This is a genomic window from Pseudomonas sp. P1_C12 (genome assembly GCF_056406435.1).
The window spans coordinates 56,542-241,207 of sequence record NZ_JBFUAE010000009.1 but is presented as its reverse complement, the minus strand read 5'-3'; the positions used below and the strand labels follow the sequence as shown (position 1 = coordinate 241,207).

Annotated in this window: 165 protein-coding genes, 2 tRNA genes and 2 pseudogenes (1 of these 169 cut by a window edge); 96 read left to right on the top strand and 73 right to left on the bottom strand. The window is 59.6% G+C overall.

Annotated features, from left to right (window positions below; all coding sequences use genetic code 11):
• Positions 1 to 10: 10 nt before the first annotated feature.
• Together AC1D19_RS17860 and AC1D19_RS17855 are read right to left on the bottom strand one after the other, a co-directional pair.
• Positions 11 to 793, bottom strand: a complete 783-nt coding sequence (locus AC1D19_RS17860; RefSeq protein WP_477763955.1) for a siderophore-interacting protein — start codon at positions 791 to 793, stop codon at positions 11 to 13.
• Positions 790 to 1,362 (bottom strand): PadR family transcriptional regulator, encoded by a 573-nt coding sequence (locus tag AC1D19_RS17855; protein ID WP_477763954.1) that lies wholly within the window; start codon positions 1,360 to 1,362, stop codon positions 790 to 792. Before AC1D19_RS17855 ends, AC1D19_RS17860 begins: the two co-directional genes overlap by 4 nt.
• Positions 1,363 to 1,930: 568 nt before the next feature.
• On the opposite strand from AC1D19_RS17855, the gene AC1D19_RS17850 reads away from it, so the two are divergent.
• From AC1D19_RS17850 to AC1D19_RS17825, 6 genes are all read left to right on the top strand, one after another.
• Positions 1,931 to 2,431 carry a CS1 type fimbrial major subunit gene (locus AC1D19_RS17850; RefSeq protein WP_477763953.1) on the top strand — a complete coding sequence of 167 codons (501 nt, stop codon included), beginning with the start codon at positions 1,931 to 1,933 and terminating at the stop codon, positions 2,429 to 2,431.
• Positions 2,432 to 2,546: 115 nt separating this feature from the next.
• Positions 2,547 to 5,069, top strand: coding sequence for a CS1-pili formation C-terminal domain-containing protein (locus AC1D19_RS17845; RefSeq protein ID WP_477763952.1), 2,523 nt, complete (start codon positions 2,547 to 2,549; stop codon positions 5,067 to 5,069).
• A 37-nt stretch (positions 5,070 to 5,106) separates the two neighbouring features.
• Entirely contained in the window at positions 5,107 to 6,342 is a 1,236-nt protein-coding gene (locus AC1D19_RS17840; protein ID WP_477763951.1) for a hypothetical protein, read from the top strand.
• 60 nt (positions 6,343 to 6,402) lie between these two features.
• Positions 6,403 to 7,146, top strand: coding sequence for a molecular chaperone (locus tag AC1D19_RS17835; protein ID WP_477763950.1), 744 nt, complete (start codon positions 6,403 to 6,405; stop codon positions 7,144 to 7,146).
• A gap of 54 nt (positions 7,147 to 7,200) precedes the next feature.
• Positions 7,201 to 7,677 (top strand): CS1 type fimbrial major subunit, encoded by a 477-nt coding sequence (locus AC1D19_RS17830; RefSeq protein ID WP_477763949.1) that lies wholly within the window; start codon positions 7,201 to 7,203, stop codon positions 7,675 to 7,677.
• 103 nt (positions 7,678 to 7,780) lie between these two features.
• Positions 7,781 to 9,004: a hypothetical protein gene (locus AC1D19_RS17825; RefSeq protein ID WP_477763957.1), complete on the top strand. Its 1,224-nt coding sequence runs from the start codon at positions 7,781 to 7,783 to the stop codon at positions 9,002 to 9,004.
• Between the two features lie 112 nt (positions 9,005 to 9,116).
• Here AC1D19_RS17825 and AC1D19_RS17820 read toward each other — a convergent pair whose 3' ends face one another.
• Positions 9,117 to 14,153 (bottom strand): NEL-type E3 ubiquitin ligase domain-containing protein, encoded by a 5,037-nt coding sequence (locus AC1D19_RS17820; protein ID WP_477763948.1) that lies wholly within the window; start codon positions 14,151 to 14,153, stop codon positions 9,117 to 9,119.
• A gap of 165 nt (positions 14,154 to 14,318) precedes the next feature.
• Complete coding sequence (locus tag AC1D19_RS17815; RefSeq protein ID WP_477763947.1) at positions 14,319 to 17,429, bottom strand: transglycosylase domain-containing protein; 3,111 nt, start codon at positions 17,427 to 17,429, stop codon at positions 14,319 to 14,321.
• A 550-nt stretch (positions 17,430 to 17,979) separates the two neighbouring features.
• Here AC1D19_RS17815 and AC1D19_RS17810 point away from each other — a divergent pair.
• Complete coding sequence (locus AC1D19_RS17810; protein WP_477763946.1) at positions 17,980 to 19,401, top strand: amino acid permease; 1,422 nt, start codon at positions 17,980 to 17,982, stop codon at positions 19,399 to 19,401.
• An 89-nt stretch (positions 19,402 to 19,490) separates the two neighbouring features.
• Here AC1D19_RS17810 and AC1D19_RS17805 read toward each other — a convergent pair whose 3' ends face one another.
• Positions 19,491 to 20,651, bottom strand: coding sequence for an OpgC family protein (locus tag AC1D19_RS17805; RefSeq protein ID WP_477763945.1), 1,161 nt, complete (start codon positions 20,649 to 20,651; stop codon positions 19,491 to 19,493).
• Positions 20,652 to 20,895: 244 nt separating this feature from the next.
• Between AC1D19_RS17805 and AC1D19_RS17800 the strand changes: the two genes are divergently transcribed.
• The 7 genes from AC1D19_RS17800 to AC1D19_RS17770 all read left to right on the top strand — a co-directional run bounded on the left by AC1D19_RS17800 (position 20,896) and on the right by AC1D19_RS17770 (position 26,259).
• On the top strand, positions 20,896 to 21,270 hold the full coding sequence (locus tag AC1D19_RS17800) for a GtrA family protein (RefSeq protein WP_477763944.1): 375 nt from the start codon (positions 20,896 to 20,898) through the stop codon (positions 21,268 to 21,270).
• Positions 21,267 to 22,208, top strand: a complete 942-nt coding sequence (locus AC1D19_RS17795; protein WP_477763943.1) for a glycosyltransferase family 2 protein — start codon at positions 21,267 to 21,269, stop codon at positions 22,206 to 22,208. Before AC1D19_RS17800 ends, AC1D19_RS17795 begins: the two co-directional genes overlap by 4 nt.
• Before the next feature lies 1 nt (position 22,209).
• Complete coding sequence (locus tag AC1D19_RS17790; RefSeq protein ID WP_477763942.1) at positions 22,210 to 23,718, top strand: glucosyltransferase domain-containing protein; 1,509 nt, start codon at positions 22,210 to 22,212, stop codon at positions 23,716 to 23,718.
• A gap of 147 nt (positions 23,719 to 23,865) precedes the next feature.
• The gene (locus AC1D19_RS17785; protein WP_477763941.1) at positions 23,866 to 24,240 is read left to right on the top strand and encodes a GtrA family protein; all 375 of its coding nucleotides are present in this window, start codon (positions 23,866 to 23,868) and stop codon (positions 24,238 to 24,240) included.
• A complete protein-coding gene (locus AC1D19_RS17780; protein WP_477763940.1) occupies positions 24,237 to 25,202 on the top strand; it encodes a glycosyltransferase family 2 protein in 966 nt (321 codons plus the stop codon). Before AC1D19_RS17785 ends, AC1D19_RS17780 begins: the two co-directional genes overlap by 4 nt.
• The gene (locus AC1D19_RS17775) at positions 25,199 to 25,720 is read left to right on the top strand and encodes a hypothetical protein (protein ID WP_477763939.1); all 522 of its coding nucleotides are present in this window, start codon (positions 25,199 to 25,201) and stop codon (positions 25,718 to 25,720) included. The genes AC1D19_RS17780 and AC1D19_RS17775 overlap by 4 nt, the downstream gene beginning before the upstream one ends.
• On the top strand, positions 25,693 to 26,259 hold the full coding sequence (locus AC1D19_RS17770) for a hypothetical protein (RefSeq protein ID WP_477763938.1): 567 nt from the start codon (positions 25,693 to 25,695) through the stop codon (positions 26,257 to 26,259). The genes AC1D19_RS17775 and AC1D19_RS17770 overlap by 28 nt, the downstream gene beginning before the upstream one ends.
• Positions 26,260 to 26,292: 33 nt before the next feature.
• On the opposite strand, the gene AC1D19_RS17765 is transcribed toward AC1D19_RS17770, so the two are convergent.
• Positions 26,293 to 27,912: an FMN-binding glutamate synthase family protein gene (locus AC1D19_RS17765; RefSeq protein WP_477763937.1), complete on the bottom strand. Its 1,620-nt coding sequence runs from the start codon at positions 27,910 to 27,912 to the stop codon at positions 26,293 to 26,295.
• Positions 27,913 to 28,014: 102 nt separating this feature from the next.
• Positions 28,015 to 28,815 carry a helix-turn-helix transcriptional regulator gene (locus AC1D19_RS17760; protein ID WP_007985741.1) on the bottom strand — a complete coding sequence of 267 codons (801 nt, stop codon included), beginning with the start codon at positions 28,813 to 28,815 and terminating at the stop codon, positions 28,015 to 28,017.
• A 124-nt stretch (positions 28,816 to 28,939) separates the two neighbouring features.
• On the opposite strand from AC1D19_RS17760, the gene AC1D19_RS17755 reads away from it, so the two are divergent.
• From AC1D19_RS17755 to AC1D19_RS17735, 5 genes and pseudogenes are all read left to right on the top strand, one after another.
• Positions 28,940 to 29,761, top strand: coding sequence for a carbon-nitrogen hydrolase family protein (locus AC1D19_RS17755; RefSeq protein ID WP_477763936.1), 822 nt, complete (start codon positions 28,940 to 28,942; stop codon positions 29,759 to 29,761).
• A gap of 183 nt (positions 29,762 to 29,944) precedes the next feature.
• Positions 29,945 to 31,270, top strand: coding sequence for an APC family permease (locus AC1D19_RS17750; RefSeq protein ID WP_477763935.1), 1,326 nt, complete (start codon positions 29,945 to 29,947; stop codon positions 31,268 to 31,270).
• A gap of 153 nt (positions 31,271 to 31,423) precedes the next feature.
• Positions 31,424 to 31,858 carry an NUDIX hydrolase gene (locus AC1D19_RS17745; RefSeq protein WP_477763934.1) on the top strand — a complete coding sequence of 145 codons (435 nt, stop codon included), beginning with the start codon at positions 31,424 to 31,426 and terminating at the stop codon, positions 31,856 to 31,858.
• Between the two features lie 23 nt (positions 31,859 to 31,881).
• Positions 31,882 to 32,025, top strand: a pseudogene (locus tag AC1D19_RS17740) (LysE family translocator); the annotation flags it as partial.
• A 48-nt stretch (positions 32,026 to 32,073) separates the two neighbouring features.
• A complete protein-coding gene (locus AC1D19_RS17735; RefSeq protein WP_477763933.1) occupies positions 32,074 to 32,571 on the top strand; it encodes an N-acetyltransferase family protein in 498 nt (165 codons plus the stop codon).
• A 118-nt stretch (positions 32,572 to 32,689) separates the two neighbouring features.
• On the opposite strand, the gene metR is transcribed toward AC1D19_RS17735, so the two are convergent.
• Positions 32,690 to 33,607, bottom strand: a complete 918-nt coding sequence (gene metR, locus AC1D19_RS17730) for a transcriptional regulator MetR (protein ID WP_007985733.1) — start codon at positions 33,605 to 33,607, stop codon at positions 32,690 to 32,692.
• A 313-nt stretch (positions 33,608 to 33,920) separates the two neighbouring features.
• Between metR and AC1D19_RS17725 the strand changes: the two genes are divergently transcribed.
• Complete coding sequence (locus tag AC1D19_RS17725) at positions 33,921 to 34,955, top strand: alpha/beta fold hydrolase (protein WP_477763932.1); 1,035 nt, start codon at positions 33,921 to 33,923, stop codon at positions 34,953 to 34,955.
• Positions 34,956 to 35,085: 130 nt separating this feature from the next.
• Here the strand turns inward: AC1D19_RS17725 and aauR are convergent, their stop codons facing one another.
• From aauR to AC1D19_RS17690, 7 genes are all read right to left on the bottom strand, one after another.
• Positions 35,086 to 36,414 (bottom strand): two-component response regulator AauR, encoded by a 1,329-nt coding sequence (gene aauR / locus AC1D19_RS17720; RefSeq protein ID WP_477752331.1) that lies wholly within the window; start codon positions 36,412 to 36,414, stop codon positions 35,086 to 35,088.
• Positions 36,411 to 38,312, bottom strand: coding sequence for a two-component sensor histidine kinase AauS (aauS, locus tag AC1D19_RS17715; protein WP_477763931.1), 1,902 nt, complete (start codon positions 38,310 to 38,312; stop codon positions 36,411 to 36,413). The genes aauR and aauS overlap by 4 nt, the downstream gene beginning before the upstream one ends.
• Before the next feature lie 155 nt (positions 38,313 to 38,467).
• Positions 38,468 to 39,202 (bottom strand): amino acid ABC transporter ATP-binding protein, encoded by a 735-nt coding sequence (locus AC1D19_RS17710; protein WP_477759824.1) that lies wholly within the window; start codon positions 39,200 to 39,202, stop codon positions 38,468 to 38,470.
• A complete protein-coding gene (locus tag AC1D19_RS17705) occupies positions 39,199 to 39,870 on the bottom strand; it encodes an amino acid ABC transporter permease (protein ID WP_477763930.1) in 672 nt (223 codons plus the stop codon). Before AC1D19_RS17705 ends, AC1D19_RS17710 begins: the two co-directional genes overlap by 4 nt.
• The gene (locus tag AC1D19_RS17700; RefSeq protein ID WP_477763929.1) at positions 39,870 to 40,616 is read right to left on the bottom strand and encodes an amino acid ABC transporter permease; all 747 of its coding nucleotides are present in this window, start codon (positions 40,614 to 40,616) and stop codon (positions 39,870 to 39,872) included. Before AC1D19_RS17700 ends, AC1D19_RS17705 begins: the two co-directional genes overlap by 1 nt.
• Before the next feature lie 193 nt (positions 40,617 to 40,809).
• Entirely contained in the window at positions 40,810 to 41,724 is a 915-nt protein-coding gene (locus AC1D19_RS17695; RefSeq protein WP_477763928.1) for a glutamate/aspartate ABC transporter substrate-binding protein, read from the bottom strand.
• Between the two features lie 276 nt (positions 41,725 to 42,000).
• A complete protein-coding gene (locus AC1D19_RS17690) occupies positions 42,001 to 43,629 on the bottom strand; it encodes a glucan biosynthesis protein D (RefSeq protein WP_477763927.1) in 1,629 nt (542 codons plus the stop codon).
• Positions 43,630 to 44,047: 418 nt separating this feature from the next.
• On the opposite strand from AC1D19_RS17690, the gene AC1D19_RS17685 reads away from it, so the two are divergent.
• Positions 44,048 to 44,233: a hypothetical protein gene (locus tag AC1D19_RS17685; protein WP_223458275.1), complete on the top strand. Its 186-nt coding sequence runs from the start codon at positions 44,048 to 44,050 to the stop codon at positions 44,231 to 44,233.
• Positions 44,234 to 44,270: 37 nt separating this feature from the next.
• Here the strand turns inward: AC1D19_RS17685 and AC1D19_RS17680 are convergent, their stop codons facing one another.
• The 10 genes from AC1D19_RS17680 to AC1D19_RS17635 all read right to left on the bottom strand — a co-directional run bounded on the left by AC1D19_RS17680 (position 44,271) and on the right by AC1D19_RS17635 (position 55,069).
• Complete coding sequence (locus AC1D19_RS17680; RefSeq protein ID WP_082562882.1) at positions 44,271 to 44,561, bottom strand: type II toxin-antitoxin system RelE/ParE family toxin; 291 nt, start codon at positions 44,559 to 44,561, stop codon at positions 44,271 to 44,273.
• Complete coding sequence (locus AC1D19_RS17675; protein ID WP_477763926.1) at positions 44,539 to 44,787, bottom strand: CopG family ribbon-helix-helix protein; 249 nt, start codon at positions 44,785 to 44,787, stop codon at positions 44,539 to 44,541. Before AC1D19_RS17675 ends, AC1D19_RS17680 begins: the two co-directional genes overlap by 23 nt.
• Positions 44,788 to 45,050: 263 nt before the next feature.
• Complete coding sequence (locus tag AC1D19_RS17670) at positions 45,051 to 46,535, bottom strand: APC family permease (RefSeq protein ID WP_477763925.1); 1,485 nt, start codon at positions 46,533 to 46,535, stop codon at positions 45,051 to 45,053.
• A 228-nt stretch (positions 46,536 to 46,763) separates the two neighbouring features.
• A complete protein-coding gene (locus AC1D19_RS17665; RefSeq protein WP_477763924.1) occupies positions 46,764 to 48,188 on the bottom strand; it encodes a gamma-aminobutyraldehyde dehydrogenase in 1,425 nt (474 codons plus the stop codon).
• A gap of 169 nt (positions 48,189 to 48,357) precedes the next feature.
• The gene (locus AC1D19_RS17660; protein WP_477763923.1) at positions 48,358 to 49,167 is read right to left on the bottom strand and encodes an ABC transporter permease; all 810 of its coding nucleotides are present in this window, start codon (positions 49,165 to 49,167) and stop codon (positions 48,358 to 48,360) included.
• Positions 49,157 to 50,104, bottom strand: coding sequence for an ABC transporter permease (locus AC1D19_RS17655; RefSeq protein WP_477752342.1), 948 nt, complete (start codon positions 50,102 to 50,104; stop codon positions 49,157 to 49,159). Before AC1D19_RS17655 ends, AC1D19_RS17660 begins: the two co-directional genes overlap by 11 nt.
• Position 50,105: 1 nt before the next feature.
• Entirely contained in the window at positions 50,106 to 51,143 is a 1,038-nt protein-coding gene (locus AC1D19_RS17650; protein WP_477763922.1) for an ABC transporter ATP-binding protein, read from the bottom strand.
• A gap of 170 nt (positions 51,144 to 51,313) precedes the next feature.
• Positions 51,314 to 52,465: a putative ABC transporter substrate-binding protein YdcS gene (gene ydcS / locus AC1D19_RS17645; protein ID WP_477763921.1), complete on the bottom strand. Its 1,152-nt coding sequence runs from the start codon at positions 52,463 to 52,465 to the stop codon at positions 51,314 to 51,316.
• 84 nt (positions 52,466 to 52,549) lie between these two features.
• Positions 52,550 to 54,049 (bottom strand): gamma-aminobutyraldehyde dehydrogenase, encoded by a 1,500-nt coding sequence (locus tag AC1D19_RS17640; RefSeq protein WP_477763920.1) that lies wholly within the window; start codon positions 54,047 to 54,049, stop codon positions 52,550 to 52,552.
• A gap of 105 nt (positions 54,050 to 54,154) precedes the next feature.
• Entirely contained in the window at positions 54,155 to 55,069 is a 915-nt protein-coding gene (locus tag AC1D19_RS17635; RefSeq protein WP_007975056.1) for a LysR family transcriptional regulator, read from the bottom strand.
• 182 nt (positions 55,070 to 55,251) lie between these two features.
• Between AC1D19_RS17635 and AC1D19_RS17630 the strand changes: the two genes are divergently transcribed.
• The 15 genes from AC1D19_RS17630 (at position 55,252) to AC1D19_RS17560 (ending at position 71,719) form a co-directional block, all read left to right on the top strand.
• Positions 55,252 to 55,944, top strand: coding sequence for a tellurite resistance TerB family protein (locus AC1D19_RS17630; RefSeq protein ID WP_477763919.1), 693 nt, complete (start codon positions 55,252 to 55,254; stop codon positions 55,942 to 55,944).
• A gap of 302 nt (positions 55,945 to 56,246) precedes the next feature.
• On the top strand, positions 56,247 to 57,869 hold the full coding sequence (locus AC1D19_RS17625) for a methyl-accepting chemotaxis protein (RefSeq protein ID WP_477763918.1): 1,623 nt from the start codon (positions 56,247 to 56,249) through the stop codon (positions 57,867 to 57,869).
• Positions 57,869 to 58,405, top strand: coding sequence for a chemotaxis protein CheW (locus AC1D19_RS17620; protein ID WP_477763917.1), 537 nt, complete (start codon positions 57,869 to 57,871; stop codon positions 58,403 to 58,405). Before AC1D19_RS17625 ends, AC1D19_RS17620 begins: the two co-directional genes overlap by 1 nt.
• On the top strand, positions 58,402 to 59,673 hold the full coding sequence (locus AC1D19_RS17615) for a CheR family methyltransferase (RefSeq protein WP_477763916.1): 1,272 nt from the start codon (positions 58,402 to 58,404) through the stop codon (positions 59,671 to 59,673). The genes AC1D19_RS17620 and AC1D19_RS17615 overlap by 4 nt, the downstream gene beginning before the upstream one ends.
• Entirely contained in the window at positions 59,670 to 60,350 is a 681-nt protein-coding gene (locus AC1D19_RS17610) for a chemotaxis protein CheW (protein WP_477763915.1), read from the top strand. Before AC1D19_RS17615 ends, AC1D19_RS17610 begins: the two co-directional genes overlap by 4 nt.
• A complete protein-coding gene (locus AC1D19_RS17605) occupies positions 60,347 to 62,626 on the top strand; it encodes a response regulator (RefSeq protein ID WP_477763914.1) in 2,280 nt (759 codons plus the stop codon). The genes AC1D19_RS17610 and AC1D19_RS17605 overlap by 4 nt, the downstream gene beginning before the upstream one ends.
• The gene (gene cheB, locus AC1D19_RS17600) at positions 62,623 to 63,633 is read left to right on the top strand and encodes a chemotaxis-specific protein-glutamate methyltransferase CheB (RefSeq protein ID WP_477763913.1); all 1,011 of its coding nucleotides are present in this window, start codon (positions 62,623 to 62,625) and stop codon (positions 63,631 to 63,633) included. Before AC1D19_RS17605 ends, cheB begins: the two co-directional genes overlap by 4 nt.
• A 48-nt stretch (positions 63,634 to 63,681) precedes the next feature.
• Positions 63,682 to 64,683 carry a diguanylate cyclase domain-containing protein gene (locus AC1D19_RS17595; RefSeq protein ID WP_477763912.1) on the top strand — a complete coding sequence of 334 codons (1,002 nt, stop codon included), beginning with the start codon at positions 63,682 to 63,684 and terminating at the stop codon, positions 64,681 to 64,683.
• 207 nt (positions 64,684 to 64,890) lie between these two features.
• Positions 64,891 to 65,986 (top strand): peptide chain release factor 2 gene (gene prfB / locus AC1D19_RS17590; RefSeq protein ID WP_185754790.1). Its coding sequence is split into 2 segments (ribosomal slippage): positions 64,891 to 64,962 and positions 64,964 to 65,986, totalling 1,095 coding nucleotides; the frame shifts between segments, so codons are not numbered across the junction.
• Positions 65,987 to 66,096: 110 nt separating this feature from the next.
• Positions 66,097 to 67,599: a lysine--tRNA ligase gene (gene lysS / locus AC1D19_RS17585; RefSeq protein ID WP_477763911.1), complete on the top strand. Its 1,503-nt coding sequence runs from the start codon at positions 66,097 to 66,099 to the stop codon at positions 67,597 to 67,599.
• Positions 67,600 to 67,697: 98 nt separating this feature from the next.
• The gene (locus tag AC1D19_RS17580) at positions 67,698 to 68,414 is read left to right on the top strand and encodes a TetR/AcrR family transcriptional regulator (protein ID WP_046041074.1); all 717 of its coding nucleotides are present in this window, start codon (positions 67,698 to 67,700) and stop codon (positions 68,412 to 68,414) included.
• A gap of 113 nt (positions 68,415 to 68,527) precedes the next feature.
• Positions 68,528 to 69,082, top strand: coding sequence for a hypothetical protein (locus AC1D19_RS17575; RefSeq protein ID WP_477763910.1), 555 nt, complete (start codon positions 68,528 to 68,530; stop codon positions 69,080 to 69,082).
• Between the two features lie 32 nt (positions 69,083 to 69,114).
• The gene (locus AC1D19_RS17570; protein WP_477752357.1) at positions 69,115 to 70,392 is read left to right on the top strand and encodes a flavohemoglobin expression-modulating QEGLA motif protein; all 1,278 of its coding nucleotides are present in this window, start codon (positions 69,115 to 69,117) and stop codon (positions 70,390 to 70,392) included.
• 86 nt (positions 70,393 to 70,478) lie between these two features.
• The gene (locus AC1D19_RS17565) at positions 70,479 to 71,393 is read left to right on the top strand and encodes an alpha/beta hydrolase (RefSeq protein WP_477752358.1); all 915 of its coding nucleotides are present in this window, start codon (positions 70,479 to 70,481) and stop codon (positions 71,391 to 71,393) included.
• Positions 71,390 to 71,719: a hypothetical protein gene (locus AC1D19_RS17560; RefSeq protein WP_477752359.1), complete on the top strand. Its 330-nt coding sequence runs from the start codon at positions 71,390 to 71,392 to the stop codon at positions 71,717 to 71,719. The genes AC1D19_RS17565 and AC1D19_RS17560 overlap by 4 nt, the downstream gene beginning before the upstream one ends.
• 139 nt (positions 71,720 to 71,858) lie before the next feature.
• Here AC1D19_RS17560 and lptF read toward each other — a convergent pair whose 3' ends face one another.
• The 3 genes from lptF to AC1D19_RS17545 form a co-directional block, all read right to left on the bottom strand.
• Positions 71,859 to 72,656, bottom strand: a complete 798-nt coding sequence (lptF, locus tag AC1D19_RS17555) for a lipotoxin F family OmpA-related lipoprotein LptF (protein ID WP_477763909.1) — start codon at positions 72,654 to 72,656, stop codon at positions 71,859 to 71,861.
• Positions 72,657 to 72,701: 45 nt separating this feature from the next.
• Entirely contained in the window at positions 72,702 to 73,115 is a 414-nt protein-coding gene (locus AC1D19_RS17550; protein ID WP_223458323.1) for a DUF4398 domain-containing protein, read from the bottom strand.
• Positions 73,116 to 73,386: 271 nt separating this feature from the next.
• Positions 73,387 to 73,731 (bottom strand): pilin assembly protein, encoded by a 345-nt coding sequence (locus AC1D19_RS17545; RefSeq protein WP_414873990.1) that lies wholly within the window; start codon positions 73,729 to 73,731, stop codon positions 73,387 to 73,389.
• Positions 73,732 to 73,931: 200 nt separating this feature from the next.
• Here AC1D19_RS17545 and ppc point away from each other — a divergent pair, with 200 nt between their 5' ends.
• From ppc to AC1D19_RS17515, 6 genes are all read left to right on the top strand, one after another.
• A complete protein-coding gene (gene ppc / locus AC1D19_RS17540) occupies positions 73,932 to 76,562 on the top strand; it encodes a phosphoenolpyruvate carboxylase (protein WP_477763908.1) in 2,631 nt (876 codons plus the stop codon).
• Between the two features lie 288 nt (positions 76,563 to 76,850).
• A complete protein-coding gene (gene adk, locus AC1D19_RS17535) occupies positions 76,851 to 77,498 on the top strand; it encodes an adenylate kinase (protein WP_477752362.1) in 648 nt (215 codons plus the stop codon).
• Positions 77,499 to 77,592: 94 nt separating this feature from the next.
• Positions 77,593 to 78,267 carry a tRNA (adenosine(37)-N6)-threonylcarbamoyltransferase complex dimerization subunit type 1 TsaB gene (gene tsaB, locus AC1D19_RS17530; RefSeq protein ID WP_477752363.1) on the top strand — a complete coding sequence of 225 codons (675 nt, stop codon included), beginning with the start codon at positions 77,593 to 77,595 and terminating at the stop codon, positions 78,265 to 78,267.
• A gap of 217 nt (positions 78,268 to 78,484) precedes the next feature.
• Complete coding sequence (locus AC1D19_RS17525) at positions 78,485 to 78,790, top strand: hypothetical protein (RefSeq protein ID WP_057716196.1); 306 nt, start codon at positions 78,485 to 78,487, stop codon at positions 78,788 to 78,790.
• Entirely contained in the window at positions 78,790 to 79,650 is an 861-nt protein-coding gene (locus tag AC1D19_RS17520; protein ID WP_477763907.1) for a DUF72 domain-containing protein, read from the top strand. Before AC1D19_RS17525 ends, AC1D19_RS17520 begins: the two co-directional genes overlap by 1 nt.
• Positions 79,651 to 79,684: 34 nt before the next feature.
• The gene (locus AC1D19_RS17515) at positions 79,685 to 80,506 is read left to right on the top strand and encodes an isocitrate lyase/PEP mutase family protein (protein ID WP_477763906.1); all 822 of its coding nucleotides are present in this window, start codon (positions 79,685 to 79,687) and stop codon (positions 80,504 to 80,506) included.
• A 22-nt stretch (positions 80,507 to 80,528) separates the two neighbouring features.
• Here the strand turns inward: AC1D19_RS17515 and AC1D19_RS17510 are convergent, their stop codons facing one another.
• Positions 80,529 to 81,149: an energy transducer TonB gene (locus AC1D19_RS17510; protein ID WP_477763905.1), complete on the bottom strand. Its 621-nt coding sequence runs from the start codon at positions 81,147 to 81,149 to the stop codon at positions 80,529 to 80,531.
• A 93-nt stretch (positions 81,150 to 81,242) separates the two neighbouring features.
• On the opposite strand from AC1D19_RS17510, the gene AC1D19_RS17505 reads away from it, so the two are divergent.
• Positions 81,243 to 82,025, top strand: coding sequence for a class I SAM-dependent methyltransferase (locus AC1D19_RS17505; protein ID WP_477763904.1), 783 nt, complete (start codon positions 81,243 to 81,245; stop codon positions 82,023 to 82,025).
• 138 nt (positions 82,026 to 82,163) lie between these two features.
• On the opposite strand, the gene AC1D19_RS17500 is transcribed toward AC1D19_RS17505, so the two are convergent.
• Positions 82,164 to 82,802 (bottom strand): TetR/AcrR family transcriptional regulator, encoded by a 639-nt coding sequence (locus AC1D19_RS17500; protein ID WP_477763903.1) that lies wholly within the window; start codon positions 82,800 to 82,802, stop codon positions 82,164 to 82,166.
• A 93-nt stretch (positions 82,803 to 82,895) separates the two neighbouring features.
• Between AC1D19_RS17500 and AC1D19_RS17495 the strand changes: the two genes are divergently transcribed.
• The 4 genes from AC1D19_RS17495 to AC1D19_RS17480 all read left to right on the top strand — a co-directional run bounded on the left by AC1D19_RS17495 (position 82,896) and on the right by AC1D19_RS17480 (position 89,626).
• The gene (locus AC1D19_RS17495; RefSeq protein WP_477763902.1) at positions 82,896 to 83,996 is read left to right on the top strand and encodes an efflux RND transporter periplasmic adaptor subunit; all 1,101 of its coding nucleotides are present in this window, start codon (positions 82,896 to 82,898) and stop codon (positions 83,994 to 83,996) included.
• 6 nt (positions 83,997 to 84,002) lie between these two features.
• The gene (locus AC1D19_RS17490) at positions 84,003 to 87,068 is read left to right on the top strand and encodes an efflux RND transporter permease subunit (RefSeq protein ID WP_477763901.1); all 3,066 of its coding nucleotides are present in this window, start codon (positions 84,003 to 84,005) and stop codon (positions 87,066 to 87,068) included.
• Positions 87,069 to 87,854: 786 nt separating this feature from the next.
• The gene (locus tag AC1D19_RS17485; RefSeq protein WP_477763900.1) at positions 87,855 to 88,136 is read left to right on the top strand and encodes a DUF6124 family protein; all 282 of its coding nucleotides are present in this window, start codon (positions 87,855 to 87,857) and stop codon (positions 88,134 to 88,136) included.
• Positions 88,137 to 88,279: 143 nt separating this feature from the next.
• Positions 88,280 to 89,626, top strand: coding sequence for a Fic family protein (locus AC1D19_RS17480; protein WP_477763899.1), 1,347 nt, complete (start codon positions 88,280 to 88,282; stop codon positions 89,624 to 89,626).
• Between the two features lie 45 nt (positions 89,627 to 89,671).
• On the opposite strand, the gene AC1D19_RS17475 is transcribed toward AC1D19_RS17480, so the two are convergent.
• The 4 genes from AC1D19_RS17475 to plsB form a co-directional block, all read right to left on the bottom strand.
• Entirely contained in the window at positions 89,672 to 90,373 is a 702-nt protein-coding gene (locus AC1D19_RS17475; RefSeq protein WP_477763898.1) for a DUF4197 domain-containing protein, read from the bottom strand.
• Between the two features lie 27 nt (positions 90,374 to 90,400).
• Entirely contained in the window at positions 90,401 to 90,799 is a 399-nt protein-coding gene (locus AC1D19_RS17470) for a YbaY family lipoprotein (RefSeq protein ID WP_115947766.1), read from the bottom strand.
• A 98-nt stretch (positions 90,800 to 90,897) separates the two neighbouring features.
• On the bottom strand, positions 90,898 to 91,239 hold the full coding sequence (locus AC1D19_RS17465) for a YbaY family lipoprotein (protein WP_477763897.1): 342 nt from the start codon (positions 91,237 to 91,239) through the stop codon (positions 90,898 to 90,900).
• 168 nt (positions 91,240 to 91,407) lie between these two features.
• Positions 91,408 to 93,900 (bottom strand): glycerol-3-phosphate 1-O-acyltransferase PlsB, encoded by a 2,493-nt coding sequence (gene plsB, locus AC1D19_RS17460; protein WP_477763896.1) that lies wholly within the window; start codon positions 93,898 to 93,900, stop codon positions 91,408 to 91,410.
• Positions 93,901 to 94,400: 500 nt separating this feature from the next.
• On the opposite strand from plsB, the gene AC1D19_RS17455 reads away from it, so the two are divergent.
• Positions 94,401 to 94,610 (top strand): cold shock domain-containing protein, encoded by a 210-nt coding sequence (locus tag AC1D19_RS17455; protein ID WP_007954750.1) that lies wholly within the window; start codon positions 94,401 to 94,403, stop codon positions 94,608 to 94,610.
• A gap of 106 nt (positions 94,611 to 94,716) precedes the next feature.
• Here AC1D19_RS17455 and AC1D19_RS17450 read toward each other — a convergent pair whose 3' ends face one another.
• The 4 genes from AC1D19_RS17450 to AC1D19_RS17435 form a co-directional block, all read right to left on the bottom strand.
• The gene (locus tag AC1D19_RS17450; RefSeq protein ID WP_223442721.1) at positions 94,717 to 95,094 is read right to left on the bottom strand and encodes a hypothetical protein; all 378 of its coding nucleotides are present in this window, start codon (positions 95,092 to 95,094) and stop codon (positions 94,717 to 94,719) included.
• A gap of 81 nt (positions 95,095 to 95,175) precedes the next feature.
• Positions 95,176 to 95,985 carry a putative RNA methyltransferase gene (locus tag AC1D19_RS17445; protein WP_477763895.1) on the bottom strand — a complete coding sequence of 270 codons (810 nt, stop codon included), beginning with the start codon at positions 95,983 to 95,985 and terminating at the stop codon, positions 95,176 to 95,178.
• Entirely contained in the window at positions 95,985 to 97,136 is a 1,152-nt protein-coding gene (dapE, locus tag AC1D19_RS17440) for a succinyl-diaminopimelate desuccinylase (protein WP_477763894.1), read from the bottom strand. Before dapE ends, AC1D19_RS17445 begins: the two co-directional genes overlap by 1 nt.
• Before the next feature lie 195 nt (positions 97,137 to 97,331).
• Entirely contained in the window at positions 97,332 to 99,920 is a 2,589-nt protein-coding gene (locus AC1D19_RS17435) for a glycosyltransferase (RefSeq protein ID WP_477763893.1), read from the bottom strand.
• Between the two features lie 264 nt (positions 99,921 to 100,184).
• Here AC1D19_RS17435 and tcdA point away from each other — a divergent pair, with 264 nt between their 5' ends.
• A complete protein-coding gene (gene tcdA / locus AC1D19_RS17430) occupies positions 100,185 to 101,003 on the top strand; it encodes a tRNA cyclic N6-threonylcarbamoyladenosine(37) synthase TcdA (RefSeq protein WP_477763892.1) in 819 nt (272 codons plus the stop codon).
• 107 nt (positions 101,004 to 101,110) lie between these two features.
• Here tcdA and AC1D19_RS17425 read toward each other — a convergent pair whose 3' ends face one another.
• The 4 genes from AC1D19_RS17425 to AC1D19_RS17410 all read right to left on the bottom strand — a co-directional run bounded on the left by AC1D19_RS17425 (position 101,111) and on the right by AC1D19_RS17410 (position 104,315).
• Positions 101,111 to 101,518, bottom strand: a complete 408-nt coding sequence (locus AC1D19_RS17425; RefSeq protein WP_477763891.1) for a SufE family protein — start codon at positions 101,516 to 101,518, stop codon at positions 101,111 to 101,113.
• Positions 101,515 to 102,720: an aminotransferase class V-fold PLP-dependent enzyme gene (locus AC1D19_RS17420; protein WP_477763890.1), complete on the bottom strand. Its 1,206-nt coding sequence runs from the start codon at positions 102,718 to 102,720 to the stop codon at positions 101,515 to 101,517. Before AC1D19_RS17420 ends, AC1D19_RS17425 begins: the two co-directional genes overlap by 4 nt.
• A gap of 165 nt (positions 102,721 to 102,885) precedes the next feature.
• Complete coding sequence (gene dapD, locus AC1D19_RS17415; RefSeq protein WP_477763889.1) at positions 102,886 to 103,920, bottom strand: 2,3,4,5-tetrahydropyridine-2,6-dicarboxylate N-succinyltransferase; 1,035 nt, start codon at positions 103,918 to 103,920, stop codon at positions 102,886 to 102,888.
• A 32-nt stretch (positions 103,921 to 103,952) separates the two neighbouring features.
• On the bottom strand, positions 103,953 to 104,315 hold the full coding sequence (locus AC1D19_RS17410; RefSeq protein WP_477755105.1) for an ArsC family reductase: 363 nt from the start codon (positions 104,313 to 104,315) through the stop codon (positions 103,953 to 103,955).
• Positions 104,316 to 104,470: 155 nt separating this feature from the next.
• Between AC1D19_RS17410 and AC1D19_RS17405 the strand changes: the two genes are divergently transcribed.
• The gene (locus AC1D19_RS17405) at positions 104,471 to 104,602 is read left to right on the top strand and encodes a hypothetical protein (protein ID WP_477763888.1); all 132 of its coding nucleotides are present in this window, start codon (positions 104,471 to 104,473) and stop codon (positions 104,600 to 104,602) included.
• Positions 104,603 to 104,627: 25 nt separating this feature from the next.
• On the opposite strand, the gene dapC is transcribed toward AC1D19_RS17405, so the two are convergent.
• The 3 genes from dapC to map all read right to left on the bottom strand — a co-directional run bounded on the left by dapC (position 104,628) and on the right by map (position 109,520).
• A complete protein-coding gene (gene dapC, locus AC1D19_RS17400; RefSeq protein WP_477763887.1) occupies positions 104,628 to 105,827 on the bottom strand; it encodes a succinyldiaminopimelate transaminase in 1,200 nt (399 codons plus the stop codon).
• A gap of 166 nt (positions 105,828 to 105,993) precedes the next feature.
• Entirely contained in the window at positions 105,994 to 108,696 is a 2,703-nt protein-coding gene (locus tag AC1D19_RS17395) for a [protein-PII] uridylyltransferase (RefSeq protein ID WP_477763886.1), read from the bottom strand.
• A 41-nt stretch (positions 108,697 to 108,737) separates the two neighbouring features.
• Positions 108,738 to 109,520, bottom strand: coding sequence for a type I methionyl aminopeptidase (gene map, locus AC1D19_RS17390; RefSeq protein ID WP_477763885.1), 783 nt, complete (start codon positions 109,518 to 109,520; stop codon positions 108,738 to 108,740).
• Positions 109,521 to 109,891: 371 nt separating this feature from the next.
• Here map and rpsB point away from each other — a divergent pair, with 371 nt between their 5' ends.
• The 23 genes from rpsB to ispD all read left to right on the top strand — a co-directional run bounded on the left by rpsB (position 109,892) and on the right by ispD (position 136,043).
• The gene (gene rpsB / locus AC1D19_RS17385) at positions 109,892 to 110,629 is read left to right on the top strand and encodes a 30S ribosomal protein S2 (RefSeq protein WP_003222119.1); all 738 of its coding nucleotides are present in this window, start codon (positions 109,892 to 109,894) and stop codon (positions 110,627 to 110,629) included.
• Positions 110,630 to 110,818: 189 nt separating this feature from the next.
• Complete coding sequence (gene tsf / locus AC1D19_RS17380; RefSeq protein ID WP_477755108.1) at positions 110,819 to 111,682, top strand: translation elongation factor Ts; 864 nt, start codon at positions 110,819 to 110,821, stop codon at positions 111,680 to 111,682.
• A gap of 210 nt (positions 111,683 to 111,892) precedes the next feature.
• On the top strand, positions 111,893 to 112,636 hold the full coding sequence (gene pyrH / locus AC1D19_RS17375; protein WP_108216656.1) for a UMP kinase: 744 nt from the start codon (positions 111,893 to 111,895) through the stop codon (positions 112,634 to 112,636).
• Positions 112,633 to 113,190, top strand: coding sequence for a ribosome recycling factor (frr, locus tag AC1D19_RS17370; protein WP_477755109.1), 558 nt, complete (start codon positions 112,633 to 112,635; stop codon positions 113,188 to 113,190). Before pyrH ends, frr begins: the two co-directional genes overlap by 4 nt.
• 13 nt (positions 113,191 to 113,203) lie before the next feature.
• Positions 113,204 to 113,959, top strand: coding sequence for a polyprenyl diphosphate synthase (gene uppS, locus AC1D19_RS17365; protein WP_477755110.1), 756 nt, complete (start codon positions 113,204 to 113,206; stop codon positions 113,957 to 113,959).
• On the top strand, positions 113,959 to 114,765 hold the full coding sequence (locus AC1D19_RS17360; protein ID WP_477759819.1) for a phosphatidate cytidylyltransferase: 807 nt from the start codon (positions 113,959 to 113,961) through the stop codon (positions 114,763 to 114,765). Before uppS ends, AC1D19_RS17360 begins: the two co-directional genes overlap by 1 nt.
• Positions 114,762 to 115,952, top strand: coding sequence for a 1-deoxy-D-xylulose-5-phosphate reductoisomerase (gene ispC, locus AC1D19_RS17355; RefSeq protein ID WP_477756750.1), 1,191 nt, complete (start codon positions 114,762 to 114,764; stop codon positions 115,950 to 115,952). Before AC1D19_RS17360 ends, ispC begins: the two co-directional genes overlap by 4 nt.
• 53 nt (positions 115,953 to 116,005) lie before the next feature.
• Positions 116,006 to 117,358 carry a sigma E protease regulator RseP gene (gene rseP / locus AC1D19_RS17350; RefSeq protein ID WP_477763884.1) on the top strand — a complete coding sequence of 451 codons (1,353 nt, stop codon included), beginning with the start codon at positions 116,006 to 116,008 and terminating at the stop codon, positions 117,356 to 117,358.
• 74 nt (positions 117,359 to 117,432) lie between these two features.
• A complete protein-coding gene (bamA, locus tag AC1D19_RS17345) occupies positions 117,433 to 119,823 on the top strand; it encodes an outer membrane protein assembly factor BamA (RefSeq protein WP_477763883.1) in 2,391 nt (796 codons plus the stop codon).
• A 45-nt stretch (positions 119,824 to 119,868) separates the two neighbouring features.
• Positions 119,869 to 120,372 (top strand): OmpH/Skp family outer membrane protein, encoded by a 504-nt coding sequence (locus AC1D19_RS17340; RefSeq protein WP_046041136.1) that lies wholly within the window; start codon positions 119,869 to 119,871, stop codon positions 120,370 to 120,372.
• 3 nt (positions 120,373 to 120,375) lie between these two features.
• Positions 120,376 to 121,431 carry a UDP-3-O-(3-hydroxymyristoyl)glucosamine N-acyltransferase gene (lpxD, locus tag AC1D19_RS17335; protein WP_108216664.1) on the top strand — a complete coding sequence of 352 codons (1,056 nt, stop codon included), beginning with the start codon at positions 120,376 to 120,378 and terminating at the stop codon, positions 121,429 to 121,431.
• Positions 121,432 to 121,539: 108 nt separating this feature from the next.
• A complete protein-coding gene (gene fabZ / locus AC1D19_RS17330; protein WP_007978374.1) occupies positions 121,540 to 121,980 on the top strand; it encodes a 3-hydroxyacyl-ACP dehydratase FabZ in 441 nt (146 codons plus the stop codon).
• A complete protein-coding gene (lpxA, locus tag AC1D19_RS17325) occupies positions 121,977 to 122,753 on the top strand; it encodes an acyl-ACP--UDP-N-acetylglucosamine O-acyltransferase (RefSeq protein ID WP_046041139.1) in 777 nt (258 codons plus the stop codon). Before fabZ ends, lpxA begins: the two co-directional genes overlap by 4 nt.
• A 2-nt stretch (positions 122,754 to 122,755) precedes the next feature.
• A complete protein-coding gene (gene lpxB / locus AC1D19_RS17320) occupies positions 122,756 to 123,886 on the top strand; it encodes a lipid-A-disaccharide synthase (protein ID WP_477763882.1) in 1,131 nt (376 codons plus the stop codon).
• 11 nt (positions 123,887 to 123,897) lie between these two features.
• Positions 123,898 to 124,524, top strand: coding sequence for a ribonuclease HII (gene rnhB / locus AC1D19_RS17315; protein WP_477755709.1), 627 nt, complete (start codon positions 123,898 to 123,900; stop codon positions 124,522 to 124,524).
• 77 nt (positions 124,525 to 124,601) lie between these two features.
• A complete protein-coding gene (dnaE, locus tag AC1D19_RS17310) occupies positions 124,602 to 128,123 on the top strand; it encodes a DNA polymerase III subunit alpha (RefSeq protein WP_477763881.1) in 3,522 nt (1,173 codons plus the stop codon).
• Positions 128,124 to 128,262: 139 nt separating this feature from the next.
• Positions 128,263 to 129,210 carry an acetyl-CoA carboxylase carboxyltransferase subunit alpha gene (locus AC1D19_RS17305; RefSeq protein WP_477763880.1) on the top strand — a complete coding sequence of 316 codons (948 nt, stop codon included), beginning with the start codon at positions 128,263 to 128,265 and terminating at the stop codon, positions 129,208 to 129,210.
• A gap of 132 nt (positions 129,211 to 129,342) precedes the next feature.
• Positions 129,343 to 130,671: a tRNA lysidine(34) synthetase TilS gene (tilS, locus tag AC1D19_RS17300; protein WP_477763879.1), complete on the top strand. Its 1,329-nt coding sequence runs from the start codon at positions 129,343 to 129,345 to the stop codon at positions 130,669 to 130,671.
• A gap of 274 nt (positions 130,672 to 130,945) precedes the next feature.
• Positions 130,946 to 132,577 (top strand): CTP synthase, encoded by a 1,632-nt coding sequence (locus AC1D19_RS17295; protein WP_223458857.1) that lies wholly within the window; start codon positions 130,946 to 130,948, stop codon positions 132,575 to 132,577.
• Between the two features lie 5 nt (positions 132,578 to 132,582).
• Positions 132,583 to 133,428, top strand: a complete 846-nt coding sequence (kdsA, locus tag AC1D19_RS17290; RefSeq protein ID WP_015093773.1) for a 3-deoxy-8-phosphooctulonate synthase — start codon at positions 132,583 to 132,585, stop codon at positions 133,426 to 133,428.
• Positions 133,429 to 133,599: 171 nt separating this feature from the next.
• Positions 133,600 to 134,889 (top strand): phosphopyruvate hydratase, encoded by a 1,290-nt coding sequence (gene eno / locus AC1D19_RS17285; RefSeq protein ID WP_056720952.1) that lies wholly within the window; start codon positions 133,600 to 133,602, stop codon positions 134,887 to 134,889.
• Between the two features lie 171 nt (positions 134,890 to 135,060).
• Positions 135,061 to 135,339, top strand: coding sequence for a cell division protein FtsB (gene ftsB / locus AC1D19_RS17280; RefSeq protein WP_007996937.1), 279 nt, complete (start codon positions 135,061 to 135,063; stop codon positions 135,337 to 135,339).
• On the top strand, positions 135,336 to 136,043 hold the full coding sequence (gene ispD, locus AC1D19_RS17275) for a 2-C-methyl-D-erythritol 4-phosphate cytidylyltransferase (protein WP_477763878.1): 708 nt from the start codon (positions 135,336 to 135,338) through the stop codon (positions 136,041 to 136,043). Before ftsB ends, ispD begins: the two co-directional genes overlap by 4 nt.
• Positions 136,044 to 136,146: 103 nt before the next feature.
• Here ispD and AC1D19_RS17270 read toward each other — a convergent pair whose 3' ends face one another.
• Complete coding sequence (locus AC1D19_RS17270) at positions 136,147 to 137,043, bottom strand: LysR family transcriptional regulator (protein WP_477763877.1); 897 nt, start codon at positions 137,041 to 137,043, stop codon at positions 136,147 to 136,149.
• 107 nt (positions 137,044 to 137,150) lie between these two features.
• Here AC1D19_RS17270 and AC1D19_RS17265 point away from each other — a divergent pair, with 107 nt between their 5' ends.
• The 8 genes from AC1D19_RS17265 (at position 137,151) to rpoS (ending at position 144,286) form a co-directional block, all read left to right on the top strand.
• Positions 137,151 to 138,263 (top strand): S-(hydroxymethyl)glutathione dehydrogenase/class III alcohol dehydrogenase, encoded by a 1,113-nt coding sequence (locus AC1D19_RS17265; RefSeq protein WP_477754886.1) that lies wholly within the window; start codon positions 137,151 to 137,153, stop codon positions 138,261 to 138,263.
• 8 nt (positions 138,264 to 138,271) lie between these two features.
• Positions 138,272 to 139,117: an S-formylglutathione hydrolase gene (gene fghA / locus AC1D19_RS17260; RefSeq protein ID WP_477763876.1), complete on the top strand. Its 846-nt coding sequence runs from the start codon at positions 138,272 to 138,274 to the stop codon at positions 139,115 to 139,117.
• Between the two features lie 43 nt (positions 139,118 to 139,160).
• Positions 139,161 to 139,634, top strand: a complete 474-nt coding sequence (ispF, locus tag AC1D19_RS17255; protein WP_007970721.1) for a 2-C-methyl-D-erythritol 2,4-cyclodiphosphate synthase — start codon at positions 139,161 to 139,163, stop codon at positions 139,632 to 139,634.
• Positions 139,631 to 140,689, top strand: coding sequence for a tRNA pseudouridine(13) synthase TruD (gene truD, locus AC1D19_RS17250; protein WP_477763875.1), 1,059 nt, complete (start codon positions 139,631 to 139,633; stop codon positions 140,687 to 140,689). The genes ispF and truD overlap by 4 nt, the downstream gene beginning before the upstream one ends.
• On the top strand, positions 140,677 to 141,426 hold the full coding sequence (gene surE / locus AC1D19_RS17245; RefSeq protein ID WP_477763874.1) for a 5'/3'-nucleotidase SurE: 750 nt from the start codon (positions 140,677 to 140,679) through the stop codon (positions 141,424 to 141,426). Before truD ends, surE begins: the two co-directional genes overlap by 13 nt.
• 41 nt (positions 141,427 to 141,467) lie before the next feature.
• Entirely contained in the window at positions 141,468 to 142,103 is a 636-nt protein-coding gene (locus tag AC1D19_RS17240) for a protein-L-isoaspartate(D-aspartate) O-methyltransferase (protein WP_177323574.1), read from the top strand.
• A gap of 212 nt (positions 142,104 to 142,315) precedes the next feature.
• Positions 142,316 to 143,173, top strand: coding sequence for a peptidoglycan DD-metalloendopeptidase family protein (locus AC1D19_RS17235; protein ID WP_477753005.1), 858 nt, complete (start codon positions 142,316 to 142,318; stop codon positions 143,171 to 143,173).
• 105 nt (positions 143,174 to 143,278) lie between these two features.
• Entirely contained in the window at positions 143,279 to 144,286 is a 1,008-nt protein-coding gene (gene rpoS / locus AC1D19_RS17230) for an RNA polymerase sigma factor RpoS (protein WP_108216679.1), read from the top strand.
• Between the two features lie 471 nt (positions 144,287 to 144,757).
• Here rpoS and fdxA read toward each other — a convergent pair whose 3' ends face one another.
• Both fdxA and mutS read right to left on the bottom strand, forming a co-directional pair.
• The gene (gene fdxA / locus AC1D19_RS17225; protein ID WP_477763873.1) at positions 144,758 to 145,096 is read right to left on the bottom strand and encodes a ferredoxin FdxA; all 339 of its coding nucleotides are present in this window, start codon (positions 145,094 to 145,096) and stop codon (positions 144,758 to 144,760) included.
• Between the two features lie 142 nt (positions 145,097 to 145,238).
• Positions 145,239 to 147,818, bottom strand: coding sequence for a DNA mismatch repair protein MutS (mutS, locus tag AC1D19_RS17220; protein ID WP_477763872.1), 2,580 nt, complete (start codon positions 147,816 to 147,818; stop codon positions 145,239 to 145,241).
• Positions 147,819 to 148,026: 208 nt separating this feature from the next.
• Here mutS and AC1D19_RS17215 point away from each other — a divergent pair, with 208 nt between their 5' ends.
• The 5 genes from AC1D19_RS17215 (at position 148,027) to recX (ending at position 151,512) form a co-directional block, all read left to right on the top strand.
• Positions 148,027 to 148,761 carry a LexA family transcriptional regulator gene (locus tag AC1D19_RS17215; protein ID WP_477753009.1) on the top strand — a complete coding sequence of 245 codons (735 nt, stop codon included), beginning with the start codon at positions 148,027 to 148,029 and terminating at the stop codon, positions 148,759 to 148,761.
• A gap of 172 nt (positions 148,762 to 148,933) precedes the next feature.
• Positions 148,934 to 149,275: a phage holin family protein gene (locus AC1D19_RS17210; RefSeq protein ID WP_477753002.1), complete on the top strand. Its 342-nt coding sequence runs from the start codon at positions 148,934 to 148,936 to the stop codon at positions 149,273 to 149,275.
• A gap of 118 nt (positions 149,276 to 149,393) precedes the next feature.
• Positions 149,394 to 149,894 carry a CinA family protein gene (locus tag AC1D19_RS17205; protein WP_056722269.1) on the top strand — a complete coding sequence of 167 codons (501 nt, stop codon included), beginning with the start codon at positions 149,394 to 149,396 and terminating at the stop codon, positions 149,892 to 149,894.
• An 83-nt stretch (positions 149,895 to 149,977) separates the two neighbouring features.
• On the top strand, positions 149,978 to 151,036 hold the full coding sequence (gene recA / locus AC1D19_RS17200; protein WP_477753001.1) for a recombinase RecA: 1,059 nt from the start codon (positions 149,978 to 149,980) through the stop codon (positions 151,034 to 151,036).
• 8 nt (positions 151,037 to 151,044) lie between these two features.
• Positions 151,045 to 151,512 (top strand): recombination regulator RecX, encoded by a 468-nt coding sequence (gene recX / locus AC1D19_RS17195; protein ID WP_477753000.1) that lies wholly within the window; start codon positions 151,045 to 151,047, stop codon positions 151,510 to 151,512.
• A 45-nt stretch (positions 151,513 to 151,557) separates the two neighbouring features.
• Here recX and AC1D19_RS17190 read toward each other — a convergent pair whose 3' ends face one another.
• Complete coding sequence (locus tag AC1D19_RS17190) at positions 151,558 to 152,676, bottom strand: LOG family protein (RefSeq protein WP_477752999.1); 1,119 nt, start codon at positions 152,674 to 152,676, stop codon at positions 151,558 to 151,560.
• A gap of 481 nt (positions 152,677 to 153,157) precedes the next feature.
• On the opposite strand from AC1D19_RS17190, the gene AC1D19_RS17185 reads away from it, so the two are divergent.
• Positions 153,158 to 153,352 carry a hypothetical protein gene (locus tag AC1D19_RS17185; protein ID WP_218430242.1) on the top strand — a complete coding sequence of 65 codons (195 nt, stop codon included), beginning with the start codon at positions 153,158 to 153,160 and terminating at the stop codon, positions 153,350 to 153,352.
• Here the strand turns inward: AC1D19_RS17185 and AC1D19_RS17180 are convergent, their stop codons facing one another.
• Positions 153,353 to 153,775: a quorum-sensing-regulated virulence factor family protein gene (locus AC1D19_RS17180; protein ID WP_007990204.1), complete on the bottom strand. Its 423-nt coding sequence runs from the start codon at positions 153,773 to 153,775 to the stop codon at positions 153,353 to 153,355. It lies immediately after the preceding gene.
• A 188-nt stretch (positions 153,776 to 153,963) separates the two neighbouring features.
• On the opposite strand from AC1D19_RS17180, the gene AC1D19_RS17175 reads away from it, so the two are divergent.
• From AC1D19_RS17175 to AC1D19_RS17165, 3 genes are all read left to right on the top strand, one after another.
• Positions 153,964 to 154,722, top strand: coding sequence for a tRNA-uridine aminocarboxypropyltransferase (locus tag AC1D19_RS17175; RefSeq protein WP_477763871.1), 759 nt, complete (start codon positions 153,964 to 153,966; stop codon positions 154,720 to 154,722).
• A 218-nt stretch (positions 154,723 to 154,940) separates the two neighbouring features.
• Positions 154,941 to 155,591: a response regulator transcription factor ErdR gene (gene erdR, locus AC1D19_RS17170; RefSeq protein WP_477759812.1), complete on the top strand. Its 651-nt coding sequence runs from the start codon at positions 154,941 to 154,943 to the stop codon at positions 155,589 to 155,591.
• Between the two features lie 75 nt (positions 155,592 to 155,666).
• The gene (locus AC1D19_RS17165; RefSeq protein WP_477752996.1) at positions 155,667 to 156,029 is read left to right on the top strand and encodes a diacylglycerol kinase; all 363 of its coding nucleotides are present in this window, start codon (positions 155,667 to 155,669) and stop codon (positions 156,027 to 156,029) included.
• Here the strand turns inward: AC1D19_RS17165 and AC1D19_RS17160 are convergent.
• Complete coding sequence (locus AC1D19_RS17160) at positions 156,026 to 156,952, bottom strand: LysR family transcriptional regulator (RefSeq protein ID WP_477763870.1); 927 nt, start codon at positions 156,950 to 156,952, stop codon at positions 156,026 to 156,028. The genes AC1D19_RS17165 and AC1D19_RS17160 overlap by 4 nt on opposite strands.
• Before the next feature lie 146 nt (positions 156,953 to 157,098).
• Here AC1D19_RS17160 and fpr point away from each other — a divergent pair, with 146 nt between their 5' ends.
• Positions 157,099 to 157,878 (top strand): ferredoxin-NADP reductase, encoded by a 780-nt coding sequence (fpr, locus tag AC1D19_RS17155; protein ID WP_003443014.1) that lies wholly within the window; start codon positions 157,099 to 157,101, stop codon positions 157,876 to 157,878.
• A 168-nt stretch (positions 157,879 to 158,046) separates the two neighbouring features.
• Here the strand turns inward: fpr and tsaA are convergent, their stop codons facing one another.
• The 7 genes and pseudogenes from tsaA to rimO all read right to left on the bottom strand — a co-directional run bounded on the left by tsaA (position 158,047) and on the right by rimO (position 162,734).
• On the bottom strand, positions 158,047 to 158,748 hold the full coding sequence (gene tsaA / locus AC1D19_RS17150; protein WP_477763869.1) for a tRNA (N6-threonylcarbamoyladenosine(37)-N6)-methyltransferase TrmO: 702 nt from the start codon (positions 158,746 to 158,748) through the stop codon (positions 158,047 to 158,049).
• Positions 158,749 to 158,869: 121 nt separating this feature from the next.
• Positions 158,870 to 158,959 (bottom strand): annotated as a pseudogene (locus AC1D19_RS17145) (3-oxoacyl-ACP reductase); the annotation flags it as partial.
• A gap of 52 nt (positions 158,960 to 159,011) precedes the next feature.
• A complete protein-coding gene (locus AC1D19_RS17140; protein WP_477763868.1) occupies positions 159,012 to 159,149 on the bottom strand; it encodes a hypothetical protein in 138 nt (45 codons plus the stop codon).
• 204 nt (positions 159,150 to 159,353) lie between these two features.
• The gene (locus AC1D19_RS17135; RefSeq protein WP_477752994.1) at positions 159,354 to 159,821 is read right to left on the bottom strand and encodes a YehS family protein; all 468 of its coding nucleotides are present in this window, start codon (positions 159,819 to 159,821) and stop codon (positions 159,354 to 159,356) included.
• A gap of 75 nt (positions 159,822 to 159,896) precedes the next feature.
• Positions 159,897 to 160,607: an rRNA pseudouridine synthase gene (locus tag AC1D19_RS17130; RefSeq protein ID WP_007971163.1), complete on the bottom strand. Its 711-nt coding sequence runs from the start codon at positions 160,605 to 160,607 to the stop codon at positions 159,897 to 159,899.
• 204 nt (positions 160,608 to 160,811) lie between these two features.
• Positions 160,812 to 161,285 carry a GNAT family N-acetyltransferase gene (locus AC1D19_RS17125; RefSeq protein ID WP_477752992.1) on the bottom strand — a complete coding sequence of 158 codons (474 nt, stop codon included), beginning with the start codon at positions 161,283 to 161,285 and terminating at the stop codon, positions 160,812 to 160,814.
• 111 nt (positions 161,286 to 161,396) lie between these two features.
• The gene (rimO, locus tag AC1D19_RS17120; RefSeq protein ID WP_008052161.1) at positions 161,397 to 162,734 is read right to left on the bottom strand and encodes a 30S ribosomal protein S12 methylthiotransferase RimO; all 1,338 of its coding nucleotides are present in this window, start codon (positions 162,732 to 162,734) and stop codon (positions 161,397 to 161,399) included.
• 293 nt (positions 162,735 to 163,027) lie between these two features.
• Here rimO and AC1D19_RS17115 point away from each other — a divergent pair, with 293 nt between their 5' ends.
• Positions 163,028 to 164,929, top strand: a complete 1,902-nt coding sequence (locus AC1D19_RS17115; protein ID WP_477763867.1) for a potassium transporter Kup — start codon at positions 163,028 to 163,030, stop codon at positions 164,927 to 164,929.
• 251 nt (positions 164,930 to 165,180) lie between these two features.
• Here the strand turns inward: AC1D19_RS17115 and AC1D19_RS17110 are convergent, their stop codons facing one another.
• The 4 genes from AC1D19_RS17110 to AC1D19_RS17095 all read right to left on the bottom strand — a co-directional run bounded on the left by AC1D19_RS17110 (position 165,181) and on the right by AC1D19_RS17095 (position 169,789).
• Entirely contained in the window at positions 165,181 to 166,482 is a 1,302-nt protein-coding gene (locus AC1D19_RS17110) for a virulence factor family protein (protein ID WP_477763866.1), read from the bottom strand.
• Positions 166,482 to 169,124, bottom strand: a complete 2,643-nt coding sequence (gene mprF / locus AC1D19_RS17105) for a bifunctional lysylphosphatidylglycerol flippase/synthetase MprF (protein ID WP_477759810.1) — start codon at positions 169,122 to 169,124, stop codon at positions 166,482 to 166,484. Before mprF ends, AC1D19_RS17110 begins: the two co-directional genes overlap by 1 nt.
• Before the next feature lie 279 nt (positions 169,125 to 169,403).
• A tRNA-Met gene (locus AC1D19_RS17100) sits at positions 169,404 to 169,480 on the bottom strand.
• 232 nt (positions 169,481 to 169,712) lie between these two features.
• A tRNA-Met gene (locus tag AC1D19_RS17095) sits at positions 169,713 to 169,789 on the bottom strand.
• 300 nt (positions 169,790 to 170,089) lie between these two features.
• Here AC1D19_RS17095 and dinB point away from each other — a divergent pair.
• Positions 170,090 to 171,151 carry a DNA polymerase IV gene (dinB, locus tag AC1D19_RS17090; RefSeq protein ID WP_477763865.1) on the top strand — a complete coding sequence of 354 codons (1,062 nt, stop codon included), beginning with the start codon at positions 170,090 to 170,092 and terminating at the stop codon, positions 171,149 to 171,151.
• Between the two features lie 95 nt (positions 171,152 to 171,246).
• Here dinB and AC1D19_RS17085 read toward each other — a convergent pair whose 3' ends face one another.
• The 4 genes from AC1D19_RS17085 to AC1D19_RS17070 all read right to left on the bottom strand — a co-directional run bounded on the left by AC1D19_RS17085 (position 171,247) and on the right by AC1D19_RS17070 (position 176,036).
• A complete protein-coding gene (locus AC1D19_RS17085) occupies positions 171,247 to 172,200 on the bottom strand; it encodes a hypothetical protein (RefSeq protein WP_477763864.1) in 954 nt (317 codons plus the stop codon).
• Between the two features lie 19 nt (positions 172,201 to 172,219).
• On the bottom strand, positions 172,220 to 173,935 hold the full coding sequence (locus AC1D19_RS17080) for a proline--tRNA ligase (RefSeq protein WP_414873933.1): 1,716 nt from the start codon (positions 173,933 to 173,935) through the stop codon (positions 172,220 to 172,222).
• 143 nt (positions 173,936 to 174,078) lie between these two features.
• Entirely contained in the window at positions 174,079 to 175,638 is a 1,560-nt protein-coding gene (locus AC1D19_RS17075) for an AmpG family muropeptide MFS transporter (protein WP_477763863.1), read from the bottom strand.
• Between the two features lie 44 nt (positions 175,639 to 175,682).
• Positions 175,683 to 176,036: an MGMT family protein gene (locus AC1D19_RS17070; protein WP_477763862.1), complete on the bottom strand. Its 354-nt coding sequence runs from the start codon at positions 176,034 to 176,036 to the stop codon at positions 175,683 to 175,685.
• Positions 176,037 to 176,199: 163 nt separating this feature from the next.
• Here AC1D19_RS17070 and AC1D19_RS17065 point away from each other — a divergent pair, with 163 nt between their 5' ends.
• On the top strand, positions 176,200 to 177,207 hold the full coding sequence (locus AC1D19_RS17065) for a DUF481 domain-containing protein (protein WP_477763861.1): 1,008 nt from the start codon (positions 176,200 to 176,202) through the stop codon (positions 177,205 to 177,207).
• Between the two features lie 158 nt (positions 177,208 to 177,365).
• Here AC1D19_RS17065 and AC1D19_RS17060 read toward each other — a convergent pair whose 3' ends face one another.
• Complete coding sequence (locus AC1D19_RS17060) at positions 177,366 to 177,575, bottom strand: cold-shock protein (protein ID WP_002554837.1); 210 nt, start codon at positions 177,573 to 177,575, stop codon at positions 177,366 to 177,368.
• A 353-nt stretch (positions 177,576 to 177,928) separates the two neighbouring features.
• Between AC1D19_RS17060 and dcd the strand changes: the two genes are divergently transcribed.
• Both dcd and AC1D19_RS17050 read left to right on the top strand, forming a co-directional pair.
• Positions 177,929 to 178,495 carry a dCTP deaminase gene (gene dcd / locus AC1D19_RS17055; protein ID WP_007940589.1) on the top strand — a complete coding sequence of 189 codons (567 nt, stop codon included), beginning with the start codon at positions 177,929 to 177,931 and terminating at the stop codon, positions 178,493 to 178,495.
• Between the two features lie 107 nt (positions 178,496 to 178,602).
• Positions 178,603 to 178,812, top strand: a complete 210-nt coding sequence (locus AC1D19_RS17050) for a hypothetical protein (protein WP_033047523.1) — start codon at positions 178,603 to 178,605, stop codon at positions 178,810 to 178,812.
• A 67-nt stretch (positions 178,813 to 178,879) separates the two neighbouring features.
• Here the strand turns inward: AC1D19_RS17050 and AC1D19_RS17045 are convergent, their stop codons facing one another.
• From AC1D19_RS17045 to AC1D19_RS17020, 6 genes are all read right to left on the bottom strand, one after another.
• Positions 178,880 to 179,644, bottom strand: a complete 765-nt coding sequence (locus tag AC1D19_RS17045; RefSeq protein ID WP_477763860.1) for an ABC transporter ATP-binding protein — start codon at positions 179,642 to 179,644, stop codon at positions 178,880 to 178,882.
• A 13-nt stretch (positions 179,645 to 179,657) separates the two neighbouring features.
• Positions 179,658 to 180,776: a succinylglutamate desuccinylase/aspartoacylase family protein gene (locus AC1D19_RS17040; RefSeq protein ID WP_477763859.1), complete on the bottom strand. Its 1,119-nt coding sequence runs from the start codon at positions 180,774 to 180,776 to the stop codon at positions 179,658 to 179,660.
• Between the two features lie 27 nt (positions 180,777 to 180,803).
• Positions 180,804 to 181,514, bottom strand: coding sequence for an ABC transporter permease (locus AC1D19_RS17035; RefSeq protein WP_477752980.1), 711 nt, complete (start codon positions 181,512 to 181,514; stop codon positions 180,804 to 180,806).
• A complete protein-coding gene (locus tag AC1D19_RS17030) occupies positions 181,511 to 182,239 on the bottom strand; it encodes an ABC transporter permease (RefSeq protein ID WP_477759807.1) in 729 nt (242 codons plus the stop codon). Before AC1D19_RS17030 ends, AC1D19_RS17035 begins: the two co-directional genes overlap by 4 nt.
• Before the next feature lie 56 nt (positions 182,240 to 182,295).
• Positions 182,296 to 183,078, bottom strand: coding sequence for a transporter substrate-binding domain-containing protein (locus AC1D19_RS17025; protein ID WP_477752978.1), 783 nt, complete (start codon positions 183,076 to 183,078; stop codon positions 182,296 to 182,298).
• 370 nt (positions 183,079 to 183,448) lie between these two features.
• Positions 183,449 to 184,666, bottom strand: partial view of a penicillin acylase family protein gene (locus AC1D19_RS17020; RefSeq protein WP_477752977.1) — the 3' portion only. Its footprint extends 1,233 nt past the window's final position; 1,218 of the gene's 2,451 nt are visible here — the last part of the coding sequence; its start codon lies beyond the right edge, outside the window; its stop codon occupies positions 183,449 to 183,451.

The window sequence follows — 184,666 nt, the reverse complement described above, 5'->3', positions numbered from 1 at the left end:
CGCGAGCAGATCACTCCTCGTCGCTGTTCCCCAATTTCCAGTACCCAACCGCCTTGACGAACTGCTCGTCCAGCCCATGCTCATCGAGCAACACCCGACGAATCTGCCGCGACACTCTGCTCTCGGTCGCCACCCATGCGTACAGGCTGCCGGTTGGCACCTGGATCTGGCGCACGGTGGCCAGCAGATTGTCCTTGCCACCTTCACGCAGCACCCAGATCACATTGACTTCGGCCGCGCTGTGCAGCACTTGCTGCTCCTTGCCGTTTTCCACTTCCACGATCACCAACGCACGACGGTGGGCCGCCAGGCCTTCCAGGCGTCGAGCGATGGCGGGCAGGGCGGTTTCGTCGCCGATCAGCAGGTAACTGTCGAAGATGTCCGGCACGATCATCGAGCCCCGCGGCCCGCCGATGTGCAGGAATTGGCCGGGTTTGGCCTGTTCGGCCCAGGTCGAGGCCGGGCCGTCGCCGTGCAATACAAAATCGATGTCCAGCTCCAGGGCATCGAGGTCGTAGCGGCGCGGGGTGTAGTCGCGCATCTCAGGCAAGGGACCGTTGTCCTTGCCGGCGCCCAGTACCAGGGTTTCCAGGGCCGCAGCTTGCTCGGCATTCTGCGGGAACAACAGTTTGACGTGGTCGTCCGTGCCGAGGCTGACGAAGCCTGCCAATTCAGGGCCGCCCAAGGTAATCCGGCGCATGCGCGGGGTCAGGTCGACCACGCGCAACACTTCCAGGCGACGGCGTTTGATGTCGTGCATGACACGGGCAATGGTGGTGATCACTTCAGTCATTCGGCGTTCTCCTGAACGGGTTGAACGGCAGGGCCGTCGACGATGGCTTTGGCCGTGTTGTTGAGCAAGTCGCGTACACGCAGGATTTCTTCCGGGCTCCAGCGGCCATGGTGCATGTGCAAGGCATGGCGCAAGTTATGCACCGCTTCGTGAATTTCGACGGGGCGGTCGTGGCCGCGCAACGAACGCTTGCTGACGTCGATGCGCATGCGCACGCCGTCCAGGGCAATCGCCTGTTCACTTAAAGACAGACGTCCGGCGTCGGTCACGCTGTAACGTTTTTTTCCACCTTCGGCATCGCCCTGAATCATTTCGCTTTCTTCCAGAAAGGTCAGGGTCGGGTAAATCACGCCAGGGCTTGGGCTGTAGGCGCCGTCGAACATGCCTTCGATCTGGCGGATCAGGTCATAGCCGTGGCAGGGCTGCTCGGCAATCAGTGCCAGCAGCAGCAGTTTCAGGTCGCCAGGTGCGAAGACCCGCGGTCCACGGCTGCCACGTAAACGTCCCTGGCGATTTTCGAAGCCGTCGTGGCCGTCACCGTGCTCGCGATGGGGGTGATGCTCTCTCATATTCTCGTCCTCTCTTCGACTTTAGATATAACTTAAGATATATCTTGTGAAAAAGGCAAGGGGGGGCGGGACGAGAGCAACCCAGGACGTGAATCGAGCGAATGAATCGATTTTGGTCGGACCATGTAACACTTCTAAAATGAAACAACGGCGCGATTCAGTATCTGTCTTATTAGTCAGGGCTCGAATAGTCTGTTGTCGGCCTTTGTTTATTGGGTGTGTACTACTCGTCCTACAGAAGTTGAAGGGTGTCCAAGTGCTGTATGGGATTTTAAGTCAATCTGTTTGTAGGTGAGTACTTACATAAGATAGGTTAACTTGTTGGTTTTATTTGTTTTTTCTCGATATTTAGACTTCATTTTTCCTACGCTATCCGGTGAAAAATCCTACTTACTTTCATTGGGGGTTAGTCGAATATGCCCCGGCGTTGAAAGCCCAAACAAATAGCTATTTTGGCTCCAGCCAATAGTAATGGCTTGTCAGCGTCTATTCGTTAATAGAAAGGGAAGTCTCGGCTTTGTTCGAACTTTTAATTGTCCGGCCCATTTGAAATAACAGGTATCTACCCATGTTCAAAAAAATCGCAATCGCTACTCCTCTGGCCGTTCTGGCACTGAGTTCTTCCATGGCTTTTGCAGCAGGTGAAGCGCGTCATTCCATTAATCTGGTTGCATCGGTTCCAACCAAGGTCTTTCACGTACTGCCGGTGGATCCGGATCTGATCATCAAAGATCAAGTGTTGAGCTACAACCCGGTTTCCGGTGATCTGAGCACTTTGCGTGCGCAATTCGACACCAAAAACACCAATGGCTCGATTGCCGCCAGCCTTGAAAGCGAAGCGTTCCTGTCCAACGGTGTAGACACGGATAAGGTTCCCTTGACTGTGTCGTTCAATGGCAAAGCGCTGAACCATACGGCGCCAGTGGAAGTCGTCGGCGAAGTCGAGTCCACTCCGGGCAAGCGTGTCGATCTGGTCATTGCTCCCACCAAGCCAACCACTGGCGGCTACAAGCCAGGTGAGTACACCGGTGCGGTCACCATGATCTTTGATGCCGTGCCAACGCCTTGATGTCTTGAATGCTTGTGGGCGCAAAGCTCACAAGACATCAAAAACCGGTCGGCAGTCTCCCCTGTCGACCGGGTTTTCTACAGCGTTAACCGTTCATTCTCAGAGTATTCCGTTCATGTTCCCGATGACTCCCATCGCGGCCGCGCTCGCACTTTTTTTTTGCGCAAGTGCACTGGCCGCGCCAACTGACAATGGCACGACGCCTCGCAGTTTGCTCGCTCAGGCCAAAGGTTTGCCGTCCGAGTTCGAAGAACACTTCTTCGATGTGCCTTTGGCGGTTCGGGTGGAACTTGATCAACAATTTCTGGGTGAGGCAATGATCGTATTGTCCCGCGATGATCGCATCACCCTGCTTGAGTTTGCCGATGTCAGCGACAGCAACATTCCCGCCAGCGAGCGTGAAACCTGGGCCGCTTACCTGCAAAAAGGCGTGGCCCTTGGCGCCTGCGAAGGCAGTTGCCCGGCGCAGATGCTGGCCGTGCATTACAACCTTCAGAATTCATTGGTGTCGATTCTCACTGAAAATGCCGAGCGCGACACTGAAACCAAGCGTTATTACCAGCAGCCAGAAGGCGGCAGCACGGGGTTGATCCTGCGCAACCAGCTGAACCTCAACGGTGGCCAGGATCAGGATCTGGGCGGGCGATATGGGCTGGAGGCCAGCAGCAGCCTGGGCAGCTGGACCCAGAATCTGAATATGCAGCTAGCCCGTCTGGGCGGCCCGGATGACAAGCTCTATCACGCGATCTACGAGCTCTACAGCCAACGTGAGTTGGAGGGCAGTTTTGTGCGCCTGGGTTATTTCACCCCCAACTCCGAAGGCCTGAGCCGCCAGCCACGTTCGTTCGGTGCCAGCCCCGACACGGCCGTGGGCCTCATGTACGGCAGCTCCGACAGCCTGGCGATCAACAGCCCCAAGCCCAGCGTTTACCCGATCTATGTCACTGCCAACCGTCAGGCCTCGGTGGAGATTTTTCGCAATGGCTTGCTGATCAATACCCAACCGGTCGATGCCGGCTTGCAAACTCTGGATACCCGGCCCTTGCCCGGCGGGATCTACGAAGTGGAAGTGCGCTTGATCGAAGACGGTCAAATCACCTCCACCACCCAGGAGCTGGTGTACAAACCGAGCAACTGGCGCAACTACGATGAGCGCTGGCGCTACAACCTGTTCGCCGGGCAGGAAAGCAAGCTGTTGAGCAACTGGGATGAGCAGGCCTACGGCGACATGACCGCCGGCGCCGCCTTCAACTACCTGCTGCATCCACGGATCATTCTCGGAGTCTCGGGGCGCCAGGTTCGGGACACACTGCAATATGGCTCGTCGGTCGATTGGACCTTGGCTAACAACACTAGCCTCTTCGCCAACGTGTATCAGACCCAGGACCATGGCACCGGTCTTGATGTGCAAGCGATGTACAACTATGGCACCGGAAGCGTATTCGCCACCCATAACCGCAGTTGGCTGGACACCACCAAAATCTTCGAAACCCTGCCCGATGGCACTCGGGTGCGGCAGCGCAATGTGTTTGTCGGCCAGACCAGCACTTCGTCGTTGTCGGTGAATCATCGGGTCAGCAGCAGAAGCTCGCTCAACGGGCGGATCTCTCACACCGACGGTAACAGCGAAGGCGTAGGCCTGGATCTGGGCTGGACCCAGCGCACCCAGCTGTTCGGCAGCGATGCCAACTGGCGGTTCTCGGTGTTTGACCGGCCCGGCACCTTCAGCAGCGGAGACCAACGTAACCGTGGCTTCGACCTGACCGTCAGCCTCGCGCTGGGCGGGCCGGGCGAGCAATGGTCTGGCAGCATCGGTTCGCGCACTTCCCGTGATGGCGGCCGCGACAACAACGCTTCGCTCGGCTACCGAAAAGACCTGCAGGACCATGTGCTGCAAAGCGTGTCGGCCACCGCGATTACCGACACTTACGGCATCGGCCTTTCCAGTCAGGCGAACTTCCAGACCGAAGCCATCAACGGCGATGCCTTCGTCCAGCGTTCGTCGTTCAATGGCAATTACACCGGCGGGTTGAACCTGGACAGCACCGTTGCCATGGGCGGCCAGCACGTCGTCATGACCAGCCAGCATCAAGGCAGCGGTGCCGGGATGATCATCGACGTCGAGTCCGACCTCGATGAAATCGCCCTGCGCGCCGACGACTTGAGCGGCGGCAGCGCCAGCTTGCGACCGGGGCGCAACTTCATCCCGATCACCGCCTACAAGAGCAGTTCGGTGAGCTTCGACTTTGAAGGTAACCACCCGCCAGCGGCGAGTATCCAGCCGGCCCGCACGAGCTATCACCTGAACAAGGGGGGTGTGGACTACCGCAAAATCACCATCAGCAAAACCCTGACCGTGCTCGGCCGCCTGGTCGACCCCCAGGGCAAACCGCTCAAGGGCCACCACATCATCAACCACGCCAGCCGCGGGGTCAGTGAAGTGGACGGGTTCTTCTCCATGGAAATGAACGCCGGGTCGCCGACCCTGGAAGTGCGTTATGGCAATCAGTTGTTGTGCCAGTTCCGGCTAGACCCGAGCAGTGCGCGCAATGAGAACGATGTGTTGATGATCGGGGATTTGCGTTGTACGCCGGATACGTTGGCGGATGCAACTTATAAGGCTGAGGCGGCGGGTTGAGCCTTTATAAAATGGACAGGTACGGGATGTTCAAAAAATGCTGATCCGATTGACGCTACTGTGGTTGGGGTTGGGACTCTTTGTCGCCCCTGTTGGTGCTGAAGTTGTACGACTGAGTGCTGAGTTCAAACCGGACCCGTCGAAACCTAATAGTAATGAATTCAAGAATACGACACCGAATAGTGGGTTTTGCGAGAGGTATGAAGCCGCTTGCAAGGGATGGCAGATCTTCAGCATCGGTACCCAGATCGAACTGCAGGCTGATCGCGCGATTCCTGCCAGGCATGCCGATCCCCGTCAAGGCGCGATGTTTAATGTACCGGCAGGTTGGAAAGATGTTCCCATCTTTGACACACACGGTGCGGAGTCAGGCGTGGTGCAGGTACGAATCGCCGGCATCGGCGGGGAATACCGGCTGAGTGAGAGGGTTCAGCAGCTGATTGGTAGAGAATTCCCCAGTTTTATCGCTCACTCTGTGCTTTGGTGGGAAGGCGACTGGATGGCCGCCCCGAGACCCTGCGGCGACAGCCCAGTGGGCTGGGCTGATGACTGGAGTTTTAGATTCTTCTGGACCACTCCAGTTGAAGGCGTGTGCTCGAAGCAGGCGGTCTACGATATCCCGGAGTTTTCCTATAAGAGTTTCGACTTCGCGTACCAACTGCGGACCCCGAACCCGTTGAAAATGGCGCCGGGCGTCTATACGGCAACGACACTTTATACCGTTGGCCCGGGGGCGGACTTCGACATGGGGAATATCATGCAGCCCACGGACGGCGCTATTCAACTCGACTTCACCCTGACGGTCGACCACGTATTCAATATAGAAATTCCACCGGGCGGCAATAAAGTCGTCTTGGTGCCGCAGGGCGGTTGGCAAGCGTGGCTGAATCAAGGCCGAAGACCAACGCGGTTGTTTCGCGATCAAACCTTCAATATCTGGGCCTCTACACCGTTCAAGATGAGCATGGAGTGTGAGCATTATGCGGCCAACAGTACCTGCGCTTTACAGGACGATAAAAACAATCAAGTGCCGGTGGATGTATCGGTGAGTTTGCCCAGCGGTTTGAGCGACGCTGAACGGCAATCGGTAAGCCGCCGCCGATTACGGGTAGATGGTATGGGGACCGAAAGATTCGAGCCCGCTCTGTATGTCGATCGCAAACCCGGAACCTTGCACTTTGAAGTGGGCAAAAGTGCCGTGGAAGAGATGTTGCAGCGCGACAGTCTTGGCTATTCAGGCGATATCACGGTTATTTGGGATTCACAAATTTAATCGGCACTTGAGCCGCAGCGTCTCGTGCCCGCTGTCTTTTAATGAATGAGGTTAAGGAATATGAAACGCCTGTTGGCATTATTCGGTTTTTATCTGCTTTCTCAGGCGGCTCATGCCGGGCCGCAGATCAATGTCGGGGTGGTGTACGACTACCTCGATGGCGATAAAAGCACCTACCTGAAACGGGTCTTCAACGGTGGCGACAGCACCGCCTTCGTCAAGGTCAATATCCTCGAGATCGTCTATGACGCCGATGGGAAGGCACGGGAAATCCCGCTGACCTCTCAGGCCGACGCCAGCGCCCGTGATGGCTTGATGGCCAGTCCGGCCAGGTTGATCGTGCCCGCCAATGGCATGCAGGGTACGCGGTTGTTGTACATGGGCGAGCGCGATAAAGAGCGTTACTTCCGCGTGCGCTTTGTTCCGGTCGTACCGGAGAAAGAAGATGAGTTCGCGGTGTCCACCGAAGAACGCGAAGACTACAAAAAAGGCCTGTCGGCCGGCGTTAACGTACTGGCTGGCTACGGCACCGTGTTTTTCGTGCGACCCAAGGAGACACGCTTTGACAGCGTGATCGATAACGGCACGGCTAACTATCAGATCCGCAACAACGGCAACACGGTGGTGGTGATCGATGAGTTCAAGGACTGTTCAGTGAAAAGCGAGCAGGAGTGCCAACCCACTACCAAACATCACATTCTGGCCGGTCGGACTTTCCAGTTCGATAAACAGCCAGGCCGTGAGTACCGTTTCAATCTGGTTGAGGGCACACAGACCAAGAGCCTGCGCGTGGCAGGGAAATAACAGTGAAGGCGCTCTTGACCTCAACCCAATGGCCTGCAAGCAACGGTGAAGAAAATGCTTCGTAAATTAGTCATGACGACCGTGTTGGTGATGACATCGGCGTTGGGGCCTGTGGCATTGGCCGCACGCTTCGTCGAGCAGTTTGAAGTGTCGGTCACCATTCCGACGGCGACCTTTTATGTACTGCCTGTCGATCCGCAACTGCTTGAGCGCGAACAGCGCTTGAATTGGAACCCGGTCACTTCAACGCTCAGCCCGCTGCGCGCCAACTTTGATGTGAAGAATATCAATGGCGGGATATCGGCGCGCCTGAGTGAGCGTGCGTACTTGTCCAATGGCCAGGACGAGATCGACTTGAACGTAGCCTTCAACAAAGTCCCCCTGACGATGGACAGCCACCTGGTGGTGGACGACGCCCGGCCGGGCCGCCGGGTGATGCTGGAAATCGCTGCGCTGGAAGGCCCGGACGGCTTCAAGGCCGGCGACTACCACGGCACCGTGCATATGATTTTTGAGGCGATGAGTCCTTGAAAGGGCGTCACCGTATCTTCAGGGGATTTCAATGATGGTAATTATGAAGCGCTTTAGTGGCTGGGAAGGGCGAGTGCGATGGGGCGTTTGTGGGTTGTTGTGGGTGTTGTCCCTGCCGTTGTATGGGGCGTCGGTGGAGGTGACAGCGCGTTTTCGTCCTGATCCGGCCAACCCCATGGTTAACCAGTTTGAAAACACCACGCCGAACCGGGGCGTCTGTGCCGCAAACGCCTCGTATTGCAAGCAACATGGGCTGTCGAGCTTGAATGTGCCTTTGAGCTTCCGGACCGAAGTACCGATCCTGGCCCGGCACAGCGAGCGCGAAGGTCCGATGGTCAAGGTCCCGGCCAACTGGCGGGCGTTGAACGTGGTTCATGAGGCAACGGGTGAAACCCGACAATTGAAAGTACGCATGGCAGCGTTCGGCGCCTCCTACCGGACGCCCATCCCCATCGCCGACATTATTGGTGAGGGCGGCACCTGGCTGGACATCAATAAAAAGCTATGGGGAGGTCGCGTGGCACAGAATGCCAGGGCACCTTGCCTGTCGACAACGGTATATCACGCGACCTATGCCAATGGGGGGTACTTTTTCTGGCGCACGCCTGTCGGAGCCGAAGCTGCTTGTCCTTTGCAATCGGCTTTCGACATTCCGCCCGGTTTCCGATTTGCTGACGGCGGCCTAAACCAGGTGAACTTCGGGTATCAGATCGAAGCGCCCGACCCTCTATCAATGTCCTCGGGCATCTATACCGGCAAGATCGCCTATACGGTCGGACCGAATATGGACATCGACATGGGGGACGTATTACTACCCACCGATACGCTGTTCGAGATCAATTTCACCCTGACGGTCGAGCACACGCTCAAGGTCGAAATCCCGCCCGGCGGCAACCGTATCCAATTGGAGCCCCAGGGCGGCTGGCAAGCCTGGCTCAATCAGGGCCGCAAACCCGCGCGGTTGTTCCGCGACCAGACCTTCAACCTCTCGGCCAGTTCACGTTTCAAGATGCAGCTTGAGTGTGGCACGGGCCAGATTGGCGATACCTGCGTCATGAAAAACGCCGCCGGTGACCAAGTGCCGCTGGAGGTACTGGTGAGCTTGCCCAACGGCCTGACGAATATCGATGGCGGCGCGGTCAACCGCGTGCCGCTAAGGGTCAGCGGCGCGGGGACCGAGCTGTTTCAACCGTCCTTCTATGTCGACCGAAGGCCTGGCACCTTGCATTTCGAAGTGCAAAGGGAAGGTGTGGAAGAAATGCTCAAGCGCGAGGGCGATACCTGGTCGGGCACGGTGTCGGTGATCTGGGATTCGGAAGTGGGTTGAGAGCAGAGCCGATGCTCTGTCGGGTCGAATCACCGTGCCACACGCTTGATTGACATCAACCGGCAAGGCCCTGAAGGCGGATACCTTCAGGGCCGTTCGAACGGTTGATCCATTACTGCCCGGCTTTTTTCAGCGCTGCACGAGTCAGCCTCCGGCTCAGTTCCTGCTCGTCGTATCCGATGTCGCGGTATAACCTTGCATAGACCTCATCGGTCATTTCTGCATCGGTGAAGACCATGCTCTGCGGAACGGAGAGCTGGTTGGCGAGGTCCTTCAGCCGCTCCTTGAGCTGTTGTTTTTTCGTGTCAGGCAACCCTTCGGAATGTGCCCAGTCTTTTTGTGCTAACCGCAACTCATCGAGTCGTTCGGCCTTGCCTTCATATAACCGTGCATTTTCCTTGAATTCGTTTGGGTGAGCATTACGCAAGTATTCTTCCCAGAATGGCTGCTCAAGCATGGCATCGAGCAAGCCATTCCCTTCCTCCAGCGCCAGCACGGTGGTGTACGCCTGATCGATGGCCTTGTCGCTCACGGCGGCGATTTGCTGATAAAGCATGTCCTCCGATTGCCAGGGCAAGCCAAGGCGCGATGCCAGACGGGTCTGATACGCCAGGTAAATTTCCACTTCTTCGGCCCTGCTCGGGCGTGATAGTGCATCGGCCCGGGCAATGTCATTGACCCGTTGCAAGCGCGCGGCGCCCTTGCTCAATTTCACCAGCCGGGCTTCCAGTTCGGCGGCGTAGGTCGAATACGCATACGCCTGTGAGGCGAGCGCCTGCACGCCCATGTTGTTGAATACTTCAGAGCTGGCATCGGCACACGTGGTGGGTTGTTCGGCGGTCTGGAACAGTTTTTCTCGCAGTGGCGTATCCAGATCTGCCGCGTCGATCAGTTCCCAGACTCGACGGGACAAGGCATTGCGGGTAGCGCCTCCGGCTCTGAAATCGGCCGAATGGGTCAGGCTGTCGATGATTCTGAAGAAGCCTTCGCTGTTCGGCTCGTTCATCAGGTTGTCCCAGGCCTCCGCTCTGTAAGTCCCCAAGCCAGGCGAATTCGCCCCCCAAAGCGAGGAGTCATCATCGATCGGCCATTTGGCGCGCGCATTGGCGGCCAGAGGGGCGTAGGTGTTCTGGCGCAGCAAACCCACTGAATCGCGGTATTGGAACAGGATCTGACGCTGGACGTCTGTCAGCGTGTCGATGTCCAGTCGCGCGCGGGCCACCAGTAGTGCGTTCCTTGAACCCTTGATGACCTCGGGGACGGTGTTGATCGGGTTGTTGCGCAGGTCCAGCAAGAACCCCTTTGGACGCTGTTTGCTCAGCAACCCGTCTGGCCAGGCATCGATCCCGGTGTTTGAAAGGTTGAGCACTTTCAGGCGTGGCATGCGCTCGACATTGGGCGGCTGACGCACCGGATTGTTATCGAGCCGCAAGGTCTGCAGGCGTGTCAGATGCTTCAACCGCTCGACCGCCGCGTTGTCCAGCACAATATGGTTGCCGCTCAGACGCAAGGTTTCGAGCAGGTGCATGCTGGCTACGTTTTCCGGCAAACGGGCCAGGTCACAGCGACGTGCGCTGAAGTGGCGTAGCCGGGCAAAGTCTTTCAAAAGCCCCGTGGCGCCCGGTGATAACGCCACCCCATCCAGACTCAAAGTGCTGATCTGTTCGAGATACGGGCGAATGTCGGGCAATGTCTTCCACCAGGACTCCAGGTTGAAACTCAGAAACTCAGTGGACAAGTCCAGAGCGTAGCCCTTGTCGAAGTGCGTACTGCGTTCGCCAAACAAAAGGGGTTTGCGCTGGAAGCATTCCACCAGGCGATCAGCGATGAAAGTAATTTCTCTGGGCTGACGTAGCACAAATTCGGGTTCGAACGGCGTGTGCCTTGTCTTCCATGCGCCAAGAATGTTTTCCAGCTCTGTGATTCCTTGTTTCTCGTTTCTTATCACCTGAACAGGATCGGTGCCAGGGGGTATGGAACGGATAAAATTATAGACTTCGCGCTCACTCAGATGCGGATGCAGATTTCTTAACGCTTGCTCAGCGGTGACTGGCTCTCTGGAAAGTACGGGGCCGCGTAACAGCAGGCTCGTTTCCAGCTCCGCCACTGGACGGATGGAGGGCTCCAGCAAGAGCGTGCGGCGTTCGGCCGGTGCCATGGTCTTGGCCATTATCCATTGTTTGAACGCGTTTCCCTGGCCGAGCCCATAACCCAATGAGCGGCGAGCCCGCTCGGGCAAGGCGCGCAGGAGCGCTTCATGGAAGTCGACCGCGTCGGAAAGCTTGCGATGATGGCCGTCAACAACCTCATAACTGCCGTGCTCGTCACGTAACAGCATTCGCACGTTGGTGGCGTCATCGGGACCGACACTGCAACGCAAAGGACCTTCGGCGGTGCCGTCACGTACTTCCACGCGCAGATCGCGCAAGGCCTCGCTGTTGAATCGCAGCGCGTTGAGCGCCAGGCGCTCGGTGTCGGCGGTCAGTCGTTCGGCCTGGTAAAAGCCCTCGCTGGCGCGTGTCGAGCGGGTTTCAAAAGCACATTCGCGGACGCGGCTCTTGAGATCCAGTGGGAGGCGTTGCTGTGCCTCGACGATGCGCAGATCGTCTTGCCGGGCATTGGCGACAAGGCGTTCGGCGATGATCGTCGGCAGTTCAGGGTATTGCCGCTGCAAGACTTGAATGCGTCGATCGGTACTGCGTGCGTGAGAGCGATAGATGTAATCCGCGATGTCGGCCTTGCGCCCTTCGACCTGGTTGGCCAGGCGATCACGCAGGCGCTGCACCTTCGCCTGTCTGGAGAGTCCCGGTCCGACCAGCGCTTCGAGCTGTTGCTCATCGAGAAACCTGACGACCCGCTCCGGCAACCTGCCGGCCATCACGTCCGCCAGCCCGATCTCCAACGTCCGTTCCGGCCGGGCATTGGCGTTGCCGTAAAGGCGGGACGCGCCGAGCAGGTCGGATCGTTCATACACCCTCAAGGCATGGTCGAACGGCCAGCCCGGCAGTTCGGTGATCAGTTGCTCGAACCAGTGCGATGACGGGTCTATCGGGCTTCCCGAACGAATTTGCGTCGTCGTGGCAGCAACATCTTCCATCGCCCTGAAGCGGTTTACCGTGTCTTCCAGCAATAGCGGCGGCTCGGCGTTTTCAACATGCATGCGCCGCAGTGCGTCTTCTTCGGTGCCGCTGATCAAGCGGATGTTTTCCAGTTGCCTTGTGCTCAAGCCATCGGTCATGTGCCCCAGCCGTTGCATCAGCTTCGGGCCCTCCCAGGTCAACGGGTTTTCACCTTCATGGCGCCAGGCGCCACGACCGTTATGGGCCAGTTTCGGTGCATAGGCTTCGGGGCGGGTGGGGTGTTCAAGTCGATACTGCGCGGTTTGCGGATCCTTTCGAGTCACATAGTGGCGACCTTCCAACGGAAGAATGTCCCGGCCTTGATGGCGATGCAGGCCCAGTCGGTCGGGCCTGGAGTCTGTTGGCAGGGACAGGTCTGGATGGGCGTAGGGTTCGATGTCCGGGTTCCACAGGCGGGTTTCACCGGTGGGCAAACTGACCGGTTGCATGCCCTCGACCAACACGGAAATCTTGAGCCGGAACGCGTCGCCGATGAGCGCCCCGGCCTCAAACGCGGCCCATTGAAGCAAGTCCGTCACGACCCCCACAATGTGATCCGCTGCTTCTGACCATAGTCCCTCGGCCAGGTCCACAGCGCCTTCAATGACATCACTGGTCAGTTGATACGCTGTGTAGACCAGCATGAGTTCGCCCAGCCCGGGAACGAATGGCGTGGCGATCAACAGGGCAACATTGAAAATGTCGGAGACTATTTTTTTGAAATTGTCCCACCAGGCCCACCGGGCCTTGCGATCGGTGTCGGCGGTCGACACGACGATGTCCCGAGCGTCATTGAGAATCTTGTTCAGTTTGTTTTGATAAAGATGTACCCAGAGTTCGCCCGTGATCGGCGCAATGTCGACATTCAATCGCGGGTTATCGATCGGCACATCCCGCCAGCTTGGGCCCGGATCGAACGTTTCCTTTCGATGCCATTTGACCTCGAACAGACGTTGTTGCAGCCCGCCGAAGAAATGCCCGCGTTGCGAATGGTCGATGAACCGGCTGAAAAACTGGCGGTACGTCATCCCGGTGGAAGCGATAAGTGCGTCGTCGCGCAACTGCCGCGTCAGTTCATTCATGAACGCGACGGTCGATGGGTATTGCTTGAGTGGATGTTGTGGATCCTGCGGCACATAAGCGATCACTGGCATCACCTCGTGCGATTGCTCCAGATCCGCAGTGATCAGCACGATGCCGGTCAAGGGGTTGTCGAGAATGGACAGGTCGGCAAATTGCACCGGCTTGCCTTTCCAGGTGGTGTTGCGCTGGCCCTCCAGCATTTCAATGACCCTGTCGCGGGCATCGGCGTCGATATCGCCGGCCACCGTCGCCTGTTCCACGGCGGCTCTGAAAGCGGCTTTCTCGCTTTCAACGATACGGCTTTGGAGCAAATACTTTGCGACGCCATCACGGGGCAGTAACTGTTCTTCCAGGTGTCGGGTGTAGTGGGCGCCGATATCCAGTTCACGGCACAACGCCTGAAACCCTGCGATGGAGAGTTTGTGTTTGATGGGCAAGACATCGAACTGACCATGCTGATCGGGCTGACTGATGAAGTCCGAGTCCGGTTCGCAGGTTTCGCCAAGCGCGAAGTTGTGCAGTGCGGCATCGATCAGCGAAACGGTGCGGGTGACGACACCCCCGGACGTATCGATGACATACCAGGGGCGTTCTTTGGCCAGGTAAAGATGCAAATACGTTTTTTTAACGTCGACATCAATATCCAGTTTCTTCAGCGCATCGGTGAGTAGGGGCTCGGCAAATTCATAAACGTTTTGTAACTCGTCGAGAATACGATCCACCGTGTTGCGGGAAGACCAGAGTTCGAGGCTGGCTTTTTGTAAGCGGGATTGATCGAGTGCGGAGGCTGACTTGATCCAGGGCGCGGGCGCTTTTTCGGCGCGGCCCAGTTCCTGGACATTTCGCAATGAAGTGCTTTGAAAGACCGGATGAATCCGGCTCTTGATGAATTCGTAGTGCCGGCCTTTATGGTCGGTTGTCGACGTACTTCCTTGTAAGTCAGGCATGTTGTTAATAAACCTTGAGCGTTAATGTGAGTCACCAGCCTAACGCCCAGGGCCCAAAGTAAAAGCCGCAATTTCTGTTGCTTGATCAGCGCCTGCACCGCTAATGCATTGGAATTATCCATGCCGAAAATAATTAATTACCACCTGTGCAGCGTAATGGTTCTGTCAACGCCGCGCGACTTCAGTCGGCAAGCAACCTGTTTTGCTGCCGGGTTGCAGGTATGGCATGAGAATCGGTGCCATGCCTTTGAGTACCTGCACCGGCAACGCCGAGGTGAACTTGAAGGCTTCGGCCGTGCGCCCGGGCACGAATGCGGTCAAGGTACCGAAGTGTGAATCGCCAATGTAGAAGACAAACGTCGCCGTCCGGTTGATGGATTTGGAGCTCAGAATCCGCCCGCCTGAACCAATGGCTTCAATGCGGTTGTCCCCTGTGCCCGTTTTTCCACCCATGGCCAACGGTTTGCCATCCGGCGTTACAAAACTGCCGGACACCCGTTTCGCCGTACCGGCATCCACCACTTGCGACAAGGCTTCGCGCATGGCCGTGGCGACTTCGGACGGCATGACCCGTTTGCCGACGTTCGGGTCATTGATCAATTTGGTTTCATACGGTGTGTTGGCTGCGAAGTGCAAGCTGTCGATACGCAGGGTCGGCATGCGCACACCGTCGTTGAGGATGGTGCCGATCAGTTCCGCCAATGCTGCCGGACGGTCGCCGGAGCTGCCGATGGCGGTCGCCAGCGAGGGCACGAGGTGATCGAATGGGTAGCCGACTTTCTGCCAGCGCTGGTGAATGTCGAGGAATGCTTCGATCTCCAGCATGGTGCGGATGCGACTGTCGCGGGCACCCTTGTGCCGGCTTTTGAACAGCCAGCTGTAGACCTCCTGGCGCTCGAACTGGCTGGCTTTGACGATTTCACCCCACTTGGCGTCGGGGTGATTGAGCAGGTAGCCCATCAGCCACAGGTCCAGCGGGTGAACCTTGGCGATGAAGCCCTGGTCCGGCAAGTCGTAGGAGCCAGGGCCGTAGGCTTCGTAGAGCCGTACGAGACGTTCGTCAGTGAGTTTTTCCGTGAGCTTGGCGCCGGTGAGGTGCGAGCGCACGAAGGCGTTGAAGCTTGCCTGACTGGCCCGTGGCAGCAGGTAGCGGTGCACGGCGGCCATGCGGATCGGGGTCGGGCGCATGCTGTCGAGGAAGGTCTCGAGCCGGTCCTGGGTGTCCTTGTTCTTGTACTTCTTCCAGAACTTGAGCAGGAACGAAGTGCCCTCGCTGTCGGCGAATTCGGCCAGGTATTCCTGGCGCCGCGGGTCGCGGTCGTCCTTGAGCAGTTCGGCACTGCTGTTCGGGCCGGAGTAGGTGGTGTAGCGCACCAGGTCACGCATCAGGCGGATGAACGGCAGGTTGATCGACTCGCGCAGGGCGTCGCGCAGTGTCGGTATGCGGCCGTTGTCTTCCTTGCGGAAGTTGTGGAACACATGCAGGCCGCCCCCGGTGAAAAACGCCTCGCCGGGGCTGGCGGAGTATTTGCGGTCCAGGGCTGCGCCGAGCATTTTTTGCAGGTCGCGGTCCTTGTTTTCGATCAGGTAATCGACCGCCCAGCGGCTCAGGCGGTCCTGCTCCGGCACGTCGACTTTCTTCAGTTCCGGGACGGCCATGCCAGCGTATTTGTCGTGCAGCTCGGAGATGATTTGCAGGTAGGTGGTCAGCACGCGCATTTTCGCGGTGGAGCCCAGCTCCAGTTTGCTGCCTTCGTTGATGTCGAATGGCTGGTCGGTGCTGTCGGTCTGCACCCGTACCCGCGAGCCGTCCGGGGTCAGTTCGAACAAGGTGAAGCTGTAGCGCACCTGGGTGGTGCTGGTGGTGGTCAGAAGGCGTTCGCCGATCAGGCCGATTTGCGTGGCAAAAGTGGGGTCGGCGAGTTTTTTCAGGTACTCGGTGGCCTCGGTTTGCAACTCGCCTTGCAGGGTGCTGGTGGCGGACAGGTCGAGGCGGTCGAGGTCATACAGCGGGCGATTGAGCATGCCGGCCAGACGGCTGCGCGCGACACTGATGCCCTTGTTGGTTTCAATCGGCTGAATGGTCGGCTGGGTGGCCCAGTCGCGGTAGGTCAATTTGCTGGCCAGGGCGGCGGCGGCGAGCTGGGCGTTGATCACACTGTTTTGCGCCAGCAGGCGAATATGGCTGTCGGTGAGGTCGGCCAGTTCATCGTGACCCTTGGTCAGGTAATGCGACGGGCGGCGCTGGGCAATCATCAGCGACAGCATTTCACGCAGGGCCAGGCCTTTTTCCGCCATGGTTTTTGGATCGGTCGCAGTGCTGGTCAGGACTTCGTTGGCCTTGCTGAAGTCGGAGCCATACCACACGCGCAAGCCTTCAGCCATGCCATGCACTTCACCGTGGCCCGGTACGGCCGACAGCGGCACGCTGTTGAGGTAGTCGCGAACCACGTTCTGCCGGGCTTCGAGGGTTTGTGGCCCGGCCTGATAGGCGCGTACGGTGGCGGAAATCATCTGGCGAATTTTTTCCGCGCCATTGACCGTCAAGCCATCGGGGGAGTGCCGGTACTTTTCCAGTTGCGTGGCCAGGGTACTGCCACCAGCGGATTGACCGGGCACGTGCAATATCTTGGCCACCTGGGACCACGCCGCCATTCCGAACCGTGGCCAGTCCACCGCCGGGTTGGCCAGGGGTTGTTTGGGGTCCAGCAGGAAGCGGTTCTCGATGAACAACAGGCTGTTGACCACCACCGGCGGGATCGAGGCAAAGGTTGAATAAAGCTGCTGCGGGTAGTTGTACTGGTACAGCGGCGCAGCGCGGCAATCGGTGATCGACAGCCCGGCCTGGATTTTCTCGGCATAAGGCACGAACAGGCCTTTGTCGCTGTACTTCAACAGCGCCGGAGAAAAGCGGGTTTGCGCCTCAACGACGAAATCGCGCTTGATCAAGCGCGGCAGGAATTCATCCAGCGAGCTGTAGCCCAGGCGCCGATCGAACGGACCGTCGCCCGGATAGCGAATCGCATCGCTGGGGCCGGGTTTGAGCTCATAGTTCAGGGACGCGGCGTATTTGCTGACTTCCCGGGCCTGGAACTTCGATGTACGCATTTCCCTCGCAGCCGCCAGCCCCACGACAATCGCGATAATCAACAGCAATAGCCAGAACGCTCCCCATCCGTGTCTGGAACGACGGGGTTTTTCAGGTGGCGGCGCTTCATCCTCACGTTCAGTCGGAACCTCGGTTTTACTCGAATCGGTTTGCCACAAAGCGCCCATAGTCGACTGATCCATTCACGCAGATTGATCGGACTTCACTGAAGCTTAGACGGTGGTTGGCGAAGGTGAAAAAAATGTGAGGGGCAAAATGATGCACGGACTCACCACTAACTGGGCCGGATGGAGCCACTGTGGCGAGGGGGCAAGCCCCCTCGCCACAGTTGTGATAGCAACTGGAGACGGGTGGTGGTCTGTAATGGCTGGAGTAGAGCCTTTTCTAAGGTAAATACGGCTTTGGTAGGGGCATGGCGATGCACCATTGTTGTGCAATACTCCGCGCCATTTAAATGGCGGAAATTCCTACAAGATCCAGGTGAAGCCTCTCCAAAAGTCGCGTTATTGCCGGGGTTTATGGCTGAATTTAGTGGTTTATAGAGTGAATATCTCTGTTGTCAGCTTTTTATACTGCACGACCCGCTGATCTTGCAGGTTTTGTCCTACAGGACGGTTCTGCTTACAAAGCAGACCCGGTTACGCGAAGCAGCTGGCTTATCGGTCGGGGGCTTCAACGCTCAGCGGTCATATCCAACAACAAGATGAGGTACCCCTTATGCCCGTAGGCAATCACCAGCCCAACGGCGAGACCGCTCAGGGCGGTCCGCTTAAACGTGAACTCGGCGAGCGGCATATTCGCCTGATGGCACTCGGTGCCTGTATCGGCGTCGGTCTGTTCCTCGGTTCAGCCAAGGCCATCCAAATGGCCGGCCCCGCCATCATGCTGTCCTACATCATCGGCGGTCTGGCGATCCTGGTGATCATGCGTGCCCTCGGCGAGATGGCCGTGCACAATCCGGTCGCCGGCTCGTTCAGCCGTTACGCCCAAGACTACCTCGGCCCGCTGGCGGGCTTTCTGACCGGCTGGAACTACTGGTTCCTGTGGCTGGTGACCTGCGTCGCGGAAATCACTGCCGTGGCGGTGTACATGGGCATCTGGTTCCCCGATGTACCGCGCTGGATCTGGGCGCTCGCTGCGTTGATAAGCATGGGCTCGATCAATCTGATCGCGGTCAAGGCCTTCGGTGAATTCGAGTTCTGGTTTGCCCTGATCAAGATCGTCACCATCGTTGCGATGGTATTCGGCGGCATCGGCATCATCGCCTTCGGTTTCGGCAACGACGGCGTGGCCCTGGGGATTTCCAACCTGTGGACCCACGGCGGCTTCATGCCCAACGGCATAACTGGCGTGCTGATGTCGCTGCAAATGGTGATGTTCGCCTACCTGGGTGTGGAGATGATCGGCCTGACCGCCGGTGAAGCGAAGAACCCGCAAAAGACCATCCCCAATGCCATCGGCTCGGTGTTCTGGCGGATTCTGCTGTTCTATGTCGGCGCGTTGTTCGTGATCCTGTCGATCTACCCGTGGAACGAAATCGGTACCCAAGGCAGCCCGTTCGTGATGACCTTCGAGCGTCTGGGCATCAAGACCGCCGCCGGCATCATCAACTTCGTGGTGATCACCGCGGCACTGTCGTCCTGCAACGGCGGCATCTTCAGCACCGGGCGCATGCTCTACAGCCTGGCGCAGAACGGCCAGGCCCCGGCGGGGTTCGCCAAGACCTCGAGCAACGGCGTGCCGCGGCGTGCGCTGCTGCTGTCGATCTTCGCCTTGCTGTTGGGCGTGCTGCTGAACTACCTGGTACCGGAGAAGGTCTTTGTCTGGGTGACGTCCATCGCCACCTTCGGCGCGATCTGGACCTGGGTGATGATCCTGTTGGCCCAGCTCAAATTCCGCAAAGGCCTGAGCGCAAGCGAAGCGGCTGGCCTGAAATACCGTATGTGGCTGTACCCGGTCAGCTCTTATCTGGCGCTGGCGTTCCTGGTGCTGGTGGTCGGCCTGATGGCGTACTTCCCGGACACCCGCGTGGCGCTGTATGTGGGACCTGCGTTCCTGGTGCTGCTGACGGTGCTGTTCTACATGTTCAAGCTGCAACCGACGAATGTTTCGCAAGGTGCGGTGCGTTCGGTTTCGTAAGTTGTAATGCCTGAAAGACAAAAGCCCCGGTCGAAATGATCGGGGCTTTTTGGTTTTGAAGATCAACAGATCGCAGCCTGCGGCAGCTCCTACAGGGGAATGCGGTCTGATTTTGTAGGAGCTGCCGCAGGCTGCGATCTTTTGATTGTCTGGTTCAAACGCTTGTTGAACTCAAGCCAGGTCGCCAGCAGTGCCATCAACCCGGCACCCACCAGCGCCGTGAAAATCTGCATGGCAACAGCGTCGTCGGTCAGCGCGTTGACCATGTCCGCCAAAGGCGCCAGCAGCACGCCCAGACAGAAAATCTCCAGCGAGAAACGGCCCATTCGGCAACTTTGCTGCGCGAGCCAGTTTTGCGTCCATCCGCTGTCGGGAATCAGTTTCGCGGTGACGTAGGCCAGTGCGAGGAAATGCAGCAGGCGCACGGGGGACAGGTCGGTCTTGCTGATGGGGTACAGCAGGTTCTTCAGGCTCGCTGGCACCACGGCATCGTGTAGCTCTGGCCAACGCCACAGGACGGTCATCACGCCCGCGGTCACTACGTACAGCGCCGCACTGACAAACAACGGCTGGCGTAGCAGCGGGCGAGTGTCGGGCAGGCGCGGGCGCTGGCTGTGAATCGCAGCGGCACCGCCGAGTACGAACAGCAATTGCCAGGCAACCGGGTTGAAATACCACACGCCGTCCTTGATGGCGGCCAGGTTCCAGCCCGCCAGTGGCACCATCAGATACAGCGCCAATGACATCGCGACCACCACCCAGGCCTTGCGCACCAGTACGGGCAGTACCAGGGGCAAACCTGCCAATAGCACGATGTACAGCGGCAACGGGTCCATCAGGTTCGGCTTGAAGCGCAACAACAGTTCATCGATCAGGGCCTGCTGCGGGTTGCCGATGAAGTGATGCATGCCCATTTCCTCCACCAGGTCCCGTGTTTCCACATGGCTGTTGGCGAAAAACACAATGCCCATCAGCATCGCCAGCAGGAAAATATGCACCACGTAGAGCACCCATGCCCGGCGCAGGATTTTCACGCAGGCGATCAGAAAGCCTTCGCGCGCCAGGACTTTGCCGTACGCCAATACGGACGCGAAACCTGCCAGAAACACGAAAACCTCGGCCGCATCGCTGAAACCGAAGTTGCGCAGGGTGATTTGTCCCAAAGGGTTGTGAGGCACGTGATCCCAAAAGATGAAGATCAGTGCCAGACCACGAAAAAAGTCGATCCGGTGATCGCGTGCTAACGTCATGACAGCTGGCTCGTAACAGCGGGTGAAAATGGGATTGGCCGCGGGCGCAAAGGCCTCGCGCCCAAGCGGCGGCGCGCAGGGTGGACTGATTCGCGGGCAATTGCAAAACCGGGCTATTACCGAATGTCTCGGGCGTTGCCCCAAGGCTCAACCGCTGGTCAGAAAGGTCCAAAAACCTGCGATTTGTGACAGTAGACAGGCTCAAATACTAATGAGTGCAACGTTCTAAAAACGGGAGTCTCACATGAGACTGTTGTGGAAAGGGCTGTCCAGTTACACGGTGATCGGGGTCGCCAACACCCTGATTCACTGGCAGGTCTTTTTCCTGCTGAGCATGGCGGCCGGACTCAGTCAGGCGTTCAGCAACCTGGCAGCCTTCTGCGTGGCTGCGTCGTTTTCCTTCTACATGAACGCGCAATTTACCTTCGCCGCCAGTGCCTCGGTCGGCGGTTATCTGCTGTTTGTTTCGGGCATGGGGGCGTTGAGCCTGGGTGTCGGCCATCTGGGCGACGTCTGGCGATTGCACGGTTTGCTCACCGTGGCCCTGTTTTCGGCATTGAGCCTGGTGTTCGGCTTCCTGTATTCCAAATACGTGGTGTTTCGCGAGTGTGATCGATGAAAATCTCGCTCATTGTCCCGGTGTTCAACGAAGAACAGTCAATCAATCTGTTTTATCAGGCGGTGCGACGGGAGTTGAAGCTCAGCGGTGCCGAAGTCGAGATCGTGTTCATCAACGACGGCAGCTCCGACCGCACGGCCGAACAGGCTACGGCACTGGCCAAGGCGGATGATCAGGTCGTGCTGATCAATTTCTCGCGCAACTTCGGTAAGGAACCGGCACTGTTTGCCGGCCTGGAACACGCCAGCGGCGATGCCGTGATTCCCATGGATGTCGACCTGCAGGACCCGATCAGTGTCATCCCGTTATTGGTCGAGCAGTGGCAAAAGGGCGCCGATGTGGTACTCGCCAAGCGCCGCAATCGGGACGTCGACGGCTACCTCAGGCGTCACAGTGCGTCAATTTTCTACCACGTGCTCAATCGCATCGCCTACACGCGCATCGAGGAAAATGTCGGGGACTTCCGGCTGATGGATCGCAAGGTGGTCGACGTGATCCGTTCCCTGCCCGAGCATCAGTTGTTCATGAAAGGTGTATTGTCGTGGGCCGGGTTCAACACCGTAGTGGTGGAGTTCGAGCGAGCCGGGCGGGTGGCGGGGAGCAGCAAGTTCAATGGCTGGAAGCTATGGAACCTGGCCCTGGAAGGCGTGACCTCGTTCAGCACCGTGCCGCTGCGCTTGTGGACATACGTCGGTGGCGGCATTTCCATTTTCGCGGTGCTTTACGCGGTGTACATGGTGCTGGACAAGATTTTCTTCGGCAACAACGTTCCCGGTTATCCGTCGCTGATGACGGCGATACTGTTTCTCGGCGGCGTGCAACTGATCGGCATCGGCATCCTCGGCGAATACATCGGTCGTATCTATATCGAGGCCAAGCACCGGCCGCGCTACGTGATCAAGGATATCGTCGGTGGCAAAGACCGGGGCGCGCGCTAGCATGGGCCGGTTCAACGACTTCCTCGTTCGCGAGCTCAGCCGGCATCAGGTCTGGCGGTTTTTTCTGTTCGCGACCTTCTTGTATGTCCTGCCATTGATCCTCGCGGACTTCCCCTACATCGATGACAACTGGCGCTCGCTGGCGGCGGGCATGGCCTGGGCTGAACAGGGGCGACTGTTCGCTCAGCTGTTCTACAACGCCCTGACTTTCAGGCATGCCGCGCCGAACATCTTTCCCTTGCCCTTGTTGATCGCCACGCTGGCCATGGCGTCGGCGCTGACCAGCCTGACGTTCCATTACTTCCGCCAGCCCAGCGTCGCTTGCTGCCTGGTGCTGTTGCCGCTCTGGTACAACCCGTTCTTCCTGCAGAACCTGTCTTATCAATACGACGGTCCCGCGACGGCCCTGAGCCTGGTGGCGGTGATCTATGCGATCACCTTTCGTCACCCGTGGCGCAGCGTGCAGTGGCTGGTGCCGTCGTTCCTGATCGCACTGGCGCTGGGGTTGTATCAGATCAGCCTGAATGTGTTCCTGGGCCTGTGTTGCCTGGAGTTGCTCAGGGCCGCCAACGATAAAACCACCCCGGTGCCGTGGCGCGACCTGCTGGGCTGGAAAGCCGCCCAACTGATCCTCGGTGGGTTGATCTACAGCGTCAGTGCAGGTCCGTTCATGGACTCCAATCGCACATTGCTGCTCAATTGGTCGGCGCATCCTCTATTGCAGATCCAGATCAACATTGCCCGGGTCCTGGAAAAAGTCGTGCTGCTGTTCAGTGGTGGATGGCTCTGGGTATTCGGCGGGTTGCTGCTGTTGGCGATGGCCGGGGCGGTGCGGCTGGGACTGAACGTAGCGGCGCGTCAGGACGGTGGACCGAAGAAACTGTTGATCGGCCTGATGTGTTTGCTGACATTGCCGGTGGTGACGCTGCTGGTGTCCGGAGTCGCGTTGTTTTTCCGCGACTTCAACGAAGGCGCCCGCACCTTGATGGGCTTCGCCGTGCTGCTGGTGCTGCTGTGCTATTTGAGTCATCTGGCGCTGGCGTCGATCCATGAACGACTGCCACTGTTGTTGATCATTCCGCTGCTGGCGATGTTGTCGCTGTCGTTCGCCTATGGCCGGGTGCTGACCGTGCAGAAAACCTTTGCGTCCACGGCGCTGGCCAGCCTTGCGTACGACATCGCCAGCCATCAGTCGCTGCGCGAGGCCAGGCGGATCTACATCTCGGTGAGTTATTCCGACTACTGGTTAGTGGCGGCAGCTGGCTCATTCAAGCAGCTGCCGGTGCTGCACTACTTGCTCAATACCGACTATTACATGCTGGCCGAGAATCTGCCGAAAGCGGGGATCACCAACGTGGTGGCGGAGCGGGAGCGGCGCAACGCGACGCGGGTGGGTTATCAGGGCTATCCGCCGCTGGTGGACAGCCAGTACTACCGGATTTACCTGATCGGTGATTACGGTTTTATCGTGATGAAGGAGCCGACCCCGAGCAAAACGCTACGTTGGTGAATCTGAAGGGTCGTGAAAAGTGTCGACATCGTCAGCATTGCCGCTGGTCTGAAATCCTTGCCAACCTGTTATTTCTGTCAGTAGACCGCTGTTGAGGTATCACTTAGCTTGAGTCCACCTGAAACAGGGATATTGGCGGGAGCCGGCATGAAAGCTTTGTGGAAGGGATTTTCTACCTATGCGGTGATCGGGCTGGTCAATACGTTCATTCATTGGCAGGCTTTTTTTGTACTCGTCAATGCTGCCGAGTTGACCCAAGCCACCAGTAATTTTGCGGCGTTTTGTGCCGCTGCGTCATTCTCCTTCTATGCGAATGCCCTTTATACATTTGATGCAAAGGTATCGATATTGCGATACCTGCTGTTTGTTTGCGTCATGGGTGTATTGAGTTTCGGCGTCGGTTTTCTTGCTGATCAGTGGCGCATTCATGGACTGCTGACTGTCACCACGTTTTCGTTGTTGAGCCTGTTTTGCGGGTTCTTGTTTTCGAGCTTCGTAGGGTTTTGCGAGCGCAAGGCATGAAGGTTTCGCTGATTGTCCCTGTGTTCAATGAAGAGCAGGCTATCGGGGTGTTCTATCAGGCCGTGCGTCATGATCCGAGTTTGCGCGAACACCGCATTGAAATCGTGTTTATCAATGATGGCAGTACTGACGGAACATCCGATCTGGCCCATACGATTGCCTTGGTTGACACCGATGTGGTGGTGATCAGTTTCTCGCGCAACTTCGGCAAGGAACCTGCCTTGTTTGCCGGGTTGGAACATGCAACGGGCGATGCCCTAATTCCCATGGATGTGGATCTGCAGGACCCAATCTGTGTCATCTCGCGGCTCATCGAAGAGTGGATCAATGGGGCTGACGTGGTGCTGGCAAAACGACGAAACCGTTTGACCGACAGCTATTTCAAACGTCAATTCGCGAGCCTGTTCTATCGACTACTCAACCAGATTGCATCGACCCGCATCGAGGAAAATGTTGGCGACTTTCGCTTGATGGATAGAAAAGTCGTTGAGGTCATCAAGAGCCTTCCGGAACAGCAGTTATTCATGAAAGGTGTGCTGTCATGGGCAGGATTCAACACAAAAGTCATTGAGTACGATCGCGCTCCACGGGTGGCTGGAAAAAGTAAGTTCAATTTCTGGAAGCTATGGAATCTGGCACTTGAGGGCATCACTTCGTTCAGTACTGTACCGTTGCGCGTATGGTCCTACATCGGCGGTATCATCTCCCTGATAGCGCTTTTGTATGCGGCTTACATGGTTCTGGACAAGGTGCTGTTTGGCAATAACGTGCCGGGGTACCCGTCTCTGATGACCGCCATTTTGTTTTTGGGGGGCGTACAGCTGATTGGTATTGGCATTCTGGGTGAATACATCGGGCGTATTTACATGGAGTCCAAGCATCGGCCCCGGTACGTGATTAAGGAAATCACCAGAAGTATTAATGAACCGGTAGATCGATCTTCAATGGAGAGAATCCCATGAGCGAGATGGATCGCTTAGTCGATGTTCAGGTGAGACCGCAACACCTGGTTGCCTACAGTCCAGTCCTCATGTTGATCATGCTCGCTCTTATTGGCTGTATTGGTCAGGGGGGGAGTGGCGAATCGGTCTTGTTTCCGGTTCGAAAGTGGTTGTTGGTCAATGTCTCTATTGTTGTGCTGTATTTGCCCTGGCTTCCGAATTTCATTCGCCAAGCTTCAGGGATGAAAGGTCTCGAATGGATACCACCTACCACGTGGGATATGTTGCCTGGCCTCGTCTCGCAATACACGGTGATGATATCGGCGTCTGAGGGTGGTTTGTGGGCATCGCTGATCGTTTCGGCTTTGATGATCATCTGCTCTGTGTTGGCATTGGGTCTTTGGCGCGATGATCAACGGGTGATCTTACTGTTGATTGGTTACTTCTTTGTGCCGGTCATCACGCTGTTTTTTTGTCGTGGGGCGTCCCGTTTTTCTATCCCAGGTATTTGGTGTTTGCCGCAGTCAGTTTGCCCCTGATCGTCGCAATTGCTCTGGATCGTTTGGCTGAGCGCTCACTGGTTGTTGCGGTCGTTTGTTTGAGTGTTTTTGTTGCGGGTGAAGTACATGGATTGTTGAAGGTATATCTGCAGAAAAATGAAATGAGCGGAAGCTACACCCAAACATCGGCCAGGCTGGACATTGTGGTGAATGGACTCAAGCACTATGCCGTGAGCGGTGACGAGATTGTTGTGGACGGATTGTTCTGGTACTTGCCGTTTTGTTATTACAACACCACGGGAATTCGGCCGAGGCTATACATTTCCAGGTCATCAACAGGTGTGCCGGAAGGTCCTCGCGATTTTGGCGGCTGGCTTCTGATCCCTCCGCGTAAGGACTGGATTTTTTTTAATGATGTTTCAACGGTAAAGCTCAACTCTAAAAGAGTCTGGTGGGTGACTGCCGGTAAGCCAAAATCGGAAGCTGTCATGACATTTCCCTCAGGGTGGAAGCAAATGCTGACACTCAAGGGCGGGGACGCCGAGGCGCGCCTCTTTATTCTGAGTGGTGAGCGCTGAAGTCGTCCCAAGCCTTCAGCGCTGGAGCTAACGTCAGGCAGCGGCTATTTCATTAGGCTCAAAACTATCCGCCCGCGCCATCTGCCACATCCGCGAGTAAAACTCGCCATTCACCTCACCGGTCAGCAACTCCCCTGGTTTGAGGAACACGTGCAACTGCGAGAACAGCTTGATCTCGGTCGCCGACATGCGTCGCACCAGATGCTTGGCGGACAACTGCGACGGATGTTCGAGGCCGGCGGCGGCGAGCATTTCCGCCAGGGCCTTGAGGGTGTTGCGGTGGAAGTTGAACACGCGCTGGGCCTTGTCCGGCACCACCAGCGCGCGCTGGCGCAGGGTGTCCTGGGTGGCGACGCCGGTCGGGCATTTGTTGGTGTGGCAGCTCTGTGACTGGATGCAGCCGATGGCGAACATGAAGCCGCGCGCCGAGTTGGCCCAGTCGGCGCCGATGGCCAGCACGCTGGCGATGTCGAAGGCGCTGACGATCTTGCCGCTGGCGCCGAGTTTGATCTTGTCCCGCAGGTTCAGGCCCACCAAGGTGTTGTGCACGAACAGCAGGCCTTCGCGCATCGGCACGCCGATGTGGTCGGTGAACTCCACGGGTGCGGCGCCGGTGCCACCTTCCTTGCCGTCAACGACGATGAAGTCTGGGAGGATGCCAGTCTCCAGCATGGCCTTGGCGATGCCCATGAACTCCCACGGATGGCCGAGGCAGAACTTGAAGCCCACCGGTTTGCCGCCGGACAGCTCGCGCAGTTGTGCGATGAAATGCATCATTTCGATCGGCGTGGAAAACGCAGTGTGGCGCGACGGTGACACGCAGTCCTCGCCCATCGGGATGCCGCGGGTTTCGGCGATTTCCTTGGTGACCTTGTGCTTGGGCAGGATGCCGCCATGGCCGGGCTTGGCGCCCTGGCTCATCTTGATTTCGATCATCCGCACCTGCGGCGTCCGGGCTTGCGCCGCGAAGCGTTCCGGGTCGAAGCGACCGTCGCTGGTGCGGCAGCCAAAGTAACCGCTACCCAGTTCCCAGGTCAGGTCGCCACCGTTTTCCCGGTGATAGGGGCTGATACTGCCTTCGCCTGTGTCATGGGCAAAGTTGCCGAGTTTGGCGCCCTGGTTCAACGCGCGGATGGCGTTGGCGCTGAGGGAGCCGAAACTCATGGCCGAGATATTGAACACCGATGCCGAATACGGCTGGGTGCATTGCGGCCCGCCGACGGTGACCCGGAAACTGCTCGGGTCGCTCAATGGCGCCGGGCGCATGGAATGGCCGATGAATTCGAAACCCGACTGATACACGTCAATCAGCGTGCCGAAGGGTTTGTCGGCGGTTTCATTCTTGGCCCGGGAATAGACCAGCGAGCGCTGGGCGCGGGAGAAGGGCAGGGCGTCGCTGTCGGATTCGAGCAGGTACTGGCGGATTTCCGGGCGGATGCCTTCGACCAGGTAGCGGATATTGCCGAGGATCGGGTAATTGCGGCGCACCGCGTGGGGGCTTTGCAGCAGATCGAACAGGCCGATCAGGCTGAGGACAGCGGTGACGGCGGTGATCGGCCAGAGCCAGTCGTATTCAAGAAACGGCAGGCTGGCGAGAGAGAAGATCACGCAGACGGCAAAGAAGGCGTAGCGGCTCAGGAGTGACAGGCTCATACGGTTTCCTTGGGTTCGGACTCGGGTTTAAAGATCGCAGCCTTCGGCAGCTCCTACAAGGGAATGCGATCCATGTAGGAGCTGCCGAAGGCTGCGATCTTTTCAGGCATTTTGTGCCTGCAGAAAAATCGAAAACAGCTCGGACTGGGACTTGATCCCCAGCTTGCTGTACATGTGTTTCTTGTGGACTTTCACGGTTTCGACCGAGATTTCCAGCTTTCGAGCGATTTCTTTACTGGAGCAACCGCTGAGCATCAAACGCCCGACATCCAGCTCCCGGGCCGTCAACTGCGCGCCTTTGAGTTGCTGCACCGAGGCCTCCAACTGTACCCGCCAATCAGCTTGCGGTGGTGCGGGGGCCAGGGCCACGACTTCGTTGATTTCATAGGGTAGACGCTGGCGCAACAGGCCGAGCACCCACGGCTGAATCAACGACAACAAGGCGATCTGCTGGCCGCTGAAGCGCTGCGTGCTGCCCAGGGACAGGCACAGCGTGCGGTCGCCTTCGAGCTGACAATTGAACTGGATTTCATCGGCCACCACATTCAGACGAAAGTAGCGCTGGTAATACTCGGTCAGCTCGAAGTGCTCCGGGGCCACTTCGGACAGGCGATACAACCCGGTGCGCGATTGCTCGCGGCAGGCGATGTAGAACGGGTCGAGCAGGTACAGCCCACGCAGGTAATCCTGGAACAGTTGATCAGGGCTGCCGTCCTCGCCGGGGCACTCGGCAAACACCTGCGGGCGCTGGTCGGCGCTGAAAAGCAGGGCCACCCAGCTGTCGAAGGACACGTACTGGTCCAGCAACCGGACAAGCTGGGTCCAGAAATTAGGCTTGTCCAGGGCGTCGATCAGTTGCCCCACCGAGCGATGCCAGGCGATGTCATCCAACGAGAGTGTCATGCATCTACCCCTATCGTGTTACCCCAGCGGCGTAATTCCCCGCCCGGGTGCTTGCTGCGCATACTGGCGCACAGACACCGACCGGGCAATCTTTCTGCCGCCCGGCCCATGACAAGGAATACCTATGAAGGTCGAACTCGCCCAATTGGCAGGCCGTGACAACGACACGGCCTACAACCTCGAACGCACCCTGGCGGCGATGGCTGCGTGTGCTGTCGATACGCAACTGATCCTGTTCCCTGAAGGCCACTTGATGGGCTTCCCTTCGGCGGAGTCCGTGGCCGAGGTGGCGGAGGCGCTGGACGGCCCGTCCGTCAGTGCGGTGATCGCCGCCGCCCGCCAGCGCAATATCGCCGTGGCCATCGGCATGGCCGAGAACGACAACGGCCGCTTCTACAACACCACGTTGCTGATCACTCCTGAAGGCATCGCGCTGAAATACCGCAAGACTCACTTGTGGGCCTCGGATCGCGGTGTCTACGAGGCGGGCGATCGCTATGCCACCTGCCTGTTCAACGGCGTGCGCGTGGGCCTGCTGATTTGCTACGACATCGAATTCCCCGAAAGCGCCCGCGCCCTGGCGCAACTGGGGGCCGAACTGTTGATCGTCACCAACGGCAATATGGACCCGTACGGCCCGACCCACCGCACCGCGATCATGGCCCGCGCCCAGGAAAACCAGGCGTTTGCGCTGATGGTCAACCGGGTGGAAGAGGGTGACGGTGGATTGCTGTTTGCCGGCGGGAGCGCATTGGTCGATCCGCTGGGCACCTTGTTGTTCGAAGCCGGACGCGAGGAAGGGCAGTTTGCGGTCGAACTGGACCTGACCCGGCTGACGGCGGCGCGCCAGGATTATCGCTATCTGGATGATCAGCGGCTGAGGTTGCCGGGGGAGAGGGTTGAGCATGCGTCCGGGTTACGGGAGCTGCTGATTCCCAAGGGCTGAAGATCAAAAGATCGCAGCCTGCGGCAGCTCCTACATTGATCACGGTCCCCTGTAGGAGCTGCCGCAGGCTGCGATCTTTTAACGATTTATCTGACTCAACGCCAAAGAACAACAACGCAACACCCGTAATTTGCGCCGAACTCGGCTCTGCCATAAATCCAATAAAATTCGGAGTAGTCGCTCATGGCTCGTTTGCAACGCACCCTGTCACTGGGGTCGGTGGTGCTGTTTGGCATCGCCTACATGACGCCGATCATTGTGCTCGGCACCTTTGGCATCCTCGCCCAATCCACCGCCGGCATGGTGCCGGCCGCGTACCTCGCGGCGCTGGTGGCGATGTTTTTCACCGCCATGAGCTACGGGCGCATGGCCTCGGCGTTCCCGGTGGCCGGCTCGGCCTACAGCTATGTGCGCAAGGCCATCAGCCCGAAACTCGGGTTCATCGCCGGTTGGGCGGTGCTGCTCGATTACCTGTTCCTGCCCATGGCGATCTGGCTGATCGGCGCGGCTTACCTCAACTCCGCTTTCCCGGCAGTGCCACAGTGGATCTGGGTGCTGGCGTTCATCGGTATCACCAGCGCGATCAACATCGTCGGCCTGAAACTGGCGAACGGCATCAACGCCTTGCTGATGCTGGTGCAGTTCCTGGTGCTGGTCGCCTTCGTCGCGTTGTGCGTGCATTACGTCGGCGGTGATGCGAGCGCGCCGTTGTGGTCGATCAAGCCGTTCTTCAATGGCGACATGCAGATGCCGTTGATCATGAGCGGCGCGGCCATTGCCTGTTACTCGTTCCTCGGCTTCGACGCCGTCAGCACCCTGACCGAAGAAACCCGCGACCCGCGCCGTACCATTCCCCGGGCGATCATGCTGATCACCCTGATTGGCGGGCTGATTTTCGTCGGCGTGTCGTACTTCGTGCAGATCGCTCATCCGTCGTTCCAGTTCGACAACGTGGACTCGGCGGCCTACGAAATTGCCCGCAACATCGGTGGCGACCTGTTCGTGTCGATCTTCCTGATCGGTCTGATCGTCGGCCAGTTCGCCTCGGGGCTGTCGGCCCAGGCCAGCGGTTCTCGGCTGCTATACGCCATGGGCCGCGACGGCGTGTTGCCAAAAGCGTTTTTCGGCACCTTGCACGAGCGCTTCGGCACGCCGATCAACAGCATCCTGCTGTGCGCGGTGGTGGCGTTGCTGGCACTGAAACTGGACGTCACCACCTCGACCTCGTTCATCAATTTCGGCGCGTTCCTGGCGTTCAGCCTGGTCAACCTGTCGGTGATCTTCCATTACTGGATCGGTGGCGAGAAAAAAGGCCCACACGAATTCGTGCTGTTCCTGCTGTTCCCGTTCATCGGCCTGGCGGCGGACTTGTGGCTGATGGTCAGCCTCGATCATCTGGCGGTTTATCTGGGGTTGAGCTGGCTGGCGATTGGCGTGGTGTACCTGGCGGTGTTGACCGGCGGTTTCCGTCGGCAGCCGCCGGAGATGGATTTCCAAGAGGCTGTATGACACCGTTGTAGGAGCTGCCGAAGGCTGCGATCTTTTGACTTTGTTTTTTAGAGATCAAAAGATCGCAGCCTGCGGCAGCTCCTACGCGAGGCTTTTGATCTCAACAGGCGGACATGTGATCCTTGGCGTTTTTGAGCCAAAGGCCTTTTGTTCATGTCGACGTTTTCCATGCCAGCCTCCGGGACTATCCGCATCGCCGCTGCCTTGTTGATCGGCCCTGACGGCCGCACGTTGCTGGTACGCAAGCGCGGCACCACGGCGTTCATGCAGCCGGGTGGCAAGATCGAGCCCCATGAATTGCCGGTTCACGCCCTGGCCCGGGAGCTGGAAGAAGAACTGGGTCTGGACATCGACCCGGCGCAGGCCGTTTACCTCGGCCACTTCTCGGCACCGGCCGCCAACGAACCGGGTTTTGTCGTCCACGCCGAACTCTTTCAGCTGAATATTGATTCAGACGTCACTCCGGCGGCGGAGATCGAAGAAGTGATCTGGATCGACCCGGCCACCGATGGCGGTGTCAGCCTGGCGCCATTGACACGGGACCTGATCCTGCCGTTTTATCGGGCATCGCTGACCGCGATCGCCTGATCATTACGCAAAGGACCTCGCCCATGATCCCGCTTCAAGACCTGTTGATTTTTGCTGCTGCCGCGTTGCTGATGGTGCTGACGCCGGGGCCGAACATGATCTATCTGATCTCCCGCTCGATCTGCCAGGGGCGCAAGGCGGGGGTGATCTCGTTGCTTGGGGTGGTCGGGGCTGGCACTGCGGCTGATGCTTGAGCAAAAACGGATGGCTTGAACATGTGGATCGAACGACTGGATGCCAGCCACGCCCTGGACTATCGGGCATTGATGCTCGAAGCCTACGACCTTCATCCGCAGGCCTTCACTTCGAGCGTGCGCGAGCGGGCGGCGATGCCGCTGGACTGGTGGGAGTCGCGCCTGACGGGTAAGCTGGATTTGGTGCTCGGGGCGTTCGAAGAAGGCAAGTTGGCGGGCATCGTCGGCCTCGCTCTCGAGTCTCGGGAAAAGGCCCGGCACAAGGTGACACTGTTCGGCATGTATGTGTCACCGACGGTCCGCCAGCGCGGACTCGGCTATCAGCTGGTTCAGGCTGCCTTGGCCGAGGCGCAGAACCATGCGGGTTTGCGCCTGATCCAGTTGACCGTCACCGCCGGCAATGATGCCGCGTTCAACCTCTACCAGCGCTGCGGTTTCGTCCAGTTCGGCCTGGAGCCGATGGCGGTGCGGGTGGGGGAGGACTATTTCGACAAAATCCACATGTGGCGCGAGCTATGAAGTCACCGCAGATCCCTGTAGGAGCCGGCTTGCCGGCGAAAGCGGCGGATCAGTCTACGCAATATCGCCTGAAACACCGCCTTCGCCGGCAAGCCGGCTCCTACAGATGGGTGTTGCTCTATCGAACGGCACTCACGCCGTCGAGCGTCGAAAACGACGTGTCCTTCGCCGTCAGCAAGAAGTCACGCATGTACGGCGCATCGAGCATGTCGGCGCGGATCGCTGCGTACAGTGTGGCGAACAAACCTTTCTCACCCAGTCGCTTGGCCTTCACATAACCCCGCGAACTGTATTCATGCAGCGCCCAATGGGGCATGCCGCACACGCCACGACCGCTGGCCACCAGTTGCATCATCATCACCGTCAGTTCCGAGGTGCGGACCTGGGCCGGTTCGATGTCGGCGGGTTCGAGGAAGCGGGTGAAGATGTCCAGCCGATCCCGTTCCACCGGGTAGGTGATCAAGGTTTCCGGGAGCAAGTCCTCCGGGACGATATAGGCCTTGCTGGCCAGGCGGTGCTGGTTGGCCACCGCGAGCATCGCTTCATAAGTGAACAGCGGTACATAGGTGATCCCGGCCAGGTCCACCGGGTCGGAGGTTACCACCAGGTCCAGGTCGCCACGGGCCAGGGCCGGCAGCGGGGCGAAGGAGAAGCCAGAGGCCAGGTCCAGCTCGACTTCCGGCCAGGCGTCGCGGAACTGGTCGATGGTCGGCATCAGCCACTGAAAGCAACTGTGGCATTCGATGGCCATGTGCAAGCGACCGGCGGTGCCACCGGCCAGGCGACTGATGTCTCGTTCGGCGGCGCGCAGCAGCGGCAGGGTGGCATCGGCCAATTGCAGCAGGCGCAGACCGGCGCTGGTGAAGCGCACCGGTTTGGTCTTGCGCACGAACAGCGGCATGCCCATGCGCTCTTCCAGTTCTTTGAACTGGTGAGACAGGGCCGACTGGGTCAGGTGCAGGCGATCGGCCGCATCCACCAGGCTGTCGGCTTCGCGCAAGGCGTGCAGGGTCTTGAGGTGACGGATTTCAAGCACCGGGGGCTCCATGAGGAAAACTTGTCGATAAATCGAAAAGGTTGAGTTTGTCTCATGTTGGGTTGGCTGTCGACAGTAGTGCCCTCTTTTACACAGGAGCAAGTTCGCTCCCATTAGTGATCAATGTTGTTCAAAAACTCTGTGATCGACATGAATCTTGTGGGAGCGAGCCTGCTCGCGGTGAACGATAACGCGGTCCTTAAGACGACCGCCCGGCACTCTTCATCAAACTGTCATGGAACTGTGGCAGCGCGCTTGAACAAACTTCATCAGACTCGCGCTCTACTGGGGTTCTGCGTTTTGGTGTTTTTTCATGGGTGTTTCATTCTTTTCACGAATCGTGTTTTTGGCCGCATTGTTGTTCGGCCTGCCATCCTTGGCGGCTTCGCGTTGTGACATCAATGTTCCGACCGAACGGGTGGATCTGGCCCAGGTAAGCCTGGCGTACCAGAGCATCGGCCGTGCGTCGGATCCGGCCTTGCTGCTGGTGATGGGCCTGGGCGGGCAGTTGATTCACTGGCCGGACGAGGTGGTGGTCGCCCTGTGCCAGCAAGGGTTCCGGGTGATCCGCTATGACAATCGCGATGTCGGCCTGTCGACCTGGCGGCAAGCACCGGCCGAAGCCAACCTGACCTTCGAAGTGCTGCGCTACAAACTCGGATTGCCGGTGTCGTCGCCGTATTCGCTGACCGACATGGCCGATGATGGCCTGGGGCTGATGGACGCCTTGCACATCGATCAATTCCACGTGTTGGGCGCCAGCATGGGCGGGATGATCGCCCAGCACATGGCGGCCATGGCACCGCAACGGGTCGAGAGCCTGACTCTGATCATGACCACCTCCGGCGCCGAAGGCTTGCCGGCGCCGAGTGCGGCGCTGGTGCAGTTGTTGTCCCGGCGCGGTGCACCGAGCCGCGAAGTGGCCCTGGAGCAACAGGCCGACTTGCTGGCGGCGCTGGGCAGCCCGATGGTCACCGATGATCGCCAGGCGCTGCTGCATCAGGCGGCGCTGTCCTATGATCGGGCGTTCAATCCCGAGGGCGTGAAACGCCAGATCATGGCCATTCTCGCCGAGCCGAGCCGGGTGGCGTTGCTCAATCAGTTGCGGGTGCCGGCGCTGGTGGTGCATGGCACGGCCGACCCGTTGTTGCCGGTGATGCACGGGGTGCATCTGGCGGCGCATCTGCGAGGCAGCCAATTGATCCTGATTCCGGGCCTGGCCCATCGCTTCCAGGAGGCGTTCAAGGCGCCGTTGCTGGCGGCGGTGTTGCCGTATTTGCGCGAGCACCGTGAAGACACGTCGCACTGGGCGCAGATCGAGCCGGTGGCCGAACACAACCTCCTGTAACCCCTCAATCCCCTGTAGGAGCTGCCGGAGGCTGGATCTTTTGATTTTCAAGATCCAGATCAAAAGATCGCCCGAGCGCGGACCGAGCCTTCGGCAGCTCCTACAGGGGTAGTGGGCGATCAGGTTTTTCTCAATGGCTCAAGCCGTACTTTTTCACTTTGTCGAACAGCGTGGTCTTGGCCATGCCCAGTTCCTGGCTGGCCTGGGTCAGGTTGCCGCCGCTGCGTTGCAAGGCATCGCTGAGCAGGTTGCGCTCGAACGCTTCCACCGCTTCGGCAAAGGCCAGGCCTTGATTGCCGCCACCAGCACCGGGTTTCTTGAATGCCGGCAGGCCCAGGGCAAAGCGCTCGGCAACGTTGCGCAGTTCACGCACGTTGCCCGGCCAGTCGTGGCTCATCAGGTTTGAAACGGTCTGGTTGTCCAGCTCCGGCACCGCGCGGTCGAAGCGCAGGGACGACTGCTGCAAAAAGTGCTCGAACAGTTGCAGGATGTCCTCACGGCGCTCGCGCAATGGCGGCAGTTCCAGGGTCACCACGTTGAGGCGGTAGTACAGGTCGCTGCGGAATTCGCCGGCCTTGCTCGACACGACGAGGTCGGATTTGGTCGCCGCGATCACCCGGCAATCCACCGCTACGCTCTGGTTCGAGCCGAGGCGTTCGAGGGTGCGTTCCTGCAACACCCGCAGCAGTTTGATCTGCAAGGGCAGAGGCATGCTTTCCACTTCGTCGAGGAACAGCGTGCCGCCGTCGGCGTGTTCGATCTTGCCGATCCGTCGTTTACCCGCGCCGGTAAAGGCGTTGGCCTCGTGGCCGAAGATTTCGCTTTCGAACAGGTTCTCCGGCAGGCCGCCGCAGTTCAGGGCGACGAACTGCTTGGTGTGCCGCCGACTGAAATCATGCAGGCAGCGCGCGACCAACTCCTTGCCGGTACCGGTCTCGCCTTCGATCAGCACGTTGGCCGAGGTATCGGCGACGTTGGCAATCAGTTCCCGCAGGTTCTGCATGGCCGGCGAGCGTCCGATGATCCGCCCTTCGAGGGAGTCGCGCTCGGCCAGTTGCCGGCGCAGCGACGACACTTCCCGTGCCAGGCTGCGCTGCTCCAGGGCGCGGCGGGCGACATCCACCAGGCGCTCCGGGGAGAACGGCTTTTCCATGAAGTCGTAGGCGCCTTTCTGCATCGCGCCCACGGCCATGGAGATGTCGCCGTGTCCGGTGATCAGCACCACCGGCAGGCTGCGGTCGCGGGCCTTGAGCCGCGTCAGCAGTTCCAGGCCATCGATGCCCGGCAGGCGAATGTCGCTGACGACAATGCCGGCGAAATCGTCGCCGACCCGCTCCAGGGCTTCTTCGGCGCTGCCCACGCCAATGCAGGGAATGTCTTCCAGGGTCAGCGCCTGTTGGCAGCCGAGCAGCACATGGGGGTCGTCTTCGACGATCAATACACTAAGGTCGTTGTTCATATTGGCTCGGCGGGAGTGGGGCTTACCAACGGTAAACTGAGGACGAATGTGGTACCACCGCTGGCCGGGTGCTCGACACCCAGGTGACCGCCGGTGGCGGCGGCCAGGCTGGCGGAAAGGGTCAGGCCAAGGCCCAGGCCCTGTTCGCCGGGTTTGGTGGTGAAGAAGGGTTCGAACAGGTGCTCGCGCGCTTCGGCGTCGATGCCGTGGCCGTTGTCACGCACGCGCAGGCGGTATTTGCCATCGAACGCTTCGCCTTCGAGCCACAGCTCGGGTTGCGGCTGCGCTTGCATGGCGTCGAGGGCGTTGCCAATCAGGTTGACCAGAATCTGCTCCAGGCGGGTCTGGTCGATTTGCACCTGCACATCGGTGAAATCGCGGTGCAGTTGCAGGTGAATGTTTTCCACCCGGCCGCCGAGCAATTGCAAGGCGGCGTCCACGCCTTTGCCGAGGCAGGCCAGGCCCTTGTCGTCCCCGCGCCGGGCAAACGAGCGCAGGCTGGCGGTGATCCGGCCCATGCGGTCGATCAGTTCGTTGATGGTCTTGAGGTTGGTGTTGGCCACGTCGAGCTGACCGCGTTCGAGGAAGCGCACAGTATTGCCGGACAAGGTGCGCAGCGCCGCCAGCGGCTGGTTCAGTTCGTGGGCGATGCTGGTGGACATCTGGCCGATGGCCGCGAGTTTTCCGGCCTGTACCAGTTCATCCTGGGCGCGGCGCAAGGTCTCTTCGGCGAGCCGGCGTTCGCGGATCTGGGCCTTGAGCCGTTCGTTGCTGGCGCGCAGGTCGGTGGTGCGTTCGGTAATCCGACGCTCCAGCTGATTGTTGGCTTCCTGCAAGGCTTCCCGGGCCGCGAGGCGGGTGGCGATCACCTTGCGCCGCTCGTTCCAGGCGATCAACAGAAAGGCACAGAGGGCAAACGCCACCGCCACCAGAATCCCCTGGTTGATCGCTTCGCGGCGCAAATCCTGGAGCGGCGTGAGCAGGGTGAAATTCCACGGCGTATCGCCGAGCGGCCGGGTTTGCGCCAGGTAGCTGATGTTTTCGTCGTCGGACACCAGTTCGCTGTTGGCCGGGAACGTGAGTTTTTCCACGCCTTCGGACAGGGTTTCCCGGGCCAGCGGCTGCAGTTCGTTGAGCGGGAACCAGTAGTACTGCAGGCTGCGGGCGAGTTTTTCCTTGGTTTCTTCGCTCAGCGGCACCACCGATTTCAGACGTCGCGCCGGGTCACTGGACAGAATGATGATGCCGTTCTCGTCGCTGACGAAGGCTTCCAGTCGCGCCCGCTGCCAGCGTTCTTCCATGGCTTCCAGGCGTACCTTGACCACCGCGACGCCGATGATCTTGCCGTGTTCTTCCAGGCCATGGGCCAGGTAGTAACCGGGTTCGCCGTTGGTACTGCCGATGCCGTAGAAGCGCCCGGGCTGACCACGCACGGCGTTCTGGAAATAGGCGCGAAAGGACAGGTCTTCACCCAGGTAACTGTCGACATCGCGCCAGTTGCTGGTGGCCATGACGCGGCCGGTGGTGTCCATCACGTAGATGGCCCGACTGCGGCTGCGCCGGTTCAGGCCTTCGAGGTAATCGTTGACCGTTTGCCGGTGTTCCGGGGTCGGGTCGGCCAGCAACTGCGAAACGCTGGTTTCGAGCTCCAGCAGGCTGGGCAGGTAGGTGTATTTGCTGATTTCGCTTTCGACGGCACGGGCGTGCAGTTCCAGCTGACGCTGACCGTTCTCGCCAAGGCTGCGAATGCCATAGTGCTCACTGATCCAGAAGCCGATATAGCCCAGGCCGATCATCATGGCGATGATCAGCGGTGGCAGGAACAGATGGCGAATCAGACGGGGTTTCACGGCGAGTGATGGCATTGCTGCGCGATAAAGATTGGGGTCGCATTTCATCACAGATGCCTTGGGTCAACCACAACACAAATCTGAACCTGCACCGCCCCATGTAGGAGCCGGCTTGCCGGCGAAGACGGTGGCCCGGACATTCGAGATCGTCTGGACCACCGCCTTCGCTGGCAAGCCAGCTCCTACAAAGGAGCGAATTGCTTTTAGTGCTGCAGAATCTTGTTGAGGAAGTGCTGCGTACGATCCGCACGGGCATTGATGTCGCCGAAGAACTCCTCTTTCTTGCAGTCTTCGATGATCTTGCCGGCGTCCATGAAGATCACCCGGTCCGCGACTTTACGGGCGAAGCCCATTTCGTGGGTCACGCACATCATGGTCATGCCTTCGTGGGCCAGTTGCACCATCACGTCGAGCACTTCGTTGACCATTTCCGGGTCCAGCGCCGAGGTCGGTTCGTCGAACAGCATGACGATCGGGTCCATCGCCAGCGCACGGGCAATCGCCACACGCTGCTGCTGACCACCGGACAGTTGGCCAGGATGCTTGTGAGCATGGGCCGAAAGACCTACGCGCTCGAGCAGTTGCAGGCCTTTCTTGGTGGCTTCTTCCTTGCTGCGGCCCAACACCTTGATCTGCGCGATGGTCAGGTTTTCGGTGATGGTCAGGTGCGGGAACAGCTCGAAGTGCTGGAACACCATGCCCACGCGCGAACGCAGTTTCGGCAGGTTGGTCTTCGGGTTTGCGATGGAGGTGCCGTCGACCACGATGTCGCCTTTCTGGAACGGTTCCAGGGCGTTGACGCACTTGATCAGGGTCGATTTGCCGGAACCGGATGGTCCGCACACCACGATCACTTCGCCTTTTTTGACCTCGGTGCTGCAATCAGTCAGTACCTGGAAGTCCCCATACCACTTGTTGATGCTTTTGATAGAGATCATACGGCGAACCTTTTTTGCAGACGCTTGACCAGCTGCGAGGCGGCAAAGCTGATGGTGAAGTACACGAGACCGGCGAAAACCAGGAACTCATTGGAGCGGCCAATGATGTCGCCACTGGCGCGCGAAGCATTGAGGAAGTCCACCAGGCCGACGGCGTAGACCAGCGAGGTGTCCTGAAACAGGATGATGCTCTGTTGCAGCAACAGCGGAGTCATCTTGCGGAACGCCTGCGGCAGGATGATCAGACGCATCATCTGGCCGTAAGTCATGCCCAGCGCCTGGGCAGCGCCCATCTGACCCTTGGGAATCGACTGCACACCGGCGCGGACGATTTCGCAGAAGTACGCGGCTTCGAACATCATGAATGCCACGATGCAGGAGGCGAACGCGCCGATCGGGGTGTCTTCGCCGGTGATCCAGCGCAGCACGAACGGCACCGCCAGGTAGAACCAGGTGATGACCAGCAGCAACGGGATCGAACGGAAATAGTTGACGTAGGCGCCGGCGATGTTCGACAGCAGCTTGCTGTGGGACAGACGCATCAACGCCAGGATGGTGCCGAGGATGATCCCGCCGACCACGCCCATGACCATCAGCTTGAGGGTCATGATCATGCCGTTCCACAGGCCCGGCAGGGACGGGATGATGCCCGAGAAGTCGAATTCCATCATTTACCCCCTACGGAGATCAGGCCCGGTACGGCGACTTTCTTCTCGACCAGGCGCATCAGCAACATCAGGCTCATGTTCAGGGTGAAGTAGATCAGCGTTGCCAGGGTAAAGGCTTCGAACAGGTTGGCGGAAAACTCGGCGGTCTGTTTGGTCTGCGCGAGCAATTCCATCAAGCCGATCAGCGAGGCCACGGAGGTGTTCTTGAATACGTTCAAAAATTCCGAGGTAAGCGGCGGAATGATGATCCGGTAGGCCTGGGGCAGCAGCACGTTCCAGTAGATCTGCGGCAGCTTGAAACCCATGGCGCGGGCCGCGGCTTCCTGGCCCTTGGGCAGGGCCTGGATACCGGTACGCACCTGTTCGCAAACCCGGGCGGTGGTGAACAGGCCCAGGCACACCACGACGCTGAGGAAGGCCGAGGTGGTCGGGTTCAGGTCCTGCTTGTACCACTCTTGCAGGTCGGCAGGCAGCAGATCGGGCACCAGGAAGTACCAGATGAACAGCTGAACCAGCAGCGGCACGTTACGGAAGAGTTCGACGTAGCAGGTGGCGATGCCCGATACGATGCGATTCGGCACGGTACGCATGACGCCCAGGATCGAGCCCAGTGTCAAGGCGATGATCCAGGCCGCGATGGCGATGCCGATGGTCCAGCCCAAACCGGTCAGGTACCAGTCGAAATAGGTCTCGCTGCCCACGCCGGTGGACTTGAAGAACACGCCCCAGTCCCAGTTGTAATTCATTAGGGTCTCCCCTCGGATTCGATCGATGTACAAGTACCCGCTTGGGGAAGCTCCGTTCCCGCCTGTCCTTGAGGGACAGGCACACGCGCTCGGCTCGACAGCCACCGGTTCGAGTGTTTCCAGAAATGCCAGCAGGGAGTGACAACCTCCTGAAAGGGCTTGCGCCCTGTCAGGAGATAAGGTTAGTCAGAAATCAGGATTTCTTGTCGTCAGCCGCTTTATCGGTCGGATTGGCGATCAGGGCCTTGAGCTCGTTGCTCATCGGGAAGTTCAGGTTCAGGCCTTTTGGCGGGATAGGTTGCATGAACCATTTTTCGTAGATCTTGTTGATCTCGCCCGATGCGTAGGTGGCCTTGATGGCGTCATCCACAGCCTTTTTGAACGGCTCGTCGCCTTTGCGCACCATGCAGCCGTAGATTTCGTAGGACTGCGGAGTACCGGTCACTGCCCAGTCTTTCGCATTCTTGGCCTTGGCTGCTTCACCTGCCAGCAGAGCGTCGTCCATCATGAAAGCCACGGCACGGCCGGTTTCCAGCATCTGGAAGGATTCGCCATGGTCTTTGGCGGAGATGACGTTCATGCCCATCTGCTTGTCGGCGTTCATCGCCTTGAGGATGCGCTCGGACGTGGTGCCGGCGGTGGTCACGACGTTCTTGCCGGCCAGGTCAGGGAAATCCTTGTACTTGGAGTCTGCCTTGGACAGCAGGCGAGTACCGATTTCGAAGATGCCAACGGAGAAGTCAACTTGCTGCTGACGCTCGACGTTGTTGGTGGTGGAACCGCATTCGAGGTCCACGGTGCCGTTCTGTACCAGCGGGATACGGGTTTGCGAAGTCACCAGGTTGTACTTGACCTGGAGGTTCGGCATGTCGAGGTCTTTTTTCAGCGCTTCGACGACTTTCAGCTGGATGTCGTGGGAGTAGCCGACCGGTTTGCCGGAAGCATCCGCGATGTAGGAAAACGGAATGGACGCGTCACGATGCCCGAGGGTGATGACACCGGACTCTTTGATCTTCTTCAGGGTGCCGGTGAGTTCGGCGGCGAACACTGGCGTGCTGATCAGAGCGGCAGCAATGGCTGCGCCCAGGATATGGGGAATGATGCGCATCAAATTTTCCTCGACATTGTTTTTTTTATGGAGCCAGTTCATCGGCCCTTTTGTGCTGCAAATCACCTGAGCGCTACTGAGAGAGGGCGCAAAGGACATTCGTCGAAGAAGTGTAGAGCATGACTCGTGCCAGACCAGTGCCAATGAATCATGTTATTGATTTATAAGGAAATTAAATATTTATGGCGCGAATATTGAGGTTGGATGATCCGGTTAACCGAACTGACCCGCAGGTCGCGTTCGGAAAACCGAATGGTGGTTGGTGCTACTTGGCTGTCAGGGATATTTGCGCTTGTCCGGGGCTGGCGGGAAGTACTGATACAACCAGGTTTCGCTCAGCGTGCGGTCGTTGGTGCGGATGAACAGGCGCAGCTCGACAGGCTCCACGCTGTCATTGGTCGGGTACCAGTCAAACAGGATGCGGTAGCCCTTGATGTCATCGAGCTTGAGCACGCTGAAATCCTTGACCTCGCCGTTCGAGCAAGTGACCACCGGCTCGATGCCCGCGCCTTCAGGCAAGCGGTCCAGGCCACCGCCGGTGAAGTCCACGGCAAAACGACGGGCCCAGACTGGCGGGTAATGCTCGCCCGGCGCCCAGCCTTCGGTGAAACCGCCCATGCCTGAACGGGTCGCATTGACTCGCGCCAGTGGTGTGCCGACCGGTGGCAGTGCGCTCCAATAGAGTTTGTAGCCGTAGTTCAGCGAATCGCCGGCCGCCACCGGTTTCTTCGGGGTCCAGAAGGCGACGATGTTGTCCAGGGTTTCGCCGGTGGTGGGAATCTCCAGCAGATCGACCGAGCCTTCGCCCCATGGGGTGGTCGGTTCGACCCACAGGCTTGGGCGGCGGCTGTACCAGTCGACGGTGTCCTGATAGCTGGCGAACTCGTGGTCGGTCTGCACCAGGCCGAAGCCCTTCGGGTCGGTATCGGCGAAGGCATTGAATTGCAGGGTCGCAGGGTTATTCAGCGGGCGGCAGATCCACTCGCCGTTGCCGCGCCACATGGCCAGGCGATCGGAGTCGTGGATTTGCGGGTGAATGGTGTCGCACATCCGGCGTTCGTGGGTGCCGCAACTGAACATGCTGGTCATCGGCGCAATGCCCAGTTGGTCGATGGCGGTGCGAGCGTTGACGTGGGCATCGATCTCCATCACCACGCGCTCGGCCTGGCAGTCGATATCGAAGCGGTAGGCACCGGTGGCGCTCGGCGAATCGAGCAGGGCGTAGACCACGAAGCGGGTGCTGTCCTTGTCCGGTGTCTCGAACCAGAACTTGGTGAAGTCGGGAAATTCTTCGCGCTTCTTGGCGTAGGTGTCGATCGCCAGTCCGCGGGCCGACAAGCCGTACTGGCCGGTGGCGTCTACCGCACGGAAGTAACTGGCGCCGAGGAAAGACACGACGTCGTGCTTGTCCAGTTCCGGGGCCTTGAACAGCTTGAAGCCGGAGAAACCCAGGTCGCCCTTGAGCTGTGCGGTGTCGACCGTGGTGTTTTCATAGTTGAACAGCGACGGGCGGAAATGCACCTCGCGGGCCATGCGGGTTTTCGGATCGACGCTGTACATGCGCACCGGCTGCTTGAACCCCATGCCGACGTGGAAGAACTGCACGTCCAGCTGACCCTTGAGCTCTTTCCACAACGAATGATTGCCGTCGTAGCGGATCGCATTGAAGTTCTGCGGCGTCATGGTCGCCAGGGTTGGCGGCAACTGTTGCTTGGTGTCCTGGTAGCGATTGCTGGCGAGCTGTTTGGCCTGGAGCTTCAGCGCCTCGAAATCGAACGCGGTGGCCTCGCCATCAGCGGTGCCGCCACTGGCGGCCCAGGCCTGGGCCGCCAACAGGCCCGTGGCGGACAAACCGGTGTAGGCCGCGATGGCCATGGAGGCTTTGAGCAAGTTCCTGCGGTGCATAAATACAACCTGTCTTGAGCAATCCCGCGCCGTTCCTGGCACGTGCTGGATCAGAAATATCGGTTCGGACATGCCTTCGGCCAAACGCAACGGACTTTTAAACAGATGCCCGACAGCTTAAACCGTTCGATTGCAGAGCAAAATTGATTGATGGCACTGCGCCGGCTCGGCAATGAAACAAGACATGTCGGGAAACAATTCCGACAGGGGTTTCTGATTTACAGGGCATTTCTGCTTTTTTCGACTAATTACTCTAAAAACCGCTTTTCAGCGCCCGGAATATTTCTATTCTGTGCACATGACCGGTTTATGCCCTTCGGACCGGTGCGGTTCAGCGGGCACCCAGCGGCTGCTGAAAAAGGGATAGGGCGATGCGTTTTTTTGCAGTTTCTTTGACGTCTAGAGAAGGACATCGTCCATGTCGAAAGTACAGAACATCACTGAATTGTTGGGAATCTTTCCGTGCCTGGCCAGCGGGAGGCGAAGACGCCGGCTCAATAGCGAGGAAATGAAACTGGTGGAACGCTATCGGGAGCTGTCGGAGAGCGACAGGATCGCGATGAGATATCTGGTGGATGCGATGAGGAGTGTTTCGAGGTTCTGAAGCAATGGGGCATCCCGTCCTGGCTGGATGCCCTCATCTACCAATCCTGGGAACGCTCGGATCGCTGATGCAGCACGCGCAGAACTTGTACCTGGCCTTGGGAAAATCGGTAAGGGGCGATAAAGGGAAAACGGCCAAGTACCAACTCTCGGACATCGGGCATGCCTGAAGGCCTGCCCGAGCCGGGAAACTGTTCCAACAATTCAAAGGATTGCAACATCGTGGAAATGATTTCGAGAGCGGCTTTTGCGCCAACTACCTTTCGGTAGTGCTCGTGAATGGCATCGAGATCGCTATCGGCTTTTTCAGTCAGTACTACGCTCGGCACGTTTTGCCCACTTAGCCTTCACGGCATCCAGATCGGTGAGTTTCCCCGCGTCGGCATCGGCGATGCCGTCACTGATGGCTAGCAGATGCCAGGACTCGGCTTCCACATATCGAACCAATGCACGCTTGAGATGGTACTGACGATCTCTGTCGGTCGCCGCAGCCAATAAATCCAGCTGCTGTGCCAATTGTTCTTCGACGCGAAAAGACAAAACGGGTGAGGCCATGATGGCTCTCCTAAGGTGTATACGCTGTAAACGACGTAAACACCCTAGGCCGAGCCAGGGTTTTCGTCAACCGCAGGCGTGCATGGGCTGCACGAAACTCTAGTGCGGCGAACACGAACGAGAGAGAGGGATGTGTTGCCAGATGCTAACGCAACGAGATGGGGTTAACCGACTCAGCGCCCGTCGGGGGGAGATATCCATATTCAATCCTAGTCGGTTTTTTAGATCGCCCCGGCACCACGACGGCACCGGGGCGAATGCCGTTACCGGCTGACTTTCCAGGCATCGCCCGCCGGGGCGGTGCCGTGGTCATACGGCTTGGCGATCCACATGTAGAGCAAGCCCAGGCCAATCACGATGGCAGTGCTCAGCACCATCGCGTAGTTGATGTACCACGCGGCATCCGGCGTACGTGGCCAGGCCATGTTGATGATGGCACCGACACCATAGACCAGCGCGCCGATGTTCACCGCCCAACCCCAGGCGCCGAGGGTGAATTTGCCGCTGGGTTTCCAGCCCTTCAGGCGGGCGTACAGGGCCGCGAGCACGATCATCTGGAACGCCAGGTAGATGCCGATGGCCGCGAAGCTGACGATGGTGGCGACCGCGTCTTGCAGGAAGAAACCGAGGATGATGATCAGCGCCGGCAGGACACCGGACACGAACAGCGCGGCAACTGGAACCTGAGTCGTAGGGGAAATCTTTTTCAGCAGTCGGCTGCCGATGACCATTTCATCACGGGCGTAGGAATACAGCAGACGACTGGCCGCCGCTTGCAGGCTGATCACGCAGGAGATGAAGGAAATCATCACCACGCCCATCACCACTTTCGAACCCACCGGGCCGAAGGCGTTGTTGAGGATGGTGGTGACTGGATCCTTGTCGGTACCGTTGATCACGGCCTGCATGTCCGGCACGGCCAGGATCAGTGCCAGGCAGGCGAACATCGCCGCGATGCCGCCAATGTAGATGGTCATGCGCATGGCCACCGGGATCTGCTTGCTCGGGTTCGGGGTTTCTTCGGCCACGTCGCCGCAGGCCTCGAAGCCGTAGTACAGGAACATCCCCGCCAGCGACGCGGTGAGGAAGGCCGGCAGGTACGAGCCGTCGACACTGATATCAAAGGTGTTGAACAACACGCTGATGGGTTGATGACGCTCGAAAATCAGCAGGTAAACACCGACGATCACCGCGCCCACTAGCTCACAGAGGAAGCCGAACATGGCGATCCGTGCCAGCACTTTGGTGCCGCTGAGGTTGACCAGGGTGGCGAATAGCGTCAGGAACAGGGCGATGATGATGTTGGTGTTGTTGCTCGGTTCAAAGCCCATCATGGCGGCGAGGTACGGACCGGCACCCACGGCAACCGCCGCGATGGTCACGCACAGGGCGATGGAGTAGATCCAGCCAACCATCCACGCCCAGCGCTTGCCCACCAGACGACGGGCCCATGGGTACACGCCGCCGGAAATCGGGAACTGCGAAACCACTTCGCCGAAGATCAGGCACACCAGCAACTGGCCGCAACCGACCAGCAAGTAAGCCCAGAACATCGGTGGCCCGCCCGCGGTCAGGCACAGGCCGAACAGGGTATACACCCCGACGACCGGGGACAGGTAAGTGAAGCCCAGGGCGAAGTTTTCCCACAGGCTCATGCTGCGATTGAAGTTGGAGGTGTAGCCCAGCTTGCGTAGTTGCTCGGCATCGCTGTCGGCAAGGGCTGCAGAGAGATCGGGTGATGCACTCATGTGTGATTGCTCCGGAAAATCGGCAGATTTCGGATGTCCGAAACCGTGACGGGGCCTTGAAGGCACCGCCCGGATCGGTGGTTATTGTTTTTTGAGTTGCGGTGAATCTCTGGTGACAAGCACAGACACCGTCCGTGTGTCCGCTGAAAAGATCGCAGCCTGCGGCAGCTCCTACAGGGTGTAAGGCGCTCGGTGTAGGAGCTGCCGCAGGCTGCGATCTTTTCGTGTTTAGTGCTTGAACATCACATGCCGCACAACGGTGTAGTCCTCGAGCCCGTACATGGACATGTCCTTGCCATAGCCGGACAGTTTCTGACCGCCGTGAGGCATTTCACTGACGAGCATGAAGTGCGTATTCACCCAGGTGCAGCCGTACTGCAAACGGGCCGACAGGCGATGGGCGCGGCCGACGTCGGCGGTCCACACGGAGGAGGCCAGGCCGTAGTCCGAATCGTTGGCCCAGCCCAGCACCTGTGCTTCATCGCTGAATCTGGTCACCGACACCACTGGCCCGAACACTTCGCGGCGCACGATCTCGTCGTCCTGCTGCGCGTCGGCCAGCACGGTCGGTTCGAAGAAGTACCCGTCGCCGTCGACAGCTTTACCGCCAGTGATCAGGCGGATATGCGGCTGGGCTACGGCGCGTTCGACGAAACCGGCCACGCGGTCGCGGTGTTGCGCGGTGATCAGCGGACCGAGTTCGGTCGATGGATCGTCCTGCAGGCCGTATTTGATGCTGCTGACGGCCGCTCCGAGTTTCTCGACGAATTTGTCGTAGATGCCTGCCTGCGCGTAGATGCGGCAGGCGGCGGTGCAGTCTTGCCCGGCGTTGTAGAAACCGAAGGTGCGGATGCCTTCGACGGCGGCATCGATGTCGGCGTCGTCGAAGATGATCACCGGGGCCTTGCCGCCCAATTCCATGTGCATGCGTTTGACGCTGTCGGCAGTGCTGGAAATGATGTTCGAGCCGGTGGCAATCGAGCCGGTCAGCGACACCATGCGCACTTTCGGGTGGGTGACCAGCGGGCTGCCGACGGTAGGGCCACGACCGAACACCAGGTTGAGCACACCAGCCGGGAAAATGTCCGACGCCAGTTCGGCCAGGCGCAGGGCGGTCAGTGGGGTTTGTTCCGACGGCTTGAGCACCACGGTATTACCGGCGGCCAGGGCCGGGGCGATTTTCCAGGCGACCATCATCAACGGGTAGTTCCACGGCGCGATGGAGGCGATCACGCCCACCGGGTCGCGGCGGATCATCGAGGTGTGGCCGGACAGGTATTCGCCACCGGCCGAACCGCTCATGCAGCGGCTGGCGCCGGCGAAGAAGCGGAACACGTCGGCAATCGCCGGGATCTCGTCGTTCAGCGCGGCGCTGTAAGGCTTGCCGCAGTTGTCCGATTCCAGTTTGGCCAGCTCTTCGCCATGGGCCTCGATGGCATCGGCGAGTTTGAGCAGCAGCCGCGAACGCGCTTTCGGCGGGGTCTGCGACCAGCTGTCGAACGCGGCGTCGGCGGCGCGTACGGCGGCATCGACCTGGGCTGCGCTGGCTTCGTTGATTTCCACCAGCACACGACCCTGTGCCGGGTTGAACACCGGTTGGGCGGGGCCTTCGCCGCTTTGCAGTTGGCCGTTGATCAAGAGTTTGGTTTGCATGGCTTTGTCCTCACTAACACTTTTATTTTGCTGCCTGAACCGGATCTAAATGTAGGAGTGAGCCTGCTCGCGATAGCGGTCTTACAGTCGACATCACTGTTGAATGACAGTCAGTCATCGCGAGCAGGCTCACTCCTACAGGGATTCGGTTCCTTCAGTGGTTATTCGGTTACTTCCCGCCGCTACCGGCAACGCTTTCGCCACCCCGCGTCAGGTAATAAGCACCAAGAATCGGCAGCATGGTCACCAGCATCACCAGCATCGCCACGACGTTGGTCACCGGCACGTCCCGTGGGCGGCTGAGCTGGTTGAGCAGCCACAGCGGCAGGGTGCGTTCATGGCCGGCGGTGAAGGTGGTGACGATGATTTCGTCGAACGACAGGGCAAACGCCAGCATGCCGCCGGCCAGCAACGCCGAGCCGAGGTTCGGCAGGATGATGTAGCGGAAGGTCTGCCAGCCGTCGGCGCCGAGGTCCATCGAGGCCTCGATCAAGCTGTGGGAGGTGCGGCGCAAGCGGGCGATGACGTTGTTGTAGACAATCACCACGCAGAAGGTCGCGTGGCCGACGATGATGGTGAACATCCCCGGCTCGATGCCCAATGTCTTGAAGGTCGCCAGCAACGCGATCCCGGTGATGATCCCCGGCAGGGCAATCGGCAGGATCAGCATCAGCGAGATGCCTTGCTTGCCGAAGAAGTCCCGGCGGTACAACGCGGCGGACGCCAGCGTGCCGAGGACCATGGCGATCAGGGTGGCAATCGAGGCGATCTGCAACGACAGCTTGATGGCTTCGAGCACGTCCGGCCGTGAGAACGCCACGCTGAGCCACTTCAGGGTGAAGCCCTTGGGCGGAAAGCTGAACGCCGCGTCTTCGGTGTTGAAGGCGTACAGGAAGATGATCAGGATCGGGAAGTGCAGGAACAGCAACCCGCCCCAGGCGGCAATGCGCAGGCCGAGAGAGGCTTTGTCAGAGTGCATCGAAGGCCCCCAGTCGTTTGACGATGGACAGGTAGATGGCGATCAGCACGATCGGCACCAGGGTGAACGCTGCGGCCATCGGCATGTTGCCGATCGCGCCTTGCTGGGCATACACCATGCTGCCGACGAAGTAGCCGGGCGGGCCGACCAGTTGCGGCACGATGAAGTCGCCCAGGGTCAGCGAGAAGGTGAAGATCGAGCCTGCGGCAATGCCCGGGATCGACAGCGGCAGGATCACTTGCGTGAAGGTCTGGCGTGGCTTGGCGCCGAGGTCGGCGGAGGCTTGCAGCAGCGACGGCGGCAGGCGCTCCAGCGAGGCCTGGATCGGCAGGATCATGAACGGCAACCAGATGTAGACGAATACCATGAAGCGCCCCAGATGCGAGGTCGACAAGGTGCTGCCGCCAACGCCCGGAATGCCCAGCACCAATTGCAGAACCGGTTCCAGCCCCAAGTGCTGCACGAACCACTGCGCCACGCCACCCTTGGCCAGCAGCAGCGTCCAGGCGTACGCCTTGACGATGTAACTGGCCCACATCGGCATCATCACCGCGATGTAGAAAAACGCCTTGGTCTTGCCCGTGGTGTAGCGCGCCATGTAGTAGGCAATCGGGAACGCGACGACGGCGCTGGCCATCGACACGACAATCGCCATGCCCAGGGTGCGCAGGATGATGTCGAAGTTCGACGGCTGGAACAGCGCGGTGAAGTTGGCCAGGGTCAGGTCAGGGGTGACCGCCATGGTGAAGTCATCGAAGGTGTAGAAACCCTGCCACAGCAGCACCAGCAACGAGCCCAGGTAGATCGCGCCGAACCACAGCAGCGGTGGCACCAGCAGCATCGACAGGTATAGGTTTGGCCGGCGATACAGCAGGTTGGAGAACCGGCGCAACGGCGAGCCGCCCGACTGGGTTTGGGAGATAGCCAGGGTGTTCATGTCACACCCCGCCCGCAACGGTGTCGTGCAATGCAATCATGGCTTCACGCGCCCAGCGTGCACTGATGCGTTGGCCGGTCTGGTGTTGTGCGCTGGTGTCCTGCCATTGGTTGTTGGCCTGGCTGATGTTCAGGGTCTGGCCGTTTTCCAGTTTCAGCTCATAGCGGGTGGCGCTGCCCTGGTACTGGATATCGTGGAGCAAGCCGGAGACTTCGATTTCGTGGCTGGCCAGCGGGCCTTCGGCGAAACGCACATGCTCCGGGCGAATCGAGAACGGCTGCGGGTTGCCACTGAGCTGCCTGGCCAGGTCGCCGCGAATCACGTTGGAAGTGCCAACGAATTCCGCCACGAAGGTGGTGGCCGGTTTCATGTACAGGTTGCGCGGACTATCGACTTGTTCGATGCGGCCCTTGTTGAACACGGCCACGCGGTCGGACATCGACAGTGCTTCGGTCTGGTCGTGGGTGACGAAAATGAAGGTGATGCCGAGCTGGCGTTGCAGCTTCTTCAACTCGCCCTGCATTTGCTCGCGCAGTTTCAGGTCGAGTGCACCGAGGGGTTCGTCGAGCAGCAGCACCCGTGGACGGTTGACCAAAGCGCGGGCGAGGGCCACACGCTGGCGCTGACCACCGGAGAGCTGCACCGGCTTACGCTCGCCGTAGCCGCCGAGGGCGACCATCTCCAGGGATTCTTCGGCGCGCTTGAGGCGTTCAGCCTTGCCGGTGCCTTTAACCTTCAAGCCGTAGGCGACGTTGTCGCGAACGTTCATGTGCGGGAACAGCGCGTAATCCTGGAACACGGTGTTCACGTCACGCTGGTACGGCGGCAGGCCGGCGGCCTCTTCGCCATGAATCCGGATGGAGCCTGCGCTCGGTTGTTCAAAACCGGCGATCAGGCGCAAGCAGGTGGTTTTGCCCGAGCCGGAAGGCCCCAGCATGGAGAAAAACTCGCCGTCCTGGATGTCGATGGAAACCCGGTCAACGGCTTTCACTTCGCCGAACTGACGGGAAACGTTGGTGAACTGGACTGCAAGCGTCATGGTGCGGTGCTCCAAAAAGGCGCGCTTTCTATCAATTGAATCGGGTGTGCCGTGGAAAGATCGCAGCCTGCGGCAGCTCCTACAGATTTTGCATAGGGCGCCACATTTGCGGTGCATGCGATCGGCGTAGGAGCTGCCGAAGGCTGCGATCTTTTGATCTGGTTAGGGGATCAACGACCGCCCATGATCGCGATGTAGTCCTGGGTCCAGCGGCTGTACGGTACGAACTTGCCGCCTTCAGCTTGCGGGGTTTTCCAGAAGGCGATCTTGTCGAACTGGTCGAATCCGTTGGTCTTGCAGCCTTCGGCGCCGAGCAGTTCGCTCTCCTTGCACGCCGCCGGAACCGCTGGCAGCGAGCCGAACCACGCCGCTACGTCACCCTGGACTTTCGGTTGCAGCGACCAGTCCATCCACTTGTAGGCGCAGTTCGGGTGCTTGGCCTCGGCGTGCATCATGGTGGTGTCGGCCCAACCGGTGGCGCCTTCTTTCGGAATGGTCGAGGCAATTGGCTGCTTCTCGTTCATCAGGCCGTTGACCTGATACGGCCAGGCACCGGAGGCAACCACGCCTTCGTTCTTGAAGTCGCTCATTTGTACAGTGGTGTCGTGCCAGTAGCGGTGGATCAACGGCTGCTGGGCGCGCAGCAGGTCGAGCACGGCCTTGTATTGGGCTTCGGTCAGTTCGTAGGGGTTCTGGATGCCCAGTTCCGGCTTGGCGGTCTTCAGGTACAGCGCCGCGTCGGCGATGTAGATCGGGCCGTCATAGGCCTGCACGCGGCCCTTGTTCGGCTTGCCGTCCGGCAGGTTTTCCGCATTGAACAGCACGCCCCAGCTGGTGGGCGGGGTCTTGAACACGTTGGTGTTGTACATCAACACGTTCGGACCCCACTGATACGGGGCGCCGTAGGTCTGCTTGTTGACCACGTACCACGGTCCATCCTTGAGGCGCGGGTCGAGGTTTTTCCAGTTCGGGATCAACGCGGTGTTGATCGGCTGCACACGCTTGCCGACGATCAGGCGCAGGGACGCGTCGCCCGACGCAGTGACCAGGTCGTAACCGCCCTTGGCCATCAGGCTGACCATTTCATCGGAGGTGGCGGCGGTCTTGACGTTGACCTTGCAGCCGGTTTCCTTCTCGAAACCGGTCACCCAGTCGTAGGCCTTGTCGCTCTCGCCACGTTCGATGTAGCCGGGCCAGGCCACAATATCCAGTTGACCCTCGCCAGCCCCGACAGCTTTGAGCGGCTCGGCGGCCTGGACACTGGCGCTGGCCAGCAGCGCGGTGGTGATTGCACTGAGCAGTGCGGTCTTGTGCACGAACATGGGAATTCCCTCTTCTTTAATTATGGTCGGGGCAGTGTTTTGAACGTGGTGAAGCATGCCGTTGGTGGCTTGTTATTAGCGTAGTCAGAGATGCTCGCCATGGCGGGCCATGATGTGCCGTACCACGCTGTAGTCCTGAAGCGAATCGCTGGACAGGTCTTTGCCGTAGCCCGAACGTTTCAGGCCGCCATGGGGCATTTCGCTGACCAGCATGAAGTGGCTGTTGATCCAGGTGCAGCCGTACTGCAAGCGCGCCGCGACCTGCATGGCCTTGTCGAGGTTCTGGGTCCAGACCGACGAGGCCAGGCCGTATTCCGAATCGTTGGCCCAGTCCACCGCTTGTTCCAGTTCATCGAAGCGAGTCACGGTGACCACCGGCCCGAACACTTCGCGCTGGACGATTTCATCGCCTTGCTTGCAGCCGGCCAACAGGGTCGGCTGGTAATAGAAGCCGGCGCCGGAATGCACGGCTGCGCCGGTCACCCGCTCGATGTGCGGCTGGCCGAGGGCGCGTTCGACAAAACTGGCCACGCGGTCGCGCTGGCGGGTGCTGATCAGCGGGCCGATTTCATTGTCGGCGTCGCGTTTGCCGGCGAAGCGCAGGCTGCTGACGGCCGCGCCGAGTTCGGCCACCAAACGGTCATGAATCCCGGCTTGGGCATAAATGCGGCAGGCAGCGGTACAATCCTGGCCTGCGTTGTAATAGCCGTAGGTGCGCACGCCTTCGACCACGGCCTGAATGTCGGCATCGTTGCAGACGATCACCGGGGCCTTGCCGCCGAGTTCGAGGTGGGTACGTTTGAGGGTTTTGGCGGCGGCTTGAAGAATTTTCTGGCCAGTGACGATATCGCCGGTCAGCGACACCATGCGCACTTTAGGGTGATTCACCAGGTGGCTGCCGACACCTTCGCCGCCACCGCAAACGATGTTGATCACCCCCCGTGGCAGGATCTCGGCCAGCGCTGGCGCCAGGGCGAGGATCGACAGCGGCGTGTGTTCCGACGGCTTGAACACCAGGGTGTTGCCGGCGGCGAGGGCCGGGGCGATTTTCCACGCGGCCATCATGATCGGGTAGTTCCACGGCGCAATCGACGCCACGACCCCGATAGGATCGCGCCGGACCATGCTGGTGTAGCCCGGCAGGTATTCGCCGCTGAGCTGGCCGGTCTGGCAACGCACGGCACCGGCGAAGAAGCGGAACACGTCGACCGTGGCATTCAGGTCATCCTGACGGGCCAGGTGCAACGGCTTGCCGCAGTTCATGGATTCTAGGCGGGCCAGCAGGTCGGCATTTTTTTCGATGGCGTTGGCGATCTCCAGCAACAGGTTCGAACGCTGTTGTGGCGTGGTGCGTGACCAACCGGCAAAGGCTCGGTGGGCGGCGAGGATCGCGGCTTCGACTTGCTCGGTGCTGGCTTCGGCGATCCGGGTCAGGACTTCCCCGGTGGCGGGGTTGAGAATCGGCTCGACGCAGCCTTGACCGGCGACTAATTCACCATCGATCAACAATGCGGTGAACAACGGGGTCTGCGCGCCAGCCATTTTTCGGGTTCTCGTTTTTTGTGTGGCTTCTTGTGTAGACATGGCAGCGCTCCCAGTGGCTGGGGCCCGGCCGTCTTTATTAGATGCAACAAGACTAGTTCGCGGACCCGAGGACAACAAATACTAAATACTGAAGGTGGCGTTCGATTAAATAGATGGCTTGCGACCGCCGTGGGGTTGTTCGCGGGCGACCGTGAGAAACGGGTCCACCAGCGCCGGCCGCGCGGTGCCGCGACGCCACGCCAGGCCGACATCCAGGGTCTGGCTGAGGTCGGCAATCGGCCGCGCTTCGATGATGTCGCCCTCCAGTGACCACGGGCGATAGGTCATGTCGGGCTGGATCGACACGCCCAATCCGGCGGCCACCAGGCTGCGCACCGCTTCGGTCGAAGCCGTGCGCAGGGTGATGCGCGGTTGCAGTGAGGCTGCTGACCACATGCGCTGGGCGTTGCGGTCCATTTCATCGACGTTCAGTTGAATCAAAGGCTCGCGGGCCACGTCGGCGAGGTTGATGCTGTCGTGTTCCAGCAACGGGTGCTGGGCCGGCAGCCATAGCCGGTGCGGTGAGTGGGTCAGCACTTCGGTCTGCAAGGCGTGGCGGTCTTCGAGGTTGGACAGGATCAGTACGCCGACATCGATCTCGCCGCTGACCAGCAAATGCTCGATGTAGGGGCGCTCATCCTCCATCACGCGGATTTCCACGTTGGGGTAGGCGCGCTGGAAGCGGGTGAGCAAATCCGCCAGGTAATAACCGGCCACCAGGCTGGTCACGCCGACGATCAACTGTCCGGCGACCTGATCGGTGCTCTGTTGCAGGCTGCGCTTGGCGTTATCCACCGTGGCCAGGATCAAGTGCGCCTGACGCAGGAATTGATGGCCCTGGTGGGTCAGGGTCATGCCCTTGGCATGGCGGCTGAACAGGCTGACGCCGATTTCCTCTTCCAGTTGCTGGATCGCCAGGGTCAGGGTCGACTGGGAAATGAACGCGGTTTGTGCGGCGGCGGAGATAGAGCCAGTCTCGGCCACGGCGATGAAATGACGGATCTGACGCAAGGTCATCATGGGAAAGCACCCGGTGGGCTGTTTTTATCGATTTGTTGGAGTGTATATCTTTTTTTTCGATGGGCAGCGCCGGGTGCCTTGGCGATGCAACATCTGGAAGTACTCTCGCGCACGGGGCGTAGGCACTTTCAATCTAGGCTGGTGGCCTTGTTTTCAGGTTAAACGTCTTGTGGAGGCGGCAGATGAACACCCGTGGATTGCTCGATCAACTACTCAAGTCCGGCCAGGACCTGTTGCAGAACAAGGGCGGTAGCTCGCAGCAAAAGGGCGTGAGCGGTGGATCCGGTGCCCTCGGCAGTTTGCTCTCCGGCGCGAGTGGCGGGGCATTGGCGGCGGGCGCCATGGGCTTGCTGCTCGGCAGCAAAAAGGCCCGTAAAGTCGGGGGCAAGGTCGCGGTCTACGGCGGTCTCGCCGCATTGGGCGTGCTGGCCTATAAAGCCTACGGCAACTGGCAGGCACAGCAGGGCGGTGCAGCCGGTACAGAGCCGCAAACCCTGGACCGCGTACCGGCCGCGCAAGTCGAGTTGCACAGCCAGGCGATTCTCAAGGCGCTGGTGGCTGCGGCCAAGGCTGACGGTCATGTCGATGAGCGTGAGCGTGCCTTGATCGAAGGCGAATTCACCCGGCTCGACAGCGATCAGGAACTGCAGCACTGGCTGCACGCCGAGCTCAACAAGCCGCTGGACCCGAGCGATGTCGCCCGTGCCGCCCGCACCCCGGAAATCGCCGCCGAGATGTACATCGCCAGCGTGATGATGGTGGATGAGGAAAACTTCATGGAGAAGGCCTATCTCGACGAGCTGGCGCGGCAGCTCAAGCTGGAGCCGGGGCTGAAAGCCGAGCTTGAGAAGCAGGTTCGCCAGGCCTCTCTGTAAGGCCCTGTAAAGATCGCAGCCTGCGGCAGCTCCTACATTGGATCGGTGTTCACTTGTAGGAGCTGCCGCAGGCTGCGATCTTTTGATCTTTCAAGCAGTACTCAATCTCCCAATGACCATTCCACCGCCCCTTTCTACCGAATCACCCCTATCACCTATCCCCCCAATTAACGGACAGTCCCAACCCTGAGCCCATCCCGCCTTTTTTCAACGGGATGCGAAGTGGCGCGCATCCGTCTTATAAATGAAACACCGCCCTCGGCTATACTCCCCGCATTTCGAACCGGCCTCGAGGATTGACTGTGAAGAACTGGACGTTGCGCCAACGCATTTTGGCGAGCTTTGCGGTAATTGTCGCCATCATGTTGCTGATGGTGGTCGTCTCGTATTCCCGGCTGTTGACGATCGAAAACAGTGAGGCCAGCGTGCGTGAGGACGCTCTGCCAGGGTTGTATTACAGTTCGATGATTCGTGGCGCGTGGTCCGACAGTTATGTACGCATACAGGCCATGCTCGGCCTGGAGGAAGGGCAGAGCTTCAGTGCCGAGGATGCCGAGAACTTCAAGGGCTTCGCTGAGCGGTTGAAAGAGCAGATGGACCTCTACCGTGCAACGATTACCGACGAAGAAGACAGGGTTGATTACGCAGCCTTCGAAAAACTTCATGAGGACTACCATAGGATTCTGGCCGAGGTGATCGAGTTGTATAAACGCAACCAGAACGCCGAAGCCGTCAACGTGTTCAAAGGTGAACTGACCCCGAGCTGGATAGCGGGTCGGATGAAGGTCAATGACATCCTGCGTCATAACAAGACTGTGGCGGACAGAGAAATCGCGGCCATTGATGATGCGGTGCTCACCGCCAAAGTCATCATGGGCATTTCCCTGGCGATCGCGGTGCTGGCCGCCGCCCTCTGTGGCCTGTTGCTGATGCGCGCCATCATGGCGCCGATGAACCGCATCGTGAAAATCCTCGAAATCATGCGCACTGGTGACCTCAGCAGCCGCCTGAATCTGGAGCGCAAGGACGAATTCGGCGCGGTAGAGACCGGCTTCAACGACATGATGACCGAGCTCACATCCCTGGTGTCCCAGGCCCAGCGTTCGTCGGTGCAGGTGACCACGTCGGTGACCGAGATCGCCGCGACGTCCAAGCAGCAACAAGCCACCGCCACCGAAACTGCCGCCACCACCACGGAAATCGGTGCGACTTCCCGTGAAATCGCCGCCACTTCCCGGGATCTGGTGCGCACCATGACCGAGGTTTCCACCGCCGCCGATCAGGCTTCCGTAGCCGCCGGTTCCGGCCAGCAGGGCCTGGCACGCATGGAGGAAACCATGCACTCGGTGATGGGCGCAGCCGATCTGGTCAACGCCAAACTGGCGATCCTCAACGAGAAGGCCGGCAACATCAATCAGGTGGTGGTGACCATCGTCAAGGTCGCCGACCAGACCAACCTGTTGTCGCTCAACGCCGCCATCGAGGCCGAGAAGGCCGGGGAATACGGACGCGGTTTTGCCGTGGTCGCCACCGAAGTGCGGCGTCTGGCGGACCAGACGGCGGTGGCCACCTACGACATCGAGCAGATGGTTCGCGAGATCCAGTCGGCGGTATCGGCCGGGGTCATGGGCATGGACAAGTTCTCCGAGGAAGTGCGTCGCGGCATGTCCGAGGTGCAGCAAGTCGGCGAGCAGTTGTCGCAGATCATCCATCAGGTTCAGGCGCTGGCGCCGCGGGTGCTGATGGTCAACGAAGGCATGCAGGCCCAGGCCACCGGCGCCGAGCAGATCAACCACGCGCTGGTGCAGTTGGGCGATGCCAGCAGCCAGACCGTCGAGTCTCTGCGTCAGGCCAGTTTCGCCATCGATGAGCTGAGCCAGGTGGCCGTCGGGCTGCGCAGCGGCGTTTCGCGATTCAAAGTCTGATGAGCGAAATCTCGGCCAAACGCTCTGCCGTGAAGCAGGCGCTGCATGCATTGTTTCTGGTGTTCCGCATCGGCAGCGAGCGCTATGCGTTGCAAGCCATCGAGGTGACGGAAGTGCTGCCGCGCCTGCCCTTGAAGCCCATTCCCCATGCACCCGTCTGGGTCGCCGGGGTGTTCGCCTATCGGGGCGCCGTGGTGCCGGTGATCGACTTGAGCGCACTGACGTTTGGTACGCCTGCGCAGGCCCGTACCAGCACGCGACTGGTGCTGGTCAACTATCGCCCGGATGAAACTACCGAATCACAGCTGCTCGGATTGATTCTGGAACAGGCGACCGACACCTTGCGCTGCGATCCGGCGGATTTTCAGCCCTACGGTCTGGACAATCGCCAGGCGCCTTACTTGGGGCCGGTGCGCAAGGACGAGCAGGGCTTGCTGCAATGGGTACGGGTCTGCGATCTGCTGGACGAACAGGTTCGCGCCTTGTTGTTCCCCTCGCCGCCACTGGATCCGGCGCTGTTGGAGGAGCGGCCATGAACAGCGATCAGCGTTTTTTCGACTTCCTCAAGGAGCGTATCGGACTCGACGTGACTTCCGTGGGGCCGGCAATCATCGAGCGAGCGGTGCGCCAGCGCAGCATTGCGGCGCAAGCACCCTCGGCCGATGAGTATTGGCGCACCTTGCAGGGCTCGCGGGACGAACAGCAGGCGTTGATCGAAGCGGTGATCGTTCCGGAAACCTGGTTCTTCCGTTATCCGGAATCCTTCGCCACCCTGGCGAAACTGGCGAGCAAACGTCTGGCTGAAATCAACAATCTGCGTGCGCTGCGGATCCTCAGCCTGCCGTGTTCCACTGGCGAGGAACCCTACTCGATCGCCATGGCATTGCTCGATGCCGGGCTCAAGCCGCACCAGTTCAAGGTCGACGGCATGGACGTCAGCCCGCTGTCGGTGGAAAAAGCCGGGCGCGCCTTGTACGGCAGGAATTCCTTTCGGGGCGACGACATTGCGTTTCGCGACCGCCATTTCATTGCCGAGGGTGACGGCTATCGCCTGAACCCGTGTGTGCAGGAGCAAGTGCGCTTGCAGGTCGGCAATCTGCTGGATCCGGCGTTACTGGCCGGCGAACCGCCATTCGATTTCGTGTTTTGTCGCAACCTGCTGATCTATTTCGACCAGCCGACCCAGAAGCAAGTCTTCGAAGTGCTCAAATGCCTGACCCACGTTGACGGCGTGCTGTTTATCGGTCCGGCCGAAGGCAGTCTGCTGGGGCGTTTGGGGATGCGTTCGATCGGTATCGCACAGTCCTTCGCGTTCAGTCGACAGGGGACTCCGGACTTCGAACCCTTGCCGGCATTCGTTCCAGCACCATTGCCTGTGCCGCAACCGCTACGCAACCCACCGCCTGCGCCAGTGCGCAGTCGCCCATTTGCCAGTGTTGTTCCGCTGGCTTCTGCGCCGAAAACGTCTGGCACCGATACGGCCGTGCTGCTGGCGAACATCGCCGCGCTGGCCGATGAAGGCAAAAGCGCCGAGGCGAGGGCCGCTTGTGAAAACTATTTGCGCGGTCATGAACCGGTAGCCCAGGTGTTCTATTGGCTGGGACTGCTCAGCGATGTCGCCGGAAACGTCCTCGAAGCCCAGGGCTTTTATCGCAAGGCGTTGTACCTCGAACCGCAACATCCCGATGCGTTGATGCACTTGGCCGCATTGCTGCAGGCCCAGGGCGACGCGACGGGGGCCAGACGATTGCAGCAGCGTGCCGCCCGCAGCGAGCGCGCCGCCGACAGTGAGCGTAAACGATGATCGCCACCGACACCTTTAGTGTCACCCGGGATGCCCAGGCCATCGACGACTGCTGGAACCGTATTGGTATCCACGGTGACAAGTCCTGCCCGTTGCTGGCCGAACATGTTCATTGCCGCAATTGTGCGGTGTATTCGGCGGCCGCCACACGCTTGCTCGATCGCTATGCGTTGCAGCAGGAGGATCGCGGGCCAGTGTCCGTCACGGTCGAGAGCGAGGTGAAAACCCGCTCGTTGTTGATGTTCCGTCTGGGTGAAGAATGGCTGGGCCTGGCCACGCGCAATCTGGTCGAGGTGGCGCCGCTGCAGGCGATTCACTCCTTGCCGCACCAGCGCTCCCGGGCCTTGCTCGGCGTAGCGAATGTGCGCGGCGCGTTGGTTGCCTGTCTGTCACTGGTGGAGCTGCTCGGCCTCGACGGCACCAGCAACGTCGCACCCGGCACGCGGGTCATGCCGCGCATGCTGATCATCGCGGCCCACGGCGGATCAGTGGTGGTGCCGGTGGACGAAGTCGACGGGATTCACGCCATCGACGAGCACGTCCTCGATACCGCATCGCGCCCGGGTGCGCAGGCCAGCGCCAAATACACCCGTGGCGTGTTGCAATTCAAAGGTCGCAGCCTGCGTTGGCTGGATGAAGAGCAGCTGCTGTCCGCCGTGACCCGGAGCCTCACATGACCCCCGAGCAAATGCGCGACGCCTCTTTGCTGGAGTTGTTCAGCCTGGAGGCCGAAGCCCAGACCCTGGTCTTGAGTGTCGGCCTGCTGGCGCTTGAGCGCGACCCGAGCCTGGCCGATCAACTTGAATCGTGCATGCGTGCGGCGCACTCACTCAAGGGGGCGGCGCGGATCGTTGGCGTCGATGCCGGGGTCAGCGTTGCCCATGTGATGGAAGATTGCCTGGTCAGTGCCCAGGAAGGGCGCCTGGTGCTGCGTCCCGGGCACATCGATGCGTTGTTGCAAGGCACCGATTTGCTGATGCGCATTGCCACGCCAGGCAGCACGCCGGGGGACGCGGACATCGACGCTTATGTGGCATTGATGGCGCGGTTACTGGACCCGACGGTGCCGTTGATTGCGCCAGCAGAACCGGTGATGGCCGAACTTCAACTCGAAGCACCCGCGCCCAAGGTCGAGTCGTTGGCGCCTGCCGACGAACAGCCATCGGCGCCAGCCCCGCGCAAGATCACACGCACCACCGAAAACGGCGAACGCGTGCTGCGTGTCACCGCCGAACGCCTGAACAGCCTGCTCGATCTGTCGAGCAAATCCCTGGTGGAAACCCTGCGGCTCAAACCGCACCTTGCGACCATGCAGCGCCTCAAGCGCATGCAGAGCAACAGCCTGCGTGCACTGGAGAGTCTCAACGTGCATCTCAAGGATCATGCCTTGAGCCTGGAGGCCCGGGAAACCCTTGAGGATGCGCGCCGCTTGCTCGCGCAATCCCAGCAACTGCTCGTGGAAAAGAACACCGAACTCGATGAGTTCGCCTGGCATGCCAGCCAGCGGGCACAGGTGTTGTACGACACGGCGCTGGCCTGTCGCATGCGGCCGTTTGCCGATGTGCTGACCGGTCAGGTGCGTATGGTCCGTGATCTGGGGCGCGATCTGGGCAAACAGGTGCGACTGGAGATTGAAGGCGAGAAGACTCAGGTTGATCGCGACGTGCTGGAAAAGCTCGAAGCGCCGCTGACTCACTTGTTGCGCAATGCGGTCGACCACGGCATCGAAACCCCGGAACAGCGCCTGCTGGCGGGCAAGCCGGCGGAAGGTTTGATTCGCCTGCGCGCTTCGCATCAGGCCGGCCTGCTGGTGCTGGAATTGAGCGATGACGGTAACGGCGTGGACCTGGAAAAGGTCCGTCGCAGCATCGTTGAACGTAGTTTGTCGCCCGCGCAAACCGCCGCGCAGTTGAGCGAAGAAGAGCTGCTGACGTTCCTGTTCCTGCCCGGTTTCAGTTTGCGCGACACGGTCACCGAGGTGTCCGGTCGCGGCGTCGGCCTGGATGCGGTGCAGCACATGGTCCGGCAGTTGCGCGGCGCGGTGGTGCTGGAGCAGACGGCGGGCGAGGGCAGTCGTTTCCACCTTGAGGTACCGCTGACCCTGTCGGTGGTGCGCAGCCTCGTGGTGGAAGTCGGCGACGAAGCCTATGCCTTCCCGCTGGCGCATATCGAGCGCATGTGCGACCTGGAGCCGGCGGATATCGTGCAGGTCGAAGGCCGCCAGCATTTCTGGCACGAAGGCCGGCATGTCGGCCTGGTGGCGGCCAGTCAGTTGCTGCAGCGTCCGGCCAGTCAGAACAGCGGGCAAACCCTGAAAGTCGTGGTGATTCGCGAGCGCGATGCGATCTACGGCGTGGCAGTGGAACGGTTTATCGGTGAGCGGACATTGGTGGTGTTGCCGCTGGATGAGCGTCTGGGCAAGGTGCAGGACATTTCCGCCGGGGCCCTGCTCGACGACGGTTCGGTGGTGCTGATCGTCGATGTCGAAGACATGCTGCGTTCGGTGGATAAATTGCTCAACACGGGGCGTCTGGAGCGCATTGCCCGCCACAGCAATCAGGTGGTCGAGGCGGCCCGCAAACGAATTCTGGTGGTGGATGATTCCCTGACCGTGCGTGAGTTGCAGCGCAAGCTGTTGCTCCATCGCGGATACGACGTGGCGGTTGCGGTGGACGGCATGGACGGCTGGAACGCGCTGCGTTCGGAGGATTTCGATCTGCTGATCACCGACATCGATATGCCGCGCATGGACGGCATCGAACTGGTCACGCTGCTGCGTCGGGACAGTCGCCTGCAATCGCTGCCGGTGATGGTGGTGTCCTACAAGGATCGCGAAGAGGACCGGCGCCGTGGACTGGATGCCGGGGCCGACTATTATCTAGCCAAGGCCAGTTTTCATGACGACGCCTTGCTCGATGCGGTGGTCGAGCTCATCGGAGGAGCGCGGGCATGAGGATCGCAATCGTCAATGACATGCCCATGGCGGTGGAGGCCCTGCGCCGCGCCCTGGCATTCGAGCCGACACACGAGGTGATCTGGGTCGCCGGCAATGGCGCCGAGGCGGTGCGCCAGTGCGCGCTGGACACGCCGGACCTGATTCTGATGGACCTGATCATGCCGGTGATGGATGGCGTCGAGGCCACGCGGCGGATAATGGCCGAGACCCCATGTGCCATCGTCATCGTCACCGTGGATCGTGAGCAGAACGTGCATCGTGTGTTCGAGGCCATGGGCCACGGCGCGCTGGACGTGGTTGACACCCCGACCCTTGGTGTCGGCAATGCCCAGGAAGCGGCCGCGCCGTTGTTGCGCAAGATCTTGAACATCGTCTGGCTGATCGGTGACAAGGGCAACCGCCCGCGCCCGGCGCTGGCACCGTTGCGCAGTTCGGGCTCACGCCAGAGCCTGATCGCCATTGGCTCATCCGCCGGTGGGCCGGCAGCGCTGGAAGTCTTGCTCAAAGGGCTGCCGCGTGATTTCTCTCCGGCCATCGTGCTGGTGCAGCACGTTGACCAGGTGTTTGCTGCCGGCATGGCTGAATGGCTCAGCAGCGCCAGCGGCCTCAATGTGCGCCTGGCCGAGAACGGCGAGCCGCCGCAAAGCGGCACGGTAATGCTGGCCGGCACCAATCACCATATTCGCTTGCTGAAAAACGGCACGCTGGCCTACACCGCCGAACCGGTCAACGAGATCTACCGGCCCTCCATCGATGTGTTCTTCGAGAGCGTGGCCAGTTACTGGAACGGTGACGCCGTGGGGGTTTTGCTCACCGGCATGGGGCGTGATGGTGCCCAGGGGCTTAAACTCATGCGCCAACAGGGCTTCCTGACCATCGCACAAGACCAAAACAGCAGTGCGGTGTACGGCATGCCGAAGGCGGCCGCGGCCATCGACGCTGCCGTGGAAATTCGCCCGCTGGACAAGATAGCGCCACGATTGCTGGAGATTTTCGCCAAATGAGCACCTTTTTCCTCATTCCTGGCTCAGGTAGTACTCAGGTGACCGCACATGACTGAATTACAGCTCGACGACTTCAAGACCGACGAAAACGCCGCCATGGTGTTGCTGGTGGACGATCAGGCCATGATCGGCGAAGCCGTGCGCCGCGGCCTGGCGAACGAAGAGAATATCGATTTCCACTTCTGCGCCGACCCGCACCAGGCCATCGCCCACGCGGTGCGCATCAAGCCGACAGTGATCCTGCAGGATTTGGTGATGCCCGGCCTTGACGGCCTGAGCCTGGTACGTGAATACCGCAATCACCCGGCGACCAAGGACATTCCGATCATCGTCCTGTCGACCAAGGAGGATCCGTTGATCAAGAGCGCGGCCTTTGCGGCCGGAGCCAACGATTATCTGGTCAAGCTGCCGGACAACATTGAGCTGGTTGCACGCATCCGCTATCACTCGCGCTCCTACATGACCCTGCTGCAACGGGACGCGGCGTACCGCGCGTTACGGGTCAGCCAGCAGCAGTTGCTCGACACCAACCTGGTGCTGCAACGCCTGATGAATTCCGACGGCCTGACCGGGTTGTCGAACCGTCGGCACTTCGATGAATACATGGAGCTGGAATGGCGCCGTTCGCTGCGTGAGCAGAGCCAGTTGTCGTTGCTGATGATCGACGTCGACTACTTCAAGGCCTACAACGACAGTTTCGGCCACCTGGAAGGCGATGAAGCCCTGCGCAAGGTTGCCACGGCGATCAAGGATGCCAGTGCCCGGCCTTCGGACCTACCGGCCCGTTACGGCGGCGAGGAGTTTGCCCTGGTACTGCCCAACACTTCCCAGGGCGGTGCACGGCTGGTGGCCGAGAAGCTGCGCCAGACCGTGGCAGCCCTGAAGATCCCGCATAACTCGCCCACCGAAGGTTCGAGCCTGACCATCAGCATCGGCCTGTCGACCATCACCCCGAAAGCGGGCAGCAATTGCCGAGACCTGATCCTGGCGGCGGACAAGGGGCTGTATTCGGCGAAGAACAATGGGCGTAATCAGGTGGGGGTCGAATAAACCGTATCCCCCTGTAGGAGCGAGCCTGCTCGCGAAAAAGCCAAAGGCGCAGTTGGGCATCTGGTTTTACGCGTCATCGTTAACGACCATCGCGAGCAGGGCTCGCTCCTACAGGGCGTGCCTTTTCGGCCAAGCGGACTGCCGTTACCGACCGTTTCCCGGTATACTCGCCGGCTTTCAAAAGTTCGCCAACGAGTGCTGCCCGTCATGGAAATCAACCCGATCCTGAACACCATCAAGGACCTGTCCGAGCGCTCCGAAACTATTCGGGGGTATCTTTGACTACGATCAAAAGCATGAGCGTCTGACCGAGGTCAATCGCGAGCTTGAAGATCCGAGTGTCTGGAACAAACCTGAATACGCCCAGGAACTGGGCCGCGAGCGCGCTGCGCTGGCGCAGATCGTCGATACACTCGACGAGCTGAACACGGGTCTGGCCGATTGCCGCGACCTGCTGGACATGGCCGTTGAAGAGAACGACGAAGGCGCAGTGGGCGATGTCGTCGCCGAGCTGGCCCGTCTCGAGGAAAGTCTGGCCAAGCTGGAATTCCGCCGCATGTTCAGCCACGAAATGGACCCGAACAACGCCTACCTGGACATCCAGGCCGGTTCCGGCGGCACCGAAGCCCAGGACTGGGCCAACATCCTGCTGCGCATGTACCTGCGCTGGGCCGACAAACGCGGTTTCGACGCGACCATCATGGAACTGTCGGCCGGTGAAGTCGCCGGGATCAAGGGCGCGACCGTGCACATCAAGGGCGAATACGCGTTTGGCTGGTTGCGGACCGAGATCGGCGTGCACCGTCTGGTGCGCAAGAGCCCGTTCGACTCCGGCAACCGTCGCCACACCTCGTTCTCCGCGGTGTTCGTCTCGCCAGAGATCGATGACAAGGTGGAAATCGAAATCAACCCGGCAGACTTGCGGATCGACACCTATCGCTCCTCCGGTGCCGGTGGTCAGCACGTAAACACCACCGACTCGGCCGTACGTATCACCCACGTACCGACCAACACCGTGGTCAGCTGCCAGAACGAACGTTCCCAGCACGCCAACAAAGACACCGCCATGAAAATGCTGCGGGCCAGGTTGTACGAGCAGGAAATACAGAAGCGCAACGCGGCGTCCCAGGCGCTGGAAGACACCAAGTCCGATATCGGCTGGGGTCATCAGATCCGTTCGTACGTGCTCGATGCCTCGCGGATCAAGGATCTGCGCACCAACATCGAACGCAGCGACTGTGACAAGGTGCTCGATGGCGACATCGACGAATACCTGGAAGCGAGCCTGAAGTCCGGGCTGTAAGCAATGCAATACAGGATCGGCTGACTCAGCGCGATCCTTGTAGGAGCGGGCTTGCCCGCGATCCCCAGCCGCAGGCTGGGGACAACGAACCAGATGGAATATTTAAAGACATGAGCGACCTAGAACTCGACCCGCAAGCCCTGCAACAGGAAGAAAACTCCCTGATCGCCCTGCGCAAGGAAAAGCTTGCTGCCGAGCGCGCCAAGGGCAATGCCTTCCCGAACGACTTCCGCCGCGAAAACTACTGCGAGCAACTGCAGAAACAGTACGCGGACAAGACCAAGGAAGAGCTGGCAGAGGCTGCGATCCCGGTCAAGGTTGCCGGTCGCATCATGCTCAACCGTGGCTCGTTCATGGTGATCCAGGACATGACCGGGCGCATCCAGGTCTACGTCAACCGCAAGACCCTGTCCGAAGAAACCCTGGCCGCGGTGAAAACCTGGGACATGGGCGACATCATTGCAGCCGTTGGCACCCTGGCCCGTTCCGGCAAGGGCGACCTGTACGTTGAAATGACCAACGTGCGCCTGCTGACCAAATCCCTGCGCCCACTGCCGGACAAGCACCACGGCCTGACCGACACCGAACAGCGCTACCGCCAGCGCTACGTTGACCTGATCGTCAACGAAGACGTGCGCCAGACTTTCCGCGTGCGTTCGCAAGTCATCGCGCACATCCGCAGCTTCCTGATGAAGCGTGACTTCCTGGAAGTGGAAACGCCGATGCTGCAGACCATTCCTGGCGGCGCGGCAGCCAAGCCGTTCGAAACCCACCACAATGCGCTGGACATGGGCATGTTCCTGCGTATCGCGCCGGAGCTGTACCTCAAGCGCCTTGTTGTTGGCGGGTTTGAGAAAGTGTTCGAGATCAACCGCAACTTCCGCAACGAAGGCGTTTCGACTCGTCACAACCCTGAATTCACCATGTTGGAGTTCTACCAGGCCTACGCCGACTACGAAGACAACATGGACCTGACCGAAGAGCTGTTCCGCGAACTGGCGCAGCTGGTTCTGGGCAGCACCGACGTGCCATACGGCGACAAGGTGTTCCACTTCGGCGAGCCGTTCGTGCGTCTGTCGGTTTTCGACTCGATCCTCAAGTACAACCCTGAGCTGACCGCTGACGACCTGAACGACATCGACAAGGCTCGCGCCATCGCCAAGAAAGCCGGGGCCAAGGTGCTGGGCTTCGAAGGTCTGGGCAAGCTGCAAGTGATGATTTTCGAAGAACTGGTCGAGCACAAGCTGGAGCAGCCGCACTTCATTACCCAGTACCCGTTCGAAGTGTCGCCGCTGGCCCGTCGTAACGACGAGAACCCGAACGTCACCGACCGTTTCGAGCTGTTCATCGGTGGTCGTGAAATCGCCAACGCCTACTCCGAGTTGAATGACGCGGAAGACCAGGCCGAGCGCTTCATGGCCCAGGTGGCCGACAAGGACGCCGGCGACGACGAAGCCATGCACTACGACGCCGACTTCGTTCGTGCGCTGGAGTACGGCATGCCGCCAACGGCGGGTGAGGGCATCGGTATCGACCGTCTGGTGATGCTGCTGACCAACTCCCCGTCGATCCGCGACGTGATCCTGTTCCCGCACATGCGGCCGCAAGCGTAAGTGTTTCAATTAAAAAGCCGCCTTTGAGGCGGCTTTTTATTGCCTGTCTGGTACAAACGTATCAACTTGTTACTTTCATCTGAGAGGAAATACCTGTCGTGATTCGTGCAATGGCTCAAGAAGGTGCAGCGGGTATCGCCACTGCGGTCGCTGAAAGCGTTCAGTACCAGGGCCGCAAGGCCAGCCGACAGGGCAGCGAACAGCGACGACAGGAAATCCTGGATGCCGCCATGCGCATTGTCGTGCGTGACGGCGTACGGGCCGTACGGCACCGTGCGGTGGCCGCCGAGGCGCAAGTACCGTTGTCGGCGACCACTTACTATTTCAAGGATATCGATGACCTGCTCACCGATACCTTCGCCCAATACGTGGAACGCAGTGCGGCGTACATGGGCAAGCTTTGGGTGAACAACGAGGGCCTGCTGCGCGAGATGATCGACAGTGGCGATGGCAGCCCGCAGGCGCGCTCGAAACTGGCGGATGACATTGCACGGCTGATGACCGATTACGTTCACCGGCAACTGGTCAATCGCCGTGAACATTTGATGGCCGAACAGGCGTTCCGTCAGGAGGCATTGCTCAACCCGCGCTTGGCCGAACTGGTGCGCTCGCATCAGCAAATCCTGTTGCAGGGCTCTTGCCAGCTGTTCCAGGTGCTGGGCTCGCGCGAGCCGCATCAGGATGCCAAGGTGTTGACGGCGATTATCGGCCGGATGGAATATCAGGGCCTGCTCAACGTAGACGAGCCTGCCGCCGAAGAGGAAATGCTCGGCATCCTGACACGCTACATGCACCTGGTGCTGGCGTCGGTGTGACGCGATCCCCTGTAGGAGCTGCCGCAGGCTGCGATCTTTTGAAAAACAAGATCAAAAGATCGCAGCCTGCGGCAGCTCCTACAGGTCAGCGGTGTGTTCATAGGGAGTATTGAATGAAAGCCTGGCGTGTCGTTGTGATCGCCTTGTCGTTCCTGCTGCTCAATGGCTGTCTGGTGACCTTCAGGGAGCCGCTGCCCACAAGCGAACCCGCGCCCAAAGGATTGCTCGGCAAATGGACCAGCACCAATGCCTGGGGCGAGCCGCTCAACCTCGAACTGACCCGCATCGGCGACAACCGCTATCAGGCCGTCAGCTACTACCGGGCCAGGCCCAAGGAACGTGAAGCCTATCCGTTTACCCTGTCGCGCCATGGCAATCGCTGGTATCTGTCGGCGAAGGTGCCGGCGCAATTCGGCGGGCATTTCACCATTGGGGGGGTTGAGCTGACCGACAAGCATGAGTTGGTGGTGTACAACCTCGACCTCGACCAGATCAACCAGGCCATGAAGCAAAAAGCCCTGAGCGGTGAAAGCTTCCAGACTAACGACGGCTACGGCGTATTGATCGACAGCAACATGGATCAAGTCGCGGCCTACCTCGACGACCCGGCCAATTCCGATGTGTTCGTCGAAGCGGTGCGCTACCAGCGTCAGGCCAAAGCCAAATAACCGGCACCAACGGGTTTCTACAGGAGTTTCGCGTGGACGATTACCAACAGTCGATACGCATTTTGTCCGATCGCATCGTGTTGGCGCAGACACCGATCCGCGTCCTCGATGCGGTCAAATGGGACGACAACATTCGCAAGGGTTTCCTCAAGGCCAAGGGCAAGGAAATGCCAGCGGTAGACCGCGACTACTACCTCAACCGGCCGCTGGCGTTCGATTCCAGCAAAGTGAAGCTGGAGTTCCAGAACATCGAGCGCGACATTACCCGCCAGCTCGGTCAGTTCAACCCGGTCGGCCAGATCATGCGGCGCATGTGCAAGGAATACCGCATGGTGGTGCGTATGCTCGAAGCGCGTGGCACCGAGGATTTCGGCCTGATTTCCCAGGAGTTGTACGGCGCCGCGTCCGACGCATTCCACGCCGGCGACCCGACGCTGTCTGACCTGGGCATGATGTTGTCCGAATACCTGAACAACATCGACGGCCGTGGCGACCTCAAGGACGAACCGAAGACGTTGACCGCCAAGGACGCCGTCAGCCTGCTGCAACACCGCTTGAACAAGGTGTTCGGCGAGGCCGAGGAAACCATTCGGGTGTTCGAGTCCGACGGCATCGTCGCCGATGCGGCGGCGGGCGCCGACTACATCAAGATCCGCGCCGACGCGATGTTCAACGAGCGCGACGTGCGGGCGCTGGAAGTTCATGAAGGGCTGGTGCATGTCGGCACCACCCTCAACGGCCTGAACCAGCCGATCTGCACCTTCCTCGCCAAGGGCCCGCCCTCGTCGACGGTGACCCAGGAAGGCCTGGCGATCCTGATGGAAATCATAACCTTCGCCTCGTACCCGAGCCGCCTGCGCAAACTGACCAACCGCACCCGCGCCATTCACATGGTGGAGGAGGGCGCGGACTTCCTGCAGGTGTTCGAGTTTTTCCGCGAGCAAGGTTTCGAGATGCCCGAGAGCTACAGCAACGCCAGTCGCGTTTTCCGTGGCTCGGTGCCGACAGGTCTGCCATTTACCAAAGACTTGTCCTACCTCAAGGGCTTCATCATGATTTACAACTACATTCAACTGGCCGTGCGCAAAGGCAAGCTGGAGCAGATACCGCTGTTGTTCTGCGGCAAGACCACCCTGGAAGACATGCGCACCTTGCGCCAGTTGGTGGACGAAGGGCTGGTAGTGCCGCCCAAGTACCTGCCGGAACAGTTCCGCGACATGAACGCGCTGTCGGCGTGGATGTGCTTCTCCAACTTCCTCAACCACCTGAGCCTGGACCGGATCGAGGCGGATTACTCCAACATCCTGTAAGGCTGGTGATATTCCCTGTAGGAGCTGGCAAGCCAGCTCCTACGGGGAGACGCATTCCAATGCCATTTTTCGCGAGGTTTCAACGGATGAGAATCCTCGGCATCCTCTGCCTTCTCCTGGCCTTGAACGGTTGCAGCTCACTGCTGTTCTACCCCGAACCCGGCCAGTTGTTCACCCCGGAAAAGGCCGGGCTCGAATACCGCACCGTCACCCTGATCACCGCCGATGGCCTCAAGCTGAATGCATGGTGGCTGCCGGCGAAGCAGGGGGTCGAGGTCAAAGGCACGGTGCTGCACTTGCACGGCAACGGCGGAAACCTGCCCATGCACCTCGGCGGGAGCTTTTGGTTGCCGAAAAATGGTTACCAGGTGTTGCTTGTGGACTATCGCGGTTACGGCTTGTCCGAAGGCGAAGCCAGCCTGCCGGCGATCTATCAGGACATCGATGCGGCCTTCAAATGGCTCGACCAGGCGCCGGAGGTCAAAGGCAAGCCGCTGATCCTGCTCGGCCAGAGCCTCGGTGGCTCGATGGCCGTGCATTATCTGGTTCAGCACCCGGAACGCCAGAAGCAGCTCAAGGCCATCGTCCTCGATGGCGCCCCCGCCAGTTACCGCAGTGTCGGCCGGTATGCGTTGAGCAATTCATGGGTGTTCTGGACGTTCCAGGTGCCACTGTCCTGGCTGGTACCGGACGGTGACAGCGCGATCAACTCCATGGCGCAACTCAAGGATGTGCCGAAACTGCTCTACCACAGCATCGACGATCCGATCGTGCCTCTTTCCAACGGCATCCGGTTGTATCAAGCTGCGCCGCCGCCGCGGGTGCTGCAACTGACCCGTGGCGGTCATGTGCAGACGTTCGCCAACCCGGTCTGGCGTAAAGTCATGCTGCGTTATCTCGATGACCCGCAGCATTTCAACGGTCTGCGCCGCCTGGGTGAAATCCCCAATTACCCGGCACCCCCGAATTCTGAAGATGAACCACCAGAGAGTCCGCAATGAGTGAAGAACGTAACGCCATCCCGCTGATCATCACCGGTATCTGCAGCATCCTCGGCACCGTCGGTGCCCTGTGGTGGTACGGCTACCTGCACTTCGCCAAGCCCGAGGATGCGTTGCTGCTCAACGAATTCACCATGCTCAAGACCATTCCGGGCGAAGACTACAAAGTCTCTCTGGAACCGGCCGCCCAGGTGGCGCAGTGCATCGATGGCGTGCTGGTGCTGTTCGATATGGATCAGAAAGGCCTGACTGGCGTGCTGGTCGACAGCAAGAAAAAAGCCGTGCGCTGCATGGGGCAGGAGACGCCGCAGAAGCTGGAGCAGTAAACCGATTCTCACAGGCAATACAGAACCAATGTGGGAGCCAGCCTGCTGGCGATAGCGATTGTGCATTCAACATTGATGTTGACTGACACACCGCTATCGCCAGCAGACTGGCTCCCACAGGTTTTTGTGTGATGTCGACTTATTGCGTGTTGGCACTGATGGCCGAACGCGGCATCACCGGCTGATTGTCATTGGAAATGGTCACCTCCACCCGACGGTTCATCGCCCGGCCCGAGGTGCTGCTGTTATCCGCCACCGGATACTCTTTGCCGTAACCCTGGGCGACGATACGCGCCGGATCAACGCCCATCTTCACCAGTGCCACACGCACGGAGCCCGCGCGACGCTCCGACAGCGACTGGTTGTGCGACGCCGTACCGGTGCTGTCGGTATAGCCCTCGACAATCACTTTGCGCTCGGGGTTTTCCTGGAGGTATTGCGCCAGTTTGTTGATGTTCGCCAGGCCGTTGGCTTTCAGCTCGGCCTTGTCGGTGGCGAACAGCACTTCCCCGAAGGTCACCAGCGTCCCGCGATCGGTCTGCCTGGCGTTGAGGCTGTCCTTCAACTGTTTGATCTGCTGATCACGGGCGTCGAGGCGCGCCTGAGCCCGTTGCGCCGAGGCATCTTTCAGACTGGCCTCGGCGGTGCGCAGGATGATGGTCTGCTTGGCCACTTCGACGCGCTGGTTGGTCAAATAGGCAAGTTGGTCAACCGTGGCCGCGTCCTCCTTGTCCCTGTAGGCCTTATCGGCCTTGTCCAGATAGTCGCTGGCTTCCTTGGTTTCCAGGGCCGCAACCTTGGCTGCTTGCGGATCTGTTTGCAGGCCGGTGTAGTTGCTGCGGGCCTGTTCAAGGTTGGCGTTGGGTGGTGTGGAGCAGGCCGCCAGGACTACGGTGACAGCCAGCAGGGCAGGGATCATCAATTGATCAGGTTTCATGATTTCGTCCTTTTAGTGGAGTGGGAATGCGGGGTGCCGCGCCGCTTACTGAACGGTGCGCTGGCTTTCCTGACGCAATTCCTGGACGCCTTTCTGAGCGTCCTTCACTGATTGTTCGGCCTTCATCGCCTGGGCCTTGCGCTCGGCCACGCGAGCGTCCCACTCGGCCTGTTCGGCGAGCATCCGGGCCTGGTCGTATTTCTTGTCGTGCATGGCGATTTCGGCTTGCTTGAGCTTGTCCTGGGCCGACTTCATTTCCACGGCGGCGAACTCGGTGCCGCCGGCGCTCACGGCGTCGTTGACGGCCGATTGGGTGACCGCGTACTGCTCGGTCGGCGGGTTACCGGCGCAGCCGGCCAGGACGAGGCAACTGCCCAGGGCCAACGCCGCCAGTTTGAGGCTTTGCGAACAGGTAAATGAGGGGGTTCCGGTTCGGGTTTTCATGGTCTTCAACTCCATTGGGCCAATTCCTGAAAAACGTCGAAGTCCACCCTGGGCATGCGCTGAAACCATCAATAGCGGGGTATTTTGAAACACTCGTCCCAGGCGTGGTTACTTGGGTTGACCCGAGGCTTTTTTTGAAAGTTCAGAGAAATTGACCCGGCACGGAAAAACCTGTGATCAGATGTGCAGGGCTCTAAATCAAGGTTTTTTGTGACGCAAAGCGATATTCCCGGACCTTGATGGCCCGGGAACAGGTGTTTTTTGCAGCTTGGAAAAGTGCTGTCGATCAGTGCTTCTGTTTGTCGTCAGGCACCGACAAATCGTGCAAATGCCGACGTGACAGCGCCAGAAAGCGCGGGGTCGGTCCGATGTCTTCGTACAGTGGATCGCCTTCTTCATCGGTGGCAACCACGGTCGAACCTTTGACGTACGGGAAGCTTCTTTCCAGCTCTTCCAGCGCGGCGCCGATCAGGTCGCCGAGCAGTTCTTCGGGATGCCGCTTGGGGTACATCTCGACGAGCGCGGCCAGCCGTGCGGCAGACTCCACGTCCAGATGAATCGAGTAGCCGGTGTCGGTCAGGCGACCTTTGGCGTTTTCTTCCCAGTGGTGGGCAAGCTCGCGGATTTTCATATTGACCTCATTGCGCTCCCGCTCGTGGCAGGCAGGGTGAGTGTCCGGCATTGGCCGGCGACAGCCATTGTGCGGCTTATCTTCAGACTAGCTTCAACAGGCAAGGTTTACAGTCCCTTCGTCGTCTTGCTTGTAAGAACCCGTCTGGGGCGGCACTCTTTAGGTTCTTAGCCGCCCGGATTTTTGCTGGAGACCTGCTGATGACCGATATTGATGCACGCTTGCGCGAGGACGTTCACCTGCTGGGTGAGCTGTTGGGCAACACCATTCGTGAGCAATATGGCGAGGGTTTTCTCGACAAGATCGAGCAGATCCGCAAGGGCGCCAAGGCTGACCGGCGCGGCTCCATGGACGCCGAACTCAGTGCCAGCCTCAACCAATTGACCGAAGACGAATTGCTGCCGGTGGCGCGGGCGTTCAACCAGTTTCTCAACCTGGCCAATATCGCCGAGCAATATCAGTTGATTCACCGCCGCGAGGAATCCCAAGAGGCGCCGTTCGAAGCCCGGGTGCTGCCGGAGTTACTCGCACGCCTACGCGCCGAGGGGCATGGCGCCGAAGCGCTGGCCCGGCAACTGGGGCGGCTGGAGATCGAGCTGGTATTGACCGCGCACCCGACCGAAGTCGCGCGCCGCACACTGATCCAGAAGTACGACGCCATCGCTGCGCAATTGGCGGCGCAGGATCACCGTGACCTGACCAGTGCCGAGCGCGAGCAGATCAAGATCACCTTGCAACGCCTGATCGCCGAAGCCTGGCACACCGAGGAAATCCGTCGCACACGTCCGACGCCGGTGGACGAAGCCAAGTGGGGTTTCGCGGTGATCGAGCATTCGCTGTGGCAGGCCATTCCCAACTACCTGCGCAAGGCCGATCAGGCACTGCACGCCGCCACCGGCCTGCGCCTGCCTCTGGAGGCGGCACCGATTCGTTTCGCCTCGTGGATGGGCGGCGACCGCGACGGCAACCCCAACGTGACCGCTGCGGTCACCCGTGAAGTTTTACTCTTGGCGCGTTGGATGGCGGCCGATTTGTACCTTCGGGATGTCGATCGCCTCGCCGCTGAACTGTCGATGCAGCAGGCCAACGATGAATTGAAGGCCAAGGCGGGTGACAGCGCCGAACCTTACCGGGCCGTGCTCAAACAGCTGCGCGAACGCCTGCGGGCGACGCGCAACTGGGCACACGCCGCCTTGTCGACGCCAACGCCGGCACCGGCCGATGTGCTGCAAGACAATCGCGAACTGCTCGATCCGCTGGAACTTTGCTACCACTCTTTGCACGAGTGCGGCATGGGCGTGATCGCCGACGGGCCGTTGCTCGATTGCCTGCGTCGGGCAGTGACGTTCGGTCTGTTCCTTGTTCGTCTGGATGTACGCCAGGACTCGTCGCGGCACACCGCGGCAATGACCGAAATCACCGACTACCTTGGTCTGGGAAGCTACGAGGACTGGAGCGAGGAAGAGCGCATCGCCTTTCTGATGCGCGAATTGAGCAATCGTCGTCCCTTGTTGCCGGCGTACTTCAAACCTTCCGCCGACACCGCCGAGGTCTTGGCGACCTGCCGGGAAGTCGCCGCTGCGCCAGAGGCATCCCTCGGTTCCTATGTGATTTCCATGGCCGGTGCGGCTTCCGATGTACTCGCCGTGCAGTTGTTGCTCAAAGAGTCCGGTGTGTTGCGGCCGATGCGTGTGGTGCCGCTGTTTGAAACCCTCGCCGACCTCGACAATGCCGGCCCGGTGATCGAAAAGCTGCTGCTGTTGCCGGGCTATCGCGCGCGCCTGCAAGGGCCGCAGGAAGTGATGATCGGCTACTCCGACTCGGCCAAGGACGCCGGCACCACGGCGGCGGCCTGGGCGCAGTACCGGGCACAGGAGCGTTTGGTGGACATCTGTCGTGCGCAGCAAGTGGAACTGCTGTTGTTCCACGGTCGCGGCGGCACCGTGGGGCGAGGCGGCGGCCCGGCCCATGCGGCGATCCTGTCGCAGCCACCGGGTTCGGTGGCGGGTCGTTTCCGCACCACCGAACAGGGCGAAATGATTCGATTCAAATTCGGCCTGCCGGACATCGCCGAACAGAACCTCAACCTGTACCTGGCCGCCGTGCTGGAGGCGACCTTGCTGCCGCCGCCGCCACCTACGCCCGAGTGGCGCCATTTGATGGACGAACTGGCGGCAGACGGTGTCAGCGCTTACCGCGCCGTGGTGCGGGAAAATCCGCAGTTCGTGGAGTATTTCCGCCAGTCTACGCCGGAACAGGAGCTCGGCCGTTTGCCACTGGGCAGTCGTCCGGCCAAGCGTCGAGCCGGGGGGATCGAAAGCCTGCGGGCGATTCCGTGGATTTTCGGCTGGACCCAAACGCGCCTGATGCTGCCGGCCTGGCTGGGTTGGGAAGCCGCCCTGAGCAAAGCCCTGGAGCGCGGCGAAGGCGAACTGCTGGGGCAGATGCGTGAGCAGTGGCCGTTCTTCCGCACCCGCATCGACATGCTGGAAATGGTCCTGGCCAAGGCCGATGCCGACATTGCCCAGTCCTACGATGAGCGTCTGGTGGAGCCGAATCTGTTGCCATTGGGTGCGCACTTACGCGACCTATTGTCGCAGGCGTGCACCATCGTTCTCGGCCTGACCGGGCAGTCGCAGCTGCTGGCACATAGCCCGGCGACCCTTGAGTTCATCCGCTTGCGCAACACTTACCTCGACCCGCTTCATCTATTGCAGGCCGAGTTGCTGGCCCGTTCAAGAGTGCAGGACGTGGCGCAGGGCAGCCCGGTAGAACAGGCCTTGCTGGTGTCTGTGGCGGGGATTGCCGCCGGTTTGCGTAACACCGGCTAAGATTTTTGCCGTGGGGGCAGGCATCCGGCAGGTGAGCCGGATGCCGCCGTATGACGGGTTGAAAAGTGCTGTCAGGCGACAGTTAATGATGGGGTTGCGACTTGGCAAACTGCGCGCAATGGTCGCAAGAGGCAGCGGTTTCTCCGACTTTTGGCGTCTTGTGTGGGCGCACCCTGCTGTGTATCTTGATCAGCCTTTGGCCGTTTGGGCGGTCACGACCCTATTTTTGAGATTGGCCCCACGAGGCGAATCTGACGTTATCTATATAAAAAATTGAGGAGCACATCGATGCGCGTCATTCTGCTGGGAGCTCCCGGGGCCGGTAAAGGTACTCAGGCTAAGTTCATCACCGAAAAATTCGGCATTCCACAAATCTCCACCGGCGACATGCTGCGTGCAGCGGTCAAGGCCGGCACCGAGTTGGGCATCAAGGCTAAAAGCATCATGGATGCCGGTGGCCTGGTGTCCGATGACCTGATCATCGCACTGGTCAAGGACCGCATCGCCCAGTCCGACTGCGCCAACGGTTTCCTGTTCGACGGCTTCCCGCGCACCATTCCCCAGGCGGAAGCCCTGGTGACGGCCGGCGTCGAGCTCGATGCAGTGGTTGAAATCGCCGTCGAAGACGAAGAAATCGTCCAGCGTATCGCCGGTCGTCGTGTTCACGAGGCCAGCGGCCGCGTGTACCACATCGTCTACAACCCGCCGAAAGTAGCTGGCACAGACGACATCACCGGTGAAGAGCTGGTACAGCGCAAGGACGACACCGAAGAAACCGTGCGTCATCGCCTGTCGGTCTACCATTCGCAGACCAAGCCGCTGGTGGACTTCTACCAGAAACTGTCGGCTGCCAATGGCAAGCCGCAGTACAGCCACATCGAAGGCGTCGGTTCGGTTGAAGCGATCACCGCCAAGGTGCTTGCAGCCCTGAGCTGAAAAGTCTGATCTGCTACATCATCCACGGCCCGCTTGCGGGCCGTAGTTGTTTATACTGACGCACTTTTTTCTGATCTTTCTTGTGGATACATCGATGAGCACCTTGCTGGCCCTGGACACCGCGACTGAAGCTTGCTCCGTTGCCTTGCTGCATGACGGCAAGGTCACGAGCCATTACGAGGTGATCCCGCGCCTGCACGCGCAGAAGCTGTTGCCGATGATCAAGCAGTTGCTGGCCGATGCTGGCACCACCCTGCAAGCGGTCGATGCCATCGCGTTCGGCCGTGGCCCTGGCGCCTTCACGGGCGTACGCATCGCCATCGGCGTGGTGCAAGGCCTGGCGTTTGCCCTGGATCGCCCGGTGTTGCCGGTGTCGAACCTGGCCGTGCTGGCGCAACGTGCGTTGCGCGAACACGGCGCCACTCAGGTCGCCGCCGCCATCGATGCGCGCATGGATGAAGTGTATTGGGGTTGCTACCGCGAAACGGCCGGGGAAATGCGCCTGGTGGGTGCGGAAGCGGTACTGCCGCCGGAGTCCGCTGGATTGCCGGCCGATGCCAGCGGCGAGTGGTTCGGTGCAGGCACCGGATGGGGCTATGGCGAGCGTATCGCCGTCAGCCTGAGCGGGCAGGACGCGGGCATGTTGCCCCACGCCGAAGACCTGCTGACCCTGGCGCGATTTGCCTGGGAGCGCGGCGAGGCGATCGTGGCTGATGAGGCGCAACCGGTTTATCTGCGCGATAAAGTGGCGACGCCCAAGGCGCGTTAAGCCTTAACAGATCGCAGCCTGCGGCAGCTCCTACAGACGCTCGCATTTCCCTGTAGGAGCTGCCCCAGGCTGCGATCTTTTCCAGGCACCACCAATCGTCATTTTTAGCCTCGGCTTTTAAACCTCTTGCCTTTTATGTGTTCTAGTTATCACTCGGCGGTTTGCGATGTGGGAAATGCGCCACTAAACTGCCATCACTGATTCCGAGTATGCACGTATGCGTATAGACGGCGTTTCCTCTCAGTCCTACCCCATCAAGCGTAAACCTCGCAAAGGCCGCGTGGTGGAAGACGACGCCATTGATATCGAAGGCGAACTGGAATTCCCGACTGAAGAGCAACTGGCTGCCCGCGCTGCCAAAGCCTCTGCGCAAAAACTGAGCAATCTTCCCGCCCGTCAGCAAGACATGATTTACCACCGTGCCATGAGCAAAAGCGTGGCGACAGCCCTGGCCAGCTACCTGAGCACCGCCGGGTTCGTCGATTGGGAAGCGGATGTGCTGGGTCTCGACCTGTACATCTGATGCTCTTGCCGTATTACCTCGGATGCCCGTCCTGGAGCGAGAACGCCTGGCGCGACTACCTGTATCCGCCGGACGCCAAACCTGCCAATTTTCTTGATCTCTATTCCCAGGTTTTCAATGCCGTTGAAGGCAACACGACCTTCTATGCGAGCCCGGCTGCCAGCACCGTGCAGCGTTGGGCCGAGACCATGCCCGAACACTTTCGCTTTACCGCCAAGTTTCCCGGCGAGATCAGCCACGGCGGTGACCTGCGCGAGCAGTTGACCGCCGCCGAGACCTTCACTCAGTTACTCAGCCCTCTCGGTGAGCGGGTGTCGCCACTGTGGTTGCAGCTGTCGAAAAGCTTCACGCCCCAACGTTTGCCCGAACTGGCCGGATTTATCGATGCCCTGCAGCGACCTCTGGCCGTGGAAGTGCGGCATGACGAGTTTTTCGCCAAGGGTGACAGCGAGCGAATGCTCAACCGTCTGCTGCTGGATCGCGGAGTCGAACGCATCTGTCTCGATCCCCGTGCGCTGTTCAGTTGCACTTCGACCGAGCCCTCGGTGCTCCACGCCCAGTCGAAGAAACCCCGTGTGCCGCCGCGTCCGGCGGCATTCACGCAATTCCCGCAGGTGCGTTTTATCGGCCATCCGACGCTTGAGGCCAACGATACATTCCTGGAGCCTTGGGTCGAGAAAATCGCACTATGGATCGAAGAAGGCCGCACGCCTTATATCTTCCTGCACACGGCCGACAACCTGCTGGCCGCGAAGCTGGCGCAGCGCTTTCACGCCAGGCTGATGCTGCGTTTGCCTGGCTTGCCGGCGCTGCCTGAGCTATACAGAGAACCCGTCGCCGAGCAACTTGGCCTGCTCTGAGGCGGATTCCTTCCCCTCTTCAGGAGCCTGCCCAATGGATGCGCAAACCCTTCGAGCCCAGGCGTTCAAAGCCCTTCACGAACGCCCCGGGGCTTTTGTGATTCCCAATCCGTGGGATGCCGGTTCTGCGAAAATGCTCGCCAGCCTCGGCTTCGAGGCGCTGGCGACCACCAGTGCCGGTTATGCCTTTTCCCAAGGTCGTGCCGATGGCGGATTGACCCTCGACGACACCCTGATGAACGTTCAGGCGATTGTCACCGCCACCGACCTGCCGGTTGCCGTGGACCTGGAAAACGGCTTTGCCGACAACCCGGCTGATTGCGCCAAAAGTATCTTGCGCGCAGCAGAGGTCGGTGCCGTTGGTGGTTCGATCGAAGATGCCACCGGCCGCGAAGAAGGCCCGATCTATTGTTTCGAACATGCCGTGGCGCGCATCGAAGCCGCTGTGGCTGCCGCTCGCAGTCTGCCGTTCCACTTTACGTTGACTGCCCGGGCGGAAAACTTCCTGCACGGCAATCCTGATCTGGCCGACACCATACGCCGCTTGCAGGCATTCGCCGAGGCCGGTGCCGATGTGCTCTATGCACCGGGTCTGCGCAGCGCCGAGGACGTGCTGGCGGTGGTGCGCGCCGTGGCGCCAAAGCCGGTGAATGTGTTGATGTCGGGCGGCTTGAAGCTGACGGTCGCGCAGTTGGGTGAGATGGGCGTCAAACGTATCAGCGTCGGTTCGGCGCTGGCATTGGCGGCCTATGGTGAATTCTTTCGCGCCGCCGAAGAAATCCAGGCGTCAGGCACGTTCGGTTTCACGTCCCGGTCGATGCCGTATCAGAAGGCCAATCAGTTTTTCAAAGGCTGAGGGAAGAGGGCGCGGCTGAGGGTCAAGCGGCGATGCGCAGGTTCTGCAAGATGATCGGGCGCGCCCAGCCATTGTCGAAATCGAGTTGTTTCTGCTGTTCCACCCGTTCTTCCGGCGAGAACGGCGGGAACGGCTTGTCGAGCAGGTCGAGTTCGAATTCGGCGATGGGCAGGTGCAGCAGACGCGGTTGCGGGGCATGGCCAGCTTCTGGCACCGGCTGACCGGCGTTCAATACGATCGGGCGAACCCAGCCGCTTTCGAAGTCCTGCTGTTTTTGCTGGGCGACGATTTCATCCGTCGGGAACGGTGGGCGTGGTTTGTCTGCCAGGTCCATTTCGAATTCGGCAATCGGCAGGAACAGTGGCTCGGGCGGGCGGATTACATTGTCTTTCACCTCGCATTCGCGCTGGGACACGATGTGCTCCAGCAGCTCGCTGCCGACGGTCGGTTCGACAGGGCTTTCGAGATCGACCGGTGGAAAGTTCAGCGATTGCGGCAGCACTTCACCCGACTGTTCAGCCAGCGCCCGGGCAAAGAAATCCTGCCAGATGTGGCTGACGCCGCTCAGTGCCTGGGTGTTTCGCAGATTGTAATCGCCGTAGGGCGAGATAAAACCTGTGATTGTGGGTTGAATGTCTGACATTTCTCTCGGTCGACGCTCAGCTCTGGCAAAATGCTCGATAATTTTGTTATCGGCCGTTTTTGCCGATCATTAATTTTTTGAGCGTGTTTTCCGATGATTGATCAACCTGCGGCCTGCCGCATCCATGTCCAGGCCCTCGACGCGGCTTTCGAGCCACAAGCCGAGCAATGGGCCGAGCGCCTGGGCCTGCCGATGCAAGTGGCGGACGGCGAATTTGCCTTACAGGTGGGCGACCAGGGTTTGCAGTTGCAACAGCTGGGGCCGGATGCGCCGGGGCCGGTGCGGGTGGACTTCGTCGAAGGCGGTGCGGCCCATCGTCGGTTGTACGGCGGCGGCAGCGGGCAGATGATCGCCAAGGCTGTTGGCATCGCTCAAGGCGTGCGTCCGCGGGTGCTGGATGCCACGGCGGGGCTGGGCAAGGACGCGTTCGTGCTGGCCAGCCTCGGTTGCGAGATGAGCCTGATCGAGCGTCAACCGCTGATTGGTGCCTTGCTGGAAGACGGTCTGGCCCGTGGCGCGGAAGATTTCGACGTGGCGCCGATCGTGGCGCGCATGCGCTTGCTCAAGGGCAACTCGATCGAAGTGATGCGCAACTGGGAAGGCGAGCCGCCGCAGGTGATCTATCTCGACCCGATGTTCCCGCATCGTGAGAAAACTGCGCTGGTGAAGAAGGAAATGCGCCTGTTCCGGCCGCTGGTGGGTGATGACCCGGATGCGCCGGCATTGCTCGAAGCCGCCTTGGCCCTGGCCAGCCACCGGGTGGTGGTCAAGCGCCCGCGCAAGGCGCCGTGCATCGACGGGCCGAAGCCAAGCCACGCGCTGGATGGCAAGTCCAGTCGGTATGACATCTATCCGAAGAAGGCGCTCAAGCCTTAGGACCGAGTCGCCTGCATCGCGGGCAAGCCACGCTCCCACAGGTTTTGTGTCGGGACCAAGACTTGGGAGCACCTCGGACCCTGTGGGAGCGGGCTTGCCCGCGAAGGCGTCAGATCAGACAGCCAATATCCATCTGGCTCACTCAGGCCGATAAGCCCGCATAAACAACCCCACCACCTCCCGCACATGGCTCTCCGCCGCCTCGTCAACCAGAGGCTCGCCGCAGCCATACAGCAAACGGAAATTCCCCGCGCCCTTGAGCAGGCAGAAGAAGTGTTCGGCCGCATTGTGCGGTTTGTCGATGGTCAGCACGCCACTTTCATCGATCTTGCTCAGCAGGCGTTCCATGCCATGCAGCATGCGCTCCGGCCCGGCTTCGAAGAATATCTGCGACAGCTTTGGGTCCTGGCTGCCCAGGGTCATCATCAAACGGTGCAGGTTCACTGATTCATCACTGTTGATCAGTTGATGAAAACCGCGCGCGATGTTCAGCAACACGGTCTCCACTGCTACGCCCTCCGGCAACTCGAAGAACAGCGGTGGCAACTGCTCCTCGCACTTGGCCATCACGGCGGCGGAGAACAGCGTCTCCTTGTCGTTGAAGTGGCTATAGACCGTCAGCTTTGACACACCGGCCTCGGCTGCGACGGCATCCATGCTGGTATTGGCATAACCCTTACTCAGAAACAGCGCTTTGGCCGCATCGAGAATTGCCTGGCGCTTGACCAAATCCTTGGGTCTGCCTGGGCCACTGGGTGCTGAAAGATTGTTTGGCATATTCGTTTTTATTACTGGACTGGTGAGTTTGCTATTAATAACATACTGCTCAGTATAATTATTCAAAGCACCATTAGCGAAAGGTCCTTCACCATGTTCCGCTATGCCTTGTCCCTCGCGTTGCCAGTCACCCTGGCTTTTTTATTGTCTGCGTGTGGTCACGAAGAGGCACCGCCAGTCAGCGTGCGCCCGGCCATGGTGGTCCAGCCAGAGCCTTCGGCGCAGGCCATGGAAAGCTATCCCGGTGAAGTTCGCGCGCGGTATGAGCCGGACTTGGCGTTCCGTATCGGCGGTAAAGTCAGCCGACGACTGGTCGAGGAGGGGCAGCGGGTCAAGGCCGATCAACCCTTGGCGGAGCTCGACCCTCAGGACGTGCGCCTGCAACTGGAGGCCACCCGGGCCCAGGTCGCCGCCGCTGAAGCCAATCTGAACCTGGTGCGTTCCGAGCGTGATCGCTACAAGACCCTGATGGAACGCCAACTGGTCAGCCGCTCGCAGTACGACAACGCCGAAAACCTCTACCGCTCCGGCGAAGCGCGCCTCAAGCAAATCAAAGCCGAATTCAACGTTTCCAATAACCAGGCCAGCTACGCCGTGTTGCGTGCGCCGCAGGACGGCGTCGTGGCCAAGCGTCTGGTGGAGGTCGGGCAAGTCGTGGCCGCCGGGCAAACGGTGTTCACACTGGCGACCGATGGTGAGCGCGAAGTGTTGATCAGCCTGCCGGAGCAGAACTTCGGCCGCTTCAAGGTCGGTGAACCGGTCTCGGTAGAGCTCTGGACCCAGCCCGACCAGCGTTTCGAAGGGCGTATCCGTGAGCTGTCCCCAGCGGCCGATCCAAAGTCCCGCACGTTCGCAGCGCGCATCGCCTTCGCATCCGGCAAGGTTCCGGTGGAACTGGGGCAGAGCGCCCGGGTGTTCGTGCAGGCTGCCGACGTGGTGCCACTGTCCGTTCCGCTGTCTGCGCTGACGGCGGAAAACGGCGTGACTTATGTCTGGGTCGTCAGCGCCAACAACACCTTGAAAAAGACTCCAGTGCGGGTCGGTGCTTTCGGCGAAAAAACCGTACCGGTGCTCGAAGGGCTCAACGCCAGCGACTGGGTAGTGGCCGCTGGTGTCCATGTGCTTCTCGAAGGGCAGCAGGTGCGCCCGGTGGATCGCTCCAATCGTGTGGTCAATCTGGCGGACAAGGAGTAAGCCCCGATGCGCTTCAACGTTTCCGAATGGGCGCTGCGTAATCGCCAGATCGTCCTGTTCCTGATGCTGTTGCTGGCCATCGTCGGCGCACTGTCCTACACCAAGCTCGGCCAGAGTGAAGACCCGCCGTTCACCTTCAAGGCCATGGTGATTCGCACCAATTGGCCGGGAGCGACCGCCGAGGAAGTCTCGCGCCAGGTCACCGAACGCATCGAAAAGAAACTGATGGAAACCGGCGAGTACGAGCGCATCGTGTCGTTCTCCCGTCCCGGCGAATCCCAGGTGACCTTCATCGCTCGCGACTCCATGCATTCGGTGGAGATCCCGGAGCTCTGGTATCAGGTGCGCAAGAAGATCAGCGACATCCGTCATACCCTGCCGCCGGGGATTCAGGGGCCGTTTTTCAACGATGAATTCGGCACCACTTTCGGCAATATCTACGCCCTGACAGGCGCGGGTTTCGACTACGCCGTGCTCAAGGATTACGCCGACCGCATCCAGATCCAGCTGCAACGGGTCAAGGATGTGGGCAAGGTCGAACTGCTGGGGGTGCAAGACGAGAAAATCTGGATCGAACTCTCCAACGTCAAACTCGCCACCCTCGGCTTGCCGCTGGCTGCCGTCCAGCAAGCCCTTGAAGAACAGAACGCGGTGTCCACGGCAGGTTTCTTCGAGACCAGCAGCGAGCGATTGCAGCTACGGGTGACGGGGAATTTTCAGACGGTCGACGAGATCAAGAACTTCCCGATCCGCGTCGGTGATCGCACCTTCCGCATCTCCGACGTGGCCGACGTGCGCCGTGGTTTCAATGATCCACCGGCACCGCGCATGCGCTTCATGGCGCAAGACGCCATTGGCCTCGCGGTGGCGATGAAGGATGGCGGTGACATTCTCGTGCTGGGCAAGGCGCTGGAAGTCGAGTTCGCCCGCATCCAGAAAAACCTCCCGGCCGGTATGGAGTTGCGCAAAGTCTCCGACCAACCGGCCGCGGTGAAAACCGGTGTCGGCGAGTTCGTGCAAGTACTGGTCGAGGCGCTGGCCATTGTGTTGCTGGTGAGCTTCTTTTCCCTGGGTGTGCGCACCGGCATGGTGGTGGCCCTGGCGATTCCGCTGGTGCTGGCGATGACGTTCGCGTGCATGTATTACCTGGGCATCGGCTTGCACAAGATCTCCCTTGGCGCGCTGGTGCTGGCCCTGGGTTTGCTGGTGGACGACGCGATCATCGCCGTGGAAATGATGGCGATCAAAATGGAGCAGGGTTTCGACCGGGTCAAAGCAGCGAGTTATGCCTGGACCAGTACCGCGTTCCCGATGCTCACCGGTACGCTGATCACTGCGGCCGGTTTCCTGCCGATCGCCACGGCGCAATCGGGCACGGGCGAATACACCCGTTCGATCTTCGAGGTGGTCACCATTGCGCTGCTGGCGTCGTGGGTGGCCGCCGTGGTTTTCGTGCCGTATCTGGGGGAAAAACTCCTGCCGGACCTGGCGAAAATCCACGCCGCCAAACACGGTGCCGGTCAGCCCGATCCGTATGGCACACCGTTTTATCAGCGCGTCCGGCGTCTGGTGGAGTGGTGCGTACGCTGGCGCAAAACCGTGATCCTGGCGACCGTGCTGTTGTTCATCGCCTCCATCGTGCTGTTCAAGTTTGTGCCGCAGCAGTTCTTCCCGGCATCGGGTCGCCTGGAGTTGATGGTCGACCTGAAACTGGCCGAAGGCGCTTCGCTGAGCAATACCGCCGACGAGGTCAAACGCCTCGAGGCGCTGCTCAAGGACAAGGCGGGGATCGACAATTACGTGGCCTACGTCGGTACCGGTTCACCGCGTTTTTACCTGCCGCTGGATCAGCAACTGCCGGCGGCGAGCTTCGCCCAGTTTGTCGTCCTGGCAAAAAACATCGAGGAACGCGAGGCTCTGCGCATCTGGTTGATCGCCACGCTCAATGAACAATTCCCGGCCTTGCGCTCGCGGGTCACGCGCCTGGAAAACGGTCCGCCGGTTGGTTACCCGGTGCAGTTCCGCGTGACCGGGGAGCACATCGAGGAGGTGCGGGCGCTGGCGCGCAAAGTTGCGGCCAAGGTGCGCGAGAACCCACATGTGGTCAACGTCCACCTGGACTGGGAAGAACCGAGCAAGGTGGTGTACCTGAACATCGATCAGGACCGCGCGCGGGCGCTGGGCGTGAGCACGGCGAACCTGTCGAGGTTCCTGCAAAGCTCCCTGACCGGTTCCAGCGTCAGCCAGTACCGCGAAGACAACGAGTTGATCGAGATCCTGCTGCGCGGCACCTTGCATGAGCGCACCGAGTTGTCATTGCTGCCGAGCCTGGCGGTACCGACCGATAACGGTCGCAGCGTCGCGCTGTCGCAGATCGCGACCCTGGAGTACGGCTTCGAAGAGGGCATCATCTGGCACCGCAATCGCCTGCCCAACGTGACGGTTCGCGCCGACATCTATGACAAGGAGCAACCGGCGACGCTGGTGCAGCAGATCATGCCGACCCTCGATCCGATCCGCGCCGAACTGCCCGACGGCTACTTGCTGGATGTCGGCGGCACGGTGGAAGACTCCGCGCGCGGACAGAACTCGGTGAAGGCCGGCGTGCCGTTGTTCATCGTGGTGGTGTTGACCTTGCTGATGCTGCAACTGCGCAGTTTCTCGCGTACGGCGATGGTGTTTCTGACGGCACCGCTGGGGCTAATTGGCGTCACGCTGTTCTTGCTGGTGTTCCGCCAGCCGTTTGGTTTCGTGGCTATGCTGGGGACCATCGCGTTGTCCGGGATGATCATGCGTAACTCGGTGATTCTGGTGGATCAGATCGAGCAGGATATCGCCGCCGGGCTCAAGCCTTGGCAGGCGATCATCGAGGCGACGGTGCGGCGGTTCCGGCCGATTGTGTTGACGGCGCTGGCGGCGGTGCTGGCGATGATTCCTTTGTCGCGCAGTGTGTTTTTCGGGCCGATGGCGGTGGCGATCATGGGGGGGTTGATTGTGGCCACGGCGTTGACGCTGCTGTTTTTGCCTGCCCTTTATGCTGCCTGGTTTCGGGTTCGCAAAGAGTCGGTTTGAGGGTTTGACCTTGGCGGCCTTCGGGCCGACCAAGTGCTTGTGGATGGTGTACATATCCATTCCTGCGGTAACGGCCACTGGCGGTTTCGCCCTTACGGCGACTCACTTTTTTTAACAAGCGCCTCAAAAAAAGTAAGCAAAAAAAGTGCTCGCCCCGAACGTCCGGCCCCTCGCTAAGGCTCGGCGTTCCTTCGCTCCGGTATTCATCCGGGGGCATTGCCCTCCGGTCGGCTTCGCTTCGACCTACATGCAATGAGTTCGACTGCGTCGAACGGCGCTGCGCGCCCATCCCCGGATGAACACCTCCACTCAGCCTCCCGAGGGGGCGGGTGGATCAAGATCAAAAGCTGCAGGCGAGCTAACGCTCGGCCTGATGAGTGGTGACGAGCGTCTGTGTACGCTGCTCTGTTTTTGCTTTTCTGTGGGAGCGAGCTTGCTCGCGATGGCTGCCCAACAGTCAACAGTGTTTATCGCCAATGCCAACCATTCAGACCATTCCCACAAGACTTTCAGGTTGCCTGTCGGAAGCACGATCTCTAGCCTCTGACGGTCGCTGCCAATTCAGCGACCGGGACTGCAAGCCCGCCAATAGTTTGTTAGGCGCCCACTGGCGCACCTATAATCGTGGCGCTTTTTTAGCGACCACCGATTTATGGTGGCTGTGTGCGGGAGATCTTCGGGTCTGCCGAGGTTGCCTAACGACTCGGTCTTGCAGACCTGCACACAGCTGCCACCCATCATCTGCAAGTGATGCTGGCTGCTCCAACTTTCGTTAGGAGCTTCACAATGATCAAACCCAGCCCAAACCCCCCGGCTTCAGAGCCCGAAGAGCATTTCGGCACTTCAAGTCGCCCCTGTCCAATTTTCACCATCCGCCCTGGCATTAATTCCGAAACGCTGCTGGTCCACGCCTACGAAACCCTCGCCTCAGCCAACGTGATGGCGACCGAGTTGTCATCCAGCCTGATCGGCCCAACCTGCAATCTGGCACTCGGCATTCAGCAGATGATTGTCCTGGCGCAGCTATCAGTGAATCGCGTCCTCGATCAGTTGGATCTGCAGCAATAGCAAAAGGAAAAAGCCCGCTGAACCTGTACCGGCCAGCGGGCATTCATTGTTCCTACATTGATCTCGGACCCGTCTGATATTGAGGCTAAAAAGCTCAGGTGTTGTACTCAGAGCCCGGTTTCACGCATGTTTGAGACAGCGCCATGAAAAATCCACCCACATTGAGGGGGCGGTCCAATCCGGTATTTGATCGGCTGTTGCGATCGCCCCACAAGGAACGCCTTTCGCAATACCTCGCCTTGCTCAAGCCCCTGGACGATCAGGGGCGTTACCTGCCATTCGATTCATTGCGCTACCGCTGGGCGCCTGGGCTGGATTCGAACCTGTGCTGGGCTTTGGTCAAGAAAGCGCGGACTGCACAGTATTCGAGCCTTTTGCCATTGGGTGAACCGGCGTGCTGGCTGAAGTTCATGCTGACGCCGCAGGCGCAAAAAGCCATTTCCGTAGTGGATCGTCAGGCGACAACCGCAGTGCTGGAATACATGACCGGCCAGATTGGCGAGCGCGCTCATTTCAGCTATTTGCTCAATGATCTGATCGAAGACGAGGCCATCAGCAGTAGCCAGCTAGAAGGTGCGGCCACCACGACGCGGGTGGCCAAGGACATGCTTAAGCGCCATCGTTCGCCGCGCACGCCGGATGAGCGAATGGTCATCGGTAACTTCAAGATGATGAACTTCGCCTGGGAGCAGCGTTACGAGCCACTGAGCGTTGAGCTGATTGCAGCCATGCATCGAGTTGGCGTCGAGGGTATCGACGATTCGCGGTACTCGCCTGGAGCATTCAGGACCAACGATGACGTCGTAGTCCAGGATGGCGAGGGCAACACCGTGCATTCGCCACCGTCTGCAACAGGGCTCGTGTCACGTTTGCAGGTGCTGGCCAAGTGGATCAACCAACCTCACAACAACCCTCATCAAGCGGACTACCTTCATCCATTGATCAAAGCCATCGCGCTGCATTTTGTCTTGGGTTACGAGCATCCTTTTCGCGACGGCAACGGTCGGGTAGCGCGCGCGTTGTTTTACTGGTTCATGTTCAAAAATGACTTCTCGGCGTTTCGCTACATCGCCATCAGTGTTTTGTTGCGCAATGCGCCGTTGAAGTACGGGCGGTCGTATTTGAATACCGAGGCGGATGATCTGGATCTGACGTACTTCATCGATTTCCAGTGTTCGGTGGTGTTGCGGGCTGTGGGCAGTTTTACCGGGGTGTATCGGAAAAGTCTGGACGATGCGCAGCAATTTGATTGCTGGTTGCGTGAAAGTGGTTTTCTCGACCAGCTCACCGAGAAACAGCGGGCGTTGTTTCAAGTGGCCAGGAGCGGAATGGCCAAGGAGTTCACGGCGGTCAATGTGAAGGAGAATCTGGGTTGTTCTTACAACACAGCGTCAGCCACGCTCAATGGGCTGGTCGCGTTGAAGTTGTTCGAGAAACGCAAGATGGGGCGCGAGTGGGTATTCTTTCTAAGACCCGTATCAGCGGCCTGAACCTTTGTGGGAGCAAGCCTGCTCCCACAGGTTTTGTGTTGCGGCTCAGAGCGTCCCAAACACCTTCTTCGCCAAACTGGTCGCCGCAGCCGCCGGGTTCTGGCGGATGGTTTCTTCCTGTTTGCCGATCATCTCGAACAAGCCATTCAACGCCTGCTCGGTGACGTAGTTTTCGACGTTGGCGTTTTTCGCATCCACTACGCCCATGGTCGCCGCTTGCCCGGCGAACGAGTTGTACTGCTGGGCCAGGCCAACCTTGTCGGTAGCTTGCTTGACGATCGGCAGGAACTTGGCGCGGATCTGTTCGCGGCTGGTCTTGTTCAGGTATTGGGTGGCCGAGTCGTTGCCGCCGCTGAGGATGCCCTTGGCGTCTTCAACGGTCATTTTCTTCACAGCATCGACAAGGATTGGCTGGGCCTGGGTGACGGCGGTTTCGGCTGCCTTGTTCATGCTGGCTTCCAGCTCATCGACCTGATCGCCCATGCCGAACTGTTTCATTTTGCTGGCGACTTTGCCCAGTTTGCCCGGCAGTTCGATTTTCACGTCGGGGTTGTTGCTGAAGCCGCCCGGGGTGCCGAGTTGCTTTACGGCCAGTTGCGCACCTTGGGTCAGTGCGTCCTTGAGCCCGCCGGTGGCGTCTTTTTGCGACAGGTCGCTGAGGGACAGCGCCAGGGCGCTGGCGGAGATCATCAAGCCTGCGCACAGGCCGGCAAAGCGGAGGGTAGGGCGGAGGGTAGGGCGGAGCATGGCAGCTTCCTTGTTCAAAAAAGAGAGTTAGCGAACGGCGTCGACGCGGATTTTCAGCGGTTGCGGGTCTTTGCCATCAAGCTGCACGGCATGGTTTTCGGTGGTGATGAACATCAGCTTGCCGTCGACTTCGATGCGCGCGCTGACCGAGTAGCGATGGCCTGGTTTGACCTGCGCCGGATCGTAACTCAGATGAAACGGCAGTGGCACCTGGCCTTTGACTTGACCTTTCTGTTCGTCGAGGACAATGGCCGGTGCGTCGGCCAGGGACACGTCCTGCAAGCTTACGCTCAGGGTGGCGGTGGGCGGCAGGGCGCTGCGTTGCAGGTAAAAGACTTCGCCGTCGAGGCTGGCTTTCGGGGCAGATTGCATGGATTGGCAGGCGCCGAGCAAAACCGTAAGCCCGAGGAGAGAGAGTTTTTTCATGAAGCGGATCCTTGTCGTTGGCGCCTGAAGAAAACCGGCGCCAACGACAATTTAGCGGATTTTGCCGGGGATATCGCCCAACTTGCCTCGGGGCGTTCTCAGACGCGGCTGACCAGCACTTCCTGCCCCTTCACATAATCGACACCCAATTCCACCCGGTGTTGTTGAGTGGTGGTGAAGATCAGACGGTCTTCGTGGGTGATGCTCGCGCTGATTGCATAGGTATGGTCGGGCAGGACATCGGCAAGCTTGTACGTCAGGTTGAAGTTCAGCCCGACATTTTCTGCATTGGGAGTGATCTGTACGGCCAGTTCCTTCGCGGCGACATCTTGCAGGCTGACATCCAGCAGGCGGACATGAAGCGTTGAGTTGGGCAGCAGTCCAATCTTTTCGAGATAATGTACTTTGCCATCAATGGTTTTTACGGTTTCGCTGCTCATATTGATTTCCCTATCGATTGATCGTCGGTATTGACGAGCGCCCAGCATAGGTTCGATGCAGCGATTTCTATGTAGGGGAATTCCTGCAAGCAGGGGCGAAGAGGGCGTGGCATGAGTCAGAAGCGTCCTTGCTTCAGCCATAAACCTGCGTGCAGTGATCCGATGAAATCAGAGCGGTGTTACCAACTCCGCCGCATCTTCACTACGATGCAACGCCACCTGCCGAATCGACAAGCGAATCTCCGCCGGCAACACCCGTTTGGCCGCGCCTTCAGCCAGTTCACCGAGCAGTTCGTGATAGCTCAACTTGCCCGCTTCATCGCGCTTGAGCACGTCGAGGTCAAGCATGGTCTGGATGAAGTGGCGGAACAGGCTCTTGTCGAAGAATTCGGGGGCGTTCAGGCCATGCAGGATCGACAGGCGCTGGGCCATGACCGTGCACAGGTCTTCCAGTTCTTCGGCGCTGATGCTGTTCTGGCCGCTGTTGAGCAGCAGGGACACGGTCATGTAGAAGCGTTGCAGGGTCTGGGCGATGCTTTTCGACAGCAGCGTGAGCAGTACGAAATGCCGCGAGCTTGGCGCCGGGCGCAGGTACACATCGTTCTCGAAGCGCAGCAGGCCTTGTTCGACGAAGGCTTCCAGCCATTGATCGATCACCGCATCCAGTTCGTCCAGTGGCCAGCGAGTGAACAGCTCTGCTTGCAGGTACGGATACAGCGCGCGAGTGTAGCGCAGGATCTGCTCGCGGCTCATGCGCGAGGCGCTCTGGAAGAAGCTCGCCAGTAGCGCCGGCAGGGCGAAAATGTGCAGCACGTTGTTGCGGTAGTAGGTCATCAGGACCGCATTCTGCTCGTCCAGATACAGGATCTTGCCCAACGCATCGCTCTGCTCCGAGAGCAGGTCCATGTCCTTCACGTGCTCGATCAGCGCCCGGCCATCGCCTTCTGGCAAGGTGGTGTGCGGCGAATAGGGGACCTTGCGCAGCAGCGCCAGGTACAGGTCGAGCACCCGCGCCATGGCCCGGTCGTCCAGGGCCAGGCGGCTGGTGGACAGCAACGCCAGTGCCACCAGGTTGACCGGGTTGATCGCCGCCGCTTCGTTCAAATGCCGGGCGACTTTCTCACCGAGGCGGTTGGTGGTTTCGTTGAGCCAGGCGGGTCTGAACTGCGGGCCGAGTTCTTGTTGGCGCCAGTCCGGCTGCTCGCCGTCGAGGAATTCCGCCAGCTTGATCGGCTCGCCGAAGTTCACCGCCACCTGGCCGAAGCGCTGTTTGAGCGCGCCGATGACTTTGAAAATATCGAAGATCGACTCTTTCTTCTTGGCCGCACCGCGCAACTCGCCAAGATAGGTTCGACCTTCCAGCACGCGCTCGTAGCCGATGTATACCGGCACGAAGACGATGGGCATGCGCGACGAGCGCAAGAAGCTGCGCAGGGTGATCGCCAGCATCCCTGTCTTGGGTTGCAGCATGCGCCCGGTGCGCGAACGGCCGCCCTCGACGAAGTACTCCACCGGGAAGCCCTTGGTGAACAGGGTGTGCAGGTATTCGTTGAACACCGAGGTGTACAGCGGGTTGCCCTTGAACGTGCGGCGCATGAAGAACGCACCGCCGCGACGCAGCAGGCCGCCGATCACCGGCATGTTCAGGTTGATGCCGGCGGCAATGTGCGGCGGGGTCAGGCCGTTGCGGAACAGCAGGTATGACAGCAGCAGATAGTCGATGTGGCTGCGGTGGCACGGCACGTAGATCACTTCGTGACCCTGGGCGACCTTCTGCACGCCTTCGATGTGATTGACCTTGATACCGTCGTAGATCTTGTTCCAGAACCAGCTCAGCACCACTTCCATAAAACGGATCGCAGTGTAGGTGTAGTCCGAGGCGATTTCGTTGCCGTAGCGTAGCGCTTGAGCTTTGGCCTTCTCCGGTGAAATGTTCTCGCGTTCGGCTTCGTCGAGGATCGCTTGTTTGACCTGCGGCTGGTTCAGCAGGCCTTTGACCAGGTTGCGGCGGTGGGAAATGTCCGGGCCGATCACCGCCGCCTTCAGGTTGCGGAAGTGTACCCGCAGGATCCGCTGGGCCATGCGCACGGTGCGTTCATGGCCCTTGTCGTGCTCGATCAGTTCGCGCAGGTGGATCGGCGCGGAGAACTGCACGCGGGTCTTGCGTCCCAGCACGATGACGCTCAGCAATCGGCGCAAGCGCCCGGTGACCGCCCAGCTATCGGCGAACAGAAGTTTCCATGGGCTGTTTTCGCTGTCCGGCGACTGGCCCCAGAACACGCTGACCGGAATGATCTGCGCATCTTCGGCAGCGTTCTGGCTCAGGGCGCTGACCAGGCGGGTCAGGGTCGGCGGCGCACCGCGCTTGTCCTGGCGGCCGAGCCAGTCCGGGTCCGGCGTCAGGTAGAAGAACGCGGCGGGTTCCAGCAGGTTGCCCACCGATACCGGCAGCACCGGGCGTGGCAGGCCGGCCTTGCTGCATTCGGTGTCGACCACGGCGAGGTCGGTCAGCGAAGGGTTTTGCAGGACGTAGAACACCGGACGACTGCGGTCGAGGTTGAGGGTGAACGACGACTGGTTGATCGTCTCCGAGCGAACCCAGAGGTACAACAGTCGGCGCAAGGTGCCAAACACAAGACGGCGGAACGGGGAGCGGGTCATACGGCTTCTGCATGAGTGAATAAAACCAAGCAAATGCTCGGGCGGCAGGGGGCGTTCTTCATGAGTTTTCGCCCCGCGTTGTCGCCTTAAAGCGGGCCAGGCAAGGCGCAGGCCGCTGGGAATGGTTGTTCCCTTTCCAAGGCCTGCAACGCAGCCTGGCCCGCTTTAAGGCACAACCCGAAGGGCCGCGCCTGCTGTTGTGCAGGGCTGCGTTGCTCGAAGCTTATTTGGAATGACCAAACCACGCTTCTCGCGCCTTGCCCTGCACAACAGCAGGCACGGCGCGGCGCGAAAACTCATGAAGAACGCCCCCTAGTGTGCCGGATTCGTCGAAAATCGGCAAAAAAGCGGGTAAGTAAACTCTTGTTGAGAGTTTTAACGTCTGTCATATACTCGGCGCTCTGTCGCCGTTGCCCTCATGGGACCGGTATGCGCAGGCTGACGTTCCCGAGGCTTTCCTGCGAAAAGCCCGATCAATAATAAAAAGGGAGTATGAACAAATGGCAACACGCGAAACCGGCAACGTGAAGTGGTTCAACGACGCCAAGGGCTACGGCTTCATTCAGCGCGAGGACGGGGTGGACGTGTTCGTGCACTACCGCGCGATTCGCGGTGAAGGCCACCGTTCGCTGACCGAGGGCCAGCAGGTTGAATACGCGGTGGTGGAAGGGCAGAAGGGGTTGCAGGCTGAGGATGTGGTGGGGTTGTAACCGTCAAGATCAAAAGATCGTCCGAACGCGGCCCGAGCCTTCGGCAGCTCCTACAGGGTTTTGCATACACCTGTAGGAGCTGCCGAAGGCTGCGATCTTTTGCTTTCTAAGCGGTTTTCCAGGTGATCTCTTCTTCACCATCGGCGCTGATGCGAATCCAGCGATCCGCCGTCTCCTCACCTTCCTCCTCGACCCAGCTACCCGGTGCGCAACGCACTTCCACGTTCAGCGCGGCAAACGCAGCGCGGGCGCAGGCGATGTCGTCGTCCCACGGGGTCTGGTCGCTTTCCAGGTACAGGCTGTTCCATTTGCCGACGGCTTTTGGCAGCCAGGTCACTGGCACGTTGCCGGCCTTGCACTTGTAGGTCTGGCCCTTCTGGACCCAATCGGTGCACGGACCCAATGCCGCACCGAGCCAGGCGGAAATGGCTTTGTGGTCGACGTCGGCGTCTTTCAGGTAAATCTCGATATCGGGTTGGCGCATGGATGTCCTCACTGCGGGTCTGAAAAATCCATTCGCGGATTTAGCCGGTCTTGAGCCGTTGCCCGAGACCAAAAATTTAAGTTATTGAAGAACAAAATAATCGTAGCGCATCGACACGGTGACCTCGAACGGCTCGGCCTGCTCGATAACAGCAGCACGGCGCTCGGCACTGGCGCGCCAGCCGTGGGGCGTCATCGCCAACAGGTTCGCCCGGTCCTGACCGCTTTCCAGCGTCAGCTTGAATTCCAGGGCTTCACTGTGGGCCAGCACCATGCCATCCGGTACCAGGGCCAGGTGCTTGTCGTCAGTGTATTCACGGACTTCGTCGTACAGCCGCTCACGCAGTTCCATCAGGTGGCCGCTGGTTGGCCCGACTTTCATCAGGCCGCCGCCAACACTGAGCAGGCGCTTGGCTTCTTCCCAATCCAGCGGGCTGAAGACACTGGCCAGGAACTGGCAACTGCCGGAAGCCAACGGCACCCGGGCCATACTGGCGATCAACCAGGTGAGCTTCGGGTTGCGTTTGCAGGCGCGTTTGACCGCTTCGCGGGAGATGTCCAGGGCATAGCCCTCGGCATCTGGCAGGGCCTCGGCGATTTGCGCGGTGTAGTAACCCTCGCCACAACCGATGTCCAGCCAGTGCTGTGGCGCTACACCTGCCGCCAGCTCCGCCAGACGCTTGGCTACCGGGGCGTAGTGCCCGGCATTCAGAAAGTCGCGGCGGGCTTCGACCATCGCCTGGTTATCCCCAGGGTCGCGGCTGTTTTTGTGCTGCACCGGCAACAGGTTCAAGTAACCCTGGCGCGCGCGGTCGAAACGATGTCCGGCGGGGCAGACCACGCCATTGTCCACCGCATTCAGCGGCTCACTGCAGATCGGGCACGCAAGCATCAGGCGAGCAACTTGATCAGGGTCTGGTAGTAGATTTCGGTCAGTACGTCGAGATCCGCTGCCAGCACACGCTCGTTGACCTGGTGGATGGTCGCGTTGACCGGGCCCAGCTCAACCACTTGGGTGCCCATGGTCGCGATGAAGCGCCCGTCGGAGGTCCCACCGCTGGTGGACGCCTTGGTTTCACGACCGGTGATGTCCTTGATGCTCGCCGACACCGCGTCCAGCAGCGCACCCGGTTCGGTGAGGAACGGCAGGCCGGACAGCGCCCAGTCGATGTGCCAGTCCAGGCCATGTTTGTCGAGAATGTCGGCGACGCGCTTTTGCAGGCCTTCGACGGTGGACTCGGTGGAGAAACGGAAGTTGAACACCGCCACCAGATCACCCGGGATCACGTTGGTCGCACCAGTGCCGGAGTTGACGTTGGAAATCTGGAAACTGGTCGGCGGGAAGAAATCGTTACCGTGGTCCCAGTGCTCGGCGGCCAGTTCGGCCAGGGCCGGGGCGGCGAGGTGGATCGGGTTCTTCGCCAGGTGCGGGTAGGCTACGTGGCCCTGCACACCGTGCACGGTCAGCTTGGCGCCGAGGGAGCCGCGACGGCCGTTCTTGACCACGTCACCCACCAGGGTGGTGCTCGACGGTTCGCCGACGATGCACCAGTCCAGACGCTCCTTGCGCGCGGCCAGGCGTTCAACCACTGCCTTGGTGCCGTGGTGCGCCGGTCCTTCTTCGTCGCTGGTGATCAGGAATGCGACTTTGCCCTTGTGATTCGGGTAGTCGGCGACAAAACGCTCGGAGGCGACGGTCATGGCGGCGAGGCTGCCTTTCATGTCGGCGGCGCCACGGCCGCAGAGCATGCCGTGTTCATCGATCAGCGCGTTGAACGGCTCGATCTGCCAGGCTGTCACCGGGCCGGTCGGGACCACGTCGGTGTGGCCGGCGAAGCACAGCACCGGACCGTCGTCCTGGCCGTGGGTGGCCCAGAAGTTATCCACATCTTCGATGCGCATCGGTTCCAGGGTGAAACCGGCATCGCCCAGGCGCTGCATCATCTGCTTCTGGCAATCGGCGTCGATCGGCGTCACGGACGGACGGCGGATCAGGTCGATGGCGAGTTGGAGGGTCGGCGAAAGGTCGGCGTGGGCCGTCATGGAAAGCTCCGATGTGTGCAGCACGATAAACCTGTAGGAGCTGCCGAAGGCTGCGATCTTTTGATCCTGATTCTGAAAATCAAAAGATCGCAGCCTTCGGCAGCTCCTACCGAGTGTGTTGGCATTGAAAAGGGCGATCATTCTAAAGCAAAACGGCGACCCGAAGGCCGCCGTTTGACGTTATCTAATAACGGATTACGCTGTTGCAGGTTCTGGCTCAACCACCGGTTTGGGCAGCGACGACAGGAACGCCATGATCAGCGCTGCGACGTACGGCAGCGACTGCACCAGCAACATGGTGATCCAGAAGCGCATGTCGTTGCTCGGCATGCCGTTCACCAGGTAGATCCCCAGGGCCGCGCCCCACAACAGCAGCATGATGAACATCTCTTCCCGGGCTTCCGAAATCGCTACCCAGAAGCCGTGGTTATCGGCGTTTTTCGGCGTTCGGAAGAACGGAATGCTGCTGGTGAAGAATCCGTACAGCACCGCTTTGGCGATGGTGTGGGACAACGCCAGGCCGGCCAGCGCCGCGCAGAAGGCATCCTTCAGGTTCACCCCAACCGCACGACGGTAGAGGAAGATGATCTTGGCAACCTTGAACACGAACAGTGCCAACGGCGGGATTGCGAAAATCAGCAGCGGCGGATCGACCCGTTGCGGCACGATGATCATCGCCGCCGACCACAACAGCGCGCCAACGGTGAAGAAGATGTTCATGCCGTCCGCCACCCACGGCAACCAGCCCGCGAGGAAGTGGTAACGCTGGCCACGGGTCAGCTCGGTGTCCTTGCCGCGCAGCAGGCTGGCGGTGTGGCGTTTGATAATCTGAATCGCTCCGTAGGCCCAGCGGAAACGCTGCTTCTTGAAGTCGATGAAGGTATCGGGCATCAGGCCTTTGCCGTAGCTGGTGTGGTAATACGCCGCCGACAGGCCTTTTTCGAATACCCGCAGGCCAAGCTCGGCGTCTTCACAGATGCACCAGTCGGCCCAGCCCAGCTCTTCGAGCACCGAGCGACGGGTCATGGTCATGGTGCCGTGCTGGATGATCGCGTCACGGTCGTTGCGGGTGACCATGCCGATGTGGAAGAAGCCTTTGTATTCCGCGTAGCAGAGCTTCTTGAAGGTGCTTTCGTTCTGGTCGCGGTAATCCTGCGGCGACTGCACCACGGCGATTTTCGGGTCGGCGAAGTGCGGCACCATGTGCTTGAGCCAGTTCGGGTGCACGCAGTAATCGGAGTCGATCACCGCGATCACTTCTGCGTCCTTGGCGGTGTGCGGGATCAGGTAGTTCAGCGCGCCGCCCTTGAAGCCGGCCAGCGGTGCCACATGGAAGAACTTGAAGCGCGGGCCGAGGGTTTCGCAATAATCGCGCACCGGTTCCCAGACCGCCGGGTCCTTGGTGTTGTTGTCGATGATCAGGACTTCGAAGTCCGGATAGTCGAGGTTGGCCAGGGCGTTGAGGGTCTGTTTGACCATCTCCGGCGGCTCGTTGTAGCAGGGCACGTGAATCGACACTTTCGGGCGGTAGCTGGAATCGCCTTCCACCGGCAGGAACTCACGCCGGCGCTTGTGCACCCACACCGCTTCGGCCAGTTCATGGGCTTCGGTCAGCAGCACGATAAACACCCCGAGCGCACCGAGGGCGAGCAAGAAGCCCACCGTCAGGCTGAACCAGGTGCTGTATTGCTGGCTGTAGTCGTAACCGATCCACACCAGCACCGAACCACACAGGAACGCAATGAAGGTCAGGAAAGTACGGCCACGCTGGCGCAGGGCCGAGCCGTCGATCATCAGCAGGGTCAGCGACAACAGCGCCAATACCACCGAACCGATAGCCAACACGCGCCATTGCGGAATCGCCACCACCGGGCCTTCGAAGTTGAACTTCTGCTGGCGCGCGGCGTTGAACACGCCCCAGTAGGCGCCGACGGAACCTTCGTCGCTGGCTTTCCACGGCTGGTCAAACGCTTCGATCACGAAGTAGTTGAAGCCCTGGCGGTTGAGCTTGTTGACCAATGTACGCAGGTAGATCGCCTGGTCTGCCGGTGAGGCGTCGGCGCCACCGCGCATGCGGCCGTTGCTCGGCCAGCCCACTTCGGACAGCAGCAGCGGCTTTTTCGGGAACATTTTTTTCAGGTCGCGGGCGCGGTCGAGGACGAACTGCTGAGCCTTGTCCACCGGGATGAACTCCCAGTAAGGCAGGACGTGCGCGGCGATCAGGTCGACGTGCTTGGCCAGCTCCGGGTGCTCTTCCCAGACGTGCCACTGCTCGGACGTCGTGACCGGCACTTTGACGGCGGCACGCACACGGTCGAGCAACACGCTGAGTTCGGCGGCGGTGATTTCCTTGCGGAAGATCGCTTCGTTACCGACCACCACACGAACCACGCTGCGCGAGGAGTTGGCGATCTCGATGGCGCGGGTGATTTCCCGTTCGTTGCGTTCCTGGTCCGGGCTGATCCAGATCCCCAGGGTCACCCGTAAGCCGAACTCTTCCGCCAGTTTCGGGATGTCTTGCAGGGTGCCATCGACCGAGTAGATGCGGATGTTGTCCGTCAGCTTGCTCATGATCTCCAGGTCGCGACGCATTTGATCGTCGGTCGGGTACTGGTCTTTCTGCGGGAACTGGCCCTGCTGGAATGGCGAGTACGAGAAGCCGGAGATCTGTTCAGGCCAGTTGGGGGCGGTGACCGGGCGGTTGATCAGCGCCCAGAAGCCGGTAAACAAGGCTGCGATGGCAAGCACCACGACCAGGTTGAGTCCAAATTTACGCGATGACATAGTTATTTCGGGTTCCAAAGACTGTGGAACGAAGGAACGGTTGGCGGTCGCCAAGGGGCGCGCATCCTACACCGGGCATTCTCTGGTCGTACAGCGGACAGGGAATTGCCGGACATTGGGCAATCCAAGTCGGGTTAAGTTCTTTCTTTAGAGTGTGTAGGGCAAATCTTTGTTCGATGTAGTTTTCGTGGATGCTGCCTGTTCATAGCGCAATGATGCTCTTGCGCGCCGACGGCCCTATAATGCGCGCCGGTTTTTGGGGTAATGGTCATGAGTACAGAAGATCCGCGGTTTGCTGGCATCGCCCGTTTGTATGGCATCGAAGGCCTTGAGCGCCTGAAAGCGGCCCATGTGGCGATCGTGGGCGTCGGTGGTGTCGGTTCCTGGGCGGCGGAAGCCATGGCTCGTTGCGGCGTGGGCGAGATTTCGCTGTTCGACCTGGACGACGTCTGCGTCAGTAACGCCAATCGCCAGTTGCACGCGCTGGACAGCACGGTGGGCAAGCCCAAGGTCGAGGTGATGGCCGAGCGTCTGCGCGGGATCAACCCGGACTGCACGGTGCACGCGGTGCCTGACTTCGTCACCCGCGACACCATGGCGGAGTACATCACGCCGAACATCGACTGCGTGATTGACTGCATCGACAGCGTCAACGCCAAGGCCGCGCTGATCGCCTGGTGCAAGCGGCGCAAGATCCAGATCATCACCACCGGCGGCGCGGGCGGACAGATTGACCCGACGTTGATCCAGGTCTGCGACCTCAATCGCACGTTCAACGATCCGTTGGCGTCGAAAGTGCGCTCCACGCTGCGCCGCGACTACGGCTTCTCACGCACCGTGACCCGCCATTACAGCGTGCCGTGCGTGTTTTCCACCGAACAACTGCGTTACCCGAAACCGGATGGCAGCATTTGCCTGCAGAAAAGTTTTGTCGGTGATGGCGTGAAGCTCGACTGCGCCGGCGGGTTTGGCGCGGTGATGATGGTGACGGCGACGTTCGGCATGGTTGCGGCGACCAAGGCTGTGGACAAGATCGTGGCGGGTGTGCGGCGGCCGGCGGATCGCATCAAACCTCAAATTTAATGGCGATGACCCCTGTAAGAGCTGCCGAAGGCTGCGATCTTTTGATTTTGCTTTTTAAAAGCAAGATCAAAAGATCGTCCGAACGCGGCCCGAGCCTTCGGCAGCTCCTACACGTCGCTCAGGCTCCGCATCCGCTGAAGCACCGCATTCAAGCCATTACTGCGCGATTCGGACAACTGCCGCCCCAACCCCAACTGATTGAACCAGTCCGGCAAATCCACCTGCTGCAACTCAGCCGCCGACAACCCGTTGACCCGCGCCAGCAGCAACGCCACCAACCCGCGAATCAGCCGCGCATCGCTGTTGGCGCTGAACAGCCAATGACCATCGCGCAATTCGCCCACCAGCCACACCTGGCTTTCACAGCCGTGCACCCGGTTGGCATCACACATCTGCGCATCACTCAAGGCCGGCAGACGCTCGCCCCATTGCATCAGCAGGCGCGCGCGTTGTTCCCAGCCGGCCGCTTTCTGAAAGGTTTCGAGTGCCGTCACGGCATCGGCAGGCAGGTTCATCGCAATAGCTCCAGCGCCTGATCCAAGGCTTCAAAGAACCGCTCCAGGTCTTCGGAATCGTTGTACAGCGCCAACGACACCCGAATCGCCCCGGCCAGTTCAAAGCGTTTAAGCAGCGGCATGGCGCAGTGATGGCCGGCACGCACTGCGATCCCTTGTTCGGTCAGCAAATGCGCGAGATCGGAGTTATGTACGCCCTCGACGGTAAAACTGGCCAGTGCCACTTGCGGCTTGCCCAGCAGGCGAATGCCGTTGCGCGCTTCAAGGCCCTTGAGCAGACAGGCATGCAGCGCCGCTTCATGGACGGACACGGCGTCCTGATCAAGCTCTGCAAGGTAATCCAGGGTTGCTCCCAGGCCGATCACACTGGCAATCGGCGGCGTCCCGGCCTCGAAACCCAGCGGTGCCGGGCGAAAGCGTGCGTCGTGATAATTGGCATCCAGCACCATTTCGCCGCCGAACTGCCAGGGACGCAGCTGTTGCAACGCTGTATTGCGCCCGAACAACACGCCCAGGCCATCGGGGCCGTAGAGCTTGTGGCTGGAGAACACATAAAAATCGCAGCCTAGCGCTTGCACGTCGTGGCGGCCATGGACCACGCCTTGGGCACCGTCGATCACGGTCAGGGCGTTGTGCGCCTTGGCCAGTGCCAGCAATTGAGGCAGTGGCTGCCACGCGCCAATCACGTTGGACAGTTGACTGACGGCCAGCAGACGTGTGCGCGAGCCGATCAAGCCGGTCGCGGCTTCAAGGTCGATCACGCCGTCGGCATCCAGCGGCAGGATCACCAGTTTCAGGTCGCGACGGTGCGCCAGTTGCTGCCACGGCAGCAGGTTGGCGTGATGCTCCAGGGCGCTGATGACAATCTCGTCGCCCGGATTGAAAAGATGTTCCAGGCCGTAGGCCAGGAGATTCAGCGCGGACGTCGAGCCGTGGGTAAAGATGATCTGACCGCAATCGCCAGTATTGAGCCATTGCGCGGCTTTGCGGCGGCTGTCTTCGAAAGCCTGGGTGGCGTGGGCGCCGGGCAAATGCTGCGCCCGATGCACGTTGGCCGCGCCGTTGGCGTAGTAATGCGCCAGGGCATCCAGCAGGGCTTGAGGTTTTTGCGTGGTGGCGGCGTTGTCCAGATAGGTCTGGCCTTGCCGTTGCAGGGCGGCGATGGCCGGAAAATCGGCACGCCAGGGAGAGAGAATCATCATGCTATCGGGCCCTGGTGAGGGTACGCCGTACCCATGTAGGAGCGAGCCTGCTCGCGATGGACGCATGGACGACGCGTGCTGTCTGGTGCCGCGCGTAATCGTTGACGTCCATCGCGAGCAATCGAGCGTCGACCGGCTTCTCCTACACAGGTGATCGTGTAACGCTTAGTTGTGAGCGTGCAGCGCTTCGTTCAGTTCGATGGCCGATTTGTGGGTTTTGCATTCCACGGCACCGGTTTCCGAATTGCGACGGAACAGCAGGTCTGTCTGGCCGGCCAGTTCACGGGCCTTGACCACTTTGACCAGTTGATTGTTTTCGTCCAGCAGCGCGACTTTGGTGCCGGCGGTCACGTACAGGCCCGACTCGACGGTATTGCGGTCGCCCAACGGGATACCGATACCGGCGTTGGCGCCGATCAGGCAGCCTTCGCCGACCTTGATCACGATGTTGCCGCCGCCCGACAGGGTGCCCATGGTCGAGCAGCCGCCGCCCAGGTCCGAACCCTTGCCGACGAATACGCCAGCGGAAACGCGGCCTTCGATCATGCCCGGGCCTTCGGTGCCGGCGTTGAAGTTGATGAAGCCTTCGTGCATCACGGTGGTGCCTTCGCCAACGTAGGCACCCAGGCGCAGACGCGCAGCGTCGGCGATACGCACGCCGGCCGGAACCACGTAGTCGGTCATTTTCGGGAACTTGTCCACCGAGAATACTTCCAGCAGCTCGCCGCGCAGGCGGGCTTCGAGTTGCAGTTCAGCCAGTTCGCTCAGATCGACCGCGCCCTGGCTGGTCCAGGCCACGTTCGGCAGCAGCGGGAAGATGCCGGTCAGGTTCAGGCCGTGTGGCTTGACCAGGCGATGGCTCAGCAGGTGCAGCTTGAGGTAGGCCTCCGGGGTGGACGACAGCTGGGCGTCTTCAGCCAGCAAGGTGGCAACCAGCGGCTTGTGACTCTCGGCCAGGCGGGTCAGCAGGGCGGCCTGGGCAGCATCGACGCTTTTCAGTGCTTCAGCCAGTTGCGAGGCCTGGGCGGTGCTGAACGCAATGGCCTGATTGCCTTCGGTGTAGCCCAGAATCGGTGTGATGGCGGCGAGGACTTCAGCCGATGGCTTGAGTACCGGGGCGGCGTAGAACACTTCCAGCCATGCGCCTTGACGGTTTTGAGTGCCGACGCCGAAGGCCAGGCTGAACAGGGTAGTGGACATGTGTATACCTCTAACAAAATTGAACGGGCTGCTTACTTGAGCGCGGCCGCGTAGATGTCTGGCTTGAAGCCAATCAGGGTTCGGTCACCGAGATCGAGCACCGGGCGCTTGATCATCGAGGGCTGTGCGAGCATCAGTTCGATGGCTTTCGTCTGGTCGAGATCGGCTTTGCGTTCGTCGTCGAGCTTGCGAAAGGTCGTGCCTGCACGGTTCAACACCACTTCCCAGCCGTGCTCGTTGCACCATTGGGTCAGGTGTTCACGGTCGATACCGACCGCTTTGTAATCATGAAAGTCATAGCTGACAGCGTGTTCATCGAGCCAGGTGCGCGCCTTTTTCATGGTGTCACAGGCTTTGATGCCGAAAAGGTGCAACGTTTTGCTTGAAACGGCCAAGGAATCGCCCCCTTTACAGGTGCTGGATTTGAAAGGTGACGGATTATGCCATGGCCGAACGGTTTCGCGGCGGCTGTGGCACAAAACCTGTTGTTGCGTGGCGCTGAAGCCAGTCCGGACGACAAACGGCGTAATGAAGTGCGCGGCGCCTGCGTTTGAAGGCGTTGCGGGCGCAGCGCCTGGAGTTGTACAGCCTCAGTCGTCATCACCAGATTGGCGATGACGTGTTGCGTGAGGTGTTGGGGGAACTGGATTTGAGTGAGGCCAAACTCGGCCAGGTGAAATAACACCTGGCCCTGAGCGGCGGCGCGGTTATTTGCGGCGCTGGATGAACGCGCGAATCCGCTCGGCAGCTTCGACACACTCGGCAAGCGGCGCCACCAGTGCCATGCGCACACGCCCGGCACCCGGGTTGACGCCATCCACATCCCGCGACAGGTAAGAACCCGGCACCACGGTCACGTGTTCCTGCTCGAACAGGTCGCGGCAGAAGGCGGCGTCGTCACCGGCTACATTCGGCCACAGGTAGAAGCTGCCATCCGGGCGCTGTACGTCCATGACCGGGCTGAGGATTTCCAGAACCGCATCGAATTTCTCGCGATACAGTGCACGGTTGGCGCGCACATGCACCTCGTCATTCCACGCGGCAACACTGGCCAGTTGTGTTTGAACCGGCATCGCGCAGCCGTGGTAGGTGCGATAGAGCAGGAAGCCCTTGAGGATGTCGGCGTCACCGGCAACAAAGCCTGAACGCAGTCCCGGCAGGTTCGAACGCTTGGACAGGCTGTGGAATACCACGCAACGCTTGAAGTCCTTGCGACCCAGTTCTGCGCAAGCGCTGAGCAGGCCTGGCGGCGGGGTTTGTTCGTCGAAGTACAGCTCGCTGTAGCACTCATCGGCGGCAATCACGAAGTCATATTCGTCGGCCAGGGCGATCAGCTTTTTCAGGATTTGCACCGGAATCAAAGCACCGGTCGGGTTGCCTGGCGAGCACAGGAACAGGATTTGGCAGCGTTTCCAGATGTCTGGCGACACGGCGTCGAAATCCGGGTTGAAGCCGTTTTCGTCCAGGCACGGGAGGTAATGCGGCTTGGCCCCGGCGAGGAACGCCGCGCCTTCGTAGATCTGATAGAACGGGTTCGGGCTGACCACCAGCGCGTCATCGCCACGGTTGACCACGGTCTGGGTGAAGGCGAACAGCGCTTCGCGAGTGCCGTTGACCGGCAACACGTTGCGCGCGGGGTCGATCCAGCCCTTGGGGACGTCGAAGCGACGCTCGCACCATGCCGCGATGGCTTCACGCAGCTCCGGGATACCGAGTGTGGTCGGGTACACAGCCATTTTTTCCAGATTGCTGGCCAGGGCCTCGGCGACAAAGCTTGGCGAACGGTGTTTCGGCTCGCCGATGGACAGCGCGATCGGACGCTTGTCCGGGTTCGGCGTCACGCTGCCAAGCAGGGCGCGGAGTTTCTCGAACGGGTAGGGCTGGAGCTGGGACAGGGCGTTGTTCATCAATGTATCTCGTTCGGTGTGGGAACGGGCAAGCCCTGTTTCCTGTAGGAGCTGGCTTGCCAGCGATGGTCGTCAACGATAACGCGTGCTTACTGGGTAAGCGCGGCGCTCTTTAGTCCATCGCTGGCAAGCCAGCTCCTACAAAGGGCAGGCTCGCGTTGTTGGTTCAGATGCTGATGCGCGACAGTTTGATATCGGATTCCTGGTTGACGCTCAGTTGTTCGACGATCGCATCCTGCAGGCGGCTGCACAGCAGCGGGTCGGACAGCGGCTGATTGTTGGCGTCGGTGATGAAGAACACGTCTTCCACGCGCTCGCCGAGGGTGGCGATCTTGGCGTTCTGCAGCGACAGGTCGAACTCCAGGAAAATCGTGCCGATCCGCGCCAGCAGGCCCGGGCGGTCGGGCGCCGTGAGCTCCAGTACCGTCACCTGACGCTGGGCATCGTTGTGGATCGTCACCTGTGGCGCAAAGGCGAAATGCTTGAGCTGACGCGGAACCCGGCGCTGGATGATGGTCGGGTAGTCGTCCGGGTTGCGCAGGGCTTCGGTCAGGCCGTCACGGATTTGCTTGATCCGCGCCGGGTTATCGCCAATCGAGTCGCCGTCGGTGTCGAGCACGATGTAGGTGTCGAGGGTGAACTGGCTGCTGGAGGTGATGACCCGGGCGTCGTGAATGTTCAGGTTGAGCTGGTCCATCGCGGCCACGGTCACGGCAAAGAAGTCGTGCTGGTCGGGGGCGTAGATGAAGATTTGCGTGCCACCTTCAAATTCGCGCTGGGTAGTTTCCTTGATCAGTACCAATGGCCCGCCGTCGGTCGGCTGCTGGAGGATCGCGTCGCTGTGCCAGGCCACGTCGCCGGCGGTGTGGCGCAGGAAATAGTCATCACCCAACTGCGCCCACAGTTGCTCGACATCGTCCGGGTCGGTGCCGCCGCGCACCAGGATATCCAGGGCGGCGCTCTGGGTCTGGCGGATCTGTTCTTCGCGGTCCACCGGGTTCTCCAGGCCACGACGCAGGGCGCGCTTGGTCTCGGTATAGAGCTGGCGCAGCAGGCTGGCGCGCCATGAGTTCCACAGGGTCGGGTTGGTGGCGTTGATGTCGGCGACGGTCAGCACATACAGATAGTTGAGGCGGGTTTCGTCGCCGACGATCTGTGCGAAATCGTGGATCACTTGCGGGTCGGACAAGTCCTTGCGCTGGGCGGTGGTCGACATCACCAGGTGGTTTTGCACCAGCCACACGATCAGGCGGCTGTCCCACGTGGGCAGATGGTGGCGCTGGCAAAAGGCCTCGGCATCCACGGCGCCGATGTCCGAGTGATCGCCCTGCCGGCCTTTGCCGATGTCGTGGTACAGGCCGGCCATGTAGATCAGCTCGGGTTTGGGCAGCTTGCCCATGAGCTTGCTGGCCAGCGGGAATTTTTCCGACACCTGGGTGTACTGCAACTTACGCAGGTGTTTGACCAGGTTCAGGGTGTGCGCGTCGACCGTATAGATGTGGAACAGGTCATGTTGCATCTGCCCGACGATAAAGCCGAATTCGGGCAGATAGCGCCCCAGGATGCCGTAACGGTTCATCCGCCGCAGGTTGCGGTGGATGCCGATCTTGCACTTGAACAGCTCGATAAACAGGCTGGTGTTGCGAATATCGTTGCGGAAGTCGTCGTCGATCAGGTGACGGTTTTCCCGCAGCAGACGAATGGTATCGGCGCGCACGCCCTTGATTTCCGGCTGCTGGGCCATCAGCACGAAGATTTCGAGCATGGCGAATGGCGTGCGGCGCAAGACGTTGTTGTTGCGTGCCTCGATATAACCGTCATGCAACTGGAAGCGCGAGTTGATCGGCTGCGGTGGGGCTTCGTCTTCCGGTGCGAGGATGACTTCCTCGAAGTGCTGGATGATCAGGTCGCTGAGCTGGGCGATGCTCATCACCACCCGGTAATACTGCTGCATGAAATTTTCGATGGCTTGCTTGGCGTCGTCGCCTTTGAAACCCAGCAGTCCGGCAATGGTGCGCTGGTGATCGAACAGCAGGCGGTCTTCGGAGCGGCCGGCGAGCATGTGCAGGGCATAGCGAACCTTCCACAGGAACTCCTGGGAAGAGGCGAGCAGGGCGTTTTCACTCTCGACCAGGAATCCTTCGCCCGCCAGTGCCCGCAGGTTCAGGGTACCGTACTCGCGACGGGCCACCCACAGGATCGTCTGGATATCCCGCAGGCCGCCGGGCGAGCCTTTGACGTTGGGTTCCAGGTTGTATTCGGTGTCGTTGTACTTGTGGTGGCGGGCCTTTTGTTCGGCACGCTTGGCCAGGAAGAAGTCCTTGCTCGGCCACATGTGCCCGGTGCTGGTGACGTCCAGCATACGCTGGCGCAGATGCTCGGGGCCGGCGATGGTGCGGCTTTCCATCAGGTTGGTGACGACCGTCAGGTCGGCACGGGCCTCGACGGCGCACTCCTCGACCGAGCGAACGCTCTGGCCGACCTCCAGGCCGATGTCCCACAGCAGCGTCAGAAAACGCTCGATGGAATCGCGGAAAACTTCATGGTCGGCGCTGTCCAGCAGGATCAGCAAATCGATATCGGAATAAGGGTGCAATTCACCACGGCCGTAGCCGCCGACCGCAACCAGCGCGATGTCGGCTTCCTCGCTCCAGCTGAACTGATCCCAGGCTTTTTGCAGGATGTTGTCGACGAACCAGGCGCGATCCTCGATCAGTCGGCGAATGTCGCGGCCGCTACGAAAGCGCGCGTCAAGCACCTCGCGGGCCTGGCGGATCGCCTTCTTGAAGGCCGCGATCGGGCTTGCCTTCAGGGCCAGTTCAGCCTGGAACTGGCCACGGTCGAAGAGTTCGGGATCCACCTGCGGCATCGATTGGCTTTCCTTTCTATAGGCGATGTACGGTAACGGGATCAGGCCGAAACGCGAGGGATGGTGTCATCGCTGCGCAGGGTGAAGATCTCGTAACCGGTTTCGGTCACCAGCAGGGTGTGTTCCCACTGTGCCGAGAGCTTGCGATCCTTGGTAATCGCGGTCCAGCCGTCGCCCAGTACCTTGGTGTCGGCACGGCCCTGGTTGATCATCGGCTCGATGGTGAAGGTCATGCCGGCCTTGAGTTCCATGCCCGTGCCAGCGCGGCCGTAGTGCAGGATTTGTGGCTCTTCGTGGAACACCTTGCCGATTCCGTGGCCGCAGAATTCGCGAACCACCGAGAATCCGTTCTTTTCAGCGTGCTTCTGGATGATTTCGCCGATGTCGCCCAGGCGGCAGCCGGGTTTGACGATTTCAATCGCCTTGTACATGCATTCCTGGGTGACCTGGGACAGGCGCTCGGCCCAGACCGGCACGGTGCCGATGTGGAACATGCGGCTGGTGTCGCCGTGGTAACCGTCCTTGATGACGGTGACGTCGATGTTCAGGGTGTCGCCATCTTTCAGCGGCTTGTCGTTCGGGATGCCGTGGCAGACAACGTGGTTGATCGACGTGCAGATCGACTTCGGATAGCCCTTGTAGTTGAGCGGGGCAGGGATGGCTTTCTGCTCATTGACGATGTAGTCGTGGCAGATCTGGTTCAACTGATCGGTGGTAACGCCCGGCTTGACATGTTCGGCAATCATTTCCAGCACATCGGCGGCCAGTTTGCCGGCGATACGCATTTTGGCGATATCCTCGGGGGTTTTGAGGGTGACGGTCATACAGGCTCTCTCTGCGCCAGGCGGCGCTTTCTAAACGGAAAGGGCGTTGCGCGATTGATCTTCGCAGCCCTGAAAAATGCGATTCTACCAGACGATCAGCGCAAATCTGCGCCTGTGTGCATCGCTTCTCTCTATAGAATGGTGCATTCTTGGCGGATTCCAAGGGATGGAGCAAAGCGTCCGCCAGGATTTCAGAATCCGGGTTCCGTTTTGCCCTGCCTTGTGATATAAAATGCGCCGCTTTCCGGGGATGTCCCGAAAAGCCTAAATCCACACACGTGTCGACACGATGACCTGGGTGCCTTCAGCTGATGCTGCTGGTTGGTCATTGGGATACGTGGAGGCCAAACCCGACTTATTAAGGAACTATCATGTCCCAAGTCAACATGCGCGATATGCTGAAGGCCGGTGTGCACTTCGGTCACCAGACCCGTTACTGGAACCCGAAAATGGGCAAGTACATTTTCGGCGCGCGTAACAAGATCCACATCATCAACCTTGAAAAAACCCTGCCAATGTTCAACGAAGCTCTGACTTTCGTAGAGCGTCTGGCCCAGGGCAAAAACAAGATTCTGTTCGTCGGCACCAAGCGTTCCGCTGGCAAGATCGTTGCTGAAGAAGCGGCACGTTGCGGTTCGCCGTACGTCGATCACCGCTGGTTGGGCGGCATGCTGACCAACTTCAAAACCATCCGTGCTTCCATCAAGCGTCTGCGTGACCTTGAAGTTCAAGCCGAAGACGGTACTTTCGCCAAGCTGACCAAGAAAGAAGCGCTGATGCGCTCCCGTGACCTGGAAAAGCTGGATCGTTCCCTGGGTGGTATCAAGGACATGGGCGGTCTGCCAGACGCTCTGTTCGTTATCGACGTTGATCACGAGCGCATCGCGATCACCGAAGCCAACAAACTGGGCATCCCGGTTATCGGCGTAGTCGATACCAACAGCAGCCCGGAAGGCGTTGACTACATCATCCCAGGCAACGATGACGCAATCCGCGCTATCCAGCTGTACATGGGTTCGATGGCTGACGCTGTCATCCGCGGTCGCAACAATGTTGCCGGCGGCACCGTTGAGTTCGCAGCTGAAGAAACTCAGGCTGCAGCTGAGTAATTGACGCCTTGGCGTTGACTCAGTAAGCAAAAAGGGGGCTTGGCCCCCTTTTTGCCACCTCGAAAACCATTTGTCGGCGCCCACTGCTCTATCTGTAACGTGCGGCAGCTAACAAGGGTGGTTCGGGAAGAATTGATCGCCCGTTCGATCGGGTGGAATGGTTGAAAACCTATCCAAGAGGATTTTGAAATGGCAGAGATTACTGCAGCGTTGGTCAAAGAACTGCGCGAGCGTACCGGCGAAGGCATGATGGATTGCAAAAAGGCCTTGACCAAGGCTGGCGGCGACATCGAGAAAGCCATTGATGACATGCGTGCTTCGGGCGCCATCAAGGCTGCCAAGAAAGCCGGCAACGTTGCCGCTGAAGGCGCTATCGCCATCAAGGCTGACGACAAGGTAGCCGTGCTGCTGGAAGTGAACTCGCAGACCGACTTCCTGGCCCTGCAAGACGACTTCAAGAACTTCGTTGCTGCCAGCGTAGAAAAAGCCTTCGACGAAAAACTGACCGACGCAGCTCCGCTGATTGCCGCTCAGGAATCGGCTCGTGAAGCCCTGGTGGCCAAAGTTGGCGAAAACGTCAACATTCGTCGCCTGGTACGCGTAGAGGGTGACGTAGTCGGCACCTACCTGCACGGTAACAAGATCGGTGTTGCTGTTGTTCTCAAGGGCGGCGATGTTCAGCTGGCCAAAGAGATCGCCATGCACGTGGCGGCAAGCAACCCTGAGTTCCTGCTGCCATCGCAGGTTTCGCCAGAGGCCATCGAGCGCGAGAAGGGCGTTTTCCTGACCCTGAACGAAGACAAGATGAAAGGCAAGCCAGCTGAAATCGTCGAGAAGATGATTGCTGGTCGTATCACCAAGTTCCTGGCTGAAGCCAGCCTGGTCGAGCAAGCTTTCGTCATGAACCCGGAAGTCACCGTGGGTGCCCTGGCCAAGAAAGCCGGCGCTGAAATCGTTTCCTTCACTTACTTCAAGGTAGGCGAAGGCATCGAGAAGCCAGTGGACAACTTCGCAGAAGAAGTTGCTGCCCAGCTGGCTGCCGCCAAGCAATAAGACGGTTTTTTAACTGTCGCCCAGAAGAGGCTGCCCGCTTACGCGCGCAGCCTCTTTTCAGATGGGGCACCAATTTTTATTTGGTTTCCTTTTGGAACTGGCTTACAAAGCCATGTTCCGATGGCGCTGAAGCAGCGCCAAGCTAGATTGAGCGCCAGCTGTAAACAGCTCGCAAAGAATTTTTAAAATACGCCGCAGGAGAGATTCGCAATGGCTCAGCAGGGCAGTGGTTATCAGGCTCGCTATAAACGCATTCTACTCAAGCTTAGCGGCGAGGCCCTGATGGGCTCGGAAGAGTTCGGGATCGACCCGAAAGTTCTGGATCGCATGGCATTGGAAGTTGGCCAACTGGTCGGCATCGGTGTTCAGGTCGGTCTGGTCATCGGTGGTGGCAACCTGTTCCGCGGCGCGGCGCTCAGCGCGGCGGGCATGGATCGGGTTACCGGCGACCACATGGGCATGCTGGCCACTGTGATGAACGCCCTGGCAATGCGCGACGCGCTGGAACGTGCCAATATCTCGGCCATCGTGATGTCGGCCATTTCCATGGTAGGCGTGACCGATCACTACGATCGCCGCAAGGCCATGCGCCACTTGAACTCCAAGGACGTGGTGATTTTCGCGGCCGGTACGGGTAACCCGTTCTTTACGACGGATTCGGCTGCCTGCCTGCGTGCAATCGAAATCGATGCCGATGTCGTGCTCAAGGCGACCAAGGTCGATGGCGTCTACACCGCTGACCCGTTCAAAGACCCGCATGCCGAGAAGTTCGATCATCTGACCTACGATGAAGTGCTGGATCGCAAGCTGGGTGTGATGGATCTGACGGCCATTTGCCTGTGCCGCGACCACAAGATGCCGCTACGCGTATTTAACATGAACAAGCCCGGCGCCCTGCTGAACATCGTGCATGGCGGCGCTGAAGGAACCCTGATCGAGGAAGGCGAACAATGATCAACGAAATCAAGAAAGACGCTAAAGAGCGCATGCAGAAGTCCGTGGAATCGCTGGCGCACAACTTCGGTCGTATTCGTACCGGCCAGGCGCACCCGAGCATCCTGGAAGGCGTGATGGTGCCGTACTACGGCGCCGACACTCCGATCAAGCAAGTGGCCAACATCTCCGTCAAGGACGCCCGTACCCTGCAAGTCGTCGCCTTCGAGCGCAACATGCTGGGTGCTGTCGACAAGGCGATCGGCAGTGCTGGTCTGAACCTGAACCCGACCAACCTTGGCGAGTTGCTGCTGATCAGCATGCCGGCGCTGACTGAAGAAACCCGTCGTGGCTTCACCAAGCAGGCTCGCGACGTTGCTGAGGATGCCCGTGTAGCGGTGCGTAACATCCGTCGTGATGCCAACAGTTCGCTGAAAGATCTGGTCAAGGAAAAAGAAATCAGCGAAGACGAAGAGCGTCGCGCCACTGGCGAGATTGACGATCTGACCAAGAAGTTCGTGGCCGAAATCGACGCGAAGCTGGCAGAGAAAGAAAAAGACCTGATGGCCGTATAAGGGTCGCGTTTTCATGGAAAAGACCAAGCAGACTGCACCGTCCGCGGTGCCGCGCCATGTCGCGATTATCATGGATGGTAACAATCGCTGGGCGAAAAAGCGCTTTATGCCGGGTGTCGCCGGGCATAAAGCGGGTGTGGATGCGGTGCGTGCGGTCATTGAGGTTTGTGCCGAGGCCAAGGTCGAAGTGTTGACCCTGTTCGCCTTTTCCAGCGAGAACTGGCAGCGTCCGGCCGATGAGGTCAGCGCCTTGATGGATCTGTTCTTCAGGGCGCTGCGTCGTGAGGCCAAGCGCCTCAACGACAACAACATCAGCCTGCGCATCATTGGTGACCGCTCGCGTTTTCATCCGGAGCTGCAGGCTGCCATGCGTGAAGCCGAGGCCATGACGGTTGGCGCCAATCGTTTTATCCTGCAGATCGCCGCCAATTACGGCGGTCAGTGGGATATTGCGCAAGCTGCGCAACGACTGGCACGAGAAGTTCAGGCCGGGCACTTGCGTCCGGAAGACATCACACCTGGTCTGCTGCAGACCTGCCTGGTCACGGGCGACCTGCCGTTGCCGGACCTGTGTATCCGTACCGGTGGCGAGCGCCGCATCAGCAACTTCCTGCTCTGGCAACTGGCCTATGCCGAGTTGTATTTTTCCGACCTGTTCTGGCCGGACTTCAAACACGATGCCATGCGCAATGCGCTGGCCGATTTCGCTTCCCGCCAGCGCCGCTTCGGTAAAACGAGCGAGCAGGTCGAGGCTGGAGCCCGGGTTTAATGCTTAAACAACGAATCATCACCGCGCTGATCCTGCTGCCGATTGCCCTGTGCGGGTTTTTCCTGCTTGAAGGTTTCGGTTTTGCACTGTTCATCGGGCTGGTCGTGACCCTGGGTGCCTGGGAGTGGGCGCGCCTGGCGGGTTTCGCCGCTCAGGCGTTCCGCGTCGGCTATGCCGCCTTGGTCGCTTTTGCACTGTTCCTCATGTACATCCTGCCCGGCCTCGCGCCTTGGGTATTGGGTGCTTCGGTGTTGTGGTGGGCGGTGGCGACGTATCTGGTGCTGACCTATCCGCATTCGAGCGAGCATTGGTCCAATGCGGCGACCAGGTTGGTGATCGGCCTGTTGATTCTCCTGCCGGCCTGGCAAGGTCTGGTGCAGATCAAGCAATACCCGCTGGGTAACTGGCTGATCATGGCGGTGATGGTGTTGGTCTGGGGGGCCGATGTTGGCGCCTACTTCTCTGGTCGTGCTTTCGGCAAGCGCAAGCTCGCACCGCAGGTCAGTCCGGGCAAGAGCTGGGAAGGCGTTTACGGTGGTCTGGCGCTGAGTCTGGTGATTACCGCAATGGTTGCCCTGGTGCGCGACTGGACGGTGGCCGAGCTGCTCAAAGGGCTGATCGGTGCCGCGCTGATCGTGTTCATTTCGGTGGTGGGCGACCTCACTGAGAGCATGTTCAAGCGCCAGTCCGGGATCAAGGACAGCAGCAATCTGCTTCCGGGGCACGGCGGCGTGCTGGATCGTATCGACAGCCTGACAGCAGCGATTCCGGTATTTGCCGTGCTGCTGTGGATGGCGGCCCCATGAGCCGCTCGCAACAGATTACCGTTCTGGGTGCGACCGGCTCGATTGGCCTGAGTACGCTCGACGTCATCGCTCGCCATCCTGACCGTTATCAGGTCTTTGCCTTGAGTGGCTTCAGCCGCTTGAGTGAATTGCTGGCGCTGTGCGTGCGCCATGTGCCGCGATTTGCTGTCGTGCCTGAGGTCGCTGCTGCCCGCACCTTGCAGGATGATTTGCGCGCAGCAGGTCTTTCGACCCGTGTTCTGGTGGGTGAGGAAGGTTTGTGTCAGGTCGCTTCCGATCCGGAAGTCGATACGGTCATGGCGGCCATCGTCGGTGCAGCGGGATTGCGCCCGACACTGGCGGCGGTCGAGGCTGGCAAAAAGATCCTCCTGGCCAATAAAGAAGCACTGGTCATGTCCGGCGCGCTGTTTATGCAGGCGGTGCGCAAGAGCGGTTCGGTGTTGCTGCCGATCGATAGCGAGCACAACGCGATTTTTCAGTGCATGCCGCTCGATTATGCTCGTGGCCTCGAGGCGGTCGGTGTACGTCGGATTCTGCTGACAGCTTCCGGCGGTCCGTTCCGGCAGACGCCAATAGCTGAACTGGCGCATGTTTCTCCCGATCAGGCGTGTGCGCACCCGAACTGGTCCATGGGGCGAAAAATCTCCGTTGACTCGGCCAGCATGATGAACAAGGGGCTTGAGTTGATCGAGGCCTGCTGGCTGTTCGATGCCAGGCCATCCCAGGTCGAGGTGGTGGTTCACCCGCAAAGTGTGATCCATTCGCTGGTCGACTACGTCGATGGTTCTGTTCTGGCGCAGTTGGGTAATCCGGACATGCGCACGCCCATCGCCAATGCCCTGGCCTGGCCGGAGCGGATTGACTCGGGTGTGGCTCCGCTGGATCTGTTTGCCATTGCGCGGCTGGATTTTCAGGCACCGGATGAAGAGCGTTTCCCTTGCCTGCGTTTGGCCCGTCAGGCAGCCGAGGCGGGGAACAGCGCGCCGGCGATGCTCAATGCGGCGAACGAAGTGGCGGTGGCGGCATTTCTCGACGAACGGGTTCGTTACCCGGAAATCGCGAGTATCATCGAAGAAGTATTGAATCTTGAGCCCGTAGTAGCAGTGGGTGATCTCGAGGCAGTGTTCACGGCAGACGCGAAAGCGCGATTGCTGGCCGGACAATGGTTGAGTCGTCACGGGCGGTAAATGCTGCGGATAGTTGGCCCAGGCAGCAGCGGATCGGATTGCGGAGAAAGTAGATGAGCGCGCTCTATATGATTGTCGGCACCCTGGTCGCTCTGGGTGTGCTGGTTACCTTCCACGAGTTCGGCCATTTTTGGGTCGCGCGTCGTTGTGGGGTCAAAGTGCTGCGTTTCTCCGTAGGCTTCGGCATGCCTTTGCTGCGCTGGCACGACAAGCAAGGCACCGAATTCGTCGTCGCCGCGATCCCGTTGGGCGGCTACGTCAAAATGCTCGACGAGCGCGAGGGTGAGGTCCCCCTCGATCAGCTCGGCCAGACCTTCAATCGCAAATCCGTTCGTCAGCGCATTGCCATTGTAGCTGCAGGGCCGATAGCCAATTTCCTGCTGGCATTGGTGTTCTTCTGGGGTTTGGCAATGCTCGGCAGCGAGCAGGTGCGTCCAGTCATCGGGGCTGTCGAGTCCGGCAGTATTGCGGCCAAGGCCGGTTTGAGCCCCGGCCAGGAAATCGTGGCCATTGATGGTGAGGCGACTTCCGGCTGGGCGGAGGTGAATCTGCAATTGGTTCGTCGCCTGGGTGAAAGCGGCTCGTTGCAGATAATGGTTCGCGAACAGGGGTCCACGGCTGATTCTCCTCGTGAACTTGCGCTGAACAAATGGCTCAAAGGGGCTGACGAGCCCGACCCTATCCACTCGTTGGGGATTCGCCCGTGGCGCCCGGCATTGCCGCCTGTCCTGGCTGAACTCGATCCAAAGGGGCCAGCTCAGGCTGCCGGCCTGAAGACGGGTGACCGGTTGCTGGCGCTTGATGGTCGTACGCTGGATGACTGGCAGCAGGTCGTCGATACCGTCCGTATGCATCCTGATACCAAAATCATGCTGCGGGTTGAGCGCGACGGTGCTCAAATCGACGTCCCGGTGACGCTGGCCGCTCGCGGCGAGCGCAAATCACCCAGCGGATACCTGGGGGCGGGGGTGAAGGCTGTCGATTGGCCGCCGGAGATGATCCGCGAGGTCAGTTACGGGCCGTTGGCAGCGATTGGCGAGGGGGCTCGACGCACCTGGACCATGAGCGTGCTGACCCTTGATTCTCTGAAGAAAATGTTGTTCGGCGAGCTCTCGGTAAAAAACTTGAGTGGACCGATAACCATTGCTAAAGTGGCGGGCGCTTCGGCCCAGTCGGGTGTTGCTGATTTCCTGAATTTCCTTGCTTATCTGAGTATTAGCCTGGGCGTTCTGAATTTGTTGCCCATTCCGGTACTGGATGGGGGGCATTTGTTGTTTTATCTGATCGAGTGGGCGCGTGGTCGTCCCTTGTCGGATCGGGTGCAAGGTTGGGGGGTACAGATCGGTATCAGTTTGGTGATCGGGGTGATGTTGCTTGCTCTGGTCAATGATCTGGGTCGATTGTAACGCTTCGCTGAATTGCGAATCTGCCGCATTTTGCGGCAGTTTGTTTATTGCCAGTTGGAATAAGAAAGGACTTCATGAAACGTCTGCTGCTAACTGCGGTTCTCACCGTATTGATGATCGCCGAAGTTCACGCCGAGTCCTTCACTATCTCTGATATTCGCGTCAATGGCCTCCAGCGGGTCTCCGCGGGTAGCGTCTTTGGTGCTTTGCCGTTGAACGTCGGTGAACAGGCGGATGATCGTCGCCTGGTGGAATCCACTCGTGCGTTGTTCAAAACCGGTTTCTTTCAAGATATCCAGCTGGGCCGCGATGGCAACGTCCTGGTCATCACGGTAGTCGAGCGCCCGTCTGTTGCAAGTATCGAGATCGAAGGTAACAAGGCGATCTCTACCGAAGACCTGATGAAAGGCCTCAAGCAATCCGGTCTGGCCGAAGGCGAGATATTCCAGCGTGCCACCCTTGAAGGTGTTCGTAACGAACTGCAGCGCCAGTACGTCGCCCAGGGTCGCTACTCGGCTACCGTCGACACCGAAGTGGTGCCGCAACCGCGTAACCGCGTTGGCCTGAAGGTCAACATCAACGAAGGTACGGTTGCCGCTATCCAGCACATCAACGTGGTGGGCAACACGGTTTTCCCCGATGAAGACCTGATCGACCTGTTCGAACTCAAGACCACCAACTGGTTGTCGTTCTTCAAGAACGACGACAAGTACGCCCGTGAAAAGCTGTCCGGTGACCTGGAGCGTCTGCGTTCCTACTACCTGGACCGTGGCTATATCAACATGGATATCGCTTCGACCCAGGTATCCATTACTCCGGACAAGAAACACGTCTACATCACCGTCAACGTCAACGAAGGCGAGAAATACACCGTTCGTGACGTCAAACTCAGTGGCGACCTGAAAGTCCCTGAAGACCAGGTCAAGTCCCTGCTGCTGGTGCAAAAAGGCCAGGTGTTCTCGCGCAAGCTGATGACCACCACCTCCGAACTGATCACCCGCCGTCTGGGTAACGAGGGCTATACCTTTGCCAACGTCAATGGCGTGCCTCAACCGCACGATGAAGATCACACCGTAGACATCCTGTTCGCGGTCGATCCGGGCAAGCGTGCTTACGTGAACCGCATCAACTTCCGTGGCAACACCAAGTCCGAAGACGAAGTGCTGCGTCGTGAAATGCGCCAGATGGAAGGCGGCTGGGCTTCGACCTACCTGATCGACCAATCCAAGACCCGTCTGGAACGTCTGGGTTTCTTCAAGGAAGTCAACGTTGAAACCCCGGCCGTGCCGGGTGTCGATGACCAGGTGGACGTCAACTACAGCGTTGAAGAGCAAGCCTCCGGTTCGATTACCGCCAGCGTCGGTTTCGCCCAGAGTGCCGGTCTGATCCTCGGTGGCTCGATCACCCAGAACAACTTCCTGGGTACCGGTAACAAGGTCAGCGTCGGCTTGACCAAAAGCCAGTACCAGACGCGTTACAACTTTGGTTTTGTCGACCCCTACTGGACGGCTGATGGCGTGAGCCTGGGTTACAACGCCTTCTACCGCACCACCGACTACAACGACCTCGACGTCGATGTAGCGAGCTATGCCGTGGATAGCCTGGGTGCAGGGGTGAGCGTCGGCTACCCGATCAGCGAGACTTCGCGTCTGACCTTCGGCCTGACTGGGCAACAGGACAAGATCAAGACCGGTCAATACACCGTCGACGAGATTTTCGACTTCGTTAACCGTGAAGGCGATCAGTACCTGAACTTCAAGGCTTCGGCCGGCTGGTCCGAGTCCACCTTGAACAAAGGCGTATTGGCGACCCGTGGTCATTCTCAAAGCTTGACGGCGGAAGTCACCGTACCGGGTAGCGACCTGTCGTTCTTCAAACTCGATTACCGTGGCCAGTTGTTCCAGCCATTGTCTGACAACTACACCATGCGCTTGCACACCGAATTGGGTTATGGCGACGGTTACGGTTCGACCGATGGCTTGCCATTCTATGAAAACTACTATGCTGGTGGTTTCAACTCGGTTCGTGGCTTCAAGGACAGTACATTGGGGCCGCGTAGTACTCCGAGCCGCGGCGCACTCAGCACTGGCAACCCGGGTACTCTTGCTGACCCGGACCAGGATCCACTGCCGTTCGGTGGTAACGTCCTGATTCAAGGTGGTGCTGAGATTCTGTTCCCGCTGCCATTCGTCAAGGATCAACGATCCCTGCGTACCTCGGTATTCTGGGATGTGGGTAACGTGTTCGACTCCAAGTGCGAGCAGACGACCAATACCAACCCTGCGTCGAAGTCCAACACGCAGTGCAACGATGTCAGTCTGAGCAACCTGGCCAGTTCCGTCGGTGTAGGTGTGACGTGGGTCACCGCACTGGGTCCTCTGAGTTTCGCGTTGGCCATGCCAGTCAAGAAACCGGATAACGCTGAGACTCAAGTGTTCCAATTCTCTCTTGGCCAGACGTTCTAAGCGTCTGTCCCAAAATAACGACAATGGATTTTGTAGGAGTGCATCGTGCGTAAGTTGACTCAATTGGTTCTCCTGGCGACCGTACTGGTAGCAGGTCCGGCGTTCGCCGACATGAAAATTGCTGTTCTGAACTATCAGATGGCTTTGCTGGAGTCTGACGCGGCCAAGAAATACGCCGTGGATGCCGAGAAGAAGTTCGGTCCTCAGCTGACCAAGCTCAAGGCGCTGGAAACCAGCGCCAAGGGCATTCAGGACCGCCTGATGGCCGGTGGCGACAAAATGCAGCAGGGCGAACGGGAGCGTCTGGAGCTTGAATTCAAGCAAAAGGCCCGTGACTTCCAGTTCCAGTCCAAGGAGCTGAACGAAGCTAAAGCCGTTGCCGACCGTGAAATGCTGAAACAGCTCAAGCCGAAACTGGACAGCGCTGTGGAAGAAGTCATCAAGAAAGGTGCTTTTGACCTGGTCTTCGAGCGTGGCGCAGTGATTGATGTCAAGCCGCAGTACGACATCACTCGCCAGGTTATCGAGCGCATGAATCAGCTGAAGTAACCTATGACCGTGACCATTAAGCTCGGCCAGCTGGCCGAGTTCCTCGGCGCCACGCTACGTGGCGACCCCGAGAAAGCAATTACTGGGCTAGCCACCTTGCAGGAGGCTGGCCCAGCTCAGTTGAGCTTTCTTGCAAACCCCCAATACCGTAAGTACCTGGCAGGCAGTCAGGCTGCAGCCCTGTTGCTCAAAGCCGCTGACGCCGAAGGTCATTGCGGGGATGTGCTGGTGGTGCCGGATCCGTACGCAGCCTACGCGCGTGTTTCTCACCTGTTCGATCCCAAGCCCAAGGCCGCTGCCGGCATACATCCCACGGCAGTGATCGCTGCGGATGCGGTAGTCGATCCTGCGGCGAGTATCGGTGCTTTTGTGGTGATCGAAAGCGGTGCGCAGGTTGCAGCCGGTACGACTGTCGGCGCGCATTGCTTCATCGGTGCTCGCAGCGTGGTGGGTGAGGGTGGCTGGCTCGCGCCGCGTGTGACCCTGTATCACGACGTTCGCGTCGGCAAACGGGTCGTCATTCAGTCCGGAGCGGTGCTCGGAGGCGAAGGCTTTGGTTTTGCCAATGAAAAAGGTATCTGGCAGAAAATCGCCCAGATCGGTGGCGTGTTGATCGGCGATGACGTTGAAATCGGCGTGAATACAGCTATAGATCGCGGTGCGCTGGCCGATACCATCATCGGCAACGGTGTGAAGCTCGACAACCAGATTCAGATTGCCCACAACGTTCAGGTCGGTGATCACACCGCCATGGCGGCGTGCGTCGGGATCTCCGGCAGCACCAGGATCGGCAAGCACTGCATGCTCGCCGGTGGCGTAGGGCTGGTGGGGCACATCGACATTTGTGACAACGTTTTCATTACCGGGATGACCATGGTAACCCACTCGATTACCGAGCCAGGTGCCTATTCTTCCGGTACGGCCATGCAGCCGGCAGCCGAGTGGCGCAAAAGCGCGGCACGCATTCGTCAGCTCGATGACATCGCGCGACGTCTGCGCCAGCTGGAAAAGCAAGTAGGGGAAGTGACCCCTGACGGTAATGCTTCATCAGATGGCTGATACCATTTCCATATCAAGTGTGCACAGCCGCTAGACTGCCTCCTTGATTTGCTAGAGGGGTGCGCGTCAGTCGCGCGCTCCCAATCTTTACATAGGCTTCCCCCCGAAATGATGGACATCAACGAGATTCGCGAATACCTGCCTCACCGTTACCCGTTCCTGCTGGTGGACCGGGTAGTGGAGCTGGATGTTGAAGGCAAGCGCATTCGTGCCTACAAGAATGTCAGCATCAACGAACCATTCTTCAACGGTCACTTCCCTGCGCATCCAATCATGCCGGGCGTATTGATCATCGAAGCAATGGCTCAGGCTGCCGGGATCCTTGGTTTCAAAATGCTCGACGTGAAACCGGCCGACGGCACGCTCTATTACTTCGTCGGTTCGGACAAGCTGCGCTTCCGCCAGCCGGTTCTGCCAGGCGATCAGCTGATCCTTGAAGCCAAGTTCATCAGCTGCAAGCGTCAGATCTGGAAGTTCGAATGCCAGGCTTCGGTCGATGGCAAGCCTGTCTGCTCCGCTGAAATCATCTGCGCGGAACGCAAGCTATGAGTTTGATTGACCCTCGTGCAATCATCGATCCGACGGCCGTTCTGGCTGACGGCGTCGAGGTCGGCCCGTGGTCGATCGTCGGCGCAGGTGTGGAAATCGGCGAGGGGACAGTCATCGGGCCACACGTGATTCTCAAGGGTCCGACGCGAATCGGTAAGCACAATCGCATCTACCAGTTTTCCTCGGTGGGCGAAGACACACCTGACCTGAAGTACAAGGGCGAGGAAACCCGCCTGGTGATCGGTGATCACAACGTCATCCGTGAAGGCGTGACGATTCACCGCGGCACCATCCAGGACCGTTCGGAAACGACCCTGGGCGATCACAACCTGATCATGGCGTATGCCCACATCGGCCACGACAGCGTTATCGGCAACCACTGCATCCTGGTCAACAACACTGCACTGGCGGGCCATGTGCATGTGGAAGACTGGGCAATCCTTTCCGGTTTTACCCTGGTTCACCAGTATTGCCACATTGGCGCCCACAGCTTCTCAGGCATGGGGACGGCGATCGGCAAGGATGTTCCTGCCTATGTCACTGTGTTCGGTAACCCTGCCGAAGCCCGTAGTATGAACTTTGAGGGCATGCGCCGTCGCGGTTTCAGCGAAGATGCGATCCACGCGCTGCGTCGTGCCTACAAGGTGGTGTACCGCCAGGGTCTGACCGTGGAACAGGCGCTCGTCGAACTGGCCGAGCCTTCTGCGCAGTTCCCGGAAGTAGCGGTGTTCCGCGACTCCATCCAGTCTTCGACCCGCGGCATTACCCGCTAATCATGGCCAATCTGCGTATTGCGCTGGTAGCGGGTGAGGCTTCCGGTGACATTCTGGGTGCGGGTCTCATGCGCGCGCTCAAGGCTCGTCACCCGGCTGTCGAGTTCATCGGTGTGGGTGGTCCGCTGATGCAGGCCGAAGGCCTGACCCCGTACTTCCCGATGGAACGTCTGTCCGTCATGGGCCTGGTGGAAGTGCTGGGCCGGTTACGCGAGTTGCTGGCACGGCGCAAGAAGCTGGTCGCCGACCTGATCGACGCGAAACCCGATGTGTTCATCGGTATCGACGCGCCAGACTTCAACCTCAATATCGAACTCAAGCTGCGTCAAGCCGGGATCAAGACCGTGCATTACGTCAGCCCGTCGGTCTGGGCCTGGCGGCAGAAACGGGTGCTGAAGATTCGCGAAGGTTGCGACCTGATGCTCACGCTATTCCCGTTCGAAGCTAAATTCTACGAAGAGAAGGACGTACCGGTGCGGTTCGTCGGTCATACCCTGGCCGACGCCATTCCACTCGAAGCCGATCGCACCGCAGCGCGGGCCGAACTTGGTTTGCCTGACGGGCCGCTGGTGGCGTTGATGCCCGGCAGCCGCGGTGGTGAAGTTGGCCGACTCGGCGCGTTGTTCCTTGATACCGCCCAGCGCTTGCGTGCGCTGCGCCCGGGCGTGCGGTTTGTCATGCCTTGCGCCAGTCCGCAGCGCCGGGCTCAGTTGGAGGAGTTGCTGGCCGGTCGTGATCTGCCGCTGACCTTGCTCGATGGCGACTCCCATCTGGCCCTGGCAGCCTGCGACGCCGTGCTGATTGCCTCCGGAACCGCAACGCTTGAAGCATTGCTGTACAAGCGGCCGATGGTGGTTGCCTACCGTCTGGCGCCGCTGACGTTCTGGATTCTCAAGCGCATGGTGAAAAGCCCCTACATTTCATTGCCGAACTTGTTGGCCCAGCGTCTGTTGGTACCCGAGTTGTTGCAGGACGATGCCACGGTCGAAGCGCTGGCCCAGACCTTGTCACCGCTGATCGAAGGCGGTGAAGAGCAGACCCGTGGCTTTGATGAGATTCACCGGACCCTGCGTCTGGATGCCTCCAACCAGGCTGCGGACGCAGTTCTGAACCTGATCGGCCAAGTTAAATGAGTAAAACAAGCATGCAGATGGGGCTGGATTTCACCTTGGTCGCGCAAGTCGAAGAGTTGGTTGCCGGTGTCGATGAAGTCGGTCGCGGCCCGCTCTGTGGTGCGGTAGTGACAGCAGCGGTGATCCTTGATCCGAACCGCCCGATCCTCGGCCTGAACGACTCGAAGAAACTCACCGAAGCCCGCCGCGAAAAGCTCTACGACGAAATCTGCGAAAAAGCCCTGAGCTGGTGTATCGCTCGCGCCGAAGTCGAAGAAATCGACGAACTCAATATCCTGCACGCCACCATGCTGGCCATGCAGCGTGCGGTCGCCGGGCTGCATGTCCAGCCGAAACTGGCGATGATCGACGGCAACCGTTGCCCGAAACTGCCGATGCGCTCCGAAGCCGTGGTCAAGGGCGATAGCAAGGTTCCAGCCATCGCTGCCGCATCAATTCTGGCCAAGGTCAGTCGCGACCGAGAAATGGCTGCGTTCGAATTGATTTATCCGGGTTACGGTATCGGCGGGCATAAAGGCTACCCGACGCCCGTTCATCTGGAAGCGCTGGCACGACTTGGGCCGACCCCGATTCACCGGCGTTCGTTTGCTCCGGTGCGGCTGGCGTATGAGGCGCGGGAAGGTCTCATCGAGAGTTAGTCGCGAGGCTGATTTTTTTTACCAAGGCCCGGTACAATCCGGGCCTTGTTGTTTTCATGACTTAACGCAGGATCACTATGCCGGCTTCATTCGTTCACCTACGCCTGCACACTGAATACTCCCTGGTCGACGGTCTGGTGCGGATCAAGCCGCTGGTCAAGACCCTGGTCGGCATGAACATGCCTGCCGTAGCGGTCACCGACCAGAACAACATGTGTTCCCTGGTCAAATTCTATAAAAACGCCATGGGTGCCGGGATCAAGCCGATCTGCGGCGCCGACCTGTGGCTGTCGAACAAGGATCCGGACAACCCGCTGAGCCGGATCAGCCTGCTGGTGATGAACGCCGAAGGCTATCGCAACCTCACCGAACTGATTTCCCGCGGCTATATAGATGGTCAGCGCAATGGCGCGATCATCATCGAGCGCGAATGGGTCGCTGAAGCCAATGCGGGCTTGATCATGCTGTCGGCGGCCAAAGAAGGCGAGATCGGCCAGGCCATGCTCAGCGGCAACTCCGCCGAGGCCGAAACCCTTGCCCGCGAATGGATGGACGTGTTTCCGGATCGTTTCTACCTGGAAATCCAGCGAACCAACCGCCCGAACGATGAAGAACAGCTGCACGGCGCCGTGGCGCTGGCCGAGAAGCTCGGTGCGCCGCTGGTGGCGACCAATGACGTGCGCTTCATCAAGCAGGAAGACTTCGCCGCCCACGAAACCCGCGTGTGCATCGGTGAGGGCCGCGCCCTCGACGATCCGCGGCGTTCGAAGAATTACAGCGATCAGCAGTACCTCAAAAGCGCCGAGGAAATGGCCGAGTTGTTCAGCGATATTCCCGAGGCGCTGGAAAACACTGTCGAGATCGCCAAGCGCTGCAACATCGAAGTGAAGCTGGGCACGCACTTCCTGCCCAACTTCCCGATCCCCGATGGCATGACCATCGACGAGTACTTCCGCAAGGTGTCCTTCGACGGCCTGGAAGAGCGACTTTCCGTTCTGCTGCCCAAGGACACCACCGAAGACTACGAGGCCAAGCGTCAGGTCTATGTCGACCGGCTGAATTTCGAGCTGGATATCATCATCCAGATGGGGTTCCCCGGGTACTTCCTGATCGTGATGGACTTTATCCAGTGGGCCAAGAACAACGGCGTACCGGTGGGCCCTGGCCGTGGATCGGGTGCCGGATCGCTGGTGGCCTACGTACAGAAGATCACCGACCTCGACCCGCTGGAATACGACCTGCTGTTCGAACGGTTCCTCAACCCGGAACGGGTATCGATGCCCGACTTCGACGTCGACTTCTGCATGGACGGTCGTGACCGGGTGATCGACTACGTGGCCGAGAAGTACGGCCGCAACGCGGTAAGCCAGATCATCACCTTCGGCTCCATGGCGGCAAAGGCTGTGGTCCGCGACGTGGCGCGGGTGCAGGGTAAGTCCTATGGCCTGGCGGATCGTCTGTCGAAGATGATTCCGTTCGAAGTCGGCATGACCCTGGAAAAGGCCTACGAGCAGGAAGAGATCCTGCGCGACTTCATCAAGGTCGATGAAGAGGCCGCGGAAATCTGGGAGATGGCCCGAAAGCTCGAAGGCGTTGTGCGTAACGTCGGCAAGCACGCCGGTGGTGTGGTGATCGCGCCGACCAAGCTGACTGACTTCTCGCCGATCTATTGCGACGAGGCCGGTGACGGCCTGGTAACCCAGTTCGACAAGGATGACGTTGAAGCTGCCGGCCTGGTGAAGTTCGACTTCCTCGGCCTGCGGACCCTGACGATCATCGACTGGGCACTGAAAACCATCAACCGCGACCGCGCCAAGGTCAACGAACCGCCGCTGGATATCGCGTTCATCCCGCTGGATGACAAACCGACCTACACCTTGCTGCAAAAAGCCGAAACCACGGCCGTGTTCCAGCTTGAATCCCGGGGCATGAAAGAGCTGATCAAAAAGCTCAAGCCCGACTGCCTGGAAGACTTGATCGCACTGGTGGCACTGTTCCGTCCGGGCCCACTGCAATCGGGCATGGTGGACGACTTCATCAACCGTAAGCACGGCCGCGCCGAGCTGGCATATCCGCACTCGGACTACCAGTACGAAGGCCTCAAACCGGTGCTGGCACCGACTTACGGCATCATCCTGTACCAGGAACAGGTGATGCAGATTGCCCAGGTCATGGCCGGTTACACCCTCGGTGGTGCGGACATGCTGCGTCGAGCCATGGGTAAGAAAAAACCCGAGGAAATGGCCAAGCAGCGCGGCGGCTTCATTGAAGGTTGCGCCACCAACAACATCGATGCGGACCTCGCCGGTAACATTTTCGACCTGGTGGAAAAGTTCGCCGGTTACGGCTTCAACAAATCCCACTCCGCCGCCTATGGCCTGGTGTCGTACCAGACCGCATGGCTGAAAGCGCATTACCCGGCGCCGTTCATGGCCGCGGTACTTTCGGCGGATATGCACAACACCGACAAGGTCGTGACCTTGATCGAAGAAGTGCGGACCATGAAGCTGCGTCTCGACGCGCCGGACGTGAACACGTCCGAATTCAAGTTCACGGTGAACGACGAAGGCCGGATCATCTACGGCCTGGGTGCGATCAAGGGCGTGGGTGAGGGCCCGGTCGAGGCGATCACCGAAGCGCGTCTGGCCGGTCCGTTCAAGGATCTGTTCGATTTCTGCGCCCGGGTCGACCTCAAGCGCATCAACAAGCGCACCCTCGACGGCTTGATCCGCAGCGGCGCGCTGGATCGCCTCGGGCCGTATTTCCACGATGAGCAGAAAGCCTACCAGGCCAACATCGACCGCAATCGCGCGGTGCTGCTGACGGCCATGGAAGAAGCGATCAAGGCGGCCGAACAAACTGCACGCACCCAGGACAGCGGTCACTCCGACCTGTTCGGCGGTCTGTTTGTCGAAGAAGACGCCGACGTTTACGCCAATCACCGCAAGGCCAAGGAACTGACCCTCAAGGAGCGGCTGAAAGGGGAGAAAGATACCCTCGGCCTGTACCTGACCGGTCACCCGATCGACGAGTACGAAGGTGAAATCCGTCGCTTTGCCCGTCAGCGCATCATCGACCTGAAACCGGCGCGCGATACCCAGACGGTCGCCGGAATGATCATCGCCTTGCGGGTGATGAAGAACAAAAAGGGCGACAAGATGGGGTTCATCACCCTCGACGACCGCTCAGGACGGATCGAGGCCTCGCTGTTTTCCGAGGCATTCCACTCCGCGCAGTCGCTGTTGCAGACCGACGCGATGGTGGTGGTCGAAGGCGAGGTCAGCAATGACGACTTCTCCGGTGGCCTGAAGTTGCGGGTCAAGCGGGTGATGAGCATGGAAGATGCGCGCACCAACCTGGCCGAAAGCCTGCGCCTGAAGTTGCATGCCAAGGACCTCAAGGGCGATCAGCTACGCTGGCTGGGTGAACTGTTGAAGCGTCACCGCGGTGCGTGCCCGATCACCATGGATTACACCAGCCCTGATGCGAAGGCCTTGTTGCAGTTCGGCGAAGGCTGGCGGATCGATCCGGCGGATGCGTTGATTCAAGCCCTGCGTGACCAGTTCGGGCGAGACAACGTCTTCCTCCAATACCGTTGACCGGCAGGTGATATCAGAACGCCTGCCCGCAACCTGAATTTTTAATCTCGACCTCAACGCGCCTCTCCCTTAAGGTAGGGCGCGAATAGACAACCGGCCGGCCCAAGATCCCTTGGGACTCGACCCAAGACGGACGCCTATGAACCCGAATTTTCTAGATTTCGAACAGCCGATCGCCGACCTGCAAGCCAAGATCGAAGAGTTGCGCTTGGTCGGTAATGACAATTCGCTGAATATCGGCGATGAGATCTCCCGCCTGCAGGACAAGAGCAAAACGCTGACCGAAGACATTTTCGGCAAGCTGACCAGCTGGCAGATCGCACGTCTGGCGCGCCACCCGAAACGTCCGTATACCCTGGACTACATCGAACACATCTTCACCGAGTTCGACGAGTTGCACGGTGACCGTCACTTCTCCGACGACGCTGCCATCGTTGGCGGTATTGCCCGTCTGGACGACCAGCCGGTGATGATCATCGGTCACCAGAAGGGCCGTGAAGTGCGCGAGAAAGTTCGCCGCAACTTCGGCATGCCACGTCCGGAAGGCTACCGTAAGGCTTGCCGTCTGATGGAAATGGCCGAGCGTTTCAAAATGCCGATCCTGACCTTCATCGACACCCCGGGCGCCTACCCTGGCATCGACGCCGAAGAGCGTAACCAGAGCGAAGCGATCGCCTGGAACCTGCGGGTCATGGCTCGTCTGAAAACCCCAATCATCGCCACCGTGATCGGTGAAGGTGGTTCCGGTGGTGCACTGGCGATCGGTGTCTGCGACCAGTTGAACATGTTGCAGTACTCGACCTACGCGGTGATCTCGCCGGAAGGTTGCGCTTCGATTCTGTGGAAAACCGCCGAGAAAGCACCGGATGCCGCAGAAGCGATGGGCATCACCGCCGAGCGCCTCAAGGGCCTTGGCATCGTGGACAAGGTGATTGGCGAGCCATTGGGCGGCGCGCACCGCGATCCGGGCGCCGCAGCCGCATCGATCCGCGCCGAGTTGAGTTCGCAACTGGCGATGCTGAAGAAGTTCGATAACGACGCGCTGCTCAAGCGCCGCTACGATCGACTGATGAGCTACGGTCTCTAACTGACCTCGCGGTATCCTTGTAGGCGCTGCCGCAGGCTGCGATCTTTTGATCTTGTTTTTTTAAAATCAAAGTCAAAAGATCGCAGCCTGCGGCAGCTCCTACAGGGGGTTTATGTGAAGCGATCGATCCTGATGAATCCTTCCGATATTGATTGGCATGCCAGGCTCTTGCTGAATCTGAAGCCTTGGCGCAACGCTTTAACCTGGCGCGTCGCCTTCTCTGGCGGCCTGGACTCCACCGTCCTGCTGCACCTTCTTGCACACCTCGCAAAAACCGAATCCCTGCCGGCGCTGAGCGCCATCCACGTTCATCACGGCCTTCAAGTCGTGGCCGATGCGTGGCCGGAGCATTGTCGTTCTGTGTGCGCTGCGCTGGGCGTCCCGTTACAGGTCCTTCGTGTACAGGTGCAGCCCGGTGCCAGTCTGGAGCGTGCAGCCCGGGATGCGCGTTATCACGCGTTCACCGAAGTGACTCGGCCCGGTGAAGTGCTGCTGACTGCCCAGCACCGCGACGATCAGGCGGAAACCCTGTTGTTTCGCCTGTTGCGCGGAGCGGGCGTGCGCGGATTGTCCGGGATGCCGCGTCAGCGCCCGTTGGGCAAGGGGCATTTGCTGCGGCCATTGCTCGATGTCACGCGGGCTGAACTGGAGGCTTATGCCAGTGCGCATGGCTTGAGCTGGATTGAAGATCCCTCGAACCAGGATCGGCAGTACTCGCGCAATTACCTTAGGCATCAAGTCTTCCCCGTGCTGATCCAGCGCTGGCCACAAGCGGTGGCGACCATGGCCCGCAGCGCGGCGCATTTGACTGAAGCGCAGGGGCTGCTCGAAGAACTGGCGGACATGGATTTGCGTGAGGCCAGCTCTGCCAGTGAGTTTGCCTGGCTGGGCTTGCGATCCCTTGAACTGGCGCCGCTTGCGCAATTGTCTGTTGCCCGGCAGCGCAATGCCTTGAGTCATTGGCTCGATCCGCTGACTCGCTTGCCGGATACTGACCATTGGTCGGGTTGGGAGAATTTGCGCGACGCCAACGTCGATACCTGTCCGGTGTGGCAGCTGGCCGATGGCGAACTGCATCGGGCGGGCGGGCGCATCTGGTGGCTCTCCGGTTGCTGGTTGCGCACTGCGCCCTCTGCTGGAGCGTGGCAAAGTCCGGTATCACCGCTGATATTGCCGGATAACGGTGTACTGAGTGTCACCGGCCAAATCCCCGATGGCCCCTTACAGATCCGCTATCGTGAAGGGGGAGAGGTCATGGTTTTGCCAGGCCGCGGCCATCGGGACCTGAAACGTTTGCTCAATGAAAGCGGTGTACCGTCCTTCGTACGCGGCAGATTGCCGCTGCTCTACAAAGACGGGAAACTGCTGGCGGTAGCGAACCTCAAGGGGCTCGATGGTGGTGCGCTCGGCGACTGGCATTTGCATTGGCAGCCACTGAACGAAGATCAAGGTTTGAGCTGAAAGGGGCTTTCCGGTAGACTACGCTCCCTTCTTGATACAACTTCTGTGGATTCGCCTGAATTGCAGGAGTTGCCGATTACCAAGCAGTCTTTGCTGGGCGATTCCAAAAAATGTGTAGCGAGCAACGAACCGGTGTTTCATTTTCCGGTCTGTCCCAACGCGGCGGTTTTTTTGAAAGGTGCGCTGTGATTAATGCAGGTGATCGGGGGCTTCGGCCTTCCTTCGCTTTCCCCGGCGGCTCGGACCGCTTTAACGCAGACTTCTAGGGTTTTTCATGACGCGCTACATATTCGTCACGGGCGGTGTTGTTTCTTCATTGGGGAAAGGCATTGCATCGGCATCATTGGCGGCCATCCTGGAGGCGCGGGGACTTAAGGTCACCATGCTGAAGCTGGACCCGTACATCAACGTCGACCCGGGCACCATGAGCCCGTTCCAGCACGGTGAAGTGTTCGTCACTCACGACGGCGCCGAGACCGACCTGGACCTGGGCCACTACGAGCGGTTCATCCGCACGACCATGACCCAGAACAACAACTTCACCACCGGTCGTGTCTACGAACACGTCCTGCGCAAAGAGCGCCGTGGTGACTACCTGGGTGCAACCATCCAGGTGATCCCGCACATCACCGACGAAATCAAGCGCCGCATCATCAAGGGTGCGGGCGACGCTGACGTGGCAATGGTCGAGATCGGCGGCACCGTGGGTGACATCGAGTCGCAACCGTTCCTCGAGGCGATCCGCCAACTGCGTTTCGAAGTCGGCGCCAAGCGCGCGATGCTGATGCACCTGACACTGGTGCCGTACATCGCCACTGCCGGCGAAACCAAGACCAAGCCAACCCAGCACTCGGTGAAGGAACTGCGTTCCATCGGCCTGCAACCAGACGTGCTGGTCTGCCGCTCCGATCACCCGATCGATATTTCCTCGCGTCGCAAGATCGCGCAGTTCACCAACGTTGAAGAGCGTGCGGTGATCGGCCTGGAAGACGCCGACACCATCTACAAGATCCCGGGCATCCTGCACTCCCAGGGCCTGGACGATTTCGTCGTCGAGCGTTTCGGCCTGCAATGCGGCGGTGCCGATCTGTCCGAGTGGGAAGCCGTGGTCGACGCCAAGCTCAACCCTGAGCACGAAGTCACCATCGCCATGGTCGGCAAGTACATGGAACTGCTGGACGCCTACAAGTCGCTGATCGAAGCGATGAGTCACGCCGGCATCAGCAATCGTACCAAGGTCAACCTGCGCTACATCGACTCTGAAGACATCGAAAACCAGGGCACCGCACTGCTGGAAGGCGTCGATGCAATCCTGGTACCTGGCGGCTTCGGTCTGCGTGGCGTTGAAGGCAAGATCACTGCCGTTCAATACGCTCGCGAAAACAAGGTTCCGTACCTGGGCATCTGCCTGGGCATGCAAGTGGCCGTTATCGAGTTCGCACGTAACGTGATGGGCTGGAAAGACGCCAACTCCACCGAGTTCGATCGTGCAAGCGGTCATCCGGTCGTGGGCCTGATCACCGAGTGGGAAGATGCCACCGGTGCCGTCGAAACCCGTACCGAAACCTCCGATCTGGGCGGCACCATGCGTCTGGGCGCGCAGGATTGCCTGCTGGAGCCGGGTTCCCTGGTCCACGGTTGCTACGGCAAGGACGTGATTGTCGAGCGTCATCGTCATCGCTACGAAGTGAACAACAACCTGCTGCCGCAAATCATGGAAGCCGGTTTGAAAATCTCCGGTCGTTCCGGTGATGGCGCACTGGTTGAAGTGGTAGAAGCTCCGGATCACCCATGGTTCGTCGCTTGCCAGTTCCACCCAGAGTTCACCTCGACGCCACGCGACGGTCACCCGCTGTTCAGCGGTTTCGTCAAGGCAGCGTTGGTTCAACACCAGAAGAAGGCGTAACCCCGATGGCACAGAAGATCATCCGCGTCGGCGACATCGAGATTGCCAACGACAAGCCCATGGTGCTGTTCGGCGGCATGAACGTGCTGGAAAGCCGCGACATGGCAATGCAGGTTTGCGAAGAGTATGTGAAGGTCACCGAAAAGCTCGGTATCCCTTACGTGTTCAAGGCCAGTTTCGACAAGGCCAACCGGTCTTCTGTGACCTCCTATCGTGGTCCTGGCCTGGAAGAAGGCATGCGCATCTTCCAGGACATCAAGCAAGCCTTCGGCGTGCCGATCATCACCGACGTCCACGAGCCGGATCAGGCCGCGGTCGTCGCTGAAGTCTGCGACATCATCCAGTTGCCAGCCTTCCTGTCGCGCCAGACCGACCTCGTGGTCGCGATGGCCAAGACCGGTGCAGTGATCAACATCAAGAAAGCCCAGTTCCTCGCCCCCCAGGAAATGAAGCACATCCTGAACAAATGCGTAGAAGCCGGTAACGATCAGTTGATCCTCTGCGAGCGTGGTTCGAGCTTCGGCTACAACAACCTGGTCGTCGACATGCTCGGCTTCGGCATCATGAAGCAGTTCGAATACCCGGTGTTCTTCGACGTGACCCACGCGCTGCAAATGCCTGGTGGTCGCTCCGATTCCGCCGGCGGTCGTCGCGCCCAGGTCACCGACCTGGCGAAGGCCGGCATGAGCCAGTCCCTGGCCGGCCTGTTCCTGGAGGCCCACCCGGATCCGGACAACGCCAAATGCGACGGTCCTTGCGCCTTGCGCCTGGACAAACTGGAGCCATTCCTGGCCCAGCTCAAAGCCCTGGACGAACTGGTGAAGAGTTTTCCGACGGTAGAAACCGCGTAATCCTCAATTCTCCTGTAGGAGCTGGCTTACCAGCGAAAGGGCCCTTAAGTCTAGCCGAGATTTTGAGACCGCCTTCGCCGGCAAGCCGGCTCCTACAAAAAGCAATATGACCCACAAGTTATAATTCGAGCGGTACCAAGCGTTTTCGTCAACTTTGGAGTGTTTACAACAATGGCTAAAATCGTCGACATCAAAGGTCGTGAAGTTCTCGACTCCCGTGGCAATCCCACCGTGGAAGCGGACGTGCTTCTCGACAACGGCATCATCGGCAGTGCGTGCGCGCCGTCCGGTGCTTCCACTGGCTCGCGTGAAGCGCTCGAGCTGCGTGATGGCGACAAGAGCCGTTACCTGGGCAAGGGCGTCCTCAAGGCCGTAGCCAACATCAACGGTCCGATCCGCGACCTGTTGAAAGGCATGGACCCAAGCGACCAGAAAGCGCTCGATCTGGCAATGATCAAGCTCGACGGTACTGAAAACAAAGGTTCCCTGGGCGCCAACGCGATCCTCGCCGTTTCCCTGGCCGCGGCCAAGGCAGCAGCACAGGACCAGGACCTGCCGCTGTACGCTCACATCGCCAACCTGAACGGCACCCCGGGTGTTTACTCGATGCCGGTTCCGATGATGAACATCATCAACGGCGGCGAGCACGCCGATAACAACGTCGACATCCAGGAATTCATGGTTCAGCCGGTTGGCGCCAAGTCTTTCTCGGAAGGTCTGCGCATGGGCACCGAGATTTTCCACCACCTCAAAGCCGTGCTGAAGGCACGTGGCCTGAGCACTGCCGTCGGTGACGAAGGTGGTTTCGCGCCGAACCTGGCTTCCAACGAAGACGCTTTGAAGGTGATCTCCGAAGCCGTGGCCAACGCCGGCTACAAGCTGGGCACCGACGTGACCCTGGCCCTGGACTGCGCAGCCAGCGAATTCTACGAAGACGGCAAGTACAACCTGTCCGGCGAAGGCCAGGTGTTCACCGCCGAAGGTTTCGCTGACTACCTGAAAGGCCTGACCGAGCGTTACCCGATCATCTCCATCGAAGATGGCCTGGACGAGTCCGACTGGGCTGGCTGGAAGATCCTCACCGACAAGATCGGCGAGAAGACCCAACTGGTAGGCGACGACCTGTTCGTCACCAACACCAAGATCCTGAAAGAAGGCATCGACAAAAAGATCGCCAACTCGATCCTGATCAAGTTCAACCAGATCGGCACCCTGACCGAAACCCTGGAAGCCATCCAGATGGCCAAGGCTGCTGGTTACACTGCCGTGATCTCGCACCGCTCGGGCGAAACCGAAGATTCGACCATTGCCGACCTGGCCGTGGGCACCTCGGCTGGCCAGATCAAGACCGGCTCCCTGTGCCGTTCCGATCGCGTTTCCAAGTACAATCAACTGCTGCGTATCGAAGAGCAGTTGAACGGCAAAGCCAAGTACAACGGTCGCAGCGAGTTCCGCGGTTAAGCGGTAACTCGTAAAAAAGACAGCGGATTGTGTCGGAAAAATCGCTACAGCGACGTTTTTGCCACTAATCTGATGCCTTACAAGCACAAGCCTGGTTCTTCCAGGCTTCGTGCTATCAGTAGCTTCATGTTTTGGTGTGGCTGTCTTTTTTCACTGGATACCTGATATTCGATGCGCAGTCCCAATTGGTTGTTCCTCGTCTTGCTCCTGCTGCTGGCTGGCCTGCAGTACCGCCTGTGGGTGGGTAATGGCAGCCTGGCGCAAGTAGCCGAGTTGACTCAGCAGATTGCCGATCAGCAAGCTGAGAACCAGGCGTTGCTGGAGCGCAATCGGGTGATGGACGCTGAAGTCAGCGAGTTGAAAAAGGGCATGGAGACCGTTGAAGAGCGGGCTCGCCATGAGTTGGGCATGGTCAAGGACGGTGAAACCCTTTACCAGCTCGCGCAATGAACCAGACGTTACCGGCCTTCTGGGCCGTGATTCCTGCCGCGGGCGTCGGAGCCCGTATGGCCGCGGACCGTCCCAAGCAGTACCTGCAACTGGGCGGGCGCACTATTCTCGAACACAGCCTTGGCTGTTTCCTTGATCACCCATGCCTGAAAGGTCTGGTGGTCAGTGTTGCTATTGACGATCCTTATTGGCCGAACCTTGCGTGTGCCAGTGATCCGCGTATTGCCCGGGTCGAGGGCGGTTCCGAACGTTCCGGATCGGTGCTCAATGCCTTGCTGCACTTGCATGCGCAAGGCGCTGATGATGAGGATTGGGTACTGGTTCACGATGCCGCACGGCCGAACCTCAGTCGTGACGATCTGGACAAATTGCTGGCTGAGCTGGCTGACGATCCTGTCGGCGGACTGCTGGCGGTTCCGGCGCGGGATACGCTCAAGCGGGTCGACAAGCACGGTCGTGTGGTCGAAACCGTGGATCGCAGCGTGATCTGGCAGGCCTATACGCCGCAGATGTTTCGCCTTGGGGCGTTGCATCGGGCTTTGGCGGACAGTCTGGTGGCCGATGCCGTGATCACTGACGAAGCTTCGGCGATGGAGTGGGCAGGTTCGGCACCGCGACTGATCGAAGGGCGGTCCGATAACCTCAAGGTTACGCGTCCTGAAGACCTTGAATGGTTGAGACAGCGTTGGGCCAATCGTCGCTAAAAGATCGCAGCCTGCGGCAGCTCCTACGGAGATCGGGTACGACATCCATTTGCGGATCACCCGAAATCCTGTAGGAGCTGCCGCAGGCTGCGATCTTTTGATCTTAAATCCTGTACTCCTGCCTTTCAGCCAATCCCTCCTTCAAAAAATCCACCAACTTGCGCACCTTCGGCGACAAATGCCGCTGCTGTGGATACAGCGCCCAAACCGCGGTGTTCGGTGGTTGGTGCGCTTCCAGCAACGAAATCAACGCGCCGCTATTCAAATGCTCCAGCACGTAATAGTCCGGCAACTGACACAGTCCTACGCCTTGTAGCGCGGCATCGAGTACGGCTTGCCCACTGTTGCAGCGCCAGTTTCCTTGCACTCGTTGCGAAAATTCCCTCCCGTTCTGCTCCAGTTGCCAGAGGTCCGAGCTGCCGATTAGGCAGTTGTGGCGACTCAGCTCCGACAGACTGTGCGGGCGACCGTAGCGCTCAAGGTAGGACGGCGATGCGCAGAGAAACATACGCCGTGGCGCGAGGCGGGTGGCGACCAGTCGCGAATCTTGCAAACGCCCGAGGCGGATCGCCAGATCGAGGCCTTCGTGCACCAGGTCAAGCTGACGATTGGTCAGTTCGATGTCGATGCGCAGTTGCGGATACAGCCCCATGAAGCGGGTCACCAGCGGCACGATGAAGCGCTCGCCGTAAGCCACGGCGCAGGTCATGCGCAGCATGCCCTTGGGTTCGCTGGTCAGGTCGCCCACCGCGCGCAAGGCCTCTTCGCGGCCGTCCTGCAATCGCTGGCAATGTTGCAGGAAGGTTTGCCCTGCTTCGGTCAGCGTGACCCGGCGAGTACTGCGGTAGAGCAGACGGGTTTGCAGACGTTCTTCGAGGCGTACGATTTGTCGACTGATATGGGAGGAAGAAACCCCCAGGCGTTGCGCGGCAGCGGTGAACTGGCTGCATTCGGCAACGGCGACAAACTCGTCGATCCCTTCCCAGCGATTTTCGGACATCAATGATTATCCCTGTACGGCAATAATATTTTGCATTTACATCGATTATTCATCGTTGAGCCATGTATTACACTCCCTGTCTCGTTTTAATTCACTGGAGAGCCATCATGATCAAGTCGCGCGCCGCCGTTGCCTTCGAGGCCAAGAAGCCCCTCGAAATCGTTGAAGTCGATGTTGCCATGCCCAAGGCCGGCGAAGTCTTGCTGCGCGTGGTGGCCTCCGGTGTCTGCCATACCGATGCCTACACCTTGTCCGGTGCCGACCCGGAAGGCATCTTCCCGTCGATCCTCGGCCATGAGGGTGGGGCGATCGTGGAAGCCATCGGCGAGGGCGTGACTTCCGTTGCGGTGGGCGACCATGTGATCCCGCTGTACACCCCGGAATGCCGTCAGTGCAAATTCTGCCTGTCGGGCAAAACCAACCTCTGCCAGGCGATTCGTGCGACCCAGGGCAAAGGCTTGATGCCGGATGGCACTTCGCGCTTTTCCTACAAAGGCGAAACGATTTTCCACTACATGGGCACCTCGACTTTTTCCGAATACACCGTGCTGCCAGAAATCTCCGTCGCCAAAATTCCTAAAGAAGCACCGCTGGAAAAAGTCTGCCTGCTGGGTTGTGGCGTCACCACTGGCATCGGCGCGGTAATCAATACCGCCAAGGTCAAACCGGGTGACACCGTCGCCATCTTCGGCCTGGGCGGCATCGGTCTGTCGGCTGTGATTGGCGCGGTCAAAGCCAAGGCAGGGCGGATCATCGCCATCGACATCAACCCGGCCAAGTTCGAGATCGCCAAACAATTGGGCGCTACCGATTGTGTAAACCCGAAAGACTTCGATCGTCCGATCCAGGAAGTCATCGTCGACATGACCGACGGCGGCGTGGACTTTTCCTTCGAGTGCATCGGCAACGTGCAGCTGATGCGCGCGGCGCTGGAGTGCTGCCACAAGGGCTGGGGCGAGTCGGTCATCATCGGTGTTGCCGGTGCTGGTCAGGAAATCTCGACACGTCCGTTCCAGTTGGTCACCGGCCGCGTCTGGCGCGGTTCGGCGTTCGGTGGCGTGCGTGGCCGTACCGAGTTGCCGAGCTATGTGGAAATGGCCGAGACCGGTGAGATTCCGCTGGATACCTTCATCACCCACACCATGGGCCTGGAAGATATCAACAAGGCGTTTGACCTGATGCATGAAGGAAAAAGCATCCGCTCCGTCATCCATTTCTGAGGTCCGCCATGAGCCTGGAAAACATCTCCTGCCAGAAAAGCTTCGGCGGCTGGCACAAGCGCTATCGCCATCGCTCCGAAGTGCTCGGCTGCGACATGGTGTTCGCCGTCTACCTGCCACCGCAGGCGGAGCAGGGTGGCAAGCTGCCGGTGTTGTACTGGTTGTCCGGCCTGACCTGCACCGACGAGAACTTCATGCAAAAGGCCGGCGCCATGCGCATGGCCGCCGAGTTGGGGCTGATCATCGTCGCGCCGGACACCAGCCCTCGCGGTCCCGAAGTGCCGGGAGATCCGGATGGCGCCTGGGACTTCGGCCTCGGCGCCGGGTTTTACCTGAACGCCACCCAGGAACCCTGGTCGCGCCACTATCGGATGCATGACTATGTCGTGCAGGAATTGCCGACTTTGGTCGAAGCCCATTTCCCTGCTTCCGACAAACGCGGCATCAGCGGTCATTCCATGGGTGGCCACGGTGCGCTGGTCTGCGCATTGCGCAATCCGGGGCGCTATCTGTCGGTGTCGGCGTTCTCGCCAATCAACAATCCGATGGATTGTCCGTGGGGGCAGAAAGCGTTCTCCCGCTATCTGGGAGAGGACCGTTCGAAATGGCGCGAATGGGATGCCTGCGCGTTGATTGCCGAGGCTGATGAAAAGCTGCCACTGCTGGTCGACCAAGGCGATCGCGACGATTTTCTCGCCAACCAACTCAAGCCGGACGCCTTGCAACAGGCGGCCAAACTGGCCGGTCATGCGTTGAGGTTGCGTCTGCAACCCGGCTATGACCACAGCTATTTCTTCATCGCCAGTTTCATTGACGATCACTTGCGGCATCACGCGCATGCTCTAGGTGCCTAATGCAGGTAGAATCACGCCCTGACAAAAATCGGGGCGTTTTTTTATGCGTATTGGCCACGGCTATGATGTGCACCGTTTCGCTGAAGGCGATTTCATCACTCTGGGCGGCGTGCGCATTGCACACAGCTTCGGGCTGCTCGCTCACTCTGACGGTGACGTCCTCTTGCACGCCTTGAGCGATGCCTTGCTCGGCGCCGCGGCGCTGGGCGACATCGGCAAGCATTTCCCGGATACCGACCCGCAATTCAAGGGCGCCGACAGCCGTGCGCTGTTGCGTCATGTCGTTGCACTGGTCCATGCCAAAGGCTGGAAAGTCGGCAACGTCGATAACACCATCGTCGCCCAGGCGCCGAAAATGGCCCCGCATATCGAATCGATGCGCGCGCTGATTGCCGCGGATCTTCAAGTAGAGTTGGATCAAGTGAACGTGAAAGCTACCACCACCGAAAAGCTCGGCTTTGTCGGTCGCGAAGAAGGCATTGCCGTGCACTCCGTTGCCTTGTTGCTGCGCGCATGAACGAACTGCAACTGCTCGGCCCGCGGGCCTATGGTGAGCCCCTCGGCACCGCGGTACTGAAAGCCATCGCGGAAGATTTCCAGGTCGACGAAGTCCTCGACATCCCCCTGAGTGGCGAAGGCGAACACTTGTGGATCTGGGTGGAAAAGCGCGGTCTGAACACAGAAGAAGCGGCACGGCGGATTGCCAAGGCAGCAGGTGTGCCATTGCGCACAGTCAGCTATGCCGGGCTCAAGGATCGTCAGGCGTTGACTCGCCAGTGGTTCAGCGTGCAACTGCCGGGCAAGGCCGACCCCGATCTGTCGGCCGCGCAAAACGATACGCTGAAGATCCTCAAGACCGCCCGCCACAAGCGCAAACTGCAACGCGGTGCGCACTCAGCCAACGGTTTTACGTTGCGCCTGACTCAATTTGCCGGTGACAAGCCTGCTCTTGAACAGCGACTGCAACTGATTGCCAAACAAGGTATCCCCAATTATTTCGGCGCCCAGCGTTTCGGCCATGACGGTGGCAACGTCGTCGACGCACGCGCCTGGGCCGCGCGCAAGGCCTTGCCGGAGCAGCGCAATGTGCGCTCGCGTCTGCTTTCCACGGCGCGCAGTTTTCTGTTCAATCAAGTGCTGGCCGCACGTGTTGCCGATGGCACCTGGCAGCGTGCCCTGGTGGGCGATCTGCTGGCATTCACCGACAGTCGTAGCTTTTTCCCGGCAGGCGAAGCCGAGTGCAGCGACCCGCGCCTGGCGATTCTCGATCTGCACCCGACCGGTCCGCAGTGGGGCGAAGGTGACTCGCCGGCCACTGGCGTTGTCCATGAACTGGAGCAGGCCATCGCCGCACGCGAAGCGGATTTGCGTGACTGGTTGATCAACGCCGGTATGAGCCACGAACGTCGCATCCTGCGGCTGCCCATTGGCGGGCTGACGTGGCATTATCCCGAGCCTGACATTCTGCAACTGGAATTCATCCTGCCGGCCGGATGCTTCGCCACCGTATTGGTGCGTGAGCTTGTTGATCTGGTGCCGGTGGGGCAGACGGACAGCCCATGCGTATTCTGATTTCTAACGACGATGGGGTAACCGCACCCGGTCTCGCCGCGCTTTATGCTGCGCTGGCGGATTACACCGAATGCGTGGTTATCGCCCCGGACCAGGACAAAAGCGGCGCCAGCAGTTCGCTGACGCTCGACCGTCCGTTGCACCCGCAAACCCTGGCCAACGGCTTTATCAGCCTCAACGGCACACCCACCGATTGCGTGCACCTGGGCCTCAACGGCCTGCTGGAGCGCGAAGCGGACATGGTGGTTTCCGGGATCAACTTGGGCGCGAACCTGGGGGACGATGTCCTGTATTCCGGCACGGTGGCGGCGGCCCTTGAGGGGCGTTTCCTGAAACACCCTTCGTTTGCCTTTTCGCTGGTCTCACGCCAGGTAGACAACCTTCCCACAGCTGCCCATTTCGCGCGCAAACTGGTCGAAGCCCATGCTGACCTGGATCTGCCACAGCGTACGGTACTGAACGTGAACATTCCCAATTTGCCGCTGGACCGTATCCGCGGTATCCAGTTGACCCGCCTGGGCCATCGCGCCCGTGCCGCGGCACCAATGAAAGTGGTGGATCCGCGGGGCAAGTCCGGTTACTGGATCGCGGCGGCCGGGGATGCCGAAGACGGTGGCCCGGGTACCGATTTCCATGCAGTGATGCAGGGTTATGTTTCGATCACGCCGCTGCAACTGGATCGCACGTTCAATGATGCCTTCAGAAGTCTGGATGGCTGGCTGGAGGGACTGCGCTGATGGGTCGCGAACAAGACGATATGCTGCGTCGCGGCATCGGCATGACCTCCCAGCGAACCCGGGAGCGGCTCATCCAGCGCCTGTACGAAGAAGGTATCTCCAACGCCAGGGTGCTGGAGGTCATTCGCCGGACCCCGCGCCACCTGTTCGTCGACGAAGCGCTGGCGCATCGTGCTTATGAAGACACAGCGCTGCCGATCGGCAATAACCAGACTATCTCCCAGCCATATATGGTGGCGCGCATGAGCGAGCTGCTGCTGGAGGCAGGTCCCCTCGACAAGGTGCTGGAGATCGGCACCGGCTCGGGTTATCAGACGGCGGTGCTGTCGCAACTCGTCGAGCGTGTGTTCTCGGTCGAGCGCATCAAGGTTTTGCAGGATCGTGCGAAGGAACGTCTGGTCGAACTGAACCTGCGCAACGTGGTGTTCCGCTGGGGCGATGGCTGGGAGGGCTGGCCGGCACTGGCGCCGTACAACGGGATTATCGTCACTGCAGTGGCGACCGATGTGCCCCAGGCATTGCTTGACCAGTTGGCACCGGGAGGCCGAATGGTGATCCCTGTCGGGTCCGGAGAAGTCCAGCAATTGATGCTGATCATTCGCGAGGAACAGGGTTTTTCCAGGCATGTTCTGGGTGCTGTACGCTTCGTGCCATTGCTCAATGGGCCACTGGCCTGAGCATTTGTTTCGGCACGCTGAATTCTCTGCGATTGCCTTTGTCTTACAGCGGCATCGTGCGGTTAAACGGGATTCATCGTCAGGCAGCAAACGTGTGCGCGACACCGATTCGCTACATTAAAGGTAAAGCGTGCACGGCCCGTTATACTTGCGACAGTTCATTGCCGGACTCCGGCATTTCACATTTTCAGCCACCACAGAGGGAGCGGCGGGTGAGTCTCACAGTCATTGCGCAGCGAATGAGTAAAACGAGCTTTCAGCGCCTGGTGACTGGCCTTGTCTTGAGCACCTTGCTGGTCGGTTGTTCCAGCAACAAATCCAGCGATGTTCGTGTCGTGGACCGCAACAATGCCGCGCCACAGCGACCGGTCGTGACCACCGGACAATACGTCGTTCGGCCCAAGGACACCCTGTTCTCCATCGCCTTTCGTTACGGCTGGGACTACAAGGCCCTGGCGGCACGCAATAACATTCCTGCGCCCTACACCATCCATCCGGGTCAGACGATTCGCTTTGATGGTCGCACTGATTCAACGTCGACGGCGGTGGTCAGTTCGTCCAGTTCAACACCTTCGTCGTCGAGTAAAACCACGGTCATCCGTCGCTCGGCAAACGGTACGACCACCAGTACAACGACGGTTGTACCGTCCGTCGCGAACAAGCCTGCACCCGCTCCATTGCCCCCTCCCGGACCAGCCCCGACCGGCTGGGGATGGCCATCTAATGGCATTCTTATCGGGAAATTCTCTTCAAACGGTAGTTTGAATAAAGGAATTGATATCGCCGGAGATTTGGGACAGCCTGTTTTAGCTGCGTCTGATGGGACGGTGGTGTATGCCGGGAGTGGCTTAAGGGGCTACGGCGAATTAGTGATCATCAAACACAGTGAAACCTACGTCAGTGCCTACGGACATAACCGCAGGCTGTTGGTTCGGGAGGGGCAGCAGGTCAAGGTTGGACAGACAATTGCCGAAATGGGGTCAACGGGTACAGACCGGGTGAAACTGCATTTTGAGATTCGCCGCCAGGGTAAACCTGTAGATCCGCTGCAATTCCTGCCACGTCGTTGATCGCTTACCAGCCTGTTCCGTCGCGTAGAGGGGACAGGCTCCAGCGTTGCCAGGGAGAAAGGCGCCGCTTGAGCTTGAGGTCGAACTCACCAAAGGACTATAACAATGGCTCTCAGTAAAGAAGTGCCGGAGTTTGACATCGACGATGAGGTTCTCCTGATGGAGAGCAGCATCGATATGGATTCGATGTCGAATGATGAAGGGGCGGCTCCACCTTCCGTTCGTGCCAAATCCAAACACTCCGCATCGTTGAAACAACACAAGTACATTGACTACACGCGGGCACTTGATGCCACGCAGCTGTATCTCAATGAAATTGGTTTCTCTCCCCTGCTGTCACCCGAAGAAGAAGTTCATTTTGCGCGCCTGTCGCAAAGTGGCGATCCGGCCGGGCGCAAACGCATGATTGAAAGTAACCTGCGGCTGGTGGTGAAAATCGCCCGACGCTACGTCAATCGTGGGTTGTCGCTGCTGGACCTGATCGAAGAGGGCAACCTCGGCTTGATCCGGGCGGTGGAGAAGTTCGATCCGGAACGCGGTTTCCGCTTCTCGACCTACGCGACCTGGTGGATTCGCCAGACCATCGAACGCGCAATCATGAATCAGACCCGGACCATCCGGTTGCCGATCCATGTGGTCAAAGAGCTGAATGTGTACCTGCGGGCCGCGCGGGAGCTGACGCAAAAACTCGACCATGAACCCTCACCCGAAGAAATCGCCAACCTGCTGGAAAAGCCGGTGGGAGAGGTCAAGCGTATGCTCGGCCTTAACGAACGGGTTTCTTCGGTCGACGTCTCGCTGGGTCCGGACTCGGATAAAACCCTGCTTGATACCCTGACTGACGACCGTCCAACCGATCCATGCGAACTGTTGCAGGACGACGACCTGTCCCAGAGCATCGATCAATGGCTCTCGGAGCTGACCGACAAACAACGCGAAGTGGTAGTACGCCGCTTCGGCTTACGCGGTCATGAAAGCAGCACCCTTGAAGATGTGGGCCTGGAGATCGGCCTGACCCGGGAACGGGTCAGACAGATTCAGGTGGAAGGCTTGAAGCGGCTGCGCGAGATCCTGGAAAAAAATGGTCTGTCGAGCGAGTCGCTGTTCCAATAAGGCGCTCACTGCGATGGCATAAAAAACCCCGACCGGCTCGGGGTTTTTTATTGTCTGGTCTGGGGATCGAATCCCCTCGGGATTTTGGTTTCGTGCTGTAAGCCTTGGCTTACTCTTGCGTAAGTGTTCGTTATTTTTACACTCTGGCAGTCGCCTATGTTGAGCGCTATTTTCCTCTATATTTTTGATTTATATAACTATTTTTTATTATTAATGATGTGTGACAGTTGGAGTTCGCGCCAAGGGGCGATTGATCCCGCAGGGGAAAGCTCTAGTATTCAGGTTGTGTCGACGGACAGACACGGCCTTCAAGGATGAGGGATATGGATATCGCAGGACGCGATTCATCAGGACGATGAAAAGGAACACAGGGAATAGGGAAAAAATGTGGGCGGGTCAAACCGCCCCTTTTTTTGCCTGCAAAAAAGCAAAAAGGCCCTTTTGGGGCCTTTTACAGGAACGCGGGGGTAATCAGCGTTCGAGGTCTTTGAGCTTGTTGCCAACAGATTTTTTGATGACGCGATCAAACTCTTCTGCATCAGGCAACGATTCTTTCTTCTCGGTGATGTTCGGCCAGATATCGGCCAACTCAGCGTTCAGCTCGATGAAGTTTTCCATGCCGGCCGGAACCTCATCTTCGGAGAAGATAGCCACGGCAGGGCATTCAGGTTCGCACAGCGCGCAATCGATGCACTCATCCGGGTGGATCACCAGGAAATTCGGGCCTTCGTAAAAGCAGTCCACCGGACAGACTTCTACGCAGTCGGTGTACTTGCACTTGATGCAGTTGTCGGTGACGACGAAGGTCATTTCTAATTTTCTCCTCAGGTGCGGCTTGCTGCGCCCCTTCTCGTAGGGGTCGCCAGGTTCGGGAGCGATAGTCTGCTAGCCAGGCTATTAGCCAGCAGCATCCCAAACCGCGCGAGATTCTAACAGCTTGCAAGCCGCTGCGTTAGATCCGTGTCTTAAGTGTATAGAGCATTTCGAGAGCACGACGTGGCGTCATGTCGTCCAGGTCGAGCTTGGCCAGGTCATCCAGCACCGGATGCGGCAGGCTGGCAAACAGGTCGCTTTGCTGCGGTGCCGCCGGTTTGCCTTTGGCCGGTGCCGGTGCTTCATGGGGCAGGGCGGTGTCTTCCAGGCGGCTCAAGTGCTCGCGAGCACGGGTGATGACTTCACTCGGTACGCCCGCCAGCTGCGCAACGGCCAGGCCATAACTCTGACTGGCCGGCCCGGGCAGAACGTGGTGCAGGAACACGATGCGTTCATTGTGCTCGGTGGCATTGAGGTGCACGTTGGCCACCAGTGGCTGGGCTTCCGGCAGGACGGTCAGTTCAAAGTAGTGGGTGGCGAACAGCGTGTAGGCACGCAGATGCGCCAGGCGTTCGGCCGCCGCCCATGCCAGGGAAAGACCGTCGAAGGTGCTGGTGCCGCGCCCGACTTCGTCCATCAGAACCAGGCTGCGCTCGGTGGCGTTGTGCAGAATGTTCGCGGTTTCGCTCATTTCCACCATGAAGGTCGAACGCCCGCCGGCCAGGTCATCGCTAGAGCCGATCCGGGTGAAGATGCGGTCGACCAGCGACAGTTCGCAACTGGCCGCTGGCACGAAGCTGCCGATATGCGCCAGGAGCACAATCAAGGCGGTCTGACGCATGTAGGTGGATTTACCGCCCATGTTCGGACCGGTGATCACCAGCATGCGGGTGTTGTCGTCCAGGCTCAGGTCGTTGGCCACGAATGGCGTGGTCAGCACTTGTTCGACCACCGGGTGACGACCCTGGCTGATGCGCATGCACGGTTCGCTGACGAAGCGCGGGCAGTTCAGGTCGAGGTTCAGCGCACGCTCGGCCAGGTTGCTCAACACGTCCAGCTCGGCCAGGGCGCCGGCGGTGTCCTGCAAGGGTGGCAGCTGGGCGATCAGGTCTTCGAGGAGTGCTTCGTACAGCATCTTCTCGCGGGCCAGGGCACGGCTCTTGGCCGACAATGCCTTGTCTTCGAACGCTTTGAGTTCCGGTGTAATGAAGCGCTCGGCACCTTTGAGCGTCTGGCGGCGAATATAGTCGGCAGGTGCCGATTCTGCCTGCTTGCTTGGCAACTCGATGAAGTAACCGTGGATGCGGTTGTAACCGACCTTCAGGTGCGACAGGCCGGTGCGGGCCTTTTCCCGTGCCTCGAGGTCGATCAGGAATTGCCCGGCGTTTTCGCTGAGCGACTGCAGTTCGTCGAGTTCGCTGTCGTAGCCGGTTTTCAGCACGCCGCCGTCACGAATGACTGCGGGCGGGTTGTCGATGATGGCTTTTTCCAGGAGTGCCGCCAGTTCCGGGTAGGTGCTGGTGATGGTCCCGAGTTGCTGGAGGTGCGGGGCTTCGAGCTCCGTCATTGCCACTTGCAGTTCGGGCAGTGCGCCGAGGGCGTCACGCAAACGGGCGAGGTCGCGCGGGCGGGCATTGCGCAGACCGATCCGCGCAAGAATCCGCTCGATGTCACCGATTTCCTTGAGTTGCGGTTGCAGTCTTTCGAAGCGGTAACCGTCGAGCAGGCAAGTGATCGAGGTCTGACGCGCCAACAGCACCGTCAAATCGCGTAACGGGCGATTCAGCCAGCGGGTCAGCAGTCGACTGCCCATGGCGGTCTGGCAACGGTCCACCACCGATTGCAGGGTGTTGTCGCGGCCGCCGGCCAGGTTGGTGTCGAGCTCCAGGTTGCGACGGCTGGCGCCATCGAGCACCACGGTGTCGTCCAGGCGCTCATGACGCAGGCTGCGCAAATGGGGCAGGGCGGTGCGCTGGGTTTCCTTGGCGTAGGCCAGCAGACAACCGGCGGCGCCGATGGCCAGGGTCAGGTTTTCGCAGCCAAAGCCTTTGAGATCCTGGGTCGAGAATTGCTGGCACAGGCTTTTGAGCGCCGAATCGCGCTCGAAATCCCAGGGGGCGCGGCGACGCACGCCACGGCGTTTTTCCGCCGGCAAGTCCTTGGGCCAGTCATCCGGGATCAGCAGTTCCACCGGGTTGACCCGCTCCAGTTCTGCCAGCAGGTTTTCCCAACCCTTGATTTCCAGCACGCTGAAGTTGCCGCTGGTGATGTCCAGCACCGCCAGGCCGAACAGGCGCTCATCGCCCAGGACGGCGGCGATCAGGTTGTCCCGACGCTCGTCGAGCAGCGCCTCGTCACTCACCGTCCCCGGCGTGATGATGCGCACCACCTGCCGCTCCACCGGCCCTTTGCTGGTGGCCGGGTCGCCGACCTGCTCGCAGATCACCACCGATTCGCCAAGCTTCACCAGTTTTGCCAGGTAACCCTCAGCAGCGTGGTAAGGAATTCCGCACATCGGAATCGCCTGGCCAGCCGACTGCCCGCGGGCCGTCAGGGTGATGTCCAGCAACTTGGCGGCCTTCTTCGCGTCTTCATAGAAGATCTCGTAGAAGTCGCCCATGCGGTAGAACATCAGCTGGTCCGGGTGCTGGTTTTTCAGGCGCCAGTACTGCTGCATCATCGGGGTGTGGGAGGACAGGTCGGAGACGGCTTTATTCATCGGATTGTCAGGAAGCTCGTTGAAAGAGATGGGGCAAAAGCGGGGCAACGGCCGGGCTTTTCCGCGATGGGCGCAAGGTTACCATGGGCGGTCTACCCGACGCAGGCATCACGGCCGGGTGACTTCCTTTGCCATTTAAAATCTGGATATGCATGACTTATGCAAATCGGCATTGTCTTCTTCGAGAAGAGCAAGCACTATGCGCGTTATGCAAAAACGCAACGTATCTACCGTATTAAGAGCATTGCTCGATCAGCACGGGATCTCCCCCACGGAGCTTCACCGTCGAACCGGCGTGCCTCAATCCACGCTCTCGCGCATTCTCAGCGGGAAGATCGTCGATCCTTCGGACAAACATATTTCGAAGATCGCCGAGTATTTCTCCTTGAGTACCGACCAGTTGCGTGGCCGCGCGGACGTCTCGTCTGCCGCAAATGCCGGGCGCGCTCCAGTGCATTCGGAACTCAAGGATATAAGTCTGTGGGATGACGATACCCCTGTCGATGACGACGAGGTGTCGGTCCCCTTTCTTCGCGAGGTTGAATTGGCCGCGGGATCAGGAAGATTCGTCATCGAAGAAAGCGAGCGCTCTAGCCTGCGCTTTGGCAAGCGAAGCCTGCGCCATAACGGTGTGCAGTTCGACCAGGCAAAATGCGTGACAGTACGGGGCAACAGCATGTTGCCGGTACTGCGCGACGGCGCCACGGTCGGGGTCAATGCCGGCAAGTGCGGCATTGGCGATATCGTTGACGGCGACCTTTATGCAATCAATCACAACGGTCAATTGCGGGTGAAGCAGCTGTATCGCCTGCCGTCCGGGATTCGCTTGCGCAGCTTCAATCGTGATGAGCATCCGGACGAAGATTACACCTTTCAGGAAGTCCAGGAGGAGCCGATTGTTATCCTGGGGCATGTCTTCTGGTGGGGCATGTACGCCCGCTGACACTCCCGGCGTTCAGATAAAGCCCGCTTCCCGAGCGGGTTTTTTTTGCGTGCTGAAAGCATTGGATGACATTTTCAATGCGTTAATGCATTGACTGACTATGCATCAATGCATAATCTGATGCCTGTCTATTCAAGAACGCGGTGTGACCGTTCACTCAAGGAGGCATGAAATGACCGCTGAGCAATATGCGTTGCTGGACATGCCTCTGTGGCTGGTCATCAGCCTGCCAATACTTGGTGGCGTTACCGGTGAAATGTGGCGTGCCGACAAAGAGGGCGTTCGTGGCTGGCCCCTTGTCCGGCGCCTGAGCCTGCGGTCCGGCTCCAGCATGATCTGCGGCGCCTCGGTCATCATGCTGCTGCACGCCGCCAATGTTTCCATCTGGGCTGCCTGTGCGGGTGGCTGTTTAGCGGCGATGGCCGGGACAGAAGTGGTTCTAGGGTTGTATGAGCGTTGGGTGGCCAAGCGTATGGGGGGCGGACATGTTCCGCCCGGCGACGTGGAAGATTGATTCTCCGACAGTCCCTTTCCAGAGCCTCTGATTCCTTACATTTTGATCGGCCCTGTCGCTTGCAAGTGCGGTCTGCTCGTGTACGGTTAACCTCATCCCGCCCGATCAGGAGATGACCGTGAACGAAATCACCCAGCTCGCCGCCGAACTCGGCAGACGCTTGCAGGTTCTCAATGCCCACGTCACCACGGCGGAGTCCTGCACCGGCGGAGGCATCGCCGAGGCTATTACCCGTATCCCCGGGAGTTCGGCCTGGTTCGAGGCCGGTTATGTCACCTACTCCAACCGGCAGAAAACCCTGCAACTGGATGTCCCGGTGGAGTTGTTCACCACCGTGGGCGCGGTCAGCCGCGAGGTGGTCGAGGCCATGGTCCGGGGGGCGCAGAAGAAAAACAGCGCGTATTTCTCCGTCGCGGTCAGTGGCATCGCCGGTCCGGATGGTGGAACGGCGAACAAGCCGGTTGGCACGGTATGGCTGGCCTGGGGCGTCGGAGACCAGGTGTTCTGTGAGCGGCAGCACTTCCCGGGTAATCGCGATGACGTCCGCCGACAAACGGTGAAGGCCGCGCTAGAGGGGCTGCTGCGGTATGCCGCGGCAGAAATCTCAAATCAGGGGTAGGCGATCCGGAATCGCTGTGGAATAATACTGGCTACTTATACAGGTGTTGGCCGTCAGGCCTTATTGATTACGTGAGGACTTTAATGGACGACAACAAGAAGAAAGCCTTGGCTGCGGCCCTGGGTCAGATCGAACGTCAATTCGGCAAGGGTGCCGTAATGCGTATGGGCGATCAGGACCGTCAGGCGATCCCGGCCATCTCCACGGGCTCTCTGGGTCTGGACATTGCTCTCGGCATCGGCGGTCTGCCAAAAGGCCGTATTGTTGAAATCTACGGTCCTGAATCTTCCGGTAAAACCACGCTGACCTTGTCCGTGATCGCCCAGGCTCAAAAAGCCGGCGCGACCTGCGCATTTGTCGACGCCGAACACGCCCTCGACCCTGAGTACGCCGGCAAGCTGGGCGTCAACGTCGACGACCTGCTGGTTTCCCAGCCGGACACCGGTGAACAGGCTCTGGAAATCACCGACATGCTGGTGCGTTCCAACGCGGTTGACGTGATCATCGTCGACTCCGTGGCCGCCCTGGTGCCAAAGGCTGAAATCGAAGGCGAAATGGGTGACATGCACGTGGGCCTGCAAGCCCGTCTGATGTCCCAGGCGCTGCGTAAAATCACCGGTAACATCAAGAACGCCAATTGCCTGGTGATCTTCATCAACCAGATCCGTATGAAAATCGGCGTGATGTTCGGTAGCCCGGAAACCACCACCGGTGGTAACGCGCTGAAGTTCTACGCATCGGTTCGCCTGGACATCCGCCGCACTGGCGCGGTGAAAGAAGGTGATGAAGTCGTCGGTAGCGAAACCCGCGTCAAGGTTGTGAAGAACAAAGTGGCTTCGCCGTTCCGTCAGGCCGAGTTCCAGATTCTTTACGGCAAGGGCATCTACCTCAACGGTGAGATGATCGACCTGGGTGTTCTGCACGGTTTCGTCGAGAAGTCCGGTGCCTGGTATGCCTATGAAGGCACCAAGATCGGTCAGGGCAAGGCCAACTCGGCCAAGTTCCTGGCAGACAACCCGGAAGTCGCGGCAAAGCTGGAGAAGCAACTGCGTGACAAGCTGTTGTCGCCTGCATCGGTAGCAGACGCCAAAGCTTCTGCGGTCAAAGAGACCGAAGTCGACCTGGCTGACGCTGATATCTGATCGAAGCGATGACCGCCGTACTCGATACACTCGTCGCGGTGCGGCGAACCGCAATGGACCTGCTCGCACGACGCGAGCACGGTCGTGTCGAGCTGACGCGTAAACTGCGTCAGCGCGGCGCCCTCCCTGAAATGATCGAAACAGCACTCGACCGGTTGACAGAAGAGGGGTTGTTGTCCGAAGCCCGTTACCTCGAAAGTTTCGTTTCCTACCGCGCCCGTTCCGGTTATGGCCCTTTGCGCATTCGTGAAGAGCTGGGCCAGCGCGGCCTGCAGCGCACCGATATTGAACTCGCCCTGCGTGAGAGCGGTATCGACTGGCAGGAGCAACTGGCCGATACCTGGCGGCGCAAGTTCTCCGGGCAATTGCCGACGGACGTCCGGGAGCGAGCCAAACAAGGCCGGTTCCTGGCGTATCGGGGATACTCCATGGAAATGATCAATCGCCTGTTCAGCGGTCGAGGAATGGATGATTGAACTGAAACGGCCCGCTATTTCGATAGCGGGCCGTTTTTTTATGCCTCAGGAAACCTTTGACGGCTCCCGCGTGCGTTGTTGTACCTGGGGTTTTGATTGTGCCCAGTTTTCCGGCAGGTTGATGTAGTCCACAAGTTCGCGCAGACGACCATGATTGCGGGCGTTGAAGTTGAAGACCAGCCGCGCCAGATGGCTGAACTCGGCTTCGTTGTGTTCTTCACCACTGTAAGCATGCTGATGGAAGTGATCGCTCAGGCACAGGTCGGCGAAAGCCTCCTGCATGTGTTCGAGTGCGTGGTCGCTGAGTGTGTGATTCATGCGAATCAGGAACTGATGCTTGAGCCAGCGACTGGAGTGGAAGTTGCTGTAGAACTGGTTGATGTGCTCTACCGCTTCTTCGACGTTGTAGACCAGTTTCACCAGCTTCATGTCAGTGGGCAGGATGTAGTGGTTTTCCTCCAGTTGCTGGTGAATGAAGTCCAGTGCGCCTTGCCAGAATTTGCCGCCCGGCGTGTCCAGTAGCACCACTGGCACCAATGGACTCTTGCCGGTCTGGATCAACGTCAGCACTTCCAGCGCCTCATCCAGCGTACCGAAGCCGCCGGGGCACAGCACCAGGGCGTCGGCTTCCTTGACGAAGAACAATTTGCGGGTGAAGAAGAAATGGAAGGGCAGCAGGTTGGTCGTGCCGTCGACAGTGGGGTTGGCATGTTGCTCGAAGGGCAGCGTGATGTTGAACCCCAGGCTGTGTGTCAGGCCAGCGCCATCATGGGCGGCGGCCATGATGCCGCCACCAGCGCCGGTAATGACCATCATGTCCGAGCGCGCCAGCGCAGCGCCGAGCTCCCGGGCCATGCTGTAGAGCGGATGTTCGGTGGGGGTGCGGGCCGAGCCGAAAACGGTGACTTTGCGTCGCCCCTTGAATTGTTCGAGTACGCGGAAAGCCTGTTCCAGTTCGCGCAGGGCTTGCAGGGTGATTTTGGCATTCCAGCGGTTGTGGTCTTCCTGGGCCATGCGCAGCACGGTCAGGATCATGTCGCGGTAGATCGGGGTGTTCGGGCTGTTGGGTGAAATCAGCTTGAGCTGTTCTTCGACCTTGCTGATGAGGTCATGGCCGCTTTCTTCAAAATGACGGCTCAGGAGGTCATTCGGTTGGTAAGGCATTCAACTTCTCCTTCTGCACAGAACCCTCGGCCCGACAACGTAAGTCGGTGCCACGACACTTCATGTGTCGCTGTCTGCCCAGGCCCATGCCTGGGCGATCTACTTGACCCGAAAGGTATCGGATCATCCAAACAGGCTCTGTTTTTCCCTTGGATGAAAGAAACGTTCGCACAACACGACAAGCGACGGCCAGCCCCTTTCCAGCCTGAAAAAGTGAACGTGGATACCCTGAAATCTAGACCTTCACAGTGATTTGCGCTGTCTTGATCATTGCGCCACAAAGTCTTTCCTGGCAACCGCTTATTGACGATTTGCAAGGTGCTTTCACCGCTCGTCTGAACGTACGTCGCATGTGCGGCACTCTGATTTACTAAGTTACAGGTGTCACACGACAACTTTGCGTCAACGACAGGGCGCACGGTACAAGCGGTTCAAGGATTTATCGCTCAAACATGAGTGAAGTGCAGGGAGGCGGGAAACCATGACCAGAGTCGTTCTGGAGATCGATACGCAACTGTATCGATTGCTGAAGTCATCAGCCGAGACCCATCATTTGAGTCTCGAAGAGGAGTGCTGCCGGCGTTTGCGCGGTGGCGAACGCCGTTCGCATTACTTGCAGGCGCTGCTGGCGGAATTGCGCGCCGAAGATGAACAACGGCGCGCCAATTCCCGGTGATTACTTTTTCTTCTTGGCCGGTTGCAGGCAATCCGACTCCTGGAAGCTTGCGGAGCCGACCGGGCGGTTGGTCTTCACCTCGGTGAAGTCGTAACGCATGATCGCCCCCTTGGCCATCAGCTTGCGAAACCCTTCGTTTCTGCAGACAGAAGCGCCCAACTGGAAGTACACCGCTTTCGGGTCTGCACGCATCTTGTCGGCGTGGCTGCTCTGCACGCTCAGATGGTTGATCAGCTGTTTGCCTTCAACGGTGTAGCCTTGATCGAGTATGTCTTCGTTGATCGCTCGTGGAGTGCCGACGCTGCTCTGGGTGGCGACGTTTTGCAGCATTTTGTTCAGTTCCGTGTCTTTCAGGGACGCAGCCTGAGCATTGAAGGACGACGCCAGCAAAATGGCCGCGGTAGGAACGATAAGGCGCAGCATGAAACTCTCCTGGTTCAGTGATGGGGGTTGGACCCGTCACGTGGCTGTGCGTTCAGTGGCGTCGAATTATAGGGGAGGCGGGCTGGACGGTACAGGCTTGCGCCGGGCGGTCTGGTAAACTGCTGGCACTTTTCACCCTGTCGAGTGTTTTTCGTGTCGATTTCCCTTCTCTGTGGGCGTTGCCCGCTATGAGTCATGCCCCCGCGCGCTTTGCCTTGAATGCCGTAGCCCGCTTGCGCGATCAGCGCGAGGAGGAGGGCATCAAGCCGATTCAGGCCCGCGGCTGGCGCGCGCCGCGTTGCCGCGACTGCCGGGTGATCGAGAGTCACTGCCTGTGTGCATGGCGTCCGCAGGTCGCTACCCGCTCCGGCGTGTGCCTGATCATGACCAACAAGGAAGTGTTCAAGCCGAGCAACACCGGTTGGCTGATCGCCGACGTGGTACCTGACAACCATGCCTTCATCTGGTCCCGTACCGAGGTCGATCCAAAGTTGCTGGCGCTGTTGTCCGACCCGCAATGGCAGCCTTACCTGGTGTTTCCGGGTGAGTACGTCGAGCCCGAGCGTGTGACAAACAGCGTGGATGTCGATGGCACGAAGCGTCCATTGTTCATTCTGTTGGATGCGACCTGGACCGAAGCGCGGAAGATCTTTCGCAAGAGCCCCTATTTCGATCGATTGCCGATCCTCAGCCTGCTGCCGGAGAAACTCTCCCGCTACCGGTTGCGCCGCTCGACTCGCAGCGAGCATCTGTGCACGGCGGAAGTGGCGGCGCTGTGCCTCGACCTTGCAGGCGATGTAACCGCAGCTTCGGCGCTGGATGCCTATTTTGATGTGTTCAGCCAGCATTACCTCGACGCCAAACATCAGTTGGACATGAACGTTTCGACCCCGGCGCACGCCGAGTTGATGCCCTATGTGCAGCCGGTCACTCCGTTGATGGGCTGATTGTTGCGCATTCTGCAATAACGTGTACCGGCCATGCTGCTTGACCACCCCGGCTTCGCTGGGCATGCTTGGCGCCGATCTGGGTGCGGCCAGAGTTTGCAACGTCGTTTTTTGCGTTGAGCGTGCTTTGTTGGTGCGGCTCCGTGGCTGTACCTTGAGTTGCTCTGGCGAAGCCCGAATGCATCGGGCGTCCCATGAAAAACAGGATCATTTGAAAAATGGCCACATACGAAATCCTGATTGCCGATGACCACCCACTTTTTCGTAGTGCCTTGCACCAAGCGCTGACCCTGAGCCTTGGCCCGGATGTCCGTCTGGTGGAAGTGGCGAGCATCGCCGAACTGGAAGTGCGCCTGACGGAAAAATCCGATTGGGATCTGGTGCTGCTGGACCTGAACATGCCGGGAGCCTACGGTTTTTCCGGACTGGTCCTGCTGCGCGGTCAGTATCCGCAGATTCCAGTAGTCATGGTTTCGGCCCAGGAAGAGCCGACCATCATGGTCAAGTCTCGTGAGTTCGGCGCCAGTGGCTTCATTCCCAAATCCAGCGACTTGAGTGTGATCCAGAAAGCCGTGCGTGCGGTTCTCGATGGCGACGTGTTCTGGCCGCCGCAGGCGTTCGAAGCGGTCAGCGTCTCGGATGAAGCCAAGGCAGCCAGCGAAGGCCTTGCCAGCCTGACGCCGCAGCAATTCCGGGTGCTGACCATGGTCTGCGAAGGCTTGCTGAACAAGCAGATCGCCTACGAGCTGAGTGTTTCCGAGGCGACGATCAAGGCGCATGTCACCGCGATTTTCCGTAAACTGAATGTACGGACCCGGACCCAGGCCGCGCTGCTCTTGCAACAACTTGAGTCAATTTCCAGCCATTAAAGGCTGGCAACTTCACGCTTTTTTGACTTTGGTTGATCTAGCTTTCCTACTTCTTTTTTGTCAGTTGCCCACTCTATGTCACCTTTCAAAGGCCAGACCGGTCTGAAACGTATTCTCAATGCCTCCAGTTATTCGCTGGACGGCCTGCGCGCAGCCTTCACCGGTGAAGCCGCCTTTCGGCAATTGGTATTGCTCAACGTCATCCTGATTCCCCTTTCGTTCTTCCTGAATGTCAGCCGGGTCGAACGGGCGTTGTTGATCGCGGTATGCCTGCTGGCGTTGATCGTCGAGTTGCTCAACTCGGCAGTGGAAGCGGCCATCGACCGCATTTCCCTTGAGCGGCACCCGCTGTCCAAGAATGCCAAGGACATGGGCAGTGCCGCCCAGTTCGTGGCATTGAGCATGATTGCCCTGGTGTGGGCGGTAATTCTGCTCTAGGCGATCGTCGGCAGCACGATCTCGTCGCTGCGCTGAACCCCGGCGGTGAAGGCGCGGCACAGATCGAGGAACTCGCGCATCGCCGAGGTCTGATACTTCTGTTTATGCCAGATGAAATAAAACTGTCGCGCCAGATCCAGATCCGGCGTCTCGACAGGCACCAGGCTGCCGCGGCGGAATGCGTCGCGCAAAGCCAGCCTGGAAATGCAGCCAATCCCCAAACCTGACTCCACCGCGCGCTTGATCGCTTCGGTGTGCTCGAGCTCCAGGCGAATGTTTAATGAAGTGCGGTGATGGCGCATGGCTTGATCGAAGGTCAACCGCGTGCCTGAGCCTTGTTCGCGCAAGATCCAGGCTTCGTGACTCAACTCATCCATGGTGGCCGTGCCGCGCTTGGCCAGCGGATGCTGAGGGGCGCAAAACACCACCAGTTCGTCCTCGACCCAGCTTTGTACTTCGATGTCCGGGTGGCTGCAGTCGCCTTCGATTAGACCCAGATCAATTTCATAGTGGGCCACTTGTTGCACGATATTGGCAGTGTTCTGCACGTGCAGTTTCACCTGGCTTTCCGGATGGCGCTGCATGAAGCTGCCGATCAGCAGGGTGGCCAGGTAATTGCCGATGGTCAGGGTCGCGCCCACGGCCAGCGAGCCGAAACCGGACTTGCCGTTGAGCAGATCTTCGATTTCCTTGGCCTGGTCCAGCAGGGCGACAGCTTGCGGCAACAGTTGTTTGCCGAGCGCGTTGAGGCTCAGGCGTTTGCCGGCGCGGTCGAACAACTGGCAGCTGCACTGGCGCTCCAGCTCGGTGATCGAGGTGCTCGCCGCCGACTGCGAGAGGTTGAGCAGGCCCGCGGCACGGGATACGCTTTCCTGCTGGGCGACGGAGACGAATACTTGAAGTTGACGGAGAGTAAATCGCATATCTATATAACCGATAACCCTTATCTTAATAATCCATTTAACAGATATTGTCTCTGCCTTTAGAATGCGATGCAATTGCGCAGAGCTGGCTTTCTTTGCAGAGCACGCCGAACACGCGCAGACAAATCTCCAGGAGTCCCACGTACATGAGCAACATGAACCACGAGCGTGTCCTCAGTGTTCACCACTGGAACGACACTCTGTTCAGCTTCAAGTGCACCCGTGATCCGGGCCTGCGCTTCGAGAACGGTCAGTTCGTGATGATCGGCCTGCAACAGCCCAACGGCCGCCCGCTTATGCGCGCTTACTCGATTGCCAGCCCGAACTGGGAAGAGCATCTCGAGTTCTTCAGCATCAAGGTGCCTGATGGTCCGCTGACTTCGCAGTTGCAGCATCTGAAGGAAGGCGACGAGATCATCATCAGCAAGAAGCCTACCGGCACGCTGGTACTGGATGACTTGAAGCCTGGCAAACATTTGTACCTGCTCAGCACCGGTACCGGTCTGGCGCCGTTCATGAGCGTTATCCAGGACCCGGAAACCTACGAGCGTTTCGAGAAAGTGATCCTGTGCCACGGCGTGCGTTACGTCAACGAAGTCGCTTACCGCGAGTTCATCACCGAGCACCTGCCGCAGAACGAATTCTTCGGCGAAGCACTGCGTGACAAGTTGATCTACTACCCGACCGTGACCCGCGAGCCGTTCGAGAACGAAGGTCGCCTGACCGACCTGATGCGCAGCGGCAAGCTGTTCAGCGACATCGGCCTGCCACCGATCAACCCGCAGGACGACCGCGCCATGCTGTGCGGCAGCCCGAGCATGCTCGACGAGACCAGCGAAGTGCTGAACAGCTTCGGCCTGAAGGTTTCGCCGCGGATGCGCGAGCCGGGTGATTACCTGATCGAGCGTGCGTTCGTCGAGAAGTAAGAAGCGCGCAACACTGAAAAGCCCCCATTGTCTTCACAGGCAATGGGGGCTTTTTCGTGCCGGACACAAACCTTGTAGGAGCTGTCGAGTGAAACGAGGCTGCGATCTTTTGATCCTGTTTTTTAAAGCAACATCAAAAGATCGCAGCCTCGTTTCACTCGACAGCTCCTACACGTTGGATATGGGAATGACTTCCAGGACGCGGATCAGCTCCGGTGTCGGGTAATGCCAACGCACATCCAGATCCCAGAACTGCGCGCCGTATTCCCGCTCGGGTGCAGGCGTTTGATAGGCCGGGCGTGGATCCTGCGCCAGACATTGTTCGATCAGCTCAACCAAAGGCTCTTCCAGGCGCTGGGCATGCCCCTGAGCCTGTTGCAGTGCTGTATCCGTCCACTGCACGGGGATCAGCTGCGGCGCGGCGCTGGCGATGCTGTTGGTGGCTGTATCGATGATGTCGGCGTAGGGCACGTAGGGTTTGATGTCGAGAACCGGCGTGCCATCCAGCAGATCGATGCCCGAGATCCACAAGCGGTTGGCTTCGACCTTGTCCAGTTTCACCACTGACTGCCCGATGCCATTGGGACGGTGGGTGGCGCGGGTAGCGAACACGCCCATGGATTTGTTGCCGCCGAGACGAGGAGGGCGGACCTTCAAGCGAGGCTTTTCTTCCAGGGCCTGGTGGAACAGGAACAACAGCCATACATGGCTGACCTGCTCCAGGCCCTGTACAGCGTCCCCTTGATCGAACGGTGCCACCAGTTCCAGCACGCCACGGGCGGCCGGGGCCAGTTGCGGCTGGCGCGGAATGGCGAACTTCTCCTTGAAGCAGGAGCGCACGAAGCCGATGGGGGAAACGCTGTAGGTCATGGTTTGAGGTCGAGGTGGATTTAGATAGGGCATGATGCCGTAAAGATCAAAAGATCGCAGCCTGCGGCAGCTCCTACAGAGGAATTCGTTCGGCGTAGGAGCTGCCGCAGGCTGCGATCTTTTAAAGGCTGAATCCGCCATCCAGGGGAATGATATTCCCGGTCATGTAGGCCCCGGCAGTACTCGCCAGACTGATCGCCAGCGCCGCTACCCCTTGATAGGGTAGCTCTCCAGCAGTGCGCCGCAGGTGGTGCTGGCATTGTTCACCAGAATGTCCAGATGAGTGATCTGCTCGCCCAGGCGCCCGCCTCGAGATAGGCCTTGGCGATCATTTTACCGGTGCCGCGGGTGCCACCGGTCATCTGGGCAGTGCGGCCTTGCAGGGAAAAGTAGGGATGCATGGCGAATCCTGAGAGCTGAGGTCTTTACACCCTGGTCGTCAGCCGCGGTCAGCGGAGCCACTATTTTTGCACGGAATGAGCGGGCATAGCGCCATGCGGGAACTGCGATGTGGCGTTCCGACTAGCCAGCGAAGGATGAGGGAACACCGCGTTCATACAGTCGGTACGCGTTATCGTTTGCGACCTTCGCTGGCAAGCCAGCTCCTACAGGCGAACGCGCAGGGTCAGGCCCTTGAGGAAATTGCGCAGCAACTGGTCGCCGCACGGGCGATAGTTGGTGTGGCCGAACTTGCGGAACAACGCGCTCAGTTCAGGCTTGGACACCGGGAACTCGGCGGCCTTGAGGATCGCGTGCATGTCGTCCTCTTTCAGCTCGAACGCCACCCGCAGCTTTTTCAGGATGATGTTGTTGGTCACCGGCACTTCGATCGGCTGCGGCGGACGGCTTTCGTCCTTGCCACGCTTGAAGATCACCAGACCGTCGAGGAAATGCGCCATGACTTCGTCCGGGCAGCGTACGAAGCCTTCCTCGTCTTCTTCTTTCTTGTCGAGGTAGGTCAGCAGGTCCGGCAGGGTCACGTTCAGGCCGCCGAGCTTGATGATCTCGATGACTTTCTTGTCGCTGATGTCGAGCATGTAGCGCACGCTGCGCAGTACGTCGTTATGAATCATGTGTGCAGTCCTGATATTCAGCTGTGGGCGTCGCGGCCAGGCGCGGCGCCGAAATGTGTGGCGGCGAGAAAAGCCTTAGAACTTCTCTTTGCCGGACAGGTAGCGCCATTGCCCCACCGGCACTTTGCCGATGGACACGCCGCCGATGCGGATGCGACGGATGGCGACGACCTTGAGGCCGACCGCCTGGCAAAGCAGGGCGATGATGCCCGGTTGCGGGTTCTTCATGGCAAAGCGCAGGCGGTTTTCGTTCTGCCAGCTGGCCTTGACCGCGGGCAATTCCTTGCCCTTGTAGGTCAGGCCGTGGTTCAGACGGTTGAGGCCGTGAGCCACCATCTCGCCTTCAACCTCGACCACATATTCTTGCTCGATCTTGCTGGAGTCAGCGGTGAGTTTGCGCAGGATTTTCCAGTCCTGGGTGAACACCAGCAGACCGCTGGCGTTGGCCTGCAGGTCGGTACTGGCGGTCAGGCGCAGGAAGTGCCCGCGCAACGGGCGCTTGCCGTAGCGGTGTTCTTCGCTCAGGGTTTCGGCGCCGAGGGTGGCCATGGCGGTATCTGCGTCCATGCCGGCGGGCACATTGAGCAGCAGGGTCACTGGTTCCGGTGCGGTGGCCTTGGCTTCGGGATCAAGCTCGACTTTCTGGGTGTCGACCTTGAATTGCGGCTCGTCGATGACCACACCGTCGACGGTGACCCAGCCGCCCTCGATGAACAGCTCAGCCTCCCGACGGGAACAGCCGACGAGTTCGATGAGACGTTTGGAGAGACGAATCGGGTCAGTCATGTCAGGGCCGTAACAAAAAAGGGGTGGGCATTGTACCTGCCTGGCGCCGGTTAATCCCGGTTCCATTTACACCGTAGAGCTTTTTGTAGGCGCTGGCTTGTCGGATCGCCGCACCGCAGCGAAAGCAGTGTGTCTGTGAAAACAATGCTGGATGTGCCGACGTCTTCGCTGGCAAGCCAGCTCCTACAGTTGTTCCGTGTTGTGTCAGCCATGTTGGGAGTGTTGCTGATTTTGGCGCATACGCATGTGCAACAACGGATACGGCTGCCCCATGCCATCGACCTCCGAGCGACCGATGACCTCAAAGCCCTGCTTGAAGTAAAAGCCCAGGGCTTGCGGGTTCTGTTCGTTGACGTCCAGTTCGTCGGCGTTCAGGTGTTCCAGGGCATAGCGCAACAATTTCTTGCCCAGGCCCTGGCCGCGATGGTCGGGGTCGATGAAGAGCATTTCGATCTTGCCGGCCGCGACGCCGGCGAACCCGGTGATGCGTTGGTTCGAATCCTTGGTGCAGATCAGCATCACCGCGTCGAGGTAGCGGGTCAGCACCAGGTTTCTCAGCAGTTTGATGTAGCTGTCCGGCAGAAAGTCGTGGGTAGCGCGTACCGAGGCCTCCCAGACCCGGGTCAATTCTTCGTAGTCGCCGAGTTTCGGCGTGTGGATGACCGAATGCTGACGCATGCCTGTCTGCCCCTGATGCGTGAGTGATGTGAGTCCGTTCAATCTCAAACGATAGCCGTAAAAAAGCCCCGCATCTCGTCAAGAGAGCGGGGCTTTGCGTATTTTTTGCGTTTAGATCTGTTCAGCCCACAGGTCGTATTCGTCGGCGTCGGTCACTTTGCACCAGACCTTGTCGCCCGGCTTGAGGTTGCTGCCGTTGTCGATGAATACGTTACCGTCGATTTCCGGAGCATCGAAGAAGCAGCGGCCGACCGCGCCTTGCTCGTCGACTTCATCGACCAGCACTTCGATCTCGCGGCCGATGCGCATTTGCAGGCGCGCCGAGCTGATGGCCTGCTGGTGCGCCATGAAGCGCTCCCAGCGGTCCTGCTTGACGTCATCCGGAACAACTTCCAGGTCCAGGTCATTGGCCGGTGCACCTTCTACCGGCGAGTACTGGAAGCAGCCGACGCGGTCGAGCTGGGCTTCAGTCAGCCAGTTCAGCAGGTACTGGAAGTCTTCTTCGGTTTCGCCCGGGAAGCCGACGATGAAGGTCGAACGGATGATCAGGTCCGGGCAGATTTCGCGCCAGTTCTTGATCCGTGCCAGGGTCTTGTCTTCGAAAGCCGGGCGTTTCATCGACTTCAGCACTTTCGGGCTGGCGTGCTGGAACGGGATGTCCAGGTACGGCAGGATCTTGCCGGCGGCCATCAGCGGGATCAGCTCGTCAACGTGCGGGTACGGGTAAACGTAGTGCAGGCGAACCCAGACGCCGAGGGTGCTCAGGGCTTCGCAGAGTTCGGTCATGCGGGTTTTCACCGGCGCGCCGTTCCAGAAACCGGTGCGGTATTTCACGTCGACGCCATAGGCGCTGGTGTCCTGGGAGATCACCAACAGCTCTTTGACACCGGACTTGACCAGGCGCTGGGCCTCGTCGAGCACGTCGCCCACCGGACGGCTGACCAGTTTGCCGCGCATCGACGGGATGATGCAGAAGCTGCAGCTGTGGTTGCAGCCTTCGGAAATCTTCAGGTAGGCGTAGTGGCGCGGGGTCAGCTTGATGCCTTGCGGCGGCACCAGGTCGATCAGCGGGTTGTGGTCTTGGCGTGGCGGCACGACTTCGTGCACCGCGTTGACCACTTGCTCGTACTGCTGCGGACCGGTCACGGCCAGCACGCTCGGGTGTACGTTGCGAATGTTGCCTTCTTCGACGCCCATGCAGCCGGTCACGATGACCTTGCCGTTTTCCTTGATGGCTTCGCCGATCACTTCAAGGGACTCGGCCTTGGCCGAATCGATGAAGCCGCAGGTGTTGACGACTACGACGTCGGCGTCCTGGTAGGTGGACACCACGTCATAGCCTTCCATGCGCAGCTGGGTAAGGATGCGCTCGGAGTCGACCAGTGCTTTGGGGCAACCCAGGGATACGAAGCCAACCTTTGGATTGGCCGGCGCAGGAGTGGTGGACATGTCTAACCTCGGTATTTTGTGACGCCGCTTGCCGGGCAGGGCAAAACCGACGGACGGGCGCTTGAACTGCGCCTCTGATCAAAAAGTGCGCAATTCTAGCGATGAGTCGTTCACTTGACCAGCTTTATGCAGGGAAATACGACGAGTGCTGCGCTATGCTTCGCGCCGTTACGCTTTACTGATTTTTTACAGTCAACAAAACGTCTGTAACGTGAAGTAAAACAGCGCATGCTGCACGACAAAGCATAGTGCTTCTTTCAAAGAAGCCCGGGTCTGAGAAGTAGGAGTGGTGGATGGGTCAGGCAAGTAGTCAGGCTGCAGGTGCCGAGCATTCGGCGGTGAAGCCGATCGGCATGCTGGTCGCGGCAGTCGGGGTGGTTTATGGCGATATCGGCACCAGTCCGTTGTACACCCTCAAGGAAGTGTTTTCCGGCGGCTATGGCGTGCCGGTCAACCATGACGGGGTGCTGGGGATTCTGGCACTCATTTTCTGGTCGCTGATCTGGGTCGTGTCGATCAAGTACATGATGTTTGTGCTGCGCGCCGACAACCAGGGCGAAGGCGGGATCATGGCCTTGACCGCACTGGCCCGGCGGGCGGCGGCGGGGCACGCGAAATTGCGCACGTTGCTGGTGGTCTGCGGGCTGATCGGCGCGGCGTTGTTCTATGGCGACAGCATGATCACCCCGGCGATCTCCGTACTGTCGGCGATTGAAGGCCTGGGCCTGGCCTTCGATGGCATCGACCATTGGGTGGTGCCGCTGTCGCTGGTGGTACTGGTCGCGCTGTTTCTGATCCAGAGTCATGGTACTGCGCGGATCGGCATTCTGTTCGGGCCGATCATGGTCGCCTGGTTTTTGGTGTTGGGCGCGTTGGGCGTCTACGGCATCCTTCAACACCCGGAAGTATTGCAGGCAATGAATCCGGTGTGGGGCGTGCGCTTCTTCATCGACCACCCGGGCATGGGCGTGACAATTCTCGGCGCTGTAGTACTGGCATTGACCGGTGCCGAAGCGCTGTACGCGGACATGGGCCACTTCGGCCGCAAGCCGATCGCTCGTGCCTGGTTCATCCTCGTGCTGCCGGCGTTGGTACTGAACTATTTTGGTCAGGGTGCCTTGCTGCTAGGCGACCCGGAAGCGGCCCGCAACCCGTTCTACCTGCTGGCACCCAGCTGGGCATTGATCCCGCTGGTCGGCCTGTCGACCCTGGCCACGGTGATTGCCTCGCAAGCGGTGATTTCCGGTGCGTTCTCCCTGACCCGTCAGGCGATCCAGCTCGGTTACATTCCGCGCATGCACATCCGGCACACCTCCAGTGCAGAACAGGGCCAGATCTACATTGGCGCGGTGAACTGGGCGCTGATGGTCGGCGTGGTGCTGCTGGTGCTGGGTTTTGAATCCTCCGGTGCCCTGGCCTCGGCCTATGGTGTGGCGGTGACCGGGACCATGCTGATGACCACCATCCTGGTGGCGGCAGTGATACTGCTGTTGTGGAAATGGCCACCGCTTCTCGCAGTTCCGGTGCTGCTCGGTTTCCTGCTGGTGGACGGCCTGTACTTTGCCGCCAACGTGCCGAAAATCGTCCAGGGCGGGGCTTTCCCGGTGATCGCCGGTATTGTGCTGTTTGTGTTGATGACTACCTGGAAGCGCGGCAAGCAGCTGCTGGTCGAGCGCCTCGATGAGGGTGGACTGCCGTTGCCGATCTTCATCAGCAGCATTGCCGTACAACCGCCGCATCGAGTTCAGGGCACCGCCGTGTTCCTGACAGCGCGGCCGGATGCCGTGCCCCACGCGTTGTTGCACAACCTGCTGCATAACCAGGTGTTGCACGAGCAAGTGGTGTTGCTGACGGTGGTCTACGAAGACATCCCGCGGGTGCCACCACAACGGCGCTTCGAGGTCGACTCCTACGGCGAAGGTTTCTTCCGCGTAATCCTGCATTTCGGATTCACCGATGAGCCGGACGTACCGCAGGCGCTGAAACTGTGCCACCTCGATGAACTGGATTTCAGCCCGATGCGTACCACCTACTTCCTCAGCCGCGAGACGGTCATTGCCTCCAAGCTCGAAGGCATGGCCCGTTGGCGCGAGGGGTTGTTTGCCTTCATGTTGCAGAACGCCAATGGCAACCTGCGTTTCTTCAATCTGCCGCTAAACCGGGTGATTGAGCTGGGTACTCAGGTCGAGATGTAAGCCTCATCAAAAAGCCCCCGTTGCCATTGCGGCGGCGGGGGCTTTTTTGTGCCTGGGTTCAGCGTGATCCTGTAGGAGCTGGCTTGTCGGATCGCCGCACCGCAGCGAAAGCGGTATGTCTGTGAGACAAATGTTGAATATACCGACGTCTTCGCGGGCAAGCCCGCTCCTACAGGTTGGGTGGCGCACTCGAGAATGAAAAAGCCCCCGCTACCGTGAAGTAGCGGGGGCTCTTGTTCAGCGGGTCCGGATCACTCCTGAGCGGTCGCTTCGGCTTCCTTCGCCTGACGTTTCTCGATCACATCCACCAGACGCTTGGCCAGCGCCGGGTAGTTCTCGTCGAAGTGATGGCCGCCAGGCAGCTTGATGGCTTCGCCCACCGCAGTCTTGTCGGTGCAGCCGCTTTCGTCGGTTTCTTCTTCACCGTAGATGCACACCACTTTGGCGGCTGGCAGCTTGGCCATTTCCGGGCCGGTGGCGGCTTCCTTGCCGGCGTTGCCGAGCCAGCCTTCGACTTCGATCTCGAAGCTGCCGGTACGGGCGAAGGCCAGCAGGATGATCGCGTCGACGCGCTGCTGCTCCGACTCGGCCAGACGGTTGTAGATCGCTGGCAGGACATCGGCGCCGAACGAGTAACCGGTCAGGATGAAGCGCTTGGTGCCCCATTTCTGCCGGTAGTGTTGCATCAGTTCGGCCAGGTCCAGCGCGCTTTGCTCCGGGCTCTTGTGCTGCCAGTAGTAGCGCAGGGTGTCGATACCAACCACCGGGTAGCCGATCTTGGCCATCTCGCCCGCCACGTCGCGGTCGAGATCGCGCCAGCCGCCGTCACCGGACAGGAACAGAGTCACGGTGTCCCTGGCCTGGCCCGCCGGCACTTCGACCACCGGGATCTGCAGGCCGCCAGCGGCCTTGTCACCACCGACGAGGATCTTGCGCAACTCGTTGTTCAGCACTTGTGGCAGGTTGATGTCGTAGTCGCTGATGCTGGTTTCGGCATTGACCTGGTCGCGCACGAAGCCGGCGCTGGTGTCGTCCGGGTTGTCGTTCCATGCCACCAGCCAGTGGCCGTGGGCCGCGCTTTTCGGTAGCAGGTGCGTGCAGCCGGGCTTTTCCAGGGCCAGGTCCACCGAGACGGCCTGGGCCTTGTCGTTCTTCTGCTCGGACAACCAGCGCCAGGCCAGCACGGCGCCCGGGCCGATGCCGCTGACCAGGGTCGCCGGGCCTTTCAGTTCTCTCAGGCCCGATTGCAGGGCTCGGCTTTGCAGCAGGCAGTCCTTGGGCAGGATCACCTGGACAATCTGCGCCGCGCCACTGCGGCTGAGGGTCATCAATTGCTTGTCGCTGAGTTTCTGGTCTTCGTTGACGGCCACCAGTACCTGGGCGCGTGGCGTGGTACCGGGGATGACACGGGTCATCGCCGCACCATCGGCCGGGGTCAGCAATTCGAGGGTCGGTTCCGGTGCCGGGCGTTTCAGGTACCAGTAACCGCCACCGAGAACCAGGGCCACAATCACCAGTGTGCCCAATACATACCGCAAGGAGCGTTGAATCATCAGCGTTTCACCAATCCGGTCAAGCCACCCGCGATCAGGGCAGCAGTGTCGGCCAGCGCAACCAGCGGATCGAGTCCGGCGGGCACGGCCATATAACGGGGTTCCCAATCAGGCTGGAACTTGTCTTTGAAGCGGCGCAAGCCCTGGAAGTTGTACAGCTGCTCACCACGGCGGAATACCATCGAGCCCAGGCGCTGGGTCAATGGCGCGCCGCGACGGGGTTGCAACCCCGACAACGGCACCATGCCCAGGCTGAAACGCGCGTACCCATGGTTTTTATAATGTTGAATCAGGCCGACCATCATGAACTCCATGGTCAGCTTCGGGGCATCCGGGTGCGCGCGCATCAGGTCGAGGCTGGCCAGGTCATGGCCGTAGGTCTCGAGCAGGTTGGCGAACGCCACCGGGCGTCCTTCGAAGCGTATCACCGCGATGCGGAAATACTTGAGGTAGTCATCGCTGAAGCGGCCCAGCGAAAAGCCTTTCTCCCGGACGTTCTTGCCGGTCAGCCAAGCGTCGGAAATCACCTTGAGCTCATCCATCGGCGCGTGGCCCGGCTCATGGATTTCCAGGGACAGGCCGTCACGGGTGCCTCGGTTCCAGGTGTAGCGCAGGTCTTTCATCTCTTTGCCCTTGGCTTCGAGATCAAAACGCTTGAGGTCGACCCGGGCTTCTTCGCCGAGCTTGATCGCGGTCAGGCCGATGTCCATGTAGTACGGCAGGTTCTCTGCGCGCACTTGATAGAACACGGGACGGGCATGGTGGATGTCGCACAGATCGCGGAACTGCCAGATCATTTCCGCCCGTTGCTGGCCCGGGCCGATCGGGTCATACAACGCCACCAGGCTGCGGCCACGGCGGGCGTACATCAGGAACGCCTCGTCGTTGGGGTGAAACAGCAGCGCCTTGTCACCGGTCAGGGCCAGGCCGCCATCCGGTTGGGCCGATGCCATGAGGATCTTGCTGGCGCGCTCCAGTTCGTCGGGCGTCGGCAGGTGAATGACCGGACGCGCGGTGCGCAGCAGCCAGGTCAGCGACACCACCACCAACAGCACGGCAGCCCCGAGCAGCGAACGCAGGCCGCGGGGGGCATCGGCGTCCAGAGTGAACTGCCACCAGAGCTGGTGGCTGTACGGTACATCCTGGTAGGCGAACAGCAGCAACCAGATCGACGCGCCGAGCACGCACAGGCTGGCCACCAGGTACAGCGGCGAGAACGGTACTTCGGTCAGGCGGCTGGGGCGATAGAACGAGCGGCGGAATACCCCGAGCAGGCTCGCCGTCAGCACCATCAGGCTGGCTTCCTCCCAGTCGAAGCCTTTGAGCAGTGAGAGCAGGGCGCCGACCAGCAACAGAATGGTGGTCAGCATCCACGCAGCCGACAGCCGGCGACGCAGCCCCTGGGCCAGCAACAGGCAAAGAACGCCGACCAGGCTGGCACCAAAGTGCGAAGCATCGACCAGTCGATGGGGGATCAGAAACCCGATGTGTTCCAGGCGGGTGTCGATTTCCGGGGTGGCGCCGGAAAAGAGCAGGACAACACCGGACAGGAATACCAGCACCGCCAGTATCGGAGCCGCCAGGCCTGAGGCCGCGCGCAACGTCTGGCGTGTCTGGAACAGGCGCTGACCTTCGTTGATCAGCAACAGCAGGCAGGCCACCAGCAAGGGCAGGACCACGTAGATCAAGCGATAGAGCAGCAGGGCGGCCGCCAGTGGCGCAGCACCGAGGGTGTCGGAAAACGCCGCCAGCAAAATGGCTTCGAACACCCCGACACCGCCCGGCACATGGCTGAGCACGCCTGCAGCCAGCGCCAGCAGGTAAACCAAGAGGAAGGCACCGAAGGGCGGTGCTTCTGGCAGCAGCAGATAGAGCACGGTCGCGGCCGCCGCTACGTCCAGGGCAGTGATGACCAATTGCAGGAACGTCAGGCGACGCCCGGGCAGACGCAAGGTGCGGCGGCCGACCTTGACCAGCAGGTTGTCCGGGTAAGGCTGTTCCGGCAGCCGACGACGGTAGATACCAATGGCCAGCACCGAAAACAGTACGAGCACGGCGCTCGCCACCACGCCCAGCAACGTCTCGGAGAGACCCAGGGCGGTGGATGCCGCTGGCAGGTCGCTGAGCGTCGCCAGGGCGGCCAGCGGCGGCAGGGCGCAACCCAGCGAGAGGCTGGCGAACAGCGTCATGTGGGCGACTTCAGCCGCTCCCAGGCCATGACGGGCATAGAGGCGATAGCGAACCGAACCGCCCGACAGCATTGAAAGACCGATGGCGTTGCCGATGGCAAAGGCCGTGAAACCGCCTAGCGCCAACGTGCGCGGTGCCAGGCTCACCCCGGCATAGCGGCTGGCCGACCATTCGTAGCCGAGCAGAATGATGAAACCCGCCACCGTTGCGGCCAGTGCGCCCATCAAGGCAGGTTTTGGAACTTCGAGGATCGAATCGTGCAGCGCGTAAAGGTCGAGTTCGCTCAACAGATGGCGACAGGCAATCAGCGCGATCGCGAACAACAGCAGGGTGACCGCCAGGCCAATGGGTTGACGGTATTTGCTTAATCGATCGAGCAGGCGCAGGCGCTCAGCCTTGATCGGTTGTGTCGCTGTGACAGTGTCTTGTGAATCAGACGAGTTGGCGCGCATCAATCACCTCTTGGATTGTGCGCGACAGGATGGGGGTATCCAGCCAAGTTACCAATCCCTGCAGAAAAAAATAATCACAAATATTAACGCCTATCACCGGGCAACGGGGACGGCGCGTCATCAGTCGTGAAGGCTTCAGCCTGCAATAGAGCATAGTCTGAACCCGGCGCATGGGTGCCCCCCAAACGGCTTGCTTCACAGTGACAGGTCATTGTTGCGAAAGGACTTTTTCAACAGATACAAAAAAGGCCACTCTTTCGAGTAGCCTTTTTTGATGTTTGGTTGCGGGAGCCGGATTTGAACCGACGACCTTCGGGTTATGAGCCCGACGAGCTACCAGACTGCTCCATCCCGCGTCTGTGTGGCGGCATTCTATAGAGATACGCCGGGGTGTCAACCGTTAATCCTGAATCAGGTCAAATAAACGTTGAATCGCGGCAAACGGTCGCGGCGATGGCCTAAGTTTCGGAATCAGAACGATTTCCGGTTTCGGTGTCATTGAGTATCCAGGCCTTGTTTCGGCGTTCGGCGCTACAAAACGAGCGCGCACAAAAAAGGCCACTCTTTCGAGTAGCCTTTTTTGATGTTTGGTTGCGGGAGCCGGATTTGAACCGACGACCTTCGGGTTATGAGCCCGACGAGCTACCAGACTGCTCCATCCCGCGTCTGTGTGGCTCATTCTATAGAGAAGCGCTCGGGTGTCAACCTCAAACTCCGATAAAATCTCTTCCCGTTCAATCGGTTAGCGTTCAAAAGGGGAGGTCGATCGGTCTGTGAGGCAGGCAGGGCAAGGCCTGCGCGTCTATTGAAAGTAATTTTTCGATTGAGAAAATAAATTCACAATCGAATCTTCCTACGATTGGAAAAGAACATTCAGACTACTGGTGCTATATACAGGTGTCAGTGAGATACTGTTTGTCCGGCATGCCATGACGCCTTTTCTTTGCCATGAACACGGCTTTGCTATGACTCAACGCAAGATCATCCACGTCGATTGTGACTGCTTCTATGCAGCCATCGAAATGCGCGACGACCCACGCCTCGCCGGTAAACCACTGGCGGTAGGTGGGGCGGCGGACCGGCGCGGGGTGATCGCCACCTGCAATTATGAGGCGCGAGCGTACGGGGTGCGTTCGGCGATGTCCTCCGGGCATGCCTTGAAGCTGTGCCCGGACCTGACCATCGTCAAGCCACGCATGGACGCCTATAGAGAAGCGTCCAGGGAAATCCACACGATCTTTCGCGATTACACCGAGATCATCGAGCCGCTCTCGCTCGATGAGGCGTACCTCGATGTGTCGGACAGTGCGCATTTCGGTGGTAGCGCAACGCGCATCGCCCAGGACATCCGGCGCCGGGTCTCCAACCAGTTGCATATCACCGTGTCGGCGGGTGTGGCGCCGAACAAGTTTCTGGCCAAGATCGCCAGTGACTGGAAAAAGCCCAATGGCCTGTTCGTCATCACTCCGGACCAGGTCGAGGATTTTGTCAGTGGCTTGCCAGTGAGCAAATTGCACGGGGTCGGAAAAGTCACCGCCGACAAACTCGGCAAGCTGGGGATTACCGATTGCCTGCAATTGCGCGAGTGGGGCAAGTTGGCGCTGGTGCGTGAATTCGGCAGCTTTGGCGAGCGACTCTGGAGCCTGGCCCGTGGGATCGATGACCGCGTGGTACATAACGACAGTCGCCGTCAGTCGATCAGTGTTGAAAATACCTATGACGTCGATCTGCCAGATCTGAAGAGTTGCCTGGATAAATTGCCCGAGCTGCTGGAGACCCTGGTTGGCCGCATGGCGCGAATTGACAGCAGCTATCGTCCGGGCAAGCCATTCGTCAAAGTGAAGTTCCACGACTTCACCCAGACTACATTGGAGCAGGCCGGGGCAGGGCGGGATCTGGGGAGTTATCAGTTGATGTTGACCCAGGCTTTCAATCGCGGCGGTAAACCGGTGCGGTTGTTGGGCGTCGGCGTGCGGCTGGAGGACTTGCGGGGCGGGTTCGAGCAGATGGAGTTGTTTGAGCGGTAAATTCTGAAACACAAAAGATCGCAGCCTGCGGCAGCTCCTACAGAAGAACGCGATCTGTTGTAGGAGCTGCCGCAGGCTGCGATCTTTTTTGGGGTTTAGTTCAGCCCCGGATTCGCCACCAGTCGCTCGCCATTGCGGGCCAGCGACTTCAGGAACTCGCTCTGCAATTCAGGATCATTGCGCGTCAGTTCGATCAGGCTCTGTTCCAGCTCACTGGCTTCCTCTTCAAGACCCAGCTCCGACAGGCGTTTGACCCGGTGGACCCATTGGCTGACTTCGTCACCTTCGAGATCGTCATAAATCAACCCGTGGGCCTCATAGAGCTTGCTGCGCAAGTTGCTGCTGATGACCAGTGTGGAGTCGTTGTGCACGTTGCCCTGGGCATCCTCAACGCGGATCAGCAAGCGGCTCAGATGGTTGATGTCATGTTCGGCGAACGGGTTGTCCAGCAGATTCAGGCGTAACACGCCGTTTTTGTCGGTGGTCAGCTCGAAGGTTTCCTTGCCGGCCTTGACCTCGACCGGGCGCTCGCTCCAGGGCAGGCTTGAGTATTCCGTACGCTTGTCGCGCTGGACTTCATCAATGCCGGCCAGGTTCTGCTGCGCGCGACCGTGGGACTGCACGTTCATGAACGGGTTGAGCCCGGCGAAACCGTAGCTCAGCCAATCCTTGGTCACGCTGTCCGGCAGATTGCCGAGGGCGAACACATTGACCACGTTGGCACCGACACCCGCCACCACGGCCACCGCGCCCAGCGGGATTTCGTAAATCTCCCGCCAGGGTTGGTACGGCGTATAGCGGTCGTAGTGACGCGTGACTTCGTACTCGGTGACTTCGAAAGTCTTCTGCTCGTGAATTTTCACCCGCCGTTGCGGCAGCTCAAGCACCTTGGGCTCACCGACATCGATCTGCAGGCTGTGATCGAGCAATTTGCGCTCGACCCGTTCCTCTTGCTCGCTGCGTTGTGACATGTGGTTGGCACAGCCACTGACCAGCAGGGTGCCGCACAAGGCGGCACCACCGAGGCCTAAGGTGTTTCGCTTGAACATGACGCCTCTATATCTGGTATCAGCGGCGGATGCGAGCCTGAAGGAAGGACAGTACGTCGTCGACCGGCAGCGCTTGGGCGTCGGCCTCGGTACGGCTCTTGTATTCCAGGTTGCCTTCGGCCAGGCCGCGGTCGCTGACCACGATCCGGTGTGGAATGCCGATCAGCTCCATGTCCGCGAACTTGATGCCCGGGCTGGTTTTCTTGTCGCGGTCGTCCAGCAGCACTTCGAAGCCGGCAGCGGTGAGTTGCGCGTACAGCTTGTCGGTGGCTTCGCGAACCTGTTCGGTTTCGTAGCGCAGTGGCACCAGGGCAATCTGGAACGGCGCGAGGGTGTCGCTCCAGATGATCCCGTTTTCGTCGTTGTTCTGCTCAATGGCAGCCGCCACCACGCGGGACACGCCGATACCGTAGCAACCCATTTCCAGGGTGACCGGCTTGCCGTTCTCGCCCAGCACTTCGCACTTCATCGCTTTGCTGTACTTGTTGCCCAGCTGGAAGATGTGCCCGACTTCGATGCCGCGCTTGATCTCCAGGGTGCCTTTGCCGTCCGGGCTCGGGTCGCCGGCCACAACGTTGCGCAGGTCGGCAACGGTCGGAACAGGCAGGTCGCGCTCCCAGTTCACGCCGAAGTAGTGTTTGTCGTCGATGTTGGCGCCGATGCCGAAGTCGCTCATCAGTTCGACCGAACGGTCGATGATGATCGGCAGCGGCAGGTTCAACGGACCCAGGGAACCGGCACCGGCGCCAATGGCGTCGCGTAGTTCGCTTTCCGAGGCCATGACCAGCGGGCTGGCAACGCCTGGCTGGTTGGCCGCCTTGATTTCGTTCAGCTCATGGTCGCCACGGATGATCAGGGCAATCAGCTTGCCTTTCTCTTCAGCGTGCACCACGAGGGTCTTGATGGTTTTCTCGATCGGCAGGTTGAAGCCTTCGACCAGTTGCGCAATGGTCTTGGCATTCGGCGTGTCGACCAGACGCAGTTCTTCGCTCGGAGCGGCGCGCGAGGTTTCCCGTGGCACGGCCTCGGCTTTCTCGATGTTCGCCGCGTAGTCGGAACCGTTACTGAAGACGATGTCGTCTTCGCCCGATTCGGCCAGAACGTGGAACTCGTGGGAACCGGCGCCGCCGATGGAGCCGTTGTCGGCTTCAACAGGGCGGAACCTCAGGCCCAGACGGGTGAACACGTTGCAGTAAGCCTGGTGCATGCGGTCGTAGGTGACCTGCAGCGAAGGCTGGTCGGCGTGGAACGAGTAGGCGTCCTTCATGATGAATTCGCGGCCACGCATCAAGCCGAAGCGTGGGCGGATTTCGTCACGGAATTTGGTCTGGATCTGGTACAGGTTGATTGGCAACTGCTTGTAGCTGCTCAATTCGTTGCGCATCAGATCGGTGATGACTTCTTCGTGGGTGGGACCTGCGCAGAAGTCGCGACCGTGGCGATCCTTGAAGCGCAGCAATTCAGGGCCGTACTCTTCCCAGCGCCCGGATTCCTGCCACAGCTCAGCCGGTTGCGTGCTCGGCATCAACACTTCGAGAGAGCCGGCGGCGTTCATTTCTTCGCGAACGACGGCTTCGACCTTGCGCATTACCCGCAAGCCCATCGGCAGCCAGGTGTACAGGCCCGAGGCGAGTTTGCGGATCATGCCAGCGCGCAGCATCAGCTGGTGGCTGATCACGACCGCGTCGGAAGGCGTTTCTTTTTGTGTGGCGAGCAAAAATTGACTGGTGCGCATGGTTGGCCGTTATCGATTGCTGATGACGAGAAATGACGGAGCATTGTACGGGCGAGATCCGCTGGCGTACAGGCGTGCGGTCGGTGGTGTGGCAGGAGGGCGTGATTCACACGGCCCTCCGCGATTCTTCCTGCGTAATGAGCCTACGATTCTTCAGCGACCGGGGTCTGCACCGGTTCCGGTGTCGGTGTCGGACCTGCGCGGCGGTTCTCCTGGAACCAGTGCAAGGCGATCAACAGCAGGGTCGGGACGCCCAGCAGGGCGGTGATCAGGAAGAAGTCGTGGTAACCGAATTTTTCCACCATGACCCCGGAGTAGCCACCGATCAGGCGCGGCAGCAACAGCATGATCGAGCTGAGCAGGGCGTATTGGGTGGCGGAGAACTTGAGGTTGGTCAGGCTCGACAGGTAGGCGACGAACGCCGAAGTCGCCAGGCCTGAACTGAAGTTGTCCAGGGAGATGGTCAGCACCAGCATGTTCAGGTTGGGGCCCATGTCGGCGAGCATCAGGAACAGGATGTTGGTCGCCGCGGATGCGACGCCACCGATGAACAGGATCGGCAGGATGCCGAAACGCACGATCAGCAGGCCGCCCATGCCGGCACCCACCAGGGTCATGATCAGGCCGAAGATTTTGCTGACGCTGGCGATCTGGTCCTTGGTGAAGCCCTGGTCGATGTAGAACACGTTGGCCATCACGCCCATGACCGTATCGGACATCCGATAGGTGGCGATCAAGCCGAGTAGCAGCAGCGCTTGCCAGCGGTATCGCAGGATGAAGTCGTTGACTGGCGTGAGCACCGGTGCCAGGCCGCGACGGCCCATGGCCGAGAGGCACAGGGCAGTGAGCGTGATATAGAGGATGGCCCGCAGGAGCGCGCGGTCTTCGAGCAGCAGGTCGAGCACGCTCACGCCTTCGAACAGTACGCTGGCGAAGTCGGTGTAGTAGAGCTGGGTGAACATGGCCGGCACGGACACCAGCAATATGATCAGCACGAACACCGAGGCCAGTTGATGCACGAAGCTGTAGCGTCCGGCCTGCAGTTGCGTGCGCAACGGCACGGGTGGTTCACGCATGAACATGGAAGTCAGCAGTACCGGGACCATCAGCACCCCGAACAGAATGTAAGTGCCGGCCCAGGCCGAATGCTTGTAGTTGAAGCCGGTGGAGCCAAAGCCTTCGGCGAAGTACAGCGCGCCTGCAGTCGCCAGCAGCGCGGCGACCCGGTAGCCGGACATGTAGCTGGCGGCCAGAGCGGCCTGACGATTGTCTTCGGCGATTTCCAGGCGATAGGCGTCTACCGCAATATCCTGCGTCGCTGATGCGAAAGCGACGACCACGGCAATGGCGATCAGCCAGGACAAATGTTTTTGCGGGTCGCAGAAACCCATCCCGATCAGGCCAAGGATGACCAGTGCCTGGGACAGCACGAGCCAGGATCGTCGTCGACCGAGTTTGCCAAGCAATGGCAGTCGCCATTGGTCGAGCAACGGTGACCAGACCCATTTGAAGGCATACGCCAGGCCAATCAGGCTTGCATAGCCAATGGTTTCACGCGCCACGCCAGCCTCACGCAGCCAGACTGAAAGCGTCGAAAACACCAGCATGTAGGGCAGGCCGGCGGCGAAACCAAGCAGCAACAGCACGAGTGTCGAAGGGCTGGCATAAGCGGCGAGCGCGGCGCGCCAGGTTTTACGGGGCATGGGCTGGAGTCTGCCTCAAGAAATACGGAAACAAAGCGCGCACTCTAACCGCTGTGCTCTACCGGACGCCAGCCATGGCGCTGAATATCAACACGATTATTCAGGATACTGATGCCCTCCATGCGTAATCGTGCGCGCTGCTCATCGCCCGAAGGGCTGCCGACCGGCAGGCTGATACGCCCGTTTGCACCCAGAACGCGATGCCAGGGTAATTTGCTGTCGCTCGGCAATTGGTTGAGGGTGCGGCCGACCCAGCGGGCGGCGCGACCCAGTCCTGCAAGCTCGGCCAATTGACCGTAGCTGATGACTTTGCCCTCGGGAACTTGCGCCAGTGTCAGATACAGCGCCGTGCGTCGGATTTGCGCTGCACTCTCGGGTTCATCGGTTGGATCGGTCACGTCCGTCAGTCCTGAAGAAGTTTGCTTTACCGTCTTTAGAGTAATTCCTGTACGGATAGTTGAGAAATGGACTCAACAGAAATAGTCGGGTCAGTCCTTGTCAGGACATCATTCCTACGGATAATGCCGACTTTACTCGCAAGTCCGAGTCCGTATTTTGCTTATGTTGTCCAGATCCCTGCTATGTCTCGCCGTCCTTGGTGCTTCTTCTCCTTTGTTAGCCGATACCGTGTGGTTGAAGAACGGTGACAAGCTGAGCGGCAAGATCACGCTGTTCGATGGCGGCAAGCTGCTGATCCAGACCGAGTACGCGGGAGCGGTGACGATCGACTGGAAACAGGTCAAGACCCTGGACAGCGATCAGGAGTTGCTGGTCAAGCAGGATGCCTACAGTGGCGAGAAAGCGAAGTCGCTGAAAGCGGCGGACGCCGGCAAGGTGACGCTGGCCAATGGCGACGCACCGAAGACGGTCGAATTGGCGAGCATTCAGCAGATTCTCAAGCCAAAACCGGTGGTTGAGGATCTGGTGTGGAAAGGCAACGTCGATATCGCGCTGGATTACCAGCGGGCGGAAAACGACACCGATGACTACGACATCGATTTCAAGACCAGTGCGCGACACGGTCGCTGGCGGCACACCGCCGAAGGTGAATACAACCGTGAGTTCCAGGACGACGTGGTGACCACGGACAACTGGCGGGCCGAGTACTCCATCGACCGATTCCTGACCGACCAATGGTTCTGGCAGGGGCGCCTGGTGTACAAGCGCGACAAGGTCGAAGACCTTTCCCGTCAGCGCACCGTCGGTACCGGTCCCGGCTATCAGTTCTGGGATGACGAGCTCGGGGCGTTCTCCCTGGGCTCGCTGGTCAACCGCACGGACTATGAGTTCTCCGATGGCAGCAAGGTCAATTTCTACGCCCTGGCCATGAAATGGGACTACAACCGCTACCTGATCGGCAAACGCGTCGAGTTCTTCACCAATGGTGAGGTCGGCAAGCCGCTGTCGGATGTGGCCGACTACGCACTCGATGCCGAGATGGGGTTGCGCTACAAGGTGACTGACTGGGCTTCGCTGAACCTGAAGGCGGAGCGGGACATCATCAGCGGCACCGACGATGCGGATCTGGACAAGACACGCTACACCGCAGGATTTGGCGTGACTTGGTAAGACGCTAAAAGATCGCAGCCTGCGGCAGCTCCTACAGGGGAGTTATGTTCACCCTGTAGGAGCTGCCGCAGGCTGCGATCTTTTTACCTGTGAAAAACACACAGGCACAAAAAAGCCCCGCTGTTGAGGGCGGGGCTTTTTACTAAAGCAAGTACAAGTTAGATAACTTGAACTTCTTCAGCTTGCATGCCTTTCTGACCGCGGGTAGCGATGAAAGAAACCTGTTGGCCTTCTTTCAGGCTTTTGAAGCCGTCGGACTGGATAGCTTTGAAGTGAACGAACAGGTCGTCACCGGATTGTGGAGTGATGAAGCCGAAGCCTTTTTCATCGTTGAACCACTTAACGGTACCGGTTTGGCGATTAGACATGGTGTAACTCCTTGAACAAAGATAACTGCGACTCAGGAAGAACCCTGGCCGAGACTGAGTGCAAAGAGCAGGAAAAATTCTTGTAGATGGTTGGATCGAAATTCAACATATCGTGTAGAGATTCTCAGTGACACAAGCAGCACAGTGACGCCACCTTAACCCTTTTTCCTGAACGTGCCAATGCTTCTTGCGAAGGTTTCTCTGATTTAAGGATCGGCGGTGTGACGGTTCGTCGCCAGCGCAGGCAATTCCTGCCTGTTCGGCGAGAATTGCACCGCGGACTTTGAACCCGGCGGCGCGCCCGGTAAGATGCCGGACAGAATTTTTCGACCTCGCTATTCAGGACAACCGCCATGAGCATCAAATCGGACAAGTGGATTCGCCGCATGGCGCAGGAACACGGCATGATCGAGCCTTTCGTCGAGCGCCAGATGCGCGGCAGCGACGATAGCCGTGTGATCTCCTATGGCGTGTCGAGCTACGGCTACGATGTGCGTTGCACCAATCATTTCAAGGTGTTCACCAACATCAATTCGGCCATCGTCGACCCGAAGAACTTCGATGCCGGCAGCTTCGTCGACATCCACAGCGACGTGTGCATCATTCCGCCGAACTCGTTCGCCCTGGCCAGCACCGTCGAATACTTCCGCATTCCGCGCAATGTATTGACCATTTGCCTGGGTAAAAGCACCTACGCGCGCTGCGGCATCATCGTCAACGTCACGCCGCTCGAGCCTGAGTGGGAAGGTCACGTGACCCTGGAGTTCTCCAACACCACCAATCTGCCGGCGAAAATCTACGCGAACGAAGGCGTGGCGCAGATGCTGTTCCTTGAGTCTGACGAAGAATGTGAAGTGTCCTACAAGGACCGTGGCGGCAAGTATCAGGGCCAGCGTGGCGTGACCCTGCCTCGCACCTGAGTCAGCCGTCTGACAAATGTCGGGAATTCCTGAGCGGGCGTACACTCTATGGGGTGTACTGTTCCGACCCGCGCAAGGCGGGTCGGGCCATCGCTCAGGAGTGCCGAATGAAGATCGATCCGCGAATCAGTGCCGAACTGGCAAGGCTTGAACCCAATCAGGTGGGTGTTCTGGCCTGGTCGTTGTTGGCTCATCCGCCCGTCAGCATGGCAGGGGGGATCCCCGGCCAGCCTGATCCTGATACCCCGAATGAACAGCCTAACGAGCCGGGCGAGCCGACCCTGCCGGATGAGCCACCGCCTGCGCCTGTTGCCTGATTACCCGGACACTACCAATCAAATGTAGGCGCGAGCAGGCTCGCTCCTACAGGAATGTCTGTAGCCGTTACTTAAGGTTGCCGCTGAGGAACTGCTTCAACCGCTCGCTTTTCGGAGTGCCCAGTACGTCTTCCGGCGCGCCTTCTTCCTCAACCAGGCCCTGGTGCAGAAACAGCACCTGGCTCGACACTTTGCGGGCGAAGCTCATTTCGTGGGTCACCATGATCATGGTCCGGCCTTCTTCGGCCAGGCCCTGGATCACCTTCAGCACTTCACCCACCAGTTCCGGGTCCAGCGCCGAGGTCGGTTCGTCGAACAGCATGACTTCCGGCTCCATGGCCAGTGCGCGGGCAATCGCTACCCGCTGTTGCTGACCGCCGGACAGGAATGCCGGGTATTGGTCCGCCACACGGGAGGCCAGCCCCACCTTGTCGAGGTAGCGCCGGGCGCGGTCCTCGGCTTCTTTCCTGTCACACCCCAGCACCCGGCGCGGGGCCATGGTGATGTTTTCCAGCACCGTCATGTGGCTCCACAGGTTGAAGTGCTGGAACACCATGGCCAGGCGGGTGCGAATCCGCTGCAGTTCATCGGCATCGGCCACGTGCATGCCGTGACGATCCTTGATCATGCGGATGTTCTGCCCGTCGAGGCTCATGGCGCCGTCGTTGGGTTGTTCCAGAAAGTTGATGCAGCGCAGAAAGGTACTTTTACCCGAGCCGCTGGCGCCGATCAGGCTGATGACGTCGCCGGTCCTGGCCTTGAGCGAAACACCTTTGAGGACTTCATGGTCGCCATAGCTTTTATGCAGGCCTTCGATGGTCAATTTGTACATGGGGCGTGCATCCTCAAGGCGAAAGTAGATAGCCGCTGCGATAGGCTTCGGTGCCCGCGACGTGGGCGATCACCATGCCGGCAGTGGCCATGCGACGCAGCGAACGGGCGTACATCAGCCCGGCGGCGGAGCAGTGAACGGGAGTGACGCGATCGTTGACCGGATCAATGATCTCGGCGATCAGTTGCCCGGCTTCCAGGTACTGGCCGGGCCGCGCGGTGAACACCAGCAGGCCGCCGACGGGCGTGGCCACCGGTTCTACACCGGCCAGCGGTGTCGCCGGATAGGGCAGGTCGGGCAGGGGCGCGGGTTCGCCGGCGATCGCGCCGAAATGGATCAGGTAATCGATCAGTGCCTGGCAATCGAGGCTCGCCAGCGGGTGATTGACGTCGCCCTGACCGCGCAGTTCGACGGTCACCGAAAAACTGCCCGGCGCAATGTCGAAGTGCTCGCCGAAGCGCTCCTTCAACTGCCACCAGAGCAGGGTGAAGCATTCGTCGAACGACTGACCGCCGGAATCGGTTGCCAGCAGGCTGGCTTCGGCGCCGATATAACGGGCCAGCGGCTCGACCAGTGGCCAGGCATCCGGCGTGGTGTAGAGGTGAGCGACCGCTTCGAAATCGCAATGCAGATCGAGCACCATGTCGGCGTCGCAGGCCAGCCGTTGCAGGGTCAGGCGCTGGGATTGCAATTGGGTGTTGGCGGTCTGCCGGGCCAGCGCATCGCACAGGCTGCTGCGGATCAGTTGCAGGTTGTGCTGCGGATCGTCACTGAGCTTGCCCTCTATCGCGTTGCCGACTTCCTCACTGAGGTCGACGAACCAGCGGTTGAAGTTCTGGCCGCTTTCCAGCTCGTAGCGGCCCAGCGGCACATCCATCAGCACCTGTTCCAGGCCCACCGGGTTGGCGATGGGCACCAGCACGATTTCGCTGCGCAGGCGACCGGCGGCTTCGAGCTCCGCCAGGCGTTGCTTGAGGTGCCAGGCCACCAGCATGCCGGGCATTTCGTCGGCGTGCAGGGAGGCCTGGATGTAGATCTTGCTGTTGGCCGGTTGTGGGCCGAAGTGAAAACTGTGGATCTGTCGCGCGGTGCCCGGCAGCGGGGCCAGCAGGTCATGTTTCTGGTGGCGCATCTGTTGTTTCCTGAAGCAGGTTGAGTGCTAGTGGGTCGGCCCGAGGAAGGCCAGCCATCGGCGTTCGGCAAGGCGGAACAGGCCGACCAGCGCAAAAGTGACGGTCAGGTAGATCAGCGCGGCGATGCCGAACGACTGGAAGGTCAGGAAGGTCGCCGAGTTGGCGTCCCGTGCGACTTTCAGGATGTCCGGGATAGTCGCGGTGAAGGCCACGGTGGTCGAGTGCAGCATCAGAATCACTTCGTTGCTGTAGTAAGGCAACGAGCGACGCAAGGCCGACGGCATGATCACGTAGGCATACAGCCTCCAGCCAGTCAGTCCGTAAGCCTTGGCGGCCTCGACTTCGCCGTGGTTCATGCTGCGAATGGCTCCGGCGAAGATCTCCGTGGTGTAGGCGCAGGTGTTCAGGGCGAAGGCCAGGATGGTGCAGTTCATCGCATCGCGGAAGAAGCTGTCGAGCAGCGGCTGCGCGCGTACGGCGGCCAGGCTGTAGATCCCGGTGTAGCAGATCAGCAGCTGGATATAGAGCGGCGTTCCGCGAAACAGGTAGGTGTAGAACTGCACCGGCCAGCGAATGTAGAGGCGCGGTGAAACCCGGGCGATAGACAGCGGAATCGAGACGATGAAACCGAAGAATATCGATGCGCTGAGCAACCACATGGTCATGGCCAGACCGGTGATGTTGTTGCCGTCGCTGTAAAGGAAGGGTTTCCAGTATTCCTGCAGGAGTTCGATCATCGTACGGCCTCCCGGGTACCGGCGGAGTAACGACGTTCAAGCCAGCGCAGAATGAAGTTGGACGCGCTGGTGATCACCAGGTAGATCAGCGCGGCAAGTACCAGGAAGTAAAACAGCTGATAGCTGCTTTTGCCGGCGTCCTGGGCAGCCTTGACCAGATCGGCGAGGCCGATGATCGACACCAGAGCGGTGGCCTTGAGCATCACCATCCAGTTGTTACCGATACCTGGCAGGGCATAACGCATCATCTGTGGGAACACCACGATCCAGAAACGCTGGCCGCGCTTGAGGCCATAGGCGGTGGCCGCTTCGACCTGACCCCGTGGGACGGCGAGAATCGCGCCACGGAAGGTTTCGGTGAAATACGCACCGTAGATGAAGCCCAGGGTTATTACCCCGGCGCTGAACGGGTTGATCTCGATGTATTCCCATTCCATGTAATCGGTAAGCGAGGTCAGCCATGTTTGCAGGCTGTAGAAAATCAGCAGCATCAGGACCAGGTCCGGAACGCCGCGAATGAGTGTGGTGTAGAGCTGGGCAGGCACGCGCATCAGTTTGACTTTGGACAACTTGGCACTGGCGCCGAGCAGTCCGAGCAACACGGCTACCAACAACGACAACGCCGACAATTTGATCGTCATCCAGGTGCCTTGCATCAGCAGCGGACCGAAGCCCTTGAGGCTGAAGGCAGAGAGCCCCAGATTTTCCAGTAGGTTTTCGAACATAAATCAGCAACCTGATCGGATGAAAAAAGCGCCCATCGAGAGATGGGCGCCGGGCATTATTTGCCGCTATACAGATTCAGATCGCCAAAGTGTTTCTTCTGAATGGTGGCGTAGGTGCCATCATCGTGTAACGCTTTGATACCTTTATCCAAAAGTGCTTTCAGCTCGGTGTTACCTTTCTTAATACCGACCGCTGTTTTGGCGGGTAGCAAAGCGTTGTCGACCGGCTTGCTGACATCGTAGTCGGCACCCTGTGGCGACTTCAGAAAGCCCAGTTTGGCTTGCAGCATGTCCTGAATCCCTGCATCGAGACGACCGGAAGTCAAGTCGGCGTAGACCTGATCCTGGTTGGCGTAGGCTTGGGTTTTCACGCCGGCCTTGTCCAGAACGGCTTTGGCATAGGCTTCCTGAATGGTGCCTTGTTCGTAGCCGACGGTCTTGCCCTTGAGCGAGGCGACGTCTTCAGTCACGCCAGAACCTTTCTTGGACACGTAGGCGGTTGGGCCGGAAAACAGTTCGCTGGAGAAGTCGATGACTTTTTCACGGGCTTCGGTAACGGTCATCGACGAGATCACGCCGTCGAATTTATTGGCTTTGAGGCCCGGAATCATGCCATCGAAATCACTTTCGACCCACTTGCACTTGACCTTCAGTTCGGCGCAGATCGCGTTCCCCAGATCGATGTCAAAGCCTACCAGGCTGCCATCGGCCGCTTTCGACTCGAACGGTGCGTAGGAAGGGTCAACGCCGAAGCGCAGTTCTTTGTACTCCTTCGCCATGGCGGAGCCAGCAGCCATGCACAACGCCAGTGCAGAAAGGGTCACCAATGCTTTTTTCATTATTCAATCCCTAAAAACCAATATGAGCGCTTGTGGCGCAGAATTATTGTTACTGGAAAGCGTAAGACCTGTTGAAAGTAGCAATTTCCGAACCAGAGTGCCGAACAAGCGTTTTAAAAGGTGCTTGGAAATGGCCGGAAACAGATTTATGCACGAAAACGGGCGCAGGGAAATGGGTGCACCAAATCAACTCGCCACAAAAGAACGGTTTGACTGAGCAGATTTTGCAGGGTCGCCAGGCTGTCCGCCTCCTCGACACGACTTGTCCTTGCGTCAGCGCAACCGCGATTCAACCTCTATTTTAAATGTTGAATCGCTATCGTCGGAACGCCGCCCGGAGCCGGCTCGCTCCCACAGGTAAGGGGCGCGGTTACTTTCCTGGTGTCAGCGTCATCCGAGTCTTGCCATAGGCGTTGTCGAAGTTCTGCGGCTGTATCGGCAGGCTCATGTACTGGCCCTTGAGCCACGGTTCGATGCTGTTGAGGTAGTTCGGGCTGGCCGGGTTTCCGGATTGGCCGGTGCCGTTTTGCGCCATCAGCGGCTCGGACTGGCCGAAGTCGACGATAAAGCGCATGGCTGGCGCCAGCGTAGTGTTGAAGTCCTGGCCCCAGGCGAAGGCAGCGGTGTTGAGCGTGGTGTGATCGCCACCGGCCGGCAGCGGTCCGCGTACGGTCTGGCCGCTGGTGTTCTTCCATTCATAGCGGTGCAGTTTGCCCCACTGCCAAGCCTTGTGATCACTGCCCAATTGGCTGTCGCCTGCGCTGATCGCTGCGGCGAGGCTGCGAGCGAGGATCACCGGTTTGTCTTCTTTCTGCGCGGTGCGCACGTCATCCCAGAATGGGCTGTCCTCACGCCCGAGCAAGTGATCGGCTTGGGCCGCGTAGGACAACTTGCCATCGGCGACAAAGGCCTTCCATGCCGGGCTGCTTTCAGGGCCCAGTTCATCGAGGAAGATCTGCCGGGCGCTTTCCTGCAGGAACAGTTCGTAGATTGCCGCATCGGTGGAGGTCGGGCTGAGCTTGCCGTCGAACGCCAACAGGCGGCTGTAGGCCTCGTGTGCCTTGGCGCGATCTGCCGCCGGCAAGGCGTCGATGGCTTGTTTGAGCGGCTGGGTCATACCTGGCGCTTCAAACATTTTCTTCAGCTTGGCAGCGAAGGTAGTGGTCTGGTCGTATTGCATGGCGATCAGGCTGCGGCTGTCGTGTTTGCCTGCGCCGGCCAGTTCGGCCAGGCGCTCGCCGCGCTCCGGAGCGGCCCAGGAATTGGACAATTGCATGCCGTAGCCATGGGGAATGACCCGCTGGTTGGCGGTGCCGAGCCAGCCTTGTGCCGGGTCCTGGTCGTACGGGTGCAACATCGGGTCGGCGTAGCCGTCCCAATCGTAACGACCTTCCCAGCCCGGTGAGGGCAGCAGACCTTCGCCTTCGCGACGGTTCGGGTAACGACCGGTGACTTGCCAGCCGATGTGGCTCGCGTCGGCAAACACCAGGTTCAGCGCGATGGCGCGGATTTCGCGGCTGGCATCAGAGGCTTTCTCGACGCTCTGGGCGCGGGACAGGTCGAAGAACGCGTCCAGGGTCTTGTCGTC

Excerpts from the sequence above, each read along its gene's own strand:
- AC1D19_RS17860 (WP_477763955.1), bottom strand. The coding sequence starts at position 793 with ATGACTGAAGTGATCACCACCATTGCCCGTGTCATGCACGACATCAAA.
- AC1D19_RS17855 (WP_477763954.1), bottom strand. The coding sequence starts at position 1,362 with ATGAGAGAGCATCACCCCCATCGCGAGCACGGTGACGGCCACGACGGC.
- AC1D19_RS17850 (WP_477763953.1), top strand. The coding sequence starts at position 1,931 with ATGTTCAAAAAAATCGCAATCGCTACTCCTCTGGCCGTTCTGGCACTG.
- AC1D19_RS17845 (WP_477763952.1), top strand. The coding sequence starts at position 2,547 with ATGTTCCCGATGACTCCCATCGCGGCCGCGCTCGCACTTTTTTTTTGC.
- AC1D19_RS17840 (WP_477763951.1), top strand. The coding sequence starts at position 5,107 with ATGCTGATCCGATTGACGCTACTGTGGTTGGGGTTGGGACTCTTTGTC.
- AC1D19_RS17835 (WP_477763950.1), top strand. The coding sequence starts at position 6,403 with ATGAAACGCCTGTTGGCATTATTCGGTTTTTATCTGCTTTCTCAGGCG.
- AC1D19_RS17830 (WP_477763949.1), top strand. The coding sequence starts at position 7,201 with ATGCTTCGTAAATTAGTCATGACGACCGTGTTGGTGATGACATCGGCG.
- AC1D19_RS17820 (WP_477763948.1), bottom strand. The coding sequence starts at position 14,153 with ATGCCTGACTTACAAGGAAGTACGTCGACAACCGACCATAAAGGCCGG.
- AC1D19_RS17815 (WP_477763947.1), bottom strand. The coding sequence starts at position 17,429 with ATGGGCGCTTTGTGGCAAACCGATTCGAGTAAAACCGAGGTTCCGACT.
- AC1D19_RS17810 (WP_477763946.1), top strand. The coding sequence starts at position 17,980 with ATGCCCGTAGGCAATCACCAGCCCAACGGCGAGACCGCTCAGGGCGGT.
- AC1D19_RS17805 (WP_477763945.1), bottom strand. The coding sequence starts at position 20,651 with ATGACGTTAGCACGCGATCACCGGATCGACTTTTTTCGTGGTCTGGCA.
- AC1D19_RS17800 (WP_477763944.1), top strand. The coding sequence starts at position 20,896 with ATGAGACTGTTGTGGAAAGGGCTGTCCAGTTACACGGTGATCGGGGTC.
- AC1D19_RS17795 (WP_477763943.1), top strand. The coding sequence starts at position 21,267 with ATGAAAATCTCGCTCATTGTCCCGGTGTTCAACGAAGAACAGTCAATC.
- AC1D19_RS17790 (WP_477763942.1), top strand. The coding sequence starts at position 22,210 with ATGGGCCGGTTCAACGACTTCCTCGTTCGCGAGCTCAGCCGGCATCAG.
- AC1D19_RS17785 (WP_477763941.1), top strand. The coding sequence starts at position 23,866 with ATGAAAGCTTTGTGGAAGGGATTTTCTACCTATGCGGTGATCGGGCTG.
- AC1D19_RS17780 (WP_477763940.1), top strand. The coding sequence starts at position 24,237 with ATGAAGGTTTCGCTGATTGTCCCTGTGTTCAATGAAGAGCAGGCTATC.
- AC1D19_RS17775 (WP_477763939.1), top strand. The coding sequence starts at position 25,199 with ATGAGCGAGATGGATCGCTTAGTCGATGTTCAGGTGAGACCGCAACAC.
- AC1D19_RS17765 (WP_477763937.1), bottom strand. The coding sequence starts at position 27,912 with ATGAGCCTGTCACTCCTGAGCCGCTACGCCTTCTTTGCCGTCTGCGTG.
- AC1D19_RS17760 (WP_007985741.1), bottom strand. The coding sequence starts at position 28,815 with ATGACACTCTCGTTGGATGACATCGCCTGGCATCGCTCGGTGGGGCAA.
- AC1D19_RS17755 (WP_477763936.1), top strand. The coding sequence starts at position 28,940 with ATGAAGGTCGAACTCGCCCAATTGGCAGGCCGTGACAACGACACGGCC.
- AC1D19_RS17750 (WP_477763935.1), top strand. The coding sequence starts at position 29,945 with ATGGCTCGTTTGCAACGCACCCTGTCACTGGGGTCGGTGGTGCTGTTT.
- AC1D19_RS17745 (WP_477763934.1), top strand. The coding sequence starts at position 31,424 with ATGTCGACGTTTTCCATGCCAGCCTCCGGGACTATCCGCATCGCCGCT.
- AC1D19_RS17735 (WP_477763933.1), top strand. The coding sequence starts at position 32,074 with ATGTGGATCGAACGACTGGATGCCAGCCACGCCCTGGACTATCGGGCA.
- AC1D19_RS17725 (WP_477763932.1), top strand. The coding sequence starts at position 33,921 with ATGGGTGTTTCATTCTTTTCACGAATCGTGTTTTTGGCCGCATTGTTG.
- aauR (WP_477752331.1), bottom strand. The coding sequence starts at position 36,414 with ATGAACAACGACCTTAGTGTATTGATCGTCGAAGACGACCCCCATGTG.
- aauS (WP_477763931.1), bottom strand. The coding sequence starts at position 38,312 with ATGAAATGCGACCCCAATCTTTATCGCGCAGCAATGCCATCACTCGCC.
- AC1D19_RS17710 (WP_477759824.1), bottom strand. The coding sequence starts at position 39,202 with ATGATCTCTATCAAAAGCATCAACAAGTGGTATGGGGACTTCCAGGTA.
- AC1D19_RS17705 (WP_477763930.1), bottom strand. The coding sequence starts at position 39,870 with ATGGAATTCGACTTCTCGGGCATCATCCCGTCCCTGCCGGGCCTGTGG.
- AC1D19_RS17700 (WP_477763929.1), bottom strand. The coding sequence starts at position 40,616 with ATGAATTACAACTGGGACTGGGGCGTGTTCTTCAAGTCCACCGGCGTG.
- AC1D19_RS17695 (WP_477763928.1), bottom strand. The coding sequence starts at position 41,724 with ATGCGCATCATTCCCCATATCCTGGGCGCAGCCATTGCTGCCGCTCTG.
- AC1D19_RS17690 (WP_477763927.1), bottom strand. The coding sequence starts at position 43,629 with ATGCACCGCAGGAACTTGCTCAAAGCCTCCATGGCCATCGCGGCCTAC.
- AC1D19_RS17685 (WP_223458275.1), top strand. The coding sequence starts at position 44,048 with ATGTCGAAAGTACAGAACATCACTGAATTGTTGGGAATCTTTCCGTGC.
- AC1D19_RS17675 (WP_477763926.1), bottom strand. The coding sequence starts at position 44,787 with ATGGCCTCACCCGTTTTGTCTTTTCGCGTCGAAGAACAATTGGCACAG.
- AC1D19_RS17670 (WP_477763925.1), bottom strand. The coding sequence starts at position 46,535 with ATGAGTGCATCACCCGATCTCTCTGCAGCCCTTGCCGACAGCGATGCC.
- AC1D19_RS17665 (WP_477763924.1), bottom strand. The coding sequence starts at position 48,188 with ATGCAAACCAAACTCTTGATCAACGGCCAACTGCAAAGCGGCGAAGGC.
- AC1D19_RS17660 (WP_477763923.1), bottom strand. The coding sequence starts at position 49,167 with ATGCACTCTGACAAAGCCTCTCTCGGCCTGCGCATTGCCGCCTGGGGC.
- AC1D19_RS17655 (WP_477752342.1), bottom strand. The coding sequence starts at position 50,104 with ATGAACACCCTGGCTATCTCCCAAACCCAGTCGGGCGGCTCGCCGTTG.
- AC1D19_RS17650 (WP_477763922.1), bottom strand. The coding sequence starts at position 51,143 with ATGACGCTTGCAGTCCAGTTCACCAACGTTTCCCGTCAGTTCGGCGAA.
- ydcS (WP_477763921.1), bottom strand. The coding sequence starts at position 52,465 with ATGTTCGTGCACAAGACCGCACTGCTCAGTGCAATCACCACCGCGCTG.
- AC1D19_RS17640 (WP_477763920.1), bottom strand. The coding sequence starts at position 54,049 with ATGTCTACACAAGAAGCCACACAAAAAACGAGAACCCGAAAAATGGCT.
- AC1D19_RS17635 (WP_007975056.1), bottom strand. The coding sequence starts at position 55,069 with ATGATGACCTTGCGTCAGATCCGTCATTTCATCGCCGTGGCCGAGACT.
- AC1D19_RS17630 (WP_477763919.1), top strand. The coding sequence starts at position 55,252 with ATGAACACCCGTGGATTGCTCGATCAACTACTCAAGTCCGGCCAGGAC.
- AC1D19_RS17620 (WP_477763917.1), top strand. The coding sequence starts at position 57,869 with ATGAGCGAAATCTCGGCCAAACGCTCTGCCGTGAAGCAGGCGCTGCAT.
- AC1D19_RS17615 (WP_477763916.1), top strand. The coding sequence starts at position 58,402 with ATGAACAGCGATCAGCGTTTTTTCGACTTCCTCAAGGAGCGTATCGGA.
- AC1D19_RS17610 (WP_477763915.1), top strand. The coding sequence starts at position 59,670 with ATGATCGCCACCGACACCTTTAGTGTCACCCGGGATGCCCAGGCCATC.
- AC1D19_RS17605 (WP_477763914.1), top strand. The coding sequence starts at position 60,347 with ATGACCCCCGAGCAAATGCGCGACGCCTCTTTGCTGGAGTTGTTCAGC.
- cheB (WP_477763913.1), top strand. The coding sequence starts at position 62,623 with ATGAGGATCGCAATCGTCAATGACATGCCCATGGCGGTGGAGGCCCTG.
- AC1D19_RS17595 (WP_477763912.1), top strand. The coding sequence starts at position 63,682 with ATGACTGAATTACAGCTCGACGACTTCAAGACCGACGAAAACGCCGCC.
- lysS (WP_477763911.1), top strand. The coding sequence starts at position 66,097 with ATGAGCGACCTAGAACTCGACCCGCAAGCCCTGCAACAGGAAGAAAAC.
- AC1D19_RS17575 (WP_477763910.1), top strand. The coding sequence starts at position 68,528 with ATGAAAGCCTGGCGTGTCGTTGTGATCGCCTTGTCGTTCCTGCTGCTC.
- AC1D19_RS17565 (WP_477752358.1), top strand. The coding sequence starts at position 70,479 with ATGAGAATCCTCGGCATCCTCTGCCTTCTCCTGGCCTTGAACGGTTGC.
- AC1D19_RS17560 (WP_477752359.1), top strand. The coding sequence starts at position 71,390 with ATGAGTGAAGAACGTAACGCCATCCCGCTGATCATCACCGGTATCTGC.
- lptF (WP_477763909.1), bottom strand. The coding sequence starts at position 72,656 with ATGAAACCTGATCAATTGATGATCCCTGCCCTGCTGGCTGTCACCGTA.
- AC1D19_RS17550 (WP_223458323.1), bottom strand. The coding sequence starts at position 73,115 with ATGGAGTTGAAGACCATGAAAACCCGAACCGGAACCCCCTCATTTACC.
- AC1D19_RS17545 (WP_414873990.1), bottom strand. The coding sequence starts at position 73,731 with ATGAAAATCCGCGAGCTTGCCCACCACTGGGAAGAAAACGCCAAAGGT.
- ppc (WP_477763908.1), top strand. The coding sequence starts at position 73,932 with ATGACCGATATTGATGCACGCTTGCGCGAGGACGTTCACCTGCTGGGT.
- adk (WP_477752362.1), top strand. The coding sequence starts at position 76,851 with ATGCGCGTCATTCTGCTGGGAGCTCCCGGGGCCGGTAAAGGTACTCAG.
- tsaB (WP_477752363.1), top strand. The coding sequence starts at position 77,593 with ATGAGCACCTTGCTGGCCCTGGACACCGCGACTGAAGCTTGCTCCGTT.
- AC1D19_RS17525 (WP_057716196.1), top strand. The coding sequence starts at position 78,485 with ATGCGTATAGACGGCGTTTCCTCTCAGTCCTACCCCATCAAGCGTAAA.
- AC1D19_RS17520 (WP_477763907.1), top strand. The coding sequence starts at position 78,790 with ATGCTCTTGCCGTATTACCTCGGATGCCCGTCCTGGAGCGAGAACGCC.
- AC1D19_RS17515 (WP_477763906.1), top strand. The coding sequence starts at position 79,685 with ATGGATGCGCAAACCCTTCGAGCCCAGGCGTTCAAAGCCCTTCACGAA.
- AC1D19_RS17510 (WP_477763905.1), bottom strand. The coding sequence starts at position 81,149 with ATGTCAGACATTCAACCCACAATCACAGGTTTTATCTCGCCCTACGGC.
- AC1D19_RS17505 (WP_477763904.1), top strand. The coding sequence starts at position 81,243 with ATGATTGATCAACCTGCGGCCTGCCGCATCCATGTCCAGGCCCTCGAC.
- AC1D19_RS17500 (WP_477763903.1), bottom strand. The coding sequence starts at position 82,802 with ATGCCAAACAATCTTTCAGCACCCAGTGGCCCAGGCAGACCCAAGGAT.
- AC1D19_RS17495 (WP_477763902.1), top strand. The coding sequence starts at position 82,896 with ATGTTCCGCTATGCCTTGTCCCTCGCGTTGCCAGTCACCCTGGCTTTT.
- AC1D19_RS17490 (WP_477763901.1), top strand. The coding sequence starts at position 84,003 with ATGCGCTTCAACGTTTCCGAATGGGCGCTGCGTAATCGCCAGATCGTC.
- AC1D19_RS17485 (WP_477763900.1), top strand. The coding sequence starts at position 87,855 with ATGATCAAACCCAGCCCAAACCCCCCGGCTTCAGAGCCCGAAGAGCAT.
- AC1D19_RS17480 (WP_477763899.1), top strand. The coding sequence starts at position 88,280 with ATGAAAAATCCACCCACATTGAGGGGGCGGTCCAATCCGGTATTTGAT.
- AC1D19_RS17475 (WP_477763898.1), bottom strand. The coding sequence starts at position 90,373 with ATGCTCCGCCCTACCCTCCGCCCTACCCTCCGCTTTGCCGGCCTGTGC.
- AC1D19_RS17470 (WP_115947766.1), bottom strand. The coding sequence starts at position 90,799 with ATGAAAAAACTCTCTCTCCTCGGGCTTACGGTTTTGCTCGGCGCCTGC.
- AC1D19_RS17465 (WP_477763897.1), bottom strand. The coding sequence starts at position 91,239 with ATGAGCAGCGAAACCGTAAAAACCATTGATGGCAAAGTACATTATCTC.
- plsB (WP_477763896.1), bottom strand. The coding sequence starts at position 93,900 with ATGACCCGCTCCCCGTTCCGCCGTCTTGTGTTTGGCACCTTGCGCCGA.
- AC1D19_RS17455 (WP_007954750.1), top strand. The coding sequence starts at position 94,401 with ATGGCAACACGCGAAACCGGCAACGTGAAGTGGTTCAACGACGCCAAG.
- AC1D19_RS17450 (WP_223442721.1), bottom strand. The coding sequence starts at position 95,094 with ATGCGCCAACCCGATATCGAGATTTACCTGAAAGACGCCGACGTCGAC.
- AC1D19_RS17445 (WP_477763895.1), bottom strand. The coding sequence starts at position 95,985 with ATGCTTGCGTGCCCGATCTGCAGTGAGCCGCTGAATGCGGTGGACAAT.
- dapE (WP_477763894.1), bottom strand. The coding sequence starts at position 97,136 with ATGACGGCCCACGCCGACCTTTCGCCGACCCTCCAACTCGCCATCGAC.
- AC1D19_RS17435 (WP_477763893.1), bottom strand. The coding sequence starts at position 99,920 with ATGTCATCGCGTAAATTTGGACTCAACCTGGTCGTGGTGCTTGCCATC.
- tcdA (WP_477763892.1), top strand. The coding sequence starts at position 100,185 with ATGGTCATGAGTACAGAAGATCCGCGGTTTGCTGGCATCGCCCGTTTG.
- AC1D19_RS17425 (WP_477763891.1), bottom strand. The coding sequence starts at position 101,518 with ATGAACCTGCCTGCCGATGCCGTGACGGCACTCGAAACCTTTCAGAAA.
- AC1D19_RS17420 (WP_477763890.1), bottom strand. The coding sequence starts at position 102,720 with ATGATGATTCTCTCTCCCTGGCGTGCCGATTTTCCGGCCATCGCCGCC.
- dapD (WP_477763889.1), bottom strand. The coding sequence starts at position 103,920 with ATGTCCACTACCCTGTTCAGCCTGGCCTTCGGCGTCGGCACTCAAAAC.
- dapC (WP_477763887.1), bottom strand. The coding sequence starts at position 105,827 with ATGAACAACGCCCTGTCCCAGCTCCAGCCCTACCCGTTCGAGAAACTC.
- AC1D19_RS17395 (WP_477763886.1), bottom strand. The coding sequence starts at position 108,696 with ATGCCGCAGGTGGATCCCGAACTCTTCGACCGTGGCCAGTTCCAGGCT.
- map (WP_477763885.1), bottom strand. The coding sequence starts at position 109,520 with ATGACCGTCACCCTCAAAACCCCCGAGGATATCGCCAAAATGCGTATC.
- rpsB (WP_003222119.1), top strand. The coding sequence starts at position 109,892 with ATGTCCCAAGTCAACATGCGCGATATGCTGAAGGCCGGTGTGCACTTC.
- tsf (WP_477755108.1), top strand. The coding sequence starts at position 110,819 with ATGGCAGAGATTACTGCAGCGTTGGTCAAAGAACTGCGCGAGCGTACC.
- pyrH (WP_108216656.1), top strand. The coding sequence starts at position 111,893 with ATGGCTCAGCAGGGCAGTGGTTATCAGGCTCGCTATAAACGCATTCTA.
- frr (WP_477755109.1), top strand. The coding sequence starts at position 112,633 with ATGATCAACGAAATCAAGAAAGACGCTAAAGAGCGCATGCAGAAGTCC.
- uppS (WP_477755110.1), top strand. The coding sequence starts at position 113,204 with ATGGAAAAGACCAAGCAGACTGCACCGTCCGCGGTGCCGCGCCATGTC.
- AC1D19_RS17360 (WP_477759819.1), top strand. The coding sequence starts at position 113,959 with ATGCTTAAACAACGAATCATCACCGCGCTGATCCTGCTGCCGATTGCC.
- ispC (WP_477756750.1), top strand. The coding sequence starts at position 114,762 with ATGAGCCGCTCGCAACAGATTACCGTTCTGGGTGCGACCGGCTCGATT.
- rseP (WP_477763884.1), top strand. The coding sequence starts at position 116,006 with ATGAGCGCGCTCTATATGATTGTCGGCACCCTGGTCGCTCTGGGTGTG.
- bamA (WP_477763883.1), top strand. The coding sequence starts at position 117,433 with ATGAAACGTCTGCTGCTAACTGCGGTTCTCACCGTATTGATGATCGCC.
- lpxD (WP_108216664.1), top strand. The coding sequence starts at position 120,376 with ATGACCGTGACCATTAAGCTCGGCCAGCTGGCCGAGTTCCTCGGCGCC.
- fabZ (WP_007978374.1), top strand. The coding sequence starts at position 121,540 with ATGATGGACATCAACGAGATTCGCGAATACCTGCCTCACCGTTACCCG.
- lpxA (WP_046041139.1), top strand. The coding sequence starts at position 121,977 with ATGAGTTTGATTGACCCTCGTGCAATCATCGATCCGACGGCCGTTCTG.
- lpxB (WP_477763882.1), top strand. The coding sequence starts at position 122,756 with ATGGCCAATCTGCGTATTGCGCTGGTAGCGGGTGAGGCTTCCGGTGAC.
- rnhB (WP_477755709.1), top strand. The coding sequence starts at position 123,898 with ATGCAGATGGGGCTGGATTTCACCTTGGTCGCGCAAGTCGAAGAGTTG.
- dnaE (WP_477763881.1), top strand. The coding sequence starts at position 124,602 with ATGCCGGCTTCATTCGTTCACCTACGCCTGCACACTGAATACTCCCTG.
- AC1D19_RS17305 (WP_477763880.1), top strand. The coding sequence starts at position 128,263 with ATGAACCCGAATTTTCTAGATTTCGAACAGCCGATCGCCGACCTGCAA.
- tilS (WP_477763879.1), top strand. The coding sequence starts at position 129,343 with ATGAATCCTTCCGATATTGATTGGCATGCCAGGCTCTTGCTGAATCTG.
- AC1D19_RS17295 (WP_223458857.1), top strand. The coding sequence starts at position 130,946 with ATGACGCGCTACATATTCGTCACGGGCGGTGTTGTTTCTTCATTGGGG.
- kdsA (WP_015093773.1), top strand. The coding sequence starts at position 132,583 with ATGGCACAGAAGATCATCCGCGTCGGCGACATCGAGATTGCCAACGAC.
- eno (WP_056720952.1), top strand. The coding sequence starts at position 133,600 with ATGGCTAAAATCGTCGACATCAAAGGTCGTGAAGTTCTCGACTCCCGT.
- ftsB (WP_007996937.1), top strand. The coding sequence starts at position 135,061 with ATGCGCAGTCCCAATTGGTTGTTCCTCGTCTTGCTCCTGCTGCTGGCT.
- ispD (WP_477763878.1), top strand. The coding sequence starts at position 135,336 with ATGAACCAGACGTTACCGGCCTTCTGGGCCGTGATTCCTGCCGCGGGC.
- AC1D19_RS17270 (WP_477763877.1), bottom strand. The coding sequence starts at position 137,043 with ATGTCCGAAAATCGCTGGGAAGGGATCGACGAGTTTGTCGCCGTTGCC.
- AC1D19_RS17265 (WP_477754886.1), top strand. The coding sequence starts at position 137,151 with ATGATCAAGTCGCGCGCCGCCGTTGCCTTCGAGGCCAAGAAGCCCCTC.
- fghA (WP_477763876.1), top strand. The coding sequence starts at position 138,272 with ATGAGCCTGGAAAACATCTCCTGCCAGAAAAGCTTCGGCGGCTGGCAC.
- ispF (WP_007970721.1), top strand. The coding sequence starts at position 139,161 with ATGCGTATTGGCCACGGCTATGATGTGCACCGTTTCGCTGAAGGCGAT.
- truD (WP_477763875.1), top strand. The coding sequence starts at position 139,631 with ATGAACGAACTGCAACTGCTCGGCCCGCGGGCCTATGGTGAGCCCCTC.
- surE (WP_477763874.1), top strand. The coding sequence starts at position 140,677 with ATGCGTATTCTGATTTCTAACGACGATGGGGTAACCGCACCCGGTCTC.
- AC1D19_RS17240 (WP_177323574.1), top strand. The coding sequence starts at position 141,468 with ATGACCTCCCAGCGAACCCGGGAGCGGCTCATCCAGCGCCTGTACGAA.
- rpoS (WP_108216679.1), top strand. The coding sequence starts at position 143,279 with ATGGCTCTCAGTAAAGAAGTGCCGGAGTTTGACATCGACGATGAGGTT.
- fdxA (WP_477763873.1), bottom strand. The coding sequence starts at position 145,096 with ATGACCTTCGTCGTCACCGACAACTGCATCAAGTGCAAGTACACCGAC.
- mutS (WP_477763872.1), bottom strand. The coding sequence starts at position 147,818 with ATGAATAAAGCCGTCTCCGACCTGTCCTCCCACACCCCGATGATGCAG.
- AC1D19_RS17215 (WP_477753009.1), top strand. The coding sequence starts at position 148,027 with ATGCAAAAACGCAACGTATCTACCGTATTAAGAGCATTGCTCGATCAG.
- AC1D19_RS17210 (WP_477753002.1), top strand. The coding sequence starts at position 148,934 with ATGACCGCTGAGCAATATGCGTTGCTGGACATGCCTCTGTGGCTGGTC.
- recA (WP_477753001.1), top strand. The coding sequence starts at position 149,978 with ATGGACGACAACAAGAAGAAAGCCTTGGCTGCGGCCCTGGGTCAGATC.
- recX (WP_477753000.1), top strand. The coding sequence starts at position 151,045 with ATGACCGCCGTACTCGATACACTCGTCGCGGTGCGGCGAACCGCAATG.
- AC1D19_RS17190 (WP_477752999.1), bottom strand. The coding sequence starts at position 152,676 with ATGCCTTACCAACCGAATGACCTCCTGAGCCGTCATTTTGAAGAAAGC.
- AC1D19_RS17185 (WP_218430242.1), top strand. The coding sequence starts at position 153,158 with ATGACCAGAGTCGTTCTGGAGATCGATACGCAACTGTATCGATTGCTG.
- AC1D19_RS17180 (WP_007990204.1), bottom strand. The coding sequence starts at position 153,775 with ATGCTGCGCCTTATCGTTCCTACCGCGGCCATTTTGCTGGCGTCGTCC.
- AC1D19_RS17175 (WP_477763871.1), top strand. The coding sequence starts at position 153,964 with ATGAGTCATGCCCCCGCGCGCTTTGCCTTGAATGCCGTAGCCCGCTTG.
- erdR (WP_477759812.1), top strand. The coding sequence starts at position 154,941 with ATGGCCACATACGAAATCCTGATTGCCGATGACCACCCACTTTTTCGT.
- AC1D19_RS17165 (WP_477752996.1), top strand. The coding sequence starts at position 155,667 with ATGTCACCTTTCAAAGGCCAGACCGGTCTGAAACGTATTCTCAATGCC.
- AC1D19_RS17160 (WP_477763870.1), bottom strand. The coding sequence starts at position 156,952 with ATGCGATTTACTCTCCGTCAACTTCAAGTATTCGTCTCCGTCGCCCAG.
- fpr (WP_003443014.1), top strand. The coding sequence starts at position 157,099 with ATGAGCAACATGAACCACGAGCGTGTCCTCAGTGTTCACCACTGGAAC.
- tsaA (WP_477763869.1), bottom strand. The coding sequence starts at position 158,748 with ATGACCTACAGCGTTTCCCCCATCGGCTTCGTGCGCTCCTGCTTCAAG.
- AC1D19_RS17140 (WP_477763868.1), bottom strand. The coding sequence starts at position 159,149 with ATGCATCCCTACTTTTCCCTGCAAGGCCGCACTGCCCAGATGACCGGT.
- AC1D19_RS17135 (WP_477752994.1), bottom strand. The coding sequence starts at position 159,821 with ATGATTCATAACGACGTACTGCGCAGCGTGCGCTACATGCTCGACATC.
- AC1D19_RS17130 (WP_007971163.1), bottom strand. The coding sequence starts at position 160,607 with ATGACTGACCCGATTCGTCTCTCCAAACGTCTCATCGAACTCGTCGGC.
- AC1D19_RS17125 (WP_477752992.1), bottom strand. The coding sequence starts at position 161,285 with ATGCGTCAGCATTCGGTCATCCACACGCCGAAACTCGGCGACTACGAA.
- rimO (WP_008052161.1), bottom strand. The coding sequence starts at position 162,734 with ATGTCCACCACTCCTGCGCCGGCCAATCCAAAGGTTGGCTTCGTATCC.
- AC1D19_RS17115 (WP_477763867.1), top strand. The coding sequence starts at position 163,028 with ATGGGTCAGGCAAGTAGTCAGGCTGCAGGTGCCGAGCATTCGGCGGTG.
- AC1D19_RS17110 (WP_477763866.1), bottom strand. The coding sequence starts at position 166,482 with ATGATTCAACGCTCCTTGCGGTATGTATTGGGCACACTGGTGATTGTG.
- mprF (WP_477759810.1), bottom strand. The coding sequence starts at position 169,124 with ATGCGCGCCAACTCGTCTGATTCACAAGACACTGTCACAGCGACACAA.
- dinB (WP_477763865.1), top strand. The coding sequence starts at position 170,090 with ATGACTCAACGCAAGATCATCCACGTCGATTGTGACTGCTTCTATGCA.
- AC1D19_RS17085 (WP_477763864.1), bottom strand. The coding sequence starts at position 172,200 with ATGTTCAAGCGAAACACCTTAGGCCTCGGTGGTGCCGCCTTGTGCGGC.
- AC1D19_RS17080 (WP_414873933.1), bottom strand. The coding sequence starts at position 173,935 with ATGCGCACCAGTCAATTTTTGCTCGCCACACAAAAAGAAACGCCTTCC.
- AC1D19_RS17075 (WP_477763863.1), bottom strand. The coding sequence starts at position 175,638 with ATGCCCCGTAAAACCTGGCGCGCCGCGCTCGCCGCTTATGCCAGCCCT.
- AC1D19_RS17065 (WP_477763861.1), top strand. The coding sequence starts at position 176,200 with ATGTTGTCCAGATCCCTGCTATGTCTCGCCGTCCTTGGTGCTTCTTCT.
- AC1D19_RS17060 (WP_002554837.1), bottom strand. The coding sequence starts at position 177,575 with ATGTCTAATCGCCAAACCGGTACCGTTAAGTGGTTCAACGATGAAAAA.
- dcd (WP_007940589.1), top strand. The coding sequence starts at position 177,929 with ATGAGCATCAAATCGGACAAGTGGATTCGCCGCATGGCGCAGGAACAC.
- AC1D19_RS17050 (WP_033047523.1), top strand. The coding sequence starts at position 178,603 with ATGAAGATCGATCCGCGAATCAGTGCCGAACTGGCAAGGCTTGAACCC.
- AC1D19_RS17045 (WP_477763860.1), bottom strand. The coding sequence starts at position 179,644 with ATGTACAAATTGACCATCGAAGGCCTGCATAAAAGCTATGGCGACCAT.
- AC1D19_RS17040 (WP_477763859.1), bottom strand. The coding sequence starts at position 180,776 with ATGCGCCACCAGAAACATGACCTGCTGGCCCCGCTGCCGGGCACCGCG.
- AC1D19_RS17035 (WP_477752980.1), bottom strand. The coding sequence starts at position 181,514 with ATGATCGAACTCCTGCAGGAATACTGGAAACCCTTCCTTTACAGCGAC.
- AC1D19_RS17030 (WP_477759807.1), bottom strand. The coding sequence starts at position 182,239 with ATGTTCGAAAACCTACTGGAAAATCTGGGGCTCTCTGCCTTCAGCCTC.
- AC1D19_RS17025 (WP_477752978.1), bottom strand. The coding sequence starts at position 183,078 with ATGAAAAAAGCATTGGTGACCCTTTCTGCACTGGCGTTGTGCATGGCT.